At 59.2% G+C, this 230686-nt stretch carries 202 protein-coding genes, 1 tRNA gene, 2 pseudogenes and 1 riboswitch (2 of these 206 cut by a window edge); of the genes and pseudogenes, 112 read left to right on the plus strand and 93 right to left on the minus strand.

What is annotated here, in order from left to right:
* The 3 genes from C7436_RS12710 to hrpB form a co-directional block, all read left to right on the plus strand.
* Nucleotides 1–251 carry the final stretch of an SCO family protein gene (locus C7436_RS12710; RefSeq protein WP_011783651.1) on the plus strand. The gene continues 406 nt to the left of window position 1, outside the view, so 251 of the gene's 657 nt are visible here — the last part of the coding sequence; its start codon lies off the left edge, out of view; it ends in the stop codon at nucleotides 249–251.
* An 82-nt stretch (nucleotides 252–333) separates the two neighbouring features.
* The gene (locus tag C7436_RS12715) at nucleotides 334–1536 is read left to right on the plus strand and encodes a YbfB/YjiJ family MFS transporter (RefSeq protein ID WP_121208049.1); all 1203 of its coding nucleotides are present in this window, start codon (nucleotides 334–336) and stop codon (nucleotides 1534–1536) included.
* Nucleotides 1537–1579: 43 nt separating this feature from the next.
* Complete coding sequence (gene hrpB, locus C7436_RS12720) at nucleotides 1580–4054, plus strand: ATP-dependent helicase HrpB (RefSeq protein WP_121208050.1); 2475 nt, start codon at nucleotides 1580–1582, stop codon at nucleotides 4052–4054.
* Here hrpB and C7436_RS12725 read toward each other — a convergent pair.
* Nucleotides 4008–4886: a translation initiation factor eIF-2B gene (locus C7436_RS12725; RefSeq protein ID WP_121208051.1), complete on the minus strand. Its 879-nt coding sequence runs from the start codon at nucleotides 4884–4886 to the stop codon at nucleotides 4008–4010. The two genes, hrpB and C7436_RS12725, sit on opposite strands and share 47 nt — an antisense overlap.
* Before the next feature lie 54 nt (nucleotides 4887–4940).
* Nucleotides 4941–5306 (minus strand): DUF6746 family protein, encoded by a 366-nt coding sequence (locus C7436_RS12730; RefSeq protein ID WP_121208052.1) that lies wholly within the window; start codon nucleotides 5304–5306, stop codon nucleotides 4941–4943.
* 153 nt (nucleotides 5307–5459) lie between these two features.
* Between C7436_RS12730 and C7436_RS12735 the strand changes: the two genes are divergently transcribed.
* Nucleotides 5460–6278 carry an ATP-grasp domain-containing protein gene (locus C7436_RS12735; RefSeq protein ID WP_121208053.1) on the plus strand — a complete coding sequence of 273 codons (819 nt, stop codon included), beginning with the start codon at nucleotides 5460–5462 and terminating at the stop codon, nucleotides 6276–6278.
* Between the two features lie 16 nt (nucleotides 6279–6294).
* Here the strand turns inward: C7436_RS12735 and C7436_RS12740 are convergent, their stop codons facing one another.
* Nucleotides 6295–6507 carry a YjfB family protein gene (locus tag C7436_RS12740; RefSeq protein WP_023008101.1) on the minus strand — a complete coding sequence of 71 codons (213 nt, stop codon included), beginning with the start codon at nucleotides 6505–6507 and terminating at the stop codon, nucleotides 6295–6297.
* Nucleotides 6508–6782: 275 nt separating this feature from the next.
* On the opposite strand from C7436_RS12740, the gene C7436_RS12745 reads away from it, so the two are divergent.
* Nucleotides 6783–7958, plus strand: coding sequence for a type III PLP-dependent enzyme (locus C7436_RS12745; protein ID WP_023008100.1), 1176 nt, complete (start codon nucleotides 6783–6785; stop codon nucleotides 7956–7958).
* A gap of 30 nt (nucleotides 7959–7988) precedes the next feature.
* On the opposite strand, the gene C7436_RS12750 is transcribed toward C7436_RS12745, so the two are convergent.
* The 4 genes from C7436_RS12750 to C7436_RS12765 are packed head-to-tail and all read right to left on the minus strand — an operon-like array spanning nucleotide 7989 to nucleotide 12488.
* The gene (locus tag C7436_RS12750; protein ID WP_121208054.1) at nucleotides 7989–9191 is read right to left on the minus strand and encodes an MFS transporter; all 1203 of its coding nucleotides are present in this window, start codon (nucleotides 9189–9191) and stop codon (nucleotides 7989–7991) included.
* 11 nt (nucleotides 9192–9202) lie between these two features.
* On the minus strand, nucleotides 9203–9598 hold the full coding sequence (locus tag C7436_RS12755; RefSeq protein ID WP_011783659.1) for an ectoine synthase: 396 nt from the start codon (nucleotides 9596–9598) through the stop codon (nucleotides 9203–9205).
* A 50-nt stretch (nucleotides 9599–9648) separates the two neighbouring features.
* On the minus strand, nucleotides 9649–11079 hold the full coding sequence (locus C7436_RS12760; protein ID WP_121208055.1) for a GTPase/DUF3482 domain-containing protein: 1431 nt from the start codon (nucleotides 11077–11079) through the stop codon (nucleotides 9649–9651).
* Nucleotides 11076–12488, minus strand: coding sequence for a DUF2868 domain-containing protein (locus tag C7436_RS12765; protein WP_121208056.1), 1413 nt, complete (start codon nucleotides 12486–12488; stop codon nucleotides 11076–11078). The genes C7436_RS12760 and C7436_RS12765 overlap by 4 nt, the downstream gene beginning before the upstream one ends.
* An 87-nt stretch (nucleotides 12489–12575) precedes the next feature.
* Between C7436_RS12765 and C7436_RS12770 the strand changes: the two genes are divergently transcribed.
* From C7436_RS12770 to C7436_RS12810, 9 genes are all read left to right on the plus strand, one after another.
* Complete coding sequence (locus C7436_RS12770) at nucleotides 12576–12938, plus strand: DUF6164 family protein (RefSeq protein WP_121208057.1); 363 nt, start codon at nucleotides 12576–12578, stop codon at nucleotides 12936–12938.
* A 253-nt stretch (nucleotides 12939–13191) separates the two neighbouring features.
* Complete coding sequence (locus tag C7436_RS12775; protein ID WP_121208058.1) at nucleotides 13192–15294, plus strand: 3-hydroxybutyrate oligomer hydrolase family protein; 2103 nt, start codon at nucleotides 13192–13194, stop codon at nucleotides 15292–15294.
* A 102-nt stretch (nucleotides 15295–15396) separates the two neighbouring features.
* A complete protein-coding gene (locus C7436_RS12780; protein WP_410110932.1) occupies nucleotides 15397–16842 on the plus strand; it encodes a sigma-54 interaction domain-containing protein in 1446 nt (481 codons plus the stop codon).
* Nucleotides 16843–17154: 312 nt separating this feature from the next.
* Nucleotides 17155–18207: a TRAP transporter substrate-binding protein gene (locus C7436_RS12785; protein ID WP_011783665.1), complete on the plus strand. Its 1053-nt coding sequence runs from the start codon at nucleotides 17155–17157 to the stop codon at nucleotides 18205–18207.
* A 115-nt stretch (nucleotides 18208–18322) separates the two neighbouring features.
* Complete coding sequence (locus C7436_RS12790; protein WP_011783666.1) at nucleotides 18323–18961, plus strand: TRAP transporter small permease subunit; 639 nt, start codon at nucleotides 18323–18325, stop codon at nucleotides 18959–18961.
* The gene (locus C7436_RS12795) at nucleotides 18961–20325 is read left to right on the plus strand and encodes a TRAP transporter large permease (protein WP_121208059.1); all 1365 of its coding nucleotides are present in this window, start codon (nucleotides 18961–18963) and stop codon (nucleotides 20323–20325) included. Before C7436_RS12790 ends, C7436_RS12795 begins: the two co-directional genes overlap by 1 nt.
* A 13-nt stretch (nucleotides 20326–20338) precedes the next feature.
* The gene (locus C7436_RS12800) at nucleotides 20339–21118 is read left to right on the plus strand and encodes a 3-hydroxybutyrate dehydrogenase (RefSeq protein ID WP_121208060.1); all 780 of its coding nucleotides are present in this window, start codon (nucleotides 20339–20341) and stop codon (nucleotides 21116–21118) included.
* 16 nt (nucleotides 21119–21134) lie between these two features.
* A complete protein-coding gene (locus tag C7436_RS12805) occupies nucleotides 21135–23123 on the plus strand; it encodes an acetoacetate--CoA ligase (RefSeq protein WP_121208061.1) in 1989 nt (662 codons plus the stop codon).
* 465 nt (nucleotides 23124–23588) lie between these two features.
* Entirely contained in the window at nucleotides 23589–25832 is a 2244-nt protein-coding gene (locus tag C7436_RS12810) for an NADP-dependent isocitrate dehydrogenase (RefSeq protein ID WP_113879454.1), read from the plus strand.
* 75 nt (nucleotides 25833–25907) lie between these two features.
* On the opposite strand, the gene C7436_RS12815 is transcribed toward C7436_RS12810, so the two are convergent.
* From C7436_RS12815 to C7436_RS12835, 5 genes are read right to left on the minus strand one after another with little or no spacing between them, the layout of a single operon-like run.
* Nucleotides 25908–27101 carry a cation:proton antiporter gene (locus tag C7436_RS12815; protein ID WP_121208062.1) on the minus strand — a complete coding sequence of 398 codons (1194 nt, stop codon included), beginning with the start codon at nucleotides 27099–27101 and terminating at the stop codon, nucleotides 25908–25910.
* Nucleotides 27102–27105: 4 nt separating this feature from the next.
* Complete coding sequence (gene ybaK, locus C7436_RS12820) at nucleotides 27106–27576, minus strand: Cys-tRNA(Pro) deacylase (RefSeq protein WP_114434676.1); 471 nt, start codon at nucleotides 27574–27576, stop codon at nucleotides 27106–27108.
* A 60-nt stretch (nucleotides 27577–27636) separates the two neighbouring features.
* A complete protein-coding gene (locus C7436_RS12825) occupies nucleotides 27637–28941 on the minus strand; it encodes a DSD1 family PLP-dependent enzyme (protein WP_121208063.1) in 1305 nt (434 codons plus the stop codon).
* Nucleotides 28942–28943: 2 nt separating this feature from the next.
* Nucleotides 28944–30353, minus strand: a complete 1410-nt coding sequence (locus C7436_RS12830) for a D-arabinono-1,4-lactone oxidase (RefSeq protein WP_121208064.1) — start codon at nucleotides 30351–30353, stop codon at nucleotides 28944–28946.
* A gap of 2 nt (nucleotides 30354–30355) precedes the next feature.
* On the minus strand, nucleotides 30356–30736 hold the full coding sequence (locus tag C7436_RS12835; protein WP_228198137.1) for a c-type cytochrome: 381 nt from the start codon (nucleotides 30734–30736) through the stop codon (nucleotides 30356–30358).
* 135 nt (nucleotides 30737–30871) lie between these two features.
* On the opposite strand from C7436_RS12835, the gene C7436_RS12840 reads away from it, so the two are divergent.
* The 3 genes from C7436_RS12840 to C7436_RS12850 all read left to right on the plus strand — a co-directional run bounded on the left by C7436_RS12840 (nucleotide 30872) and on the right by C7436_RS12850 (nucleotide 33843).
* Nucleotides 30872–32095 carry a sensor domain-containing diguanylate cyclase gene (locus C7436_RS12840; protein WP_121208065.1) on the plus strand — a complete coding sequence of 408 codons (1224 nt, stop codon included), beginning with the start codon at nucleotides 30872–30874 and terminating at the stop codon, nucleotides 32093–32095.
* 71 nt (nucleotides 32096–32166) lie between these two features.
* On the plus strand, nucleotides 32167–33453 hold the full coding sequence (locus tag C7436_RS12845; protein WP_121208066.1) for a serine hydrolase domain-containing protein: 1287 nt from the start codon (nucleotides 32167–32169) through the stop codon (nucleotides 33451–33453).
* Between the two features lie 162 nt (nucleotides 33454–33615).
* Nucleotides 33616–33843, plus strand: a complete 228-nt coding sequence (locus C7436_RS12850) for a hypothetical protein (protein ID WP_022991822.1) — start codon at nucleotides 33616–33618, stop codon at nucleotides 33841–33843.
* 26 nt (nucleotides 33844–33869) lie between these two features.
* Here C7436_RS12850 and C7436_RS12855 read toward each other — a convergent pair whose 3' ends face one another.
* Nucleotides 33870–34961 carry a hypothetical protein gene (locus tag C7436_RS12855; protein WP_121208067.1) on the minus strand — a complete coding sequence of 364 codons (1092 nt, stop codon included), beginning with the start codon at nucleotides 34959–34961 and terminating at the stop codon, nucleotides 33870–33872.
* 101 nt (nucleotides 34962–35062) lie between these two features.
* Between C7436_RS12855 and C7436_RS12860 the strand changes: the two genes are divergently transcribed.
* Genes C7436_RS12860 through C7436_RS12870 form a run of 3 tightly spaced genes read left to right on the plus strand, consistent with a single transcriptional unit; the run spans nucleotide 35063 to nucleotide 39586 of the window.
* Nucleotides 35063–38611: a 7TM diverse intracellular signaling domain-containing protein gene (locus C7436_RS12860; protein ID WP_121208321.1), complete on the plus strand. Its 3549-nt coding sequence runs from the start codon at nucleotides 35063–35065 to the stop codon at nucleotides 38609–38611.
* On the plus strand, nucleotides 38601–39146 hold the full coding sequence (locus C7436_RS12865; protein ID WP_011783681.1) for a hypothetical protein: 546 nt from the start codon (nucleotides 38601–38603) through the stop codon (nucleotides 39144–39146). The genes C7436_RS12860 and C7436_RS12865 overlap by 11 nt, the downstream gene beginning before the upstream one ends.
* A 26-nt stretch (nucleotides 39147–39172) precedes the next feature.
* Nucleotides 39173–39586 (plus strand): response regulator, encoded by a 414-nt coding sequence (locus tag C7436_RS12870; protein WP_121208068.1) that lies wholly within the window; start codon nucleotides 39173–39175, stop codon nucleotides 39584–39586.
* Nucleotides 39587–39620: 34 nt separating this feature from the next.
* Here the strand turns inward: C7436_RS12870 and C7436_RS12875 are convergent, their stop codons facing one another.
* On the minus strand, nucleotides 39621–39893 hold the full coding sequence (locus tag C7436_RS12875; RefSeq protein ID WP_031209774.1) for a hypothetical protein: 273 nt from the start codon (nucleotides 39891–39893) through the stop codon (nucleotides 39621–39623).
* A gap of 551 nt (nucleotides 39894–40444) precedes the next feature.
* Between C7436_RS12875 and C7436_RS12880 the strand changes: the two genes are divergently transcribed.
* Nucleotides 40445–40681 carry a hypothetical protein gene (locus C7436_RS12880; protein ID WP_014420082.1) on the plus strand — a complete coding sequence of 79 codons (237 nt, stop codon included), beginning with the start codon at nucleotides 40445–40447 and terminating at the stop codon, nucleotides 40679–40681.
* Here the strand turns inward: C7436_RS12880 and C7436_RS12885 are convergent.
* Nucleotides 40650–41162: a 3'-5' exonuclease gene (locus C7436_RS12885; protein WP_022991828.1), complete on the minus strand. Its 513-nt coding sequence runs from the start codon at nucleotides 41160–41162 to the stop codon at nucleotides 40650–40652. The two genes, C7436_RS12880 and C7436_RS12885, sit on opposite strands and share 32 nt — an antisense overlap.
* 152 nt (nucleotides 41163–41314) lie before the next feature.
* On the opposite strand from C7436_RS12885, the gene queC reads away from it, so the two are divergent.
* Together queC and queE are read left to right on the plus strand one after the other, a co-directional pair.
* Nucleotides 41315–41980: a 7-cyano-7-deazaguanine synthase QueC gene (queC, locus tag C7436_RS12890; RefSeq protein WP_022991829.1), complete on the plus strand. Its 666-nt coding sequence runs from the start codon at nucleotides 41315–41317 to the stop codon at nucleotides 41978–41980.
* On the plus strand, nucleotides 41980–42636 hold the full coding sequence (gene queE, locus C7436_RS12895; protein ID WP_011783687.1) for a 7-carboxy-7-deazaguanine synthase: 657 nt from the start codon (nucleotides 41980–41982) through the stop codon (nucleotides 42634–42636). The genes queC and queE overlap by 1 nt, the downstream gene beginning before the upstream one ends.
* A 1-nt stretch (nucleotide 42637) precedes the next feature.
* On the opposite strand, the gene C7436_RS12900 is transcribed toward queE, so the two are convergent.
* From C7436_RS12900 to C7436_RS12915, 4 genes are all read right to left on the minus strand, one after another.
* Entirely contained in the window at nucleotides 42638–43681 is a 1044-nt protein-coding gene (locus tag C7436_RS12900) for an AraC family transcriptional regulator (RefSeq protein ID WP_121208069.1), read from the minus strand.
* 124 nt (nucleotides 43682–43805) lie between these two features.
* Nucleotides 43806–44696, minus strand: a complete 891-nt coding sequence (locus tag C7436_RS12905) for an alpha/beta fold hydrolase (RefSeq protein ID WP_228198138.1) — start codon at nucleotides 44694–44696, stop codon at nucleotides 43806–43808.
* Between the two features lie 96 nt (nucleotides 44697–44792).
* Nucleotides 44793–46553 (minus strand): ExeM/NucH family extracellular endonuclease, encoded by a 1761-nt coding sequence (locus C7436_RS12910; RefSeq protein WP_121208071.1) that lies wholly within the window; start codon nucleotides 46551–46553, stop codon nucleotides 44793–44795.
* Between the two features lie 9 nt (nucleotides 46554–46562).
* Nucleotides 46563–47465, minus strand: coding sequence for a helix-turn-helix transcriptional regulator (locus tag C7436_RS12915; RefSeq protein WP_121208072.1), 903 nt, complete (start codon nucleotides 47463–47465; stop codon nucleotides 46563–46565).
* 245 nt (nucleotides 47466–47710) lie between these two features.
* Between C7436_RS12915 and C7436_RS12920 the strand changes: the two genes are divergently transcribed.
* The 8 genes from C7436_RS12920 to C7436_RS12955 all read left to right on the plus strand — a co-directional run bounded on the left by C7436_RS12920 (nucleotide 47711) and on the right by C7436_RS12955 (nucleotide 55962).
* Nucleotides 47711–48994 carry an MFS transporter gene (locus C7436_RS12920; RefSeq protein WP_121208073.1) on the plus strand — a complete coding sequence of 428 codons (1284 nt, stop codon included), beginning with the start codon at nucleotides 47711–47713 and terminating at the stop codon, nucleotides 48992–48994.
* Nucleotides 48995–49156: 162 nt separating this feature from the next.
* Nucleotides 49157–49582 carry a MarR family transcriptional regulator gene (locus C7436_RS12925; RefSeq protein ID WP_011783693.1) on the plus strand — a complete coding sequence of 142 codons (426 nt, stop codon included), beginning with the start codon at nucleotides 49157–49159 and terminating at the stop codon, nucleotides 49580–49582.
* 3 nt (nucleotides 49583–49585) lie between these two features.
* Nucleotides 49586–50977, plus strand: coding sequence for a DHA2 family efflux MFS transporter permease subunit (locus C7436_RS12930; RefSeq protein ID WP_011783694.1), 1392 nt, complete (start codon nucleotides 49586–49588; stop codon nucleotides 50975–50977).
* A 229-nt stretch (nucleotides 50978–51206) separates the two neighbouring features.
* On the plus strand, nucleotides 51207–51776 hold the full coding sequence (locus C7436_RS12935) for a TMEM165/GDT1 family protein (RefSeq protein ID WP_011783695.1): 570 nt from the start codon (nucleotides 51207–51209) through the stop codon (nucleotides 51774–51776).
* Nucleotides 51777–51828: 52 nt separating this feature from the next.
* A complete protein-coding gene (locus tag C7436_RS12940; RefSeq protein ID WP_121208074.1) occupies nucleotides 51829–52878 on the plus strand; it encodes a L,D-transpeptidase family protein in 1050 nt (349 codons plus the stop codon).
* A gap of 24 nt (nucleotides 52879–52902) precedes the next feature.
* On the plus strand, nucleotides 52903–53655 hold the full coding sequence (locus C7436_RS12945) for an SDR family oxidoreductase (RefSeq protein WP_041654424.1): 753 nt from the start codon (nucleotides 52903–52905) through the stop codon (nucleotides 53653–53655).
* Nucleotides 53656–53676: 21 nt separating this feature from the next.
* Nucleotides 53677–55143 carry an NfeD family protein gene (locus tag C7436_RS12950; protein ID WP_121208075.1) on the plus strand — a complete coding sequence of 489 codons (1467 nt, stop codon included), beginning with the start codon at nucleotides 53677–53679 and terminating at the stop codon, nucleotides 55141–55143.
* A 27-nt stretch (nucleotides 55144–55170) separates the two neighbouring features.
* Nucleotides 55171–55962, plus strand: coding sequence for a slipin family protein (locus tag C7436_RS12955; protein WP_121208076.1), 792 nt, complete (start codon nucleotides 55171–55173; stop codon nucleotides 55960–55962).
* A 67-nt stretch (nucleotides 55963–56029) separates the two neighbouring features.
* Here C7436_RS12955 and C7436_RS12960 read toward each other — a convergent pair whose 3' ends face one another.
* The 3 genes from C7436_RS12960 to C7436_RS12970 all read right to left on the minus strand — a co-directional run bounded on the left by C7436_RS12960 (nucleotide 56030) and on the right by C7436_RS12970 (nucleotide 58913).
* Nucleotides 56030–56311, minus strand: a complete 282-nt coding sequence (locus C7436_RS12960; protein ID WP_011783700.1) for an Lpp/OprI family alanine-zipper lipoprotein — start codon at nucleotides 56309–56311, stop codon at nucleotides 56030–56032.
* Nucleotides 56312–56523: 212 nt separating this feature from the next.
* Complete coding sequence (locus tag C7436_RS12965; RefSeq protein ID WP_011783701.1) at nucleotides 56524–57081, minus strand: L,D-transpeptidase family protein; 558 nt, start codon at nucleotides 57079–57081, stop codon at nucleotides 56524–56526.
* Between the two features lie 119 nt (nucleotides 57082–57200).
* A complete protein-coding gene (locus C7436_RS12970; RefSeq protein WP_011783702.1) occupies nucleotides 57201–58913 on the minus strand; it encodes a potassium/proton antiporter in 1713 nt (570 codons plus the stop codon).
* Between the two features lie 72 nt (nucleotides 58914–58985).
* Here C7436_RS12970 and C7436_RS12975 point away from each other — a divergent pair.
* Nucleotides 58986–59059: transfer RNA gene (locus tag C7436_RS12975), tRNA-Gly, on the plus strand.
* Between the two features lie 30 nt (nucleotides 59060–59089).
* Here C7436_RS12975 and C7436_RS12980 read toward each other — a convergent pair.
* Together C7436_RS12980 and C7436_RS12985 are read right to left on the minus strand one after the other, a co-directional pair.
* Entirely contained in the window at nucleotides 59090–60418 is a 1329-nt protein-coding gene (locus tag C7436_RS12980) for an ATP-binding protein (protein ID WP_011783703.1), read from the minus strand.
* A complete protein-coding gene (locus tag C7436_RS12985; RefSeq protein ID WP_121208077.1) occupies nucleotides 60405–61070 on the minus strand; it encodes a response regulator transcription factor in 666 nt (221 codons plus the stop codon). The genes C7436_RS12980 and C7436_RS12985 overlap by 14 nt, the downstream gene beginning before the upstream one ends.
* Nucleotides 61071–61269: 199 nt before the next feature.
* Here C7436_RS12985 and C7436_RS12990 point away from each other — a divergent pair, with 199 nt between their 5' ends.
* The 7 genes from C7436_RS12990 (at nucleotide 61270) to C7436_RS13020 (ending at nucleotide 68823) form a co-directional block, all read left to right on the plus strand.
* Complete coding sequence (locus C7436_RS12990; protein ID WP_011783705.1) at nucleotides 61270–61803, plus strand: cupredoxin domain-containing protein; 534 nt, start codon at nucleotides 61270–61272, stop codon at nucleotides 61801–61803.
* A gap of 86 nt (nucleotides 61804–61889) precedes the next feature.
* Nucleotides 61890–63599: a copper resistance system multicopper oxidase gene (locus tag C7436_RS12995; protein ID WP_121208078.1), complete on the plus strand. Its 1710-nt coding sequence runs from the start codon at nucleotides 61890–61892 to the stop codon at nucleotides 63597–63599.
* Complete coding sequence (locus tag C7436_RS13000) at nucleotides 63596–64345, plus strand: copper resistance protein B (protein WP_121208079.1); 750 nt, start codon at nucleotides 63596–63598, stop codon at nucleotides 64343–64345. Before C7436_RS12995 ends, C7436_RS13000 begins: the two co-directional genes overlap by 4 nt.
* A 149-nt stretch (nucleotides 64346–64494) precedes the next feature.
* The gene (locus C7436_RS13005; RefSeq protein ID WP_011783708.1) at nucleotides 64495–64848 is read left to right on the plus strand and encodes a hypothetical protein; all 354 of its coding nucleotides are present in this window, start codon (nucleotides 64495–64497) and stop codon (nucleotides 64846–64848) included.
* An 11-nt stretch (nucleotides 64849–64859) separates the two neighbouring features.
* Nucleotides 64860–66215 (plus strand): APC family permease, encoded by a 1356-nt coding sequence (locus C7436_RS13010; RefSeq protein ID WP_014420106.1) that lies wholly within the window; start codon nucleotides 64860–64862, stop codon nucleotides 66213–66215.
* 27 nt (nucleotides 66216–66242) lie between these two features.
* Complete coding sequence (locus C7436_RS13015; protein WP_011783710.1) at nucleotides 66243–66470, plus strand: DUF805 domain-containing protein; 228 nt, start codon at nucleotides 66243–66245, stop codon at nucleotides 66468–66470.
* Nucleotides 66463–68823 carry a heavy metal translocating P-type ATPase gene (locus tag C7436_RS13020; RefSeq protein WP_121208080.1) on the plus strand — a complete coding sequence of 787 codons (2361 nt, stop codon included), beginning with the start codon at nucleotides 66463–66465 and terminating at the stop codon, nucleotides 68821–68823. The genes C7436_RS13015 and C7436_RS13020 overlap by 8 nt, the downstream gene beginning before the upstream one ends.
* Nucleotides 68824–68873: 50 nt before the next feature.
* On the opposite strand, the gene C7436_RS13025 is transcribed toward C7436_RS13020, so the two are convergent.
* Both C7436_RS13025 and C7436_RS13030 read right to left on the minus strand, forming a co-directional pair.
* Entirely contained in the window at nucleotides 68874–69206 is a 333-nt protein-coding gene (locus C7436_RS13025) for a hypothetical protein (RefSeq protein WP_011783712.1), read from the minus strand.
* A gap of 147 nt (nucleotides 69207–69353) precedes the next feature.
* Nucleotides 69354–69638 (minus strand): hypothetical protein, encoded by a 285-nt coding sequence (locus tag C7436_RS13030; RefSeq protein WP_121208081.1) that lies wholly within the window; start codon nucleotides 69636–69638, stop codon nucleotides 69354–69356.
* 210 nt (nucleotides 69639–69848) lie between these two features.
* On the opposite strand from C7436_RS13030, the gene C7436_RS13035 reads away from it, so the two are divergent.
* From C7436_RS13035 to C7436_RS13045, 3 genes are read left to right on the plus strand one after another with little or no spacing between them, the layout of a single operon-like run.
* On the plus strand, nucleotides 69849–71168 hold the full coding sequence (locus tag C7436_RS13035; RefSeq protein ID WP_014420111.1) for a TolC family protein: 1320 nt from the start codon (nucleotides 69849–69851) through the stop codon (nucleotides 71166–71168).
* Between the two features lie 5 nt (nucleotides 71169–71173).
* Nucleotides 71174–72541: an efflux RND transporter periplasmic adaptor subunit gene (locus tag C7436_RS13040; RefSeq protein ID WP_114434386.1), complete on the plus strand. Its 1368-nt coding sequence runs from the start codon at nucleotides 71174–71176 to the stop codon at nucleotides 72539–72541.
* A complete protein-coding gene (locus tag C7436_RS13045; protein ID WP_121208082.1) occupies nucleotides 72541–75663 on the plus strand; it encodes an efflux RND transporter permease subunit in 3123 nt (1040 codons plus the stop codon). Before C7436_RS13040 ends, C7436_RS13045 begins: the two co-directional genes overlap by 1 nt.
* A 24-nt stretch (nucleotides 75664–75687) precedes the next feature.
* Here C7436_RS13045 and C7436_RS13050 read toward each other — a convergent pair whose 3' ends face one another.
* Complete coding sequence (locus tag C7436_RS13050; protein ID WP_041654436.1) at nucleotides 75688–76596, minus strand: LysR family transcriptional regulator; 909 nt, start codon at nucleotides 76594–76596, stop codon at nucleotides 75688–75690.
* A 165-nt stretch (nucleotides 76597–76761) separates the two neighbouring features.
* On the opposite strand from C7436_RS13050, the gene C7436_RS13055 reads away from it, so the two are divergent.
* Both C7436_RS13055 and C7436_RS13060 read left to right on the plus strand, forming a co-directional pair.
* On the plus strand, nucleotides 76762–77205 hold the full coding sequence (locus C7436_RS13055) for a DoxX family protein (protein WP_114434383.1): 444 nt from the start codon (nucleotides 76762–76764) through the stop codon (nucleotides 77203–77205).
* A gap of 15 nt (nucleotides 77206–77220) precedes the next feature.
* Nucleotides 77221–78021 (plus strand): DODA-type extradiol aromatic ring-opening family dioxygenase, encoded by an 801-nt coding sequence (locus C7436_RS13060; protein ID WP_121208083.1) that lies wholly within the window; start codon nucleotides 77221–77223, stop codon nucleotides 78019–78021.
* Nucleotide 78022: 1 nt separating this feature from the next.
* Here C7436_RS13060 and C7436_RS13065 read toward each other — a convergent pair whose 3' ends face one another.
* The gene (locus tag C7436_RS13065; protein WP_114434381.1) at nucleotides 78023–79333 is read right to left on the minus strand and encodes an NAD(P)/FAD-dependent oxidoreductase; all 1311 of its coding nucleotides are present in this window, start codon (nucleotides 79331–79333) and stop codon (nucleotides 78023–78025) included.
* A gap of 248 nt (nucleotides 79334–79581) precedes the next feature.
* Between C7436_RS13065 and C7436_RS13070 the strand changes: the two genes are divergently transcribed.
* The 3 genes from C7436_RS13070 (at nucleotide 79582) to C7436_RS13080 (ending at nucleotide 81721) form a co-directional block, all read left to right on the plus strand.
* A complete protein-coding gene (locus C7436_RS13070) occupies nucleotides 79582–80208 on the plus strand; it encodes a YbhB/YbcL family Raf kinase inhibitor-like protein (RefSeq protein ID WP_121208084.1) in 627 nt (208 codons plus the stop codon).
* A gap of 133 nt (nucleotides 80209–80341) precedes the next feature.
* Entirely contained in the window at nucleotides 80342–81193 is an 852-nt protein-coding gene (locus C7436_RS13075) for a UDP-2,3-diacylglucosamine diphosphatase (RefSeq protein WP_114434379.1), read from the plus strand.
* Between the two features lie 78 nt (nucleotides 81194–81271).
* Nucleotides 81272–81721 carry a DUF302 domain-containing protein gene (locus tag C7436_RS13080; protein WP_023007844.1) on the plus strand — a complete coding sequence of 150 codons (450 nt, stop codon included), beginning with the start codon at nucleotides 81272–81274 and terminating at the stop codon, nucleotides 81719–81721.
* Nucleotides 81722–81724: 3 nt separating this feature from the next.
* Here C7436_RS13080 and C7436_RS13085 read toward each other — a convergent pair whose 3' ends face one another.
* Nucleotides 81725–82330 carry a TetR/AcrR family transcriptional regulator gene (locus tag C7436_RS13085; protein ID WP_031209637.1) on the minus strand — a complete coding sequence of 202 codons (606 nt, stop codon included), beginning with the start codon at nucleotides 82328–82330 and terminating at the stop codon, nucleotides 81725–81727.
* Between the two features lie 118 nt (nucleotides 82331–82448).
* Between C7436_RS13085 and C7436_RS13090 the strand changes: the two genes are divergently transcribed.
* Complete coding sequence (locus C7436_RS13090; protein WP_014420122.1) at nucleotides 82449–83003, plus strand: carboxymuconolactone decarboxylase family protein; 555 nt, start codon at nucleotides 82449–82451, stop codon at nucleotides 83001–83003.
* A gap of 12 nt (nucleotides 83004–83015) precedes the next feature.
* On the opposite strand, the gene C7436_RS13095 is transcribed toward C7436_RS13090, so the two are convergent.
* The 3 genes from C7436_RS13095 to C7436_RS13105 are packed head-to-tail and all read right to left on the minus strand — an operon-like array spanning nucleotide 83016 to nucleotide 84601.
* Nucleotides 83016–83717, minus strand: a complete 702-nt coding sequence (locus C7436_RS13095) for an HAD-IA family hydrolase (RefSeq protein WP_014420123.1) — start codon at nucleotides 83715–83717, stop codon at nucleotides 83016–83018.
* A 12-nt stretch (nucleotides 83718–83729) separates the two neighbouring features.
* Complete coding sequence (locus C7436_RS13100; RefSeq protein WP_014420124.1) at nucleotides 83730–83990, minus strand: zf-HC2 domain-containing protein; 261 nt, start codon at nucleotides 83988–83990, stop codon at nucleotides 83730–83732.
* Nucleotides 83984–84601 carry an RNA polymerase sigma factor gene (locus C7436_RS13105; RefSeq protein WP_121208085.1) on the minus strand — a complete coding sequence of 206 codons (618 nt, stop codon included), beginning with the start codon at nucleotides 84599–84601 and terminating at the stop codon, nucleotides 83984–83986. The genes C7436_RS13100 and C7436_RS13105 overlap by 7 nt, the downstream gene beginning before the upstream one ends.
* A 249-nt stretch (nucleotides 84602–84850) precedes the next feature.
* Between C7436_RS13105 and C7436_RS13110 the strand changes: the two genes are divergently transcribed.
* The 8 genes from C7436_RS13110 (at nucleotide 84851) to C7436_RS13145 (ending at nucleotide 95267) form a co-directional block, all read left to right on the plus strand.
* Nucleotides 84851–87061, plus strand: a complete 2211-nt coding sequence (locus C7436_RS13110) for an FAD-dependent oxidoreductase (protein ID WP_121208086.1) — start codon at nucleotides 84851–84853, stop codon at nucleotides 87059–87061.
* Nucleotides 87027–87998 carry a radical SAM protein gene (locus C7436_RS13115; RefSeq protein ID WP_121208087.1) on the plus strand — a complete coding sequence of 324 codons (972 nt, stop codon included), beginning with the start codon at nucleotides 87027–87029 and terminating at the stop codon, nucleotides 87996–87998. Before C7436_RS13110 ends, C7436_RS13115 begins: the two co-directional genes overlap by 35 nt.
* Before the next feature lie 31 nt (nucleotides 87999–88029).
* Nucleotides 88030–89433 carry a sodium:solute symporter family transporter gene (locus tag C7436_RS13120; RefSeq protein WP_121208088.1) on the plus strand — a complete coding sequence of 468 codons (1404 nt, stop codon included), beginning with the start codon at nucleotides 88030–88032 and terminating at the stop codon, nucleotides 89431–89433.
* 21 nt (nucleotides 89434–89454) lie between these two features.
* On the plus strand, nucleotides 89455–90411 hold the full coding sequence (locus tag C7436_RS13125; protein WP_121208089.1) for a metallophosphoesterase family protein: 957 nt from the start codon (nucleotides 89455–89457) through the stop codon (nucleotides 90409–90411).
* A gap of 149 nt (nucleotides 90412–90560) precedes the next feature.
* Complete coding sequence (ectA, locus tag C7436_RS13130) at nucleotides 90561–91076, plus strand: diaminobutyrate acetyltransferase (protein ID WP_011783727.1); 516 nt, start codon at nucleotides 90561–90563, stop codon at nucleotides 91074–91076.
* Between the two features lie 181 nt (nucleotides 91077–91257).
* Nucleotides 91258–92526 carry a diaminobutyrate--2-oxoglutarate transaminase gene (ectB, locus tag C7436_RS13135; RefSeq protein WP_014420132.1) on the plus strand — a complete coding sequence of 423 codons (1269 nt, stop codon included), beginning with the start codon at nucleotides 91258–91260 and terminating at the stop codon, nucleotides 92524–92526.
* 50 nt (nucleotides 92527–92576) lie between these two features.
* Nucleotides 92577–94034 (plus strand): aspartate kinase, encoded by a 1458-nt coding sequence (locus C7436_RS13140; protein ID WP_023007837.1) that lies wholly within the window; start codon nucleotides 92577–92579, stop codon nucleotides 94032–94034.
* Nucleotides 94035–94274: 240 nt separating this feature from the next.
* Nucleotides 94275–95267 (plus strand): sigma-70 family RNA polymerase sigma factor, encoded by a 993-nt coding sequence (locus tag C7436_RS13145; RefSeq protein ID WP_121208090.1) that lies wholly within the window; start codon nucleotides 94275–94277, stop codon nucleotides 95265–95267.
* Nucleotide 95268: 1 nt separating this feature from the next.
* Here the strand turns inward: C7436_RS13145 and C7436_RS13150 are convergent, their stop codons facing one another.
* The 5 genes from C7436_RS13150 to pdxH are packed head-to-tail and all read right to left on the minus strand — an operon-like array spanning nucleotide 95269 to nucleotide 98047.
* Complete coding sequence (locus tag C7436_RS13150) at nucleotides 95269–95724, minus strand: DUF3429 domain-containing protein (protein WP_121208091.1); 456 nt, start codon at nucleotides 95722–95724, stop codon at nucleotides 95269–95271.
* Nucleotides 95721–96026 (minus strand): DUF6482 family protein, encoded by a 306-nt coding sequence (locus C7436_RS13155; protein WP_121208092.1) that lies wholly within the window; start codon nucleotides 96024–96026, stop codon nucleotides 95721–95723. Before C7436_RS13155 ends, C7436_RS13150 begins: the two co-directional genes overlap by 4 nt.
* A 57-nt stretch (nucleotides 96027–96083) precedes the next feature.
* Entirely contained in the window at nucleotides 96084–96668 is a 585-nt protein-coding gene (locus C7436_RS13160) for a DNA-3-methyladenine glycosylase I (protein ID WP_011783733.1), read from the minus strand.
* 10 nt (nucleotides 96669–96678) lie between these two features.
* Nucleotides 96679–97443, minus strand: coding sequence for a 4'-phosphopantetheinyl transferase family protein (locus tag C7436_RS13165; RefSeq protein WP_121208093.1), 765 nt, complete (start codon nucleotides 97441–97443; stop codon nucleotides 96679–96681).
* Complete coding sequence (pdxH, locus tag C7436_RS13170) at nucleotides 97412–98047, minus strand: pyridoxamine 5'-phosphate oxidase (RefSeq protein ID WP_011783735.1); 636 nt, start codon at nucleotides 98045–98047, stop codon at nucleotides 97412–97414. Before pdxH ends, C7436_RS13165 begins: the two co-directional genes overlap by 32 nt.
* A gap of 178 nt (nucleotides 98048–98225) precedes the next feature.
* On the opposite strand from pdxH, the gene C7436_RS13175 reads away from it, so the two are divergent.
* From C7436_RS13175 to C7436_RS13205, 7 genes are all read left to right on the plus strand, one after another.
* Nucleotides 98226–101078, plus strand: coding sequence for a DUF748 domain-containing protein (locus C7436_RS13175; protein ID WP_121208094.1), 2853 nt, complete (start codon nucleotides 98226–98228; stop codon nucleotides 101076–101078).
* A 26-nt stretch (nucleotides 101079–101104) separates the two neighbouring features.
* Nucleotides 101105–101710, plus strand: coding sequence for a 5'-deoxynucleotidase (yfbR, locus tag C7436_RS13180; RefSeq protein WP_011783737.1), 606 nt, complete (start codon nucleotides 101105–101107; stop codon nucleotides 101708–101710).
* A 129-nt stretch (nucleotides 101711–101839) separates the two neighbouring features.
* The gene (locus tag C7436_RS13185) at nucleotides 101840–102655 is read left to right on the plus strand and encodes an SDR family NAD(P)-dependent oxidoreductase (RefSeq protein ID WP_121208095.1); all 816 of its coding nucleotides are present in this window, start codon (nucleotides 101840–101842) and stop codon (nucleotides 102653–102655) included.
* Between the two features lie 91 nt (nucleotides 102656–102746).
* Entirely contained in the window at nucleotides 102747–103853 is a 1107-nt protein-coding gene (locus C7436_RS13190; protein ID WP_121208096.1) for a GGDEF domain-containing protein, read from the plus strand.
* Nucleotides 103854–103906: 53 nt separating this feature from the next.
* Nucleotides 103907–104683: a class II glutamine amidotransferase gene (locus C7436_RS13195; protein ID WP_121208097.1), complete on the plus strand. Its 777-nt coding sequence runs from the start codon at nucleotides 103907–103909 to the stop codon at nucleotides 104681–104683.
* 119 nt (nucleotides 104684–104802) lie between these two features.
* Complete coding sequence (locus tag C7436_RS13200; RefSeq protein ID WP_121208098.1) at nucleotides 104803–105873, plus strand: DUF2156 domain-containing protein; 1071 nt, start codon at nucleotides 104803–104805, stop codon at nucleotides 105871–105873.
* Nucleotides 105870–108617 (plus strand): LuxR C-terminal-related transcriptional regulator, encoded by a 2748-nt coding sequence (locus tag C7436_RS13205; RefSeq protein WP_121208099.1) that lies wholly within the window; start codon nucleotides 105870–105872, stop codon nucleotides 108615–108617. Before C7436_RS13200 ends, C7436_RS13205 begins: the two co-directional genes overlap by 4 nt.
* Nucleotides 108618–108630: 13 nt before the next feature.
* Here C7436_RS13205 and C7436_RS13210 read toward each other — a convergent pair whose 3' ends face one another.
* Nucleotides 108631–109524 carry a metal-dependent hydrolase gene (locus C7436_RS13210; protein WP_121208100.1) on the minus strand — a complete coding sequence of 298 codons (894 nt, stop codon included), beginning with the start codon at nucleotides 109522–109524 and terminating at the stop codon, nucleotides 108631–108633.
* Nucleotides 109525–109743: 219 nt separating this feature from the next.
* On the opposite strand from C7436_RS13210, the gene C7436_RS13215 reads away from it, so the two are divergent.
* A complete protein-coding gene (locus C7436_RS13215; protein ID WP_121208101.1) occupies nucleotides 109744–110850 on the plus strand; it encodes a helix-turn-helix domain-containing protein in 1107 nt (368 codons plus the stop codon).
* A 107-nt stretch (nucleotides 110851–110957) separates the two neighbouring features.
* The gene (locus C7436_RS13220; RefSeq protein WP_011783746.1) at nucleotides 110958–111365 is read left to right on the plus strand and encodes an NINE protein; all 408 of its coding nucleotides are present in this window, start codon (nucleotides 110958–110960) and stop codon (nucleotides 111363–111365) included.
* On the opposite strand, the gene C7436_RS13225 is transcribed toward C7436_RS13220, so the two are convergent.
* Nucleotides 111366–112733: a WS/DGAT/MGAT family O-acyltransferase gene (locus tag C7436_RS13225; protein ID WP_121208102.1), complete on the minus strand. Its 1368-nt coding sequence runs from the start codon at nucleotides 112731–112733 to the stop codon at nucleotides 111366–111368.
* Between the two features lie 101 nt (nucleotides 112734–112834).
* Nucleotides 112835–114712 carry an MFS transporter gene (locus tag C7436_RS13230; RefSeq protein WP_023011991.1) on the minus strand — a complete coding sequence of 626 codons (1878 nt, stop codon included), beginning with the start codon at nucleotides 114710–114712 and terminating at the stop codon, nucleotides 112835–112837.
* A gap of 136 nt (nucleotides 114713–114848) precedes the next feature.
* Between C7436_RS13230 and C7436_RS13235 the strand changes: the two genes are divergently transcribed.
* Entirely contained in the window at nucleotides 114849–115514 is a 666-nt protein-coding gene (locus C7436_RS13235; RefSeq protein WP_023007831.1) for a nitroreductase, read from the plus strand.
* Nucleotides 115515–115524: 10 nt separating this feature from the next.
* Here C7436_RS13235 and nirD read toward each other — a convergent pair whose 3' ends face one another.
* From nirD to C7436_RS13250, 3 genes are all read right to left on the minus strand, one after another.
* Nucleotides 115525–115893, minus strand: coding sequence for a nitrite reductase small subunit NirD (gene nirD, locus C7436_RS13240; protein ID WP_121208103.1), 369 nt, complete (start codon nucleotides 115891–115893; stop codon nucleotides 115525–115527).
* Between the two features lie 170 nt (nucleotides 115894–116063).
* Entirely contained in the window at nucleotides 116064–118577 is a 2514-nt protein-coding gene (gene nirB / locus C7436_RS13245; protein ID WP_121208104.1) for a nitrite reductase large subunit NirB, read from the minus strand.
* Nucleotides 118578–118604: 27 nt separating this feature from the next.
* The gene (locus tag C7436_RS13250) at nucleotides 118605–119948 is read right to left on the minus strand and encodes an NAD(P)/FAD-dependent oxidoreductase (protein WP_228198140.1); all 1344 of its coding nucleotides are present in this window, start codon (nucleotides 119946–119948) and stop codon (nucleotides 118605–118607) included.
* 232 nt (nucleotides 119949–120180) lie between these two features.
* Between C7436_RS13250 and C7436_RS13255 the strand changes: the two genes are divergently transcribed.
* Nucleotides 120181–121479 (plus strand): nitrate regulatory protein, encoded by a 1299-nt coding sequence (locus C7436_RS13255; RefSeq protein WP_121208105.1) that lies wholly within the window; start codon nucleotides 120181–120183, stop codon nucleotides 121477–121479.
* 43 nt (nucleotides 121480–121522) lie between these two features.
* Here the strand turns inward: C7436_RS13255 and C7436_RS13260 are convergent, their stop codons facing one another.
* The 3 genes from C7436_RS13260 to C7436_RS13270 form a co-directional block, all read right to left on the minus strand.
* Nucleotides 121523–122383: an ABC transporter ATP-binding protein gene (locus C7436_RS13260; RefSeq protein WP_121208106.1), complete on the minus strand. Its 861-nt coding sequence runs from the start codon at nucleotides 122381–122383 to the stop codon at nucleotides 121523–121525.
* Between the two features lie 233 nt (nucleotides 122384–122616).
* On the minus strand, nucleotides 122617–123609 hold the full coding sequence (locus C7436_RS13265; protein ID WP_121208107.1) for an ABC transporter permease: 993 nt from the start codon (nucleotides 123607–123609) through the stop codon (nucleotides 122617–122619).
* Nucleotides 123610–123622: 13 nt separating this feature from the next.
* Complete coding sequence (locus C7436_RS13270; protein WP_170155436.1) at nucleotides 123623–124987, minus strand: CmpA/NrtA family ABC transporter substrate-binding protein; 1365 nt, start codon at nucleotides 124985–124987, stop codon at nucleotides 123623–123625.
* A 475-nt stretch (nucleotides 124988–125462) separates the two neighbouring features.
* Here C7436_RS13270 and C7436_RS13275 point away from each other — a divergent pair, with 475 nt between their 5' ends.
* The gene (locus tag C7436_RS13275; protein WP_121208109.1) at nucleotides 125463–128138 is read left to right on the plus strand and encodes a nitrate reductase; all 2676 of its coding nucleotides are present in this window, start codon (nucleotides 125463–125465) and stop codon (nucleotides 128136–128138) included.
* A gap of 1 nt (nucleotide 128139) precedes the next feature.
* Here C7436_RS13275 and C7436_RS13280 read toward each other — a convergent pair whose 3' ends face one another.
* Entirely contained in the window at nucleotides 128140–128802 is a 663-nt protein-coding gene (locus tag C7436_RS13280; RefSeq protein WP_121208110.1) for a hypothetical protein, read from the minus strand.
* A 354-nt stretch (nucleotides 128803–129156) separates the two neighbouring features.
* On the opposite strand from C7436_RS13280, the gene C7436_RS13285 reads away from it, so the two are divergent.
* Nucleotides 129157–129777, plus strand: coding sequence for a type IV toxin-antitoxin system AbiEi family antitoxin domain-containing protein (locus tag C7436_RS13285; RefSeq protein WP_170155437.1), 621 nt, complete (start codon nucleotides 129157–129159; stop codon nucleotides 129775–129777).
* A 47-nt stretch (nucleotides 129778–129824) separates the two neighbouring features.
* On the plus strand, nucleotides 129825–130730 hold the full coding sequence (locus C7436_RS13290; protein WP_121208111.1) for a nucleotidyl transferase AbiEii/AbiGii toxin family protein: 906 nt from the start codon (nucleotides 129825–129827) through the stop codon (nucleotides 130728–130730).
* 416 nt (nucleotides 130731–131146) lie between these two features.
* On the opposite strand, the gene C7436_RS13295 is transcribed toward C7436_RS13290, so the two are convergent.
* From C7436_RS13295 to C7436_RS13335, 9 genes are all read right to left on the minus strand, one after another.
* Complete coding sequence (locus tag C7436_RS13295) at nucleotides 131147–131605, minus strand: hypothetical protein (RefSeq protein ID WP_226610161.1); 459 nt, start codon at nucleotides 131603–131605, stop codon at nucleotides 131147–131149.
* Nucleotides 131606–131620: 15 nt separating this feature from the next.
* Nucleotides 131621–131968 (minus strand): hypothetical protein, encoded by a 348-nt coding sequence (locus C7436_RS13300; protein ID WP_121208112.1) that lies wholly within the window; start codon nucleotides 131966–131968, stop codon nucleotides 131621–131623.
* Nucleotides 131969–132052: 84 nt separating this feature from the next.
* Entirely contained in the window at nucleotides 132053–132571 is a 519-nt protein-coding gene (locus tag C7436_RS13305; RefSeq protein ID WP_121208113.1) for an Hcp family type VI secretion system effector, read from the minus strand.
* Between the two features lie 207 nt (nucleotides 132572–132778).
* Entirely contained in the window at nucleotides 132779–134518 is a 1740-nt protein-coding gene (locus C7436_RS13310; protein WP_121208114.1) for a bifunctional protein-serine/threonine kinase/phosphatase, read from the minus strand.
* 58 nt (nucleotides 134519–134576) lie between these two features.
* The gene (locus C7436_RS13315) at nucleotides 134577–135425 is read right to left on the minus strand and encodes a formate/nitrite transporter family protein (RefSeq protein ID WP_014420158.1); all 849 of its coding nucleotides are present in this window, start codon (nucleotides 135423–135425) and stop codon (nucleotides 134577–134579) included.
* A gap of 316 nt (nucleotides 135426–135741) precedes the next feature.
* Entirely contained in the window at nucleotides 135742–136497 is a 756-nt protein-coding gene (locus C7436_RS13320) for a TonB family protein (RefSeq protein ID WP_121208115.1), read from the minus strand.
* The gene (locus C7436_RS13325) at nucleotides 136494–136904 is read right to left on the minus strand and encodes an ExbD/TolR family protein (protein WP_113879590.1); all 411 of its coding nucleotides are present in this window, start codon (nucleotides 136902–136904) and stop codon (nucleotides 136494–136496) included. The genes C7436_RS13320 and C7436_RS13325 overlap by 4 nt, the downstream gene beginning before the upstream one ends.
* The gene (locus tag C7436_RS13330; RefSeq protein ID WP_113879589.1) at nucleotides 136901–137296 is read right to left on the minus strand and encodes an ExbD/TolR family protein; all 396 of its coding nucleotides are present in this window, start codon (nucleotides 137294–137296) and stop codon (nucleotides 136901–136903) included. Before C7436_RS13330 ends, C7436_RS13325 begins: the two co-directional genes overlap by 4 nt.
* Nucleotides 137283–138080 carry a MotA/TolQ/ExbB proton channel family protein gene (locus tag C7436_RS13335; protein WP_121208116.1) on the minus strand — a complete coding sequence of 266 codons (798 nt, stop codon included), beginning with the start codon at nucleotides 138078–138080 and terminating at the stop codon, nucleotides 137283–137285. The genes C7436_RS13330 and C7436_RS13335 overlap by 14 nt, the downstream gene beginning before the upstream one ends.
* 177 nt (nucleotides 138081–138257) lie before the next feature.
* Here C7436_RS13335 and C7436_RS13340 point away from each other — a divergent pair, with 177 nt between their 5' ends.
* Complete coding sequence (locus C7436_RS13340) at nucleotides 138258–140612, plus strand: sensor domain-containing diguanylate cyclase (protein WP_170155438.1); 2355 nt, start codon at nucleotides 138258–138260, stop codon at nucleotides 140610–140612.
* Here C7436_RS13340 and C7436_RS13345 read toward each other — a convergent pair.
* The gene (locus C7436_RS13345) at nucleotides 140609–141376 is read right to left on the minus strand and encodes a sulfite exporter TauE/SafE family protein (protein ID WP_023007819.1); all 768 of its coding nucleotides are present in this window, start codon (nucleotides 141374–141376) and stop codon (nucleotides 140609–140611) included. The genes C7436_RS13340 and C7436_RS13345 overlap by 4 nt on opposite strands.
* 97 nt (nucleotides 141377–141473) lie before the next feature.
* On the opposite strand from C7436_RS13345, the gene C7436_RS13350 reads away from it, so the two are divergent.
* Together C7436_RS13350 and C7436_RS13355 are read left to right on the plus strand one after the other, a co-directional pair.
* Nucleotides 141474–142961, plus strand: a complete 1488-nt coding sequence (locus C7436_RS13350) for an amidase (RefSeq protein WP_121208118.1) — start codon at nucleotides 141474–141476, stop codon at nucleotides 142959–142961.
* A gap of 142 nt (nucleotides 142962–143103) precedes the next feature.
* A complete protein-coding gene (locus tag C7436_RS13355; RefSeq protein ID WP_011783800.1) occupies nucleotides 143104–143715 on the plus strand; it encodes a hypothetical protein in 612 nt (203 codons plus the stop codon).
* A gap of 24 nt (nucleotides 143716–143739) precedes the next feature.
* Here the strand turns inward: C7436_RS13355 and C7436_RS13360 are convergent, their stop codons facing one another.
* Nucleotides 143740–145116: an HDOD domain-containing protein gene (locus tag C7436_RS13360; protein WP_121208119.1), complete on the minus strand. Its 1377-nt coding sequence runs from the start codon at nucleotides 145114–145116 to the stop codon at nucleotides 143740–143742.
* A gap of 233 nt (nucleotides 145117–145349) precedes the next feature.
* Here C7436_RS13360 and C7436_RS13365 point away from each other — a divergent pair, with 233 nt between their 5' ends.
* Genes C7436_RS13365 through C7436_RS13375 form a run of 3 tightly spaced genes read left to right on the plus strand, consistent with a single transcriptional unit; the run spans nucleotide 145350 to nucleotide 147836 of the window.
* Nucleotides 145350–146357, plus strand: coding sequence for a methionine ABC transporter ATP-binding protein (locus C7436_RS13365; protein WP_014420170.1), 1008 nt, complete (start codon nucleotides 145350–145352; stop codon nucleotides 146355–146357).
* Nucleotides 146357–147034, plus strand: coding sequence for a methionine ABC transporter permease (locus C7436_RS13370; RefSeq protein ID WP_014420171.1), 678 nt, complete (start codon nucleotides 146357–146359; stop codon nucleotides 147032–147034). Before C7436_RS13365 ends, C7436_RS13370 begins: the two co-directional genes overlap by 1 nt.
* 19 nt (nucleotides 147035–147053) lie before the next feature.
* The gene (locus tag C7436_RS13375; RefSeq protein WP_011783807.1) at nucleotides 147054–147836 is read left to right on the plus strand and encodes a MetQ/NlpA family ABC transporter substrate-binding protein; all 783 of its coding nucleotides are present in this window, start codon (nucleotides 147054–147056) and stop codon (nucleotides 147834–147836) included.
* A gap of 80 nt (nucleotides 147837–147916) precedes the next feature.
* On the opposite strand, the gene C7436_RS13380 is transcribed toward C7436_RS13375, so the two are convergent.
* Both C7436_RS13380 and C7436_RS13385 read right to left on the minus strand, forming a co-directional pair.
* Nucleotides 147917–148570, minus strand: a complete 654-nt coding sequence (locus C7436_RS13380) for a peroxiredoxin (protein ID WP_011783808.1) — start codon at nucleotides 148568–148570, stop codon at nucleotides 147917–147919.
* Nucleotides 148571–148754: 184 nt separating this feature from the next.
* Complete coding sequence (locus C7436_RS13385) at nucleotides 148755–150116, minus strand: alanine/glycine:cation symporter family protein (protein WP_023007812.1); 1362 nt, start codon at nucleotides 150114–150116, stop codon at nucleotides 148755–148757.
* A 198-nt stretch (nucleotides 150117–150314) separates the two neighbouring features.
* On the opposite strand from C7436_RS13385, the gene C7436_RS13390 reads away from it, so the two are divergent.
* Together C7436_RS13390 and fghA are read left to right on the plus strand one after the other, a co-directional pair.
* Complete coding sequence (locus tag C7436_RS13390) at nucleotides 150315–150746, plus strand: CBS domain-containing protein (RefSeq protein WP_121208120.1); 432 nt, start codon at nucleotides 150315–150317, stop codon at nucleotides 150744–150746.
* A gap of 33 nt (nucleotides 150747–150779) precedes the next feature.
* The gene (fghA, locus tag C7436_RS13395) at nucleotides 150780–151625 is read left to right on the plus strand and encodes an S-formylglutathione hydrolase (RefSeq protein ID WP_121208121.1); all 846 of its coding nucleotides are present in this window, start codon (nucleotides 150780–150782) and stop codon (nucleotides 151623–151625) included.
* A gap of 1 nt (nucleotide 151626) precedes the next feature.
* Here the strand turns inward: fghA and C7436_RS13400 are convergent, their stop codons facing one another.
* The gene (locus C7436_RS13400; protein ID WP_121208122.1) at nucleotides 151627–152754 is read right to left on the minus strand and encodes an HD-GYP domain-containing protein; all 1128 of its coding nucleotides are present in this window, start codon (nucleotides 152752–152754) and stop codon (nucleotides 151627–151629) included.
* A gap of 249 nt (nucleotides 152755–153003) precedes the next feature.
* On the opposite strand from C7436_RS13400, the gene C7436_RS13405 reads away from it, so the two are divergent.
* Nucleotides 153004–154023, plus strand: a complete 1020-nt coding sequence (locus C7436_RS13405; protein ID WP_121208123.1) for a GGDEF domain-containing protein — start codon at nucleotides 153004–153006, stop codon at nucleotides 154021–154023.
* Here the strand turns inward: C7436_RS13405 and C7436_RS13410 are convergent.
* Complete coding sequence (locus C7436_RS13410) at nucleotides 153984–155423, minus strand: MATE family efflux transporter (protein ID WP_121208124.1); 1440 nt, start codon at nucleotides 155421–155423, stop codon at nucleotides 153984–153986. The two genes, C7436_RS13405 and C7436_RS13410, sit on opposite strands and share 40 nt — an antisense overlap.
* A gap of 168 nt (nucleotides 155424–155591) precedes the next feature.
* On the opposite strand from C7436_RS13410, the gene C7436_RS13415 reads away from it, so the two are divergent.
* Nucleotides 155592–156464: a carboxylate/amino acid/amine transporter gene (locus tag C7436_RS13415; RefSeq protein WP_121208125.1), complete on the plus strand. Its 873-nt coding sequence runs from the start codon at nucleotides 155592–155594 to the stop codon at nucleotides 156462–156464.
* 313 nt (nucleotides 156465–156777) lie between these two features.
* Nucleotides 156778–158172, plus strand: a complete 1395-nt coding sequence (locus C7436_RS13420; RefSeq protein WP_121208126.1) for a sodium-dependent transporter — start codon at nucleotides 156778–156780, stop codon at nucleotides 158170–158172.
* A 76-nt stretch (nucleotides 158173–158248) separates the two neighbouring features.
* Here the strand turns inward: C7436_RS13420 and C7436_RS13425 are convergent, their stop codons facing one another.
* The 4 genes from C7436_RS13425 to C7436_RS13440 form a co-directional block, all read right to left on the minus strand.
* A complete protein-coding gene (locus C7436_RS13425) occupies nucleotides 158249–158872 on the minus strand; it encodes a hypothetical protein (protein WP_011783818.1) in 624 nt (207 codons plus the stop codon).
* An 83-nt stretch (nucleotides 158873–158955) separates the two neighbouring features.
* The gene (locus C7436_RS13430; RefSeq protein ID WP_011783819.1) at nucleotides 158956–159534 is read right to left on the minus strand and encodes a QsdR family transcriptional regulator; all 579 of its coding nucleotides are present in this window, start codon (nucleotides 159532–159534) and stop codon (nucleotides 158956–158958) included.
* 251 nt (nucleotides 159535–159785) lie between these two features.
* Nucleotides 159786–160508, minus strand: coding sequence for a 3'-5' exonuclease (locus C7436_RS13435; protein WP_121208127.1), 723 nt, complete (start codon nucleotides 160506–160508; stop codon nucleotides 159786–159788).
* The gene (locus C7436_RS13440) at nucleotides 160501–162378 is read right to left on the minus strand and encodes a putative nucleotidyltransferase substrate binding domain-containing protein (RefSeq protein ID WP_011783821.1); all 1878 of its coding nucleotides are present in this window, start codon (nucleotides 162376–162378) and stop codon (nucleotides 160501–160503) included. Before C7436_RS13440 ends, C7436_RS13435 begins: the two co-directional genes overlap by 8 nt.
* A 140-nt stretch (nucleotides 162379–162518) precedes the next feature.
* Between C7436_RS13440 and cobU the strand changes: the two genes are divergently transcribed.
* Nucleotides 162519–163049, plus strand: coding sequence for a bifunctional adenosylcobinamide kinase/adenosylcobinamide-phosphate guanylyltransferase (gene cobU / locus C7436_RS13445; RefSeq protein WP_121208128.1), 531 nt, complete (start codon nucleotides 162519–162521; stop codon nucleotides 163047–163049).
* On the opposite strand, the gene C7436_RS13450 is transcribed toward cobU, so the two are convergent.
* Nucleotides 163033–163632 (minus strand): histidine phosphatase family protein, encoded by a 600-nt coding sequence (locus C7436_RS13450; RefSeq protein WP_113879575.1) that lies wholly within the window; start codon nucleotides 163630–163632, stop codon nucleotides 163033–163035. The two genes, cobU and C7436_RS13450, sit on opposite strands and share 17 nt — an antisense overlap.
* A 4-nt stretch (nucleotides 163633–163636) precedes the next feature.
* Entirely contained in the window at nucleotides 163637–164695 is a 1059-nt protein-coding gene (cobT, locus tag C7436_RS13455; RefSeq protein WP_121208129.1) for a nicotinate-nucleotide--dimethylbenzimidazole phosphoribosyltransferase, read from the minus strand.
* A gap of 114 nt (nucleotides 164696–164809) precedes the next feature.
* Here cobT and cbiB point away from each other — a divergent pair, with 114 nt between their 5' ends.
* The 10 genes from cbiB to bluB all read left to right on the plus strand — a co-directional run bounded on the left by cbiB (nucleotide 164810) and on the right by bluB (nucleotide 176003).
* Nucleotides 164810–165769 carry an adenosylcobinamide-phosphate synthase CbiB gene (gene cbiB, locus C7436_RS13460; protein ID WP_121208130.1) on the plus strand — a complete coding sequence of 320 codons (960 nt, stop codon included), beginning with the start codon at nucleotides 164810–164812 and terminating at the stop codon, nucleotides 165767–165769.
* On the plus strand, nucleotides 165766–166830 hold the full coding sequence (gene cobD, locus C7436_RS13465) for a threonine-phosphate decarboxylase CobD (RefSeq protein ID WP_121208131.1): 1065 nt from the start codon (nucleotides 165766–165768) through the stop codon (nucleotides 166828–166830). The genes cbiB and cobD overlap by 4 nt, the downstream gene beginning before the upstream one ends.
* Before the next feature lie 34 nt (nucleotides 166831–166864).
* Nucleotides 166865–167061: riboswitch (cobalamin riboswitch) on the plus strand.
* A gap of 157 nt (nucleotides 167062–167218) precedes the next feature.
* Nucleotides 167219–169027 (plus strand): TonB-dependent receptor domain-containing protein, encoded by a 1809-nt coding sequence (locus C7436_RS13470; RefSeq protein ID WP_121208132.1) that lies wholly within the window; start codon nucleotides 167219–167221, stop codon nucleotides 169025–169027.
* Nucleotides 169028–169053: 26 nt separating this feature from the next.
* Entirely contained in the window at nucleotides 169054–169944 is an 891-nt protein-coding gene (locus C7436_RS13475; protein WP_121208133.1) for a cobalamin-binding protein, read from the plus strand.
* A gap of 69 nt (nucleotides 169945–170013) precedes the next feature.
* Nucleotides 170014–170928, plus strand: a complete 915-nt coding sequence (locus C7436_RS13480) for a FecCD family ABC transporter permease (RefSeq protein WP_050999037.1) — start codon at nucleotides 170014–170016, stop codon at nucleotides 170926–170928.
* The gene (locus tag C7436_RS13485; RefSeq protein ID WP_211329874.1) at nucleotides 170928–171722 is read left to right on the plus strand and encodes an ABC transporter ATP-binding protein; all 795 of its coding nucleotides are present in this window, start codon (nucleotides 170928–170930) and stop codon (nucleotides 171720–171722) included. The genes C7436_RS13480 and C7436_RS13485 overlap by 1 nt, the downstream gene beginning before the upstream one ends.
* Nucleotides 171723–171881: 159 nt before the next feature.
* A complete protein-coding gene (locus tag C7436_RS13490; RefSeq protein ID WP_121208134.1) occupies nucleotides 171882–173189 on the plus strand; it encodes a cobyrinate a,c-diamide synthase in 1308 nt (435 codons plus the stop codon).
* Between the two features lie 34 nt (nucleotides 173190–173223).
* Nucleotides 173224–173835 (plus strand): cob(I)yrinic acid a,c-diamide adenosyltransferase, encoded by a 612-nt coding sequence (cobO, locus tag C7436_RS13495; protein WP_121208135.1) that lies wholly within the window; start codon nucleotides 173224–173226, stop codon nucleotides 173833–173835.
* A complete protein-coding gene (locus tag C7436_RS13500; protein ID WP_121208136.1) occupies nucleotides 173836–175305 on the plus strand; it encodes a cobyric acid synthase in 1470 nt (489 codons plus the stop codon).
* Nucleotides 175302–176003: a 5,6-dimethylbenzimidazole synthase gene (bluB, locus tag C7436_RS13505; protein WP_121208137.1), complete on the plus strand. Its 702-nt coding sequence runs from the start codon at nucleotides 175302–175304 to the stop codon at nucleotides 176001–176003. Before C7436_RS13500 ends, bluB begins: the two co-directional genes overlap by 4 nt.
* Before the next feature lie 14 nt (nucleotides 176004–176017).
* On the opposite strand, the gene C7436_RS13510 is transcribed toward bluB, so the two are convergent.
* Nucleotides 176018–176437, minus strand: coding sequence for a hypothetical protein (locus C7436_RS13510; RefSeq protein WP_121208138.1), 420 nt, complete (start codon nucleotides 176435–176437; stop codon nucleotides 176018–176020).
* A 15-nt stretch (nucleotides 176438–176452) separates the two neighbouring features.
* Entirely contained in the window at nucleotides 176453–177031 is a 579-nt protein-coding gene (locus tag C7436_RS13515) for a nucleotidyltransferase domain-containing protein (protein WP_023007791.1), read from the minus strand.
* Nucleotides 177032–177145: 114 nt separating this feature from the next.
* Between C7436_RS13515 and C7436_RS13520 the strand changes: the two genes are divergently transcribed.
* On the plus strand, nucleotides 177146–177814 hold the full coding sequence (locus C7436_RS13520) for a DNA-3-methyladenine glycosylase I (RefSeq protein ID WP_121208139.1): 669 nt from the start codon (nucleotides 177146–177148) through the stop codon (nucleotides 177812–177814).
* A gap of 13 nt (nucleotides 177815–177827) precedes the next feature.
* Here C7436_RS13520 and cobS read toward each other — a convergent pair whose 3' ends face one another.
* The 6 genes from cobS to C7436_RS13550 all read right to left on the minus strand — a co-directional run bounded on the left by cobS (nucleotide 177828) and on the right by C7436_RS13550 (nucleotide 184044).
* A complete protein-coding gene (cobS, locus tag C7436_RS13525) occupies nucleotides 177828–178589 on the minus strand; it encodes an adenosylcobinamide-GDP ribazoletransferase (protein ID WP_121208140.1) in 762 nt (253 codons plus the stop codon).
* Between the two features lie 75 nt (nucleotides 178590–178664).
* A complete protein-coding gene (locus C7436_RS13530) occupies nucleotides 178665–180413 on the minus strand; it encodes an ArnT family glycosyltransferase (RefSeq protein ID WP_121208141.1) in 1749 nt (582 codons plus the stop codon).
* 9 nt (nucleotides 180414–180422) lie between these two features.
* A complete protein-coding gene (locus C7436_RS13535) occupies nucleotides 180423–181091 on the minus strand; it encodes a TVP38/TMEM64 family protein (protein ID WP_121208326.1) in 669 nt (222 codons plus the stop codon).
* Between the two features lies 1 nt (nucleotide 181092).
* Entirely contained in the window at nucleotides 181093–181860 is a 768-nt protein-coding gene (locus tag C7436_RS13540; protein ID WP_121208142.1) for a glycosyltransferase family 2 protein, read from the minus strand.
* Nucleotides 181861–181945: 85 nt separating this feature from the next.
* Nucleotides 181946–183367: an ATP-binding protein gene (locus tag C7436_RS13545; RefSeq protein ID WP_121208143.1), complete on the minus strand. Its 1422-nt coding sequence runs from the start codon at nucleotides 183365–183367 to the stop codon at nucleotides 181946–181948.
* Nucleotides 183358–184044 carry a response regulator transcription factor gene (locus C7436_RS13550; protein ID WP_121208144.1) on the minus strand — a complete coding sequence of 229 codons (687 nt, stop codon included), beginning with the start codon at nucleotides 184042–184044 and terminating at the stop codon, nucleotides 183358–183360. Before C7436_RS13550 ends, C7436_RS13545 begins: the two co-directional genes overlap by 10 nt.
* A gap of 162 nt (nucleotides 184045–184206) precedes the next feature.
* Between C7436_RS13550 and C7436_RS13555 the strand changes: the two genes are divergently transcribed.
* The 8 genes from C7436_RS13555 (at nucleotide 184207) to C7436_RS13590 (ending at nucleotide 193502) form a co-directional block, all read left to right on the plus strand.
* Nucleotides 184207–184917 (plus strand): thermostable hemolysin, encoded by a 711-nt coding sequence (locus tag C7436_RS13555; protein WP_121208145.1) that lies wholly within the window; start codon nucleotides 184207–184209, stop codon nucleotides 184915–184917.
* Complete coding sequence (locus C7436_RS13560; protein ID WP_121208146.1) at nucleotides 184901–187093, plus strand: AMP-binding protein; 2193 nt, start codon at nucleotides 184901–184903, stop codon at nucleotides 187091–187093. The genes C7436_RS13555 and C7436_RS13560 overlap by 17 nt, the downstream gene beginning before the upstream one ends.
* On the plus strand, nucleotides 187080–187862 hold the full coding sequence (locus tag C7436_RS13565; RefSeq protein ID WP_022993394.1) for an SDR family oxidoreductase: 783 nt from the start codon (nucleotides 187080–187082) through the stop codon (nucleotides 187860–187862). The genes C7436_RS13560 and C7436_RS13565 overlap by 14 nt, the downstream gene beginning before the upstream one ends.
* On the plus strand, nucleotides 187859–188482 hold the full coding sequence (locus C7436_RS13570; RefSeq protein WP_121208147.1) for a tetratricopeptide repeat protein: 624 nt from the start codon (nucleotides 187859–187861) through the stop codon (nucleotides 188480–188482). Before C7436_RS13565 ends, C7436_RS13570 begins: the two co-directional genes overlap by 4 nt.
* A gap of 64 nt (nucleotides 188483–188546) precedes the next feature.
* A complete protein-coding gene (locus C7436_RS13575; RefSeq protein WP_121208148.1) occupies nucleotides 188547–190073 on the plus strand; it encodes a sensor domain-containing diguanylate cyclase in 1527 nt (508 codons plus the stop codon).
* Nucleotides 190074–190155: 82 nt separating this feature from the next.
* The gene (locus C7436_RS13580; RefSeq protein WP_121208149.1) at nucleotides 190156–191022 is read left to right on the plus strand and encodes an MBL fold metallo-hydrolase; all 867 of its coding nucleotides are present in this window, start codon (nucleotides 190156–190158) and stop codon (nucleotides 191020–191022) included.
* A gap of 7 nt (nucleotides 191023–191029) precedes the next feature.
* The gene (locus C7436_RS13585; RefSeq protein ID WP_121208150.1) at nucleotides 191030–192754 is read left to right on the plus strand and encodes a SulP family inorganic anion transporter; all 1725 of its coding nucleotides are present in this window, start codon (nucleotides 191030–191032) and stop codon (nucleotides 192752–192754) included.
* 88 nt (nucleotides 192755–192842) lie between these two features.
* Nucleotides 192843–193502 (plus strand): energy-coupling factor ABC transporter permease, encoded by a 660-nt coding sequence (locus C7436_RS13590; protein WP_014420213.1) that lies wholly within the window; start codon nucleotides 192843–192845, stop codon nucleotides 193500–193502.
* A gap of 9 nt (nucleotides 193503–193511) precedes the next feature.
* Here the strand turns inward: C7436_RS13590 and C7436_RS13595 are convergent, their stop codons facing one another.
* From C7436_RS13595 to gdhA, 5 genes are all read right to left on the minus strand, one after another.
* Nucleotides 193512–195641 (minus strand): putative bifunctional diguanylate cyclase/phosphodiesterase, encoded by a 2130-nt coding sequence (locus C7436_RS13595; protein WP_121208151.1) that lies wholly within the window; start codon nucleotides 195639–195641, stop codon nucleotides 193512–193514.
* A 247-nt stretch (nucleotides 195642–195888) separates the two neighbouring features.
* Nucleotides 195889–196422 (minus strand): response regulator transcription factor, encoded by a 534-nt coding sequence (locus C7436_RS13600; protein ID WP_022993387.1) that lies wholly within the window; start codon nucleotides 196420–196422, stop codon nucleotides 195889–195891.
* 2 nt (nucleotides 196423–196424) lie between these two features.
* Complete coding sequence (locus tag C7436_RS13605; RefSeq protein ID WP_121208152.1) at nucleotides 196425–197696, minus strand: sensor histidine kinase; 1272 nt, start codon at nucleotides 197694–197696, stop codon at nucleotides 196425–196427.
* A gap of 49 nt (nucleotides 197697–197745) precedes the next feature.
* Nucleotides 197746–200334 (minus strand): PEP/pyruvate-binding domain-containing protein, encoded by a 2589-nt coding sequence (locus C7436_RS13610; protein WP_121208153.1) that lies wholly within the window; start codon nucleotides 200332–200334, stop codon nucleotides 197746–197748.
* Between the two features lie 7 nt (nucleotides 200335–200341).
* Complete coding sequence (gene gdhA / locus C7436_RS13615) at nucleotides 200342–201691, minus strand: NADP-specific glutamate dehydrogenase (RefSeq protein WP_011783856.1); 1350 nt, start codon at nucleotides 201689–201691, stop codon at nucleotides 200342–200344.
* 251 nt (nucleotides 201692–201942) lie between these two features.
* Between gdhA and C7436_RS13620 the strand changes: the two genes are divergently transcribed.
* The 3 genes from C7436_RS13620 (at nucleotide 201943) to C7436_RS13630 (ending at nucleotide 208467) form a co-directional block, all read left to right on the plus strand.
* On the plus strand, nucleotides 201943–203988 hold the full coding sequence (locus tag C7436_RS13620) for a TonB-dependent receptor domain-containing protein (protein ID WP_121208154.1): 2046 nt from the start codon (nucleotides 201943–201945) through the stop codon (nucleotides 203986–203988).
* 189 nt (nucleotides 203989–204177) lie between these two features.
* The gene (locus C7436_RS13625; protein ID WP_121208155.1) at nucleotides 204178–205230 is read left to right on the plus strand and encodes an efflux RND transporter periplasmic adaptor subunit; all 1053 of its coding nucleotides are present in this window, start codon (nucleotides 204178–204180) and stop codon (nucleotides 205228–205230) included.
* A gap of 6 nt (nucleotides 205231–205236) precedes the next feature.
* A complete protein-coding gene (locus tag C7436_RS13630) occupies nucleotides 205237–208467 on the plus strand; it encodes an efflux RND transporter permease subunit (RefSeq protein WP_121208156.1) in 3231 nt (1076 codons plus the stop codon).
* 10 nt (nucleotides 208468–208477) lie between these two features.
* On the opposite strand, the gene C7436_RS13635 is transcribed toward C7436_RS13630, so the two are convergent.
* A complete protein-coding gene (locus C7436_RS13635) occupies nucleotides 208478–208924 on the minus strand; it encodes a potassium channel family protein (protein WP_121208157.1) in 447 nt (148 codons plus the stop codon).
* A 114-nt stretch (nucleotides 208925–209038) separates the two neighbouring features.
* Here C7436_RS13635 and C7436_RS13640 point away from each other — a divergent pair, with 114 nt between their 5' ends.
* The 5 genes from C7436_RS13640 to C7436_RS13660 are packed head-to-tail and all read left to right on the plus strand — an operon-like array spanning nucleotide 209039 to nucleotide 217475.
* A complete protein-coding gene (locus C7436_RS13640) occupies nucleotides 209039–210280 on the plus strand; it encodes an efflux RND transporter periplasmic adaptor subunit (RefSeq protein WP_121208158.1) in 1242 nt (413 codons plus the stop codon).
* A complete protein-coding gene (locus C7436_RS13645) occupies nucleotides 210277–213429 on the plus strand; it encodes an efflux RND transporter permease subunit (RefSeq protein ID WP_121208159.1) in 3153 nt (1050 codons plus the stop codon). The genes C7436_RS13640 and C7436_RS13645 overlap by 4 nt, the downstream gene beginning before the upstream one ends.
* Nucleotides 213430–213444: 15 nt before the next feature.
* Nucleotides 213445–214128: an ABC transporter ATP-binding protein gene (locus tag C7436_RS13650; RefSeq protein WP_022993374.1), complete on the plus strand. Its 684-nt coding sequence runs from the start codon at nucleotides 213445–213447 to the stop codon at nucleotides 214126–214128.
* Between the two features lie 6 nt (nucleotides 214129–214134).
* A complete protein-coding gene (locus C7436_RS13655) occupies nucleotides 214135–216396 on the plus strand; it encodes an FtsX-like permease family protein (protein ID WP_121208160.1) in 2262 nt (753 codons plus the stop codon).
* A complete protein-coding gene (locus C7436_RS13660) occupies nucleotides 216393–217475 on the plus strand; it encodes a lipocalin-like domain-containing protein (protein WP_121208161.1) in 1083 nt (360 codons plus the stop codon). Before C7436_RS13655 ends, C7436_RS13660 begins: the two co-directional genes overlap by 4 nt.
* Before the next feature lie 11 nt (nucleotides 217476–217486).
* Here C7436_RS13660 and C7436_RS13665 read toward each other — a convergent pair whose 3' ends face one another.
* From C7436_RS13665 to C7436_RS13700, 8 genes are all read right to left on the minus strand, one after another.
* On the minus strand, nucleotides 217487–218695 hold the full coding sequence (locus C7436_RS13665; RefSeq protein ID WP_011783865.1) for an ammonium transporter: 1209 nt from the start codon (nucleotides 218693–218695) through the stop codon (nucleotides 217487–217489).
* Between the two features lie 229 nt (nucleotides 218696–218924).
* Nucleotides 218925–219842: a flagellar motor protein MotB gene (locus C7436_RS13670; RefSeq protein WP_023007771.1), complete on the minus strand. Its 918-nt coding sequence runs from the start codon at nucleotides 219840–219842 to the stop codon at nucleotides 218925–218927.
* 2 nt (nucleotides 219843–219844) lie between these two features.
* Nucleotides 219845–220621 carry a flagellar motor protein PomA gene (gene pomA / locus C7436_RS13675; RefSeq protein ID WP_014420230.1) on the minus strand — a complete coding sequence of 259 codons (777 nt, stop codon included), beginning with the start codon at nucleotides 220619–220621 and terminating at the stop codon, nucleotides 219845–219847.
* A 90-nt stretch (nucleotides 220622–220711) separates the two neighbouring features.
* A complete protein-coding gene (locus C7436_RS13680; RefSeq protein ID WP_023010703.1) occupies nucleotides 220712–221107 on the minus strand; it encodes a YkvA family protein in 396 nt (131 codons plus the stop codon).
* A 75-nt stretch (nucleotides 221108–221182) separates the two neighbouring features.
* A complete protein-coding gene (locus C7436_RS13685; protein WP_121208162.1) occupies nucleotides 221183–221818 on the minus strand; it encodes a tRNA-uridine aminocarboxypropyltransferase in 636 nt (211 codons plus the stop codon).
* A gap of 2 nt (nucleotides 221819–221820) precedes the next feature.
* Nucleotides 221821–223464 carry a phytoene desaturase family protein gene (locus tag C7436_RS13690; RefSeq protein ID WP_228198142.1) on the minus strand — a complete coding sequence of 548 codons (1644 nt, stop codon included), beginning with the start codon at nucleotides 223462–223464 and terminating at the stop codon, nucleotides 221821–221823.
* Nucleotides 223455–223946: a DUF6231 family protein gene (locus C7436_RS13695; protein ID WP_121208163.1), complete on the minus strand. Its 492-nt coding sequence runs from the start codon at nucleotides 223944–223946 to the stop codon at nucleotides 223455–223457. Before C7436_RS13695 ends, C7436_RS13690 begins: the two co-directional genes overlap by 10 nt.
* Nucleotides 223943–225265 carry a DASH family cryptochrome gene (locus C7436_RS13700; RefSeq protein WP_121208164.1) on the minus strand — a complete coding sequence of 441 codons (1323 nt, stop codon included), beginning with the start codon at nucleotides 225263–225265 and terminating at the stop codon, nucleotides 223943–223945. The genes C7436_RS13695 and C7436_RS13700 overlap by 4 nt, the downstream gene beginning before the upstream one ends.
* Nucleotides 225266–225461: 196 nt before the next feature.
* Between C7436_RS13700 and C7436_RS19110 the strand changes: the two are divergent.
* From C7436_RS19110 to C7436_RS13710, 3 genes and pseudogenes are all read left to right on the plus strand, one after another.
* Nucleotides 225462–226223 (plus strand): annotated as a pseudogene (locus C7436_RS19110) (PAS domain-containing protein); the annotation flags it as partial.
* A 159-nt stretch (nucleotides 226224–226382) separates the two neighbouring features.
* Nucleotides 226383–226763, plus strand: a pseudogene (locus C7436_RS19115) (methyl-accepting chemotaxis protein); the annotation flags it as partial.
* A gap of 87 nt (nucleotides 226764–226850) precedes the next feature.
* Nucleotides 226851–227963, plus strand: a complete 1113-nt coding sequence (locus C7436_RS13710; protein WP_041654464.1) for an S-(hydroxymethyl)glutathione dehydrogenase/class III alcohol dehydrogenase — start codon at nucleotides 226851–226853, stop codon at nucleotides 227961–227963.
* Between the two features lie 60 nt (nucleotides 227964–228023).
* Here C7436_RS13710 and C7436_RS13715 read toward each other — a convergent pair whose 3' ends face one another.
* The 3 genes in view from C7436_RS13715 to C7436_RS13725 are tightly spaced (at most 24 nt apart) and all read right to left on the minus strand, a layout consistent with a single transcriptional unit that may run on beyond the window.
* On the minus strand, nucleotides 228024–228812 hold the full coding sequence (locus tag C7436_RS13715; protein WP_121208166.1) for an alpha/beta fold hydrolase: 789 nt from the start codon (nucleotides 228810–228812) through the stop codon (nucleotides 228024–228026).
* 24 nt (nucleotides 228813–228836) lie between these two features.
* On the minus strand, nucleotides 228837–230039 hold the full coding sequence (gene pcaF / locus C7436_RS13720) for a 3-oxoadipyl-CoA thiolase (RefSeq protein WP_121208167.1): 1203 nt from the start codon (nucleotides 230037–230039) through the stop codon (nucleotides 228837–228839).
* Between the two features lie 8 nt (nucleotides 230040–230047).
* Nucleotides 230048–230686: the 3' portion of a CoA-transferase subunit beta gene (locus C7436_RS13725; protein WP_023007762.1), read on the minus strand. Its footprint extends 150 nt past the window's final position; 639 of the gene's 789 nt are visible here — the last part of the coding sequence; its start codon lies beyond the right edge, outside the window — the gene reads right to left on this strand; the stop codon is at nucleotides 230048–230050.

A 230686-nucleotide genomic window follows, 5' to 3' on the forward strand; every position in this document is an offset into this window, starting at 1 on the left:
TTGGTGAGCATTTCCACGGCCTGACCGGCGATCTGGACACCCTGCGCCAGGTCGCCAAGAGCGTGAGCGCGGTGTTTGTGCACCGGCAGGTGAATGGCGAGTTGCTGGTGGACCACAGCGGGCATTTTGCCTTGCTCAATCCGGACGGCGACGTTCAGGCGCTGATCCAGCCACCCCACAAGCCGGAACAGCTGGCCGAAGCCTTTGAGCGTATCTACCAGTGGGCCAACGCCAATCGCCAGCCAGGCTGAGGCGAAGGTCTCACTGACAAGCATTGGTTAGTCACCTACACTACCCGGTTTCCGTTGATAACCTGACGACCGGGCCTATGCCATGACTTCTGCAAATACCCCCACCCCCAGGCAACTGTTTACGGTTCTGCTCGCCGGTAGCCTGGTGTTGCTGGTTGTCCACGGCCTTGGCCGATTCATCTACACCCCGTTGTTGCCCTACCTGGTGGCCGATAACCAGTTCAACGCGCCGGATGGAGCTGCGGTGGCCACCTGGAACTACCTCGGCTATCTCATGGGGGCAATGCTGGCCATCCGTTGGCACAGAATCGACCAGATCCGGCTGATGTTGCCTCTTTTCCTGGCGGTTCATGTGGTCACCACGCTGATCGTGACCCAGACCGACCAGCTGACGGTTATTTCTGTCACCCGCTGGCTGAACGGTGTGGCTAACGGCGTGGTATTCGTCCAGGCGCCAGCCCTGATTCTGGAGTGGCTGGTACTGCGCAACCGGGCCTCTCTCAGCGGTCTGGTCTATATCGGCGTTGGTGTAGGGCTGCTGGTGTCCAGCGGCCTCGTTACCGGAACCGCCAGTCTGCTGGAGGGCGCGGAGCGCTGGTGGCCGGCGGCCCTGTTGTCGATTCCCCTGGCCTGGTGGGGTGCCATGCAGTTACGGCAACTGGAGGTGCCGGTGCGCCAGCATGATGACGCCGGTAAGGCAGTGGTCAATACCCCGTTGCTGGATCGCGCCAGCATCCCGCTGTTTCTCTCCTATGCCGGGGCGGGCCTGGGCTACATCCTGCCCATGACCTTCTTGCCCCTGTTGGCAAAACTGGAACTGCCTGAGGGCCACGCCTTGCTGGACGGGACCTGGGTGATCGTCGCTCTGTTCACCATCCCGGCGCCCTGGCTGTGGAACAAACTGGGGGCCCTGATGGGAGACTTGCCCGCCCTTCGCCTGAATTTTCTGATTCAGCTGGCCGGTGTACTGGCCACCGTGGTCTGGCCTGGCGCCTTGGGCTTGGTGTTGTGTGCCGCCCTGGTCGGCAGCACCTTTCTGGGCACGGTATTGCTGACCCAGCGCATCGGGCGCGCGCTGCATCCGCATCAGGGCCCGCGCCTGTCGGCAGCGATGGTGGCACTGTATGGCTTTACCCAGATGGTCGGCCCCTGGCTGACCAAACAGTGGCTGGATGCGGGAGGCACCCTGGTGTCGGCTTTCGGCATCGGGGTGGCAGCACTGGCGTTTGGCCTGGTATTCGCGTTCTTCGTGCCCCGGCCTGAAGCCTGGCATGCCCGCTCCTGAGGCATGGTAAACTGCGGCCACATTCCGGCAAGCACCCCGTACCATGCTCCCGATTGATGGCATCCTCCCAGAACTGACCCGCACACTGGCAAAGACCACCACCGCTTTGCTCCAGGCGCCGCCCGGCGCGGGTAAAACCACCCGGGTACCGTTGGCCCTGCTGGATGCGCCCTGGCGCGATGGCCGCAAAATCCTGATGCTCGAACCCCGCCGACTGGCGGCCCGGTCGGCAGCGCGGTATATGGCCCGGCAACTGGGAGAGGCGCCCGGGCAGACGGTGGGCTATCGCACCCGACTGGATACCAGGGTCTCCGGCACCACCCGGATCGAAGTCGTGACCGAGGGTATACTCACCCGCCTGATCCAGACCGACCCCATGCTGGAAGACTATGCCGCTGTTCTGTTTGACGAATTCCATGAGCGTTCCCTGCAGGCCGATCTGGGGCTGGCACTGGTGCGAGAGAGCCAGCAGGCCCTGCGAGAAGACCTGCGCCTTCTGGTGATGTCCGCGACACTGGATACCGCGCCCATTGCCAAGGTGCTGGGGGACGTGCCGGTGATTTCCAGTGAAGGCCGGGCGTTTCCGGTGGATGTCCTTTATCGGCCCTTGTCCCGCAATGCCCGGATGGTGGATCACGTAACGGCGGTGGTGCTGGAGGTCCTGGGAGACCAGGCTGGCTCGGTGCTGGTGTTCCTGCCCGGGGCCGGTGAAATTCGCCGGGTGGCGCAACAGCTGGCCGGACAACTGCCGGCAAACGTGGTGCTGGCAACCTTGTACGGCAACCTCAAGGCTGAAGAACAGGACCGGGCCATCGCACCGGCCCCGGACGGTGCTCGCAAGGTGGTCCTGGCCACTGCCATTGCCGAGACCAGCCTGACCATTGAAGGCGTGCGGGTAGTGGTTGATGCCGGCCAGCAGCGTCGGACCGTGTTTGATCCCAACAGTGGCATGACTCGCCTGGTCACCAGCCGGGTGTCCAAAGCCTCTGCCGAGCAGCGTAAAGGCCGGGCAGGACGGGTCGAACCGGGCGTGTGCTACCGGTTATGGAGCGAGTCGGAGCAGTTCGGCCTGGCTGACTTCACGCCAGCGGAGATTCAGGAGGCGGACCTGGCACCGCTGGTACTGGAGCTGGCCCAGTGGGGGGCTCGTTCACCGGATCAGGTGGCCTGGATTGATGCGCCGCCGCAAGCCCACTGGCAGCAGGCGGTGGATTTATTGCAGTGGCTGGATTTGCTGGATGCTGACGGTGCTATTACCGATCACGGCAAGTCCGCCCGGGATCTGGGGCTGCATCCCCGTTTGGCCCATATGGTTGTCCGGGGGCGGGCTCTGGGGTTTGGCCAGCTCGCCGCGGAACTGGCGGCACTACTGGAAGAGCGTGACCTGCTGGGGCCCGGCTCCGGCGCCGATTTGCACGAACGGGTTCGGATTGTTCGGGGAGAACGGGCACCCCATGGCCTGGATTCGGCCCGGTTGCAGGCGGTGCGGCAGGCGGCGAAACGGTTGTGCCGGGAACCTGCGTCTGGGAACGTGCCCGCCGCAACCGAGGTGGGGCGGGTGCTGGCTCAGGCCTATCCGGACCGCATTGCCCGTCGCCGTTCGGGCGAGGCACCGCGCTACCAGCTCAGCAATGGCAAGGGGGCGAGCCTGCGGGAACATGATCCGCTGGCCCGGGAGAATTGGCTGGTGGCCGCGGACCTGGACGGTAAGGCCCGGGAGGCGACGATTTATCTGGCGGCGCCAGTGGATCTGGGGGATCTGGAGCAGGACCTGGCTGCGCACATACAAGAACGGGAAGAAGCCCTCTGGGACGACAAGCGGGGCACAGTGGTGGCGCGTCACGTACGCAAGCTTGGCGCACTGATACTGGCGGAAAAGCCGTTGCAACAGGTGGCCCCCGAACTGATCCAGCAGGGTTTGCTGGATGCCGTCCGTCGCAAAGGACTGGATCGGCTGCCCTGGAACGAGGCCGCCCGCCAGTGGCAGGCCCGGGTGCAGTTACTGGCCACACAGTTCCCCGGTCACTGGCCGGATGTGACGGATTCTGCCCTGCTGGCCGGTGTGGAAAGCTGGTTGGCGCCGTTTATGGCCGGCATGCAGCGGTGGTCGGATCTGGCCCGGCTTGATCTGACATCCGCCCTGAACAGCCTGCTCGATTATCCACAGCAACAAGAACTGGATGAACTGGCTCCGAAAGCTCTGGCCATCCCCACCGGCCAGAAGGTGACGCTGGATTACACGGCCGACAACGGCCCGGTGCTAGCTGCCAAGCTGCAGGCCCTGTTTGGCTGGACTGAAACACCGACGGTGGCGGGCGGCCGGGTGCCCGTGGTAACCCACCTCCTGTCCCCGGCCCAGCGCCCGCTGGCCGTCACGGCAGATCTCGCCAGCTTCTGGCAGAACGCCTATCCACAGGTACGAAAAGAACTCCGGGGCCGCTACCCGAAACACCCCTGGCCGGAAGATCCGCTTACGGCCCAGGCTCAGCAGGGAACGAAAAAACGCCCTGCTCGCTGATTCGTCCACTGATCAGCTGCACCGGAACAGGCTCAAAATAGAGGTTGCGAACGGTAATGTGCTGGCCGGCCGGTGCACCGAGTTGGTTCGCCGCCATTTCTTCCAGTGTGACTTCATCGTGTGGCGCCGTGCTGTCCTTGAAGCTGTCTGCCAGCACCCAGAGCGGTTTTGCCTCGGCCCTGGCCAGCAAGGCCAGCGGATAACTGCCCGCCTTGTTGAGAAAGTGGCCATCGGCCAGCCAGGTGTCACAGCCGCACAGCACCAGGTCCGCCTTCGGAACGAACAGCCCCATCTGGGCATCGGTGATCACCGTCACCCGAACGCCCAGTTCATCCAGTTCCCGGGCCAGGGTAAAGCCCTCGTTGCCTGGGCTGCTCTGGGTGCAGATTACCGAGAAGTTGCGGCCCTGCTGTACCAGTAAACGGAACAGCGCCAGCACCTGGGAGCTACGGCTGTGCGTGAAAATTCTGGCCTGCTCGGAAACACGTGTCGTCGCGAATTCCGCCACACGCCGGTTGGCGGAGGCGATCTGTTCCAGAACCGAGTCCACCACGGGCAGCGCCTGTTCAGCCGTCGAAGCACCGTTCTGGCTGCCCACCAGGCCCTGGCGCACCCGTTCAATGGCGTTGGCCAGCGGCACCATGCTGGGACGGGCTTTGGCAAGGTCGGTCAGTAGTTGTTCGAGTGCGTCCGTAGAGACTCCACCCGCGGCCAGCCATTGGCGCACCAGCGTCAGCGCTCTGGTTGCCAGCTGGGCGGCACCGGATTGGGTGTCAGCGCGTACGGTTTCGATAATATTGCAGGCCCGGGAATCGGGTTCAGGGGTGCCCATGGCAGGCTCCGGTAAGTCAGCGAGTGATTACCGGAGCTTAGCAGCCCGTGGCCGTTACCGGATGATGGACCGGCTCTTTTCCAGATACACCGCGCCTTGCTCTTTCACGGTATCCGGGGCTGCGTGCTCGGAAGCCTTGTGTACTTTCTCCAGCCGCTCGGCAATGTCTTCCAGCTCATGGTCCAGTTTGCCCAGGGCATTTTCCAGAGTGTAGGTGAGCTGATGGACTTCGCTCATCGCCTCTGGTGTCAGATCACCGGCCAACACCTGCTCAAGCCGGTTGTTGTACTCGGAGAAATTGGCCACCGCCTGTTCCAGGGTTTTCGAGGGTTCGCCTTTGTAGTGATCGTACTCATCATCGGCGAAGGCCGGAAGGGTGAACAGCAGGCTGGCAGCGGCCAGCATCAGGTGTTTTGTCATGGTCAGTTCCTCATTAGTGACAACTAATGCGAATTATTGTCAGTATCATTAGCTGTAACCATGAGATCGGTCAATTTACGCATAAAATAACCCTTGCCAGGGTTCCAAAGCTGGATAAAATGCAGCCAATTTTCACTCTGTGCGGCTGTCACCATGCACCTTGTCTCATTCAACGTGTTCCGTACCCTTGGCTTCCCCGACACCACTGTACTGAAGCCCGAGCATTTCCTGCGCCACAAGCCGCTACTGCAGGAGGCGGACTGGGTGCTGTTCCCGGAATACTGGCAGATCAACGCCCTGGTGCATGGCTTGAAGTGCCGGGTGTTCCCCAGTATCGCCAGTTATCGCATTGGTCACGATAAAGTGGAAATGACCCGCGCCTTTCAGGCCGTGGCGCCGGAACACACACCCTGGACCTTGATTGAAGCCAATGGTCCACAGGAACGCGACATGCTGTGGGACACCATGGCCCTGCCTTTCGTGGCCAAACTACCCAAGGCCAGCATGGGCGAAGGTGTGTGGTTGATCGAGTCCCGGGCCGACTGGCTTAAGTATTGTGATCGCACAGATGTTCTCTACGTGCAGGAATACCTTCCGATTGACCGGGATGTGCGGGTGGTTGTGGTGGGTGATCGAGTGGTGACCGCCTACTGGCGTACCCAGGCGGAGCAGGGGTTCTACAACAACGTCGCCAGGGGTGGCCAGATTGTGACTGGCGATGTGCCAGCGGCGGCTACCGATCTGGCCCTGCGCCTGGCCCGGGAGCTGGAAGTAGACCATGCCGGCTTTGATATCGCCCTGGTGGAAGGCTATCCCTATGTGCTGGAATTCAACCGCCTGTTCGGCAATCAGGGCCTGGGTCAGGGCAGTGATCTGAAAGACGCCATCCTGGATTATCTGCAGCGCCAGAGTCGGCCCCAGGACCCGGATGGTCCCACCGAACCAACGCCGCTGTGGCCAATTGCGGTCTGAGGCAGAGACAAACCGGTCAGGCCCGAACGTCGATCATGCTGCCCACATTATCTGAGGGGTTGGCGCCGGCTGTCGCGACAGATGTTTCGGTCAGGCCTTCAAGCAACTGAAGCGCACCTTGTTGGGCTATGTCCATGGACTTTTTCAGAACGGCCAGTTCCGCCTGTTCCTGAACCCGTTGTTGCTTGAACTGGGTATAACTGGATGCAATTCCGGCAATGTCAGACACGCCAACCCCCTCCAGGGTTGATTCATTTGCAAACAGGCTAGCATGATCCCCTGAAAGTGTCGGTAGCTGTTAACCGACAGTAACAAGTTTTCCTGTCGCTGAACCCTGAATCAGAGGCACGCGTGGCGCACCGTTGACCGGTGCGTTTATGGGTATAACTGCGCATTTGCGGTGATTGGAAAAAGGCCCGATGATCGCGCCATTCACGGGTAATACAGCCAGTCTGTGCTACCCTTTTTTTATGCCCGTTTACCCTGTGGAGGGACACACCACCCATGATCCAGACGCCTAACGCCGATATCGCCGACTACTACAGTGCCGAGACTTTCAAGCGGATCAAGGACTTTGCCGACGGCAAGGAAACCCCGTTTGTGGTGATCGACACCCAGACCATTGACCGTCAGTACGAAGAGCTGGTGGAAGGGTTTCCTTACGCCAAGGTCTATTATGCGGTGAAGGCCAACCCGGCCCCGCAGATTCTGACCATGCTGCGGGACAAAGGCGCGAATTTTGATATCGCTTCGGTGTATGAACTGGACAAGGTGATGGCCCTGGGTGTGACCGGCGACCGCATCAGTTACGGCAACACCATCAAGAAGGCGAAAGACATTCGCACCTTTTACGAAAAGGGTGTGCGCCTGTATGCCACGGATTCCGAGGCAGACCTGCGCAACATTGCCAAGGCTGCCCCGGGCTCAAAAGTGTATGTGCGTATTCTGACTGAAGGCACCCTGACCGCCGACTGGCCGTTGTCCCGCAAGTTTGGCTGCCAGACCGATATGGCCATGGATCTGCTGATCCTGGCTCGTGATCTGGGCCTGGTGCCCTATGGTGTGTCGTTCCACGTCGGTTCCCAGCAGCGCGAAATCGGTGCCTGGGACGCCGCCCTGAACAAGGTAAAGGTGATTTTCGAGCGCCTTAAGGAAGAAGACGGCATTGAGCTGAAGATGATCAACATGGGCGGTGGTTTCCCGGCCAACTACATTACACGGACCAATGAACTGGGGGTGTATGCGGAGGAGATTGCCCGTTTCCTGCACGAGGACTTTGGTGACGACCTGCCCGAGATCATCATCGAGCCGGGGCGATCGCTGATTTCAAATGCCGGTGTGTTGGTCAGCGAGGTCGTGCTGATTTCACGAAAATCCCGTACCGCCCTGCACCGCTGGGTGTTTACCGATGTCGGCAAGTTTTCCGGGCTGATCGAGACCCTGGACGAGTCCATCAAGTTTCCGATCTGGACCGAGAAGAGCGGTGAAGGTGAGGATTGTGTGATCGCCGGGCCGACCTGTGACAGTGCCGATATCATGTACGAGCATCACAAGTACCCGCTGCCGCTGAATCTGGCGATCGGAGACCGGATGTACTGGCTGTCGACCGGGGCCTATACCACCACCTACAGTGCCATTGAATTCAACGGCTTTCCTCCGTTGAAGGATTACTATATCTGACCGAAGGTCAGTGAGGTATCTCAGAAAGGATCAGCTTGCGGGCTGATCCTTTTTTCGTTTCAGGTCCAGAGTGAAAGCCAGGGGTAATACCAGCAGGCTGTAGGCCACCATGGCCATCACGGCATGACGGGTGTCGCCAGTCCAGTCGGCGAGCAGGCCGCCGAGCATGGGTACCGAGAAGGCCATGGTATAGCCCACCAGGAAGGTGCCGGCAGACAGCCGTCCGGTTTCGGCGGAGTTCACCAGCAAAGGCGGCAGAGCCACCAACAGGATCAGCAGAATGCCGGCCACGAAGCTCATCAGCGTGGCGCTGGCAATGAACCACCAGCCTTCGAGCACCAGAGTGCCGGCGGTGCCGGCAATGCTGAGAACCGCCATGACGACAATGAAGGTACGGCGGCCGACCCAGGCCCGTGCCATTTTCAGCATCACCAGCGAGGCAAAGACCTGGGCGATGTTGTACCAGAACAGGGCCTCGGACAGCAGGCCGATACGCCCCTGTTGTTCCAGGAGGTTACCCATGTAGGCGTTGAGGCCGAAGAACATGGAGCCGGAAAGCCCCAGCAGCAGGCCCAGGCGCAAGGTGAGCGGGTTTTTCCAGTCGGGCAGCCAGGCGGCTTTGCGTGCGGGCCGGGCCAAGTCCCGTTTGGGCAGAAACAGGGCGGCGACTACCAGCAGGGCCGGCAGCGACCAGGCCAGCATGGTGGCGCGCCAGCTGTTGTCCAGCAACGGCATAAGAACCGGCAGGGTAATACCGGCACCGATGAACTCACCCATGAGCATGCCGTTCATGTAGATGGCCGAGCCCAGAGCAATGTGATGGGGTTCGAGCCAACGCGGCAGCAGGGCTGGCAGCGCTGGCTGCATCATCGCCACACCCAGGCCCATGACGGCGCTGGCTATCATCAGGGTGAAGGTATCGGGCACCAGGCCACGGCCGGCGGAGCCGATGACCATGATCACCATGGCCAGTGCCAGGGTGTTTCGCGGGCCGATGCGGGAGATGGCCAGCGAACCGGGCATGGCGCCAATGGCCAGCATCAGGATGGGCAATGTGGTCAGGGCGCCGGTCAGTGCCTGGGTCAGGGCCAGCTCATCGCCAATGAAAGGCGCCAGCGGCGGGGCCACCAGTACGGGTATACGCAGGTAAACACCGGCGAGCCAAAGCAACACCGCCACCGGCAGCAATCGGGCTGGCGGTGGCGGTGTGGTCGCGGCGGTTTGAAATGCCACGGCGGAGCGAATCAGTCTTCGCTGGTATCCGGCAGGTAAGCACCGTCTTCGTCGTGCACTTCCTGGCCGGTTACCGGCGGGTTGAAGGCACAGATCAGGCGCATGTCTTCAGTGCCGCCGTAGAGCGTGTGCTGATCATGCTTGTCGAGTGCATACAGGGTGCCGTCGGTAATCTCGTGTACTTCACCAGTGGCTTTGTCCAGAATCTTGCCGTTACCGGCGACGCAATAGACGGCTTCCAGGTGGTGCTTGTACCAGAGGTTCAGCTCGGCGCCGGCGGGGATGATGGTCTCGTGAAAGGAGAAACCCATGCCATCTTTCTTCAGCAGCATGCGACGGCTGGTCCAGCCCGGGCCGTGAACTTCACGCTCGGTACCGATAATGTCTTGCACTCGTACGATTTTCATTCGCATTCCTCATTTTGTGATGGAATAGCCATACAGTATAAACATGCGGCTCAGGCTCGATTCAACCGCCAGTCGTCGTATGCCGCCATGGCCTGCTCGATGGCGGCGGCAAATTGTTCCCTCTGCTGATGGGTCAGAGCTCGCTGTTTCCGGCACCGTTCGAAGGCTTTCTGGATTTCCCGCCGGCTGGCTTTGTCGAGCTGTTCCAGCCAGTGATGGTCGGCCGGTTCCAGTTCCAGCAAATCCCGCCCGGCGTGGTTTCGCTGGCTGATATGCCACCAGTGATCCACCGCCCGCCCTAACACAACATAGCCGAACTGACTGTCCTGTACAGGCCCGAAGCTGGCGGTTTTCAGGCCGTCCTTCATGGGCCCGATGCTCAGTGCCGGCAAAACCAGGCGATCCCCGTAGAAGTAACTGCCGGCAGCGCCAATCAACCCTCCGAGCAGGGCACCGGTGCCCAGCGACGAGCCAAACGTTACGGCATCAATGCCGGCACCGCTCACCGCTCCGGCACCGAAGCCCGCGGTGGCCAGGTAGCGCTTGCTGACCGCCCAGTGCTTGCGGGTGTCCTCGGAAAACAGATCGTGCTGGCTGTGCCATTGGAGTTCGGCTTCCTGGCGGCGTATGCGCTGATGCTGGTACAGGTGCTCGATGTCGATCCTGAGGGCCTGTTCCCGGTGGCGTTGGTGCCGGTACCAGCGATCCCTCAGGGTCTCGGCGAGGCTGGTATCGCTGGTTTCGGCGATCTGGTTAAGCGTCAGTGTGCGTCGTTCCTGATATGACATCAGGTCTTCCAGGGCTCGGGCAACCAGGCCTGCCGCCTGTCGCCGGCGCTGGCGGCGCTGTTCGGACAGGAACCGGGTGGCCCGTTCCAGTGGCGCCTCCCAGTCCGGTTCCAGCTGGCCGAAAGCCCGTAACAGGCTAAGATGTTGCTCAAACGGGGCGCGAACAGCGTCGAAATTGCGGACAACCTGAAAGAACTGGCCCAGTGCAGCCTGCCAGGTGTTGCTGTAATCATCCTCACCGATACTGTTGATCAGCGCCAGGCTCGGACGCCCGGTCCAGCGCAGGATGGTCATTTCAGCCTCGTGCTCGGCACTGTAGGGCACCGAGCCATCCACTACGTAGATGATCCCGGCGCCTTCCACGATCGGTGCCAGCAACTCACATTCATCGACAAACCGGTCATCGCCCCGGTGCTGGAGCACAAAAGCCCGCACGGTTTCCGGGTGATCCGAGGCGGAAATGCTGTGGGCTTCCAGCCACTGTAATACCCGCCGTGGGCGCTGGAAACCAGGGGTGTCCACCAGGGTATAGAGTTTCTGGCCATCAACGGTCAGTGGATAATCCTGCCGGGCCCGGGTGGTACCGGGTTCCAGGGCAATGGCGATAGCGTCGTTCTGGGACAGGGTGGCGACGACACTGGATTTGCCCTTGTTCGGGTGGCCGACCACGGCGAATACCGGAGCATTGGTCATGGTTGTGCGCTCCCGGCCAGATAGGGGTTGGGCTCGTCGACAGGTGGCAAGGCCACCGAGGCAAAGCCCGGAGCCAGGCGTTCTGTAAACCGAAGCCAGGGCTGAACCAGGTGGGCCTGCGGTGGCTGGTTCGGATCGCTTGCCAGCGGAAGCAGGGTTACCCGGCTATTCGAGGGCCAGCGCTCCCGGGCGGTCTCCAGAAAATCGTGCAGCTCGCCGGTGGGCGGCTCCCAACTGCGGGTGACGACAATGACTGCCGGATGTTCCTGGCCGGCCAGATGGACGCTTACTTGTGCCAGTACGTCTTCATCCTGGGCCAGACTGGCCCGGCCTCCGGCCCGGAAAATTCGGCAATCCGGAGCCTGCAGGCGTTGGGGCAACTCCGGTTCGCCGGCACCGGCCCAGCAGATCATCAGCGGGGTGTCCGGCAGTTGGTCTGGCTGGGCCCGGGTGCGGGTGTCTGGCAGGTCGGCGGCATCGTTGTGGCTGCTGCCGGTATCCAGGGTGGCAGTTTCCATCCGGTATAACAGGGCCTTCATGCTGGGATGGCCCGCCATCAGCCGAGTGGCACGGCGGCGCAGCAGGCTTTGGCTGAGAATCAGCAGCAGCACACGCGGTATCACCGTCCAGGTCAGCCATAACATGACCACGAAGGGCCACCATAGGCCCCAGCGTGAAGGCTCGACTCCGGTTGTGACGGGAGCGGTGCGAAAGAATCGGGTTGCCTCCACCAGCTCCAGAGAGGGCACCGCGGAAGGCCACAGCCAGGACCAGGGCGCCGCCAGGGCGCTGACCAGATGGTGGTAGCCGGAAGCGGCGGTATCCAGAGTGGTGCTCCAGCCAAAGGCCAGGTCCTGAACCACCACCATGATCAGCAGCGTGGCCAGGCCGGCAAGACCAAAAGCAACGCCGCCGACATGGGCCGCCCGCGCCATCAGTAGTGGCTGGAGCCGGGCCCGGGTCGGGCTGGCGTGGTCCAGGTGCAGCCGTTTCAGCAACCAGCGCCAGGGTTGCCAGCCGACTATGGCCTGTACCGTGGTGGCCAGTGCCAGCAGCAGCTGGAACAGCACAAAGGCCAGAATCACGGTGATGTTGATGCGCTGGCCGCCGTCATAGAACAGTAGACCCAGCATGGTCACGATGCCCATCAGGCAGCCGGCACCTGTGAAGCCGCTGGTTGCCCGGTGCCAGAGTTTCAGTTCCCGACGGCCAGCCGTCACGGTGCCGCCGGGGCCGGACAGTCGATCCATGTGCGCCAGCCAGCGCGAAGGGCTGGGCTTTATTCCCTGCTGCTCGCAGTCCAGAGCAAAGCGCCGGTCCCGGCGGTGGAGAAAGGCGGGGGGCTGATCCCTGTCCCGCTGGATGCGGTCGTCAAAATCCAGCAGCAGACGAAGGGGGTTCGGGCTCATTCAGTGTCCTGATGCAAGTTCGGTCGTGGATGCTTTGCTGTTAGCATATAGGCAATTACGATCCTGATACCAGCCAATGGACGCGCCATGCCCCATCACCTGATGAATCTGCGCCATGTACCCGACGACGAGGCCGACGAGATCCGGGCTCTGTTTGAGGAGCATGGGGTGCGCTACTACGAGACCCCGCCCAGCCGCTGGGGCATCAGCATGGGCGGCTTCTGGGTTCACGATGCGGAAGAGGCGGAGCGAGCCAAGGCGTTGCTGGATGAGTATCAGCGTCAGCGTTTCGAGAGGCAGCGCCAGGCCTATGAGCAAGGCCTGGCCCGCGGCGAAATCGGTGGTATCGGCTCCATGTTTCGACGCTATCCGCTGCGGACTCTGGCGGCCTGCCTGGCCATCGCTGCAATTGCGGCAATCAGCTTGCTGCCCTTTGTCCGAATAGGCTAGTTTCGCTGCCCGTTGTCTGGTTTTTCAGACAGTGTTCGGTCTGCCGGACAGTCTGCGGCCAGCGGCGGTCCTGCATGCGTGCCATGCCATTGCACGCGCAACCGCTGTCCGGAATTCCGGAATAGCCCCCTCTCAAGTGCCAGTAATTTTTGATTTTTCTAAATATATTCATGGTCTTGTCCGGTTGGCACAGGATCCGCATGGGCCGTGGCGCCCATGGGGCCGATTCAACAACAACAAACAAGGACCGACCATGAAACGAATGATGCTCTGCACCCTGATAGGTGCTGCCACGGTAACGCTTACTGCCTGCAAGAAGGACGAGGTGTTCAACTCCTTGCCTGATTTCCTGGTGAGCGATGTCCGGCAGTTCGATTACGATGGCAATACCGATGATCTTCTTACCGCTGGCCTGGGGCCGGAGGGGCTGGCCAGTGCCACACCACCGGCGTTTGTCGATGCCCTGAATCCGACACCGGCGGAGTTGCGCCGGCTGGCCATCTACAACAATTACCGGGCACTGGTGGATACTGCACCCGGCGGAGGCTATGGCAGCCTGTTTGGCCCGGCCGTGGGTAATGCCAGTGGCCGGATTCCGGGCCAGGAATTCATCGCGCTGATGCAGGTGCCGGGCGCCACTGTGCCGGTGACGGTAATGGCCCAGGTGCCCGACAGCTTTGATCCGGATTTTCCGTGCATGGTAACCGCGCCCTCCTCTGGTTCCCGCGGGATCTACGGCGCCATTGGCACCGCCGGGGAGTGGGGCCTGAAAAAGGGCTGCGCGGTGGTTTATACCGATAAAGGCACCGGTACCGGTGCCCATAACCTCGCCACAAACACCGCCCAGTCCGTGAACGGAACACTTACCACGGAACCTGAAGAAGCCTTGTTCCGGGCGGATCTGGACGCTCAGAGCCGGGATGATTTCAATAGCCAGTGGCAGGATCGCTTCGCCTGGAAACACGCCCATTCCAAACAGAACCCGGAGGCAGACTGGGGCCGGCATGTGTTGCAATCCATTGAGTTCGGCTTCTATGTGCTGAACACACTCCATGGCCGGGAACTGGGTAATGGTGAAACTCTCCGAACTATCAACCCGAGGAACACCCTGGTGATTGCCTCCAGTGTTTCCAACGGCGGCGGAGCCTCGGTGCGGGCGGCGGAACAGGATGAGAAAGGTCTGATTGATGGTGTGGCGGTGTCTGAGCCCAATGTGAATCCCCTTGTGGACCGGAGTTTCAGCATTCGTCAGGGCAATGGCCCTGCACTGACGGAACACAGCCGCAGCCTGCTGGATTACACCACCGCGCTGGCGGTGTACCAGGGTTGTGCCAACCAGGCCCCCGGCATCCGCGATCTCGCCCCCCTGAACGGCGTGTTCAACCCGCCGGTGACTGGCCAGAACATCTGCCACTCTCTGTTCAATAAGGGGCTGGTGTCCGGCGCTACTCAGGATGACTGGGCCCTTGATGCACAACGGATCCTGAACGAGGACTTCGGGGTGCAGCCGGAGCAGAACCTGCTGGCGCCGGTGCATTTTGGCCTGGCGGTCGCCCAGAGCATTGCCATGACCTACGCCAATGCCTATGGCCGCGCGGGTGTTGAAGACCGGGTGTGTGGCCTGAGCCTGGCGGCGACCGGCAGTGCCGGCGCGGTGGTGCCACTGGCGCCTGCTGCCGAGGCGTCGCTGTTTGCGGCGAGTAACGGCATTCCGCCCTCCGCCGGTGTCAATCTGGTCTACGACAACGCCGAGGGCCAGCCCACGAACCTCGCCGTTAGCGCCTCGCCCAGTTCCAGCCAGGTGGATTACGGTCTGGACGCCCTGTTGTGCCTCAGAAGTCTTGCCGAAGGCAGGAATGTGGTGACCGGCGAGCCCCTCGAGGGCGTTCAGGCTGAGCTGCACGAAGCCATTAGCCGTGGCATTTCAGCGGTGCGGGCCAGCGGAGACCTGCAGCGCAAGCCGACGGTATTTGTCACCGGACGGGCCGATGCCATCCTGCCCATCAACCACACCTCCCGACCCTATGTCGGCCTGAACCAGGCAGTGGAAGGCCGCCACAGCAACCTGCGCTATTACGAAATTCTCAACGCCCATCACCTGGACGTGCTCAACGGCTTTCCGGGCATCGGTGACCGCTATGTGCCGTTGCATCACTACTACTTCCAGGCGCTGGATCTGGTGTGGGCCCATCTCACCGACAAGCAGCCGCTGCCGCCCAGTCAAGTGGTGCGCACGGTGCCCCGGGGCAGCCTGACCACGCCCCTGACCCTGGCGAACCTGCCGCCCATTCAATCCGAACCGGCGGAAGCGGACCGGATTGTCTTCACCGGTAACCAGTTGCAGATCCCGGACTGATTACCGACGGTTGAATGCCACCTTTGGAGGTTTGCCCCCGCACCGGGGGCTTCCTATACTCCCGTGACGGCGTCCGGAAATCCGGACGCCCAAGGATTGCCCATGAAACCATCCCCACCCGTGAGCACGCGGACTATGAGCGAGTTGTTTACCAACAAGAACAAGAGCGGCCTGACCCGTGACCTGATCGAAGCCCTGTTTCCCATGTTTGAGGAGGCCAGTGCCGGTGCCATTGCAGTGGATCGGGAAACCAACATTACCTGGATCAACGGCAGTTATTCCCAGTTGCTGGGGCTCGGGGATCCTTCGCAGGCGATCGGAAAGCCGGTGCGGAAGGTAATCCCGCAGACCCGGATGCCAGAGGTGATTGAAACCGGCAAACCCCTGTTGCTGGACATCATGGAGCACAATGAGCAGCAACTGGTGGTCACTCGGTTGCCGTATTACGACGATCAGGGCGGCATTGTCGGTGCTGTTGCCTTCGTGCTATACGATGACCTGCAACCACTGACACCGCTGGTGTCCAAATACCGGCGCCTGCACCGGGATCTGGCTGCTGCCCGCAAGGCCCTGGCGAAGAAAAGCCGTGGCACCCGCTACAGTCTGGGCGATTTTGTCGGTGGCAGTCCGGCGGCCCTCGAAGTAAAGCGCCGGGCGCGACTGGCGGCAGGCCGGGACATGCCGGTACTGCTGCTGGGGGAAACCGGCACCGGCAAAGAGGTGTTAGCCCAGGCTATCCATGCGGTGTCGCCCCGGGCAGATAAGCCCTTTGTTGGTGTGAACGTGGCTGCGGTGCCGGAAAACCTGCTGGAGGCGGAATTCTTCGGTGTCGCCCCGGGCGCGTACACCGGTGCAGACCGTCGTACCCGGGAGGGCAAGTTCCAACTGGCCAACGGGGGCACGCTGTTTCTGGATGAGGTGGGGGATATGCCGCTGCCGTTGCAGGCCAAGCTGTTGCGGGCGTTGCAGGAGGGGGAAATTGAGGCTCTGGGCTCGAACAAGGTAACGACAGTGGATGTGCGGGTGATTGCGGCCACCAGTCGCAATCTGGAGGCCATGATTGCCGAGGGCAGCTTTCGTTCAGATCTCTATTACCGGCTGAATGTGCTGGAGATCAATATCCCGCCCCTGCGGGACCGATTGGCCGATCTGGGCGTGCTGTGTGAAGCCCTGCTGGGTGAAATCTGTGAGGGCCAGGACATGCGTGGCGAAATTACCGATGCCGGCGTCGCGGCCCTGGGCAGTTACGACTGGCCGGGCAACATCCGGGAATTGCGCAACGTGCTGGAGCGGGCCCTGACCATGAGCGAAGACGGTGACCTGCTGGATGCCGATGCCATCTTCAAAGTATTACCCCGTGCTGGCCAGCGTCTGGTCTCTCCGGTTCCCGCCCGCTCTGTGCGGCCGCTGGCCCGCATTGTGGCTGAGGCCGAAGCCCAGGCCATTGAAGAGGCCCTGGTGACCTGCCGCGGTAACCGTACCAAGGCCGCCCGGCTGCTGGGGATTTCCCGTTCTGTACTCTATGAAAAACTGGCCAAGCTGTCCTGAAATCCGGACATATGTCTGGATATCGGGACAACTGCCTACTACTGAGGTCTATATGTGTCTTTATATCCGGACGGTTTGTTCGGTTGATCCTCACAAGAATCTATCTAACACTTTGAAAAACAATAACTAATTTTTTCTGGTATGCCCCGTGCTTTGAGCCGTGTGCAGGACGTCAGAACAATGCAGACAACAAGACTGGCGTTACCCGTTGGACCCGCGAGACCCCCTGTCCGTCTGTTCCTGCATTGTCTGACTATACTCAGATAAGGCCGTCAAAGGCCGCACACAACAACAAAGCAAGGAGACTTGCCAATGAAACTTCTCAAGGCTCTCACCGGTGTTGCCGGTGCGATTGCTCTCACCACCGGTTCTGCCTTCGCCGATGATCTTCGCTGGAAAATGCCGGTTGCTTTCGCCACCAACCTGCCTGGCCTGGGTTCACCAGCGGCCTGGGTAGCCGATAACCTGACCACGGCTTCTGATGGCAGCATTCAGGTTCGTGTTTACGAACCCGGAAAGCTGGTTCCACCATTCGATATTCTCCAATCTGTCTCTGATGGCAAGGTCTCCGCTGGTTACACCTGGATCGGGTACGACCAGGGCAAGGTGCCGGCGATTCCACTGTTTGCGGCCGTGCCTTTCGGAATGAAGCCCTGGGCCTACATCGGTTGGTACTACTACGGTGGCGGCCACGAGTTGTTGCAGGAAACCTACGCCAACAAAGGCTTCAAGGTACATGCCCAGCTGTGTGGCATTATCGGGCCCGAAACGGCGGGTTGGTATGCCGAGCCGATTGAGTCACTGGAAGACTACAAAGGCCTCAAAATCCGCTTTGCGGGCCTGGGCGGCAAGGTTCTCGAGAAGCTGGGTGCGTCTGTCACCATGATGCCGGGTGGTGAGCTGTATCAGGCACTGGAGAAAGGAACCATTGATGCCACGGAATTCTCCATGCCTGCCATTGATCAGATCCTGGGCTTCAATCAGGTGGTCAAGTACAACCTGTTCCCCGGCTGGCATCAGCAGTTCACCGCACAGTACATGCTGATCAACCAGGATGAGTGGGACCGCACCACTGAAGCCCAGAAAGCGCTGGTTGAAGCCTCCTGCACTGCAGCCACTACTCGTGGTCTGGCCGAAGGTGAGTACAAGAACGGCAAGGTTCTGGCGGAGTTCCAGGACAAGGGCGTTCAGGCCGACCAGATTCCCCGCGATGTCCTGCTCAAGCTGAAAGAAGTGACCGAGGAGGTGCTCAAGGAGGAAGCATCCAAGGATGCTGACTTCAAACGCGTCTATGAAAGCCAGCAGGCGTTTATGGAAACCTACAAGGTGTGGGATACCCGCGCCTACGTTCCGGCGGATCTCTAAGGTCCGGGGCTGACTGCGGGGGCCGGGCGATGACCGGTGCCCCCTGATCGAGTCTGGATGGCCCTGCGGGGCCATCCCTGTTTACCCGTAGGCTTTCTGAACGAGGAACGGTTGTATGGCAGTGTCTGATAAAGGCTCACCGCCTGAGGTGCACGCGTCGGCGTCGGACGCCGGTCAATTTATTCATCACCACACCGAATTTCCGACCACCCGGTTCAGCCAGGTTCTGGACGGTGTGATTTCTGCGATAGGCAAGAGTGCTTCCTGGCTCTGGTTTGTGGTCACCGGCGTGATCATTTATGCCGTGGTGGGCCGCTATGCGTTTGGTATGGGCTCGGTCACCCTGGAGGAAGTCCAGTGGCACCTGGCCGGCGCTGGTTGGTTGTTGGGGCTGGGCTATACCCTGGTAACTGATGATCACGTGAGGGTGGATGTCATCCATGAGCGACTGTCGCTCAGGGGCCAGGCCTGGATTGAACTGTTTGGCCTGCTGTTTCTCTTGTTGCCGTTTCTGGGATTGGCGGTCTACGAGATGATTCCCTATGCAGTGAGTTCCTGGGAGCAGGGCGAGACCAGCCAGGCACCGGCGGGCCTCCCTTACCGCTGGATTCTCAAGGGCATTCTGGCGCTGTCTTTTGCCCTTCTGATCATAGCGGCCCTGTCCCGTCTGCTGAAAGTTACCGCTTTGCTTTTCGGCTTTCCGAAGCCAATCCGGGTCGAATCCGGTGAGAACAAGAAAGAGGATGCGTCCTGATGGAGCTTGAAACCCTTTTTGTAATCGGCATGTTCCTCACCTTCGGGGCATTGCTGATGACCGGCTATCCGGTTGCGTGGGTATTGGGTGGCACCGCGGTTATCTGGACCGTTGTTGGTGTTGTCGCCGTTGAGAATTTTGGAGCCAATCTGTGGTTCGATTATCAATCTTCCATGGGGCTTGTGCCCGAGCGAATCTGGAAGGTGGTCAGTAGTGAAACCCTTGTGGCCCTGCCCATGTTTATCTTCATGGGCATCATGCTTGACCAGTCCGGCGTTGCCGAGCGACTGATGAACAGCATGGTCAAACTGTTTGGCGCCGTTCGCGGCGGCTATGCGGTTACCGTTATTGTTATCGGCGTCCTGTTGGCCGCGACCACCGGTATCATCGGGGCTTCCGTGGTACTCCTCGGTATGTTGTCCCTGCCGGTAATGATGGAGAACAAGTACGACAAGGGCTTTGCGGTGGGTACGGCGTGTGCCACCGGGACCCTGGGGATTCTGATTCCGCCCTCCATCATGCTGGTTCTGATGGCGGACCGGCTGGCGGTTCCCGAGGCGTCCGTAGGTGACCTGTTCATGGGCGCATTCTTCCCTGGCCTTATGCTGGGCGCCATGTATGTGGCTTACGCCATCATCCGCCCGATGCTGCAACCGAATATTGCGCCGGTGCCAGAGGGTACCGAGAAAGTGAGCTGGGCCATTGTCTGGGATGTGGCGAAGGCAGTGGTGCCAACGGCCGCATTGATTCTGGGTGTATTGGGCTCCATCTTTGCTGGCATAGCGACTCCGACGGAGGCCTCCGGTGTTGGCGCGCTGGGCGCTCTGCTTCTGGCCCTGATGTCCGGCCGGCTGAACCTGAATGTGCTTAACTCCTCCATGCAGCAGACCACCCGCACGGCGGCTTTCATCTTTGCCATTTTCCTGGGTGCGACCGCATTTTCTGTCGTGCTGCGCGGTCTGGGTGGCGATCAGGTAATTGAAGACGCCCTGCTGGGCCTTCCTTTCGGACCCTACGGCGTCGTTCTCACCATTCTTCTGGGTGTTTTCCTGCTGGGATTCTTCCTGGACTGGGTGGAAATCACCCTGATCATTCTGCCGCTGGTGGCACCGGTCGTTCAGCAGCTGGGTTTCGATCTGGTGTGGTTCACCATTCTGTTTGCCATGTGTCTGCAAACGTCTTTTCTGACACCGCCGGTCGGGTTCGCACTGTTCTACATCAAGGGTGTCGCCCCGCCGGAGATCAAAGTCACCGATGTTTATCGTGGTGTTATTCCGTTCATCATTATCCAGCTGGTCGCTCTGGCCATCGTGTTTGTGGTTCCGGAAATCGCGACCTGGCTGCCGGGTGTGGCATACGACTAAGGAGAAAATAACAATGCGTCTGGAAAACCGGATTGCCCTGATTACCGGTGCTGGCCGCGGCATTGGTCGCGCCATTGCCGAGGCTTATGGCCGCGAGGGAGCTAAAGTCGCGGTGGCTGACCTAACGCTTCAGGCAGCACAGGATACTGTGACTGCCATCGAGCAGGCCGGCGGCACCGCCATCGCCCTTGAAATGGATGTGACTGATGAAGATGCAGTTGACGTAAACGTCAATTATGTGGTTAAACAGTGGGGTGGGCTGGACATTGCCATCGCCAACGCTGGCATTCAGCATATCGATGCGGTGCACAAGCTTGCGTATGCGGACTGGCGCAAGGTCATGAACGTGCATCTCGACGGCGCCTTTCTGGTGACTCGTGCGGCACTCAGGCATATGTATGCCAGCGGTGGTGGCACCATGCTGTATATGGGGTCTGTACACTCATTGGAAGCCTCCCCTCTGAAGGCACCCTATGTCGCCGCCAAGCACGGCATGCTGGGCCTGTGCCGGGCGGTGGCGAAAGAAGGTGCGGAGCACGGGGTGCGCAGCAACATTATCTGCCCCGGCTTTGTACGGACACCGCTGGTGGACAAGCAGATACCGGAGCAGGCCAAAGAGCTGGGCATTTCCGAAGAAGAAGTGATCAGCAAGGTCATGCTCAAGAACACCGTGGACGGGAAGTTCACCACCCTGGAAGACGTATCAGAACTGGCGGTGCATCTGGCAGCCTTCCCGTCCGCTGCCCTGACCGGCCAGTCGATCGTGGTCAGCCACGGCTGGCATATGCAGTAATTTTCTGGAGAGACGGATGAGCAACACAGAACAATCACCGGTTGTCTGGACCCCGGACCAGGACACCCTCACCCGTTCCCGCATGGGCCAGTTCAAGGCCTGGCTGGAGCAACAGGGCTTTGGCCCCTTTGATGATTACCACGCCCTGCACCAGTGGTCGATTACCGAACTGGACACCTTCTGGCAGAAAGTCTGGGACTACTGCGGCCTGGTCTGCGAGACACCGGCCAAACGGGTACTTGGCAACCGGGAAATGCCCGGGGCGGAATGGTTCCCGGGCATGAAGCTGAATTTTGCCGCCAACCTGCTGCGGCTGGCGGACGGCGATCATTCTGACAAAGAAGCCGTGGTGGCCTACTGCGAAACCCGCCCGGTACTGCACAAGACCTACGCCGAACTGAAAGCCGACGCCGGCGCTCTGGAAGCCTTCCTGCGCAGCAAGGGCATTACCAAGGGCGACCGGGTGGCGGGTGTGGTCACCAATGGCTACGAAGCCCTGGTGGGTATGCTGGCGGCCACCAGCCTGGGCGCAATCTGGAGCTCCGCATCACCGGACTTCGGCATCGGCGCCATCAACGACCGCTTCGGCCAGATCGAGCCCTCAGCCCTGATTGTGGTCAACGGCTACGGTTATGGCGGCAAAGTGTTCGCGCGCCAGGACGACTTTGCCGAGCTGATCGCTGGCCTGCCCTCCCTGAAGGTGGTGGTCAGCATTGCCCAACTGCCCGATGAAGCACCGATCCCCGGCGAACTGGTTACCACCTGGGATGATGCCCTGAAGGTCGGTGAAGGTCAGGCGCCCTCGTTCACCCCGGTTGATCCGGACCATCCGGTGTACATCCTCTATTCTTCCGGCACCACCGGCAAACCCAAGTGCATCGTGCACGGTACTGCCGGCTTGCTGGTTAACCACGCCAAGGAACTGATGCTCCATGGTGATGTTGGCCCGGAAGACCGCTTCCTGTACTTCACCACCTGCGGCTGGATGATGTGGAACTGGCAGGCCTCTGCCCTGATGACCGGCGCCGCCGTGATCACCGTGGATGGCTCCCCGGGTTACCCGAGTCTGAATTTCCTGTGGGAAACCGTAGCGAAAGAACGGGTCACCCACTACGGCACCAGCGCCCGTTTCATCGCCGGCTGCCGCAAAGCTGAACTGCAACCGGCGAAAACCCTGGACCAGAGCCACCTGCGCGTGGTGTTCTCCACCGGCTCCCCGCTGTTGCCGGAAGACTACGACTGGATCTATACCGACGGTGCTCCCAACGTGTTGCTGGGCTCCATCGCCGGCGGCACCGACATCTGCGGCTGTTTTGTGGGATCAACACCACTGTTACCGGTGCGAAGAGGTGAAATCCAGTGCCGCTTCCTGGGCGTGGACGCGGTCGCCTACGGCGACGACGGCCAGCCGGTCAGCGAAGGCCGAGGCGAACTGGTCTGCCGCCAACCGTTGCCCTCGATGCCCGTCAGCTTCTGGCAGGACCCGGACGGTGAACGCTACCGAGATGCCTACTTCAATACCTTCCCCGGCGTCTGGGCCCACGGCGACTTCATCGAATTCACCGAACACGGCGGCGCCATCATCTACGGCCGCTCCGACGCCACCCTCAACCCTGGCGGCGTGCGCATCGGCACCGCCGAAATCTACCGTCAGGTGGAAACCGTTGACGCGGTTAAAGACAGCCTCGTGGTCGGACGCCAGATCGACGGCGACGTGGAAGTGGTGCTGTTCGTGGTTCCGGCCGAAGGCCAGAACGTCACCGATGACCTGGTCAAAACCCTGAAAACCCGAATCCGCGAAGGTGCCAGCCCCCGACATGTGCCCAAACACATTGTTGAGGTGCCGGACATTCCCTACACCCGTAGCGGCAAAAAAGTGGAACTCGCGGTGGCCCGGCTGATCAACGGCTCCAGGAAAGCCGACAACCGGGATGCACTGGGCAACCCGGAAGCGCTGGACCGGATTCGGGAACGTTTGGCGCAAGCAGGGTTGTTGCCCGACTGATTCTGGATAAAGGGGAATGTGAAGTGTGCCGATATGGGCTGTTTTGTCGACAAAACAGCCCATATTTGCGAACTCTGCGACGATGAAATTGGACTACCCGTACATCGTTTGGGCGTGGCAGGGGGAGAGCTTTCCAAAACCTTGCGGAGCCATGGATGGCGGAGCAGAGCGTACAGGGAGGTATTCACAGCGTGTTTTGGAAAGCTCTCCCCCTGTCACGCTTACCCCTTACCTGATAAATGTTAGAAAGTTTCGTAAATTCCTGCCATTTCATCGTCCTGTCACGGAAGATCAGGCATTTTAAGTCCGTTCTTATACTAAGATCGTAACCAAAATTTTGTAAAAAATGCTATCTTAGTAGGTCTATCAAAAGTTCCGAATCAGTCACTGGCCCGACCGGACGTTCACAAGACGCCCGACCGCGCCATGACCGTCCTGAACCCACCCAATAGCCTGAGGACGAAAATGACATCATCCAAAGCCAAGATTGTCTACACGTTGACCGACGAGGCTCCCGCCCTCGCCACCCGGTCACTGCTTCCCATCCTGGAAACCTTCGCCAAGCCGGCTGGCATCGATTTCGAAACCAGCGACATCTCTCTCGCGGCGCGTATTCTGGCAGGCTTCCCGGACTACCTTGAGGAAGACCAGCGGGTTCCGGATGCCCTGGCTGAATTGGGTGAGTACACCAAGGATCCGGACGCCAACATCATCAAACTGCCGAACATCTCCGCGTCCATTCCGCAGCTGCGTGCCGCGATCAAAGAACTGAACGAGCAAGGCTACAAGGTGCCCGAGTACAAGGAGCACCCAGAGACCGACGAAGAGAAAGAAATTCACGCCCGCTACAGCAAGGTGCTTGGCAGTGCCGTTAATCCGGTACTGCGTGAAGGTAACTCCGATCGTCGCGCGCCGGCCGCGGTCAAGGCTTTCGCGCGTAAGTACCCGCACACCATGGGCGAATGGAGTCCGGCCTCGCGTACCCACGTGGCGCACATGCGCGGTGGCGACTTTTACTCCAGCGAGCAGTCCGTGACCCTGGACAAGGCCACCAACGCCCGCATCGTGTTCGAGAACAAAAAGGGCGAACAGACCGTTCTGAAATCCGACCTGCCGCTGCAGGAAGGCGAAGTGCTCGACGGCATGTTCATGAGCAAGAAGGCGCTGGTGAAGTTCTTTGAGGACGCCATCGCCGACTGTGAGAACACCGGCGTGATGTTCTCCCTGCACGTGAAAGCCACCATGATGAAAATCTCCCACCCGATCGTATTCGGTCACGCGGTGAAGGTTTTCTACAAGGAGCTGTTCGACAAGTACGGTGAGCTGTTCCAGGAAATCGGCGTTAACCCGAACAACGGCCTCTCGTCCGTGATCGAGAAGATCAAGCAACTGCCGGAATCCAAGCAGGAGCAGATTCAGGAAGACCTGCACGCGTGCTACGAGCACCGTCCGGAAATCGCCATGGTCGATTCTGTTAAAGGGATCACCAACCTGCACGTGCCGAGCGACGTCATTGTCGACGCCTCAATGCCGGCGATGATCCGTAACTCCGGCAAGATGTGGGCCCGTGATGGCAAGCTGAAGGACACCAAGGCGGTGATGCCGGAGTCCACCTACGCCACCATCTACCAGGAAGTGATCAACTTCTGTAAGACCCACGGCGCGTTTGACCCCACCACCATGGGTACCGTTCCGAACGTGGGCCTGATGGCGCAGAAAGCCGAAGAGTACGGCTCTCACGACAAGACCTTCGAAATGAAGGAAGACGGTGTCGTGCGCGTTGTGGCCGAAGACGGCACTGTCCTGACCGAGCACAAGGTTGAGGAAGGCGATATCTGGCGTGCCTGCCAGACCAAGGATCTGCCGATCCGCGACTGGGTTAAGCTGGCGGTTAACCGCTCCCGCTCCAGCGGCATGCCGGCCGTATTCTGGCTGGACGATGAGCGTGCCCACGATGCCCAGCTGATCAAGAAGGTCAAAACCTACCTGGCTGACCTGGACACCGAAGGTCTGGACATTCGCATCATGTCTCCGGTTCGCGCCATTCGCTGGACCATGGAGCGTCTGATTCGCGGCCTGGACACCATCTCTGTCACCGGCAACGTGCTGCGTGACTACCTGACCGACCTGTTCCCGATCCTGGAGCTGGGCACCAGCGCCAAGATGCTGTCCATCGTGCCGCTGCTGAACGGCGGTGGTCTGTATGAGACCGGTGCCGGCGGTTCCGCACCCAAGCACGTACAGCAGCTGATTCAGGAAAACCACCTGCGCTGGGATTCCCTGGGTGAGTTTCTGGCCACCGCGGTGTCCCTGGACGAGCTGGGCGAGAAGCAGAACAACGAGCGTGCCCGCCTGCTGGGCCAGACTATGGACAAGGCCACCGAGCGACTGCTGGAAAACAACCAGTCTCCGTCGCGGGTAACCGGCGAGCTGGACAACCGTGGTTCACACTTCCACCTGGCCCGCTACTGGGCGGAAGAGCTCTCCAAACAGGATGAAGACAAGGAACTGAAAGAATTCTTCACCAAGCTGTCTGCCCAGTTGGAGGAGAACAAGGACAAGATCCTGGAAGAAATGACCGTGGTGCAGGGCCATCCGGCCGATATCGGTGGTTACTACCACCCGCCCATGGAGAAGGTGTGCGAGGTTATGCAGCCGAGCGCCACTTTCAACAAGATCCTGGCCGAGGCACGGGATTCCGTGAAGTAAGGCCAGTGTTTCAGCCGGGCCACGGGCCCGGCATGAATCCCCGAAACCCGGTGCGCTTGAAGCTCACCGGGTTTTTTATTGGTCTGGCTCTTCCTGGTAGCCCTGTCCGGTTTCACCGGCCTTGCGTAGCTGAAGCAGCGTCATTGGCGGGCCGATCAACTCGAATACCACCGTAGCGCCAATCACCAGAGGCAGAATGTAGCCAAGCTCCGGCAGCCGTTCGGTGGCCACCAGGGCGAGGCCCAGGGCAACGCCGGCCTGGGGCATCAGGCAGGCACCGATACGTTGCCGGGTTTCCGGAGCGGAGCCGGCGAGCAGGCCGCCCAGGTAACCACCGGCCAGCCGGCCGCCAATGCGGGCCAGTACATAGGCCAGGCCAAGCGCACCGAGGGTGGGTAGCGCCAGCCAGTCGAGCTGGTAGCCGGCCATGAAGAAAAACAGTGCCAGGAAGGGCTCGGAAATGCCTTCGATGGAACGGAACGGCCGAACGTGATGTCGGGCTCGGTTCGCCACCACAATGCCCAGAGTCATGCAGGTCAGCAGGTACGACAGGCCAAACCAGCTGGCCAGCCCCGCCGCGACAAAGACAAACCCGGCGGATTCCAGCAGCATGGGTTCACCCGGCCGTAGCCGCCCGGTCAGCCAGGCCATGGGAAACCCCAGTACCATACCCAGCAGCACCGAGCCTGCCACTTCCCAGAGCCCGTGCAACATGGCCGTGGGGCCGCTCAGGTCGCCGTTGCCCAGCAACAGACCGGCCGCCACCAACAGAACACTGAACAGTATGGCGCCCCAGGCATCGTCGATGGCGACCACCTGAAACACCAGCCGGGTGAGCGGACCGTTGGCGCCCGCTTCGCGCAGGACATCCAGGGTCGCTGCCGGTGCCGTGGCGGTGGCGATGCCGCCCAGCAGCAGAGCTGCCGGCAGGTTGCCGGTTACGGCCCAGACCGCCAGGATGACGGCCATGGCGGTCAGCAACGTGACGGCCAGGCTGACAATCAGCGCTTCTTTTCCCTGCCTGAGATCCCGTGCCGACATCCGTTCACCCAGCAGAAACCCCACCATCGCCAGGGTTAACTGGGTAATCAGGCTGAAGCTCTGGTCTGCGTTATCCGGCAGCAGGTCAAGAAGATCCGGTCCAGCCAGGGCGCCCAGCAACAGCAGCAGGGTCACCCGGGGCACGTGTACCTTCTGGCCCACGGCGTGCGCAGCGAGTGCCAGCAGCAGGGTGCTACCGATAAGGATCAGGTCGCTGGCGTGATTCACCCCCTTACTCCTGTTGCAGCGGAGCGAACCGGGCCTGGGTCAGTCGGGCCAGATCGGCGGGTGCCAGTTCGATTTCCAGGCCCCGTTTGCCGGCACTGACAAAGATCGTTTCGAAGTCTTCGGCGGATTGATCAATGAAGGTTTTCAGAGGTTTTTTCTGGCCCAGGGGACTGACCCCACCCAAGACGTAGCCGGTGGTGCGCTGCACCAGCTGTTTGTCGGCCATGACGGCTTTCTTGGCGCCGGCAGCCTTGGCAATCTGTTTCAAACCGAGCATGGCGGTGACCGGTACGATGCCCACCGCCAGATTCTTACCATCGAGGCTGACTACCAGGGTCTTGAACACCTGGGCCGGGTTCGCACCGGTTTTTTCCGCCGCTTCCTCGCCATAGCTTTCCGCAGCCGGATCGTGCTCATACTCGTGAATGATGAAATTCACCCGGGCCTGTTTGGCGGCGTTGATTGCGGGGGTCATGACGGTTCCTGTTGGTTGGATCGAACGTAGCACCGATTAAAGCATGTGCCGCCAACGAGTTCATCCTTCCCGGAACACCGGCCAGCGGTCGGTAATCGCTCCCCGGGTCGGATCGAAGACGGCCAGGTCTCCAAATTGCAGGAAGACCGATTCGCTCTGGTGCGGCCGCAGGAACACCCGGTCGCCCTCTGCCAGATCGAGCCCATCGGCGAAATTCAGCATTTCCTGATTACTGGATCGGCCGTAGACCGGGTTATCGCTTAATCCTGCCGGTGACACCGGCGTTGCCGGCCAGTTGCCGCCGTAGATGAAAGCCGTGCGGGCCCGGTTCGGGTTCCACAGCGCCTGCAGCCTGCCCAGCCCGGGTGCACCGGGAATCCGGGTGCTTGCCAGCAGCTTCAGGACCGGCGTGGCAATGAACGCCGCGGGCCGGTGGTCAGACAGTGTTGGCAGGTCGAAATCCGTGGGCATTACCAGGCCGGAACCGGCGGAGAGCTCATTCACGGGCAGCTCGCCGGACAGCCCGCGATAGAGCTGATAGGTGGTGGACCCCCCGGTGTTAAGTGTCAGGTCTGTCAGTGAGCGTCCCAGGTGTTGCTCGGCGGTGGACACGTAATCCTGATACCGCGCCATGGCCCGGTCCCGCAGCCAGGCCGCTGGCCCCGGTGCTTTCATGATATGAGGTTCGTAGCCCATGAACCCGCTCAAACTGAGCCAGGGCGAGCGTTCAATCATGGTCAGCACCCGGGTCAGGTCACCGGCGTCGGTAAACCCGCCACGGTGCAGTCCAATATCGATCTCCAGGTTAATTCGCAGCCGGCGTTGTTGTGCCCGGGCAAAACCTTCATAGGCCTCAAGCCGCTGCCGGGAATCCACCAGCCATTGCAGTTGCTGTTCTGGCCGGAAGCCGCTGCTTCTGGATGTGAGCTGCCGATAGAAACGGTCAACGGCGGCCACCGGAAGCGGCTTGCCCATCAGTACATCCGCCTGAGGCAAGGTCTCTGCCACGGTGTTAAGAAAGGGTTGGTGGAAAACCATCAGCCGGTTGCTGCCGGTGGCCGTCATGATCCGTTGCAGAAGCGGCAGAGAAGGCAGTGATTTGACCACAATGCGGTAGTGGTACTCGCCGTTCAGGTGACTGTTCAGGGCCGACAGGTTGTGATCCAGCCTGGCCTGATCCAGCACCAGCGTCGGGGTTGCCAGGCCAGCCTTGGAAAGGGCGGCGTCCAGGGCCTGGAAATAGGGGTGATGACCGTCCCGGCGGGCTTCTGGTCGCAGCCAGGCCAGTGCGCCGGCGGCACCCAGGGCGGTGGCGCCGAGTAGAAGCCGGCGACGTTGTCGAACGAAGGCATCACTGTGGGCCATGGTTACGCGCTCTCCCCCGCCGTCTCGAACAGGCCGGCCAGGTAAGGATTGAGAAACCGCCCGCCCGGGTCCAGGCTGCGCCGCACCTCCTGAAAATCCTGCCACCTGGGATACAGGGCCCGGAAATCACCGGACTTGAGGGTATTGAGCTTGCCCCAGTGGGGCCGGCCGCCGTGCCGCAGCAAAATCGGCTCCAGCGCTGTGAACATGGGTTGATAGTCTTCCTCGAAGAACCGGTGTACCGCAATGGAAACGGAATCACGCTGGTAAAACGGGCTGAGCCAGGCATCGTCGGCCTTCACAAAGCGAACCTCGAAGGGAAAGAACACCTCGGGAAACTCTGCCTCCACTAAAGAAACAATCTCCCGGAAGGCCGCCTGCCAGTTTTCTCGCGGCAAATGGTATTCCATTTCATTGAAACGGACATTGCGGTCGCTGGTGTAATTCTGCCAGGACGCGGCCACTTTCACTTCTTTGTCCAGGGAGCGGATATAGCCGCCCAGGATCAGCCGGCGTAACCGGGGCGACCAGGCCAGGTAGTCCCGCGCCCGATGCAGATCCCGGGCGCCGTCGTTCTGGTCCAGCTGGGCGGTGGCCGATATCGGTTCGTCGGTCAGATCATGTTGACTGGTAAAACCCATGCCGGAGAACGGAATGTAATAGAATTCGTAGTTGCGATGCTGGTCGGCGCGGGCATCGGCAGAATCCAGAATATCCTCCAGCGGTAGCCACTCGGTGGTCTTGCGCAATCGGTAAGGTCGGGTGTTCTGCAGGGTCACATCAGTCACAATGCCGAGGCAGCCGAGGCCAACCCGGGCGGCGTGGAAAATCTCCGGGTGCTGGTGCCGGCTGCATTCCAGCAGTTCGCCCCCGGCGGTCATCAGCGTGAGGGCTTCGACATAGCCGGACAGGCTCATCAACCCGGCGCCGGTGCCGTGGGTCGCGGTGGCCAACAGCCCGCCCAATGCCTGTTGATCAATGTCCGGCATGTTGAACAATGCCTGGTCGATGGCGTCCAGCGGCCGGCCCACCTGCCCGAGCAGGGTTCCGGCAGCGATGCGGGCCTGGCACTGCTGATCATCGTGGCTCAGAACACCGGTCATGCGCGCCAATGAGACCAGAATGCCGTCGGTGGGTACCAGGGCCGAGAATGAGTGCCCGGACCCCACGGGCCTTATGGTAGTCCCCGCATGTTCAGAGTTCTGCAGCAGATGCCGGAGCTCGTCAATGTTGGCCGGAGCAACCCGGTTTTCGGGCAGGCAGGTCTGGGAGCCGGACCAGTTTCGCCACGGCAAAGGACTTTGTGATAGCTCGCCCGCAGCCGGTAAGGCGCTCTCCCTGGCGTTGGCACCGGTCAGATGGCTGGCGATGGCAGTGCTGACCAGTAACTGCATGAAATGACGCCGTTGCATCGTCAGTGGTCCTCCGCTTCGGCGGGTGTGGCCATAAAGCGAATCAGCTGGCGGAACTGCTCTGCGTTGCAGTCCATACAGAGCCCGTAGGGTGGCATGCCACCGATGCCAGAGAACACGTTATCCACGAGGGTTTCCATACCTTTGGCCAGCCTTGGCTGCCAGGCCTCGCCGTGGCCGGTCAAGGGAGCATCCGAGGTGCCGCGGGCGTGACAGGTCTGGCAGGATCGCTGGTAAACCGCGGCCAGTTCCGGGCTCGCCGGGCTACTGTTGGCAGCATAGGCCTGAATGGCAGCGGATGGGCTGTGACCGCCATTACAGGCAGCCAGGCCGATGGTAATAGTGGCCACAACGGCCTGAGTCAGATGCTGGTGCAATCTCATCCTTGTTATCCATAACGCGATTATGTGTCACGTTTAGTGTCATCGATCCCGACTGAAACTGCAAATCCTTCTCGACTCATGCGTCGTAACTGTCTATTTTTTGTATAGGAAGCTTGAGGCGACAAGGAAATTGGCATGCAGCCAGAACGGCCGGATTATTCGGGGCTGACCCGACTGAAGGAAAGACACAGTCCGCGAAGACGGGCGCTTTGGACAACACTGGTGTATCTGGTGGCCGGGCTTATCTGGATTACCTTCTCGGATCGTATCGTCGAACTCTGGTTTCCGGATCCCCGCATGTTGTCGTTGGTACAGACCTGGAAAGGGTTCCTGTTTGTCGTGGTGACCGGGCTTGTGCTGTTCACGGTGATTCTGCGCCAGCTCAACAAGGATCGCCTGCTGCTATCCCTGCAATCCGACCAGCGCCGGGCGCTCCGTCGCCGTGAAAGACAGCTGACGGTGCTGATGGATAACCTGCCGGGTATGGCCTACCGCTGCCTGCCCGACGAAGACTGGACCATGTTGTTCGTATCGGCCGGGTGTGCCGATCTCACGGGGTATCAACCTGAGGAGCTGATTCGTAATCGAACCACCAGCTACGCGGCCCTGATGGATGAGGAAGATGCCGGACAGGTCGCGCAGGAAGTGGAAGCGGCGGTCCGCAAAGATGAGTCCTTTTCCGTCGAGTACGCCATTACCCGCAAGGACGGCCGGAAGATATGGGTCTGGGAGCGGGGCTGCGGTGTGCTGGATGATGACGGCACCATGGTGCTTGAGGGCATTATTCTGGATATTTCCGACCGCAAGCAACTGGAAAACGAGCTCGAAGCACTGGCGACGCGGGACTCACTGACCGGCGTGCTCAACCGCCGGGAGTGCTCACGGGTGCTGATCGAAGAGCTGGAGCGGGCGCGTCGGTACAACCGTCCCCTCGCGTTATTGTGGATCGACTTTGACCACTTCAAGGAAATCAACGATACCTGGGGTCACGCTGCAGGGGATTCCGTGCTCTGTTCCATCAGCAGTCTGCTCGAGGACAGCGTCCGCAGTGTTGATACCCTGGGCCGTTTCGGGGGCGAGGAGTTTGTCCTTATTCTGCCAGAAATGGACGTTGCGGAAGCGGAGGAAACGGCAGAGCGGTTGCGCCATCGTGTCTGTAATCAGCCGGTGGCCCTGGAATCCGGCCACAACATTCGATTGACCATCAGTATTGGCGTGGCGGTCTTTCCCGACCATGGCGATACCCTGGATGCACTTTGCGCTGCCGCCGACAAGGCGATGTATCGGGCCAAAAAACAGGGTCGGAACTGTATCGCCATGGCACAGGCGGTTCAGCCAGTCCATAATGGTTTCAGATAGTCACGTTTTCCGGCCTCGTTCGAAAAACCTCTGGCGCACCAACCAATAACAAGACTGATAAGGCGTTTATCATGCATTCACTCGCCCGCCGTGCCCTGCATACCTGTAATGTGCCTCGGGACCTGAACCCGGTGACGTTTTGCGACACCGCCGGTGAACATCCGGATCGGGTCGGGCTCGACAGCAATGCCGCCGAAGCCGTCTGGCGCAGTGTTGAGGCCCTTTACAGAACGGGTGTGCATCCCGGTATTCAGTTGTCACTGCGTTATCGGGGGGAGCAGGTATTGCACCGGTCGATCGGGCACGCCCGGGGTAATGGTCCTCACGATCCGGCCTCGTTGCCGCGCATTCCCATGACCACCGACACCCCGATCTGTTTCTTTTCCGCCTCCAAAGCAGTCACCGCGTTACTGATGCATATGTTGTCCGAGCAGGGGCTGGTCAACCTGATGGACCCGGTGTCCTACTATTGCCCGGAATTCGCGCGTAACGGCAAGCGCACGATTACCGTGCATCAGATTCTCTCCCACCGGGGCGGTATCCCCGCGATACCCCGGGAAACCCCGATCGACGTGCTTTGGGACCGCGACGAAATCTGGCGGCTCCTGTGCGCCGCCAAGCCAGTCGAAGTGGACGGGGCCAAGGTGGCCTACCATGCCATTACCGGTGGCTTTGTGTTGCAGCGTGTTCTGGAAAAGGTGACCGGCGACACTATCGAAAGCTACCTGGATCGCTACCTGCGCCGACCCATGGGGATGAAATGGTTTACCTATGGCATTGCTTCAGAACACCTGCACGAGCTCGCCAGCAATTATGCGACCGGGCCGACACCCCGGTTTCCGGTGTCCTGGGTGGTGAACCGCGCCTTGGGCGGTGATATCCGGACGGTGGAGAAAGTCACCAACGACCCCCGCTTCCAGGAGGCTGTGATCCCCGCCGGAAATCTGTGCGGCACGGCCGAAGAAATGGGGCGCTTCTTCCAGATGATGCTCAATGGTGGCAGTTGGGATGGCAAGCGCATCTGCAGCGAACTCACGGTTCGCCGCGCCATCCAGCAATTTGGCTCACTGCAGATGGACAGGACCATGCTGGTGCCCATGCGATTCAGTGCCGGCATGATGCTGGGCAGCAATCCTGTTGGCCTTTGGGGCCAGCAAAGCCGTTATGCGTTTGGCCATGTCGGGCTGATCAATAAACTGTGCTGGGCGGACCCGGCCCGGGACATTTCCGTCAGCTTGTTGAACACCGGTTTTCCGATTGTGGGCCATCACTTACCAGCCCTGGCCCGTTTCGTCTACACTGTCTGCAAACAGTTCCCGGTGTTGCCGGAAAACCAGCGGAGACTGGTGGCAGCCTGAGCGTTTCATTAAGACGCCAGGCCTTGGCGCTCAAGGCCTGACGCCAGAATCTGTCAAAAAAAGTGAAAGCTTGTTCATTGTAATTGCACTTTGTCTGACAGTTCGGCACACTTGGCATCAATCAATAAGGATGTTTTCCACACTCATTGGACGAGGTTAACTATGGAAAAGCCGCAATTTCCCCCGCCTGAGCAGCGTAGCGTCAAGCTTGATCAGCACGACAGTGTTCGTTCCCACGTGCAGCAGCAGATCTGCGATGAGGTGCAGCGCCTGGAACGTCGTATTGAAACCCTGCGCCTGACCAAAGCCCCCCACGCAGCCATCATGATTTCCACATACGAACGGATGATCTGCCGAAAAAAGGGCTTTCTGCAGAACTGGGACCTGTAACCGGCCCGGTTCTGCAGAGACGATTGCTACTGTCGGTCAGGAGTTGATTCTGCATTCCAGGACATCAGGAATTCCGTTTCCGGCTGATTGGCACAGTTTGCCGGATTGCTGACGGTTGGAATGTCATCGGCGTTCTCGTAATCGGCTGGATCTTCCTCCGGATCCGGAATTCTTGCCGGTTCGTCGTTGGAGACGAACAGATGGACCGTGCTCATGCCGTAATCCAGTTCAATGCGGAGACAGTCCGGGCTGTCGTCCTCCATATTGAAGCCGTGTCGACTGAAATCGATGACCGCCTGCTCCGGGCTTTTAATATACAAGGTATCTTTCTGGGTAGTTCCGATGAATTCCTGGCGCAGTTCGATGCCGCCGTAATCCCGTGACACGTAGTCTGCTGTCGCGTATTCCGGCTGGTTGTAGCCAATGGCGCTGAATGAGGCTGCATTGAACCTCGAGCCTGCGAGAACGCTCAGCAGTTGTGGCTGTTTATCCCTGTCTTCGGCGTCGACGCTGCGGGCAACGTGCTGGATAGTGCGATAAACATGCCCGGTTTCGCTGCCAGCCTGGTAACGCCAGTCCAGGGTCTGATAACGCCATTCCCGGGCATTCAGAGGTCGGGTTTCAAGGGTTGCAGCCTGATCGGTAAATCGGATGGAGGCCTGGTTGGCCCTGGAGTTATAGGTTCCTGATTCATCGGCTTCAATGCGCCTGCGGATATAGCTCCGCCCTTCATCAAAATTATCAACGCGCCCTACGCTGATCACCTGATTCATCAGATCGAGAGGGTTACGAACCTTGCGGTAGCTTTTTCCGTCGCTGGTGGGTTCGGCACCGATAAACCGGTCGATATGGCGACGGATGTCGGCAGCCGTTGCCTGGTACTCCGCGGTCTGGTCCGCGCCGTTCGGCTCGATACCGGGATAGAAGTCAGCAAAGCGGGTTTTGCTCAGAGTATTCGGGGCACGGTCTGTATCCGCCAGGTCGAAGGTGCTGAAGGTGAGATCTACATTGCTGGCTGGATTTAACGTCGACGAGGAATCGCCGCCACTGTCGACCCGACACCCGCTGATTGTCAGTAACGTGAGTGAAACAGCAGCAAAAAGGCAGGAATGTCTCATTTCAGGTGACCCCGGGGTGCGAAAAAGCGTGTGAACGGCTAAAGTGACGAGTGCTGACAATAAACGATAAAGCACGCAGCTACCCGCGCGGAGATCACATTTTGCAGCAACGGTTTGCCCATATCCCGGTGCGGACGGTGGTTCTGCTCCTGTTTCTGGCCGTTCTGGTTTTGCCATCTGTGGCGAAGGCCCAGAATGCCTGCCGGGATGGGCAGATCATGCTGGATCACAACACCGCTAGCATTCCGGATCTGGGCCAGTGCCTCTGGTACCTGGAAGATCCTGAGCAGTCACTGACGATTGATGAGGTTCGCGCCGCAGGCGAGGACAGGTTGACCCGTCATCAGGGTGGCGTACTCAACTTCGGTTATACCGGCTCCGCCTACTGGACTCGCTTTGACCTGAGCACCCGCCGTTTGACCTCCCGCTCGGACTGGATACTGGAGTTGGCGCTGCCACTGGTGGACGATGTTCGGTTGTATCTGGTTCGGGATGGGCAACTGGTGGAACAGCGCCAGACCGGGTATCTGGACAGCTGGGACGACCGTGATCTGGCCGTGCCAAACCCGACCTTCCGGCTCAGATTGTCGCCAGACACCGTCACCACGGTTTTCCTGCGCATTACCAACACCAACACCTTCCGCCTGCCGATTACCCTCTGGCACCCGGACAGTTACATAGAAAAGGTCTCCATCGACGAAGCCGTACGCGGGCTGCTGCTGGGTGCCATCCTGGCTATCCTGGCTTACAACCTGTTTGTGGCGGTATCGGTGCGGGAGCGCAGCAACATCTACTACGTGCTCTACCTGGTATGTGCGGCGGTATTCATCGGTACCGAACAGGTGCACGGGGTTCAGTTGCTGGATAGCCGGCCAGCCTTGCTCAACAAGGAATACCTCCATTTCCAGATTATCCTGACCTGGTTCTTTGGCCTGTTGATGGCCCGTTCGCTGCTGGAAACCCGGCAACGCTCGCCCGATCTGGATCATTTACTCCGGTTATGTCTGACCTCTGTCGTCACCACCTTTGGTTTGTCGTTTTTCATGCCCTATTCGGTGGCCATGGAATGGATTGTGGTCGGCTCGATTCTGCTCAGTATCATTCTGATTGTGGTCAGTTATCTGTCCTGGCGCTATTACAACCCGGCAGCACGCTCCTATTTCTTTGCCTGGACCCTGGCCCTGATCGGGTTTGGTATCTATGCGCTGACGGTGATGGGTTACCTGCCGCTGAATACCTTTACCAGCTATTCGCCACAGTTCGGCCTGACGGCCCAGATCATTCTGTTTTCCTTTGCCCTGGCTGACCGAATCAAGCAGGTTCAGGGCGAGGCCCTGGCCTGGAACCAGCGCGCTCTGGCAAACCTGAGGCGTTACCAGTCGCTGTTTGATAACGCCATTGAAGGCGTGTTCCAGATGTCACCGGAACGTCGGTTTGTGACCGCCAACCCGGCCATGGCAGAGTTGCTGGGCTACAGCAGCAGCCGTGAGCTGCTGGTGCGAAACCCGGATGTGCTGGAAACCTGCATTGCCGACGAGCGGTTGCGGCGCCTGGTGGTCGAGCAACTGGAAGCCCGGGGCACGGTCAAGGGGATTGAGGCCCGTTACCTGACCCGTCAGGGCGAGGAGCGCTGGGCCACTATCTCCCTGCACACGGTGTATGATGCCGAGGGCCTGCCCATGCATCTCGAAGGCACCTGTATTGACGCCACCGAGAGCCATCAGCGCCTGCAAATCGAGCGGGAGCGGGAGCAGGAGCGGCTTGAAAAAGAGCTGGCCCGGAATTCCGCTCAGGCCAAGAGCCAGTTCCTGGCCAATATGAGTCATGAAATCCGGACCCCGCTGGCGGCCATCATCGGTTATGGCGAAACTCTGCTGGACCCGGATCTGAACGAAACCGAGAAACGCAGCAGCGCTGAAACGGTGGTTCGCAGCGGGCGGCACCTGCTGGAGCTGGTGAACGATATCCTCGACCACTCAAAGATCGACGCCAACAAGCTGGATGTTGATGTGGTGCCGGTCAATCTGCCGGAGTTGCTGGATGAAATCCGTGCCTTCTTCGCCCCCCGGGCCCGGGAAAAGGGCCTGGATTTCAGTATCATCTGCGATTATCCCCTGCCCGAGAAGATCCGGACCGACCCAACCCGTTACCGACAAATTATCATTAATTTGTGTGGAAATGCCCTGAAGTTCACGGAAAATGGGTCTATCTCCCTGATTGTTCGCTGTGACCGCGACGCCGAGAAGCTTTACGCCCGGGTGGTAGATACCGGGATTGGCATGAAGCCGGAACAGTTGGACCGTCTGTTTGATCCCTTTGCCCAGGGCAGCACCGCCATTTCCCGCCAGTATGGCGGCACGGGGCTCGGCCTCAGTATATCCCGGAGGCTGGCGGAACTGCTGGGCGGTGATATCCGGGTGTCCAGCACCTACGGTGAAGGCAGTGAATTTGAAGTGTGCATCAGCACCGGTGAACTCACGCAGGTTCACTTCCTTCGGGATGCCTCCGAGTTCAGCCAGCGGCGCCGGGCCATTGCCATGGTCATGGCGCCCCGGTTGTCGGGCCGCATTCTCTGTGCCGAGGATAACGATGTAAACCGTCGGCTGGTGTCGTTGCTGGTGGGGCGCACCGGTGCCGAGCTGGTGCATGTCAGTAATGGCGCGGAAGCCCTGGAACGCGCCACCCGCGAGCATTTCGATCTGATTCTGATGGACATCCAGATGCCGGTGATGAATGGCCGGGATGCCACCCTGGCGTTGCGGGAAGCAGGTGTTAACACCCCGGTGGTTGCGCTTACGGCCAATGTTATGGCCGAGGATATCGCCGAATATCGTCTGGCGGGATGCAATGATCACCTGGCCAAACCCATCGACAAGCAGCGCTTTTACGAGGTATTGGCCCGTTACCTGGCGTTGTCGGCGGAAACGGCGGTGGGTTCCGGTCACCGATACAGCGGCAAGGTGCTGGTGGCCGAAGACAACGATGATAACCGTGGGCTGGTGGAGCGGATGCTCCGCCGCACCGGCGCAGAGCCCTTGCTGGTGACCAATGGGGAAGAGGCGGTTCGCCGGGCCCTGTCGGAAACCGTGAAACTGGTGCTTATGGATCGCCACATGCCCGGCATGGACGGCGTTGCGGCCACCCGGCTTTTGCGCCAGGCGGGCTTCCGGCGGCCGATCATTGCCTTTACCGCTGGTGATCAGGCAGAGAATGAAGCCTTGCTGGAGGCCGGTTGCGACGGGGTGCTGAACAAGCCCATTGACCATGCCCACCTGCAGGCCCTGCTGGATCGCTATCTGCCGGTGGAACAATGGGTCGGCGAGGCGGTTGACGATGACATTAGTCCGCTGGTGAACCGTTTCCTGGATGGCCTGGCTGAGCGAAAGCGTCGCATGGAAGCCGCACTGGCCCAGGGACAGTTGCAGCAATTGCAGTCCGAGAGCCATCAGATCAAGGGCACCGCCGGTGCCATGGGCTATCCGTTGATGACAGAACAGGCAGGGATACTTGAGCTATGTGTACGCTCAAGCCCCGGAGAGAGGGGGATGATTCGACAGGAACTGACCACCCTGAACGCCATGATTGACCGGGCCCTTGAGGGCCACCAGAGGTCGTCGGAAACCACAAAGGAACAGGCCAATGAGCGATAACCAAAAACAGGAACATTATTCCCTGAGCATGATGTATGGCACATACGCCGACATACTGTTCGTACTGTTTCCGTTTCTTGTCATTGCCATGCAGCGGCTCTGGGATGGCAACCTGTACCAGTCCCTGATGCGGCCCGACCTGAGTATTGCTGCGGCGATTCTGGCCGGCCTGGCTATCGGCAAATTTGTGCTGGGGTTGGTGACCAATCGCGATCTGGGGCGCTACAAAGAGCGGATTGTGTTTTTTATTGCCCTGACGCTGTTCGTGGTCCTTGGGCCGGCCATCATCCTGATCCTGAGTATGACCGGGAACGCGGAGATTCCGGGCTTTGTGGCCTTTGTGCAGCCGGTACTGCTGATTGTCTCCATTTCCCTCTATACAACGGCAGTCAGCATTGCCAATATTCTCACCCGGGTGACCGCGCCACCGTCCGTCGGTGACCATGGCGGGCCCACCGGTGATGAACCGGTTGATGTCCGCCCCGGGCCCGCACCTCTGGACTTGCCGCGCCGAACCGGCAACGATACCTACTGAGCCAGGGCACAGAACAGGAGAGTGTAATGAGTAATCTCAGAGTACTGGTGGTCGAAGATGAGCCGGTGATGCGGGAGCGTCTGGTCGACATGCTTTACAAAGCCGGTGCTACCAGCGTGTCTGAATGTGCGGACGCTGCGTCTGCCAGGGCGGCGTTCGAGGCCAGTGAGTTCCAGATCATTCTGCTGGATCTGGGACTGCCGGATGGTAACGGTCACGAACTGATGACCCGTTTCAAACAGGTTCGGGAGAACCAGCATATTGTGCTGGTCACGGCAGACGATTCCATTGAGAGTATTCAACGTGCCATCAGTGCCGGCGCCAATGGCTATGTAGTGAAGCCCTATTCCCAGGAAAAGATTTACGATGTGGTGAACAACTACGCCATGGTCCATGGCGGTGATCTGTCGATGATGGATGGGCTGAACCGGCATCATTGACCGGTCCAGCCTGCGGTCGTGACGGCAAGCCTGATCAGGCTACCTGGCGGGCAATCCAGGAGTTGTAGCGGGTCGCAAGAGCCCGGACATATCGGGCTTCGGCGCCGTCCAGATTGCTGAGTACGCCTTTGAAAATCCAGCCCCGCTCGTACAGACCCAGCACCCGCTGCTCGTCATCCAGGTTGACTCGCTGATTGAGTTTCTTGCAGATTGCATCCAGCAGCGGCAGCTTCTCCGGGCGCTTGATCGGAGCCTGACGATTGGCCATGGGCTGGTTCGCTGCACGTGATGTCGGATGTCTTCTCATGATGTTCTCCTTGTCGTTTTGCGGCTGCAAAAACAGAAAACCCCGGAGCCTCACAGGCAACCGGGGTCTGGCGGAGAAGCTGCCCCGGTTGCCGCAACGGCTCCCGGGACTGACCGAAAGCCGTTAGCTGTCTTTCACCATGGCACGCACGGCCTGCCCAATCTGGCAACCGGCGGCTGAGTATACGGTGTGCTTTGAAATCATCCTGGTCATATCGGCTCTGTGGATTCGGTTCAGTCATCAGTGTATAGGCAATTGGACGGTTTGCAATAGCCCAGCTCATTCGGCAAACCCGTACAGACGCACCGGCGGGAAATCCTCATACTTCTCCCTGTCACGTGTTTTTACGTTGTGCAATCCGCGGTACCTGCCTGGCAGGTATCGGATGGATCTCTCCTTTCTACGCAGCCCGATGGGCTGCGTTTTTTTTGCCATCTCGGTAAGTTCGTAGCCACTACTTCGTACAGCCATTTATGGCGGCTTTGGCGATAATTCAACCACTCAATACATCCAGTTATCCAATTGATATCCAGAGGTTGAAACCGAAGAAAATGCCCGAAGAACCCGGACCTGCCCGTAACAAGTTCCGTTCTGATTTTATTGTCGAGATTGCCCTGATTGTAGCGGTTGCCGTTTATCTGGTGATGGCGCAGGGGCAAGTGGTGGGTGAGAACCTGTCCTTTACGGTTACTGGTGCCGCGCTGATGGCACTGGCCACCTACTGGACACTTCATACCATCCGAGATGGCCTGGAAGTTATTGCACTGCGGCTTCGCCCCGGCAAATAACCCGTTCCCAGGTTTTGTGCAGGATGAGTGCATCGTTGGCTGCCCGATGCACGGGCAGCCCGAGTTCGGCAATCACCTGCTGGCGGATGCCTGACCAGTGGCGTACCTGGCCCGGGTCGAGCAGCATGGAAATGGATTCCAGTTGAAACGCCGGAACCTCACCGGCGGCCCGGAATAGCCTGTGTAGCCAGAAGCTGTCGAAAGTCCAGGCGTCACAGAATACCTGCTCCGGCAACAACTTGTTTAATTGCTGAGCCACCTCGCTAACCGGCATGCCTTCCTGCAACAGCCGTTGCCGTGAAATTCCGTGAATGGTTTCCGCGCTTTCAGACCAGTCCTGCCAGAGCACATGGGGCTGAATCAGCCAGCTGTGCAGTGCCCCGTCGGGCATGCAGATGCCTACCTCAATCGGGTAGCTGGCGATCAGGTCGAGGCTGGACGCCTCAAAGTCAATAAAGGCCGGGCTGAAGTCTGAGCTCATTGAATCGGTGCTGGTGCTTTGTCGTTTTCTTTCGAGTTTACCCCTGATCTTGCCAGGACGCGAACCCAACTCGGTTTGTCACTGTTACAATATGGCCACGCTTTGTAAAAGCCCGATGACACACCCTTCTGAAAAACTGGTGCTGACCCCTCATGACTGACTCCGTTGTCGTTATCTATTCCGGTGGTATGGATTCTTTCACACTGTTGCACCTGGCCCGCGCCAGGGGGCTCAAGGTACATGCCCTGTCCTTCAACTATGGCCAGCGCCACGTGCGGGAACTGGATGTGGCCGCCGATGTTTGCCGGGCTGAAGGTATCCCCCACAAAGTGATTGATATCCGTGCCATGAGTGAGGTGATGTCCGGCTCTTCTCTGACGTCCGACATCGAAGTGCCTGAAGGCCATTACGAAGAAGACACCATGAAAGCCACGGTTGTGCCCAATCGCAACATGATCCTGTTATCGCTGGCGACCGGGTATGCGGTGACTACCGGGGCGGGCGCGGTCTGGTATGGAGCCCATGGCGGGGACCACGCCATTTACCCGGATTGCCGGCCGGAGTTTGTTGAAAAAATGGATGCTGTGTGCCGGGTGGCCAACTACGAGCCCGTGGGCATTGAGGCACCCTTTATGGCCATGGACAAGGGCCAGATCCTGGCTGAAGGGCTCAAGCTGGGCCTCGATTACAGCCAGACCTGGACCTGCTACAACGGCCGCGACAAGGCGTGCGGACGTTGTGGTTCCTGCGTCGAGCGGCTGGAGGCCTTTGCCGCCAACGGCGTCACCGATCCACTGACCTACGAGCGTCTTGCCTGATGTACCGCGTCAAGGAAGCCTTTTACACTCTCCAGGGTGAGGGCGCCCAGGCTGGACGCGCGGCGGTGTTCTGCCGGTTCAGCAAATGCAATCTCTGGACGGGGCGTGAGAAAGACCGGGCGAATGCGGTGTGCAATTTCTGCGACACAGATTTTGTCGGTACCGATGGCCAGAATGGCGGCCGCTTCGACACCCCGGAGGCCCTGGCCGCCCATATCCGGTCACTGTGGCCCGATGCTCCTGGCCGGCCCTATGTGGTCTGTACCGGCGGTGAGCCTCTGCTGCAACTGGATGAGCCTTTGATCAGGGCCTTTCACCGGGCCGGGTTTGAGGTTGGGGTGGAAACCAATGGCACATTGCCTGCGCCCGAAGGTATCGACTGGCTGTGTGTCAGCCCGAAAGCCGATGCCGAAGTGGTCATTGCTGAGTGTGATGAGCTGAAGCTGGTCTACCCGCAGCCGCTGGCGCCACCGGAGCGATTTCTGCACATCCGGGCGAGGCATTACTTCCTGTCACCCATGGCCTCACCGTCTGTGCCGGAGGGTGGGCCGGATGCCATCAAGCAAAGCAATACCCGCAAAGCCACGGACTACTGCCTGGCGCATCCGCAATGGCGGTTAACCTTGCAGATGCACAAGATTCTGGGTATCGACTGAGTCAGGCGGTTTCAGCGTTCTGCAGTTCCCGGTTGCGAAAGTGGCTGGGGCTCAGCCCCGTCCAGCGTTTGAACGCCCGGGTAAAATTGGCGGCGTCGGCATAGCCCAGGCTGTCGGCAATCTGGCTCAGATTCATGGTGGTGCTGGCCAGCAGATCCCGTGCGCGCTCCAGGCGGACCTGGTCCACAAGGGCCTGGAAGCTGGCTTCTTCTTCCTGCAGCCGGCGTTTGAGGGTGCGCTCTGAAACATACAGGGTAGAGGCCACCCGGGCCAGTTTTGGCGGAAACGGGTGGCTGGTTTCGATCACCCGTCGAACACGGCAGGCAAACCCGGCATCTTCTTTTAGTTGTTTCAGTGCCGTTTCGCATTGTTCCCGCGAACTGATCGCCAACTGATCGTTACTGAACTGCACAGGCAGATTGAGCTGGCTGGCAGGAATCACCAGGGCATCTTCACTGGCGCCGTAGTCCACCGGCACCCCGATGGAGCGTCGGAACCGGTGAAAGTGATTGGGTTCCGGGCCCCGGCGCAAAACCTGTGTCCCGGGCACCGGGCTGCCAGTGAGTTGTGCCCCCATGGAAACGCAGCCGAACAGCACGGCATCCAGAACGAATCCCTGCAACGGGCCCAGCTCGATATCGCATTTGACCGCGTACCAGACATTGCTGCCTGCGACTCGCTTCTCTACCTTCAGATGCGGTGCCCGCAAGGTGAGATAACGGGTCATCAGTTCCAAAGCCTCGGCCAGCGTGCGGCTGCTCATGACAGCGGTACCCAGTGCACCGTGCAGGGGCAGCTTGAGTTCCCTTGCCAGCAGGATACCAAGTCCAGGTTCACCACTTTCAATGATGGCCCGGGTCACAAACTCGCTGGCCTGGGCCTGGCTGACCCGAAGTTCGGTGGAATTGAGCCGGGTGGGATCCAGCCCGACTCTCAGAATCAGGTCCCGCTCATCAACACCAATAGTATGAAGCAGCTCGGCCAGGGTATGCAGGTAGATGGCCGGCATGCCCAGATCCTGAGAATTGGAAACAGAGGCGCGCATGATGTTCCTCGTCAGCGTGTGTTGTTGTTATGTAAGGGAGCTCGTTGGAACCGATTATGGCGCTTTGCACGGTTGAGCCCCATGACTTCGCTGACGGGTCAATGGGCCAGAGAGGCCAATTGCTTTATCTCGCCTGTCGTTGAACAAACTCCTGCAACACCCTGGCGGATTGGCCCGGGCGTTCCAGCATGGGCAGGTGGCCGACACCCGGGAATACGTGAACTTCCGCATTGGGTGTGGCGGTACGAAACCAGTCTACGCAACGGGTTGGTGTGATCACGTCGCGATCACCCCATTGCACTTGCAGTGGTGGAGTGTCCGGGCCAAGAAATCGCGCGGGGGCCAGGGCATCGGCCAGCATATCGTTGAAAATATGCCGTAGCGACGCTTGCCGTTTTAGCAGGTCAGGACCCAGCAGGCCGGTCATGGCCAGCCCGGGTACCGTGGGCTTGCCATTCCCGACGCTGTTGAACATGCGGTAAACGCTGGCCCAGTCGCCAGGAATAAGAATGGCATCGCGATCAGACTTGAAGGGCGCGTTGATATCCACATCCGGGTGTTCCGGAATGCCGGCGCTATTGAGCAGTGTGACCGAGCGGGGTGGCTGGTTCAGCTTATGGGCGAGGATCGCGGCGATGGCACCGCCCATGGAACTGCCCGCCAGATGCAGGTTGTCGCCCGGGTATTCAGACAGCCAGTCCCTCAGCCGCTCTGCCTGGCGTTCGTAGCGATAGCTGGCCGCGGGCTGATACTGGCTTTCGCCCAGTCCCGGCAGGTCCGGAATCAGCAGATGCCAGTCCGAAGGCAGCTTCTGCATCCAGAGCGCCCAGTTTTCCTTCATGGAGGCAAAGCCATGGATAAGCACCAGGGTCGGACGCCCCGGACCGGGCCGGCCGCGTTCCAGAAAAATCATGCGATGACCGTCCACACCGGCTTCCCGGCGTTTGGCTCTGAGCAGCCAGCGTTGTCCGGTTCGGGCCATGGGCCAGAGATCGGGTACAGGGATCGATGCCACGGGCACACCTCATTACTGTGAATGCCTTGTCAGTTTAACGCGGCACGAGCCGTGCGCTATTGCCCGGCTGCCGGACTCCGGAGGCGGTGCAGCAAGTCAGTGGGTGGGGCTGAGGTTCAGATCGGTCAGCACGGGATTGTGGTCAGACGATCGCCACGGGCCCGACTGATCCGGGGTCTGATGGTAGCTCAGCGCCCGGGGCTCATCGGCGTTGATGTTCCAGGTTTGCGCCCGCTCAACCCAAGGCATCAGTGCCGGGCTGGCAAGCGCGTAATCAAGGGTACCTTTCTGGCCCTGGTACCGGTAGGTATAGTGCTCGCACTGCATTGGCAGGCAAGGGTGATACTGGTGTACCAGGCTGGTGAAACCGGCTTCCTGGAACTGTTCGACCGGCGCCTCGCGGGCATAGCTATTGAGATCGCCAGTGATCAGTACGGGTGTGGTTTCGGGATCTCCGGCCAGTGCCTGGAGCCAGATCACGATAGCGTTGGCGCTGAGGGTCCGCTGCCGGCTGTAGCAGCCCTGCCCGTCGCCCTGATCCTGTTCTCGGGCCGCTGCATGCCGGCAGGATTTTGATTTCAGATGTGGTACCACCACCCAGAATGTCAGCTCGCTTCCCCGGGCACGGAATGCCTGGGCGAGTGGCGGGCGGGACGCGCCTGGAAGTTCGCCTGGTCCGGGCCTGTAAGCCGGGCCAGTGGGGCGGACCCGGGATTCCCGATACAGCAAGGCAGTGCGGATGGCATCGTTGCCGTCCCTGCCCGGCGTCTGTACGACTGCCCAATCAGCGCCGAGCGTCCGGGCCAGGCCAGCCGCCGCACTGTTTGGGCCGTAGCCGTCATTTTCCAGTTCGGTCACGGCAAGGATGTCGGGGTGCGCGTCCTGGATGGTTCGGGCGAGTTTACGGTTCTGGGTCTGAAACTGCTCGAGCGATGATGCGCCCCGTGGCGTGGGAAAGCCCTTGCCCTGCCCGTCGCCATTGAAGTAGTTCTGCAGGTTCAGGGTCATGATCCGGATACTGTCCGTTGATTTGGTCGGCGCTTGTGGTCTGGGGTTACGGGCCTGGAAACGTGGTACAGCGCCCGGTTGAACCCGCCACTGGCCAAAGCGGTAATCCAGTACGCCCTCCAGTTCTGACACGATATCGCCGGCCCGAACGGTATCGCGTTCTGATAGCCAGGGCACCGGCGTCGGGTTTTGCTTGCCCAGGCCATCGTCCAGGGTTATCCGTTGCGCCAGGTTTTGCTGTTCCAGTGTGCGGGCAGCCGGACCTGGCGCTAACTGTTCTGTGGCAATCGCCTGATCGCTGGCCGCCAATGCCAGCTCGCCGTACCTGGCCAGGTTGTAATTATCGATGACCGTCAGGGGCTCATCGAAACGCACCCGCATGTTTTCCAGGCTTTCGGGTGGTTGCGACCAGGGTAGCGATACGTTGATCGGCGCTGGCAGGGATGCCTGGCCGCATACTGAAAGGTTGTGCACCGGTGCCAGTTCGGTCAGGCCGTGAAACTCCTTGACAGTGCCGGTAACCCGCACCCGCTGACCCACGCTGCCACCGGCTTTGCGGGTATAGACAAACAGTGCTTCGGAGGTGGCTGGATTGTCATCGGTCTGGTGATCGGCCTGCTGCAGATAGAAGCCGGAAAAGCCGCCAGGTTTTCGGGCATCCAGTACAAGGATGCCTTCTACGGTCACGGTTTGGCCGATCAGTGGGGATTGGTTGCCGGTGCCCTGTACCTGATGGATGGGCGTGGCGGAAGCTCCACAGCGGTTATCGGCTTGCGCCTGGAGTGGCGTCGCCGATAACACAAGCCCGAGGCAAAGAAGGGCAGTAAAGGTCTGGAGCGGTCTGGTCACGGGGCCAGTCTAGCAGAGACCGGCCACCGCCTTGAGTGCCCGTTCGCGTTTGCTGCCAAAACCGAGCTGGTCCGGGTTGGCCAGTTCGAGCTGCTGAACCAATGGGTCTGGATGGCTGTTTTCGTAGGTGATGCCCAGTCGGGACAGCACATAGGGCGCCAGGGCGGCTCGGGTTTCGATGTGCAGCAGGCCATTGGTCATGCCGTAGTCGCGGGCGATGATCTTCTGCTGGGCTTCGGTCAGACGCTGGTCCGGGGTGATCTCCAGTGTCACCTGCCGCTGCCAGTCGTCATCCTGCTGGGCGTTGTGCCGGGCTTTCTGGCGCAGGGCCTCAATACGGCCGTGGAAGCGGCTCAGGGCGAAATCCCGGAATTCCCGGTTGGCGCTGCACCAGGCCCGAATGTGCCAGCTGTTGCCGGCACAGACCAGAGCGTGGGGTTCCAGCACACTCTCGGCGGCTTCCGGGCGGCTCAGTGATACGTAGCTCGCCTTCAGCTGGCGATGATAACGGGTGGCGGTAACCACGGCCCGCATAACTTCCGGGTCTATATGCCGGGCCGCCTCCGGGATGACGGCGTTGCCGGGCAGGCCCAGTTCAAGATCGGAGAAGGTATCACTCAGATTCTGCTGGCGGGCCAGAAGATCCTGATACTCGGATACGGCGCCCCGGGTGACCACCGGCTTGAAATTGGCAGAGGGGACATAGCCTTTCAGGTGCCGGTCGTAGACCAGATTGCCGGGAGCCAGTTCACGAAGATAAGTATTGATGTCCTTGGAAGCCTGCTGTCGACCGATACCAAAGCTGTGACAGATATGGTTGGTGGTCAGTCGACCCTCCCACAGGGCGATAATCTCGATCAGGCGATAGCGAAGCAGTAAATCCCAACGAATGGGCCAGTCCGTTTTCTTCATAACCAGGCGCTCACGGTCCAGTAGATTGCATGGCAAATATGTTACCTGCTCCCGCCAATCGGGTCTGTTACGACCCATTAATGTAAAACATTGTCAAATGGCCTGCCAGTGCGGGCTCGGGGTCTCGGCAACTCCCTAGTGGCGCGGCTATAAAGAGGTTGGTTAAATGCTCGCCAGCAGACAATCTATAATGTTGCTATCTTTTCTTTTTGTTACCCACTGTAATCGCGACAGGCAGAATTCCGATGACCCGAATGGTTGCGTCTTTATCAGCGCTGATACTCAGTATTGTCCTTCTGGTCAGTGGCAACGCCTTTCTGATGACTCTGTTGGGCATTCGCCTGAGTATTGAAGAGATTTCGCCAGATGTGATCGGCTGGGTGCTGGTGTGTTACTCCATCGGTTTTGTGCTTGGCACCTTGTATGTGCACAAGATTATTGGCCGGGTGGGTCACATCCGTGCCTTTGCGGTGTTCGCAGCCATGGCGGCGGTCACCGCACTGATGTATCCGATGGCTATTTCCATGGTGTTCTGGGCCGTGCTGCGGGTGCTGTCCGGGTTCAGTATTGCCGGGGTGCTGGTGGTCATTGAGAGCTGGTTTTCCAGTCGGGCCACCAACGCCAATCGCGGCGCACTCTTCGCGGTCTATCAGATTGTCTTCTATCTTTCGGCCGCCGGCGGCCAGTTGATCGTCAATGTCGGTGACCCGGCCAACTTCCTGCCGTTCTCGCTGGCGGCCATGTTGTTGACGCTGGCATTGATTCCGTTGTCTTTGACCCGGATGGAGGCGCCGGTTATTGAACAGGCCAGTCGCATGTCGGTGTTCAAGCTGGCGCGGGAGTCGTTTTCGGGCGTTGCCGGGGCGCTGATCTGTGGGGTGATGATCGGTGGCTTCTATGCCCTTGGGCCGGTTTACGCCACGCTGGTTGGCCTGGATGTGGCGCGCACCTCTACCTTTATGGCCAGCGCGATTGTGGCGGCCATGCTTCTGGCCTGGCCGCTGGGACGGCTGTGCGACCGCTTTGACCGGCGCAGGGTCATGTTCTGGGTGGCGATGGCCGCCTCGGCTTCCGCGGGCGGTGTCGCGGTGTTCGGTGCGAGCAACCTGGCGTTGTTGACCTTGTTGGTGGGGTTGTTTACTGGCCTTTCGGCCACCATCTATCCAATCGGAGTGGCGATCACCAACGACCGTATGGACAGCAACCGGATAGTCTCCGCCAGTGCGACCTTGCTGCTGAGCTATGGTATTGGCAGTGTCATCGGCCCTATTGCCATGGCCAAGCTGATCAGCCTGTTGGGTCCGGCCGGTCTGTTCTATGGCAATGCCGGTTTCCTGCTGGTATTGGCGGTGATTACCAGCTACCGCATCAGCCACACCGAAGATGTTCCGGTGGACGAGCAGGAGCATTTCGTTCCGGCCATGCCGGAAACCTCACCGGTGCTGACCGAGATGGATCCCCGGAACACCGAGTTTCACGAATCACCGGAAGTGGAAGAAATGCAGGAGGAGCTGCGTCAGGCCGGTTGACGCAGCTTTCGGTTTTCCCCAATTATATTTTTGTCTTCACATCTGTTTTTATTTCAATGGTTAGCTTACTATTGGTGAATTTCCAATAAGGTAAGTCTTTTGTCGGTTTTCGGGGTGGCGTTTGCTTGTCCCATGCCGGATCACCATCAGGAGTAATGAACCATGAGAGATCAGTTTCCGTTTGCTGTTGCCCGGGTAACCCGCCGCTGGCGCAAAATGCTCGATGAACGCCTGAAAGATCTGGGTGTTACCCAGGCGCGTTGGAGCACCATGGTGTATCTGCAGCAAGGTGGTGAAGGCCTGACCCAGCGCGAACTGGCCAGCCTGATGGCCATTGAAAACCCGACCCTGGTACGTTTGCTGGACAGTCTCGAGCAACAGGGGCTGATTGAGCGCCGCCCATGCCCCAACGATCGTCGCGCCCGTCGCCTTCACCTGACCAAGGCCGGTGTCGAGTTCATGGATGAGTTGTCCGAGCGCGCGGCCACGCTCCGAGAGGAGATGCTTGACGGCATTTCCGACAAAGACATTGAGGCATCGCTCAAGGTTTTCCACAAGATCATGGAAAACGCCGAGAAGCAGAAGTGAGTCTTGGCTGATCAATCCGTAGAGGGCCTGCGGGCCCGATATGGTGACCGCTGGCGCTGGCTGGCGGTGCTTACCGTGGTGCTCGGCACCATGGCCACGGTGCTCAGTGCCACGGTGGTCAACGTTGCCCTGCACGATATCATGGTGGAGTTCGGTATCCGCCAGGGCCAGGTTCACTGGCTGGCGACCGGTTTCATTGCCGCCATGACCACCACCATGCTGGCTTCGGCGTGGCTGCTGGACCGCTTCGGTGTCCGCAAGACCCTCAGTACCGCCATGGCCATGTTCACGCTGATTTCCCTCGCCGGTGGCTTGGCGCCCACGCCAGAATTGTTGATTGCTGCCCGGATTGGGCAAGGGGCCATGGCCGGGTTGATGCAGCCCATGGGCATGTATCTGGTGTTCCGGATTTTTCCGGCGGACCAGCGCGGCCGCGCCATGGGCATCTATGGCATGGGTGTGATTCTCGCGCCGGCTCTGGGCCCGGTCCTCGGTGGTTTTCTGGTGGATCAGTTCCACTGGCGCTGGGTGATGTTTGCCCCGGCTCCGGTCACCCTGCTGGGTGTGTGGATGGCCTTGCGCTTTCTGCCGTCACCACGGTCCCGTCCGGCTCCCTACATGTTCGATCTGTCCGGTATGGTTCTGCTGGGGGCCGCGGTTGCGGTCACCCTGGAAACGCTTAACCGTCTGCAGGACTGGCCCGGAGACTCTGTGCGTATTGCCTGGCAGGGCGCATTGGCTGCGATTCTGATTATTGGATTTATCGTACGTGAACGTCGTGCCGCCCATCCGCTTGTCCGATTGGCGTTACTGCGAGAGCCGGTGTTTCTGTACGCAACCCTGGGCGCCATGGCACTGGGTCTGGCGCTGTTCGGCTCTACCTATCTGATCCCGTTATTTGTGCAGACTTCGCTGGGCTTCTCGGCCACAGAAGCGGGCTTGCTGATGTTACCCGCAGGCGTCGTACTGGGCATGGTGTTCCCCGTCGCCGGCCGGCTTGCCGACAAACGCAGTGCCCGTGGGCTGGTGTTGTTTGGCATTGCCATGTTTGCCTGTTCGGCGGTGTTGTTTGCCGCTACCGGGGCGCTGGTCGGGTTTGTCTGGCTGGCATTGTGGGCAGTTGTGGGCCGAATCGGTATAGGCTTTATGTTGCCGGCGCTGTCGACGGGAGCTCTGAACCCGCTCGCGCCGGAACAGCTGGGTGCAGGTTCCAGTACGATCAATTTCGCCCGTCAGCTGGGTGGTGCGCTCGGGGTGAATATCGTTGCCCTCACCATCGAGTTCGGCGAACACGAAGGCGGGCTGCCAACCGTTTCAGCCTTTGCCTCGGCCTGGTGGCTGGTTGCGGTATGCGTGGCGCTGGCGGCGGTGCCGATCTGGAAAATGCGGGCCTGAGGCCGGGAGTTGCCTTGTTTGCCCCTATTCATTACTATGGCCGCACCTTCGGGGGAGTAGCCTCTGCACCGGTGATCCGGGCAGATGGTGGTCAACATACTTGCAGCTCAATCTGCATGGCCACTGTGTTCCTGAACAGGAATTGGCAAGACCTGAGGCAGATCACCTCCAATGGGCGGAAGGTGGGCTGTCTCATGTCTGAATTGTCTCCGCCCTGAGGTTCTGCTGAATGGATGCTTTTCTCGCTTCGACGCTTGCCGTTGCCATCGCTGAAATTGGCGATAAAACCCAGCTGTTGTCTCTCTTTCTGGTTGCCAGATACGCCAAACGTACCCCTATCATCCTCGGGATTCTGATTGCTACCGTGCTTAACCATGCCCTGTCCGCCTGGCTGGGCGCCTGGGTTGCGCAATGGATTCCGGAGGCCTGGCTGCCCTGGATCCTGGCCGTCAGCTTTGTTGCCATTGCCCTGTGGCTGTTGATTCCAGACAAGGATGATTCGGAGGACTCGAAATTCCTGGGTATGGGTGCCTTCATGGCCACGACCATCATGTTCTTCCTGGCGGAAATTGGTGATAAAACCCAGATTGCCACGGTGGTCCTGGCCGCACGGTATACCGACACGTTCTGGGTTATCATGGGTACAACGGTGGGTATGCTGTTGGCCAATGTGCCGGTTATCATGGCGGGTCGCTGGCTGATGGAACGCCTGCCGCTGGCCATGGCGCGAATCAGTGCGAGTATTCTGTTTGTGGCCCTGGCCGTGGTGACGGTCTGGGCCACGGTAATGAACTCCTGAGCCGGACGCCGGTCATTGAGTGTGAGAAATGTTGTTACGGGAACCCAATCTTATGCGGTGGAAAAGCTGGTTGCTTGTTGTCATTGGTGTCAGTCTGCTGTGGCCGTTTTCCTCAGTACAGGCCGCCCGGGACACAAACGGGCCGGAGGCATCAGAACGGGTGCCGGACCGCTCCCCGCGGGTTCCTACCTTTCAGCCCGACGGTGACCTGGCGGGAGAGCTGCAGGTGTTCAATACCGTCTATGAGGACACCTTTGCCGGCATTGGTAACAAGTTGGCCCTGGGGTACCTGGAGTTGGTGAAGGCCAATCCCGGTATTGATCCCTGGCTGCCGGGCGAAGGCACCATGATCACTCTGCCCCGCATGTATGTGTTGCCCGATGTTGAGCGCGAGGGCATCGTGATTAATCTGGCTGAATACCGGCTGTATTACTTCACACCGGATGGCGGGGTGCAGGTGTACCCGGTTGGTGTGGGCACTGAGGAAAACCCGTCGCCGCTGACCAATGCCAAAGTAACCATGCCACTGGAGTCCCCGGCCTGGTACCCGCCAGCGAGCATTCGTGCCGAATATGAGGCGTCGGGAGACTATCTGCCGAAAATGATCCCACCAGGCCCGGGCAATCCCCTGGGTACCCATGCCCTCATGCTGAGTGAGAAAGGCTACCTCATTCACGGCACCAACAAACAGTTCGGTGTCGGTATGCCGGTCAGTCACGGCTGTTTCCGCATGTACAACGAAGATATTTCACGGTTTGTCTATCAGGTGGAGAAAGGCACGCCGGTTCAGGTGATTCGTGAGCCGGTCAAGATCGGTATGGCCGGTGGTGAGGTGTGGCTGGAAGTGCATCGGCCCCATGAGGACTATTCGGCCCGCGACCGGGAGCGCCTGTGGGCTCAGGTATTTGAAAAAGTAGAGAGCTTCCGCCAGCAGCATCCGGATGTGGATCTTCGCCGCCGTTCCATTGAGCTGGCGGTGGATCAGGCCGATGGTCTGCCCACAATGATCGGCGAGAAGCTGACCCGGATGGCATCCGAGGATTCGGTTGAACCGGCAGAATCCGAGAAACAGGGCAAGCCGGAACAGACCCTGTATTTCTAGTCCCCCTGGTAAAGGAACACCGCAATGAGCAGGAGCATTCTGATCACCGGCGCCAGTTCTGGCCTTGGCGAGGGCATGGCCCGAGAGTTTGCCGCCCGCGGAGATAACCTGGCGCTCTGCGCCCGAAGAACTGAGCGGCTCGAGGTGCTGAAAGCGGAGCTTGAACAGCAGTATCCGGGTATCCGGATTCAGGTGATGGCACTCGACGTGAATGATCATGTTCAGGTGCAGGAGGTGTTCCGGGCTTTTCAGGCGCACTTTGGAGCACTGGACCGGATTATTGTGAATGCCGGTATCGGTAAGGGCCAGCCACTCGGAACCGGGCGCTTTGATGCTAACCGGCAGACCGCAGAAACCAACTTTGTCGCCGCCCTCGCCCAGATTGAAGCGGCGATGGAAATTTTCAGGGAACAGAACCGGGGCCACCTGGTGGCCGTATCATCGGTAACGGCAGTGCGCGGTATGCCGGGCAACGTTACCACCTATGCCGCCACCAAGGCCGGGTTGGCAGCACTCTGTGAAGGACTGCGCATCGAGTTGAAAAAACGCCGGTCCCCGATCCGTGTGACTACCCTGTATCCGGGCTATATTCGCACTGAAATCAATGAGAAGGTGAAAAACACACCGTTCATCGTCGACGCACAAACCGGCTGTCGTGCTATGGTGAAAGCCATAGAAGCCGGAAAAGCCGAGCATTTTGTGCCCGCCTGGCCCTGGGCCCCGATCGGTTTTGTGCTAAGGCGGTTACCGGAGTCGGTTCTGGCAAAGCTGTTCTGATCACTCCCGTGGGAGGTTGAGATGCGTGCAAGCCACTTCAGGACATCGACACTCACCCCCAGAGTAAAGCTCTGGGCGCTGGTGTTTGTAGCCGGAGCCTTGCTGGCCCTGTTCAGTCTTTCCCTGAAAGCCTTTGCGCAACAGGAATCGCCCCGTCAGGCCCTGGTGCTTTCGGTTGAAGGTGCGATTGGCCCGGCCACCATGGATTATGTGACCCGCGGTATTCGCCGGGCGGAGCGGGAAAGCGCCGGCCTGGTGGTGATTGAAATGGACACCCCGGGCGGTTTGATGGATTCCATGCGGGAAATCATCAAGACCATTCTCGCTTCCGATGTGCCGGTGGCGACCTACGTTTCACCCCAGGGTGCCCGGGCGGCCAGTGCCGGTACCTATATCCTCTACGGCAGCCACATTGCCGCCATGGCTCCGGCCACCAACCTTGGCTCAGCCACACCCGTGCAAATGGGTGGCCTGCCCGGCTCCACAGAACCTGAATCCCCTTCTGAATCTGCCCCTGAAGAATCTTCGGAGGACACCGACCAGAGCGAATCGGCCGACAAACGTCGTGGCAACACTGCTATGGAGCGCAAGGTACTGGAAGATGCCGTGAGCTACATCCGCGGCCTGGCAGAGCGCCACGGTCGTAATGCCGACTGGGCGGAAGAGGCGGTTCGGGAGGCGGTCAATCTCGGGGCTACCGAAGCCCTGGAGCGTAACGTGGTGGACGTGGTGGTGCCAAACCTCCGGGCGTTGTTAAGCGAGATTGATGGTCGCACTGTGCGCTTGGCCGCCGGTGATCGGGTGCTGGAAACCGCGCAACTGGAATTGGTGCGGGCCGAGCCGGACTGGCGCACCAAATTGCTGTCGGTGATTACTGACCCGAATGTGGCCTATTTCCTGATGATCATCGGCTTTTACGGCATTCTTTTCGAACTGGCCAACCCTGGCGCGGTGGTGCCGGGTGTCATTGGCGCCATCAGCCTGATTCTGGCCCTGTTCGCCTTCCAGGTCTTGTCGGTGAACTACGCGGGTCTGGCGCTGATCCTGTTGGGGCTGGCCTTCATTGTCGGCGAGGCGTTTGTGCCCAGTTTCGGCATCCTCGGCATCGGTGGCATCGTGGCGTTTGTCACTGGCTCCGTCATCCTGATGGACGGCAGGCATCAGGAGATTTCGCTGCCCACGATTGGTGGCACGGCGGTGGTGGCTGGGGGCTTTATTCTCTGGACCGTTACCCGGTTCATCGGTCTTCGGCGGCGCCACCCGGTCTCGGGTAGTGAGCAGCTGGTCCACGAGCACGGTATGGCACTGGATGATTTTGTCCCCACGTATGATGCCTACGCGGGCCATGTACGGGTCAGCGGCGAACGCTGGAACGCCCGGAGTCAGGTGGCCATTGCCGCCCGATCGCAAGTGCGGGTAAATGGTATGGACGGCCTGACTCTGCTGGTGGAGCCCGGTAACGACGAACCGGCAGAGCGCACAGATTAAACATCAACGGCAAATCAAGGAGGCCGTATGAATCTCGGTGACATTATTCCCTATATTGCACCGACGGTGGTGCTGCTGCTGATCCTGGGGTCAGCAATCAAGATCCTGCCGGAATACGAGCGTGGCGTGGTCTTTTTTCTGGGTCGGTTCCAGGGCGTGAAAGGCCCGGGACTGATCATCGTCATTCCCGGTATCCAGCAGATTGTGCGAGTTGACCTTCGGGTGATCACCCTGGATGTCCCCAGCCAGGACGTGATATCCAAAGACAACGTTACCGTGCGGGTAAATGCGGTGCTGTACTTCCGGGTGGTGGATCCGGAAAAAGCCATCCTCCGGGTTGAAGATTATGGTGCCGCTACCAGCCAGCTGGCCCAGACAACACTGCGATCTGTACTGGGCAAGCACGACCTGGACGAGATGTTATCCGAACGGGACAAGCTGAACGCCGACATTCAGGAGATCATCGATGCCCAGACCGAAGAGTGGGGTATCAAGGTGGCGAATGTGGAAATCAAGCATGTGGATCTGAACGAATCCATGATCCGCGCCATCGCCCGTCAGGCGGAAGCCGAGCGGGAGCGCCGGGCCAAGGTCATTCACGCTGAAGGCGAGCTTCAGGCGTCGAAGAAACTGGTGGAAGCGGCTGAGGTGATGTCTGTGAACTCCGGTGCCATGCAATTGCGTTATCTGCAAACGCTGGCGGACATGAGCAACAACAACTCCTCGACCATTGTGTTCCCGTTGCCGATGGATCTGGTCAAGACCTTCATTCAGAACCAGAGGCCGGACAAGGCTGGGCAGGAAGAGCCGAAACCCTAATACCAAAGGGTTCTGCAGACATAAAAAAAAGGCCGGATTAACCGGCCTTTTTTGCTAGCTGACAGCCTTACTTCTGGCTGGCACGCTCGAGCATACGCTTGGCGCGCTCGTTTGCTTCGTCAGCAGCTTTCTGGGCAGCACGGGCTGCAGCCAGAGCTTCTTCAGCAGTCTGCTGGGCAGTGCGTGCACTGCTGGCGGCGCTGTTAGCAGTGTTCAGGGCGTTGTTGGCAGTCTGCTCAGCGGAGCTGGCAGTTGCATTTGCTTCGTCGATAGCAGCTTGTTCAGTAGTGGCACAACCTGCAGTCAGAGCAGTAGCCAGTGCAAACCCGGCGATCGTCAGTTTACGCATTGTAAATCCCCTTATTGGTCGTTTTATTTCCTGTGATCCGGAAGCCGGTCAGACAGCTCCCTTCTGCTAGGCCCGATAGGCAGTGACTACCGGAGTCGTTAAACAGTGTAAAACACTCAGAGACAAAATGTTAACTAAGGATACGTAAATTTTCTTAGCTTATGACAACAACTTAATCCGGCTTTCATGGCGTTGTCACCAAGCAGAAAGAATCACGGAACGATGCGGATGGGGGTTCCGTTCTGGACCAGTTGCCAGATTTCATCCATGGCTTCGTTGCTCACTGCAATGCAGCCATTGGTCCAGTCCAGCCCGGTGTAGGCAAAGGCCATGTCGCCGGCATTGTTGGGTAGGCCATGAATCATGATGCTGCCGCCGGGATCAAGACCCCAGGCTTCTGCCAGTTCCCGGTCGCGGGGGCTGGGGTAGGAAATGTGGATGGATTTGTAGAAGTCGCTGCTGGCATTGCGCCAGTCCAGTACATAGTCACCCTCGGGTGTGCGTTCATCCCCCTCATACAGCTTGTGGCCGACGGGATTGTCACCGAGGGAGATGCGGTACTGGCGTACGGGTTCATCACCGCTGAGCAGGTACAGGCGACGTTCTCCTTTGTTGACCAGTACCTGGGTAATCTCCAGCAGGCCTTCCATTAACGCCGGTTCCGGTGCGCTCGGCATCATGCGGGTGTCGGCCCGGGCCAGAAGCTCAGAGGCTGACGCCAGCAGAGGAGAGGCAATCAGGGCGATGGTCAGTAGAACTCGAACAATCATGAAACTCGCACAAATTGGTAAATGGTTAAACTTTGTTCATGCTGTTTATACCATAGCCTGGTAACGGGGTGATAAGGGGTTCTGTTACAGAGTTTGGCTTTTCTTGACCAGGATCCCATTCAGGAATCCATTTTCATGCCTACTTTGGTCACCCGGTCAGCGTCGGTGGCCCTGGCGACCAGGGTAACGGGCCCGAGCACAACCTTGTCACCAACCACCGGGTGGCCCTTGGTGCGCCTGGCAAAACACTCGGCCAGGGAGAGTTCGGGCGGCAGCTCGTCAAATTCGATGCCGTACACCTGTTCAACATCCCCCAGCAGGGCATCGCCATTGAGCACAAAATCCCCGAAGAATGCCCGTTCTGCCAGATGCTTCGGCGCCTGTCGGCCGCTGAGGGCCTTGCCAAGATCCGGCAGCAAGGCCGGCGTGGCAAACATGGCCACCACATCGCCTGAGGCAACTTCCAGTTCCCGGGTCGGTTGAAGGCATTTGCGATCCCGGAAGATACCGGCAACGGCGGTATTGTCGGGTAGCCTGAGCTGGCCGAGGGCCCGGGGGCTTTCCCAATTCTTGCCGCGCAGCGGAAACAGCATCAGTTCGTGATCACCTGCGGCAGGCACATCCAGAGGTAGCCTGCGGTACGGATCTTCCCCTGCAGGCACCTCCAGTTTCAGTTTGCGCGCCAATGGTGCCATGGTGGTGCCCTGTACCAGCAGCGATACCAGCACAATAAAGAAGGCGGCATGGAACACCAGTTGGGCATCCGGAAGGTCTGCAATAATCGGAAACAGGGCGAGCACGATCGGCACTGCGCCACGCAGGCCCACCCAGCTGATGAATCCCAGCTCCCGCCGATTGAACGCGAAAGGCCAAAGCGTGAGTAGCACGGTGGCCGGCCGGATCACGAAAATCAGCGCCAGTGCCAGAATCAGACCGCCACCGGCCAGCGGCACCAGATCCGATGGATTAACCAGCAGGCCCAGCATCAGGAACAGGCAAAGCTGTGCCAGCCAGGCCAGGCCATCATGCACCTGAAGAATCATCGGCATCATCCGAACATGCCGGTTACCAATCACCACCCCGGTGAGGTAAATCGCCAGAAAGCCGCTGCCGCCGATGGCGTTGGTTGCGGAGAACACGGCGATGCCGGCAGCGGCTACCAGCAGCGGGTAAAGCGACGGGGTCAGTCGTATCCGGTTGACCAGTTGAACCACGGCAAAGCCACCAAGGAGGCCGGCCACCGTGCCGATGCCGAACTGCTGTACCAGCATCATCAGGCCTTTGGCCAATGCCCCCTCTTCGTAACTGCCAATCAGGGTAACCAGCAGCAGAGTCAGGAAAATGGCCATGGGGTCGTTACTGCCGGATTCGATTTCCAGCGTGGCGCTGACCCGCTCGTTCAGATGCAGGCCCCGGCCCTGGAGCAGCGAGAAGACGGCGGCGGCATCGGTGGAGGAAATAATGGCGCCGACCAGCAAGGCCATCAGCCAGTGCAGGTCGAACACCCACCAGGCAACCAGTGCGGCGCCACCGGCGGTCAGGCCAACGCCAAGGGTGGCCAGTACCAGTGCCGGCCGCAGCCCCACCCGGAACGTTTCCACCCGGGTACGCATGCCGCCATCCAGCAGAATCACACCCAGCGCCAGATTGGCGATCAGGAAGGCCAGCTCGAAGTTGTCGAATTCGATACCACCCGGGCCGTCTTCCCCCATCATCATGCCCACGACCAGGAAGATCAGCAGCACGGGCATGCCAACGCGGCTGGAAAGCGGGCTGAGAACGATGCTGATCACCAGCATCAAGGCGCCAATCAGGGTAAGTGTGGGATCCATCAGACTCCAGACCAAAGGGGCTTGCCCGAACGCAGGGCCCGGGCTTATATTGCTGTGGCAATCATTATGCAGGCGGGCGTAGCTCAATGGTAGAGCAGAGGCTTCCCAAGCCTACGACGTGGGTTCGATTCCCATCGCCCGCTCCAGACCAATACCCGCACACAGGCGAGTGTCCCTTAAAACTCGATGGTTACGCGCAAGCCGCTGCCGGGCCCCGTCGAAAAGCTTATGTTGCCCTCATAGCGAGCGACGATCTCCCGGACAATCGCGAGGCCCAGACCGTGGCCAGGGGTCTGCTCGTCAAGTCGCAGCCCTCGTTGACCCAGACTGGACAAGTCGTCGCCATTGACTCCAGGACCATCATCAGAAACAACGATCTGTCTGCTGTTGTTGTCTTGTTTCAGCGAGAGTTCTACGCACCGCGATGACCATTTGCCGGCATTATCGAGCAGGTTGCCTAGCACTTCATTCAAGTCATGCTCCTCTATCGGCCAGCGGGTGTCTTCCGGCAGTGAGCTTGATAGTTCGAAGGATTTTTCCGGATACAGCCGCCCCAGCATCCACAAAAGATCCCGCGCCTGTTTGACGGGATAAGCGCTTTTCCCGACCTGGGGCCCGGCAAAGCGACTGCGGCGCATTTCCGCTTCCAATTGTCTGTCGATGTCACTGAGACGGGCGGCCATTTGGATTCTTAGATCACTAGGCAATGGGCGATCCATATCCTCCAGTATCTGCCGGACGGCTGCGATGGGCGTTTTGACACTGTGTGACAGATTTGCGAGCGCATCCCGGGAACGCACCAGTCGCTTGTCGAGGGAGTCAAGCAACTGGTTTAACTGCATCACGAGCGGTTGAAATTCTTCGGGTGATGGTGCATTGATCCGGGAAATCTCTCCATCCTGCAATCGTTTTAACGCCGCTTTCAGTGTCACCACCGGCCGCAGCGATAGCGTGATGCCAAACCAGATGACGGCAACCAGAAGTGCGATCAACAGCACCGACACCACGGCTGTCCAGGCGTGCAGCTCGGCCTGACTGCGTTTCAGGGCCTCCAGATCCTCGGATACAACCACGACGATCGGTGACCCGTTCACCTGAAAAGAGTGACGGTATGCCAGGATATCGGACGGACTGTCCGGCGCCTGACGGCCTTCAAGACGAAGCGTGCCATTCTGCTCATGGTTGATCAGTGGTGCCAGCAAGGGTTCCCAGGCCTTTGGCGATATGATGGTTCGATCGGGCGTGCGTATGGCGAAGGCATGATGGAAGACGTCCTGGAAGTAATCACCGGTCTGCAGGGTTTCGACTTGACCTCTGACCTCGCGAATCTGGTGCTCCAGAAAGGCAGCTTCGTCTTTAAGGCGGCTTTCAAGGAATTCCCGGGACATTCGATCCAGCAGCAGGCCGTGGACAAACCAGGCTACGCCCATCAGAGCGATGCCGGCGGGCAGCAATAACACCAGCAGCATGCCTTTGACGGATGCTGGCCTTTTAACGTTGGGCATTGAACATGTATCCCTGGCCACGGCGTGTGGTGATCGTTTCGTTGCCGACCAGCTTTCTCAAGCGCCGAATATACGCCTCAATCACGTTTTCGCTGGGGCTCTCATCCAGGTTGTATAGCTGCTCCATGAGCTGTTCCTTGGAAAAGATGTGGCCCGGACGGCTCATCAGGCATCGTAGCAGGCGGAACTCAGTACCCGTCAGGGCGTGTTCTGCTCCTTCTTCTGTCCGCAGGCTCTGGCGATTTTCGTCCAGTTCGAAGCCACCGGCTTTAACCTGGGAGTGCACTCGTCCTTCGCTGCGGCGTATGAGTGCATTGATGCGGGCGATCAGTTCTTCTGTCTGGAACGGTTTGGCCAGATAGTCATCCGCCCCTGCTTTCAGTCCATTGACCTTGTCCTGCCAGTCGCCTCTGGCGGTGAGGACCAATACCGGGCACTCGACGAGCTTCGATCGCCATCGTTTCAAAACCTCCAGCCCGTTGCCATCCGGCAGGCCGAGATCGAGAACAACGGCACGATAATCCTCCTGCTCCCCCAGAATCTGAGCCTCACGGGCACTGGACGTGTGGTCGATGCTAAACCCCGCTTTTTCCAGCTGTCTGACCAGCCCCTCGGCCAGCAAACGGTCGTCTTCAACGAGCAATAAACGCATGTATCCGTCCTTAACGGTGCTTGTTTCAGCCGCCAGTGTCGTCGATCAACCTGAATTGTGCCTGAACGCAAGAAAGTGCCCGTTTTTCAGAAAGAATTCAGGTTGGTGAGAGAAAGTGTCGACTGATTCTGGACATTGCTCAAGATTCGGTACGAATCAGCCGTGTTCTCAAAACCATTATTCCACAGGAGACAAACGGATGAATGCATCAAACCTGATTGTGGCCGGCCTGGCTTTTTCGATGTCGGTATCGGCGTTTGCGGCTGGCACCCATGGCGGTGGTCACGGCCATGGTGCTTCCATTGGCGAACCGGGAAAAGCCTCAGAAGCCAGCCGGACCATAACGGTTGAAATGCACGACAACTACTACGAACCCGAAGAAATCCGTGTGAAGCCGGGCGAAACCGTTCGGTTTGTGGTGCAGAACAAGGGCAATCTTGTGCACGAGTTCAACATCGGGACTCCGGGTATGCATGAAGCCCACCAGAAAGAAATGAGAATGATGGTCGAGCATGGCGTGATCCAGGGTAACAAGTTGAATCATGACATGATGAACATGGACATGGGCAACGGCCACTCGATGAAACATGACGATCCCAACAGCGTCCTGCTGGAGCCGGGCCAGAGCCGGGAAGTGGTCTGGACGTTTGCCAATCAGGGCAATATCGAATTCGCATGTAACGTACCAGGGCACTACCAGTCTGGCATGTACGGTGACGTGAATTTCGAATAAGCCTGTAGATGGCTTTAACCATGACGTTATGGGCTGACGCTACACCCTCCTGTCAGCCCCGATAAAGTGCGTTTGGAGCAAAACACATGAACATTCGCTTGGGTGCAGTAGTGCTGTGCCTGCTGATGCCCGCACTGGCGTTGGCTGGCGAGTACGACCTGACGGTTGATCGCGTAGAGATAGATACCGGTGATTTTGTAAAGCAGGGCATCGGCTACAACGGCAAGTCTCCCGGGCCGGTACTGAGATTCAAGGAAGGTGAGACTGTCCGGATCAATGTGACGAATAACCTTGATGAAATGACATCCATCCACTGGCACGGGCTTATCCTGCCCTATCAACAGGATGGCGTGCCAGGTATCAGTTTCCCGGGTATCAAACCGGGTGAGACCTTTACCTACGAGTTTCCCATTCAGCAGGCTGGGACCTACTGGTTTCACAGCCACTCGGGCTTTCAGGAGCCGGATGGGGCCTACGGTGCGATCGTGATCGAACCTGAGGGCCGGGAACCCTTCCGGTACGACCGGGAATACGTGGTCCAACTAACGGACAAGCATCCGCATTCCGGTGACCGAATCATGCGCAACCTGAAAATGATGCCGGACTACTACAACCGTAAACAGCAGACCGTTGGTGAGTTTTTCTCTGATAGCTCCGAACAGGGGTTCTGGAACACCGTCCGGGATCGCCTGGCCTGGGGTGATATGCGCATGATGAAAGCGGATGTAGAGGATCTCCAGGGGTTTACGGGCCTGATTAACGGCAAAGGCCCGGAGCAGAACTGGACGGGGTTGTTTGAGCCGGGTGAACGCATTCGGCTGCGGTTCATCAATTCCTCCGCCATGACCTATTTCGATGTCCGGACTCCGGGCCTGGATATGACGGTGGTGCAGGCGGATGGCAATAACGTGCAACCGGTGACGGTGGACGAATTCCGCATAGGCGTCGCGGAAACCTATGACGTGATCGTGCGCCCGAGAGATGAACAGGCCTACACCATCTTCGCCGAATCCATGGGGCGTTCCGGATACGCCCGGGCAACACTGGCTCCTGAAGAGGGAATGGAAGCGGCCGTGCCGCCACTGCGAGAACCTGCCCGCCTGACCATGGCGGATATGGGGAATATGCATGGTATGGATCATGGAAACATGGATATGGGCAGCTCGGACGATATGGCCGGCATGGACCACTCGTCGATGTCGGGAATGGATCACTCCGGCATGTCTGGCATGGATCACGGCTCCATGATGATGGATAACCAGGCTCAAAATGATCCGTTTTACGCCAGAGGCAGTGGCCTTGTGCCGACCGCGGCCAATGGCGGTAAGTTCCTCTCCTATGCCGATCTGAGGGCGCAGAATCCGTTATACGAGGAGCGTGAACCGACCCGGGAAATCGAGCTCCGCCTGACCGGTAATATGGAACGTTACAGCTGGAGCATTAATGGCGTTAAGTATGAAGAGGCTGATCCGATTCGTCTCCAATACGGGGAGCGCGTCCGGTTCAAGTTCGTCAATGAAACCATGATGACGCACCCCATGCATCTGCACGGCATGTGGTCGATTCTTGACGTGGGCGCCGGTCAGTGGAACCCGATCAAACACACCATTAACGTGAACCCGGGTACCACGGTGTATATGGAAACGGAGGTTGATGAACCGGGCCAGTGGGCATTCCACTGCCATCTGTCCTATCACGCAGCTGCCGGTATGTTCCGAAAAGTCATCGTCGAGGGGGGCCCAGATTCGCAGCAGGCGAAAACAGAGGCGATGGCTGAAGATGGAGGTGAGGCATGAGTGGGGTGCGATTCTCTGGGGCCGTCAGTTTGTTTGCCTTCCTTGTATTGCCGGCGATGGCCGCGGCACAGGCAATGATTGCAGATACCTCTGGCCGCAAGCAACCGCTGACAACCTGGGGTATTCAGTTTGAAGAACTTGAATACCGATACAGTGATGACGATGAGGGACTGGGCGTCTGGAACGCCGATGCCTTCTACGGTACAGATGATTTCAAAGTGCGGCTGCTCTCGGCGGGCGAATACGAGATTGAGGAGCAGGCCTATGAAACGCTGGAACATCAGCTGGTAGGTCAGATCCCCGTTTCCAGGTTCTTTGATGCCAAAGCAGGTGTTCGTTTCGATACGCCGGAGGGCCCGGACCGCACCTACGCTGTTTTCGGTGTGACTGGACTGGCGCCGCAGTGGTTCGAGATCGATGCCAGCCTGTATGTAAGCAAAGAGGGTGATACCTCGGCCGCGCTGGATGCAGAGTACGAACTGCTGTTCACCAACCACTGGATTCTGACAGCAACACTGGATGCAACCGTGGCGTTCAGCGAGGACGAGGATATCGGTATCGGCAAAGGACTGGTTTCTACGGAAACAGGCCTGCGGCTGAGCTATGACTTTATTGACCGCGCCGTCTCACCCTATTTCGGTGTGGTGCATGAACGGAAGTACGGTGATACCGCTGATCTGGCTGAGACCGCTGCTGGAAGCACGGAAGACTGGTTTGCCGTGATCGGCGCCCGGATCGCTTTCTGATGTTGATGGGCCATGGGACAACTCACGGCCTTTTTAGTGCGGTATTTGATGCAACTTAAATCTTGCTAAAGCCCGCTGTTTTTTCAGTAAGAGTTCAGTTTTACGTGTTCTGCTGGGAGGTGAAACGACCTGAAGGGGAGATGTCACTGATGACCAAAGCACACAAAGCAACCAATCAGGAGCAGTTTTTGTTGCGCCGGAAAGTGGCTATCGAGGGGCTTGAAGAAACCCGGTGGGAGGAGCTCATTCACGATCTTAACCACCACCCTTGTGTTGATTTCGCGGAACGTAAGAAAAATGGCCTGTTACAGGTGGCCTACGACGGAAGCCACTGGACCGTCGATGAACTACTGGAAGTCATCCAGGACTACGGTGGCCGATTGAAATCCGGATGGTGGGCCCGGCGCAAGCTGGCCTGGTACCGGTTTACCGACGATAACGTGCGGGCAAATGCCAAGCATGAGCCGTTCTGCTGTTCCAAGATTCCACCCATGAAAAAATAACAGGAGGTTCAATGAGCAGGGAGGAAGACCGGACCACTCGCTATCAGGAAGGCAGTCTCACGTTACCCGGGACGGTCATGCTGGGTACCGGCGTCATGATTGGTGCCGGTATTTTTGCACTGACCGGGCAGATGGCGCAGATGACCGGCGTGCTTTTCCCGCTGGCCTTTCTTGCTGCGGCAGTGATTGTGAGCTTCAGCGCCTATTCCTACATCAAGATTTCCAATGCCTACCCCTCCGCCGGCGGTATTGGCATGTACTTGCACAAGGCCTACGGAAATCGGCTGCCGACAGCCTTCAACGCCCTCCTGATGTATTTCTCGATGGTGATTGCCCAGAGCTTCCTGGCTCGCACCTTTGGCTCCTACACCATGCAATTGTTTGGTGGCGATGACAGTGGCCGCATGGTGTCCATTCTTGGCGTTGGCCTCATTCTGGTGGCTTTTCTGATCAACCTGATGGGCAATCGGATGATTCAGGGTGTCGCGTCCTTTATCGGCGTACTGAAAATCGGTGGCATCCTGATCTTCGGTCTGGTCGGGGTCTGGATTGCCGACTCAATCTCGGTGGATTTTTCAGAGCCCGGTGAAGCCGGAACCCCGGGTAACTTTCTCGGCGCAACTGCATTGGGGATCCTGGCATTCAAGGGGTTCACTACAATTACCAACAGCGGCTCGGAAGTGATCGATCCGAAGAGGAATGTGGGGCGTGCCATCGTTATTTCCATTGCTGCCTGCGTGATGATCTATACGCTGGTCGGGTTTGCCGTAGCCAGTAATCTGTCTCTTGCCGAGATTATCGAAACACAGGATTACTCGCTCGCTGCAGCCGCACGCCCGGCCCTGGGCGAGTACGGTGTCTGGTTTACCGTCGCCATTGCCATGATGGCCACGGCGGGCGGGATTCTGGCCAGCGTCTTTGCGGTGTCCCGCATGTTGGCCATGCTGACAGAAATGAAACTGGTCCCTCACCGGCATTTTGGTATGCCCGGCAGCATCCAGAAACACACCTTGGTATATACCGTGGTTCTGGGTCTGGTCCTCACTGCATTCTTTGATCTGTCACGAATAGCTGCGTTGGGTATCGTGTTTTACCTGATCATGGACATTGCCATTCACTGGGGCGTGTTGCGCTATCTGCGGCAGGACATCAAGGCCAACCGCTGGGTGCCGGCCACCGCCATTTTGTTGGATCTTTTGGCTCTGGGCGGTTTTGTCTGGGTGAAGCTGAGTACGGACCCGTTCGTCATTGGTGTGGCAGTGGTCACAATGCTTGTGATTGCAGTGTCCGAACAGGTCTTCCTGAAAAAATCACCGGAATCTGCGCAAGCGAAACAGGAACAGACTCACGCGCATCACCACCATTAACCAGAATCAGGAAGAGAGGCCATTACCATGATGGAAGACAACATGTTTGGGAACACGATGTGGGCGGGCCACTGGCTCTGGATGCTGGTGATCGCCATTGTGGTCGTCATTCCGGCTTGGCGTATTTGTCAGCGCACGGGGTATCCGGGCTGGATGGGTGTGCTGATACTGATCCCTATCGTCAATCTGGTTCTGCTGTATTTCATTGCATTTGCAGACTGGCCCGCCGATAAAGGAGGAGATCGGAATGGCTGAGCATCATCACGCCCATCACCACGATCATCACACTGCTAAAGAAGCTGGCGAGCATACCGCCAAGGACCCGGTCTGCGGTATGGCAGTGGATCCGCATACTGCAGAGCATCGTAGCCGGCTCGGGGGCAACACCTGGTATTTCTGCTCGTCACGTTGCAAGACCAGGTTTGAGGAGAATCCGGAGCAGTATCTCGGTGACGAAAAGAAGCAGCAAGATCCGGTAGCGCCGGGCACCATGTACACCTGCCCCATGCATCCGGAGATTCGCCAGCAAGGGCCGGGGGACTGTCCCATCTGTGGAATGGCCCTGGAGCCCGAGCAGGTGAGCCTGGATGACGGGCCTTCGGAAGAACTCAGGGACATGACTCGCCGCTTCTGGATTGGCCTGGTACTGACGTTACCGGTCTTTCTCCTGGAAATGGGCGGGCACCTGACCGGGCTTGATCATATTGTTGCACCTCAGATGTCCAACTGGATTCAGTTAGTACTGGCGACGCCAGTGGTGCTCTGGTGCGGTTGGCCCTTCTTCGTCCGGGGCTGGAAATCCGTCGTTAGCCATAACCTGAACATGTTTACTCTTATCGCCATTGGCACCGGCGTGGCGCTGATCTACAGCCTGGTGGCCACGTTAGCGCCACAGATATTCCCGGGTGCCTTTCGGCAGGAAGACGGCTCGGTGGCGGTGTATTTTGAGGCGGCGGCCGTCATCGTTGTGCTGGTATTGCTTGGTCAGGTGCTGGAACTGCGGGCCCGGGAGAAAACCTCCGGCGCCATCAAGGCTTTGTTGGATCTGGCGCCTGCCACAGCCAGGAAGTTGGATGACGATGGCAGCGAATCCGATGTGTCGCTGGATCAGGTCAAGGTTGGTGACCGTCTGCGGGTGCGCCCCGGCGACAAGGTGCCGTTGGACGGCGAAGTGCTCGAAGGCAGTTCCAACGTGGATGAGTCCATGGTGACCGGGGAGCCTCTGGCCGTCAGCAAGAAATCCAGCGACCAGGTGATCGGCGGCAGTATTAACCAGCAGGGCAGTTTCATCATGCGCGCCGACAAGGTTGGCCGCGATACCATGCTGTCCCAGATCGTTCAGATGGTGGCCAGTGCGCAACGCAGCCGGGCGCCGATTCAGGGGCTTGCAGACAAGGTTGCCGCTTACTTCGTGCCGGCAGTCATCTTGATTGCGATCATCGCCTTCATCGCATGGTCTGTTTTTGGTCCCACGCCGCCCATGGCCTTCGGCCTGATTGCTGCCGTTAGCGTTCTGATCATTGCCTGCCCATGCGCACTCGGGCTGGCAACACCCATGTCTATCATGGTTGGGGTTGGACGCGGTGCCCAGAGTGGTGTGCTGATCCGGGATGCCGAAGCGCTGGAGCGCATGGAAAAGGTAGACACCGTGGTGGTGGATAAAACCGGTACGCTGACAGAGGGCAAGCCGCAGGTTACCCGACTTGTCGCGGCAAACGGATTCAGTGACAACGATCTGATGCGCTATGCCGGAGGTCTGGAAAAGGGCAGCGAGCATCCATTGGCCCACGCCATCCTCGATAAAGCCAAGGGTATGGATCTGGAGCTCCCGGATGCAGAGGACTTTGATTCGCCTAACGGAAAAGGGGTCACCGGTCGAATCGATGGCAAGCGGGTACTCCTCGGCAATCGACTCCTGATGGAGTCCGAGAATGTCGACACCGGAAAATATGACGGCGAGGCCGACCAGCTCCGGAAAGACGGCGCTACGGTGATTTTTGCGGCCGTCGACGGCAACGTCGCAGGCTTGCTCGCGATAGCCGATCCGGTCAAGGAAACCACCGAAGCCGCCATCACCGCCCTGCAGAAGGACGGCATACGGGTAGTCATGCTGACCGGCGATAACCGCACGTCAGCCGAGGCTGTTGCCCGCAAGCTGCATATCGACGAAGTGGAAGCGGAAGTGCTGCCGGAAGACAAGGGTAAGATTGTTCAGCGCCTGAAGGACGAAGGTCGGGTTGTCGTGATGGCGGGCGACGGCGTGAACGACGCGCCTGCGCTGGCCACGGCGGATGTGGGTGTCGCCATGGGCACCGGCACCGATGTGGCTATTGAAAGTGCTGGCATTACCCTGCTTCGCGGTGACTTGATGGGTATTGTGGAAGCTCGCCATTTGTCGATGGCGACCATGCGCAATATCCGGCAGAACCTGTTCTTCGCCTTCATCTACAACTCCGCTGGCGTTCCGATAGCGGCCGGGGTCTTGTATCCGTTTTTCGGCATACTGCTGTCGCCGATCTTTGCAGCGGCGGCCATGTCCCTGTCCTCGGTCAGCGTGATTGTGAATGCGCTGCGGCTGCGGGTGATCAAGCTCGGGCCTCAACAGTAAATAGGTGATCGGCCTCAGAGTGCTATCTCTGAGGCCGTTGATAATACCGCTTACTGATCCCGGCTGTGGTGATCGGAGTGGCGCGCGTTAGCCCGTTCCCTGATCATCTGTATGTGAGCCTCATGCATCATATTCAACTCACGCTCGGACATAGACGACATCATCGTCATCATCTTTTTCATATCCGGACTGATCATGCCTTTCATCTTTTCTCCTATCATATCCGGATTATTGCCACCAGATGATGCGTCATGGGTAAGTCTGCTTCCAGTTATATCAGGGTAACTGCGAGTTTCATTTATCCTGTCTGCCAAGCCAGTATTAGCCGTCGCTATAGTGGAAAAGAATAAGGTGATTGAAACTGCCAAGACTGATTTATTCATAATAATATCCTGTAGTTTAAAGTTATCTGATGATTCAGTTACGTTTCAGTTTTCTATGATGTACTTGCTCTTGAGCTCGGTGTTGGCTGGCTCAGGAAATCGAGCCAGAGAGAGTTTGCGTCTCCACTAGTAAGTTTTGCCGCAGGGTCACCCTGCGGTATTTTTTCGCTTTTCTTCCAGCGCCTCGTGGTAGGCACGCCCTTCTTTGCTCATCATTTTTTTGCGAGCTTCAAAACCCGACTCTGACATGGAGTAGCGTGTCATTTCTCTGTGCAGACGTTGCATGTCTTGATTCTTAAGTATGTCTTCAAGCGATGAACTATTTATGGTTTTACCATGCACGCTCTTCATGTCTTTTTCGTTTGACATGTTGCCTGCAAAGACGGATGTGGAAATAGTGAATGCTGCGATTAAAGCGATCATGCGTTTCATAAATACACCTCCCGGTTAGTTGGTGAGTTTATGAAAACATTGAATCCTGAATTTATCCTGAAATAATAATTCTGTTTAAATAAACATTTTTTAATTGATTTGCCCGTTATTGATTAAAGTCAAGTTCTGAGTTTTTTTTCAGTTATTCAGTTTGGTTTCAGATAAATAAAATAAGATCGCGGGAGGAAAACAATTAATGGAGATGTCCCGTTGTCCTTTCTTTCCCACCTCGTAAAGCCCGTTGTTCTAGGTGCTTTGATTCTTACCGGTCTGCCCGGTTTCGCCGAGCCCAGGCTTGAGTTATCTGACGCCATTGATGTTGCTACTGAGGAGGATCCCTGGCTTCGCCAGAGTGTCCAGATTCAGGATGCCCTTCTGGAGGAGTCGATTGCCGATGGCGCCCTGCCGGATCCGAGAATGACCCTCGGCGCCGCGAATCTGCCCACAGATACTTTTGATACGGGCCAGGAGGCCATGACTCAGGCTACCGTCGGTCTTACCCAGCGAATTCCACGTGGCAACAGCCGTCAGCTGGCAAGCGCGAAGAAGGCGGAAATGGCCGCAGTTCAGCCGTTCCGGCGCGCGAATCGTCGGGCACAGGTTGAACAGACGGTAACGCAGCTCTGGCTGGAGGTCTGGCGCTCCGAGCAGAGTATCCGGTTGATTGAAAGCAACAGAGGCTTGTTTGAGCAATTGGAAGATGTTGCTGAGGCGGGCTACACCTCTGCCTCCATGGGGTCCAGGCAGCAGGATGTTATCCGGGCTTCGCTGGAGCTGACGAGGCTTGAGGACCGGCTGACAGCACTGCAGGTGCAACAGGCATCGAATCGGGAAGCGTTGGCCGAGTGGATTGGCCTGAATCAGGCACAGCTGGCCGTCACCGACCATGTCCCCCGCGAACTGCTGGCAGAACTCCCTTCTGCCTGGGCTGAAACCGCTACTGATTCACTGCCCCGACATCCTGCCGTGCGCGCCACCGATCAGTTGATTGAAGCCCAGAGTGTTGACGTTGATCTGGCCCGCCAGTCCTACAAACCGGAATGGTCGATATCGGCCCAATACGGATATCGGGACCGGGCTCCGAACGGCGAGGACCGGGCCGATCTGTTTTCCGTGGGGATTGGCTTTGATCTGCCCCTTTTCACCGGCAACCGTCAGGACCGAAAACTCAACGCGTCTGTGGCTCGACTGGAGGCGGCGAAAACCGAGCGTATCCTGCAGCTCCGTGGGCTTCGCGCCAAAGCCAGGGCTGCCGTTGTCAGAATTCAGCGCCTGGATGAGCGCATAGCGCTGTATGAAAAGACCCTTCTGCCACAAATGGAAGCGCAGGCAAGTGCGGCACTGACGGCCTACAACAACGACGACGGCGACTTCGCCGAGGCAGTGCGCGCGCGAATTGCCGAGCTCAATGCCCAGGTTGAACTGATTCAGATGAAAGCCGAGCGGGCCGGGAATATGGCGAACTTCCGCTACCTGACGGCTGAATCTTCCGAGATCCCTACCTTTTCAATGACCCGTTATCAGGACTGATCATCATGGCTAACTTGGTTCGCCCTCTGGGCTTTGTGTTGCTCGGCGGTCTCGCCGGTGCGGTGGCCACCTACTGGTTTGCAACGGACACCCACGCGCTATCTTCTGCAGAACAGACCAGCTCCGATTCAAAAAAACCGCTGTACTGGGTCGCTCCCATGGACCCCAATTTCAAAAGTGACAAACCGGGAAAATCACCCATGGGTATGGATCTGATTCCGGTGTATGACGACGGCGGATCGGCAGACGATACGGCGGGTACGGTCCGTATCTCACCGACGGTTGTCAATAATCTGGGGGTTCGCACGGAGCCGGTGATTCAGGGGCGGCTGCCCAATAACATCACCACCGTGGGCTATGTGGCCTACGATGAAGACCAGATGGTTCACGTTCATCCCCGGGTTGATGGCTGGATTGAAACGCTGTTTGTCAAAGCCGAGGGAGAGCCTGTTGAACAGGGCAAGCCGCTGTACACCTTATATTCGCCCACCCTGGTGAATGCCCAGGAGGAGCTGCTGTTGGCGATGAACCGTGGCAACCAGAAACTGGTGGAGGCTGCTACAGAGCGGCTGGCGGCGCTGAATGTGCCGGCCAGTCTGATCAGCCGGTTACGCCAGAGCCGGGACATTCAGAGGACGATGACGGTTTACGCGCCCCGCTCGGGTGTGATTGAGAACCTGAATGTGCGCGAGGGTATGTTCATCAAACCGGGAGACCGGGTTCTGTCGATCGCTGCGCTCGATGAAGTCTGGCTGATCGGTGAAGTGTTTGAAAGCCAGCTTTCGGCTGTGGAGGCAGGCAACCGGGTGCAGATGACCCTGGATTACATGCCCGGCCGTGAGTGGCGTGGCAGTGTGGATTACGTCTATCCGGAAGTGAACCCCAAAACCCGGACGGCCCGGGTCCGGATGCGGTTTGATAACGAGGATGGTGCCCTGATGCCGGGCATGTTTGCCCGGCTGGAGGTCCAGGGCGAGCGGGGAAAACGGCAGTTTCTGGTGCCCCGGGAGTCGGTTATCCGCACCGGCCAGAGTGATCGCCTCGTTCTGGCCCTGGAGGAGGGAGCTTTCAAGTCGGTAAACGTCAGCGTTGGGCGCGTGGGGGAAAAGTATGCGGAAATACTCGATGGCCTGATGCCTGGTGATACTGTCGTCACATCGGCCCAGTTCCTGATCGATTCAGAATCCAGCAAAAGCTCTGATTTCCGGCGTATGTCGGCACCTCAGACCCGAGATAACGGCGGCATGAATCACGAAGGCATGGATCACGGTGCTATGAATCATGGCGCGATGAACCACAGCTCGATGAATCAGGATGGCGTGGAGCAAGACACCATGGATCACAGCACCATGAATCATGGCGGAGGCGAGTGATGATTGCAGCCATTATTCGCTGGTCGGTTGGTAACCGCTTCCTGGTGTTGCTGGCCACGTTGCTGATTACGGGGCTCGGCCTGTATTCCCTGAAACAAACGCCGGTGGATGCCTTACCGGATCTGTCGGATGTCCAGGTTATTATCAAAACCGGCTTTCCGGGGCAGGCCCCGCAGGTGGTGGAAGATCAGGTGACCTACCCGATGACCACTGCCATGCTCTCGGTACCAGGTGCGAAAACGGTCAGGGGATACTCGTTCTTCGGGGATTCCTACGTCTACGTGATCTTCGATGAAGACACCGACATGTACTGGGCGCGCTCGCGGGTGCTGGAGTATCTCTCCCAGGTGGCGCCCAGCCTGCCGGACTCGGCTCGTCCCCAGCTTGGGCCCGATGCCACTGGCGTGGGCTGGGTGTATCTCTATGCCCTGGTGGATCGCACCGGAAATCACGACCTGAGCGAACTGCGCAGTCTGCAGGACTGGTTCCTCAAATACGAGCTGCAAACGGTGCCCGGTGTGTCTGAGGTGGCCGCCCTGGGCGGCATGGTGAAACAGTATCAGGTCAAGGTCAGCCCGGAAAAACTCCGCGCCCTGGGGATCCCGCTGGCCCATATCCAGAACGCCATAAAACGGGGTAATCAGGAAGTGGGTGCGTCCGTGATCGAGATGGCTGAAGCGGAATACATGGTGCGCACCTCAGGCTACATCCAGTCCCGTGATGATCTGCTCTCGATCCCTCTGGGGCTGGACGACAATGGCACGCCCCTTTTGCTGAAAGACGTGGCGACTGTTGAGGTTGGCCCCCAGATGCGCCGCGGCGTTGCTGAGCTGAACGGTGAGGGCGAGACCGTTGGCGGAGTGGTGGTCATGCGCTTCGGTGAGAACGCCCAGGCGACCATCAATGGCGTCAAGGACAAACTAAAGGACCTCAAATCCAGCCTGCCCGAGGGGGTTGAGGTGGTAACGGTCTATGATCGCTCCGGTCTGATCGAACGGGCCGTCAATAACCTGGGTTTCAAGCTGCTGGAAGAGTTCCTGGTGGTGGGTCTGGTGTGCATTGTCTTCCTGTTCCACGTGCGGTCTTCGCTGGTCGCGATTCTCAGCCTGCCGGTGGGCATCCTGGCGGCCTTTATTGTCATGCACTGGCAGGGCATCAATGCCAACATCATGTCACTGGGCGGTATTGCCATTGCGATCGGGGCGATGATCGATGGTGCCATTGTTATGATCGAGAACATGCACAAACACATGGAGCGGACGCCGTTAACGCCGGAAAACCGGTGGGAAGTGGTAACCCGATCCGCTTCCGAGGTCGGGCCTGCCCTGTTTTTCTCCCTGCTGATCATTACCGTCAGTTTTGTGCCCGTTTTCGCACTGGAAGCACAGGAAGGCCGGATGTTTGCGCCCCTGGCCTTTACCAAGACCTATGCCATGGCAGCCAGTGCCGCTCTGGCGGTGACCCTGGTGCCGGTGCTCATGGGATATTTCATCCGGGGCAAAGTGCTGCCGGAGCACAAGAATCCGGTGAACCGTTTGCTGGTCAGTGCCTATATGCCGGTTCTGAAGCTGGTACTTCGCTTCCCGAAAACAACTGTGCTGGCGGCAGTTCTGGCTCTGGTTGTTGGTGTCTGGCCTGCCACCAGAATCGGCAGTGAATTCATTCCGCCGCTGGATGAAGGCGATCTGATGTACATGCCCACCACCTATCCGGGCATCTCGATCGGTAAGGCGCGGGAGCTGCTGCAGCAGACGGACAAGCTGATTGCCACGGTACCCGAGGTTGAAACTGTCTTTGGTAAAGTGGGCCGGGCCGATACCGCAACCGATCCGGCGCCGTTGACGATGATCGAGACTTTTATCCAGCTCAAGCCAAGGGACGAATGGCGGGAAGGCATGACCACGGAAAAACTGAAGCAGGAGCTTAACAACCTGATTCGGTTCCCCGGCCTGACCAATGCCTGGGTGATGCCGATCATCACCCGCATCGATATGCTGGCAACGGGGATCAAGACGCCGGTCGGCATCAAGGTGGCGGGGCCGGACCTGGCTACCATTCAGGGTATTGGCAAACGCCTTGAGGAAATCATGGTGGACATACCCGGCACAGCGTCGGTTTACTCCGAGCGGGTCGCCGGGGGCCGCTACATCAAGGTCGCTATTGATCGCGAGCGCGCCGCACGCTACGGACTGAACATTGCAGATGTTCAGCAGGTGGTGGCATCGGCAATTGGCGGTATCAATGTTTCCCGGACTATCGAAGGGCTTGAGCGTTACCCCGTGAATCTTCGTTACCCCGAGGATTACCGGGATTCCCCGGAAAAGCTGGAGCAATTACCGATTGTGACCGCCTCTGGCCAGCGGATTGCGCTGGCGGATGTGGCTGATATCCGTGTGGAGGACGGTCCGCCGGCGATCAAGAGTGAGAACGCCCGGCTGAACGGCTGGACCTTTGTCGATATTGAGGGGGTTGATGTCGGTAGCTATGTCGAACAGGCCATGGCCACCGTGAACGAATCGCTTGACCTGCCCGCGGGCTATTCGGTGACCTGGTCCGGGCAGTACGAGTACATGCTGCGAGCCAAGGAAAAGCTCACCTATGTGGTGCCCCTAACCCTGGCGATCATTGTGATATTGCTGTTCCTGAACTTCCGGCGTTTCGCGGAGGTCGGGATCATCATGGGTACGCTGCCCTTTGCCATGATCGGTGCCATCTGGCTGATGTATCTGCTGGGTTACAACTTCTCTGTGGCTGTAGGGGTCGGGTTCATTGCACTGGCGGGTGTCGCCGTGGAAATCGGCGTGATCATGCTGGTGTACCTGAACCAGTCCTATGCCGCCATGCTGGAAACCTGCGAGGAGAAGGGCCTGACTCCGAGGCGCGAAACCCTTCGCCATTCGGTGCTCCACGGTGCCGGTTTGCGAGTAAGGCCGATCATGATGACCGCGGCAGCCATTATCGGGGGGCTGGTGCCCATCATGGTGGGTACCGGCACCGGCTCGGAAGTAATGGGGCGCATTGCGGCACCGATGGTTGGCGGAATGATATCTGCCGTTATTCTGGCGTTGCTGGTGATTCCTGTGCTCTTTTATCTATGGAAGCAGAGAGCTTTGAAGGATTGATGTTGACCGTATGCCTGAGCACGACTAATCAAACCTGTCCCAGTAGGGCGGATCACCAAAATAACCGTCGATAAAGTCGATGAAGCTGCGGACCTTGCTTGCCAGTAACTGGCGGTGAGCGTAGACGGCGTATAGCCCCAGCGGCTCCGGTTCATGTTCCGGCAGGACGATCATTAACTTGCCTTCCTGAATGGCGGGGCCCGCGATAAAGGTCGGTTGCAGGGCAATCCCGGCCCCGGCAATGGCTGCCTCGACAAGCACGTCGCCGTTGTTGCTGACCATTCCCTGCAGGTTGTCACTGCGGTTGTCCTGGAGCCACTTCTGCGGGGGATGGTTGGAATCCGGGTCCATGTAGCTGTAGCGCAGGTACTGATGGTCCCGGAGGTCTTCCGGTTTGCCGGGGGTGCCGTATCGTGCCAGATAAGCTGGAGAGGCACACAGCACCAGCCGCACCGGCGCCACCCGCTTGGCGATCAGGGAAGAGCTTTGCAGGCGGCCGATGCGCAGCGCGATGTCGAAGCCTTCCTCGACTATGTCGACCTTCCGGTCATTGAGTTGCAGATCAATACCCACGGCGGGGTGCATTCGCTGGAACTCGGTCAGCAGGGCCGGCATGTGGCGAATGGCGAAAGAAACCGGGGCACTGATGCGCAGCAGGCCCTGGGCCTCGGTTTGCAGGTCGCCGAGCTGGTTTTCCAGATCATCAATATCACTGAGCACCTGCTGGGCCCGCGGGTAATATTGCCTGCCTGCTTCGGTCAGGTGGAGCCTGCGCGTGGTGCGGTTCAGCAACCGAACGCCCAGGTGCGTCTCCAACTGAGACACGTATTTGCTGACCAGTTGTGGCGAGGTGTCCAGGCGGTCAGCGGCTCGGGTGAAGCTGCCTTCGTTGACCACTGTCACGAAGGTGCGCATGGCTTCAATACGATCCATGGCGGTGTCCTGATCTGAGTTGTGCTGATGATTATCAATAAAATGACGATAATATAGCAACAAGAGTCATCTTAGTCTTTGAGATTGGTGATAGTAAAGTGAGCCCATAGCCTGAAGCCAGGGCTTCGGGATAAACCAATCAGAGAAAGACTTAAGGTGACGAATATGAACGCTCAATTCACCAAGGCATTACTCCAATCCAATGGTGGCTTTGCCGCACTGGTACTGAGGGTTCCGGTGGGGCTGATCCTGGCCGCTCATGGTGCCCAGAAACTGTTCGGCTGGTTTGGCGGATATGGGCTGGAAGGTACCGGACAATGGCTGGCCAGTATTGGCCTGGAGCCTGGCTACCTGATGGCCTTGCTGGCAGGTGGTGCCGAATTCTTTGGCGGTCTGGCACTGGTGCTCGGGCTACTGACACGTCCGGCGGCGGTGGTTGCGGCTTTCACCATGTTGGTGGCCATTTTCGCGGTGCATATCGGTAATGGCTTATTTATGGCCAATAATGGTTACGAGTATGCACTCACGCTGTTTGCCGCCACCGTCGCTCTGGCGATTCAGGGCGCAGGCCGGTTCGCTGTCGATAACCTGTTGCAGAAAGAAAGCTGAACCGGGGAGAACGCCATGAGCAAAGCGACCGATGTACTGTTTGTTTCCCACGGTGGCGGCCCCATGCCGCTGCTGGGAGATCCCGGGCACCAGGACATGGTGGACCGGTTAACAGAGCTAGCGGCTGACCTGCGCAAACCCTCTGCGATACTGGTGATCAGCGCCCACTGGGAGGAGGCGATCCCGACCATTACCTCAGGTACTACGCCGTCGCTGATTTACGATTATTACGGTTTTCCTTCGGAAGCCTACAAGATCGAATACCCCTGCCCGGGTGAGCCAGTGCTGGCGCAGCAGGTCGCCCAGGCGTTGGATCAGGCTGGTATCCAGGCCCGCCTGGATGACCAGCGGGGTCTGGATCACGGCGCGTTCGTGCCGCTTAAACTGATGTATCCGGAGGCAAAGTTTCCCTGCATTCAGCTCTCACTGGTCAACACTCTGGACGCCAGTACGCACCTTACGATTGGCCGGGCATTGCAGGCACTGGATTACGATCACCTGCTGGTGCTTGGCTCAGGCTTCTCGTTCCACAACATGCGGGCCTTCTTTGCTGCACAGACACCGGAAATCCAGGCCCGTAACCTGGCCTTTGAGGACTGGCTGGAACAGACCTGCGGCGACAGCTCCCTGTCGGAGCCGGAGCGGGCGAAGCGCCTGGCAGATTGGGAGCAAGCGCCCCATGCCCGGTTCTGTCACCCCCGGGAAGAGCACCTCCTGCCCTTGCACGTGTGCTATGGCCTCGCCAACAAAGCCAGCGACCGGCACATTGCCGCAACCATCCTCGGGAAACAGTCGGGGATGTTTTACTGGGGCTGAATCAGTGCAGCTTCAACCGTGGCTGCATGGCCCGACTGATCTTGTCCATCAGCCAGATCACGCCGGTTCGCAGGAAACCGTGCAAGGCCACCTGGTGCATTCGGTACAGCGACACGTAGAACAGCCTGGCCACTTTCCCTTCGATATACATACTGCGTCCGGACAGGTTACCCATCAGGTTGCCGACGGTGGTGTATTTGCTGAAGTTGATCAGTGAGCCATGGTCGTTGTACACGAAGGGAACGGCTTCTTTGCCTTCCAGCCGGTTGCAGAGGGTTTTGAACAGGGCATCGGCCTGCTGGTGTGCGGCCTGGGCACGTGGTGGCACCGGCCGGTCGGATTCCGGCTGCGGGCAGGCGGCGCAGTCACCAAACGCGAAGATATCCGCATCTTTGGTGGTTTTCAGGGTCTGTTCCACCAGCAGCTGATTGCCGCGATTGGTCTCCAGGCCGTCCAGTTCCGCCAGGAACGGCGGTGCTTTGATGCCAGCGGCCCAGATGGTCATTTCCGAGGGCAGTTCAGTGCCGTCCTTCATGATCAGACTGTTCTCGCGCACCTCGCTTACAGGTTGTCCGGTCAATACCTTGACCTTCTGGCGTTCCAGTTCCCGGGTGGCTGCGGCGGAAAGGCGCCCGGGCAGCGCAGGCAATATGCGGTCGGCCGCCTCGATCACGCTGATGGAAACATCGGAAGATTTGAGGTGGTTCATGCCGTAGATGGGCAATTCGCGGGATGCCAGCCTCAGTTCAGCGGCCAGTTCCACGCCCGTGGCTCCGGCACCAATGATGCTGATGTTCAGGGCATGGGGCTGGCCCTGAAGGGCTTCGTGGTTTTTGCGCAGGAAGGCGTTGAGCATCAGGTTATGAAAGCGGCGGGCCTGCTTCAGACTGTCCAGGAACAGGCAGTGGTCCTGTGCGCCGGGGGTGCCGAAGTCGTTCGCGGTGCTGCCAACGGCAATCACCAGGGTGTCGTAATGAAGGCGCCGTTCCGGCACTACTTCTTGGCCTTCTTCATCCCGGAACGGGGCAATCACGATCGCTTTATTGGCCCGGTCCAGACCGCTCATGCGGCCGAGCTGAAACTCGTAATGGTGCTTGCGGGCATGGGCGCGATAATTGATTTCGTTGGCGCTGGCATCCAGCGAGCCGGAGGCCACTTCATGCAGCAGGGGTTTCCACACATGGGTAAGACCGGCGTCGACCAGGGAAATACGGGCTTTGCCTTTTTTGCCAAGCTTGTTACCCAGACTGGTGACCAGTTCCAGGCCGCCGGCTCCGCCGCCGACCACGACTATGTGATGAAGGTTTTCCATAACGTTTCAGACCTTTAAGTGATGAGAGCCAAACGCTCTCGGATGAAAGCGCTTGGCTGTCGTCACTGGCCTGAATGTCTATGATTAGGGAGCTAATACAGGGGCGTATACTACCGCCGATGTTGGAGCGAGACAATTGAGCCCAAGTACCTATTGGCTCCATCGTTAGTATTGTCGGGCTGGACACAGAGCCGTTGGCACTGCTACAAACTTTTCATCCACTTGAAGAACAGACAGGAGAAAGCGACGTGAAACTGCAGGTTCGAGGTGTTGAGGAAGGCCAGCCGGTACCGGAAAAGTTTGCCTTCGGTGTGTTCAGTGAGCAGGACCACATGAGTTTTGGTCCCAACCGGAATCCAGAGCTGGTCTGGGACGGTGCACCGGAGGGCACCAAAAGCTTTGTGGTGATGATGTTTGACCCGGATGTGCCCAGCGTCGCCGACGACGTCAATCAGGAAGGCAAGACCGTACCGGCCGACCTGCCACGCGTCGATTTCTTCCATTGGTTGCTGGTGGATATTCCCGCTGGCACAAAGCGGATCCCGGAAGGTGAAGACAGCGATGGTGTAAGTCCCAAGGGCAAGGATTATGGACCTGGCCCGATTGGTGTCCGTGGTGTGAACAATTACACCCAGTTTCTGGCCGGCAATCCGGACATGGCCGGTACCTATGCCGGTTATGACGGCCCCTGCCCGCCCTGGAACGATGAAATCATCCATCACTACCACTTTGAAGTGCATGCTCTGGATGTAGACACCCTGGGCCTGGAGGGTGAATTTGACGGTAACGACGTGCGCCAGGCCATGGCCGGTCATGTGCTGGCCAGTGCCCGGGTAACCGGCACCTACACGCTTAATCCGGCCCTTCGCCAGTAGTTGCAGCCAGCGGAGCCGGCCACATCGGCTCCGCTTTCATCAAATTGTCTTGGTGCTGTCACCCCGGTGTCACCGGGTGTTGCCAAGGTGATATCAGGATCCTGAAAGCAGGCCTGTTCTCACCGGAGGCACCATGCGACAGTATCGAAGCGTATTCATATCCGACGTCCATCTGGGTACCGCCGATTGCCAGGCGGACTATCTGCTGGATTTCCTGAATAACATTCAGTGCCAGACCCTTTACCTGGTGGGCGACATCGTCGACCTGATTGCCATGCAGCGACGGGCTCATTTCCCCGACAGCCACCGGCAGGTTATCCACAAGCTGCTGGAGCTGGCCGCAACGGGAACCCGGGTGGTGTACATCCCGGGCAATCACGATGAATTTTTCCGGCGTTTCTGTGGCCAGACGTTTTCCGGCATCGAATTGCAGTACAAGGCCGTGCATACCACCGCCGACGACCGTCAGTTTCTGGTCTGCCATGGCGACCAGTTTGACCAGGTGGTGCGCTGCAGCCCTTTGATGCTGCTGGTCGGAGACCGCGCCCATGGGTTGTTGCTGCGTCTGAACCGCTGGTTCAACGCCCTGCGGCGATTACAGGGCAAGCCCTACTGGTCGTTGGCGGCCTGGATCAAAAGCCGGATTGGCAAGGCGAGAACCTTTATCCGCCGTTTCGAGTTGGCGGCGCTGACCGCGGCGGAAAAAGGCCACTATCACGGTTTTATCTGCGGCCATATCCACTCGGCGGGCTTCCTGCGCAGCGAAGAGGGGCTCTATTGTAATGATGGCGACTGGGTGGAACACTGCACCGCGCTGGTGGAGCGGGAAAACGGTCGGCTGGAACTGCTGCACTGGTCCGAATCGCCAGTGACCCTGAGTCAGGAACCGGAGACGCCGAACCCGGAGCTGGCCGGCGACGCCCGGCCCGTGATTGATGCGTTACCGGCGGCGTTTCTGGAGCAAATCAACGGTCCCGCCCAGTAGCCTGTCGGCCACAGTTGGAGAACACGAGCCCGGTGAACTAACCTGCTGGTAGTATCTTAGCCAGAGCAGGAGCACGATATGTTCTTCCGAATAATTGCTTTTCTTTGCCTGATTGCCACCAGTGTATTGGCCAAGGCTGCCGATGGTTTGATCTGGCTGGAAAGTCCCCATTCCCCAAAGCAGACCATGGACAAGCTTGAAGCCATTGTTAAGGAGAAGGGTCTGAAGGTGTTTGCACGCATTGATCACGCGCAAGGGGCAGAGGGTGTTGGCGAGTCCCTTAGGCCAACCGAACTCCTGATTTTCGGTAATCCCAAAGGCGGTACTCCCCTGATGCAGTGCGCCCAGACCGCCGGGATCGATCTGCCGCTGAAGGCATTGGTCTGGGAAGATGAAGATGGCAAGGTGTGGCTGGGTTACAACGATCCGCAATACTTGGCGGAGAGACACGGTGTGCCCGATTGTGTGGTAGTGAATAACCTGCTGGATGCCCTGGCGGGCATGATCGAGCAGGTTATTGAGCGCTAGTGTCTAATTTCTGACCCGATACGCGTCCAGAATGGCAGCCATATCTTGGCCCAAGTGTTCCAATTCTATGGCTGACAGGTCTCGCTCGGCCATGGAACGCAGCCCCATGATCTGCCCTTGAATCAGTCGCGCCAGTCGGCGGCAGTTGGTTGCAGGTGCCAGCTCGCCCTGCTTCCTCGCGGTTTTCAGTAGCTCCGTGAATGCATCTTCAATGGCAGCCAGCACGGTTTTTGCCTCCTGATGGAGCGCGGTGTTGGTGTTGCTGGATTCAAGCAATGTTTTCACAATCAGACAGGCCCTCGCGGGCGCGCAGCCTGGATCAGAGCAGTTTCTGGCAATCTTGACCAGAAAAGCCTGCAGGCCATCCAGCACGTTGTCGTAGCCTGCCATATGCCCGGCCAAGTCTTCGCCACTCTGCTCTGCATACCGTGCCAGAACTTCTGAGAACAGCCCGTCCTTGCTGCCGAACGTGGCGTAGATGCTGCCAGGACGCATATCGAGCGCTTGCTCAATCTGCTTCATGGAGCTGCCATGATAGCCCTTATGCCAAAACAGCCCGACAGCTTGAGTGAGCGCGGTTTCCCGATCATAGCTTGGAGGTCTGGGCATTGTTTTCACCACTGGATCGATCGTTGAATAGTTTCTGAATTATAACTTGAGCAATTGCTCAGAAATAGTTACGGTTCTATTTTTGAGCGATCATTCATTTATAGTTGGAGACGTGGAAATGACCGATTTCACCATACACACCCCTGATACTGCTCCGGAGTCCGCAAAACCTCTGCTGGAAGTTTCCCGCAAAAGCTTTGGCCGTATTCCAGGCCTGCATGCGGTTATGGCGGAAGCACCAGGTGTGCTTGAGGCATACCAGAAGCTGCACGAGTTGGTGTTGGCCAGCAGTTTTGATAATGAGGAAAAAACCGTGGTGTGGCAGACCATCAATGTGGAGAATGCCTGTCACTACTGCGTACCCGCCCATACGGGTATTGCTAAGGCGATGAAGGTTTCCGATGAAATTATTGACGCCTTGCGGGATGAAACACCGTTGCCAAACCACAGGCTGGAGGCGCTGCGGACCTTTACCCTGGCCGTCATGCGCGAGCGTGGGTACGTGACCGAGGATGACCTGAGTGCGTTCTTCGCTGCAGGTTACGAACAGCGCCATGTCCTTGAAGTCATCATGGTTCTGTCTCAAAAAGTCATCAGCAACTATGTCAATCACATCGCGGAAACCCCGGTTGATGAGCCCTTCAGAAAGTATGCCTGGAGCAAAAAAGCCTGACCGGCGTGGATGTTACTTGGCGGCCAGCAGGTGACCTGATAGCTGATCCACGAGCGTGACAAGGCTGTTGGATTGAATGCAGGGGGCTGGCATGGCGGGATGGAACAAGGCGTCCTGGCGCTGAATCCAGCCAGTCAGCAGCCCCGCATTCCGGGCCCCGGACGTATCCCAGGCATGGGCTGCAATCATGGCGGATTGTTCCGGGGCGCCGTCCACTTGGCTTATTGCACTTTCATAGGCAGATCTTGCAGGTTTCCATCGTCTGAAGGTGTCGATTGAAACCACGTGATCCACCAGGTTAATCAGGCCATTTCTGGCAATCAGTGATCGGGTATTCTGTTCTGAGCCGTTGGTAAAGAACAGCACATCCACGCCGCGTTCTTTTGCCAGTCCCAACGCGTCCTCAACGTCCGGATGAGCGTCCAGCTGCCCAAAAACCGGCAAGATGCGATCGATGATGGTGTCGGCGTGTTTCGTTTCGTTGACGCCACCGACCGTGTGCAGCAAAACCTCCAAGGTGCCCCGGGCCATATCGACGAACGGGACGTAACAATCCGTTGCCGAGCTGGCAAAGGCATCTCGGAGCAGTTGAGCAAAAAACAGATCTTTGGTGTGCGTCGGCAGTCCCTCAGCGCTTAGGGCCCGTGTCAGCGCGTTCAGCGAGAAAATCGTTTCAATGACGTCAAAGACAAGCACTGGTTTACGTTTGCACATACTGGCTCCTCGTCAGTCGGCATCTGTTTTTTTGCTTCTGCGGACGCTAAGGGCTTCGGCTACCCGCTCATCAATCTTGCGGAGAAACGCCTCCTCGGTTCGTGCCGAGGCGTGGGCACCCAGCAACTCATTGCTGGCGCGCAGGTTACCGATAAAGGTTCGGCAGTGTTTGCACATCATCAAATGTGTTTTCACCGACAGATTCCGCCGGGTATCCAGTTCGCCGTCGATGTAGTCACTGGCGATCCTGGCCAGCTCGCTGCATTTCAGCATTCGCCGGTCTCCTGGAAGGTTTCTACCATCAGAAAGATCTTCTGCCTGGCACGATGTAACAACACCCGAAGATTGGACGCGCTGACCCCGAGAATGTTACAGAGGTCGTCTGATTTGTGTTGGTGCGCCTCGTAGAGAATCAGGGCGGATCGTTGGGTTTCCGGCAACGCAGAGAGATGTTTGTCCAGGCACTGGTTAAGAGCGCCATTTTCCATCAGCGTATCGGCAGATTCATGAAACTTCAGCCTGGGGGGTAATTGCCAGTGGCCTCTGGCGTTGAAGCGTTCCGCCAGATCAGGCTCCAGGCTGTCTGAGTCGTCGAGAGGGACTTCCCGTTTGCTTGCCCGCAGCCGATTCTTGCAACGGTTGGCGACAATGCGGTGCAACCAGGTTTTTAGCCCCGAACGGCCCTCAAATTTCTGAATGGCATCGATTACGGCGACCCAGCAGTCCTGCACGACGTCTTCGGCGGCCGCCTCATCAAGGTAAAACCTGGCGACCGCGAGCATACCGGGCGTGAAGCTGCGCACAGCTTCCTGAAAGGCGAGGTTGTCTCCGTCACGCAGCCCGCATACTAGCGCCTGCTCGTGTGGAGGGGCTGTGTGAGTCATGGTTATTCTCTTTCGTGAGCGGTTGTTCAAGAATAGCGGCAAGGCGCCCGATGTGTCGAGAAGTTTCCCTGACTGTATGCACTAACAACTTGTGACTGAATTGTTAAACAATCGTGTGTATTTGATGACATCTGGCAGGGCACGATGACGTAAAACCCAAGAGGCATGTTTAAAAGGTGGGCGAGGTGTAACAGGTGTAGAGTTGATGTGTCTCAAAGGTAAACGACAAGTGTTTAAAGGGTTTCTTTCATGACATTGAAAAAGTGGATTCTTGTTTTCGCCATTGCGATTGTTGTGATCGGCTTTATCGCAGCTGGCGGAAATGAACTTCTGACACTGGAAAACCTGAAGAGGCATCAGCAGAGTCTTGGCGACTGGATTGATTCGAATCTACTGATTGCGCTTTCCGCTTTTGTGGTGGTTTATGTACTGGTTACCGCATTGTCTTTGCCGGGGGCAACGGTCATGACTCTGGCAGGAGGGGCTTTCTTCGGAAACCTGTACGGATTTGCTGCGGTGTCTTTAGCCTCGACCGTTGGAGCCTCTTTGGCGTTCCTGGCTGCTCGTTTCCTGGTGCGGGATTCGTTGCGCAAACGTTACGGAGACACAGTGGCGAAAATGGACCGTGGCATCGAAAAAGATGGTGCCTTCTACTTGGCCACCCTGCGGCTTGTACCGGTGTTCCCTTTTTTCCTGATCAACCTGGCCATGGGCCTGACCGCCATGAAGCTGCGCACCTATGCCGTGGTGAGCTGGGTTGCCATGCTGCCTGGCACGTTTGTGTACGTAAACGCAGGCACTCAATTGGGTCAGATCGAGTCCACCGGTGACATTGTCTCGGCTGACCTGCTGCTGTCCTTTGCATTGTTGGGTCTCTTTCCCTTGATTGCCAAGTTTGTGGTGGGCTTTATCCGCCGCCGCAAAGTGTATGCCGGCTGGCAGAAACCCGCGCATTTCGACTACAACCTGCTGGTCATTGGCGGAGGCTCTGCTGGTCTCGTCTCCGCTTACATTGCCGCTGCAGTGAAAGCTAAAGTGGCGCTGATTGAAAAAAACAAGATGGGCGGCGATTGCCTCAATACCGGCTGCGTGCCCTCCAAAGCCCTGATTCGCAGCGCCAGGGCGGCGGATACGCTGCGCCATGCCAATCGGTACGGGCTGGAATCGGTGCCGGTCAAAGGCTCGTTCAAAAACATCATGAACCGCGTCAGGGAGGTGATTGCGAAAGTTGAGCCCCACGATTCTCCCGAGCGTTATCGAAAACTGGGTGTTGACTGCATTGCCGGTGAAGCCAGCTTTGTGTCGCCCTGGGAACTGGAAGTAAGGCACAACGATGGCCGTACCGAGCGCCTCACCGCCCGCAGCATCGTCGTTGCCACCGGTGGCAAGCCGGCGGTACCTCCAATTCCTGGTCTGGAAGACATGGAGCCGCTGACCTCGGACAACCTGTGGCAGCTGGAGGAGCTACCCGAGCGGCTGCTGGTACTCGGCGGTGGCCCGATTGGCTCGGAACTGGCTCATGCGTTTGCGCGGTTGGGTAGTCAGGTGACGCAGGTGGAAATGGGTGAGCGCCTGCTGGCGAAAGAGGATGCCGATGTCTCTGAACTGGTGCTGAAGCAGTTTCGGGCAGACGGCGTGGACGTTCGGTTGAAACATTCTGCCGCCGAGTTTCGTATAGAGGAAGGAGAGAAGGTTGCCTACTGTAAGCATGAAGGTGAGCGGGTACGCATTCCTTTCGATCATGTTCTCGTGGCGGTCGGCCGCGCCGCCAACACCTCCGGCCTGAATCTGGAGCGTATTGGTGTGGAAACCCTGCCAAATGGAACGGTACCGGTGGAAGAGGACATGAGCCTGAGGTACCCGAATGTATTTGCCTGTGGCGATGTGGCCGGCCCGTACCAGTTCACTCACGCTGCGGCCCACCAGGCCTGGTACGCGGCCGTTAACGGTCTGTTCGGGCAGTTCAGGCGCTTCAAGGTGGATTACCGGGTAATGCCCTGGGTCACCTTTACCTCGCCGGAAGTGGCCAGAGTTGGGTTGAGTGAGACTGAGGCTAAGGAAAAGGGTGTGGCCTACGAGGTTACTCGTTACGGCCTGGATGACCTGGACCGGGCCATTGCCGAAAGCGAGGACCATGGCTTTATCAAGGTGCTGACTCCGCCGGGCAAAGACAAGATTCTTGGCGCTGTGGTGGTGGGCACGCACGCCGGGGAAATCCTGGCCGAGTTCACCCTGGCGATGAAACACGGTCTGGGCCTGAACAAGATCCTGGGCACCATTCACCCCTACCCGACCTGGAACGAATCGGCCAAGTACGCCGCCGGTGAATGGAAGCGCTCTCATGCCCCTGAAGGCATCCTGAAGCTGCTGGAGACGCTCCATGACTGGCGCCGTGGGAAAAAGACGACTACACCAAGGAGCCACTATGCCCCTGACCAAAACCCGACCGGCCCGCGCTAAACGCATTCCGGCCGTGGAAGTTCTGGAACCCCGGGCCCGTGATAGCTGGACCCACACCCGCAACGGTGATCCCCGGGGATACATCGATGCCGACAGGCTAAAAGAGCTGTGGATACACACTGGTACCGCCTGCAACCTGGCCTGCCCGTTTTGCCTGGAGGGTTCCCATCCCGGTGATGGCCGCATCCCGGGCATGAAGCTCATTGACGTGAAACCGTTTATCCACGAAGCCATTGACATGGGCGTGGAGCAGTTTTCCTTCACCGGTGGTGAGCCCTTCGTGATCCGGGATTTCGTCAATATCCTGGACTACGCGAGCCAGTACCGCCCCTGCTTTGTGCTCACCAACGCCACTGAGCCGCTGCACAGGCGCCAGCACCAGGTGCTGCCCTTATTGGATAACCCCTATCCGATCCACTTCCGGGTGAGCCTGGATTTTCCCGACCGCGTCCGGCACGACAAGGACCGCGGCGAGGGCAGCTTTGATGAGGCCTTGCAGGGCATCCGCTGGCTGATTGATCAGGGTTTCAAGGTATCCATTGCCCGCCAGACCGATCCGAAGGAAATTCCGGCTGATATCGAAGCCGCGTTCCGTGGAATCTTCCGGGAATGGGGCATTCCGGAGGGCCTGGCGTTCACCGCGTTTCCGGACCTGGGCACGCCTGGTTCGGAAGATGGCAGCCCGGAGATTACCGAGACCTGCATGGAGAAGTATCCGACGAAGGAATCCCGGTCGCACTTTATGTGCACCTATACGCGGATGCTGGTGAAGAAGGGCGAACAGGTGCGGGTGTATGCCTGCACGCTGGTGGACGATGATCCGCAGTATGACCTTGGTGGCACGCTGGCGGAGAGTATGGACGAGCGGATCATGTTGCGGCATCACCGGTGTTTCTCGTGCTACCGCTTTGGGGCGAGTTGTTCGGCGCCTGTGTAGATTCGTTAAACCGTAAACCAGGAACACGACAATGAATTTTACCGAAGCATCCCTGTTCTGGGGATTCCTGCTGGTCTACGGCGTGGTTATGTATGCGCTGTCGCCCAAGAGCAAGAACGCAAACTCTTTTTATAAGGGCGCCGATGATCAGGGCAACCCGGTGGGTCAGTGGTCGCTGACGGCGAGTATTTTTATCAGCTGGATCTTTGCCAAGTCGGTGACTAATGCGGCGAATCTGGGGGCGGCTTATGGTGTGGTGGGCGGTCTGGCTTATGCCAGTTACTGGCTGTCCATCCCGGTGGCAGGCTATGTGATTTACCTGATCCGGACCCAGACCGGGGCCCGGAGTCTGCAGGATTTTCTGACCTCGCGTTTCGGGCGGCTGGCCAGTCTGGCGTTTGCCGCGGCGGTTCTTATCCGGCTCTATAACGAGGTCTGGAGTAACACCGCGGTGGTGGGCGGTTACTTCGGATTGCCCGGCGAGTGGGAGTATTACGCGGCGGCGATGCTGTTTACGGTGTTTACCCTGGCTTACAGTCTGAAGGGCGGTCTCCGGTCCTCGATCTTCACCGATGTGATTCAGGCCTTCGTGTTTGTGTTCTTTGTGGGGGCGGTATTGTTCCTGATCATCCCTGCCAACGACACCAGCGCCCTGTTGACTAATGGTGAGTTCCGGCTCAATGCTGGTTTTGACTTGCTGTTGGTGGCTCTGTTGCAACTTTTCAGTTATCCATTCCACGATCCGGTGCTGACTGACCGGGGCTTTGTGAACAAGGAAAAGACCATGCTCAAAAGCTTTGTGGTAGCCGGATTGTTGGGCTTTGTGGCGGTGTTTATTTTCAGTCTGGTGGGCGTTCACGCCCGGCTTAACGGCATTGAGGCCATGGGTAACGCGCCCGCAGCAGTGGGCCAGTCCCTGGGGCTGGCGGCGTTGTTCTTCATGAGCGTGGTGATGATGACCTCGGCCGGTTCCACTCTCGATTCCACCTTTACCTCACTGGCCAAGTCCCTTGCGGTGGATCTGCCTCGCCTGGCGCGGCGTGCGTCGGACAAGCTGCCGAGCATGAGAGTGGGGGCCGTGGTGATGGTGATTTTTGCCTTCCTGGGTAACCTGCCCATGTTCGCCGGTACTGACATTCTCAAGGCGACGACCATCTCGGGCACTATGGTCATGGGGCTGGCGCCGGTTTTCCTGTTCTATGGTTTTACCCAGTGGTCGCCCTGGAGCTTCCATCTCAGCTTCTGGACCGGGCTTGGTCTTGGTGTTCTGTTGGCGGTGGGCCTCATCCCATCAAGCTGGGCGATTGGTGACGGTGCCTATGCGATGTTGCTGGGCGTGAATGCTTACGGTTTCCTGATCTGTACGGTGTGTTTCTTCCTGCCCTTGCTGTTAAAGCGTCTGGCTGGAAAGCCGGTGGCCGCCGAAGGTGCCTGACCAGAACGGAGGGGCCAGATCATGGCTGATACAGAAGGGCGCAGCTGCCCGCTGGCATACCGCTACACGCCAGAGTCTCTTTGCAGAGACCCGGCGCAGGTTTCTGAGGACGTGCTGTACATCGTCGGTGGTCTTTACGGCAATGCCTTCGCCCTTGATGAAATCGAGGTCATGGTGCGCGCAGAGGAGCGCCATGGCCACCGGGTGAAGCTGGTCTTCAATGGCGATTTCAACTGGTTTAACGCTGACGACACCTTGTTCCGGGAGATCAACAGCCGGATCCTGGACCACACAGCGATTCTCGGCAACGTGGATTATGAGCTCTCGATTCCCAACGCCGGCGCCGGCTGTGGCTGCGCGTACCCGGAGTATGTGGATCAAGGAGTGGTGGAGCGGTCCAATCAGATGATGGGGCGGCTGCAGGTGGTGGCGGACCGACACCCCGATATTCAAAAGAAACTCTCATTATTGCCACGATACCGTTGCATGATATTTGGAGGCCTAAAGGTTTTGGTCGTGCATGGTGATCCGGAGTCTCTGGCCGGGTGGGGGCTGGCTCACGAATCCATTGCCTCGGGCAGCGAGGAAAAGCTGGCGTACTGGTTTCGCGCCACCGGTGCCGACCTGATTGCTTGCACCCATACCTGTCTGCCGGTGATCTGGTCCGGTAAAGTGGATGAAAAACAACGGATCGTGGCCAATAACGGTGCGGCCGGCATGGGTAATCTGCGTGCCGACTCCCGGGGGCTCGTTACCCGCATTGGCTTTACAAGCCCTTTTATGGAGCCGTTGGCGGCAATTGCGCGGCCCGGTCTGCATGTTTCCCTGATGCCGGTGGCTTACGATATCGATGCCTGGCTGGCTCAGTTTGACAGGCTTTGGCCCGAAGGGTCTCCTGCCGCTGTGTCCTATCGAAGACGCCTGACTGACGGCACCCATCTTGTGCCGGAGGGCATCATTTTCCCGTCTTTCCGGTAACCAATTTGTCACTGGCAAATGCTTCAATCCGGTCTATTCTTAAACGATCGGGCCCGGGCCGTGTTGAGTGGCTGGCCAGGATCGACTTGAAATATATTTTGTGGTCTATATAATTCAACACTAACTTTTGGCAGCGAATTGATCACGTTATGACATCAGAAGGATCGAATACCACCGCCATCACCCTGCGTAAACCGACAAAGGATGATGGCTACAGGCTTCACCAGCTGGTTGCGGAATGCCCCCCGCTGGACCCCAACTCGATTTACTGCAACCTGTTGCAGTGCAGCCACTTTGCCGAGACCGGCGTGGCCGCGGAGAAGGAAGGCGATCTGGTCGGCTTTATCTCCGGATACATCCCTCCCCAACAGCCCGAGACCGTGTTTGTCTGGCAGGTGGCGGTTCACGAGAAAGGTCGTGGACAGGGCCTCGCCAAGCGGATGCTGAAGGAAATCGTTGGCCGGGACGCGTGCAGCAACGTCACGCACCTGGAAACCACGATTACCGAAGACAACGAGGCCTCGTGGGCGCTGTTCCGCTCTTTTGCCCGTGATCTGGGAGCCGAGCTCACCTACCACGAGCATTTCGAGAAAGAGACCCATTTTGGCGGCAAGCACGATTCTGAATTTTTGCTGCGCATCGGGCCTTTCACGAACCCTGTCTGAGAGCCTGTGTTCACGCCTTCAGGCGTGAACCACTGACGAGATTGTAGTAGCCGGCAGGCCGCCCGGGGTGGGCCTGCCATTCGGCTTAAAGCAACGCTCGGCGGGTCTGTTGCGACCGACACGTTTTACCGACAGGCTCCCGCGCATTTACCTCGAACCTGACATGCTAAGAGGCAAGACAATGGAAATTTTCAAGTCTACTGAATCTGAAGTTCGCGTTTATTCCCGTGCTTTTCCGGTGATTTTCAACCGCGCCAAGAACGCGCATCTGTACACCGAAGATGGCAAGGAATACCTGGACTTTCTGGCCGGTGCCGGTTCCCTGAACTACGGCCACAATAACGACATCCTGAAGAAAGCGCTGCTTGAGTACATTGAAGCGGACGGCGTGAGCCAGGGCCTGGACCTGTTCACCACGGCCAAGCACGACTTTATGGAATCGTACAAAAAGCACATCCTCGATCCCCGTGGTCTGGACTACAAGATGCAGTTCACCGGTCCCACCGGTACCAACTGTGTGGAAGCGGCCATGAAGCTGGCCCGTAAGGTGAAAGGCCGTACCAACATCATTTCCTTCACCAACGGTTTTCACGGTGTCACTACCGGTGCGGTAGCAGCCACTGGTAACGAGCATCACCGTGGTGGCGTAGGTATTCCCCTTGGGCATGTCGACTTCATGTTCTACGACGGCTACCTGGGCGAAGACGTTGATACCCTGGCTATCATGGACAAGGTGCTGTCAGACAGCTCTTCCGGCGTTGAGCTGCCGGCTGCCGTCATTGTTGAAGCCGTACAGGGCGAGGGTGGCCTGAACGCCGCCCGTGCCGAGTGGCTCAAAGGTCTGTCCGAGCTGTGCCAGAAGCACGATATTCTGCTGATTGTGGATGATATCCAGGCGGGCAACGGCCGTACCGGCGAGTTCTTCAGCTTTGAGTTCGCAGGCATCAAGCCGGACATTGTGACCGTGTCCAAGTCCCTGAGCGGCTATGGTCTGCCGATGGCACTGGTGCTGTTCAAGCCGGAACTGGACGTGTGGGAATCCGGTGAGCACAACGGTACCTTCCGTGGTAACAACATGGCGTTTGTCACTGCCCGTGCCGCCATTGAAACCTACTGGAAGGACGACACCTTTGCCAACGAAGTGAAGGCCAAGACCAAGGTGCTGGGTGATGCCCTGCAGGCCATCTGCGACAAGTACCCGGGTGAGTTCAAGATGAAAGGCCGGGGCCTGATGCGCGGCATCGAGGCCAAGCATGCAGATCTGACCGGCCCGATCACCAAGCGTGCCTTTGAGCACGGCCTGATCATCGAGACCAGTGGTCCGAACGATGAGGTGATCAAGTGCCTGATGCCGCTGACCACCAGCGAAGACGATCTGCGCCTGGGTGTGAAAATCCTGGCCGAGAGTGTCGATGAGATCATGCAGGAAGGTGTTAGCGAGGCGTCGTAAGACGCCCGCCATCCCACACTTACATTCCGCAGGATAGCAAAGGCAACGACATGACAACGGCACAACATACCGTCGAGAAAATCGGCGGTACTTCCATGAGTAACTATGAGGCCGTGCGCGACAATATCATTATTGGTAAGCGCAAGAAGAGCGACCTCTACCAGCGGATTTTTGTGGTCTCTGCCTACGGTGGCGTGACCAATGAACTGCTGGAGCACAAGAAAACCGGCGAGCCGGGGGTCTATGCCCTGTTTGCCGATGCCGAATCCGACTGGGCCTGGGGCGACGACCTTACCAAGCTGATTCAACTGCTGACGGACATCAACGGTGAGCTGTTTGCCGATCCGATGCTCAAGCAGCAGGCGGACCAGTTCATTACTGATCGCATTGAGGGGGTCCGGGGCTGCCTGATCGACCTGCAGCGCCTGTGTTCCTATGGCCAGTTCCAGCTTGAAGAGCATCTGCTTACCGTGCGGGAGATGCTGGCGGGGATTGGCGAGGCCCACAGTGCTTTCAATACCGCCCTGAAGCTGCAGCAGGAAGGTATTAACGCCCGCTTTGTCGATCTGACCGGCTGGCGCGACAGTGAATTGCTGCCGCTGGATGAAAAGCTCAAGCAGGCCTTCGATGCCATCGACCTGAGCCGGGAACTGCCAATCGTGACCGGTTATGCCCAGTGCAAGGAAGGTCTGATGCGTACCTTTGACCGGGGCTACAGTGAGATGACGTTCAGCCGCACGGCGGTGATCACCAACGCCCGGGAAGCGATCATCCATAAGGAATACCATCTGAGCTCTGCCGATCCGAACATTGTTGGCGAAGACAAGGTGGTTCCGTTAGGGCGTACCAACTACGACGTCGCCGACCAGTTGGCCAACCTGGGGATGGAAGCGATTCACCCGCGGGCTGGTAAAGGTCTGCGCCAGAACGAGATTCCGCTGCGGGTGATGAACACCTTTGAGCCGGAGCACACTGGTACGCTGATCACTGGTGACTACGTCAGTGAAAAACCCCAGGTGGAGATCGTGGCAGGTGCCAAAGGCGTATTTGCCATTGAGGTGTTCGACCAGGACATGCAGGGCGAGCCGGGTTCCGACCGCCGTATCCTGGATGTACTGAGCCGTTTCAAAGTGCGGTTCATGTCCAAGGACACCAATGCCAATACCATTACCCACTACGTGGATACCACGCTCAAGCACGTGAAGCGGGTGGTCAAGGCACTGGAGGAAGAGTTCCCCAATGCCGAAATCAGTACCCGCAAAGTGGCCCTGGTGTCTGCCATTGGCAGTGATATGAAGGTGCCGGGCATTCTCGCCCGTTCGGTAAAATCACTGGCTGACAAGGACATCAGCGTGCTGGCGATCCACCAGTGTATGCGCCAGGTGGATATCCAGTTCGTGGTTGACGAAGACAAATACGACCAGGCGATTGTGGCCCTGCACGGCGCGCTGATTGAGCCTCATAACCACGAATATGCCATCGTGGCGGCATCAACCACCGCCGGCTAGGAATTACCCACAGGCGGAACCGGTCGCTTCGTCTGTGGGTAATGGAGGAGTCTTGCCTCCAGATCGGGCGCCCGGTCGGCCGTCTCACAACCTGTGAGGTTTCATGGCCGGGCGTGACCGATCCCTCCCCCACTCATCCTCCTTTCTGTATTCCTGTATTTCGGTTTTCCCCTCGTTGCTGGGGAATCCATGCCTGCCTGATCTGCGTATTCTCAATAAATATCAAACGGGTACCGAGCCATGCAGATACAGAGCCGGCCGGGACCGCTTCCGACGCTGCCCAACGATGGTGAAAGGGATTCCCTGGTCGGGTTGTATTTCAGGGATGCGTCCCGGCATGACCTCCTCAGCGAAACCGATGAACGGCGTCTGGCCAGAAAGCTGATCCGGTCGCTACGGGTGATTCACACCGAACTGGCATTACCCGAGGACACCCCACAAACCTTGCGGGATGTGATGGGCAGCCTCGGTGATGCCTGTGCTTTTTCGGCCCGCTGTCGCCGGGCTTACCACCTTGCCCTGGCCTGCCGTCACCGCCTGATTCAGAGCAATCTGAGGCTGGCGGTACATATCGCCCGCCGCTACGGCCATCGTGGCATTGCCATGTCGGACCTGATCCAGGACGCCAACGTCGGGCTGATCAAGGCCGTAGAGCGCTACGACCCCGGCAAGGGCTTCCGGTTTTCCACCTACGCTTACTGGTGGATCAGCGAGGAAGTGCGCCGCTGCCTGCAGCGGGGTGTGCGTGTGGTGCATACGCCGGAAAACGTGGTGGAGGAGATCCGCCAATTGCAGAAGGTATCCATGCGTTTGCATCAATCCCTCGGCCGGGAGCCCACCCAGTCCGAGCTGGCCCGGGAAATGGAGGCCACACCCTCCAGGATTGGCGAACTGAGAGCCCTGGCGGCCCGGGAAGTTTCAACGGATGTACCACTGGTCGAAGATGGATCGGTGACCCTGGCTGACAGTCTTGATGCGGGTGCCGATACCCGCCCGGACCAGCCGTTTCGGGCGCGGGACCGGATGATTCGGCTGGAGCGCATGATGGGGGCATTGTCGGACCGGGAGCGGGATATCCTGACCCGGCGTTACGGGCTTGGCTTGATTGAACCGGAGACCCTGCAAACGATTTCGGAACAGCTGGGTCTCAGCCGGGAGCGTGTGCGACAGATCGAGAAAGGCGCTTTGAGAAAGCTGCAGACCCTGTTTGGAACCGATCCTGACGGTGCCTGAATCAGGCACCGTGCAGCAGGAAGAACCAGCCGGCCACGGTTAGCTGGCAAGCCAGTACCACGGTGGTCAGCACCAATCGCATCTTCAGATACCAGGCCGGCCAGTAACTTCGCATCCAGCGGGCGTCTACCAGATACAGCAATAGGAACGCGACGATGTAGAGCGGGATTTTCTGCGGCGTCTGTAGCGACAGTCCGATACCGGCGGCAACGAAGAACAACTGGCTCAGCAGCATGGTCACCAGGGGCGATTGCGGGTAGGAGCGGTTTTCCAGCTGCATGGCAATGGTCCAGTAGATTCCGCCCATAAAAGCGAGAATACCGGCACTGTAAATATAGAACCACGCCAGAATGGCAACACTGTTGGCTGGCATCAGGAACAGGCCAGCGGTGCCTAGAATGAATGGAATCAGGCCGGCAATGCCGACCAGAACCGCGAGGCGAGCAACTGAAATCACGACTTCTGCCTCTGTACCTGTATCCGCATGGGCTCAATGTCTGCCGGCGCCATCCCGACCATTTCATGGTACGCCGAGGGATGCACTACCTGGGTTTCGCGAATGGTGTAGCTGGAGAGGGTGTCCTGAATCTGCCAGGCGCTGCGGAATAGCCGGGTCTGCCCTTTATGGTCCGACAGTACCTTCATGCCTTCAGGGCCATGCAGGCGAGCCATGTACTGTTGGCCCTCCAGGGAGAGGATCTCCAGAAGGTCGATCACCGGTTGTTCCAGGTTTTTGAGTTCGTCGAGGGTAATGCGCACCGTGAAGCTCCCGAAATGATGTGTCAGGGGAACTTACGATCAACCGGCCCGGTAAGATCATTGTGCCAGTTGCCGGCACTCCGTGTGGGCATGGCAGGACACCAGATGATCATTGACCATGCCGGTGGCCTGCATGAAGGCGTAGACGATGGTGGGGCCCACAAAATTAAAGCCTGCTTTCTTCAGGGCCTTGGACATGGCTTCAGATTCCGGCGTGGTGACGGGGACCTCGGCCAGTGTCTGCCACCGGTTCTGGATGGGCCGGCCGTTGACGAATTGCCAGAGAAACTCCGAGAACGAGATGCCCTGATCCCGCAGAGCGAGGAACCCCCGGGCATTGCGGATGATGGAATGGACTTTCAGGCGATTCCGGATAATGCCCGGGTCTGCCAGCAGGCGGGCGATATCGTCCTCATCAAAGCGGACAATCTGCTCCGGGTCAAAGCCGGCGTAGGCCTGCCGGTAGCTTTCCTGCTTGCGAAGGATGGTAATCCAGCTCAAACCGGCTTGCTGTCCGTCCAGGCAGAGCTTTTCGAACAGCGCCTGATCGTCATATTCCGGGCGCCCCCAGACGGTGTCGTGGTAGTGCACGTACAGTGGGTCGGTGCCGCACCAGGGGCAGCGGCCGGTCGTCTGGGGCATGGTGGCCTCGCTAGGGTCGGGCTCTGATCAGCCGGTGAAACAGAGGCTCCCAGGAAACGTCGAGGCTGGAAGCCGGCCCCAGATTGTAGTCATCCGGTGGTGGTTCCAGCAAGGTGATCTCCGGCCAGGGGCTGGTGTTATCCGGGTTGCCATCGCAGGGATAAACCAGGGTGACCAGAAAGCCCTCGGCATAAAGGCAACTGGCCTGCCAGTGTCGGTCCGGCTGGTCCCCGTACAGCTCGAAATTCTTGCGCACTTCCAGAGTCTGCAGGTTGCCAGCGATGCCCCGCCCGGTTGCCTTGAGCCAGGCTTCCTTCAGGGTCCAGGTCTTGAGGAAGCTGAACGGATCGTCCGCCTTCAGCAGCCATTCCTGCTCAACGGGAGTGAACCAGCGTGTCGTCACTCTGGCCCAGTCTGGCCGGCGCTGGCTCGGTTCAAGATCAATCCCCAGGGCGCTCCGGCCGGTGGCGCAGGCGGTCAGTCCCTGGCTGTGGCTCAGGGACAGGCGCCAGCCCTGCGGGCTGGCGGAGGCAAGGGGCCGTCCCGGTACAGGGTAACAGCTTACCGGAGCCTCACCACTGGCGCGGGCCAGGGCCTGGCGAATCAGCCAGCGGCTGGTCAGGTATTCCTGGCGCCTGGGCCCTTCAAGACGCGCCAGGGTATCGCCTTCATCGGCGGTCATCCAGGCCGGAGCCTGAGACGGATTCCGGTTAATCTGGTGGCATAGCCAGATTGCCGGCCGGTCAGGGTTGCAGTCGTTGGATTGTCCAGCCATCGCCCTCTCTCACGTACTCAAATCGATCGTGAAGCCGGCTCGGCCTTCCCTGCCAGAATTCGATTCGCTCCGGAACCACCCGGTACCCGCCCCAGAAACTGGGAAGCGGAATTTCTCCGGAACTGAATTTTCGTTTCATCTCTGCGACTTTTTGCTCCAGCAGGCCTCGCGAAGTAATTACCTGGCTCTGCTCTGAAACCCAGGCGCCAATCTGGCTGCCCCGGGGCCGGGACGAAAAGTAGCGCAGGGATTCCGCCTTGCTGACCTTTTCGACCGCACCCTGAATACGCACCTGCCGGTTCAGGCCGATCCACGGGAACAGCAGTGCCGCCCGGGGATTCTCCTGCAGCTCCTGAGCCTTGCGGCTGCCGTAGTTGGTGTAGAACACAAAACCCTGGCTGTCGAAATACTTCAGTAGCACGGTTCTGAGATCGGGCATGCCGTCGGCACCGGTGGTGGCCAGTGACATGGCATTGGGCTCCAGAATGCCCGCCGTTCTGGCATCCTCGAACCAGGTCTGGAACTGCTGTACCGGATCCTCGTTCAGGTGTTCCCGATCCAGCCCTTCGCTTTCGAAATCCCGACGCATATCGCCGATATCCATACTGCTCGTCTCCGTTGATCAACACAGGGAGTCATACGTCAGCGGAGCATATCGGGTTCGGTGGTCGCTGTCAGGTTTCGTGTGCGGTCTGGTGAATTCGCTGACAAACACCGTACACGGGCGCTATGCTTGCACCATGGCCGGCTGCGGTGCCGTGGGCAAATAAAGGGAGAGACTTGTGGCAGAGAAAGAGGCAGAGAATAACCAGGTAGCAAGCCAGCGGGTAGTGAGTCGCCGGAAGAGCCATCTGGTCAGGAACCTGCTGATCGCATTGGGCGTGTTGTTGGGTCTGTATGCCCTGGCCGGCTTCCTGGTTCTGCCCTGGTGGCTGGAGCGGTCGTTGCCGGAACAGATGGACCAGCGCATGGGCTGGCAGGCTGAGGTGGAGAACGTGCGGTTCAATCCGTTTGCCTTCAGCCTGGAAGCAGACGCCTTTTCTGCAAAGGATACGACTGGGGAGCCGGTGACGTCGTTTGATCACCTGCGGGTGAATCTCAGTTTCCTCAGTTTGCTCCGCGGTATCATCGGGTTTGAGGAAATCCGTCTGGTGGAGCCGGACGTTCGCCTGGATTTGCTGCAGGACCATGACATCAATTTTGCCCGGGACTGGCGCAGTGCCAATCCCGAGAAAGAGGACACGACCTGGCCTGAAACCGCTCAGTCGAGTAATCCGCCCAGGTTGTATTTCCAGCAGGTGACCATCGATGGTGGTGAGCTGCTGTTCCGTGACTTCTCCCAGGGTGGCGACCCTGCCGAGTTTCGGGTTGCGCCGCTGGATCTTACCCTGAACGATCTGGCCACCTGGCCCCGGGATGGCAGCGACAGTCAGTATTCCGTGATGGCTGCTCTGGGTGAGCAGGTGATTGAATGGGAGGGGGATCTGAGCGTTACCCCGCTGTACTCTGCAGGCCGGCTCCGGCTTTCAGGGCTTCGTCACGATACCCTCGCCCACTTCCTGGCGCCCTATCTGCCGTGGCAGCTGCGCGATGGTACCGTGACCCTGGAATCCCGTTATGAACTGGCCGGTGGCGATCACTTTGAACTGATCACCTCCGATGGCAACCTCACTATCAAGCAACTGGCACTGGCGCTCTCGCCCTCCGATGAGCAGCCAGCCCTGGCTACGGAAGCCGTTGCCATTCAGGGCATTGGCTTCGATCTGACGGCCCGGGAGGCAACCGTTGGCATGGTGTCGATCCAGCAACCGTCGCTGGCCGCCACCCGCAATGCCGAGGGGGAGGTGGATTGGCAGTCGTCTCTGGCAACGGCCGGAACCGATCAATCCGAAACCTCGGAGCCGGCGTCTGATTCGGGCGAGCCATTCCGCTGGTCGGTCCAGGGTGTCGAGTTGTCCGGCGGTCAGGTTCGCTGGCGGGATCAGGTGCCGGAAACAGACGCCGAGATTGCCGTCAATAATCTGGCCATTACCATGGGTGGTCTCTCCCACCGCCTGGATGAACCGGTTTCCTACGATATTTCTGCAGAACTCGGCTCCGGTGGCCGGGTGACCGCCATGGGCCAGCTGACTCCAGCGCCGTTTACCTTTGAGGGCGCCTTGTCCGGCAGCGACATCCTGTTGCCCGTTATCCAGCCCTATGTTGCTGATGCCGCAAACCTGGAGCTGGTGGATGGGCGCCTGGGTTTCGATGGCAATCTGGACCTGGATGGCCAGGATGAACCCCTGACCGGCACCTTCAGTGGCACCGCTGAAATTGCCGGGTTGGCCACGCGGCTACCGGGCAATGGCGGGGAGCTGGTGTCCTGGGAGTTGCTGCGCCTGGCCCCGGTGGAGTTCAACCTTAATCCCGCCCGGCTGGAAATCGGCACCGTGACCCTGAACAGCCCGGCGGTTAACGTCATCCGTGCCGCCGACGGCCTGCACAATCTGCAGCAGATTATTCAGAATGGCGGGGCCTCCGAGGCAGAAGCCAGTGCAACGGAGCAGTCGGAAGGCTCGGAGCCAGGCTTTATTTTCCGCATTGGCGAACTGGTCGTGGAGCAAGGTTCCATGGCCTACACCGACCGCACGCTGGAGCCGCCCTTCAGTACCGCGTTCCAGGAACTCACGGGATCGGTGACCGGCATCAGCAATGTCCCTCCGCAACAGGGTCGGGTGGCGATCAGCGGCCAGCTGGCCGGGGTGGCACCGGTTCGTTTTGACGGAACCCTGGGCGCTCTGGGCACCGAAGAGCCCAGCAACCTGAGACTCACCATGAAAGACATGGCGTTGCCGGTACTGTCGCCCTATTTCGGTCGCTATCTGGGGTATTCGGTGGACAGCGGCAAACTGGAACTGGCGCTGGATTACCAGATAACCGGTACCCGGCTTGAGGCTTCCAACGAAGTGATCCTGGACCGGATGCAACTGGGCTCTGCGGTGGCCAGCGCACAGGCCATTAACGCCCCGGTCAAGCTGGGTCTGGCTCTGCTCACAGATCGTGACGGTGTTATCGAGGTGAATTTGCCCATTCAGGGCGACATGTCAGACCCCGAATTCAGCGTTGGCCAGATTGTCATGCGGGCGTTCGTGAACCTGTTGGTGAAAGCGGCCGCCTCACCGTTCAGTATGCTGGGCTCGCTGGCGGAAATGGCAGGCTTCAGCAGCGAAGAGCTGGGCCAGGTCAGCTTTGTTCCCGGTAGTGTGCAACTGGCGGATAACGAGGCCGAGAAACTGTCCGCGCTGGCCCAGGCGCTAAGGGAGCGCCCTGAGCTTCTGCTCAACATCCGTGGTGCTGTTGCCCCTGAGGCCGATGCCCTGGCATTGCTGAAGGCGCAGATGCAGGCCCGCGGTGAGGCCGTTACCGGCGAAGCCTGGGAGCAGGCGCAGCAGGCCTGGCGCGATGGTGAGCGCAGCCTGCCGCCGGAAGCGCTTGGAAGTCTGGCCTCGGAGCGAGGGGTAACGGTTCGTCAGGTGCTGACGGCGACGCATGAGGTGTCGGACAGCCAGTTGTTCCTGCTGGATCCGGCTCGCGATGCACCGGTAGATGAACAGGGCAACGTGATGGTCCGGTTTACCCTGGACGTTCGTTGAATCGGAATACACGGAGTTCCGCAGCCATGACCGACAGCCCGGGCCGAAAGGCCAGCCATTTCTTTGCCTATGTGTCGCGCCTGCGCTGGATCAAACGCTGGGGCCTGATGCGCAATGCTATTGATGAAAACGTGGCCACCCATTCCTGGGAGGTGGCTACCGTTGCCCACGCCCTGGCGCTTATTCGCAACCGGCATTTTGCCGGAACGGTGAATGCAGACCGTGTCGCTGCAGCGGCTCTCTATCATGATGCCACCGAAGTGATCACCGGGGATATGCCCACCCCGGTGAAATACCATTCCCGGGTGATGCGGGAGGCGTTCGGCGACATCGAACACAAGGCCGAAGCTGAATTGCTGGCGCTGTTGCCGGAAGACCTGCGGGAGGATTTTTCGCCCTATGTGCGGGAATCCCGACTGGGGCCGGAAGAAAAGGAACTGATCAAGGCGGCGGACCGTCTCTCGGCCTGGCTGAAATGTCGTGCCGAACTGCGTGCCGGCAATCCGGAGTTCGGCCCCGCGGAGCAGCAGATCCGGGCACGCCTGGAAGCGGACGGCCTGCCGGAAGTGCAGTACTTCCTGGAGGTGTTTGCACCCGGGTATGACCAGCCCCTGGATAACCTGCTGGGTTGATTGGAGGACTGGCTCTGGTGCCGGGCTCGCCAGGAGTCCAGTGCCATAGGTTTGCCTCTGGTGGCTCTCTAAAGTGGCGAATAACGAAAGCGCTGCTTTACTGAAAGACCACAACAAGAGGTTCCCGCCATGAAAGATCTGAACAACAAGGTGGCTGTCGTCACCGGTGCTGGCTCTGGTATCGGCCGATCCCTGGCCAAATCCCTCGCGGCCCGGGGCTGTCGGCTGGCTCTTTCCGATGTTAACGAGGCGGGGCTGGCGGAAACCGCAGCCAGCCTGGGCGGCGCCGAGGTAAAAACCTACCGCCTGGATGTCTCCGACCGGGACGCTATCTACGCCCACGCCGCGCAGGTCCGCAAGGAATTTGGTCAGGTTAACCTGATTATCAACAACGCCGGTGTGGCCCTCTCTGCCACGGTGCGGGAAATGACCGACGCCGATTTCAAGTGGGTGATGGACATTGATTTCTGGGGCGTTGCCCACGGTACCCGGGCGTTTCTGCCGTACCTGATTGAATCCGGCGATGGTCATGTGGTGAACATCTCCAGTGTGTTTGGCCTGATCGGAGTGCCCAAGCAAAGCGCCTACAATGCTGCCAAGTTTGCGGTGCGTGGGTTTACCGAGTCCCTGCGCCAGGAAATGAAACTGGAGAATCAGCCGGTTCAGGTCAGCTGTGTGCACCCTGGTGGCATCCGCACCAACATTGCCAATGCCGCGCGCATGGGCAAATCCGAAAACGCCGAGGCCCAGCGCAAGGGCTTCGACAAGCTGGCCATGACCACTCCGGACAAGGCGGCTGGAATTATTGTCAAAGGCATCCTCAAAAACGAATCCCGTATTCTGGTGGGGCCGGATGCCTGGGGCATTGACGCCATCAATCGGTTGCTGGGCTCGGCCTATCAACCGTTGGTGGAGCGGTTCTCCCGCAAGAACCTGTATATCTGAGGGCTCGCGGTAACCTGATCTCCGTTGGCTGGTTGTTTTACAGCCAGCGGAGACCGACTATACTCTCTGGTTGATCCAGGGAAGAGTCAGCATGAATACGTCAAAGCATCCGGATCTGGGGACGGCATTGGAACAAAGCCGCTCAGGACTCCGGGATAACCACCGTCGCTCGCTTACCAGGCTGTTGTTTCTGGTGACTGGCTCTGCGCTGGTCGTTTTTTCCTGTCTGCAATTTTTCAACCGTTATCCATGGGTGGCGCTGGTCGAGCTGTTGGCCAGTGGGCTGCTGTTCTACGGCGTTTTTTGTCTGAAAACCACGGCTCACCTGCAACAGTGGATCTACGCCTATCTGGTGTCGCTGTTTTCGTTTTTCATCGTCATCTTGCTGTTGCCAGAGGCCTCCATTGCGGCTTTTGTCTGGGTTCTGATGATGCCGGTTCTGGCCTACCTTCTGCTCGGCAAGCACGAGGGCATGATCCTGAGTGTGCCCTTTATGCTGGTGGGCGGGGTGGTTTACTACTTCTTCCTCGGTGAGGTGGGTTCTGCCCACCGGATGATCGATCTGCTCAACATGGTTCTGTGCGGTGCCCTGATGCAGGTGTTCATGCACATGTACGAGGTGCGTCGGGAAGAGGCTGAGCAACGGTTGTTCGACATGGCACAGACCGATGCCCTGACCGGCCTGGCCAATCGCTCCAATTTCCAGTCAACACTGGCCCGCACTATTGCCGAGTGTGAGCGCAGCGGAACCGATTTTGCTCTGGTGATTATGGACATCGACCACTTCAAACTGGTCAACGATACCCTCGGCCACGATGCCGGTGACTACGTATTGAGGAGCATCGGGCAGTGCCTGACCGAGCGTCTGCGCACGACCGACTTTGTTGGCCGGCTGGGCGGCGAGGAATTTGGTCTGATTCTGAGGGATGCAAAGCCTGGGGATGCCTTTGAACTGATGGACGAGTTGCGGGAGCGCATTGCCCGGCGGGAGCTGAAATACGGCGAAGCGGGTATCCGCGTGACCGCCTCCTTTGGTATTGCCCAGTGGCCGGAGCATGGCAGGGAGGCGGAAACGCTGTTCTGTGTGGCAGATCGCTGTCTCTACAGCGGCAAGCGGGCAGGCCGGAACCGTGTGGCGCCCGCCGGTGCCGGACAGCCTCCGAAATCCGTCGGTTCGATGGCTGGAGGTCTCGGTTGATTCGGGTATCCTAGCGAATACACCCGGAAGCAAGGCCGAGGATACCGCCAACCATGTGTGAACTGCTGGCCATGAGCGCCAACACCCCGACCGATCTCTGTTTCAGCTTTACCGGTCTGACCCGTCGTGGCGGTGACACTGGCCCACACAAGGATGGCTGGGGCGTCGCTTTCTACGAAGGTAAAGGGGTACGCTGTTTTCACGATGCCGACGCCAGTGCCTCCTCACGCATTGCCGAAGTGGTGCAAACCCACCCCATCAAGAGTGAAGTGGCCATCTGCCACATTCGTCAGGCCAATGTGGGTGATATCTGCCTGGCCAACACCCACCCGTTTATCCGCGAGCTCTGGGGCCGCTACTGGGTCTTCGCCCATAATGGTCAGCTTTCGGAGTTTTCCGCGGCGCCCGGCTTCTACGAGGCCGTTGGCAGCACCGACAGCGAAGCCCTGTTCTGCGATATCCTGAACCACCTGCGCAGTCATAGCGATCGAGACACTGCCACCGAGCAGGTGGTGGAACGGCTGGTTCAGCTGTCCCGGAACTACGCCCGCCAGGGGGTATTCAACCTGCTGCTAAGCAACGGCGACTGGCTGTTTACATTTTGCACCACCAAGATGGCCAGTATTACCCGGCGGGCGCCGTTCGGCCCCGCCCGCCTCAAGGATGCCGACGTTACCGTGGATTTTGAATCGGAAACCACACCCAACGACATTGTCAGCGTCATCGTGACCGAACCCCTCACCAGCGACGAAACCTGGGATATTTACAAGCCGGGTGAATGGCGTTTGTGGCGACGGGGCGTTGTGGTGATGCAGGGCTCGGAATTGTGACCCAGTTCCGGTGGGGCGCCAGGCACTCAACCCTTTGACCGATGGCCGGCCGAGGCACGGCCTTTAGCATTTGTTCTGAACACAGGAAAGCGGTATCAGAACAACAAAGGGAATGACCCATGCCTGCCTCTCATCTGTCTGCGGCGGTGGCCCCGGCTGCCGATGACCGGAATATCAACTCGAGTGTGCCGGACCCCGGGCGTTGCCATGAACGCACCGCCGAGCACCTGATCCGTCTGCACGGGAGCCAGTCCAGCAGCTATTTTGCCTTGCAGCCGGATTGCCGGCACTTTCTCAGCCCCGGTCTCGGGCTGGTACCGTATGTTCCGGTAAAGGTGTTGGGGCAGCGGGTAAACGTGGTGCCCACAAGACCCCTGGCGGGAGCACAGAGTATGGGCCGGCTACTGCAGGCGTTCGAGCAGAGTGTGCCCGGCCCCTCACTGTATGTCGGCGTCGATCAGTCGCTCTTGGGGCCGTTGGGCGAGCTTGGTTACGATGCCACGGTGATGGGCACGGAGTTCTCGGTTGATCTGACGAGGTTCTCGCTTCGTGGCAAGGCGATGAAGCAGCTGCGCCATGCCCGCAATCTGGACAGGCGGTGTCGAATCGAGGTGCGGGAGCAATGTGGAGATGAGATGAACTGGCACAAGGTGGCGGGTATCTCGGAGCGCTGGCGCCTGGGCAAGGCGGTCAAGGAACGGGAATTGGGTTTGCTCACGCGGCCACCGGTGTTTGCAGATGAATGGGGAGTGCGCAAGTTCTACGCCTATGTGGAGGGCGAGCTGGCCGGATACGTGTTCTTTGATCCTTGGTACCGTCACCATGAACTGGCGGGCTATTGCGCCAATATTCTGCGGGCGTCGCCGGAAATGAACCGGCTCGGCGTACTCGACCACATTATTCTGCAGGCGGCCAGTCAGTTTCGTGAGGAAGGCGTGCCTGAGCTGTCGCTGGGCATTGCGCCCCTGCACGGCGTCCGCCACTGCCCGGGTGACCGGCCGGGCCTGCGCCGCCTTCAGAATATCCTGTATCGCTATGGGAATCGCCTTTACGCCTTCCAACCTCTGGCGTACCACAAATCACGCTACCGTGGCCGGGAAACTCCCTGGTTTGTCTGTGCCCGGGAACTGGGCAGTACCCGACTGGTTGCCACGCTGATGAAGGGCACGGGTCTGCTCGCACTGCCATGACACGGATTTCTGAACAGGCCTCCCAGTTTGGAGTGCCGGGGCTGGTTGATAACACCGGCACTGACTATGCTGAAGCTCATTTGCCAACGGTAGTGAGCTCCATGGTTGCCGAAACCAAATTAACCCGTCCCGGGCTGCCTTCAGGCTTGTTGCTTGAGCCCTCACGGTTGCAGGCCCTTGATTGTATTGAACAGGTGCCGTTTGTACTGGTGTCGGCACCGGCCGGTTTCGGCAAAACCACATTGGTCAGTCAGTGGCTGGAACAGGAAAAACCGGTGCATGCCTGGTTGACGCTGGACCATAGGGATAACGCGCCGGCCCTGTTCTGGAATGCCGTGGCCAGCGCCCTGGCGCGGGTGAACCCACGATTTGCCATTCGCGAGAGCACCTTGTTAGCCGCGCTGGAACCGGGTGCCGCTGTTGACCCGGTGACCATGCTGATCAACCGCCTGGCGGATTATTCCCGAACCTGGCAGGCACCCAGCCGCCTGGTTCTGGTGCTGGATGATTTTCACCTGCTTGACCAGCAAGTACTACTGGAGCAGATCCGGCGCTTTATCGACTTTGCTCCGGGTTTTTTGCGCATTGTCTGTATCTCGAGGCTGGATCCCCCTATTCGCACCGCGCAGTTACTGGCTCGGCAACAAATGGTTCGGCTGGGGCCGGAGGTGCTCCGTTTTGATCTGGCGTTGACGCGAAAATTCGTCCAGGCCCGCCGGGCTGATCTCTCCGAAGAACAGATGTTGCAGTTGCATCAGCGCACCGGCGGCTGGCCAGCGGCGTTGCAGCTCTCGGCGTTGTCGGAAAACCCGTTAAGCCATGTACCCGGGCCTGGTCAGAGAGCCCTGAGTGACTATCTGCTGGAGGAAGTGTTCGCTGGCCTTGAGCCCGGGCTACAGCAATTTCTCCAGGATATGAGCCTGCTCCCTCTTTTCTCACATGAGGTTGCTGATGAAGCCCGGAATGGTAGCGATGCAGCGGACTGGATCGCAGTCATGCGCGAACGCAATCTGCTGTTCCAGAGTTACGGAGAGGGTCACTACTGGTATCGCCTGCATGATCTGCTGATCGACTGGCTTCAGGCGCAGGATCGGGAGCCTGAAGGGGAAAGCTCCATACGAATCAGGGCGGCCGAGGCATTCCGCCAGCGGGGCCTGATTGTGGAGGCCCTTGAGCTTTTTCTGGCCGAAGGCTGCTATGACCAGGCGGAAGCCCTGGTACCGTTGCTGTTGCAGGCGGAGGACCTGAGCGGCTACCGGTCACTGCCTTCGCGCTTCCCGGACAGTGTTCGGATGTGTTCTCCCGCGCTGCTTCTGCTGCAGGCGCTGTTTGCCTTCATGGATGGTCAGTACGGAGCAGTGCTTGAGCATCTGGCCGCGGCCGACCGGCTTCTGCAGTCGACAGACCCATCACCGGACACCGAGGCTCTGCAGTTTGTCTCCATGTTGTTGGGCTGGCCCTCGGCACGGTTTGCCGGCCACCGTGCAGAGGCCGAGCAGTCCCTGACTCAGATACAGGCCCGGTTGGCCAGCGCTCCAGCCGGCCTGCAACACTGGGGGCTGTATACCCTCGGTACTGAAGCCTTTATGGAGGCACGATTGGGGCCGGCGCGCACCTTGTTGACCGATGCGCTGGCAGGGGCCCTGAAGAGTGGCGATAACCCCTGTGCCCTGCGCTGTCTGGTCATGCTGGTTCCGGTTCTGGTGCAGGGCGGTCGCATTGGCGATGCCCGCCGCTGCTATGAACAGACCCGGTTGAAGCTTGTCAACGGGCCCGTGAGTAAGGAGCAGGTTTGCCTTCTGGCCTATCTGGAGGGCTTGTTGGCGCTGGAGCATCATGATCTTGCATACGCCGCAAAACGGCTGGGCGAGGCCGGTCTGATTGCCGACCAGCATCTGACGCCGCTGGATCAGCTTTACCTGGCGTTTGAGCGGTTTCGCCTGGGCATGGTTTTGCGAGACTCCGAACTCTGGCAGCAGGAACTCAGCCGGATTGAGCAGTTGCACCAGGTTATGGGCCAGTTGCGCTGGCACCATAACATTCCGCGCCCGGAGGTACTGGAGGCGTTGGCGCGATTGACGGAGGGTAACGCCTTCCCTTTGATTCTATGGGCCCAGAGCGATCCGGAACCGGTTGTAGGTAATCGCTTTTGTACCCTGAACGAAACCTTGTTGAAACTGATCGGTCAGTTGCTGGCGGCGTCGCCGGTGGCCCGGGAACTGGCAGCCCTGCGAACTGAGGCGGAAGAGGCGGGGTTGCTTCAGCTGATGTGTCGTCTTGATCTGGTCAGTCTGATGGTTCAGGCCTTCGGGGATCAGGATCCTGAGGGAGCGGTGAAAAAGCTCGATGCACTGTTGGCGCTCTGGGTGCCCCGTGGTCTGGTGCGCCCCTTTGTGGATGCGGATCCCCGGCTGGATAGTCTGCTCGACGCCTGTATTACCCGCGGCTGGTCGGAAGTGGAAGCCAGCCGGATACTGGCTCTCCGGCAGGCCCGGATGGAGCCGGAAGCCGAAACCTGCGCCCGCACCCCGGAAGTCGCTGGTCCTGATGAACCGTTAAGTGATCGGGAACAGGGGGTGTTGGATCTGCTGGCAGAGGGACTCAGTAACAAGGCCATCAGCAAACAGCTCGGCATCTCAGTGGCGACGGTAAAGTCACATTTGAGCAATATCTACGGCAAGCTTCAGGCCGAGAACCGGATGCAAGCGGTTGCTCGCGCCCGGGAACTCGGCCTGATGTCATAGAGCGGGTGCACGATTACTGCAGCGTGCGCCGATTGCCGTTCTTGTACTGGGGCGCGATGTAGTCCTGGATCTGTTCCTTGAAACGACCGATCAGCTCACTGTTGTCCTTGCCCCAGGGATGGAAGCCGGGCTTGAAGTACTCCAGCCAGGTCGGGATCAGACTGGAGAAGGCGCCGTTTTTGCCCCACATGCGCCACATACCTTTGGCGGCGTCCTTAACGGAGAAATGGCTGCGGTCCTTCAGGGCCATGCGGCCGGTATACCAGGTGCCGACAATACCCAGGGCTACGGTACTGAAGACCTGGTAAAACGCCCGCTCGGTGTAGGTACCGCCAGCCTGGAGGAAAACGTCATAAGCAACGGCCTTATGCTCGGTTTCCTCAATGGCGTGCCACACCCACAGCGGGCGCATGGATTCGTGCATGTCTTCGCGTATATCGTCACGCTCCAGCAGCATGTCGGCCATCATGGCTGTGATGTGCTCCAGGGCGCAGGTAATGGCCAGCTGGTGGCGTTTGGGCAGCTTCCGTGCCACGTCCAGAATCACTTTCAGATCCCGCTCCATCTCTTCTACCGGCATGCCCTGGTCGCGGACATGCTGGTTCATGGCGATGTGCTCGAGCGAGTGCATGGCTTCCTGGCCGATGAAACCGCGCACGTCCTCTTTCAGCTTCTTGTCCTGGATCTGGTCTCGAAACGCCCGGACCGAGTCCACAAAAAACTGCTCACCCTCGGGAAACAATACAGACAGGGCGTTCATGGTATGACTGATCAGATAGTTGTTATCCACCCAGTATCTGGGGACCTGTTCGCCAAACTCGAAACCCATGCGCTGGGGTTTGATGGAGACATTGTCCGGGGTATGGGAGGCCTTGCCCGGTTTGTTCGTTTGTGTGGTGGTCAGCATGGTTCTACTCCTTTGCGACGGAACGCTTTGGCTGATGTCATGAAGCCAGTGTGGCGGAGTCAATCCGGATACTGAATGCGCGAAGGGGACGGGCATCGTCCACAATGGGACAGGGGATTGGCCCGGGCGACAGCGGAGTCGGGGCAGCGGGCCCCACTGTGGCGGCAATCCGGTTCTGATAGAGTCAGAAACACGATAAATATCAATCAGGGACACACTATGGCAGGTACCGGTGCAGACAACGAGCGGCAAATGTTGGGGTTGTTCCTGGTGCCCGGGGTGTACCTGCGGGTACTGGCTGAAACCGTTCGTCAACTGGGTTACAACGACCGCCAGCTTTATCAGGGCCTGGATTTCACACATGAGGACCTGAAAGCCAACGACAGTCGGGTTTTCGTCACTGACGCCACTCTGATGGCGCAGCGCGCGCTCGAGGTGGCGGGCAAAGATGGCCTGAGCTTTATACTGGCGAGAGAGTTGCGGCTGACCATCCATGGCACCCTGGGCTTCGCCGCGCTCACCAGCCCGACCTTTGAGGGTGCGTTGGACTCTGTCCGTCGTTATCTTCAGCTGCGGGCGCCCTTTCTGAGCATGAAACAGTCCATAGCCGGTGACAAGGTGCTGGTTCAGCTGTGCGCGGAGTTTGCGTTGCCGCCTATCTCCGAGTTTCTGGCCGAGACGGTCAGCGCCACGTTGATTCTGCTCACTGAACAACTACTCGACCGGAGCGATGCCGAGGCCCGGGGTTTTGCCCTGGAAGAGGGTAAATTACCGGGCGTGTCGGTACACCTGCGGGGCCCTGAGCCAGCCTATTACCGGCGGTTTGCCGCCCAGTTGCCGGTCCGTTTCGAGTTTGGCCAGCCCGAGGAAATGCTGATTTTCCCCCGCAAGCTGCTGGACGTGCGCATGCGTCTGGCGGATGCTGAAGCCTCCCGGATGGCCCGGGACCAGTGTGAATTCGAGTTGCAGAGGGCGCTCAAGGAGCAGGGCGACATCGTGCTGGCGATTCGCAATATGCTGCGGATGACCCCAGGCCCCTTGCCCTCCCTGGAGGCCATGGCCGAGCGCTTCTGCGTGTCTTCCCGCACCCTGAAGCGGCGGTTGGCGGACCGGGACACCAGTTATCGGGAGATTGTCGAGGCCGTGCTGAAAGATCGGGCCATCCAGTTGCTGCGCTACACCAATCAGTCAGTCAGTGAGATTGCCTATGAACTGGGCTATGCCGATCTGTCCAATTTCAGCCGTGCTTTCCGCAAGTGGACGGGTAAATCCGCCAGTGAGTTTCGCGAGGACGGGCCGGACCCGGCACCGGATCTGGGCCCCTGAGAGTCGTTTGTGATTCCAGCGTTCGCCCCCATATTGTACTGGTCAGGCGCTCGTTGTGCGTCTGTGGTGACACACCAAATCCAACTGTGAACAGGAAGAACGCCGCAATGATCGAAAGACCCGACACCCACAGCAAGCTGATCGGCTACCTGCTCTGGATTTTCGGATTCCTGGGTTCGCACCGTTTCTATTATGGCAAGCCGGTGACCGGCACCATCTGGTTCTTTACTCTGGGGCTGCTATTCATAGGCTGGATTATTGACCTGTTCCTGATTCCGGCCATGGACAAGGAAGCTGATTACCGGTTCCAGGATGGCCAGATCAGCTACAACATCAGCTGGATACTGCTGACCTTCCTGGGGGTCTTCGGGGTGCACCGGATGTATATGGGCAAATGGCTCACCGGCATCCTGTACCTGCTCACCGGCGGCCTGTTTTTCATCGGTGTGCTGTACGATTTCTGGACCCTGAACAGCCAGATTTCCGAGCGTAACCGGGCCGATCAGCTGGCCTGATTACAGACCGGCGTTGAGCTCCAGCTCTGCCAGACCCTGTTCCAGGTAGTCCAGCATCCGTTGCAGGCTGGGCAGGGTCCGGCGACAGCCAATCAGGCCGAACTCCACCTGGTCGTTATAGCTGGTCAGTGTCATGTTCAGGGCCAGTCTGTCCATATCGATAGACACCGGATACATGCCTTCCAGTTTCGCCCCGTTCCAGTACAGGGGCCTGGATGGCCCGGGGACATTGGAAATCACCACATTGAAGGTCTGCCACTTGGGCGCCAGCCCGGTCAGCAGGTGGAAGGCGGCCGGCGCCAGGGTCAGGGCCGTGTAGTTGACGATTTCCTCCGGGCTCATATGCCGGTAGCGCTGCTTGGCCTCTTCCATGCCATGGTGGATTTTTAACAGTCGTTCGTCGGCCTCCTGCACATCGGTGTGAAGGCTCGCCAGGATGACGCCTACCTGGTTGCCCCCGGAGCTGTCGTCCCGGCGTAGTGACACCGGCACAAAGGCCACCAGTGGTTTCTCCGGCAAGGCATCCTGATTCATCAGATAGGTACGTAGAGCCGCTGCGCACATGGCAGTTACGACATCGTTGACCGTGGTGCCATAGGCCTCGCACACGGCGCGAATCCGTTTCAGGCACCAGGACTGGGCGGCGAAACGACGGGAACCGGTGATTTTCTGGTTCAGCATGCAGCGCGGGGCATGGAAAATGGAGTCGTAGGCCGGATCCTTCCGGGCCTGATTGATGGTTTTCAGTAGCTCCTTTGCCACAGTGGGAATGGTGCCGAGCTGGCGGCCCGAAAGCCCCAGCAAATGGGTGACACTGCGCCAGAGGGAGTGTCCGTCCGACTCACCCCTATCCCGTGACAGGCAAGGCAGATCCCAGATTGGCGGCATGCCGTGTTCGTCCGGGTTTTCACTCAGCATCCGGGTGGCCATGCGCATGGCCGAGACACCGTCCACCAGGGAATGGTGAACCTTGGTGTAGAGCGCAAACTGCCGGTCTTTCAGGCCCTCGATCAGGTGCACCTCCCACATGGGGCGCTCCCGGTCCATCAGGTGCGAATGCTCCGCCGATACGAACGACAGCAGCTCCCGAATACGCCCGGGTGTGGGCAGCGCCTCGAAGCGGAAATGATGCTCAAGGTCCAGGTGCTCATCCTCCACCCATACCGGCTGGCCCAGGCGATAGCTCAGGCGCTGGTTAAAGGGGGCGGTCACCTCCGTCTTCTGCCGAAGCTGGTCTGCCAGCTGCGCGACATAGTCGTCCGGCGCGCCTTCGGGGAAGGAAAACAGCTGGAGGCCGCCCACATGCATGGGCTGCTGGCGTTTTTCCAGCCAGAGAAAGAGCTGGTCAGTGGGATTCAGGGGCGTCACGGGGCAATCCTTGTTCTTGGTTTATGCCCCGATACTACCCCACTCCGAGCGGGTAAAAATTGGCTTTGGTAACAGCACCACCAAAAAGCCCGGCGAAAAAGCTATTGCGCGTCTCCACGCAGCGCTTTGACCTTTTGTTCCAGACGCTCGGCACTGGCCTCGTGGGGCGAGACCGGGAGACCAGCCAGCAGGTGAATCCGGGACCAGAACCGCCGTGGCCAATGGCTGAAGGCCGGCCCGCCACAATGGCTGAAAAAGCTGCCCCAGAGGCCGCGCAGTGCCATTGGCACCACCGGTACCGGTCGCCGGGCCAGAATCATGTCGACACCGGGCTTGAAGGTATCGACTTCGCCGTCTTTGGTGAGTTTGCCTTCCGGGAAAATACACACCACATGGCCGGCTGCGAGTTCTTCATCAATGCGGTCGAAAGCGGCTTCGTAAATCTCCGGCACCTTCGATTTCGGACCAATGGGGATAGCCTTGGCCAGGCGGAAGAAACCGCCCATGACCGGTGTCGCGAAAATGTTGTGATCCATCACGAATCGGACGGGTCGCCGCACCGCGCCGGCGATCACCAGGGCATCCATGTAGGAGACGTGGTTGCACACCAGCAGCACGGGGCCCTGCTCGGGTATACGGTCCAGGTTGTGGTGCGTGACCCGATAAATCGTGTGGGACAGGACCCAGATGACAAAGCGCAGGGCAAAGTCCGGTACCTGCTGGTACACGTAGGCCGCCACCATCAGGTTCATGATCGACAGCACCAGGAAGAACTCGGGAATGGTGAGTCCGAACAGGCCGAGCATGAGCATGCCCAGCAGCGCGCTGACCACCATAAACAGGGCGTTGAAAATATTCAGGGCGGCGATCACGCGGGCCCGGGTGGCCGGTGGTGTTTCCTGCTGGACATAAGCATACAGCGGCACGATAAACAGGCCGCCAAAGATACCAATGGCCAACAGGTCAATGGCCACCTGGCGATAATGGGGATCGGTTATGATCAGCCACCAGTCTGAGGGAATTGGCTGCTCCGGCATATTGAAGAACAGATCGATGCCGAAGAAACTCAGGCCAATGGAGCCGATGGGTACGATCCCCAGTTCAATCTTGTGGCCGGACAGCCGCTCGCAGGCAATGGAGCCGGCGGCGATGCCGATGGTGAAAATCGCCAGCAGTAAGGTGACGACCGTTTCGTCACCCATCAGGTGAGTCTTGGCGAAGTTCGGAAACTGGGTCAGATAGGCGGCACCCAGAAACCAGAACCAGGATATCGCCATGATGCTCAGGAATACATTGTGATTGTCCCGGGCAATGGCCATCAGTTTCCAGGTTTCCTGCAGCGGCCGGAAACGAATACGCAGATCCGGCGCTGCCGCCTCGGCCCTGGGAATCCGCCAGGCAGCCACCAGGCCAATCACCGCGAGCACCGCAACGGCGATGGCAATCACGGGGCCGGGAGCCGCAGCTTTCATCATCACGCCGGCCATCAGGGTACCCACCAGGATGGCCACAAACGTGCCCATCTCTACCAGCGCGTTACCACCCACCAGCTCGGATTCTTTCAGGGCCTGGGGCAGGATCGCGTACTTCACCGGCCCGAAAAACGCGGATTGTACGCCGGTGAGAAACAGCAGAAGGAACAACACCTCGTACCAGCCAAACCAGAGACCGACCGCGGCAATGCCCATGATCACCACCTCGGCGAATTTGATCCAGCGGATAACCGTGGATTTCTCGTACCGGTCCGCCACCTGGCCGGCGATGGCGGAGAACAGGAAAAACGGCAGGATAAACAGCATCGCGGCGAGATTGACCACCACATCCGACGACAGGCCAAACAGGCCCCCGGCGCTGTAGGTCACCAGCAGCAACAAGGCATTCTTGAACAGGTTGTCGTTGAAGGCACCGGCAAACTGGGTGACAAAGAATGGCAGGAACCGTCGCTCGGATAGCAGGCGAAACTGACTGTGATCTTCCATAACCTGAGGCTCTCCCTATGGGGTTCGCCGCAGACTATACGGCGCCCGGGAGGTGGTCAAGCGCGGCTGTTGTGCGCATACTGGATGCAGGATTGTGTTCCCAACCCAATGTTCTGGATGATGTGGAGTCTTGCCTATGGATGTTCAGCAGGCTGTTGTGTCACGCCGCTCGGTGCGGGACTTTCTGGATACCCCGGTGCCTGAAGCCACGCTTCGAACGGTAATCGAAACGGCGACCCGGTCGCCATCCGGAGGCAACCTGCAACCCTGGCATCTGCACGTCGTCACCGGCGATGCTCTGGCCCGACTCAAAGCCTTGATGCAGGAGAAGGTCAGCAAAGGTTTCAACGAAGTGCCGGAATACGAAATCTACCCACCAAAACTGCAATCGCCCTACCGCGACCGCCGGTTCGAAATCGGCGAACTCATGTACCGCCGGCTCGACATCCCCAGGGAAGACAAAGCCGCCCGCTTCGAATGGTTCAAACGCAACTTCGAATTCTTCGGCGCTCCGGTCGGCCTGTTCTGCACCGTCGACGACAACATGGGCCCGCCCCAGTGGTCCGATCTGGGCATGATCCTGCAAACTATCATGCTGTTGCTGCGCGCCGAAGGCCTGGACAGCTGCGCCCAGGAATCCTGGTCGGTGTACCCGAAAACCATCAGCGAATTCCTGGGCTTGCCCGAACACCGAAAAGTCTTCGCCGGCATGGCCATCGGCTACGCCAACCCCGACAGCCCGGTGAACCAGCTCACCAGCCCAAGGGCACCGCTGTCGGAGAACGTCGAGTTTATCAGCTGACAGGCGAACCTCAGGCGGCCACCGATGCCGCCTGAGCCACCTGCACTTCCAGCCGGATCCGGTTGCCGTCCAGCAACACCGGATAGACCTTCACCTGCACGCTCTCGTCTTCCAGACATTGCCCGCTGCGCAGATTGAAATGCTGCTTGTACAACGGTGACGCCACCACCGGCTCACCGTTGATATCCCCGGTAATGCCTCGGGCCAACACGTTCGAGCCACTGAACGGATCGGTATGGCTGATGGCAAACAATGCCGGCAGGCGGTGTGGCAGATAAAACACCGCCACCGGCCCGTCGTCGGTCCAAACCGCAATACCGGAATCAGCTACCAGATCGTCCACGGTGCACACAGCTTCCCAACAAGTCCGAGCTTTCATAAATCGTTCTCCTCAATCCCAATGTCTTTAACTTGCCTATCTCACTCAAGTCTGTGAGCGCGGGGGCCGGGGTAATTTTCTGGCAGGAAAAAAGATGTCTGAGCGAAGCGAGTTATTTTTTCCAGAAGAAAATTACCCCGGCCCCCGTGCTCCGCCCCAAAACCAGAAGGCTACGAAGAAACCGCCTCCAGTTCCGGCCTACGCTGCCCCCGCTCCGAAGTCCAACGCTGCACCGGATCCTTCTGTTCCGGCGCATTCACAAACTCCCGGAACCGCTTACGCTTCTCCGAATCCTCCACGGCGGTCCTCCACTCGCACTGATAGGTATCCACCAGATCCGCCATATGCTGCTCCAGCTCCTCGCCAATGCCGAGGCTGTCCTCCAGCACCACCTGCTTCAGATACTCCAGGCCACCTTCCAGATTCTCCATCCAGACCGACGTCCGCTGCAGCCGGTCCGCCGTGCGCACATAGAACATCACCACCCGGTCGATGGTGCGGATCAGCTCCTCATCCGACAGATCGGTGGCAAACAGATCCGCATGCCGCGGCCGCATCCCGCCATTGCCACACACATACAGGTTCCAGCCCTTCTCCGTGGCAATTACCCCGAAATCCTTGCTCTGGGCCTCCGCGCATTCACGGGTGCAGCCGGACACCGCCATCTTCACCTTGTGCGGCGCTCGCAGGCCCTTGTAGCGGTTCTCCAGGGTAATCGCCATGCCCACGCTGTCCTGCACGCCGTAGCGGCACCAGGTGCTGCCCACGCAGGACTTCACCGTGCGCAGGGACTTGCCGTAGGCGTGGCCGGTTTCAAAACCGGCGGCAATCAGCTTCTCCCAGATCTCCGGCAGTTCGCTCAGGGTGGCGCCGAACAGATCCACCCGTTGCCCGCCGGTGATCTTGGTGTACAGATCGTACTCCCTGGCCACTTCGCCCAGCACAATCAGCTTTTCAGGGGTAATCTCGCCGCCCGGAATGCGTGGCACGATGGAGTAAGTGCCGTTCTTCTGCATGTTGGCCATGAAAGTGTCGTTGGTGTCCTGTAGCGGCACGTGGTCGGTGGCCAGAATATGCTCGTTCCAGCAGGTGGCCAGAATGGAGCCCACCGTTGGCTTGCAGATGTCACAGCCCTGGCCCTTGCCGTATTGTTTGAGCAGACCCCGGAAGGTGCGGATACCGTTCACCTTCACCAGATGGAACAGTTCCTGTCGGGTGTAGGGGAAGTGTTCGCAAAGGTCGGTACACACCTCCACGCCGCGCTTTTCCAGCTCGCTGTCCACCACCTTCTTCAGTAAAGCCGCACAGCCGCCGCAACCGGTACTGGCCCTGGTTTCAGCCTTGACGCCGCCCAGATCGGTGCAGCCGGCGTCAATGGCGCCAGATATATCGCCCTTGGTGACGTTGTGGCAGGAACAGATGGAGGCGGTGTCCGGCAGGGCGTCGGCCCCCAGGGCAGGCGCGCCTCCTTCGCTTTCCGGCAGAATCAGCGCCTCCGGGTTGGCTGGCAGCTCAATGCCATTGAGGGCGTACTGCAGCAGGGTATCGTAAGGGCCGTTGTCGCCTACCAGAATGGCGCCCAGCAGAGTCTTACCGTCCTGGCTCACCACCATGCGCCGGTAGTGGCCGGCCTGCTCATCGTGAAAACGGATATTGCGTGCACCCGGGGTCTGGCCGTGGGCATCGCCGATGGAGCCCACATCCACCCCCAGCAGCTTGAGCTTGGTGCTCATATCGGCACCGGTAAAGGCCGCGCCGGTGTCTTTGTTCAAAGCGGCCGACAGGGTGCGCGCCATGGTGTAACCCGGAGCCACCAGTCCGAAGATGCGATTGTTCCAGAGTGCGCATTCACCGATAGCGTGAATGTTCGGGTCTGAGGTGGTGCATTGATTGTTGACCACAATCCCGCCGCGTTCGCCCACCTCCAGGCCGCAGGCCCGGGCCAGGGTATCCTGGGGACGGATGCCAGCGGAAAACACAATCAGATCGGTTTCCAGATGGCTGTCGTCGGCGAAGTTCATCCTCAGCCGCGCGTCGCTGCCCGGCACGATGGCGGTGGTGGCTTTCTCGGTGTGTACCTGCACGCCCAGATCTTCAATTTTCTGGCGCAACAGGGCGCCGCCCTGATCGTCCAGCTGCACAGGCATCAGGCGCGGGGCGAATTCCACCACATGGGCCTGCAGGCCCAGGCTTTTCAGGGCGTTTGCCGCTTCCAGCCCCAGTAGACCGCCGCCCACCACGACACCGGTTTTCGCTGACTGGGCACTGGCCTGAATGGCATCCAGATCGTCCAGGGTTCGGTACACAAAGCAGCCATCCTGATCGTTGCCCTTAATGGGCGGTACGAACGGGTAGGAGCCGGTGGCCAGCACCAGTTGATCGTAGGTGTACTCCCCTTTTGGTGTCGTCAGCACGCGGCTGTTCCGGTCGATGGCGGTGACCGGCTCATTCAGGCGAAGATCAATGCCCTGGTCTGCGTACCAGTCTGCTGTGCCCATGGCGAGGTCCGCGTGAGTGGAACCGGTGAAGTACTCCGACAGATGCACCCGGTCGTAGGCCAGCTGCTTCTCTTCACCGAACACGATCACCCGGTAGGTCTCGGCCGCCGGGGACTGGCTGAACTGTTCCAGGAAGTGATGGCCAACCATACCGTTGCCGATCACGATCAGGGTCTGTTTACTCATCTTGCTGTCCTCTCTCTTGGCAGCCTATCAGGCTGCTGCGTCGCAATAGGTTTTGCCGAAAGCGATGGTGTCCCTGTAGCGGGAGACATCGGCGCCGGAGCGAATCAGTTCGCTGTACCAGGGCCCGTTGGCGGTATCGCCCAGCAGGATGGCGCCGGCCAGCCGGTTGCAATCCAGCAGCAGTTGGCCGTAGACCGCCTGGGTTCGGTCCTGCCATTCAACAATTTCGGTCTGCTCGCCGGGGACTATCCGGCCACAGGAAAAAATGGGCAGATCGCTGATTTTCAGTCGGGTGGCGACTTCTCCGGGCTCAAATACTCTGGCTCCCGGCACCTGGCAAAGAAGCTGTGCCAGGATCCGGGCCTGCTCGTAACCGGGTTCGACCAGGCCAAAGGTGTGTTCCTGAAACTGACAGCACTCACCCAGTGCGTAGATATGCGGGTTGGACGTCATCAGGTTCGGAGTGACTCGAATACCCCGGTCACAGTTGAGGCCGGCGTCAGCTGCCAATCCCTTGTTGGGTTCAATACCGGTAGCAATAACCACCAGGTCCGTGGCCAGTACCGTGCCGTCACTCAGTTCCACGGCGCGGACCTGATTCCGACCGAGCAGGGAGACCGGCGAGGTGCCGGTTCGGATACTCACCCCCCGCTGCTGTAACTTCTGCTTCAGAATATCGCCAGCGATCGGGTTCAGCTGTCGGTTGAGCAGATGACCGCTGCGGTGCAGCACAGTAACGTCCATGCCCCGGGTCCTGAGCCCTTCGGCCGCCTCCAGGCCGAGAAAGCCTCCGCCGATGACCACGGCCCGACGGTGTGACTTTGCCTGCCGGATCAGCGTGCGGGTGTCGGCCAGGTCCCGGAAGTTCATCACGCCGTCAAGGTCTTCACCGGGGAGGCCAAGGCGGGAGGGCTGTGCTCCGGTGGCCAGCACCAGCGTGTGATAGGACTGGGTGCGACCACAGGCGGTTGTTACCTGGCGCTGGCCCGGACTGATATGGGTGACAGGCTCATGCTGGTGCACCTCTATTCGGTGCTTGTGGAACCACTGCCAGGGTTTCAGTTCCAGATCGGTTTCCTGAATCTGATCGGCCAGCAATGACGACAACTGGATCCGGTTGTAGGCAGCGAAGGGCTCACCGTTAAACACCACAATGCGGCTGAACGGATGCCCCTGGGCTACCAGTTGCTCCAGCAGCCGCTGCGCGACCATGCCATGGCCGCAGATCACCAGTGGGTTATCCTGTGTGTGTTCCATGGAACTGAGTGCCTCCAGCAACGAAAAAAGCCGGAGCATCATGCTCTCCGAAGAGAACAGATGGTCCGGCACCAATGCCAACAACAATGATCTGATGGTCCGGCCTGATTCCATGGCCGGGACAGTCGTCCTTGTCTAAGTGTTAGCGATCTCCGTGCCAACTTTTTCAGGCTTTATTATTCAATGGCTTAGGTGAGTCCGCTGAAGGAGTCCGGCTCGTGGGCATCAAAAGGGTGCCCCGGGATGGGGCGAAACGCACGATGATTGGGCCGGAATGACTGGCCTGTAAATTGCTGCAGTCCGGGTAGAAAGGAACCAACTGTGTACCGACACCAGGAGCTGCACCATGAACACCAAACGCCATCCCCGTATGACCGCGACAGCGACTGCTGCGGAATTTCTGATGGCCTCCCGCCAGTGTGAGATCCGTAATCTGGAGTACTTTCTGCAGATGGGGCGGTTGGTGCAGAGCGTGGGCAATCTGGTCCATGGCCTGCAACGGGAGCGAGGCGCCACCAATCTTTATCTGGGGTCCGGTTGCCAACGCTTTGCCCGGGAACGTACCGCCATGGTCAAGGAAAACGAGCAGTTGGCCGCTACCTTCCGGCAGGCATTGGCAGACATTCAGGAGGATCTCACCACCCATCCGGTCAGCAGCCCACTGCTCGGGCACATCGCCAGCGCCCTGCACAGCCTCGACCAACTGCCCGGGTTACGGCAGCGGGTGAATGACCAGGAGGCCAGTGTTTCGGAGGCCACGGAGTGGTTCTGCGACAGTATTCATCAACTGATTACGGTCGTTTTCGAAGCGGCAGAAACCGTGGCAGAGCCTTCGATTGCGGGACTGCTTGTGGCCATGGTGCATGTCATGAACGGAAAGGAATATTGTGGTCAGGAGCGGGCCGCAGGTTCCGCGGGGTTCTCCAGCGGACACTTCGATAACGCACTGTCACGGCGCATGATGCACCTGGTTGAAGCGCAGGAGCGGTGTTTTGAGGTCTTTGTCGGCTTCGCCAGTGAGGAGAGCCTGTCGCTCTGGCAAGCCCTGCGCGCTCACCCGCGGGAACTGGAAATTGAGCGGATGCGACAGATGGCCGTTTCGGTCGGGCCCTATAAGTCTCTGGATAAAGACATGGCCGACCGCTGGTTCAATCTGATGACAGAGCGCATGGACGATCTGAAGAAGATTGAGGATTCGGTTGAGAGCGCTTTCCACCATCGCTGTGTGGAGCGCTATACCGAAGCGCGTCACTCCCTGGCTCATCAGGAAACCCTGCTGGCCTCGCTGGAACAACGCCATGCCTCCACAACGCCCGTGCTGGTGGTTTGCGATAACGGTGTAGAGGCCGGAGCTGCCGATGCGTGGGCCGGGGAAGGTGTCGGGCAGCAATCAGGCCGATCCATCTTTGACCTGGTCCAGGAACAGACCCGCCGCCTGCGCCAGATGTCTGAAGAATTGCAGAGTGCCAAAGAAGCTCTGGAAGATCGTCGTACCCAGGAAAAGGCCGTCTTGCTGTTGATGGAACACCGCAACATCAGCAATGACGAAGCCCACCGCCTGCTGCGAAAACTGGCCATGGACCAGGGCAAGCGACTGCCCGAAGTCGCCCGGGCACTGGTATCCATGGCAGGGGTCTTAAGCTGATACTTGAACCAGGCCGGGACGGGGCGCCCCGCCCGGCATAAAGTCAGGCCGAAGCTGAATGCTTGGCTGCCGGCGCCTCCGGTTTTGCACTGCTGCCGCGGCGACTGTTCAGAGACTCCAGCTTGCGCTGCTTCTCGTACAGGAACGACAACACCTCCTGCCGGTAATGCACATATTTGGCATCATCCGCCAGGGCCACACGATTGCGAGGCCTTGGCAGATCAATGTGCAGATCCTCCCCCACCGTGGCGGCAGGCCCGTTGGTCATCATAATAATGCGGTCGGACAACAGCACCGCCTCGTCCACATCGTGGGTAATCATGATCACGGTATTGTTCAGCTCCTGCTGAATTTCCATCAGCGAATCCTGCAAATGGGCCCGTGTCAGGGCATCCAGTGCCCCAAACGGCTCATCCATCAGCAACACACTGGGTTTCATGGCCAACGCCCGGGCGATGCCCACCCGCTGCGCCATCCCCCCGGAAATCTCGCCAGGCCGCTTGTTGGCGGCGTGGGCCATATTCACCAGTTCCAGGTTATGGGTAATCCAGTCCTTGCGCTCCTGCCGGGTCATCGACTTGCGAAACACCTGCCGGACCGCCAGTTCCACGTTTTCATACACCGTTAACCAGGGCATCAGGGCATGATTCTGAAACACCACCGCCCGCTCGGGGCCGGGCGAATTTACCTCATGGCCATCCAGCACACAGCCACCCCTGGAGGCCTGCAGTAACCCGGCAACAATGTTCAACACCGTCGATTTTCCGCAGCCGGAATGGCCGATCAGTGAAACAAACTCCCCTTTTTGTATCTTCAGGTTGATGTTATCGAGAGCGATGAAGGGCCCTTTGGGCGTATCAAACGCCATCTCAACACCGGTTAGTTCTAAATGTGGTTTACTCATGGAATTCACCTCAAAAGCAAGCGGAGCGCCGGGAGGGTTACGCCTCCCGAAACCCTCAAAAACATGGATGTTTTTGCGGAGCGTACATGGGTAAAACAGAGCGTTTGTGGAGCAAAGCTCCACGCGACGGTTTTACGACCGCAATCTGTGATTGCGGGCTGGACCCCATCGGGGTACTCGCCGCGTGTTTCGGGAGGCGTAACCCTCCCGGTGCGGCATGCTCCAGAACGGGATCACTCATTCCAGGCCACCTTCCGCTGAATCAACAGCATGACCCGATCCAGCAAGAACCCGATAAACCCGATGGCCAGCACCGCCACCATAATCCGACTCAAAGACTGGCTACTGCCATTCTGGAACTCATCCCAGACAAACTTGCCCAGCCCCGGGCTTTGCGCCAGCATCTCGGCGGCAATCAGCACCATCCAGGCAATGCCCAGAGACACCCGCAAGCCGGTAAAGATCATCGGCACCGACGAAGGCAAAACCACCTTACGAACATGGGTCCAGAACGACAGCCGAAGTACCTGGGAGACGTTCAGCAGGTCGGGATTTACTGCTGCCACTCCAACGCTGGTGTTGATCAGTGTTGGCCAGAGACTGCACAGAGTGACCGTAATCATCGAGGTCAGGAACGACTTCTCGAACATTGGATCGTCACTGACATAGGTGGCCGATACCACCATGGTCACAAGCGGCAGCCAGGCCAGCGGAGAGACCGGTTTGAAGATTTGTATCAGTGGGTTCACCGCAGCCTGGAAATACCGGTTGAGGCCAAACACGATGCCCAGAGGCACTGCAATCAGCGACGCCAGGGCGAAACCGGCCAGTACGGTCAGCAGGCTGGTGACCACCTGGTCGAGAAAGGTGGGCGCTCCCGGGTAATCCCGAATGCGGACGTCTGCCTCCGGGTTGTCGGCCAGAATGCGGGCATTACGCTCTTCCTGCATGGTAATGAATTTATCCGCCCGTTCCCGTTGGCTAACATGCTCCTGCCACAGTTGTCCGGATTGTTCCCACACCTGCACCGGGCCGGGAAAGGCCCCCAGGGAGGTTTCCACCTGTGGCGCGGCCAGGTGCCAGAAGCCCAGGAAGACCAGAATACCAACCAGTGGTAACAGCAGCTGCTTGCCCTGGCTAAGCCATTCGCCCGGTTGTATACCGGAAAGTAGCTGGCGGCTGCCACTGGCCATGGACTGACTGATTCTTGCGCTTAACGTCGTCATGTCTGGCCCTCCCTTACGGTGTCTCCGACCCTTTCAGGCCGATACTGAAACGGTTGATGTAGGCATTGGGTTCGCGCGGAGTGAAAGGGACGCCGTCAATCAGCTCTCCCTGCATGGGGCGTTCGAAATTCTCCTGGGCAAAGTCCGGGAAATCACTGGCGGTCATCAGACCATCCTCGATCAGTGACTGGGCGGCTTCGGCGTAAAGATCACCCCGATACACCCGGGCCGCGGTCTTCATATACCAGTCGTCGGGTTTTGCCTCGGGGATCTGGCCCCAGCGCCGCATCTGACTCAGGTACCAGATCGCATCAGACGGATACGGATAGGTGGCGTGGTAGCGGAAGAAAACGTTGAAGTCCGGTACTTCCCGGACATCGCCCTTTTCATACTCGAAGGTACCGGTCATGGAGTTGGCAATGACTTCCCTGTCGGCCCCCACGTAGCTGGGGCGGGCAAGGATGTCCACGGCGGCCTCCCGGTTGGCGTTCTGGTTTTCGTCCAGCCAGTAAGCCGCGCGGATCAGCGCCCGCAGTAAACGCAGGTGGGTGTTGGGGTATTGCTCGGCCCAGGCTTCGGTCACCCCGAACACCTTTTCCGGGTTGTTGGGCCAGATTTCGTAGTCGGTAATCACCGGGACACCAATGCCCTTGAAGACCGCCTGCTGATTCCAGGGTTCACCCACGCAATAGCCCTGGATGGTACCGGCTTCCATGGTGGCCGGCATCTGCGGTGGCGGTGTCACGGAGAGGTGAACGTCGGCCTCGAGGGTGCCGCTGGTGTCACCGCGCTGGGGCGCGTAGAAGCCGGGATTCAGGCCACCAGCGGCCAGCCAGTAACGCAGTTCGTAATTGTGGGTGGACACCGGAAACACCATGCCCATGCGGAAGCGCTCGCCGTTGGCGCGGGTCTGCTCTACCACCGGCTTCAGCGCGCTGGCTGAAATCGGGTGTTCCGGATGATCGCCTTCCATGTCCAGGTTTGGTTTCATCGCTTCCCAGACGTCGTTGGACACGGTAATGCCGTTGCCATTGAGGTCCATACTGAAGGCGGTGATGATATCGGCCTGGGTGCCATAGCCTATGGAGGCGCCCAGGGGCTGGCCGGCCAGCATGTGGGCGCCGTCCAGTTCACCGGTGATCACCCGGTCCAGCAGCACCTTCCAGTTCGCCTGAGCTTCGAGTTCTACGAATAACCCTTCGTCCATGAAGTAGCCCTGTTCCCAGGCAACCGCCAGGGGCGCCATATCCGTGAGTTTGATAAAGCCAAGCTTCAGATCGGGTTTCTCCGCCGGGCCGATGTCGGCCTGGGCCAGGGAGCTCAGGCCGATCAGGGTGGCGGTCAGTAAAGGTCGAACATAATGGTTCACAGTCTTCATCGTGATGCCTCTCGGTTCTCTCATTTCAGACGCGCAAAAAAAAGCGCCTGCCTCCGTTGCCGGAGAGCAGGCGCCGATGCCTGTAAATGAGAGCTGTGATGTCGTGATGGTTCACTAATCACTGAGCACAAGCCGTGCCATTTAGAACTATTCAGTTATTTCAGTAAGTTGCGGCATGCCTGCACGTTCCGACAGGGGAATCCGGTTCTGTGCCGGGGTGGTTTTGGTGCAGAAAATGGCCCTTTGCACCAAGGTGAACGCCAATCGATAGGCTTTTCACGGAAACTTTTTAACGGGGCACCTGGCTTCGACAGGCGCACCATGCGCCATTCAAGGCCCTTTCAGGCATCAAAGCGTGTACTGGCCTCCTAATTGCTTTCTTTAGTGGCAGACAACACAGGCAACGAAGCCCGCCCCCGGCTCTGGAAACGGAAACCGGGTGGCGGGCTTTTTTGGTTTAAGAGCGAGGAACAGCATGAAACACCACGACACGCCAGCGGACTCTATTGCCACCACCTGCCCCTACTGTGGTGTTGGCTGCGGTGTTCTGGCCGCCCCTGGCCATGTCGAAGGCGACCATCAGCACCCGGCCAATGGCGGACGGCTTTGCGTCAAAGGTTCTGCCTTGCACGAGACGCTGGAGGATGCCAACCGGTTGCTGGTGCCAAAGGTTGAGGGCCGTGAGGTGGCGTGGGCAGAGGCCATTGACCGGGTAGCCGAGGTCATTTCCGAATCGGTGCGTGAGCATGGCCCGGAATCCGTGGCTTTCTATCTCTCCGGGCAGTTGCTCACTGAGGATTACTACATTGCCAACAAGCTGGCCAAGGGCTTCATCGCGACCCCGCACGTGGATACTAATTCAAGACTGTGCATGTCATCAGCGGTTGCGGCGCACAAACGTGCCTTTGGCGAGGACTGTGTCCCGGGCTGCTACGAGGATCTTGAACTGGCGGACCTGCTGGTGCTTGCGGGCAGCAACGCCGCCTGGGCCCATCCGGTGCTGTATCAGCGGATGAGTGCCGCCCGCCGTCAGGGCCGGAGAGTGGTCGTTATCGACCCGAGAAAGACAGCCACAGCGGATCTGGCTGATCTGCACCTTCAGCTTCGCCCCGGAACGGATACCCTGTTGTTCAATGGCCTGCTGGTCTGGCTGCACGATCACGGAGCCTTGGCGGGCGACTACCTTGCAGAGCACTGTAACGGTTTCGAGGAAACCCTGGCGATCGCCCGGTCCTGCGCGCCTTCCGTGCAAGCAGTGGCCAGCGGCTGCGATCTGGCAGCAGACGAGGTTTGCTGTTTCTACCAGTGGTTTGCCGACACCGGGCGCACCGTGACCGCCTTTTCCCAGGGCATTAATCAGTCGGTCGCCGGTACCGACAAGGCCAATGCCATCATTAACTGCCATCTGGCTACCGGGCGGGTGGGTCAACCGGGTGCGAGCCCGTTTTCGTTGACCGGGCAACCCAATGCCATGGGTGGCCGTGAGGTCGGCGGGCTGGCCAATACCCTGGCAGCCCATATGGATTATGACACCCCGGGCGCCTTACTCCGGGTTTCGGATTTCTGGCACTGCGAGCAGGTAGCCCGGGGCCCTGGCCATAAAGCCGTGGAGTTGTTCGAGGCGGTTCACCGGGGTGAGATCCGCGTGCTCTGGGTAATGGGAACCAACCCCGCAGTCAGCCTGCCGGACACTGACCGGATTCACCAGGCACTGTCCCGTTGCCAGACTTTGATCGTCTCGGATTGTGTGGCCCAGACCGATACCACGCAGTTTGCCGATATTCTGCTGCCTGCTGCCGGTTGGGGCGAGAAAGATGGAACGGTGACCAATTCGGAGCGTCGTATTTCGCGCCAACGGCGGTTTCTACCCCTGCCGGAGCAGGTCCGACCGGACTGGCAGATTATCCGGGATGTTGCCCGGGCCCTCGGCCATGCTCATGCTTTCGATTACCAGTCCCCCGCCGATATCTTTCGCGAACATGCGGTATTGTCCGGCTATGGCAATGGGGGCGAACGAGTGTTCAATATTTCCGCCTTGTCTCAACTCAGCAACCAGGAGTACGACGAGCTGACGCCGGTGCAGTGGCCCGTCACCGCCGGCAATCCCGGAGCCTGGGTGCAAACCCGACGGTTGTTTGGGAACGGGCGATTTCCCACGCCCGATGGCCGGGCCCGCTTGGTGCCCGTGTCCAGTTTGCCGCCCGGGCAGCAACCGACCCCTCGGTATCCGCTGGTGGTGAATACTGGCCGAATCCGGGACCAATGGCATACCATGACCCGAACGGCTCTGGCACCCAGGCTGTTTGCCCATCGCAGCGAGCCGTTCATAGAGTTGCATCCGGCGGATATTGCCGGCTTTGGCCTGATTGAAGGTGCCCTGGCGGTACTGCGTGGGCCGGACGGTGCAGGTTACGTTGGCCGGGTTCGGGCCAACACCGGACAGCGCACCGGTGAAGTCTTTGTGCCCATTCACTGGAATGGCCGGTTTGCCTCCTCCGCTCTGGCCTCCAGCCTGATCCGGCCGGTTGTGGACCCTATCTCCGGTCAGCCAGAAGGCAAGCACGGTGTGGCGACTATCGGGCCCCTGGTGACCCGCTGGCAGGCGAGGATGATGTTGGGTGATGCCGGCGACGCCTCGTTGGACACCACAGCCCTTGTCTACTGGAGCCGCCAGCGTTTGCGCCACAGTCACAGCTGGTGGTTCGCCGGGTGCCACGACATGAACTGGCGGGACTGGGGGCAACGGTGTTTTTCGCGGGAACCGGAACTGGTCATGGAAGACCAAGCGAGACAGCGTTACCGGGCCGCCTGGCTTAGTGGCGATCGACTGGACGCCGTGTTGCTGGTTGAGCCCTGTGTCCAGACCATGCCGGATCTGGACTGGCTGGACAGTTGTTTTGACAAAGGTGAGCTGGCGTCGGAACAACGCCGCTCGTTACTGGCGGCAGGCACAGTGGAAGGGGAAGCGTCAGGGCCGATTGTCTGCAGTTGTTTTGGCGTGGGTGAGAACCAGATTGCCCAGGCCATTGAACAGGGCATGGCCAGCCCCGAAGCACTGGGTGAGCAGCTGAAGTGTGGCACCAACTGTGGCTCCTGTCTGCCGGAGATCCGGGACCTGCTGGCGCGCACAGGGGCTCGGGAACCTGCCTGAATCAGGCCGCGGCCGCCCGCCTAAGCAGCGACAATGGTACCCGATAGCGAAGGATCCGGGCATGCTGGCTGACAGTCACCGTGCAGGTCTTGCTGTTAACGCGTACCACCTGGCCCCGCTTCTCGCGCCGGCCATCGCCGAACACCACCGAATCCCCCACCTGCCAGCGCCGGTACTCCGCAGCGGGACTCGGAAATTCAAAGGGTGTACTGGCTAGCTCTATCCCACAGTCGCTGGCTAGGCCGGACAGGTGCCGTCGGGTAGCGTCGGCTGCACCGCTATGATGCAGATCGTCCAGGGCCTCATAGAAATGCCGGTTGTGAACGGAGCCGTAATGCCGTTGCCCGGCACTGTGCTGCAGCAAATGGGCAAACTCATGGCAGCAGGTATGCGCCAGCAGGTTCAGCACAGTTACCTCGCCCCCGAAATAACCCCGGCCACGGATCTCCCGGGTTGATAGCCAGCCCTGGGCGGTGGCCGGTTGATGCTTGGCGGCGATCATCCGGGCTCCGTAGGTAATCAGGTGCTGTTTCTTGCGAGGATCAAAGCGGTGGTAGGTGGCCTGGCCCGAGCCGACCCGCAATGCCAGCCCGGCGCCCGGATTTGCCTGCTGAACCCAGCCTTCAGCCGGCGTCCAGAGAATGTCCCGGGTGGTCTGGCACATGAGGGTGCCGATGGCATATGCATTCGGAGGTAGTTGAGGCATGAGTCTTGATTGGCGCTAAAAAACAGTCACGTGATTGTATGGATGGATAGACTAACCAGCGATTTTACAAATTGCTATGGCCCGATTTGGAAGAGTTGTCTAGAGGCTCTCTCTAACTCTGATCTCAAGTCCAGCGAATACGCCACTCCGGTGCTCGGCCTGATCTCCGGTAACCTGTCCCTGGAATGCCTTGATCCCGACTCACCTCCCTCCAGGGAGTATGATGCGTCGGGCAGCGTCGACGAAGCTGCCGCTTGAACCCTAAACGATAATCAGACAAACTGTCACCAGATATTGCTAAGTGGTGACGATTTGTCTGATTCCAGTTCTCCCCAATCTTCCCGGGTACTACTTCAAGCCCTGTTCCAAAAGCAAGGAGGCCAGCTCCGCTTGAGCGAAGCGTTGGCGCGGGGCTTTAGTCGGTACCAGTTCTATCAGCTCCGGGATGAGGGGCTGATAGAGCCGGTCAGCCGTGGTCTGTACCGACTGGCGGATCTGCCGCCCATCGAAAACCCGGATCTGGTGGCCGCCGCTACTCGGTTCCCAAGTGCAGTGCTTTGCCTGATTTCCGCGCTGGACTGGCATGGCATCACCACACAGATTCCCCATCAGGTGCATCTGGCGGTGGCGAGGGATGCCCGTCTCCCGGTTCTGGATTACCCGCCGGTGGCCGGGTACCGGTTCTCCGGACTAGCCTTCAGTGCAGGCATTGAGCAGGTCGATGTAGATGGCATTACCCTGAACGTTTACAACCCGGAGAAAACCCTGGCGGACTGTTTCAAGTTCCGGAATCGTATCGGCATGGATGTGGTGCTTGAGGCGCTGGAGCTTTATCGCATTCGTAAAACCTTTCTGCCGGGCAAGTTGATGGAATACGCCCGAATCTGCCGGGTCGCCACTGTTATGGCACCCTATGTGGAAGCCAAGTTGTGAATGGAATCAGTCAATCAACGGAATAACCAAAGTGAAAGGAGATCGCGATGGCAACGAACACCGCCGCGTCTGTTCGACAGAAACTGCTGAATAAATCCCGGGCTGAAAAGCGCCCCTTTCAGGAGCTGTTGCAGTATTACGCCATGGAGCGGTTTCTGTATCGGCTGAGCCAATCGCCCCACAGCGGCTGCTTTACCCTGAAGGGCGCACTGATGCTCTGGGCCATGCAGGGGCAGACCAGCCGACCGACCCGGGATATTGATATGCTGGGCCAGACCAGTAACGAACCTGAGGCGATTCTGGACCAGGTACAAGAAATCATTGCTGCTGAAGTGATGGATGACGGTTTGCATTTCGATCCAGATACCCTGAAGGCAGAAGCCATCACCGAAGATGCAGACTATCAGGGACTGAGGGTGACCTTCACTGGTTTTCTCGACAACGCCAGAATTCCGATGCAACTGGATATTGGCTTTGGCGATCCCGTATTTCCGTTCCCCTCCTGGCTGGAGTTTCCAACCTTACTGGATTTTCCCGCTGCACGGATTCAGTGCTACACACCTGAATCGTCTATTGCCGAGAAATTCCAGGCAATGGTGAATCTGGGTGAGCTGAACAGCCGGATGAAGGACTTTTACGATATCTGGCTGATGTCTCGTCAACACGAATTCCAGTCGAAAAACCTCAAGAGTGCGGTTGACGGTACCTTCCAGAAACGCGGGACCGAAATTCCTGAAACCAATCCCTTTTCTGCCGCTTTTGTGGACAGCAAACAGCTACAGTGGCAGGCTTTCCGTAAACGCCTTGGCCAGGATCATGTGCCGGAGGCATTTTCGGAAGTTGTAGAGGCGGTGGTTGAGTTTCTAGGGCCTGTGATGGCGAATCAAGGCACGGATGCTCCGAGGGAAATCTGGCTCCCACCCGGATTGTGGAGTCTGCAGGCCGATGGCTAGTTCTATTTTGGTAGGCAATATCTAGTAGCCGCTGTTGCAGCGCCTTCAGTGCATTCAAGGCTCCAAGTATGTGGGATTGCTAAACCGCATAGCCGAAAGAGATGAACGATGGCTCTAACCGTACCGATAAGCGGGATGTGATTTTCCCGGTCGTTTGAAGAACTTCAATGTGCGGCTGCGCAATGCCTTCGAGCAAAACTAGCGCAGTCTTCCCTAGCCATTCCACTGCAAAGCTTTTTGCGTGTTGTCCAATGCCCTAGAAGCCCGGATGGGTAGCTTCACCGCCGGATGGGAGCATTTCTTAAGAAGTGTGAAAACGCTTTTGAGCTGGTCGTGGAGTTTGCGGCTATTGGTCGGGAGTGGATTGCCTGAGTTCCCTGGATTCCGAATTGAAGAGCATCCAAATGCCCCCTTGATCATTCGCGTGTTTTGCTAACAGACAATGAAGACAGAACTTCTTCGAAAATGTCATCCTGAGTACTGATGGTAATCCACGAAGTTGGATGTTTTGAGGTGGCGATAAATGCAGTGGTGTATCCATTGACGGCGACTGAGAAGCCGTAGGCGCTGTTACCCAAATCCAGCTGAACGACCTTGCCGGAGGATCTTTGTGCTTCATTAAATCCTTGCCTGACCTCGTCAACGGCGGTATCAAAATCTGGGCTGGTTTCCATGGTCATCAACGAACCAACCATTGCGGAACCAAGCCAAAGCTGGGTTTCAAAAGGTTGCACATCAATCGTATCAAATCGACCGTTACCGAGCTCAAATGTCAGGTGATTGGAGGTGTGAAACTCAATGGGTGTCTGGCCAGTGGCAGCACAACCAGAGAGCAGGCTGACCAGCACAAACCCGAAAGCGATAGTTTTTTTCATCAAACGGATCCCTGTTCAGTTCAAAGAGTCGAGAATAGGAGGCTTGAATTGAACCGCGCGAAAACGCTTGCACATCATGTTAATGCGTACGTTACCCAGGAGAAAGGGCTCCCCCGACTTTCTGATAACACGTAACGCCCATTTTCTAAGCTTATTTGCTGGCCAACGGAGATCCTGAGGGTTTGGAACGGCATCAATCCATGTGCTGCAGTCTTCCATTTCGGCAAGTAATTCAACCACCCTTATGATTGTCTCATCCGTAATCGAAGATGATGTAAAGAGGCGGGCATTAGCCTGTCCGTAGAATGCGCTGATGATTGCATGAATTATATCGACATCATTCTCAGTGATAGTGTCGCTCATGCTCTTCATTCCTTGAAGTTCTAAAGCTAATGCCCCGGCGATCTCGCGAACGCCGGGGCATTATAACGCTGAGGCCTGGGTAAATTATGCCTCGATCGGTGAACGCCAGTCGTCAGCGCCAGAGGTGCCTGCAACCGCGTGCTCCCAAGTGACTTTACGGTAGGACAGAGACACGGTAACCAGCTGCGTGAAGTCCGCGTTGGCAGCGTCCTGACAGTGGGGCATGTTGCAGTTGATGTCGATGATGGTGGCATCTTCCAGGATGGTGGAGAAGAAGTGCTCCTGCTTGCCCTCAACCGAGGTGCGGTACCACTTCAGCTCTACCTTCGGCAGCATTTCGCCGGACGCCAGGGCGTTGTACATCAGCGGAGTGGCCTTGTTCAGGGCTGAAGTGAACTTGAACGGCTTGTGAACGCGCTGACCGGAAGGCTGGCCGGACTGGGGATCAGTCGGAACGGTAACAACGTGGCTGAATTCCTGAACCAGCACTTCGTCTTCGTGACCTTCAACGTAGATGTTGCCTACGGAATCGGAAGTGAACGCGCCAGCGGTGATGTTACCCTGAGTTTGGCCTTCGATGCTGATATAACAAGGAGTTGGCATAGTCTGCTCCATGACAATGTTGTGAATGAGGGTCCCAAGGATGTTCCCTGGACGGCATAACAGATAACAATCGCCGTGCCAGTTATTGAATGTATTTATAAAACATCACGTTACGTTATTTCCGGGAGCTTTCTGAGTATCTTCGGGCAACGCATTGCTTGGCGGGCGGGCGAGGTTTTGCTGGCCGGGCAAAAAATGGCCCAGAGTTCAGATCCAGGAGCCTCCGGCCAGGGAAGTTAATAGCGCCAGCAGAAGCAGAGCTGAGACGCCTTGCCAGAAACGCACCGGATGCCGTTCCATGAGAGGCGGATGGTGGCGGGCGCGCCAGTCCTGCCCGGGGTGTCGGAGTTCGTAGAGCAGTTCCGATAACGCCGGGTAGCGACGATGGGATTCCGGGTGGCTGGCCCGGGCCAGGGTGGCGTCCAGCCACGGCGGCAGGTCTTCGCGCCAGGCCCTGGCTGGCCGGTATGTCAGAGCCCGCAGTTGTTTGCGAGTGCGGATGCGGGGTACATCGGTGTGGTAGGGCAGGTGCCCGGTCAACAGCTGATAGACAATCACGCCAAGGGCGTACTGGTCCGACTGCCAGGTGCCCGGCTCGCCGAGAAACAGTTCCGGCGCCGAGTAGAGGGCTGCGCCAACCGGATAGTCAGTGGCAGGTTTGCCGGCTTCTTCAAGACCGGCGACCCGGGTTGCTCCGAAATCGACCAGCATGGCCCGGCCATCGGGTGTGATCAGGACATTTTCCGGTTTCAGATCCTGATGCACCATTTCCAGCCGGTGGAAGGCCCTGAGTCCCCGGGCAATCTGTTCGGCCAGTTGTCGCACGGTTTCCAGGTCTGGCTGCGGATGATCAAGCATCCATTGCCGCAAGGTACAACCTTCCACATAGTCAGTAGCCAGATACAGGCAACTCTGCGGGCGCTCCGGGGCAAAGATGGCAACCACATGGGGGCTCTGCACGCGCTGGGCAATCCAGCGTTCGGTGACAAATTGCTCCAGCTCATCCGGATACTGCCGCAACTCCATCGCCGGAAACTTGATTGCCACATGTTTCCCGGAACTTTCATCCACGGCCAGGTAAACGTGGCTTCGGCTACTGATATGCAGGGCCCTGATGATCCGAAACCCGTCCAATACCTGGCCGGGTGTGGGTTCGGGTGCGAAGGGCAGTTCCCGGTATGCCTCCTGGGCGCTGGTATCTTGTACCCGGCAAGGCAATCGCGTTACCCGCAGCACCTGAACCGTCAGGTTATCCTCACTGCCCCGTTCCAGTGCGAGGTTGGCCAATGCCCGGGCAGCGTGATCCAGATTGTCCCCGCCGTCTGCAAGGCATCTGGTGATATCCCCTGCAGACAGTTGTTCGTATACACCATCGGTCGTCATCAGAAACACGTCGTTCTGGTGCAGTGCGACACTGCGATACTCAATGTCCAGTTGCTGACTCAGCCCCAGGGCTCGGTTCAGGCAGCTTTCCTCGGCTGACAGCCAGACCCGGTGGTCGGTTGTGAGTTGTTCCAGAGTATTGCCCTGAAGCCGGTAGATACGGGCGTCTCCCACATGAAACAGGTGCGCCGTTGCGGATTTCAGCACCAGGGCACTGAAGGTGCAGACGTAGCCCCGGTCCTGATCGTAGCGATATCGGCTTTGCCGGGTCTGGGCGTGCAGCCAGGCATTGCTTGCCCTCAGCACCCGTTCGGCCGACTGTTTCACCGACCAGCTCTCGGGGGTGGAGTAGTAGTCGCTCAGGAAGCCGGCCACGGCCGCTTCACTGGCTACTTGGCTGACATTGCTGGAGCTGATGCCATCGGCGATCACCGCCGCAATGCCTTTGCTGTGGCGCTGATGATTGTCGGGTATCAGCAGGCCGTGGAAATCCTGGTTGACGGGTTTTCGGCCGGCGCTGCTGAATTGTCCGGCTTCTATCGTGAGCTGTTCGCAGTTGGACATGAAGATGAGCCACTGAAGCCCGCCGGTGTGTGCGGCACCGGCGGGGCCTTGGTGGTAATCAGGCGCTGCGGGCGCTGACGGGTTCGCGGTAGTCTGTTGCCAGAGTGCGCTTGGGTGCGGTACGAACGTGGGTGGCGTAAAGCGTCAGGCCAGTGAAGGACAGGCCGCCCACCAGGTTGCCCAGAACGGTGGGGATCTCGTTCCAGATGAAGTAGTCCATGATACCGAACTCGCCGCCCATCATCAGGGCAAACGGGAACAGGAACATGTTGACGATGGAATGCTCGAAGCCCATGTAAAAGAACAGCATGATCGGCATCCACATGGCCAGCACCTTGCCCTGGACCGTGGTGGAGATCATCGCGCCCACCACGCCCATGGACACCATCCAGTTACACAATACACCCCGCAGGAAGATAGTGAACCAGCCAGCCACACCATGTTCGGCATAACCCAGGGTACGGGCCTTACCGATAGAGGCAATCTTGTCGCCCACCACCCCGGCTTCAGTGTTGAAACCGTAAGTGAAGACAAAGGCCATGATGGTGGCAACCGTCAGGGCGCCGCCGAAGTTACCCAGGAACACCCAGCCCCAGTTTCGAAGGATGCCGCGGGTATCCACCCCGGGGCGTCGGTCGAGAAGGGCCAGCGGGGTCAGCATGAACACCCCGGTGAGCAGGTCGAACCCCATCAGATAAAGCATGCAGAACCCGACCGGAAACAGCAGTGCGCCGACCAGCGGGCTGCCGGTCTGTACGCCGACGGTAATGGCGAATACCGCCGCCAGTGCCAGAATCGCCCCGGCCATAAAGGCCCGGATGAGGACATCCCGGGTGGCCATGTATATTTTTGATTCACCGGCGTCCACCATCTTGGTGACGAACTCCGAAGGCATGATGTAAGACATAGTGTGTTCCCCTGATCGCTTTCTGGTTATCTGGAGCCAACAAAAAACGGCGCCCTCATTGCCTGCCCGGTAGGGGCAGGAATGAGTAGACGCCGTCGTCTGAACAGAATGTGCGCGGGCAGCCTGAATGAAGATGAACAGGCTATCTGCTGAGGATGTCTGAGCAGAGAGTGTGCCAGTGTTGAGAGCTTTCAGGGTTTGATTTAAGAATCAACAGGTTGAGTGAGGGTATCGGTTGCGGTCTCGTGCCTGCCGTGCTGGCCGGCGCACCGGCAGAGTGCGCCCTGCCTTTCCTTGGTGCCTGGCAGGGAATGAGTCAGCGCAGATTAAAGCGGACTGGCAGAGCGTAGGTGAAGGACTTGCCGCGCATGGAGTCCGGCACGGCTGGCAGAGGCGCAGCTTGCGCCAGCATGGCCAAAGCAGCATCGTCCAGCAATGAGTGCCCGGAACTGTCGCGCAGCGAGTGTTCCACCAGCGAGCCATCGCGCCGGAACTCGAAGACAATCACCGGTGTACCCTCCTGGCCTAGCCGGCGGGCACGGCGAGGATACTCGTAATAGCGCGCCAGATGCCGGCTGAGCTTGCTCAGGTAGCTGTCTACCTGTGACGACTGACCGGCATTCTGTATAGGTACCGCGCTTTGGTTGGTGTTACTGTCCGCTTCTTCGCCCTGAGGTTGTTCTGGGCTTTCTGCCACGGCCTCGGTGGTGCTGGATTCTGGTTCCTGCGGTGTGGGGGCAGGTTCTGGTATTGGCTCAGGTTCTGGTTCTGGCACGGGTTCAGGTTTCGGTTCCGGCTTTGGCTCGGGTTTGGGCTCTGGTTTGGGTTCTGGCTTGGGCTGCGGTTCTGGCTCTGGAGCCGGTTCGGGTTCCGGCGCGACTTCCGGCTTTGGCTCTACCGATTTCCTGCCGGCGAGATTGATCTTGATTGCGGGGGCGGTGTTCACGGCACTGTCACCCAGAACCGGCATCTCCAGGGTTTCCTCGGGCGTGGCCAGGACCGCTGTAATGGCGGTTGCGATCATGGCGATGATCAGGAACAGGGCTTTGGGTAGCCGACCTGCTGTTGTCATGTGGCAGGCTCCGTGAGCAGCAGAACTTCCGAATAACCGCCCTCTTCCAATATTCTCAGCAAATCCTCCAGATTGGCCATGGTCAGGCTTTGATCCGCCGCAATCTTCAAGGGTACGTTCTCATCCGGAGCCGGTAGCGCGGCAAGCAGACTCTCGCGGGTCTGGTGCTTGCCTTCGACCTGCCATTGGCCATCGGCCTGAATCATCATGTCGGCCTCGGGTGCCTGCTGTTCCGGGCTCTGCTCGGTACCAGGCAGTTCTGGCAGCGGTTCGTTGGTGAGTTGTCCCGCTACAATGAAAAACATCAGCAGCAGAAACACCAGATTGATCAAGGGCAGCAACGCATCTTCAACACGTTCCAGAAGGCCCTTGCCAGAGGTTGATGGAGGTGGAACCAGGTCTGTCATGAGTCAGGCGTGTTTGTACGCTTCCAGTGAGGTTCAATGCCGGCGTTATCCAGCGCACTGAGGATCCGGGTGAAATGGGCCAGGCTGGTATCGGGCGTAGTGGCGAGATTGGCTTCGCTTACCCCTTCAGCGTTCAGCGTCGACAGTAGCTGCGCCAGGTCGAAGTCTTTCTTCTCCCAGCGTACCGTGCCATTGGCATTGACCCTGAGCTCTGGCAGGGGGTCGCCTGTGGCACTGCTCTGCTGGCCGGTATTGTTCGCCAGTTCCAGATAATCTACCGGTAACAACCGGGTGGTAAGCATAAAGAACACCAACAGGATGAACACCACATCGATCAGTGGTGTTATCCGGATGGGGATCGGGCGGTTAGGCCGGGGGTCAACCAGCTGCATGTGCCAGCCGCTGATTATCGCCGACCGAATAACTCCGATCCGCCTCTGGTGCCCTCTCAGGGCGGGGCTCGGCTGCCGGTGTGGCCACGTCTGCCGCTGTGGCCGTTTCGTCGCCAGGCAACACGTTGAAGACGCTGACAAGGGCACTGTTGATGGTTTTGTGAATCCGGCGCAGACGGAACTCAATCCAGGCCGCCAGCGCCGCAAAAGGAATGGCGACTACCAGGCCTGCGGCCGTCGTGGTCAACGCCTCATAGATACCACCGGACAGCTGGCTGGCGTTGGCCCGACCATCGGTCGCCGCCATCGCGCTGAATGCTTCCATCATGCCCATTACGGTACCCAGAAGGCCCAGCAAGGGGGCCAGGGCGGCAATCACTTCGATGATTTTTAACGGTGCCTCGAAAGGTTCCAGCGCCGCTTGCGCATCCCTTACGGCGGTTTCCCTTACAGCACTGATATTCGGATTGCACTTGCTGGCTGTCATGGTGTTGACCAGCAGATGCATCAGTGGATTGGTACGCCCGAGCAAGCCAGCGTCGGCTCTGGTCTTTTCCGGGGAAGTCTGGGCCGGGGATGCCTGCCATTGCTGAACCAGGTAGCGCAACTTCCGGGTAAATCGCGGGGCGTAAAAGGTTCCGAACAGCATCAGGTAGAAGAACGTGATCACGCCAATGGCAGCTATGGCGATCAGAACGATCATGACTGGACCGCCCATTTCGACCAGTTGGCCGAGTGGCCCGTGGTCGAACAGCGATGCGGAAGTGGCAGTAATGGAATCCATACAGATATTCCCGGCGAGACGAAAATAGACCTAAATAATAACGATTATCAGTAGAATTTCAAGTCTCGATCTGACGTATCCGCCCGCCTTTGTTAGACTTTCGGTGACGTTTGCAACTATCTGGTGTTCGTGATGGGCGCCCAGTGCCTGAGGACCTGAGCAGCGGGAGTGATTAATTTGGTCAGAAAATGGTTCGGCAGCCTGGTCAACCGAGCGGTCGCCCTGGTAGTGGTGTTTGTGGCGACATCCGCGGTTGTCATTGCGGCCATCGGGTGGCTGCTCAGTCGGGCCGAGCTGGAGGACATGGCGTATGGTCAAGTAGAAACCATTGCCGGAATGGTCGCCAGGGAACTGGATCTGAAACTGTCGGAAAGACTGGATGTACTGACATTGGTGGCCGAAGGCTTCCCTTCTACCGAGATCGTGCTGGAAAACCGGGCCCGGGTCCTGCTGCGTAATCAGGATGCCCTGCTCCAGCTTTTCGATGCCACCTTTATTCTCGATGCCGATGGTCGGTTACTGGCAGCTTCCCCGGCGTCGTATTACGTACCCGGTTTTAATGCCTCGCAGCGCCCCTACTTCACCGATCTGGTCAGCCGGATGTCGCCCATTATCAGCGCTCCCTACATTACCGTAATTGATGAGCAGCCCGGCGTTATGGTGGCCGCGCCCCTGTTTGATGCAAACCAGCGATTCATCGGCATGATCGGCGGGCTGATTCTACTGCAGGGCGATAATTTCATGAGTGAATTTGCCAGTGTCCGGGTGGGCCAGACCGGCTATCTGCGCCTGATAACGCAAAACGGCATCGTGCTTGCTGATGGTCTGTCGGGAGAGGTGATGGTGCCCGTAAGCAAATCGTCCCCCTCTTTACTGCAGGCGATGTCCGGTTTCGAGGGCACATCCCACGATCATCCGGGCCGGAAAACCGGGACCATAACCGGCTATGCGCAAATGGCGCTGGTACCATGGTTTGTGGCCGCGGTCTGGCCCGAGCGTGAGGCCTTTGCTCCGGCACTGAGGATGACCGGTGGCTTCAGCTGGGCGTTGCTGGCGGTAGTATCAATACTGGCGCCCCTGGCTTTCTGGATCTTTTACCGGCTGTTGGCGCCGTTGCGTAATCTCGGGGTTCAGATATATCAGCGGCACACTGGTGAGCGGGAGGAGCCTGTTTCCGAGGTGGGCGGGTCGGAGATCCGCAACGTTGCCAAAGTCTTCAACCACGTGCGGCAGGAACGGGATGAGATTTTCCGGTCACTGGCCGAACGCGAGGCCTTCTTCCGGTCCCTCACCAGTAATGCACCTATCGGCATCGTACACACGGATATCCTGGGCCGTATAGAGTTCGTGAACCCGGCGTTTCTGGATATTGTGGGGCGCCCCGAGGACTGGCTCCGCCATCGCTACCTGATTGAAACCGTTGCCAGCGAGGATCGGGAAAAGGCCATGAAAGGATGGCGCAATGTTCTGGTGCGCCGCAGTTTTTTCAGGAGCCGGCTGAGGTTGCTAACCCATCGTCTGCCCGGTCATGTCTGGGTGGATGTCATTACCTCGGTGATCGACCTGCCGGACCAGGCCATTGGTACCATCACCGCCGTCCGGGATGTGACTCAGGAAATGCGCTTTGAACGGGCCATTCGTGAGGAACAGCAACGGGCGGATTCGATTCTCGATGTGCTTCAGGAAGGGGTGCTGATGGTGGATACCGAAGGCGCTATCCGCTACGCCAACGGCGCTGCCTGCAGTTTTCTGGCGCTGGACGATGACTGTGTTGGCCATAACTTCTTCGAATCCGTCACCATCCGTCATGACAATGAAGAACTGCTGTATGAAACCTTTCTGGCCGGAGATGAAATCGACAACCGCTACGTGACCCTCGAAAACCTGGCTGGACGGATCTACGACATCGATCTGACCATGCTGCATCTGCGACGGGGCGAGCGGCAGGAACGGCTGGTGTTTGTACTCAGGGACGACAGTGAACGCAGGCGGGAAGAAGAACGATTATCCTGGGAGGCCACCCACGATGCACTGACCCAGTTGCTGAACCGGCGGGCGTTCACCGCCTCATTGCTCAAGGCGCTGGCGGATGCGCCCGGGCAACCGGTGCCTGCGGTACTGATGATGATCGACCTGGACCACTTCAAGCCAGTCAACGATGAAGGTGGTCACCTGGTTGGCGATGATCTGCTGAAGCGGCTGGCGGAGGTGTTCAAACAGGCCGTGCGTCAGTCGGATACGGTAGCCCGACTTGGCGGTGATGAGTTCGCCATTCTGTTGCCAGCCTGTGGTATGGCGCGTGCCGAAACCCTGGCTGAAAGCATCCGGGCAAAGGTGCAGGCGTTGAAGATCGAACACGACGGTCGCCAGTTTGGCGTCACCGTCTGCATTGGCCTGACGCCGGTTTCAGCCCACGACAACGGCCCGAAAGAGGTGATGGCACGGGCTGATGAAGGCTGCTACATCGCCAAATCCCGGGGTCGGAACTGCGTAGTATCGATTGCACTGCCGGACGAAGGCGACCGGCCTTAGCCAAGCCAGCCGGCAGAGCGCGCTGCCTGCCAGAGCAAGCGGAACGCCAGCAGGGTAAGTACCAGGTTGAAGGCGGTGTGGAACCACCGGTTATTGATGGATTTAAGCAGGTGTAATCCAAGCCAGGTGCCGGCAAAGCCGCAGGCGATCATGGCCAGAATAAAGAGCAGCCACTCCGAAAACACAAAACCGGCCACGCCGAATACCAGGGCCTTGGGGGCGTGCTGCAGGGTCATGGCGGTGCCAAAGGTGGCGACGGTGCGGAAGCGGTCGGTGTGAATCTGCTTGATAAACGCCGCCACCAGGGGGCCGGTAGCGCCCACGAACAGACTCACGAAACTGGTAATGGCAGAAGCGATAAACACGCCGAACGGGCCAAAAGAGGCCTTGGGCAACCCGGGGCCCCAGCACAGGTAAAGCACGAACAGGGCAATGCTCAGTTGCCACAGATGAGCCGGCAGATCGACCAGCAACCAGGCACCCAGTCCGGCCCCTGCCAGCACGCCCGGGGCGAAGGCGGCGATCACCTTCCAGTCGATATGATGCCGGGTCAGTATGGCCCGGCCACTGTTGGAACCGAGCTGGATCATGCCGTGCACCGGAATGATCGCCGCCGGTGGCAGCCAGGATGCCATCAGTACCAGCAGCAGGACACCGCCGCCGGCGCCCAAGGTGGCGGTGATCATGGAGGTAACCGCTGAAGCCATCAGCAGGAACACCATCACGCTTGTGCTCAGGGCTTCCGGAAACACGATCAGGCTCATGGAACTCACTCTGGTATTGGCGTAAGCTCCTGAGTTTCCGGATTATAACGGGAATGTCCAGGGGACTTTCGCCGAAGAACAACAAGCAGGGTTGCCAATGAAACCGTCCGAATATCTTCGTTACGATGCCACGGCCCTGGCCGATCTGATTCGCCGGGGTGAAGTCACCTCCCGGGAAGTGACCGAGGCCGCTATCGACCGTGCCAGCGCCGTGAACCCGCGCCTGAATGCCATCTGCCACCCGCAGTTTGCGGAGGCCATGGATCAGGATTTTCCTGCACAGGGTCCCTTCGCCGGGGTGCCCTTGTTGCTCAAGGATCTGGCGCAGGAGCAGGCCGGGCATCCCTGTACCTACGGCAGCCGGGCTCTGCTGAAGAACGTGGCCACGCGGGATTCCCAGTTTGTGCGCCGTGCCCGGGAGGCCGGGCTGGTTTTTCTTGGCCGCACGGCAACCCCGGAATTCGGCCTCAAGGCCGTGACCGAATCGGCGTTGTGGGGCCCCAGCCGTAACCCCTGGGATACCGAGCGCACGCCGGGTGGTTCCAGCGGCGGTTCTGGTGCTGCGGTCGCGGCTGGCATTGTGCCCATGGCGGGTGCCAACGATGGCGGCGGCTCCATTCGTATTCCGGCCGCCTACAATGGCTTGTTCGGGCTGAAACCGTCCCGGGGCCGGATTTCGGTTGGCCCATACGCTGGCGAGGCCTGGACCGGAGCTTCTACCGATCATGTGGTTTCCCGGACGGTCCGGGACAGCGCCGCGATGCTGGATGTGCTGTCCGGCCCGGCCAGTGGCGATCCGTTTACCATTCCACAGCCATCGGCCCCCTGGGCGGACCTGATGCAGCAGTCACCGGGCCGCCTCAAAATCGGCGTATTTACCTCGTCACCCTATGACACCGAGGTGGCGCCGGAATGCGTCGCCGCAGTTGAAGAAACGGCACGCATGCTGGAATCCCTGGGCCACGATGTAGAGTATGCCCGCCCGGAGTTTGATGGGCTCGCCCTGGCCCGCTGCTACCTGGCGTTGTACTTCGGTGAGGTATCCGCGCTTGTGGAACGCGCGAAAACCGAATTCGGCGCCACCGATCGGGATTTTGAGCTGGAAACCCGGCTGCTGGGTATGCTCGGGCGCACCATGCCGCTGCCAGACTATGTTCGCCTGCGCCAGCAGTGGAACGATTTCGCCCGGGCCCTCGGGGCCTATTTCGATCGTTTTGATCTTTATCTGTGTCCCACCACTGGCCAGTTACCGGCCCGGATCGGACAAATGGATACACCTGCTCACCTGAAGCTGGTGGCGCGGCTGATGCTGGGCCTGAAAGCCGGAAAGTTGGTGCACAGAAGTGGACAGGTAGACCAGATGGCCCTGGAAAGCCTGGCCAGGACACCGTTCACCCAACTGGCCAACCTGACGGGAACGCCGGCGATGTCGGTACCCCTTTACTGGACCCGTGACGGACTGCCGGTGGGGGTGCAGTTCGGAGCGGCCCACGGTGGTGAAGACCGCCTGCTGCAGGTTGCTGCTCAACTGGAAGAGGCCAATCCGTGGTTCAGCAACTACGAGCGACTTGAGGATGCTTTCTGAGGTCGAAGAAAAAACCTTCTCCGGGGGTTGTGATCCGCGGTGACCAACTCCACGTTTATCTTTCCATGTGGAACAGGCTATGCTGTTAGTCAGGGACACCGGTTCCTGACCACCCTGATGGCATCGAGGAGGCGAGCATCTTATGAACCAATCGATGGCAATCGACGATCTGGTATCCGTAGCGCAGGCTGAAGCCATGGGGGAACTGGACGCCCCCATGATGGCGATCGTCCTGTCCAGTGATCAGAGCTACGACCTTCCCATCAACTCACTGGAGACTGATGCCGACAAGGCTCGCTGGGGGCTTATTCTGAGAGCGGCCAGGGAACATGTGGAGGCCGACGCGGTCGCGGTGCTCTATCCGGCCTGGACCACCATCCGCCGCAAACCGGCCGAAGGCCAGCCCGAGCCTGAGCAGGCGGCGACTGATGACGACGCCCGGGATGACGATAATGGCCCCATCGATACCCTGTTCGTCCAACTTCACACCCGTGATCGCATCTACTGGCGGGGTTTCGAGCAGATCCGCGACCCGCGCCACCAACGCATTATCGGCTTCCGCCGGATCAAGGCGCTGTCTACCGACTACGATCGAGACAACGCGCCGTCCGTGGCTTCCTGGCTGAGCACTCTGTTCGAGCCGCTGCCGGATGAGGGCGAGGAAACCGACGTGGATCGGGAACTGGCAGATCTGTTGGAAGAGCCGGAAGTCAGCGCGGCGTTATACCCAAGGCAGATGCGTTCACTGCACTAACCTTTCTTGGTGCCGGCCCTGATGTCAGCGTACTGACATCAGGGTCAGGCACAACTGGGCGTTCTGGATGAAGTGGCCAAACGCCGCCAATTGCTGTTCCGATGGCACATAGCCTGCGGCCGCATTATCAGCGTAGAACAAGCCTACCAATCGGCCCTTGGCTTTCAGCGAGCCTGCCAGCGCCGGAACTTTCCCCAGCCAGCGGTCGTAGGGTACGCCCTCGGTCTGCTTTCGAGGCTCATAGACGGCGCAGGTGCCATGAGGCAACAGCGGCCCAAGGGGCCCGGTGCCGTCTTTCTTTATGACAAAGTGCTCGCGCCACTCTTCGGTGCCGCGGCCACCTACCTTGCGCGGTACCAGTAATTCGCCGGAGCGGTCGGTCATCAACAGGGCTACGCGCTGCATGCCGATGGCCCGGTGAATCCCCTCAATCACCAACTGGCAGACCTCATTGATGTCCGGTTTTTCCGCCAGGGTCTGGGTTAGCTCCCGCAGAATCTGCAGTTGCAGATCGGAGTCCATGGCCGGGGCATCGGGGGCTGACTCCTGGTTGCCCGGCAGCAGAGCGGTCACTTGCGGGATGCCCAGAGAAACCGCCACTTTGCTGGCTTCCTGGGCGTTTACCTTGAGTTGATCACGGATGGCGGCGGGGGTTTCACCGATGTCGTCAGAGAGCTTCTCGAGCACCTTGTCCATCTCGGCCCCGCTCCAGCCGTTCTCGGACACCCGGGCCATTTCGACGCTGTTGCGGACCAGGCTGCTGGCCATGGAGTTGGCTTTTCCCGGCGCTACCACTTCCTTGATGAACGGTCCCAGCGACCAGGCATCCACCAGCCCGCGGGTTATTTCGGTAAAGGTGGTATGCAGCACCGCTTTCTGGGCTTCGACCGGGGGCTCTTCCAGCCGCAGGCGCTCTTCAAGTTCGCTGGCCTGCTCGGTTTCGCAGGACCAGAAAGCCAGTTCCCCAATGTTCATCAGCAAAGCGCCGATAAAGACTTCTTCCAGGGCGTGCTCGGTGCGTTTGGGCATCAGACAGCGGGCCTGTACCGCGGCGTGAATCGCCCTGGCCAGGCATCGCAGCAGGTGGGGGCGATCATTGCGTTTAAGCAGGGAATCGACAATCAGAGACGAAATCGCCATGGACTTCACGGCATCAAAGCCGATCAGCGTGATAGCCCGGCTGACCGTGCTGACCTGGGTGCGGGTCTGGTTGTAAAACACCGTGTTGGATAACCGGAGCACCTGGGAGGTGAGCTGGGCATCATTGAGAATCACGTTTGCCAACTCATTGACGGTACTGTTGCGGCTGTCTGTCAGTTCGTTGATCTGCCGGAGGGTGTTGGCCAAAACCGGCAACTCTACCTTGCTCAGGTAGGAAACCCATGCCTGGGTTGAGTTCATCCTTGAGGGCGAAGTTTCGGACGGAGTAGTCACGGAAGGGGCGCGCCTCGGAATGGTGGACAGTTGTTAATGTTCTTTGTGGATACGAGTTTAGCTGAGCCGGGACGGGTCTGTCAGGTACCTTTTGGTGTAAGGGCAAGTACCCACCTGCCGGCCACCGGGCGGGATTCGGGTTTGCCCCCTGAATAGGCTATAATCGCCGGTTTTAACGACGCATCTGCAAGGCACTGATAGTGATTGTATTTGACCAGGTAGAAAAGTCGTACCAGGTGGCTGGCCGGGCGATCCCCGCGCTGCATCCCACCAGTATGACCATCGAGACCGGTGAGGTGTTCGGCATCGTCGGCCACTCCGGCGCGGGCAAATCGACCCTTGTCCGACTGATCAACAAACTGGAACCCTCCACCGGCGGTCGCATCCTGATCGACGACGAGGACATCACCCGCTACAGCGCCGCAGAGTTGCGGGCCTTCCGACGCAAAGTGGGCATGATTTTCCAGCATTTCAATCTGCTGTCGTCCAAGACGGTGGCTGACAATATTGCCTTCCCGATGAAGCTGGCGGGCATTTATTCCAAGGCTGAAATTCGCAGTCGGGTGGATGAGCTGCTGGCACGGGTGAGCCTGAGCGATCATGCCAACAAATATCCGTCCCAGTTGTCTGGCGGGCAGAAACAGCGGGTAGGCATTGCCCGCGCTCTGGCCTGCAGACCGACTATTTTGCTGTGCGATGAAGCCACCAGCGCCCTGGACCCACAAACCACCCAGTCGGTACTGAAGCTGCTGGCGGACATCAACAAGGAACTGGGCCTGACTATTGTGCTGATTACCCACGAGATGGATGTGGTGCGCCGTGTCTGTGACCGGGTGGCGGTGATGGATGCCGGCCGTGTGGTGGAAATGGGGCCGGTCAGTGAAGTCTTTCTGCACCCCCAGCACCCGACCACCCGGGATTTTGTGTTCGAAAGCGAAAATGTGGATCGCGATGAGTTGCAGGAAGATCTGCAGAAAGCCGAGGGTCGTATTCTGCGCCTGACATTCAAGGGGGAATCCACTTACAAACCGTTGCTGGGCAGTGTTGCCCGGGAATCCGGTGTGGATTTCAGTATTCTCTCGGGCAGGATTGATCACATCAAGGACACGCCCTACGGCCAGTTGACCCTGTCGTTGGTGGGCGGCGATCTGGAGGTTGCCATGAAAGCGCTGGAAGCCGCTGAAGTTCATGTGGAGGTGGTGCGCTGATGGAAGCCTTGATGGAAAGCCTTATGGGGAACGTGGACTGGGCCGAAATTGGCTGGGCCAGCTGGGATACCCTGGTGATGGTGGGCATGTCGCTGTTGTTCAGCGTATTGATTGGCTTGCCCATAGGAGTGCTGTTGTTCCTGACCGGCAAGCGACAGTTACTGGAACAGCCGGTGGCCTACGCCATCCTGTCGTTTATTGTGAATGTGCTGCGCTCTGTGCCCTTCATCATCCTGCTGATTGTGATGATCCCGTTCACGGTAATGCTGATCGGCACCTCCCTGGGAGTGGCCGGCGCGATTCCCCCGTTGGTGGCCGGTGGTGCTCCGTTCTTTGCCCGCCTGGTGGAAACCTCCTTGCGGGAGGTGGACCGGGGCATTATTGAAGCAACCCAGGCCATGGGTGCGAATGTTCGACAGATCATCTTTGGTGCCTTGCTGCCGGAGGCACTTCCCGGCATTATCGCGGGCATTACGGTAACGGCCATTACTCTGGTGTCTTACGCAGCCATGTCTGGCGTTATTGGTGGCGGCGGCCTTGGCGACCTGGCGATCCGGTTCGGTTACCAGCGGTTCCAGACCGACGTCATGGTGATTACTGTGGCCCTGCTGGTGATCTTTGTGCAGGTGTTGCAGATGGCGGGCGATCGCCTGGTTCTGTATTTCAGCCGTAAATAATTAACGCAGGAGATTTGTTATGAACCTGAAGAAAACTCTGGTGGCTCTGGCCGCTGTTGCAACCTTCTCGACCGCTGCTTCGGCAGAACAACTGTCCGTAGCCGCGACTCCGGTACCCCATGCCGAGCTGCTGGAATTCGTGAAGCCGGCCCTGGCGGAACAGGGTGTAGAGCTGGATGTGAAGGTGTTCACCGACTACGTGCAGCCCAACATCCAGGTTGATCAGAAGCGTATGGATGCCAACTTCTTCCAGCACCAGCCGTACCTGGATGAGTTCAACGATGGCCGTGGCACCAACCTGGTGACTGTGACCGGCGTTCACGTGGAGCCGTTCGGCGCCTACTCCAGCAAGATCGAGTCTCTGGACGAGCTGAAAGAAGGTGCGGTTGTGGCCATCCCCAACGACCCCACCAACGGTGGCCGTGCTCTGCTGTTGCTGCAGAAAGCGGGCCTGATTACCCTGAAGGATGAAAGCAAGATCACTGCGACCCCGCGTGATATTGCCGACAACCCCAAAGACCTGGACTTCAAGGAACTGGAAGCGGCGACCCTGCCGCGTATCCTGAACCAGGTGGACCTGGCGCTGATCAACACCAACTACGCGCTGGAAGCGGGCCTGAACCCGTCTGAAGATGCTCTGGTGATTGAAGGCTCCGAATCTCCTTACGTGAACATTCTGGTCGCCCGTCCGGACAACAAGGACAGCGAAGCCATGCAGAAGCTGGCCAATGCCTTGAAATCCGATGCGGTGAAAGACTTTATCAAGGAGAAGTATGAGGGTGCGGTTGTTCCGGCGTTCTGATCGGAACGGAGTGCCTTCAGGTGCTCTCAAGCATAAAAAAGGGCAGCCATTTGGCTGCCCTTTTTGTTTGTGGCGGTGGATCAGTCACCACTCCAGTTAGCACGTGGGTCTGGTGTCATCCGCAGGTAGGACTTCACGGCTTTGTAGCCTTTCGGGAAGCGCTTTTTGATCTCATCTTCATCCTGCAGTGACGGCACAATCACCACATCACTGCCACTCTCCCAGTTGCCGGGTGTGGCCACGCGGTGTTCGTCGGTCAGTTGCAGGGAATCGATTACCCGCAGCACTTCATTGAAGTTCCGACCTGTGGATGCCGGGTAGGTGATAATCAGTCGAACCTTCTTGTTCGGGTCGATGATGAACAACGAACGCACGGTCAGGCTGTCGTTGGCGTTCGGGTGGATCATGTCGTACTTCTCGGACACCTGGCGGTCGTGGTCTGCAATGATTGGAAAGTTGACTGTGCAGCCCTGGGTCTCGTTGATGTCTTTGATCCAGTCGTGGTGAGAATCCACCGGGTCGACACTCAAGGCGATGGCCTTGACGTTACGCTTGGCAAATTCGTCTTTGAGCTTGGCGGTCAGGCCCAGCTCGGTGGTGCACACCGGGGTAAAGTCGGCCGGGTGGGAAAACAGTACGCCCCAGCCATTGCCCAGCCACTCGTGAAAGCGAATGCGGCCCTCGGTGGAATCCTGTTCAAAATCGGGTGCAGTATCTCCAAGACGCAGACTCATACTTACTCTCCTTCGACACGGTTGTTGGCAAATTCGTGTATTGCGCCGGCGTTGCCCGCCGTTGTTGTCTGATCAGTGTATACGAGTAACTGTGGTGATGGATGCGCCAGTTACAAGGGGGACTTGATCTGGCGCATCCAACGGTTCGCTCACATCCTTGTGAGCGTCTTGCATAGACAGGGTATTACTCCACGCCCAGAGCCTTCTGCTTGTCGAAGTGCTCCCGGGTCAGTTTGAACACTACCGGGCTCAACAGCAGCAGGGCGATCAGGTTGGGCAGTGCCATCATGGCGTTCAGGGTATCGGCCACCAGCCAGATAAAGCCCAGGTTGATGGTGGCGCCCACCGGAATGGCCACAATCCACAGTACCCGGTAAGGCAGAATGGCCTTCACACCGAACAGGAATTCAATACAGCGCTCGCCGTAGAAAGACCAGCCAATGATGGTGGTGAACGCGAAGATCGCCAGGGCAATCGCCACCACGTAGTTACCAAAGCCCGGCAGGCCGGTTTCAAAGGCCAGGGAAGTCAGTGCCGCCCCGGTTTCGCCGGACGTCCAGGCACCGGAGGTGATGATGACCAGGCCGGTGATGGAACAGACAATGATGGTGTCGATGAAGGTGCCCAGCATGGCCACCATGCCCTGCTTGACCGGGTTCTTGGTTTGCGCTGCCGCGTGGGCGATGGGGGCAGAGCCGAGACCTGCTTCGTTAGAGAAGATGCCCCGGGCCACACCAAAGCGGATGGCTGCCCAGACCGCAGCACCGGCAAACCCGCCCTCGGCTGCAGCCGGGCTGAAGGCATAGCTGAATACCATGCTGATGGCTTCCGGAATCTGGTTGGCGTTAATGGCCAGTACGATCAGGCCAATCAGCACATAGGACACAGCCATAAACGGCACCAGCGCACTGGCTACCTGGCCGATACGCTTGATACCGCCAATCAGTACCATGCCCACCAGTACCATCAGGATCACACCGGTTACCCAGTGGGGCAGGCCAAAATTGGTTTCCAGCACATCGGCGACGGAGTTGGCCTGAACCGTGTTACCGATGCCAAAGGCGGCTACCGAGGCAAACACCGCAAACAGGATGCCTAGCCAGGCCCACTTGCTGCCGAGGCCGTTACGGATGTAATACATGGGGCCGCCCACGTGGTTGCCGCGCTCGTCCACTTCCCGGAAGCGAACCGCCAGAACGGCTTCTGAATATTTGGTGGCCATGCCCACCAGGGCTGTGAGCCACATCCAGAACAGCGCACCGGGGCCGCCGAGGAAGACTGCGGTGGCAACACCGGCAATGTTACCGGTACCCACGGTGGCAGACAGTGCGGTCATCAGGGCCTGGAACGGGGGAATATCGCCGTCATCCTCGTCACCGCGGGCCCGGCCGCTCCACATCAGGCGGAAACCGGCCCCCAGTTTCATGATCGGCATCAATTTCAGGCCAATACTCAGAAACAGGCCGACGCCCAGAATCATCACCAGCATGGGAGGGCCCCATACCAGTCCGTTGATTTCACTTACAAAATTGGAAATGGCTTCCATGGGTTCTCCCACTGTTTACCACGGATGAATCAGGATTATTGAGCCCTGAAAGGGCATACCCCATTGAGTTTAGTCGACAATTATCCGATGTAAACCGTTTTCATGACGCCGGTTTTTCATTTCTGCGGGCTTTGCCTATGTTTAGGGTATGGAAGTGCTCAATCGGGCACCGTTATTCTGTCTGAAAGGAAGTTGTCGATGCGCTCATTGAAGATATCTGAAGTGATGTGGAACCACATTGAACCGATACGCTGTGGTACGCCGGTCACCAGGGTGGTGAAAGCCCTGCTGGCCAATCATGTTACCGGTTTGCCGGTGGTGGATGATCATCGCCGTGTGCTGGGCTTTGTCTCGGAACAGGACTGTATACACTCGCTGCTGGTCAGCAACTACCACCATGAAGGTGATCCCATTGTGGATGACGTGATGTTCCGGCAGCCGATGACGGTATCGCCGGACATGTCGGTGGTGGATCTGGCCCAGAATCTGGGGGCCGGTAAGCCAAAAGTGTACCCGGTGGTTGATCATGACAAACTGGTTGGTATCGTAACGCGTACTGCCATTCTTGCGGAATTTGCCAAGTCCGGTTTCAGTATCGACAAACCCAGCTATGCCGGGGCTGAAGACTGATCGCTAACCACATCCTTGACTCCGGGGGGATCTATGGACCTGTTATCCACCAACGTCTGTTTCGACGGAGAACACCGCCGCTATCGCCATACCTCCGCTACCCTGGAGTGCGACATGGAATTTGCGGTGTTTCTTCCTCCTGCGGCGCTGGGTGCTCAGGCCAAAGAGGTGCCGGTGCTGTACTGGTTGTCGGGCCTCACCTGCACCGATCAGAATTTCATGCAGAAAGCCGGCGCCCAGAAACTCGCTGCAAAGCTGGGCCTGGCCATTGTCTGCCCGGATACCAGCCCCCGAGGCGTGAATCTGCCCGGCGAGGATGACAGCTATGATTTTGGCTCCGGAGCCGGTTTCTATGTCAACGCGACCCAGCAGCCCTGGGCGCCGCATTACCGGATGTATGATTATGTGGTCAAGGAGCTGCCGCAGCTGGTGGAAAACGAATTGCCGCTGAATGGTGAACGTTCGGTCAGTGGCCATTCCATGGGCGGGCACGGGGCTCTGATTGCGGCTTTGAAGAACCCGGGGTATTACAGGTCGGTATCGGCCTTTGCTCCAATTGCCAACCCGATGGCTTGCCCCTGGGGCCAGAAGGCGTTTAGCGGATACCTGGGTGACGATCAGTCGGCGTGGGAAGCCTGGGATGCCACCATGTTGATTCCGACGGCAAAGGAACGGCTGCCGCTACTGGTGGACCAGGGTACGGCCGATGAGTTTCTGGACAGCCAGCTGAATCCGGATGCCCTGGCCGATGTGTGTGAGAAGTTTCATCATCACCTGAACCTGCGTATGCATCGGGGCTATGACCACAGCTACTTCTTTATCGCCTCGTTCATTGACGATCACTTGAACCATCATGCCCGGGCGCTGGGGCTGATCTGAGTCAGGAGCGGAAGCCCCAGAGCATGCTGAAATCCATGGTTGGCATGATCTCGGGCTCTTCCGGCGCTCGAATGTTGTATTCCAGCAGGCTGGTATCGCGCTCAAAGGTGCCGCTGTAGCGATTGCCTCGGGGGCCGAATATCGCCTTCACGAAAGGTCCCCGGGTACGATCCGCCCGGCGGGTGACCACACCAACCTCATTGTTGACCAGCCGGACCAGCATGCCCGGCGGATGATCGCCAAGTATCTGTAGCAATGAGCGTGGAATCGCCGGCCGGAACTTGCCGTCCGCCAGGGTGGCGATGAGCTTGCGGGCCTCAGTGATGTTCATCCGGTTACGGTAAGCACGCTTGGTGATCATCGCCACATAGCGTTCGGCCAGGGCCAGGATTTCTGCTTCCGGAAGGATATCGCTACCGCTGAGCCCTTCAGGATATCCCGAGCCATCGGCCTGTTCGTGGTGTTGGGCAATGATACGCAGCAGCAGCTTGTTATTGATGCCGGCCGACGTCAGCGCCTGAATGCTTCGGGCTGGATGCTTGCGAATGACCGCTCGCTGATCATCGGTCAACACGGTATTGGAGGCGTTGAGTTGGTCTGCCACAGGCACCAGCGCGAGGTTGGCGGTGAGCGCGGCGGCGGTGAGCACGGTGGCCCGCTTTTCCTCCAGCCCGAACTGGCGTGCGATGAAATGGCACAGGATGCCGTAGAACAGGATCTGTTCATGGATGGTGGGGCTGATCGAATACAGGTGCACCAATGCCAGGCTGGCGTCGGGTGCCTCCTGGCAGGTTTTATCCAGCATTCGGCACAGACCCAGCAGGCGTTTCTGGGCGGTGGGATCTTCCGAGGTAATGGCGTTGAGTGTGACTTCCAGCGTGGTCAGCAAGTCACCATATTCTGCAAACGGATTCCGCTGGCGCAGGTCTTCAAAGGTTTCCTCTTTCGGCCGCTCGATCTTTCGGGGCTTGAAGCGCCCTCTTTCAAACAGCTGCTCGAGCTGGCTGTTGGTCTGAATCACATAGCCCTGACGCAGAAGAATATTGCCTTCTGAGTCGAAAACATCCCAGGGCAGTGGCTTGCCTATGGTGAGTGCCCCGGGGGCTATTCTTATCAGTGAGTTAGACACAATGTTCCTGAATCTGCAGCCGGTGCGCGATAGTATGACTGGCCAATAGGTTTGAAGCTAATGATCGTTGCCTGGTCGATTATAAAGTGGATTACATTGGAATATTAGAGAAAAGCAAAGCGTGATGTGGGTCACATTGTGTCGCCTTTGGTGGTAGATTTGTTAAGAATCGTTGCCCTGGAACGACCGTTTGAAAAGCTTGGGCTATTCTAGAATCCTAAATCAGACTTTTGTCGGACCCTGAGCTGCATGTTTCACCGCCTGAAAAACGATTTTCGGTTATCCATCATTACCTTGCTGGGCATCAGCGGGCTGGTGGGCATCACGCCGTTTGCAGTGCTGCGGTTCATGCAGGGTAATCTGCTGGCTGGCGTGGTGGATAGCGTGATCCTTGGCGGTATTGCTATGAGCATGGCCTATGCCTGGTTCACGGGAGATACCCGCAGGACGGGCCTGGTTATGGCGATTATTTCGTCCTACGGGGCTGTTGCAGTCGGTACGATTGTTGGTGACCCGGGGTTGTTCTGGTTATATCCCTGTCTGGTCACCACCTTCTTTCTGGTCGCTCCGAGGGTTGCTGTCGGTATTAACCTGTCCGCCATCCTGGCCATGATGGTGATTGGCCTGGCATTCAGTAGCCAGGAGCAGATGTGGTCGTTTTCTTCGACCGCCGTTGTGGTCAGTGCCTGCGCCTATGTCTTTGCTCATCGCAACCACAGCCAGCGCAGGCGCCTGGAGCAGCTGGCCACCATTGACCCGCTGACCGGCGTAAAGAACCGCCGTTCCATGGATGAAGAGCTGGATGTGGCCGCTGCCAATGCCGAGCGTTCCGGCTTGCCCTACGCTCTGGTGTTGCTGGACCTTGATCATTTCAAGAAGATCAACGACGAATATGGCCACGGCGTGGGCGACGAAGTGCTCACCGAGCTGGTAGCCCTGCTGGAGAGCAATACCCGCCGTTCCGATCAGCTGTTCCGATATGGCGGTGAGGAGTTTGTATTACTGCTACCAGGCGTTGATGGCGTAAATCTGCGTGCGGTGATGAACAATCTTCAGCAGGTACTCCGAAAATACATGAAACACCCCGGCGGGCCGGTAACCGCGTCATTTGGCGTGGCCCTGCTGGGCCATGGCGAAAGTGTGGAAAGCTGGCTGGCCCGGGCCGATAACGCGCTGTACACCGCCAAGGAAACCGGGCGCGACCGGATTGTCTATGCCGAGGATATTGGTCAGCCCATGCCAGAGCCGGTTCCCACGGCTGCAGGCTGAGTGTCTTCATCAGCGGGTGTGGGAGGCTGGTAATGAAACAGGCGCCAGCCGAGTAACAGGCTGGCGGAGGTCAGCCCGGCCGTCAGTCCTACCCAGAAACCCGCAGCGCCCAGCGCCGGCCACACCCAGTCGGTAAATGTCAGCACATACCCCAGCGGCAGGCCCACTCCCCAGAATGAAAACAGCATGATGAACATGGGAATGCGCGTGTCCTTGTAGCCGCGCAGGGCGCTGATACAGGTTACCTGGATAACATCGGCAATCTGGAACATGGCGGCGAAGGTGAGCAGCCGAATGGTGACCGCCTGAACTTCGGCATCGCCCGAATACAGGCTGGCAATGGCGCCGGAGAACACGAACAGCAGAGTGGCAAACAGCAGGGCGATGGCCGAGGCCAGAATCAGCGAGCTGCGTGAAATCAGTGTTGCGGAGTCCCGGGCGTTAGCTCCGGTCAGAAAGCTTACCCTCAGAGTCAGTGCCATACCCAGGCTGAGAGGAAGCATGAACAGCAGCGACGTTACGTTCAGGGCGATCTGATGGCCGGCTACCACCACTGGGCCAAGCGGTGCCAGGAACAAGGCGATCACGGCAAACATGCTGGCTTCCACGAAGATGGTGAAGCCGATGGGTACACCAATACGCAGGATGTAGCGAATCCCGGCCCAGTCGGGCTTGACCCAATCGGCAATCAGATGAAACTGACGGAAGGTCTCGCTGCGGTTCAGGTAGATCAGCATGGCGATGGCGGCGACACCATTGGAGATGGACGTGGCCCAGCCACAGCCGACACCGCCCATGGCGGGCAGCCCAAGTTTGCCGTAAATGAAGATGTAGTTCAGTGGCAGGTTGATCAGGGTGCTGAGTACAGAGAAGGCCATGATTACCCGGGTGTGGCCGAGGCCGTCAGTCAGGCCCCGAAGGGCGTTGATCAGCAGCAGGGCGGGTATGCCCCAGGCAAAGGCGTCCAGATAACCCTGGGTGATGCCGGCGGTGTGCGGATCCAGTTTCAGCAGGGCCAGGACGGGATGGACATTGGTTAGCAGCAGAGCCATCACCACGGTGCCGGCCGCCGCAATGTAGATGCCCTGCCAGGTGGCGGGCATGATCTTATGGGTGGTACGGGCACCGTTGTAGCCGGAAATAATCGGCTGCAAGGCGCCGAGCATGCCCATGAAGAACAGGAAAAGCGGCATCCACAGACTGCTGCCGATACCCACGGCCGCGAGATCTTCGGCACTGGCGTGGCCGGCCATTACGGTATCGATCACACCGTTGGCCATCTGCGCCACCTGGGCAATCAGAATCGGGCCGCCCAGAATGGCCAGAGTTTTCCACTCGGCGAGCGTGCGCTGAATCAGCGGCTGGCGGGCTTCGGGTAGTGGCTGATGGGTTTCGTCCATGGCGCTCTGGTCTTTCCGGAATTGTAGCGTGGCACTGGTACAGGACCGGCCATGGTACCTCAGCCTGCGGACTCGTGCTTATAGGGGTTTCCCCGTCTGCCGCCGCTGCAAAACCCACCGTAAAGCAGTAAAGTAGGCGCCCGGCATACAACAGGGGTGGTGCAATCGATGGTCTTACTGGTTCTGGTAACCGTACTCTGGGCCTTTTCGTTCAGTCTGATCGGCGAGTTCCTGGCTGGCCGTGTAGACAGCGACTTCGCGGTATTGAGCCGGGTCTTGCTGGCAGCCCTGGTGTTCCTGCCGTTTACCCGCTGGCGCGGTGTTCCCTCCGGTATGAAGCTGGGCATCCTGGTGACTGGTATGCTGCAGTTCGGCATCACCTATCTGTGCCTGTATCGCTCGTTCAGTTACCTGACGGTACCGGAAGTGTTGCTGTTTACCATTTTTACGCCTCTGTACGTGACTCTGGTGGATGATGCCCTGGCCCGCCGGTTTTCACCGGTGGCGTTGCTGGCTGCGGCTATTGCCACACTCGGTGCCGGCATCATCCGGTACGATGGCCTCAGTGAGGATTTCATCACCGGGTTCCTGCTGCTGCAGGTGGCCAACTTTACCTTCGCTGCCGGCCAGGTTGGCTACAAGCACGTGATGCAACGTTACCCTCTGGCGCTGCCTGGGTATCGCACTTTCGGTTACTTCTTCCTGGGCGCACTGGTGATCGCGCTACCCTCGTTCCTGATTTTTGGTAACCCGGACAAGTTGCCGTCAACACCGTTGCAGTGGGGCATTCTTGGCTGGCTGGGCTTGGCGGCGTCCGGTCTGGGGCTGTACCTGTGGAATCGCGGTGCCTGCAAGGTCGATGCAGGCACCCTGGCTGTGATGAACAATGCCCTGGTACCGGCTGGCTTGCTGGTCAATCTGCTGATCTGGAATCGTGATGCAGATCTGCTGCGCCTGGCCGTTGGTGGTGTGGTGATCGGATTCTCTCTGTGGGTGAATGCTCGCTATCATCCCAGGGCACGGTTGGTCGAGCAACCCTGAGAAATGTCTGAATTATTCTTAAACAGCTTGGTCAGTTGCAGTACGATAAATGGGGCCCGCGTGCCCTGTGTGCCTTGCTTGCGATAAACAACCGCAGTGCGCCGACAACCTGATTCAGCGATTTGTCAGCAAAACCGGGTGATTAGAAGCGCCGGCTAAATTTAGAAACACCCGAATTGCGCCGGAGCCCAGCCTCCGCACTGGCATCATGCCGCCAGTGCTGGCAGAATCCCGCCCCAATAGCCCGCACGCCGTGTGCCGGGCGATCTGACAATTCGTATTTTCCTCAGCCAAAAGCACAGGAAGCAAACACATGACTCAGTCCAACTCCGCAGCAGACAGCGGGAACGGGGCTCGCGGACTCTGGTCTTCCAAGTTCGCGTTTATTCTGGCAGCCACCGGTTCCGCGGTTGGTCTCGGTAATATCTGGAAGTTCCCCTATGTCACCGGCGAGAACGGCGGTGGTGCCTTCGTTCTGGTGTACCTGCTCTGTATTGCCATCATCGGTATTCCCATCATGATGGCGGAAGTGTTTATCGGCCGGAATGGTCGTCATAACCCCATTACCAGTTTTCGGCTGGTGGCGGAGCGCAACCTGGCGTCGCCGGTCTGGCGCGTCTCGGCCATTGTCGGCATGCTGGCTGCGTTTATCATTCTGTCCTTCTACTCGGTCATCGGTGGCTGGGCGGCCTCCTACATTGGCCACGCGGCGATGGGCGATTTCACCGGCGGCACTGCAGAATCTGTGGGCGAGCTGTTCGGTGGACTGCTGGGCAGCCCGATTCAGCTGCTGGCCTGGCACACGGTGTTCATGGCGCTGGTGGTGCTGGTGGTTTCCCGGGGCCTGAAAGGCGGCCTGGAACGTGCGGTTACCATTCTGATGCCGGCGCTGTTCCTGCTGCTGTTGCTGGTGGTTGGCTACGCGACGACGACCGGCCATTTCGGCGAGGCGGTTAGTTTCCTGTTCACCCCGAATTTTGAGGCACTGACGGTGAAAGGCGTACTGGTTGCCCTGGGGCACGCCTTCTTCACACTGAGCCTGGGTATGGCCATTATGATGGCTTACGGTTCCTACCTGGGCCGTGATGTCTCCATCGGCCGCACCGCCGTCAGTGTGGCGATCATGGATACTGTGGTGGCACTGCTGGCGGGCCTGGCCATTTTCCCGGTGGTGTTTGCCAACGGCCTGGAAGCCGGTGCCGGCCCCGGTCTGATCTTCCAGACCCTGCCGCTGGCGTTCGGTAACATGCCCATGGGCAGCCTGTTCGGCACCCTGTTCTTCGTTCTGTTGCTGTTTGCTGCCTGGACCTCTGGCATTTCCCTGCTGGAGCCGGTGGTTGAGTGGGTTGAAGAGAAAACCAGCCTGGCCCGCACCGGCAGCGCTATTCTGGTGGGCGTGCTGTGCTGGGCGCTGGGCATTGTTTCCATTCTGTCCCTGAACGTCTGGTCTGATGTGACGCCGCTGGGCATGTTTGCCGCCTTTGAAGGCAAGACGGTGTTCGACCTGCTGGACTACTTCACCGCCAACATCATGCTGCCACTGTCTGGCCTGCTGACCGCCATTTTTGTGGGCTGGTTTGTGGCCAAGGAATCGCTGAAGAGCGACCTGGCCCTGCAGGGTGGCGCGTTCAGCCTGTGGTACAACCTGATCCGGTTTGTGACCCCGATTGCCGTGGCGATCGTGTTTGTTTACAACCTGACGGCCTGATTGCCTCGCTGCTCAGGCAGCAAAAAGAAACCCCGGTGCTGGCGACAGTACCGGGGTTTTGTTTTTGGGGAGCGTGTTATTCGTAGTCGCTCTCGTCCTGCTCCATCACAGCCTTGAGGCGTTCTACGTGGGGCCTGACAGCACGTTTGTCGGCATCGCTCACTTGCTTCGCCGCACTGGATGCGCTTTTGACGGTCACCATCATCTGTTCCATCATTTCGCGCATCTGGGCTTTGGCGGCTTCGGGCATGTCGGGATTGTTTTCCATCTCGGCAATGGCGCGCTCCATCTCCGCGATATCCGGTGCCATGTCGGGCTGGGCTTCCATTTCGATGGCAAACCAGGCGCTGACGATACGGTCGCCTTTGCGGGCCCAGGCTTCCGGGCTGGAGAATCCGAAGTCATCGACCAGGTCGTCCAGGTCATCGTACATTTCGTGCCCTTTCACTTCGTCCACCATCGAGGACATCATCCGGGCGAAATCCACTTCCCGCTCATCGTCGGCTGGATCTTCGATGGATTCGATGAAGTCCTGATGCTTGTCGATCAGGGGCTGCATGGCTTCCATGCTGGCGATGAAGGAAGTGACATCGTCCTCGGTGAGGTTTTCACTGTGGGCTAACGGTGCCAGGGCCAGGCTGAGTAGCAGCAGGCCGGCTTGCAGCACGTTGAGGCGCGGTTGGGTGTTACGGTGGTTCATGGTGCACTCCTTGCTGATGATTTCCTGTGGATGTCAGCAAAGAGTAATCCCAGGCTGGCCAGGTTTCCAGCGGTATCAGGAGCTCAGACCTTTCCGCCCAGCAATATGCGCACGGCAGTGCAGGCATCCTCAAGCTCTTCATCGCGGGGTTCGCGGCCGCCAATGATGTCGCTGTACAGGCAGGATTCGGCGATTCGTACCATGAAGTAGGACAAGCTCTGGATGTTCATGGGTGGGCTCAGATGGCCTGCGCGCACTTCGTCTTTGAGCAGGCGGGTGTTCACTTCCACGGTGCGGGCGTGCAGCGTGGAGTGGGAGGAAGTGAGCATTTTCAGGGCGTATTCCGGGTCCTGATGCAGGAACTTTCGCAGCGGGGCGAAGTGCAGGATGGTCATGTTGATGTGGCGGAACACGCCCACCACGTAGTCGACGCCATGGCCGGGGGTAACGGCGCGGGCTTCTTTGTACAGGGGCTCGTACAGGGACCACAGAATTTCACCAATCAGCAGGTCGCGGTTACCAACCCAGCGGAACAGGGTGGCGCGGCCGATGTGGAGGTCGTCGGCGAGGGCAGCCAGGCTGATTTTTTCCCCTTTTAGCCACATTCTTCTGGCGCGGCGGAAGGCGTCCAGGGGGGTGGTTTTGGCGGTTGGTGTGGTCACTTCGGTCCCTTTGGCTGGTTTGGGGACATTCTATCGATTGCTGGGGCTTGGGGCTATGGCTGGCAGTCCACGAGTCTGGTTTATAGCCCGCATGGTGAGGTGCATGAGCAGCCGGGGTGTCCCCTCCAAAAACCGCTACGAGCACATCCATGTGCGCTTCTCTCCGGCCATCCATGGCCTCCGAAATTTTTGGAGGGGACACCCCGGCTGCTCATACCAAACCTGGAGTTGTTATCAGAGCGCTTGTTGAATCACACCCACAGATCGCCAATGGGCGTATCGGGGCTGAAGTGGTGAAGTATCTGGGCCTGCAGTAGCTCTGCAGTGGCAATGGCGTCGATCAGGGCGTTGTGGGAAGCATAGTGGGGCAGGCCGTAGCGGAGCCGGCTGTCGGCGAGGCGGATGGAGATCGGCTTTTTGCCCATCAGTTGCTGCCAGCGGCTGGGGTTGCGGTTTGGGTGCAGGTGCGCTTCGATGGCCATGGTGTCGATGACCGGGAAGCGGAGTTGTTCGTTCAGGCGCCATTGCAGGGCGGTGTTCAGGAACGGGCGTTCGATGTTGCGGTAGTGCACCACGGGGATTCGGCCGTTGAGGTGTTCGAACAGCGGGTCGAGTACGTCTTCCAGGTCCGGGGCGTTTTCGATTTCGCTGTGGGTAATGCCGTGGATGGTCACAGAGGTTTTGTGCAGGGGCAGTCTGGGGCGAACCACCTGGTGCCAGCATTGGCCGAGCTGGATGCCTGTCAGGGTAAAGGGCACCAGGCCGATGCTGACGATGGAATGCTGGTCGGCTTCCAGGCCAGTGGTTTCGAAGTCCAGGGCCACTAAGGGGACATCCCGGACAGGCGTGTCCGGACTGGGGCAGCCGGCTTCGTAGAAGGCGCGGATTCTGGTGTCTTTCGCCTGTTCGGCGCCTTTGCGGTAGTTCTCTGGCCAATTCTGCTTGCTGTTGCCGCTTTTGATCACGCTAGACATTCCGGGTGGCTCCCCCGGCGTTATAGCGGAAGCGCAGGAATTTCTGGGCGTTGCTGACGATCTGGAAGGCGTCTTTCAGGTGGCTGCGTTCAAATGGCGACAGGTCCTCCGGGCGCACGTTGTTGTCCGGGTCGCGGCCCTCTTCGATGGCCAGTGCCTGATGGCGAATGCGGACGATGGAGATGAATTCCAGGGCATCCCGCAGGTTGCCGGCGTCGTCGTCCAGCATGAGTTTGGTTTTGGCGATGTCGCGCAGGCGTTCGAAGGAGTTCTGGGAGCGGGAACCGCAGGCCAGGGCGTGCACCCGGATGAGGTCGGAGACCGGTGCGGTGCCGCGGCGTTTGAGGTTGAAGGTTTTCTGGTGCTTGCCGTCTTCTTCCAGGACGAAGGTACGGAAGAAGCCCAGGGGCGGCGTACGGTTCAGGGCATTGCGGGCCAGGAAGGTAAGAAAGCGCTGGCTGTTGCTGGCCTTGTTCACGATTAGGGTTTTCAGCTGTTCGGCATAGTCAGTTTCGCCGTAGATGCCGTCCAGGTCGAAGAAGATGTTGCTGTTGAGCAGGGCTTCGGCTTTGGGGTTGTCGATCCAGTCGGTGAAGTAATCCTTCCACACGCTCAGCGGTTGTCGCCATTTCGGATTGGTGGCCATGATGTCACCGGTGCAGTAGGTGTAGCCGCATTCAGCCAGGCCGTCGGAGACAAATTTGGCCAGGGCCAGGAAGTATTCGTCGTGCTCTTCCGGAATGAAGCTGTCGTCCAGCACCATGGCGTTGTCCTGGTCGGTAACCACCAGCTGTTCATCCCGGGCCATGGAGCCGAGAGCCATAAAGCAATACGGGATGGGTGGCGGGCCGAGTTTTTCCTCGCCCAGCTCCAACAGGCGCTGACTGAAGCTTCGGCCGATGCCAGCCATGGCGCTGCCGATCATGTGGGAATTGGCGTCTTCATTCACCATGCGCACGAAGCTGTCGCGCACTTCGCGGCTGATTTTCTTCAGGCCTTTGACGTCGTTCTGGTGGTAGATGTTGCTCACCAGGTACAAGCTGCTTTGGCTCTCGTATTTGACGATGTCGGACAGCGCGATTACGCCACGCACTTCATGGTCTTCCATCACTGGCAGATGGTGCACGTTATTGTGCAGCATGGTAAGCATGGCTTCGAAGATGTAGCTGCGGGCGCTGATGGTAATCAGCCCTTCGGACATGATCTCGCTGATGGGGGTTTCTGATGGCAGTGCGTTGGTGACCGCCCGGGTGCGCAGATCCCGGTCGGTGATGATGCCCTTGAGCCGGGGCGAATCCCCACTTTCGTCCATCAGCAGCAGTGCCGACACGCCGTTGTCGGTCATGATCCGGGCGGCTTCCTGAAGGCGCACGGTGGTCGGGGCAGAGACTGGCTCGCGGGCAATTAGCCGGGTGACCTTGGCGGACATCAGTTCGTTGGATTTGTGCCGGCGCGAGACCGCCGAACGCAGACGGCTGTGGTCTTCAATCTCGACAAAATCCGCGAAGTTCTCGTCGTTTTCCCACAGATGCTGGAAGGTCTCGTAGGGGATTTTGTAGATCAGGCAGTCTTCGATGGCTTTGGCCGGAAAGCGCACTTTCTGATTGCGCAGCAGGCCAAACTGGCCAAAGATTTCGCCCTCACCGATGCGGTTGTATAGCTCGCCGGAGCGCCGGAAGATTTCCACCGCACCGCTGCGGATGTAGTGCAACCAGTAGTTCTGCTGGCCCAGCTCAAGGATCTGGGTGCCGGCCCGGTAATAGGCCACTTCGATGCCAGTGACGATGCGGTCGAGCAGTTCTTCGGGCATTTCGTCGAAGGGAGCGTGTTGGGCGATGTGGTTGCGGATGTCGAGCAGCTCGGCCTGCATGGGTTCTCCAGGGTTAATCGGTCTTGTTCTGAAGCCGGCGATTGCGGTGCCGCCGTTTCCGGAGTCTGGCCAAACTATAGCAGTTGTCTGTCCGGTTGGTGTACCTTGGCACCGGAATGGGGCGGGCTGGAGAAAGGTTTATGGTCAACAAGTTACTGGTAACCGGCGGGATTCGCTCCGGTAAGACCGGGCTGGCTGAGCAGAGGGCCAAAGCGACCGGTGACGACGTGGTTTATGTGGCGACCGCGACGGCAGGCGATGATGAAATGGCACTGCGTATCCAGCGTCACCAGGAGCTGCGGCCGGACCACTGGCAGCTTGCTGAAGAGCCGCTGCGCCTGGGTCAGGTATTATCAGAGTATGCCAGCGGCCCGGGAGAACCGCCGTTGCTGTTGGTGGACTGTATGAGCCTGTGGCTGAGCAATCTGCTGTTTGCCGACGGCGCCTTGTTCCAGCCCGAACGGGCGGCCTTTCTGGAGGCGGTTGAGGTCTATCCTGGCTCCCTGGTCATTGTGACCAACGAAGTGGGGCTCGGGACCATCGGCATGGGTCCGCTGACCCGTCGCTTTGCGGATGAGCTGGGCTGGCTCAATCAGGCCCTGGCCCAGCGTTGTGATGAGGTGGTGATGGCTGTGGCGGGTTTGCCACTTACCCTCAAGGCTGGTGGCTGATCAGGCTGCGAAACACACCGAATTCGGACTGGTCCACCTGTATCCGGCTGCGGCAGGCATAAGGCACGGCAAAGCCGGTGAATGATCTCTCCAGCGGAATGCCCAATACATTGGCCAGCACCATGCGGATCACGCCTCCGTGGCAGACCACCAAGACCCGTTTGCCGGCAAGTGTTTGCTGCCATCGATCAAAACCGTCAATAGTGCGCTGGTAGAAATCCGTCACAGCTTCACCGCCGGGGGGGAGGAAGTTGATGGGGTCCTGCCAGAAGTGGTTAAGATGATCCCCATAGCGCTCCTGGATCTGCTCAGCGGTCAACCCTTCCCACTCACCAAAGCCGATCTCCCGGAGATCTTCTTCGATATGCAGTGGAATTCTGTGTTCCTCGGCCAGTTGCTGGGCAAAACGCTGGCATCGTTGCATGGGTGAACTGACGATGGCATCCCACTGATCACCCTCGGCGATGGCAGCTATCATCTGTTGCCACCCGGTGTCGCTCAAGGGGTCGTCTTTACTGCCCCGGAACATCTGGCCGCCTTCCGGTTCGCCGTGGCGTATCAGGTCGATTACTGTGGTGGTCATAGGGCTATTCTTCCGCTTTGCCACTGACGCCAGCGTCGGTAAAACTGGCCATCCGGTTATGCAGCGCGCAGGCGGCGCGTAACAGGGGAACGGCAACGGCGGCGCCACTGCCTTCGCCCAGGCGCATGCCAAGATCCAGAAGCGGCGAGGCATCAAGTGCCTCCAGCACGGCGCTATGGCCGGGTTCGGCTGACCGATGCGCAAACAGAAGCCACTCGCGCGCAGCCGGTTGTTGATGCACGGCCACCAGTGCAGCGACTGAGACAATAAAACCGTCCACCAGAACCGGGATGCGGCGCGCGGCGCAGCCCAGGATGGCGCCGGTCAGTGCGGCTATTTCGAAGCCTCCCAGAGAGGCCAGTACCATCAGCGGGTCACGGTCGGGACCATGCCGTTGCAACGCGTTTTCTACCACCCTAGCCTTGCGGGCAACGCCCTCGGAGTTCAGTCCTGTGCCCGGGCCAACGAGGGTGGTGGGCTGCTGCCCCAGCAGGGCACAGGCCAGTGCTGCAGCACTGGTTGTGTTGCCTATGCCCATGTCGCCACCAATAAACAGGCGGCAGCCAACGTTTGCGGCACGCCTGGCGGCTTCGTCGCCACTGGATAGCGCGGATTCAACCTGGTGAGAGGACATGGCCGGTGATTCTGCCATGTTGGCCGTGGAAGGGGCGATAATCTGATCTATGACGCCCGGTAATTCCGGTACTTCGCCAACGGTACCCAGGTTGACCACTTCCAGACTGGCACCGAGTTCCTCGGCCATCACGCTGATGGCGGCGCCGCCGCTGGCAAAATTGGCGATCATCTGGGCGGTGACAGCCTGAGGAAAGGCGGAAACGCCTTCAACGCAAACGCCGTGATCGCCGGCAAACACCACCATTCGCACCGGATCAACGCTGGGTCTGTCGGTGCCGTGCAGGCCCGCCAGACTGATGGCGAGCTGTTCCAGCTGCCCGAGAGAGCCGGGTGGCTTTGTGAGCACCTGCTGGCGCTCGGCGGCAAGCGCTGTGTGCTGAACCGAGGGCCGTGGGGGAGACGTGAGCCAGCTGTCGGGCAGTGCCATGGCGATGGGTCCTTGTGGGCGGAAAACCGAGGATGGTCTAACCGGGAGGCAAGGCTGTCAAGTTTCGTGACCGGTCGGTTAGACTTGCCGGCAATTGATTCAGGGAGACCGGCTTTGGATACGGTTGTGGTTGCAGTGCTGGTGTGCGGTGCGGCGGTTTTGTTGGACTGGTTGATGGGGGAGCCCCGCCGGTGGCACCCGCTGGTGGGCTTCGGTCGGTGGGCATCCCTGTTGGAACACCGCCTGAATGATCAGCAGTCATTCCCGGCGCACAGCCTCTTGCTGGGGTTGCTGGCGACCCTGGTAGCGGTCATGCCAGCCGTCGTGCTGGCAATTTTGCTGCAATTCCTGCTGGAAGGCTGGCTGTGGCTGCTCACTCAGGTGGCCGGTGTCTGGCTTGCCATTTCATTACGGGGGCTGGCAGAGCATGGTCGGGCGGTGTCGAATGCGTTGGCGTGCGGGGATGGCGCCAGGGCCCGGCTGGCGGTTGGCCGAATTGTCAGTCGGGATGCAGCAGCGTTGAGTGACGAAGGCGTTGCCGCCGCGGCCTCGGAATCCATGCTGGAAAACGGTGCGGATGCGGTGTTTTCAAGCTTGTTCTGGTATCTGGTCGCTGGCTTGCCCGGACTGGTTTTGCACCGGCTGGTAAACACGCTGGATGCCATGTGGGGCTACCGGACGCCACGATATCTGTATTTCGGGCGCTGCGCCGCCAGGCTCGATGATGCTATGAACTGGGTGCCTGCCCGGCTAACTGCTTTGACCTATGCGTTGCTGGGCAATACCCGGCTGGCCGTGAAATGCTGGCGTGAACAGTCCAAGGCCTGGGACAGCCCGAACGCCGGCCCGGTGATGGCAGCAGGAGCGGGCGCGCTCGGTGTCACACTGGGCGGCCCGGCGCCGTATTCCGGTGGCGTGAAGCAGCGACCGCTGCTGGGCAGCGGGCAAGGCGCCACGGCGCAAACCGTGGAGGGCGCGATTTCCCTGGTTCAGCGTGGCGTGATGTTGTGGCTGTTGGTGTTGTTGGCCTTGGCCGCAAGTCTGAATGCGTTCTGGTCAGGAGGTATCGGGTGACAGCGTTCGATGGTGCTGATTTGCCGGAGCATGGAGGTCGCCTGAGGGCAGCGGCTCAGCACTGGGGCATTCCTCCGGAACAATGGCTGGATCTCTCCACCGGTATTAACCCTGTGCCCTGGCCGGTTCCGGCAATTCCGGCGGAGGTATGGCAACGGCTGCCGGAGCCGGAAGATGGGCTGGAAGAGATTATCCGTATCTGGGCCGGGGCGCCGGAGCGTGCCTGCTGCCTACCCGTAGCGGGTTCCCAGGCGGCGATCATGGCCCTGCCAGCGGTTCGTGCCCGTAAGCATGGTTTCGGTCGGGTGGCCGTGCCCATGCCCGGTTATCGTGAGCATGGTCATGCCTGGCGGCGAGCGGGTTTCGACGTGGTGGCGATTCCTGAACAGGCGACAATGCAAGCGGAGCTGGCATGGCTGGATTCTGTGGATGTAGTGGTCTGGATACAGCCGAATAATCCGACCGGGCAGCTGATGGATCCTGCCCGTTTACGGTTTTGGCACGAGCGGCTGCGCGAGCGTGATGGCTGGCTGGTGCTGGATCAGGCGTTTATTGAGGGCGAGCCGGGCTTCGGCCTGGACCCGTGGGCGGGCGCTCCGGGGCTGATTGTGTTGCGCTCGCTGGGCAAGTTTTTCGGGCTGGCCGGTCTCCGTGCCGGTGCGGTCCTGGCCGACCCTGGTCTGGCGCGCGAGATGTCGAACGAACTTGGTCCCTGGACGGTCAGCGGTCCGGCCCGGTACCTGATGGCCCGGGCACTGCAAGACTGGGCCTGGCAGGTGGAGGCTCGTGCCAGCCTGCAAACGGCCAGACTGCGTATGGACGGCCTGCTCAGACAATATGGGATGTCGTCCCCCGCCGGCACCCTGCTCTTCAGAACGGTTCAACATCCCCGCGCAGCGGGCATTGCTGACCAACTGGCTTGCCGCGGCATTCTGGTCAGGCGTTTTGACACACCCGCAGCCCTGCGTTTCGGTTTGCCACCGGATGAAACCGGTTGGCAACGGCTGGAGGGTGCGTTGTCTGAATTAACATATCTCATTGACCACCCCCACCCTGGTTGATAGTCTTGCCCGCGATTTCAGGTGCTGTATGCATTTTGTCCAGGCTGGCGATAGTCCGGAGGAGTGCCTGCAGTGAAACGGGAAGCCGGTGACATTCCGGCGCTGCCCCCGCAACGGTAATCAGGTGAAAGGCAATCCAGTACGCCACTGTGCCAATGGCATGGGAAGGTGGTTGCCCCGGAGCACAGGCTCCGCCTGTAAGCCCGGAGACCGGCCTGAAAGGCGGAACCTTGGGTTCCGGACACCAGACGTTGCGGAGGGCGACGGCGGTGGGTGAACCTGGCTCGCATTTACTGACACGCCCTCCACCCCCGTCTGAGCAGTCTGTCTTCCTCCGCAGTTAATTGATCGACCGTACGGGTGCGTGCGGTGAACCGTGAGTGAAGCTATGAGTACTGCCAAAGCCCTTCCCGTCCTGATGTTGTTGCCACTGGCGTTGCCTGCTGTTGCCGCCGATGAAGCGTCGGATGAACGCAAGCTGGAACCGATTGTCGTTACCGCCACCCTTGGGCCTCTGACTGCGGGTGAAAGCCTGTCATCAGTTACGGTCATCGACGAAGAAACTATCCGCGAGCAAAGCCCCTCAGAGTTCACCCAGCTGCTGCGAGGACAACCCGGCATCAACGTGACCGGCAACGGTTCCTTCGGAAAAACCACCAGTGTCTACACCCGCGGCACCGCCAACGACTCCACGCTGCTGCTGGTTGATGGTGTGCGCCTGCGTTCGGCCACATCCGGTGGTCCCTCCTGGCAGTACTTTCCCGTTGAACTGATTGAGCGGGTGGAAATTGTCCGTGGCGCCCGGAGCTCACTTTACGGTTCCGATGCTGTCGGTGGCGTTGTGCAGGCTTTTACACTGGACCCGGAAGACACGCCGGCAGGTTGGGTAGAAGCCGGTGCAGGCAATTTCAACACGCAGAAAGGCAGTGCCGGTGTTGCTGCCCGCGCTGGAAATACCCGTTTCAGCCTGAGTGGTTTGCATAAAGAAACCGACGGTACAGCAGTTATCACCGATGGTGACGACCGGGGCTTCCGCAACACCGCCGGTATCGGACGTGTCGTCCATGAGCTGGACTCCGGCGGAGAAGCCAGCCTGGTGATGGTGCAAAGCGAAGGCAACACCGAATACGAAGGCGGCGAAATTGATTTCATGATTCGCACCATCGGCTTCGGGCTGGAAACCCCGGTGAGTGACTACTGGCGGCATTCACTTCAGTTCTCTGAATCCCGGGACGAAACCGACAACGTTACGCCCACATTCAATAGCACCTTCAATACCCGCTCACGGGCAGCGCGTTGGGACAATACCTTTACCTGGAATGTCCATGAGCTGGTGGTAGGGGCAGAGTTAATGACTGACGAAGTCAGCGGTACCACCAATTACGCTGAGACCAGCCGCACCAACACCGCCCTGTACAGCCAGTTGCGCCTGAACTTCGGCCCAACCGACCTTCAACTGAGTGTGCGCGGTGACGACAACGAAGCCTACGGCAAAAATGAAACCGGTGGCATTGCCCTTGGCCATGCTCTGGATCGGTCCCACCGAGTACGGATCAGTTATGGTACGTCTTTCCGGGCGCCCACCTTCAACGATCTGTATTTTCCCGGAGCTAACCCGGACCTTGAGGCAGAAGAGTCCGGAACGGTGGAGTTGGGTGCCAGTGGCCACTATCAGACCTGGTTCTGGGATGCAGCGCTGTTCCAGCTTGATGTGGACAACCTGATTGCCTGGAGCCCGACCCCCAGTGGCTTGTGGACGCCAATGAACGTCAATGAGGCCCGAATCCGTGGTGTCGAGTTCAGCGCTGGTTTTGAGCGGGATGGTTGGCGCGGTGATGCGGCTCTGACGCTGCTGGACCCGGAAGACCGGGAAACCGGAAACCGACTCCAGCGCCGGAGTGGCAAAACCCTGCGTCTTGACCTGAGTAAGCGCGTTGGTACCTGGGACTTCGGTGGCACAGTGGTGGCCGAAGGCTATCGTTACGATGACCGTGCCAACGACGACAGACTGCCCGGTTTTGCTACTCTGGACTTGCGTGCGGGCTGGCGCTTTGCCCCTGACTGGTCAACCCGGCTGACGCTGGCTAACGTGCTGGACAAGGAATATAGCACCGCTCGTTATGATCGGCAGAATGACCTGGACTATATTGCAGCCGGCCGCACTGCCATGCTGACCGTGCGTTACGATATCCGATAAAAACCGTTAAACCGGGGGAGGCCTCTGTGGCAGATCTGAAGGCAATGGCTGTGATTCTGGGCGGGATGCTGCTGGCATTCCCCGCCTTGGCATCGCCGGTCTGTGCCACGGATGATCTGGGTAAAGAGATTTGCCTTGAGCAACCGGCACAACGGATTGCCGCGCTTTCCCCCGGGGCTACCGAGCTGGCCTGGGCTGCAGGCGCCGGCGATCAGGTGGTTGCGGTGGTCGCCTACAGTGACTATCCCCCGGCCGCCAAAGAAGTCACTTCGGTTGGCAGCCACACCCGCATGGATATGGAACGCTTGCTGCAACTGGAGCCGGATCTGGTGATTGGCTGGGTAACCGGTAACCCGACCGAGCAGTTGGCGACACTCAGAGAAATGGGTGTGCCTGTGTTCTCCATCGAGCCCCGCAGTTTTGAGGCAGTGTCTGACACCATTGAGCGTCTCTCTATCTTGGCCGGTACCGAAGCCGCGGGTTTTGCCGAGGCGGACCGATTTCGCAAAGGCATTACAGACCTGCGAGCCAGGTTTTCGGGTGCCGATGCAGTACCGGTGTTCTATCAGGTGTGGGATGAGCCTTTGATGACGGTCAACCGTGACCATCTGATTGGTGAAATGATTGAGTTGTGTGGCGGTGACAACGTGTTTGGCCACCTGGAGAGGTTGGTGCCCAGAATCAGTGCCGAAGGCGTTATTGCGGCCAATCCCGAAGCTATCCTGGCTGGCGGGATGGGGGAAGAAAACCGCCACTGGCTGACTCGCTGGCAGTCATTCCCGAGCCTGACCGCCACGGAGCGGGACAACCTGTTTTTTATCCCGCCATCTCTGGTACAGCGACCAACACCGAGAATGCTCGAAGGTACGCGCCTGTTTTGTGAAAAACTGGAGGTGGCCCGTGACCGGCGACCTTAATGGAGCCCTTGCGTGATCCGGCCGATCACTTTGCCACTGTTGGTGCTGGCTCTGGCCGGCGTGTTGGCCATGGTGATCTCGGTCGGTGTTGGAAGCGTGGCGATATCCCCTGCGGATGTGCTGTCGGTGTTTCTGGGTGAAGGCTCGAACCTCCAGCGCACGCTGATCCTTGAACTCCGGCTACCCAGAACCTTGTCGGCCTTTGCAACCGGCGGTTTGCTGGCCGTGGCCGGAGCCCTGATGCAGGTATTGCTTCGTAACCCGCTTGCCGATCCCTATGTTCTGGGCCTGTCCGGCGGCGCCGCTGTTGGTGCGTTACTGGCGATGCTGGCGGGGCTTGGCGGCGCGGTTATTTCCGGTTCTGCCTTTGCCGGTGCCCTGCTCGCGACCTTGATGGTGTTTGGGCTGGCCCATGGTACTGGCAGCTGGACGCCCTCCCGCCTGTTGCTGACCGGGGTGGTGGTGGCCGCTGGCTGGGGTGCGGTGATTACCCTGATGTTGGCGATCAGCCCGGCCCGGGAGTTGCCGGGCATGCTGTACTGGCTGATGGGCGATGTTTCATACGCCCGGATACCATGGCCCGGACTGGGATTGTTGACTGTTGTTTGTGTTCTGGTGGTGCCACTGGGTCGGAGCCTGAATGTGTTGGCTCGGGGACCGATGCAGGCGGCGGCATTGGGTATTTCGGTGCGCCCGCTGGAATGGCTGATTTACATTCTCGCCAGCTTGCTCACCGCCACGGCGGTCACCATGGCGGGCAGCATAGGCTTTGTCGGCCTTGTGGTTCCGCATATGCTCCGGTTGGTGTTGGGTAATGATCAGCGACTGATTCTGCCAGCCTGTGCCTTGGCCGGCGGTACCCTTCTGGTGCTGGCGGATACCCTGGCGCGGGTGGTGATCGCGCCGGAACAGCTACCGGTGGGTGTGATCACCGCGTTGCTGGGTGTACCTACCTTCCTGTACCTGTTGTACCGGAGTCGCTGATGAACGCGATGCAGAGCCGCCACATGCAGACCCTGAGTACCCGGAACCTGGTGATTGATATTCCCGGCCGCGCCGATGGCTACCCGCTGGATTTAACGATCGGCTCCGGTCAGATCTGGGGCGTGCTCGGGCCCAACGGTGCCGGCAAGACCACTTTGCTGCATACGCTCGCAGGCCTTCGGCCGCCTCGCGCTGGTGCTTTGTATCTTGATGATGTTTCGGTATCCGGAATAAAACGCCGTGTGTTCTCTCAACAGCTGGGGCTGGTGTTCCAGGACCGGCAGGACGGCTTCCCGGCAACGGTAATGGAAACCGCGCTGATCGGTCGCCATCCCTGGTTGTCTCCGTGGCAGATGGAAGGGGCAGACGATCTGGCTATGGCGCAAAGGGCTCTTGAAGCGTTGGATGTCCTGCACCTGAAAAACCGTCTGGTCACTACCCTGTCTGGCGGGGAACGCCAGCGTGTGGCGATTGCCACCCTGATGACCCAGTCGCCTCATACCTGGTTGCTGGATGAACCGACGAATCACCTGGATCTGCATCACCAGGTGGCCGTCATGAAACTGCTCACCGACCGTGCGGCAGCGGGTAATGCCATTTTTATGTGCCTGCACGACCTGAACCTGGCTGCCCGCTGGTGTGATCATATTCTGTTGATGTACCCCAACGGCGAAGCCTGCTGGGGCCCGGCAGAAAGGATGCTGGTGCCGAACGCTCTGGAACGTTTGTACAACCAGCAACTGGCAACGGTGGAAGTGGATGGCGCGCCTTTTTTCGTGCCAAAACGAGTCTAGCTCAGAAGTATCGCGAGGGTAGCGGGGCAGGGCTTTCCGGGACTGTCTGCAGCAGGGATGCTGCAGTCAAGCTTACAGGGATGTATTCACAGCGTGTCCCGGAAAGCCCTGCTCCGCTGCCCGTCTGCACCAGATTCAGACGACAGGGAATAGCAACACATGCCAGACAACAAAATCCCGGCTGCCATGATCACCGCCCCGGGTTCCGGCCAGGGCAAGTCCATGGTCACCGCCGCCCTGGCCCGACTGCACCGGAACGCCGGCCGTAACGTCCGGGTGTTCAAACACGGGCCGGATTACCTGGACCCCATGGTGCTGGAGGTAGCCTCCGGTAACCCGGTTTACCAGTTGCACCCCTGGATGACCGGCGAGGACGAGTGTCGGTGGCGGCTGGCCGAGGCCGCCCAGAGCGCCGACCTGATTCTGGTGGAGGGTTCCATGGGCTTGTTTGATGGCAGCCCCAGCAGTGGCGACCTGGCCAAGCTGGCGGGTATTCCGGCCCTGCCGGTGATTGATGCCAAGGGCATGGCTCAGACCTTCGGCGCGGTGGCTATGGGGCTCGCCCGCTTTGACACGGAATTGCCGGTTCATCAGGTGATTGCCAACAAGATTGGCAGTCCTTACCACGGCGAGCTGCTACGGGAGAGTCTGCCGGAAGGCATCAGCCTGCTGGGAGCGATACCCCGAAACGATGCCATGAACATTCCGGACCGGCACCTTGGTCTGGTCCAGGCGGATGAAATGGACGACCTCAGTGATCGGCTGGATAAGGCTGCCGAAGTCATGATGTCAGCGGGTCTGGATGTGCTGCCCAAGCCTGTGTCTTTTCATTATGAGGCACCTTCCCGGCCAGAACAGCTGCTGGCGGGGCTCAGGATCGCGGTTGCCAGGGATGCGGCCTTCAGTTTTATCTACCGCGCCAACCTGGATCTGCTCACCGCCATGGGCGCTGAGCTGGTGTATTTTTCGCCCCTGAAAGATTCGGAAGTGCCGATGGCAGATGCACTCTGGCTACCGGGCGGCTATCCAGAGTTGCATGCTGGGACCTTGGCTGAGAATCAGGCCATGCTCGCGTCGATTCGCGCCTTCCACCAGGCCGGTAAACCCATTCTGGCAGAGTGCGGTGGTCTGATGGCCTGTGCCGAAGAGCTGGCAGATAAAGACGGCAAAGTACATAGTCTGCTGGGCCTGGTGCCCGGGCGGGCGACCATGGCTAACCGACTGACCGCACTGGGTCTGCAAAGTCTGGAAACCCAGCTCGGCGGGTTGCGGGGCCACACCTATCACCATTCCAGTCTTGAGACCCCGTGGCAACCTGCCGCCAGGGCCAAGAAACAGGCCGGCTCTGAAGGTGAGGCCGTGTATCGCGACCAGAAACTGGTGGCCAGCTATTTTCACGGATACTTCCCGTCAGCGCCTGCTTTGATTAGCGCGATCTTTCGCGGTGAGGAAGTCCGGTTTTCCTGAGCAACTCGAACGCCTTAACCCAAGGAGAGTCATCATGCGTGAACGCGCCAAAGACCCCGAACGCCATGCCAGGCGCATGGCAGCAAAACAGAAGATCATGCAGGAACGCATTGCCAGAGCCCAGAAAGAACAGGGCGTGTTGCTGGTGCTCACGGGCCCCGGCAAGGGCAAAAGCAGTTCCGGCTTTGGCATGGTGGCCCGGGCTCTGGGCCACGGTATGAAAGTGGGCATCGTCCAGTTTATCAAAGGCGCATTCAGCACCGGTGAGGAAGCGTTTTTCCGGGAGCTGCCGAACGTCACCTACCACGTCATGGGACAGGGCTACACCTGGGATACCCAGAACCGGGAACAGGATGTGAAGAGCGCAACCGATGCCTGGGAAGTTGCAGCAAGCATGCTGAGCGATGACAGCTATGACCTGGTACTGCTGGATGAACTGAATATCGCCCTGAAGTACGACTACCTCGATCTCGATAGGGTGCTGGACGACCTGCAGGCCCGTCCGGAAATGCAGCATGTGGTGGTCACCGGTCGCGGGGCTCCGCAGGAACTGATTGATCTGGCTGATACGGTCACCGAGATGGGTGTGGTCAAACATGCCTTCAAGGATCAGGGCATCAAGGCCCAGAAGGGTGTGGAGCTGTAAATGCCCACCCTGATGGTGCAGGGCACCACCTCGGATGCTGGCAAAACCACGGTGGTGGCGGCGCTGTGTCGCTGGCTGGCCCGGCAGGGGGTCTCAGTCGCGCCATTCAAGCCCCAGAATATGGCCCTGAACAGTGCAGTCACCGTGGATGGCGGCGAGATTGGCCGTTCCACGGCGTTACAGGCGCTGGCCTGTGGCCTGGAGCCCCACAGCGACATGAACCCGGTGTTGTTGAAACCCCAGAGCGATTGCGGCGCCCAGGTGATCTTGCGGGGCAAGGTCCATGGCAATATGGATGCTCTGGATTACCACGTCTACAAAGCTGAGGCGATGAATTCGGTGATGGCGAGCTGGCGGGATCTGAGCGCTCGCTACGATGTGGTCATCGCCGAAGGCGCCGGCAGCCCCGCGGAAATCAACCTGCGGGCCAACGACATTGCCAACATGGGTTTTGCCGAAGCCGCCGATTGTCCGGTGTTGCTGGTAGGGGATATCGACAAGGGCGGTGTTTTCGCCCAGTTGGTGGGCACACTGGCGTTGCTTTCCGACAGTGAGCGGGACAGGACGGCGGGTTTTGTCATCAACCGGTTCCGGGGTGATATTGCGCTGTTGGAGCCCGGGCTGGACTGGCTGACGGAACACACGGGCAAGCCGGTGTTCGGCGTTTTGCCATACCTGCACGGGTTAGTGATCGACTCCGAAGACAGCGTCAGTGCCGCCGGCACCAGCGAGGCCGGCGCCCTGAAAGTGGTGGTGCCGGTATTGCCCCGGATCAGCAACCACAACGATTTTGATCCGTTGCGACTCCACCCGGGCGTTGACCTGGTGTTCGTGGGGCCGGATGAACTAATTCCGCCAGCCGATCTTGTTATCCTGCCCGGCAGCAAAAGCACCCGGCACGACCTGCAGTGGCTGAAGCAACAAGGCTGGCCGGAGGCCATCCAGAAACACCTGCGGTATGGCGGCAAGCTACTGGGTATCTGTGGCGGCTTCCAGATGCTGGGGCTTAAAGTGGAAGACCCGGAAGGGCTGGAAGGTGAAGTCGGCACTACGAAGGGCCTGGCCCTGTTCGAGATGGTTACCCGTATGGTGCCGGGCAAGCAGCTTCGAATGGTAAATGGCGGGCTGACCTCCCATATTGCCAGCACGGTGGTGACAGGCGCCCTGAAAGGCTATGAAATGCACAACGGTGTCACGGAAGGCGCGGCGCTGGTGCGCCCATTTGCAGAGCTGGAAGGCAGGCCGGATGGCGCCGTCAGTGCGGATGGCCAGGTGGCGGGTACCTATATCCACGGCGTCTTCGACGAGCCAGCCGCCTGCAAGGCCATTCTGGCCTGGGCAGGCCTTAAAACACAGGGCGAGCAGTCGGTGGATTACCAGCGTCACCGTCTGCAGCAGCTTGATCGCCTGGCCGATCAGGTGGATCAGTGCCTGGACAAAGAGCGGTTAAGGAGGCTGTTGCAGTTGTGAGTAACCCGAATGATCCTTTCAGCGATGCCCAGCGCGAAGGCTTGTACCGGGCCATCTTCGAGCGCCGGGATGTGCGCTCCCAGTTCCTGCCGGATGCCATTCCGGAGGAGGTTCTGGCGCGCATCCTGAGAGCTGCCCACCACGCCCCGTCGGTCGGCTTCATGCAGCCCTGGGATTTCATCGTGATCGACAGCCTGGCGGTGCGCGAGCAGGTGCTGGACAGTTTTAACAATGAAAACGCAAAGGCCTCGGAAAACTACACCGGCGAGCGCCAGCAAACCTATCGGAGCCTGAAACTGCAGGGCATTCTGGAAAGCCCCATCAACCTCTGCATCACCTGTGATCGATCCCGCGGCGGCCCCAATGTCCTGGGGCGTAATTCCATTATGGAAATGGATCTGTTCAGCACCTGCCTGGCGGTGCAGAATCTCTGGCTGGCGGCACGGGCCGAGAGCATTGGCGTGGGCTGGGTGAGCATCCTGGATCAGGATGTACTGTCGAATATCCTGCAGTTACCGGATCATGTATACCCACTGGCCTATCTCTGCCTGGGCTATGTCAGTGAATTCCTGGAGCAACCGGAATTACAGTCCAAAGGCTGGCGTTCCCGGCTGCCGCTGGAAGATCTGGTACATGGTAATACCTGGGGTGGCGCCCTTGATCAGGAGTCCCTGCTGGCCCGGTTAAAGCAGGTCTGACATCGGGATGGACGTCAGTTTCCTATTGGCGGCAGATCCCTCACCAGTGATTGCAGCTCGCGAGTGATCGCAATCAGCTCCTTCAGCAATTGGGGGTTCACGTCCATGTGGCCCTCGTATTCGGCCAGATTGCGGGCCGAATGACACTTGTCCAACACGCGCCATTTGGCATTGGGTAAGCCAATGGTGTGTTGCAGGCACTGGAAGACAATATAACGGCTTTCGGAACGATACCCGTGCCATCTCAGGGCGGCGAGCGATAATGCGTGGGCGGCGCCATAAGCCAGAGAGAACTGGCTGTCCTCAGACAATCCCTCAATGCAGGCGTCCCGGAGCTTGGTGTCGGCAGCCTTGAGCATGCCTTTGAACTCCCGGGCATCAGGTGGTTCTGCCTTGAGTCGTCGGATCCTGACCAGATTATCGAGTGCTTCCATGCAATGTGTCCTGTCTCAGTGGCTGAAGCGGAGGTCGAGGCGGGGTTGGTCCAGCACCCGGGTGACAAAACTCTGATTGTCTTTGATACGCTGCTCGAACTCGGCGGGAGAGTATAACGTGGGATTGATGGTTCGTTGTAATTGTTGTTCGGCGGGGGCCAGCAGTTCCATAACCTCGCTGTAACTGAGATCGTGGCCGATCAGCATGACATCGACATCGCTGCCCGCATGGGCATCCCCTTTTGCCACGGAACCGTAGATAAAGGCCTGTTCGAGAGTATCCGCCAGTGGCGCCAGGGCATTCCGGAGCACATCGGAAATACCAAAGGTTTTCTGGACGATGTGTTTCAGCTCATCGAAGATCGGGTTGTCCGGGTTGGCCTGGTAGTGGTTCTGGTTGCCTTGGCGGGTCATGACGACCAGACCGGAATCGGTCAGTTTGGCCAGCTCCCGGACAACGGTGCCGCGCCCTATATTTGCCAGCCGTACCAGTTCATTCAGGTACAGGCTCTGGTCTGGATGGCCGTAGATAAGCGATAGCAGGCGCTGTTGGGTTTTGGTAAACAGTGCGTCACCGATACTGGTTCCGGGCATGGTCAGGTTGCATCTCATGAGTCTCAATATGGGTACTTTAGTACCTGATTTGGGTATTTTCAATCCCATATTGGGCTCTTTAAGTCCCAATTTGGGGATCTCTGTGGAGGGTCTATGAAGTTTTCTGTGTTTTACCAGCAGGCCTTGGCCCGGAAGGGTGGCGATCAGGCCCTGAAATCCCTGTTGCCTCCGGTCACCGAAAAGCATCGTCTGGCGGAGATCGGCGACGACCGTTACCTGTCCGAGATCACCCGATGCATTTTCAAGGCTGGTTTCGTCTGGCGGGTAATTGAGAACAAATGGCCGGATTTTGAGGCGGCCTTCGAAGGATTTGTGCCCGCCTACTGGCAGCAGGTGCCGCCAGAAGTGTTGGAGCAGCTGGCTACAGACGAGCGTATTGTTCGCAACATGAAGAAGATCCGGACCGTGCCGGAAAATGCCCGGATGATCATGGATGTGGCGAAAGACCATGGCAGCTTTGGTCAGTTTCTGGCCCAGTGGCCGTCGACCGATCAGGTGGGGCTGCTGCTCTACCTGAAGCGTAACGGTGAGCGTCTGGGGGGGAACTCAGCCCAGTACTTCCTGCGTCGGGTGGGTTGGGATGGTTTTATCCTGTCCCACGATGTGGTTACCGCCCTCACCCGGGCCGGAATACTGGATGCCTCACCGGCCAGCAAGAAAGGCATGAGCCAGGCCCAGGAGGCGTTCAACCGTTGGCACGAAGAGACGGAAATGCCCATCAGCCACCTGTCCCGGATAGTGTCCTTCACGGTGGATAACTGACGATGCCCCCACGTTAGAGAAACAGCAACAGCGCCAGTTCACTGAACACGACAGCTGCGCCCAGGGTGTCGCCGGTGTAGCCGCCAAGCTGGCTACGAAGATAGCTGCCCCAGAACACAGCAACCAGCAGGACGGCCGTTATGGCTGCGGGAATCAGTAACGGCTGCCAGAGTGATAATCCGGCTGCCAGCAACAACACAAACCCCGCGGCCGCCAGCAAACGGCTGCGGGAGAAACCGTCTGCCACCGGCTTGGATTTACTCTTGTCGGGGTCAGTGACGTACGGCAGGCAGGCCATCAATATCAGTGGTGTCAGCCGGGAAACCGCAGGTGCCACCAGCAACGCAAGCCAGATCAATTCAGCCTCAGCCAGCAGAGCTACTTTCAGCAGCAAGGCCATCACCACTGCCACCGTGCCATAGGTTCCGATCCGGCTGTCTTTCATGATCTCCAGACGTTTTTCCACGGTATAGCCGCCGCCGAGAGCATCAACACTGTCGGCCAGGCCATCTTCGTGGAAGGCCCCGGTGATAAACAGGTGCAGAATAACCACCAGGATAATGGCCGCCAGCGGGCTGGCCACCAGTGAGAACAGAAAATAGGCGGCGCAATAGCCAAGGCCGAGCAGAAGGCCCACCAGGGGAAAATAGACGCTGCTCTGGTTCATCAGGCGCTGGGAGTAATCAATCCGGACGAGCATGGGGATACGAGTCAGGAATCCCAGTGCCAGCCAGAAAGCCTGCCATTCTTGTGCAATCCGCGAGCGAGGGAGCAAGGGCGCCTCCTTGAGAATTCAAAAGCGCCCATTGTACGTGAGACCAGCAAAGTTTGCGGCGTTCTCAGAGTCGCATCAGTCCAGCCACTCCCCGGGGTTGTCGGTGGTAAAGCGTGTCACCTTGTCCGGGGGTTCACAGCTGTCCGTCATGTCCTGGTCGCTCAGCAGCACGTAGGTATCCCGGTGAGCAGTGCCCAGCGGTCGGGCACCCTGCTTATTGAAACAGCCAAGCTCTCCGTCTTCAGCCACCATTAAATAGCTATCCGGTGTCTCCCGCATCCAGAGCCATGCGTTACGGCTTTCCTGTTCTGTGTCACTGAAATAACTGAAATGGGTAAAGTCCCGCTTTGAAAACAGAATGAACTGTTCCCGGAAATTGATCATGCCAATCTGCCCGCCGGCAGGCACGAACTGCTCGGCTGCGGCGAGCACATTTCTGGGTGTGCGCAATGGCTCGAGAATCCGATAACCCCAGGTTGTGAACACCAGCCAACTCACCATCAGGGCAATGAACCAGCGCCCGAGTGCCCGACAGCGCCAGAACGCCATGAGACTTGCGACCCAGATAAACCCAAGGGTGAACAACAGGGTGCCGGCTTCGTGCAGTCGAGCCGGATCCTGGGTGTAGTCAGCGACCTTTTCCACCAGACGAGGGTGGTCATTCCAGGCTAGGACGCCCAGGATGATCAAGGCTGCACCAAGCAGCAGATGCAGAACACTGGTGACCGCCCCGAACCAGCGTGCCGGGTTTTGTCCACTCAATGCCGGGGCCAGGCTCAGGGCCAGTGCCGGCAAAGCCGGGAGCACATACACCCCGCGTTTGCCCGGGCTCAGGCTGAAAAACGCCACCACCAACACGACCCACGCCAGCAGAACCACCACGTCCAGCCTGTGTTTGAGAATCTCACGAATGGGCCGCAGCAGTGCCAGGAATAGCAGCGGCAGCGGAAACCACAGCGAGGGAATCACGCTGGCGAGGTAGTAATACCAGGGCTGAATGTGCCCCCAGGAATCGGCATAGCGCTCGCCGGTCTGTTTGAACAGAATGTTGTCGCGATAGGCCAGGGCCTCGTCGGTGCCCAGGTGACTGACGGCCAGCACCATCGGTACCAGCCAGGCTGCCACAACGGCCAGCATGACCAGGGGCCCGAGGGCGCAGCGCCAGCGGAGTGTGCCCTGAAACCGAGAAGTGTCCTGCAGTTTCAGGGCCAGTATCGGAATGAACAGCAAGGCGGGCAGAAAGCCAACCCCTTTGGTAATAATGCCAAGCCCCATAAAGGCCCAGGCCACGAAATACCAACGCCAGGACGGCTGCACGAAAAAATGCCGGATCAGACCGTAACAGGCCACCATGATCCAGCAGGCCACCATGGCATCAATCTGGGCTCGCTGGGCCTGAATCAGGAACTGGGGTGCCACCATCAGCAGCAGTGCGGCAATGGCGCCGGTGCGTTGGTTCCACAAGCGTGTGCCCAGATCGAACACCAGGCCCAGGGTTAGCAGGCTGCACAGGGCGTTCGGTAGCAGAAACGCGATTTTCAGGTTGCCGGTCAGCCAGTAGAAAAAGGCGATGGCCCACATGAACACCGGTGGTTTGTCCGGGTAGAGTTCGCCGCCCCGCATCGGCAGCAGCCATTGCCCGGAGGTCACCATTTCCCGGGCCACTTCGGCGAATCGCGGTTCGTCGGCGGGCCACGGAGAGCGTAACCCGATGCCGGTCAGAATCATGAGTGCCGCGAAGGCCAGTACCACCAGTAACAATCGGTTGTACGGCAGATTGAATAAGGTGTCGGGTAAACGCCGAAGACGGAAGTCGAGTGTCATAATCGCAACTCAGGAGGGGTCAGATACGGAATCAGCAAGGGTCTGATTGCGCTGGTTGTGATACAGGTAAGCGCCAATGGCACTTGCCAGCGCGAACAGAACCGCGCTTACCACAAGTTGATCGAGACGGGCCTGGCCAATCCCTGCGCCGGCCATTGCAAAGATCACCATCTGGGGCAGGTAGCCAAGAACGCTGCCCAACAAAAATGGGACGAATCGTATCCCGGAACACCCGGCGAGGAGATTGGTGACAAGATTGCTGCCTACCGGCAACAGCCTGATCATGAGTATTTTGAGCAGGGTGCCTTCCGTGAACAGACTGTCGAAGCGCCGCATGCGAAGTTCAAAACGGTACATGAGTGGTGCCCGCAGTAGCCACCGGGCGGCATAAAAGCAGCCAGTCGCGCCAAGGGCGGTGGCAAGCGTCGAAATGACAGCACCTTCCACGCTGCCGGTGGCAAAACCAAGGATAAAGGCGAGTGCTTGCCGGGGGGCGCCAAATCCGGTGAACATTGCGCCGAGCAGGGTGATTGCGGCAACTCCCTGCCATCCATACCTTTGCAGGAAGTTGGCGACACTTACCTGGTCGGTGATGAGCCCGAGCCAGTGCCCGTTGATGGCGGAATAGCCGGCAACAATGAGGCTGATAAGGGCCAGCCAGCGAAAAACCGTGGTCATATCATGCATGATCGGTGATGGGTTGTTCGTCGGCGTTTTCTGCGACGCTCGCAATCTGGGGCACCCGTGTGCGGTTAAGAAGCCACAGAACGCCGATCATATCGACAATGCCGGCCCAGGTGCGATTCCAGGCATTGTATTTGGATGCCCCTGCGGTGCGTGGCCGGTGGTTGACTTCAACAACGGCAATGTCGCCCCCCAGCCCCTTGACCAGTGCGGGAATGAAGCGGTGGGCGTGGTCGAACCAGGGCAGCTTGAGAAAAGTGGCGCGAGGGAACAGTTTCAGACCACATCCCGTGTCTGGCACTCCGTCATGTAGAAACGCATTGCGAATGTGGTTGGCAAGTCGTGACTGAAAGCGTTTCCATGGCGTGTCTTTACGGTTTCGACGGTAACCGGCAATGCAGAAATCCTGTTGGTTCACGCTGCCGGCTTTTTGCAACAATGCCGGGATGTCGGCAGGGTCGTTCTGGCCGTCGCCATCCATGGTGGCGATCCATTGGCCTCGGGCCTGGCGTATGCCCGTGGCCAGGGCTCCGCTCTGGCCAATGCTGTGGGTATGTCGAACTGCGCTCAGGTTGCCGTTGAGTACTGCGGCTGTGCGCCGGGCAGTCTCCAGCGTTCGGTCGTTGCTGCCATCATCAACGAGCACAATCTCAAATTCTGGATAATCGCGCATGACGGTGAACGCCTCCGTCAGCAGCGCAGCGATGTTGTCCTGTTCGTCTTTTGCAGGTATGACCAGTGAAAGGGTCGGTTGCCGTGGCATCAGAAAGCTCTCCCGAAAGTGGCATCCAGGGACTCAGGGACCCTGGTAACGGGAGCAAGTATCAGCTTCCAACCTTAATCAAACCTTAACGCCGGCGCTGCTCGCATCGGTAACTGGTGGGGAGCCAGACCCGGACGCACAGGCCGGAACCACCGTCTGGCCGGTCTGACAGAACCAGATGACCGCCATGCAGTTCGGCAATCCGGCGAGCGATGGCAAGTCCAAGCCCGGCGCCTCCTCCCTGGCGTTGATCCAGACGGACAAAACGACTGAGGGCGCGCTCTCGTTCCCCAGCGTCAATGCCCGGGCCCTGATCGCAGACGGAGATGCTGTAGCCATCGCCCTCAGCGACCAGGCGGGTCAGGATGACAGTGTTCCGGGGACTGTACTGTATGGCGTTGGCGAGCAGGGAGCGCATCAGGGTATTGATCAGTGCACTATGGCACTGAACCATTGCCTGATGGGTATTATCCTCCAGAACGGGGTCAATCTGTTTCTTCAGTGCCAGGGGGGCAACGTCGGCAACGCTCTGTTCAAGGATGGCCGACAGGTTGTTCCGGGTCGGGACGAAGTCAATGCCGGAGTCCACGCGGTTGAGTAGCAGCATCTGCTCAACCAGATGCACCATGCGATCGACGGATTGGATCAGGTCCTGCGACAATTCCGGATGTTCCGTACAGGCCCGCTCCAGATTGAGACGCAAGGCTGCGAGGGGGGTGCGCAACTCGTGAGCCGCATCGGCGGAAAACCGCCGTTCGCGCTCGAGGGCCAGATCAAGGCGTCGGAGCAAGGTGTTCACCGCCTGAACCAGGCCAGCGACTTCCTTTGGTGCCTGTCGGTCGTCGAGCGGATGGATACGCTCCGGCGCCATATGTCGGATGGGTTTCTCCAGCCTGGCGAGGGGGCGGAACCCGAGTTGAACGGCGACAATCACTGCCACGAGTAGCAGCGGCAACGCCAGGATTAATGGCAGTACGTTCCCGAGTGCCAGTTCCTGACTGAGTTCGCCTCGAATGTCTTCCCGTTGTGCGGTGCGTATCCAGAATCCGGTTTCCGGATCCTGCAGGGTAAAGGTGCGCCAGCGATGGCCGCGCGATTCGGCCCAGGAATAACCGGGGGCCAGCCCCAGATTGTCATCCGAGTTAAGGGTGTCGAGCAGGGGTTCTCTTTCTGGCGTCCACACTTCAAATGCCAGTTTCTTCTCATATTTGTGCCCAACCCCGCCGGGCAGGATTTCGTCTTCATCGGCTTCCAGGTCAAGTTCAACCGCAGGATCAAGTGGCAGCGTCAGGGTCTCGCTCAGGGTTGCCGGCAACTGCTCAATGGCCTGGGTGTCCACCAGATGGCGAACCAGCCCCTGTACAATGCGTGTGCTTTGGGCAAGCTCGGCATCGAACAGTTCCTCCAGCTCGTGATTGCTCTCGATATAACTCCAGATGGAGGCGATCAGTGCGATCAGGAGCACTGTCGAGGTAACCAGAAGCGTTAACGTGCGAGTCAGCGACATGCGGATGCCCCCGCCGCCTCGGGATCCAGAACGTAGCCGACGCCACGAATGGTGCGGATGACGGGCTTGCCGATCCTGCGGCGAAGGTGGTGAATGTGTACTTCCAGGGCGTTGCTTTCAGCGCCCGAATCCCAACCGTAGAGCTGTTCTTCCAGGCGCCGGCGCGTGGCAACCTGGCCGGGGTGTCGCATCAGGTAGTGAAGAATCTGGAACTCGCTGCGAGGCAGTACGGATGTTTCGCCACCTGCCACAAGCTGGCCGGTATCGGTATTCAGTTTTATTTGCCCCACCTGAAGCTCGGCATCGCCGCTGGTAGAAGCCCCGCGCCGGGTTATTGCACGCATCCGGGCTTTCAGTTCGGCCATGGCGAAAGGTTTGGTTAGGTAGTCGTCCGCCCCGGCATCAAGGCCCAGGAGCTTTTCATCCAGTTCGGTGCGAGCGGTCAGAATGATCACGGGTGTGTGGTTACCGGCCTGCCTTGCGCCTCGGAGAACATCGAGGCCATCGAGCCGGGGTAAGGTCAGGTCAAGTATGACCAGGTCAAAATGGTCTTGCTTCAGCGCCGTCAAAGCCTGCTGACCGTCGTCGAGCCAGTCGACCGTATGTTGGTCCTGCCGGAGCATGTCCAGCATTGTGCGGGCAAGCGGATGGTCGTCTTCCACCAACAGTATGCGCATGGGTGGTTCCTGCTAAATGTGATCCTGACGAGTGTGCCACAGAAAGCTTAACGCGGGCTTAAGAAATCTCCGGCATTGCCTTAAGGATGGGTTAAGACTCTCCACCTAATCTGGCAGCCGTGACCAGAGGGCCCGCTTGGCCCTGGCTGTTGGAGAACCCTGATGACTGATCCGTTGACCATTTCTGCTTGTTGTCCGCCGGACGCTCCAGATGTCGTGCCATTGCTTCGTTGCGCCGGACGGTGGTTCAGTGAAATCGTGCCTGGTACAAGGATGGCGGAGAGCGTTGCGGCCTTCATTCGCCGCCGCTTCCAGCAAGCGTACGGCGCCGAGCCAAACCTGCGTATCCCCTCCCTGCTCGCCTTGACTACGGCCCAGGGCAGCCTGATGGCCGCGGTCGGTGTCCGAAATGCCGCGACCGACACCCTGTTTCTGGAGGATTACCTGTCGGTGCCGGTGCAAACACTGATGCCGGAACCGGGAACCAGACGCAGCGGTATTGCCGAAATTGCCCACCTGGCCGGGGTGGAAGCCGGGGTCAGCCGCTATCTGTTCGCCTCGCTCTCAGTGTGTTTGGATGCTGCCGGCTATGACTGGGTGGTGTGTACCGGTACCGACCAGTTGCGCAACAGTTTCCATCGGCTCGGCATCGCCACGCAGGTGCTGGCGGATGCCGACCCTTCAAAATTGCCGGATGGCGGCGCTGGTTGGGGTCGCTATTACGACCATCATCCGGTGGTGATGACCATCAAGGTCGCTGATGGTATGGCGGCCTTGCGCACCGCCGGCTTGCTGAAGCTGGTGCAGCCGGTTGTTGCGGCCGAGTATAAACCGCAGGCAGACCTGGGAGGTGCCTATGGCCGCCTTGCCTGATCTCCTGTCTCAGCGGGTCCGGCAACATCCGGATCGCATTGCACTGCAGGGGCCAGACGCCAGTTTCAGTTATCAGCAGCTATGGCGGGCGGCGCAGTTGCTGGCCGAGCAGTTGCGGAACCTGGGCGTGAAACGCATCGGCCTGTGTGGCGACAACACCCCGGCCTGGGTGGTTGCGGACCTGGCCTGTCTGATGGCTGACGTGGTGTGTGTACCGGTGCCGGTGTTTTTTTCCAGAAGCCAGACCGAGCACCTGATTCAACGGGCCGGGCTGGATGCCCTGGTATTCAGTGGCGAAGCAGAACAGACGGAGATGATCGGTCATGGTGTCTGGCTGAGACATTTGCCGGTGTCCCCTGCTGCCTCCTGGATGCCGGAACACACCGCCAAGATTACCTTCACCTCCGGCAGTACTGGTACCCCCAAGGGCGTGTGCCTGTCGGCGCAGCAGTTGGCGGCGACCGCCGGTGCGCTGCAGCAGCGGCTGGAAGGTGTGGAGCTGGATCAACACCTGTGCATTCTGCCGCTGGCAACCCTGCTGGAGAACATTGCCGGGGTTTACCTGCCCCTGCTGATGGGCGCCACGGTGACGGTTGCCCCGTTGCAGACCCTGGGCATGACCGGCAGCAGTGGCCTCGATCTCGGCCAGCTGGTGGCCGGCCTGAACCGGCATCAACCCCATTCCGTGATTCTGGTGCCTGAGCTGGCGATGGCGCTGGTCAATGCCGGCGAGCAGGGATTGCTGACAACGGATTCGTTTCGCTTCCTGGCGGTCGGCGGCGGCCGGGTATCGCCGGACCTGTTGGCCCGGGGACGGTCGATTGGGTTGCCTCTGTACGAGGGCTACGGTTTGTCTGAATGTGGCTCGGTGGTGGCGCTGAACGTGCCCGGAGCCGAGCGAGAAGGCTCGGTGGGCCGGCCCCTGGGGCATGTGCAGGTAAAGGTGGATAACGAACACCGGATTCTGGTTCGGGGCAATACCCATCTGGGGTATCTCGGTGATGAGCCGCAAGCCGATGACTGGCTGGATACCGGAGATCTGGGCGACCAGGACGCCGAGGGCTTTCTGGCCGTCAACGGCCGGGCCAAGAATCTGTTGATCACCAGCTTTGGCCGGAACATCAGCCCGGAATGGCTGGAAAGTGAACTGGTCCAGGCATTGGGGGCCACTCAGGCCGTGGTATTTGGCGATGGTGAGCCACAACCCGGTGCTTTGGTGGTGATCACCGATAATCGAAGCCCTGATGATGTGCGTGCGGCCCTGACGTTGCTGAATGCCGGTTTGCCGGATTATGCCCGCCTGCAGGCTGTGTACCTGCGCCGGCAACGGCTGACCCAGGCCGAGGGTCACATCACGGCCAACGGTCGCCCGGTGCGGCACCAGATTCAGGCGGACCTGCCCAGGCTCATGGCCGAATCCTTTCCCTTATTCATGAATCTCTCAGTGCCTGCGGGCACTTCTATCCGACAGCCAACGCCAGGAGACTCCAACATGGCATTTTTTGACCGACTGCAATCCGAAACTGAACAGGCCCGGGCCCATGTCACCGGAGCCCCGGTGATTCAGGCTATCCGCGAGGGTCGCTTTGATCTTGAGGGTTACACCTGGTTCCTGACCCAGGCCTATCACCACGTGAAGCACACCGTGCCACTGATGATGGCCTGTGGTGGCCGGCTGCCCGAACGGCTGGAATTCGTGCGCAAGGCACTGGTGGAATACATCGAGGAAGAATACGGCCACCACGAGTGGATTCTCAACGACCTTGAAGCCTGCGGTGAAGACAAGGAAGCCATTCGTCATGGCCAGCCCGATACCTCCATCGAGTTGATGGTGGCCTACCTGTATGACCGCATCCAGCGGGGTAACCCGGCGGCGTTTTTTGGCATGGTTCAGGTGCTGGAGGGCACCTCCATTGAGCTGGCCACGCCCCTGGGTGAAGCCATCCAGAAACAGCTGGGCCTGCCCAATCAGGCGTTCAGTTATCTGTACTCTCACGGCGCCCTGGATCAGGACCACTTTGAGTTCTTCCGCAACCTGATGAACGACATCACCGATCCGGAGGACCAGCAGGCCATCATCGAGGCCGCGCGCATGGTGTATCGCCTGTACGGCGATATGCTTCACAGTATTCCGCTGCGGGCCCATGGCAAGGAGCAACGTCATGAGGCTGCATGACCGTACCTTCCTGCTGCTGGGTGGTACCGGTGGCATTGGCCAGGCCCTGATCGGGCCGCTGGTGGAATGCGGTGCCCGGGTGATCGTTGCGACCCGACATCCGGAGCGGCTGGAAAAGCGCGCCGGCGTTTCTCCGGTACACCTGGAGCTGGCCAGCCCGGAGCTGGATCGACAGCTTCAACAGTTGAGTGAGGTGTATCCCGATATTGATGGTGTAATTCATTGCGCCGGCCAGAACCGGTTTGCGGCGCTGGATGCCATGGCCGTCAGCGACCTGGATGCACAGCTTATGGTCAATCTGCGTTCCGCTATGCTGGTGGCCCGGCATTTTGTGCCTCGTTTCCGTAAAGCCGGCGTGGGCGCCCTGGTGTTGGTGGGGTCCACCTTCGGCAGCATCGGGTTTCCCGGCTACACCGCCTATTGCGCCAGCAAGTTCGGCCTGCGCGGATTCAGCGAAGCCCTGCGCCGGGAGCTGGCGGACACCCCGGTGCAGGTGGTGTACGTAGCGCCCAGAGCCACGGCCACGGCTATGAACCCGGCGCCGGTGAACGAGCTGAACCGTGCCCTGGGCAATGCCATGGATGCACCGGAAGCTGTCGCAGCCCAGATTCTTCAGGCGATGGAAAAAGATGAACGCCGACGTTTTCTCGGCTGGCCGGAAAAACTGTTTGTGGTGATCAACGGCATCCTGCCGAAGCTTGTGGATAAAGCCATGTTAAAACAACTGCCGGTGATCCGGCGCTTTCTGGATTCAGGAGTGGTGTCATGAAGTGGATCGTAATGGTGTTGGCGGGGGTCATGGCCATGCCCCTGTGGGCTCAGGACATGCGGGCTGAACTGGCACAAATCCAGCAACGCTGGGCGCAGATCCAGTACCAGTTGCCCGAAGATGATAAGGAAAAGGCATTTGAGGCACTGGCCAAAGATGCCGAGACCTTTGTCGCTGATTATCCGGGCCGTGCCGAACCGCTGATCTGGCAGGGTATTGTGCTCAGTACCTACGCCGGCGCCAAAGGCGGCCTGGGTGCGCTGGGACTGGTGAAAGAGGCCCGGGCCTCCCTGGAAGCGGCCCTGAAGATCGCTCCGGAGGCGCTGGATGGCTCAGCCTATACCTCACTGGGTAGCCTGTATTATCAGGTGCCGGGCTGGCCGTTGGGGTTCGGGGATGATGAGATGGCCCGGAAGTACCTGCAGAAATCGCTGGCAATCAACCCGGAAGGTATTGATGCCAATTACTTCTTTGGAGATTTTCTGGCGGAGCAGGACGAGCCTCAACGGGCACGGGTCTATCTTGAAAAAGTGTTGGCAGCCCCGTCGAGACCTGGTCGTGAGGTTGCCGATGCCGGTCGTCGGGCAGAAGCCGAGTTACTCCTTGAGGATTTGAATTAGAGAACTCGCGGGTACTATAGCCTTGCACTACACTTTTTATGTGAGGTTATGAGGAACCCAAACAATGAAGGGAACACCGAAGTCAGCGCCTGCTCAGACGGAGATGCAAGCACTCTCGGAGAGTTTTTTCCGAAAACTGGCATCAAGTGTTCCCGGCATTCTGTTCACCTACCAATTGAGTGCCGACCGGCGCCACCACGCTTTTCCCTATATTAGTGATCGGGTCCGAGACGTGTTCGGCATTGAACCGGTTCGTTTACACGGCGATGCGGATCCAATGTTTGCATTAATTGCACCGGACGATCTCGATGGTATTAGAGAATCGATTTTGCTGTCTGCGAATACCATGTCGCCTTGGTGTTACCGGGCCAGAGTCAGGGGAAAAGACGGAGAAGTTCAGTGGTACGAAGCCACTTCCATGCCAGAAGAACAGCCGGATGGAAGCACTATCTGGTACGGGCAATTTATCAATATAGAGCACTACAAAGCGCTTGAACGCAGTCTCAGAATGAGTGAAGAAGAGGCCTCATATCAGGCGCGATTCCAGAAAATGATCGCAGCCTTGTCTGCGCATTTTATTCATTTGGGCTTTGGCACGATTGATGAGTGCATTGACGATCTTTTAAAAGCTATAGGACGTTTCTTTGAGGTTGATCGAGCCTATGTATATGCCTTTTCCAAAGATTACGCCCAAATGACCAACACGCATGAGTGGACCAGGGCTGGAGTGCCGTCTTTGATCGCTGAACAACAAGAGGTCGATATCTCAGGCTTTACCTGGTGGCAGGGTCAGATCCATCGAATGATTGACCAGGATAAAGTGGTTTTTGTTGAAGACGTAAACGCACTTCCGGTTGATGCGACTGAAGAGAAATTGCTTCTTCAGTCTCAGGGTGTGAAGTCCATGATTTGTGCCCCAATTCTTGTGCGAGGTGAAGTCATGGGATTCTTTGGAGTTGATTCACTCAGTTTAAGACCTTGGCGCCGAGATCAGTCTGATCTGATGATTATCGTATCTGGCCTGCTTTCCGGAGCTTTGGAGAGAAATCGATTGGAAGAGGATCTGGTCAGCCGTTCAATTCGTGACCCACTTACAGGTCTATACAACAGGCGATACCTGCTACCGCGCATGGAAGAAATGTTGGCGGCCTGTAATCGTTATGGCGAAAAATTTTGTGTAGCCATATTTGATATTGACCACTTCAAGCGCATAAATGACGGATTTGGACATCTTGTTGGCGACAAGATTTTAAAGCGGTTTTCGTTACTATTGACGCAATACAGCCGGACTACAGACGTTGTGTCGCGCTATGGTGGCGAAGAATTTATTGTGGTTTTTTCGGGAGTTAACCAACAGGATGTTGTCCCGCTGATTGGCCGGATTTTTCAATCCGTGCGGGAGGAACAATTTGAGTGTGACGGACAATTGCTACGAATTACCGTTAGCGCGGGCGCGGTGTGTGTTTCGGAACTGACAGCTCAGCCTGCGACTCCGGAGGCATTGATTGCCATCGCAGATCATCGTCTTTACGAAGCGAAGGCGGGCGGGCGGAATTGTCTGTTCGATGGATTTGGGTTATCGCACATATAAGAAAACAGCATTTCACCTTATATATCGTTTCAGTATATCCTTAGATCAAATTAAAGAACTGGCGACTTCAGAGGTGAATACCATGACCCAGCCCATCGTTCAGCATTTTTTCGACGAACCCACTAACACCTTCAGTTATGTCGTGCGCGATCCCGACAGCCAGGTCTGTGCGATTCTGGATTCGGTTCTGGATTTCGATTATGCCGCTGGCCGCACCGATGTGCGCTCGGCCGACGAGATCATTCAGTACATTCAGGCGAACGATCTGATCGTGGAATGGATTCTGGAAACTCACGTACATGCGGATCACCTGTCAGCAGCTCCCTACCTGCATGAAAAGCTTGGAGGCAAAACCGGTATCGGGGCAAAAATCATTCAGGTACAGGAAATTTTCGGCAAGGCCTTTAACGCCGGTACCGAGTTTGCCCGCGATGGCAGTCAGTTTGACCGGCTCTTTGAGGAAGGCGACACCTTTGCGATCGGCAGCCTCGAAGGCCGTGTGCTACATACGCCCGGCCATACACCGGCCTGCCTCACCTATGTGATTGGCGACGCCGCATTTGTGGGCGATACCCTGTTTATGCCGGATTACGGCACGGCCCGCTGTGATTTCCCGGGCGGTGATGCCCGGGTTCTGTATCAGTCCATCCAGAAAGTTCTGGCGTTGCCGCCGGAGACTCGCATTTTCCTGTGTCATGATTACAAGGCACCCGACCGTGATGAATACCAGCACATGACCACCGTGGCCGAGCAGCGCCAGACTAATGTGCACGTGCACGATGGTGTGTCGGAAGAGGAGTTTGTGAAGATGCGCGCCGAGCGGGATGCAACGCTGGATATGCCGAGGCTGATCCTGCCGTCGGTGCAGGTGAATATGCGGGCGGGCCATATGCCGTCTGCAGAAGACAACGGCCAGGTGTACCTGAAGGTACCGGTCAACCTGTTCTGAGCCGCGCATGAATCTGAAACGCTATCTGCCCATTCTGCAATGGGCGCCATCTTACGGTCGCGACCAGGCCACCAGTGATCTGGTGGCTGCCGTCATTGTCACCGTTATGCTGATTCCGCAGTCCCTGGCGTACGCTCTGCTGGCAGGCCTCCCGGCGCAGGTCGGGTTGTACGCCAGCATCCTGCCACTGGTGATCTATGCGGTGTTCGGAACCAGTCGCACCCTCTCTGTTGGCCCGGTGGCGGTGGCCTCGCTAATGACGGCGGCTGCTCTGGCGCCACTGGCCGAGGCGGGCACTGCTGAGTATCTGGCTGGAGCTATCTTGCTGGCGGTGATGTCTGGCCTGATGCTGACCCTGATGGGGGTTCTGCGGCTGGGATTCCTGGCTAACTTCCTGAGCCATCCGGTGATATCCGGGTTTATTACCGCCTCGGGCATTGTCATTGCCGCCAGCCAGCTCAAGCACCTGTTCGGTATCCAGGCCAATGGCCACAACTTGCTGGATATTGGTCACTCGTTACTGGTTTCCCTGGGCAATACCAACGTGCCCACGCTGTTGATCGGGGGCGGGGCCTTGATGTTCCTGTTGTGGTCGCGCCGGTACCTGAAACCGGTACTGCATCGACTCGGCCTGGCGCCCCGGGCGGCTGATATCCTGACCAAGACCGCGCCCATTCTGGCGGTGCTCGTCACCGCTCTGGTTGCCTGGGCATTGCGGCTGGATGAGCAGGGGGTGCGACTAGTCGGTGAGGTACCGTCAGGATTGCCTTCCTTCACCATGCCCAGTCTAGATCTTGGCCTGTGGTCCCAACTGGCGGTCAGCGCCTTGCTGATCAGTGTGGTAGGTTTCGTGGAATCGGTTTCGGTGGGTCAGACCCTGGCGGCCAAACGGCGCCAGCGCATTGACCCGGACCAGGAGCTGATTGGTCTGGGTACCGCCAACCTGGGGTCCGGCCTGTCGGGCGGTATGCCGGTTACCGGTGGCTTTTCCCGTTCGGTGGTGAACTTTGATGCCGGCGCAGAAACACCGGCGGCTGGCGCTTACACGGCGGTGGGCATCGCCCTGGCCACTCTGTTCCTCACTCCGGCCATAGCCTGGTTGCCCCAGGCGACGCTGGCGGCGACCATTATTGTGGCGGTGATCACCCTGATTGATCTGCCGGCACTGGGCCGCACTTTCCGATATTCCCGTACCGATTTCGGGGCCATGCTGGCGACCATCCTGCTTACCCTTGGTCACAGTGTCGAAGCCGGTATCATTGCCGGGGTGGCGTTATCGATTGGCCTGTTCCTGTACCGAACCAGTCGCCCCCACAGCGCCGTGGTGGGCCGGGTGCCGGGCACCGAGCATTTCCGCAACGTGCTGCGCCATGAGGTGGAACTCTGTCCCAAAGTTACCTTCCTGCGGGTGGATGAAAGCCTGTATTTCGCCAATGCCCGTTTCCTTGAAGAAACCGTGATGGATCTGGTTACCCGGGAGCCGGAGCTGACCGATCTGGTGCTGGTGTGTCCGGCGGTGAACCTTATTGACGCCTCAGCCCTGGAAAGCCTGGAAGCGATTAACGAACGGCTGCGCGACGCCGGGGTGCGTCTGCATTTCTCGGAAATCAAGGGCCCGGTCATGGACCGGCTCAAAGGCACGGAGTTGCTGGAACACCTGGGCGGACGCATTTTCCTGAGCACTTATGAAGCCTGGCAAGCGCTCACGGACCGGGCGGCGTTGGCGGCTTGACCTGAACGGTGTGATCCCATTGACGGTGTATGGGGTATGTGTAGACACTGCCCCCTATTTCCAATCGCACCCGCACCGGTAAAACGCCATGGGAATGACCGACAACCTGCTCTCCACCAGTCAATGGCTGATCACCGCCGTGTTGTTTGCGGTGATCCTGTTGAAAGCGGTGCGTTCTGTCGACTGGTCCGCCTTGCGCAAGGATAACGCTCTGCAGCATTCGTTTTTTGGTGCTGCGGTGATTCTGGGTTTTGTCTGGCAGTTACGGGCAGGTATTTCACCAGGATTGGCGATTCACATCTTTGGCATCACGGTGATTACCCTGATGCTGGGTTGGGCTCTGGCCGTGCTGGCGGGCCTGCTGGCCCTGGTGATCACCGTCATCACCGGGCGCGAGCCGCTACTGATGTTTGCCGCTAACGGCCTGATTACGGTGATGGTGCCAGCCCTGGTCAGCCATGGCATCATGTTGTGGGAACGGCGGCGCAATTTCCGTAACTTCTTCGCTTACATCTTCTTCTGTGGTTTTTTCGGAGCCGGTCTGTCGGTTGCCGCGGCGGGCATGGTGATGTGCCTGATGCTATGGAGCAGCGGTACCTACAGTTTTGATGAACTGGTGCATGAGTATCTGAGGTATCTGCCGCTGTTCATGATTCCGGAGGGTTTCATCAACGGCACCTTTGTCACTGGCCTGATGGTATTCCATCCGGACCGGCTCAGTACGCTGGATCAGAGCCGCTACCGGTAACCCTGCTGTTCAGATGCCCTCACCTTGCTCCGAAACGGTCTGCAGTTCACGAATGTCCCTGCTGGAGTGGATTCTCCGACGCCAGTTGTCCAGCCAGCCCAGTACTTCGTCTGACGGCATAGGCCGGGCGATGCCATAGCCCTGAACCAGGTTGCAGCCCATGTTCCGCAGTGCGGTGGCGTGCTCCAGCGTTTCCACCCCTTCGGCCACTACGGGGTGGTCAAAACGCTGTGCGAGAAAAATGACGCTTTCGACGATGGCACGGTCATTGGCGTCGGTAAGCATGTTGCGGACGAAACTCTTGTCAATCTTGATGACATCCACGGGCAGGGTGCGCAGGTAGGTCAACGAGGAAAAGCCGGTGCCAAAGTCGTCCAGCGCCACCTGCAGCCCCAGAGACTGGCAGCGCGCCAGCACATTGCTGGCGCGTTTGGTGTCTTCCAGCGCCGTGGATTCCAGCACTTCCAGGGTGATTTGCCCGGGGCTCACTTCCGGATGACTTTGCAGATAGCCTTCCAGGTAGTCCGCAAACTTCCGGTCCATCAGGTGGGGCGCGCTGATATTGATGCTGACAGCCAGGGCTTCGCCGGCTTCCCGCCATCGGTTCATCTGGTGAATCGCCTCTTTCAGCACCCATTGGCCCAGGGGGATCTCCAGGTGACTGTTGGCCACCGCCGGCAGAAAGGCACCGGGGGTAATCAGCGCTTTTTCGGGGTGGTTCCAGCGGATCAGGGCCTCGAAGGCAATCACCTGGCAGTCGGCCATGCGCAGTTGTGGCTGGAAGTAGAGTTCGAATTCCTTGTTCTCCAGGGCGCGGGAAATCTCCATCAGCAGGTTCCGACGTTCCTTGCGGAAGGCATATTGGCCGGGATCGAAAATATGAAACTGGTTGCGGCCTTTCTCTTTGGCAGCGTACATGGCCTGGTCGGCATGGCGGATCAGGCCTTCGGCGTCGGTATCATCTTCCGGGTACAGGGTGACGCCGAGGCTGGCTGTCAGATTTACCTCTTTACCCGCCATGTCGAAAGGCTCACTGACCGAGGTCAGGATACGCTGATACAGGGGCTCGGAATGTTCGCTCTGAATCAGCAGAACAAATTCATCGCCGCCGATCCGGGCGACGGTATCTCCGCTGCGGAGACTTCTGGTGAGCCGTTCCGCCACCATGCGGAGGGCCTCGTCGCCGAAATCGTGGCCGAGTTCATCGTTGATGCCCTTGAATCCGTCCAGGTCAAGATAGCAGATGGCGAGTGAGCGTTTCTGCCGGTCCGCGTGCGCCTTGGCGGATCGCAACCGCTCTTCCAGCAGCTGTCGGTTGGGCAGACCGGTGAGGTCGTCGTAATTCGCGGCCCGGTCGAGCTCTTTGGCGTGATTCTTCAGGGCGGTGATATCGGAGAACGCCGCCACATAATAATGTTTGCCGGGTTCTTCCAGGTGCACCCGGCTGATGGATAGCAGTTCCACATATTCCTCACCGTTTTTGCGGCGATTCCACACCTCTCCGCGCCAGTGGTCGGTCTTTTCGATGGACTGCCACATGGAACGGTAGTATTCCCGGGAATGGCGGCCAGAGCTCAGAATGGAAGGGTTGAGGCCGAGTACTTCCTGACGGCTGTAGCCGGTAATCCGGGAAAACGCAGGGTTTACATCGATAATGTGGTTGAGGTGATCGGTGATGACAATCGCCTCGTGACTGCGATCAAAGACGCTGGCAGCGATGCGCAGGCCGCGTTCACTGTTTTTCCGGTCAGAAATGTTGGTCTGGATCACCACGAAGCCGGGTTCAACGCCGTCCGCGCCATCCACCGGTGTGCAGTAGGTGTGTACCCAGTAGGGTTCGCCGCTGGCGGTATAGTGCAGGATGTCTTCTTCAAACGCCTCGCCCCGGAACAGGTGGCGGTATATCCGGCTGACGGTATCAGGATCCGTGTCCGGCCCGGCCAGAACCTGGCTGGGAAGCTTTCCGCGAACTGCACTCAGCGAATAGCCAGTATGCTTCTCGAACGCCTGGTTGACCCATTCGATGCAGCCGCCGGCATCCAGTATCAGTGCCATGTTACGGCTGGCGGTGGCGACCAGGGCCAGTCGTTTCGGATCGATATCCGAAGCAGGCTGGGGAGAGTCCGGGGTGTTGGGCATAGATCAGGTGTTCCGGTTAACGGTGGCTTTCGTCTTCCTCCTCTCCATGTGAGAACTGTTCGCGGGAATGGCAATGATGGCTACCCGCAACCTCCGCATTTTCCGTGTACTTGTTATCCGTATATTGCAATGAGAGGTGCGAGGGATGCTACCTCATCCGGGGCTGGAAGGCATTCGACCTTGGTTTCAGATAATTGACCATCGTCAATTCGTAACGACTTTTTACGGTTCGATGACAATCGAGGCACTATTGCCGCCAGCGGGAATGTTTTTGCAGTTTGCGCTGAAGTGTACGCCGGTGCATGTTCAGGGCCCGGGCGGTTGCTGATATGTTGCCTTCATGCTCATTCAACACCCGCTGGATATGCTCCCACTCCATTTCCTCCACCGACGGCGGTTCCTGGCGCAGTTCGGGGGCGCCTTCAATGGGCTCAAAACCGTGAATCAGCTGGCTTACGGTGACCGGTTTGCACAGGTAGTTCATGGCGCCACGGCGCATGGCTTCTACCGCTGTCGCGATACTGCCGTAACCGGTCAGCACCAGGACCTCCAGATTGTCATCAACCTGCAGTAGTTCTGGCAGTAATTGCAGGCCGCTCTCACCCGCCAGATTCAGGTCCAGCACGCAGCGGTTAAAGTGCTTCTCGCCAAGGGCCCGGAGCGCATCCGCCCGGTTACTGGCCGTCGCGCTCTCCACGCCCTGTCGTGCAAGAGAGCGACTTAGTACCTGCAGAAAGCTCTCATCGTCATCAATCAGCAACCAGCATTCGCCGTCTGTCATGTTCAGATAACTCCCGTAGAAGGTGCGTCAGACATCGGAAGGTCGATCACCATGGTGGTGCCCTGATCGCTCACCCGGGCACGAAGGTGGCCGCCCAGTCGCTGTATGGTGGCGTTGGACAGAAACAGCCCCACACCCAGGCCGTTGCGGGAATCCACCACGTCTTCGCCCGGCGCACCGGCAAAGGCACTTTCCAGACCATCGCCGTGGTCTTCGACGATGATCTCGACCCGTGCATTGTCGGCCCTCTGGCAACTGACGGCGACCCATTGCGGGCTGGCGGTCAGGGCGTTGGCGAGCAGGTTCAGTACCGCCTGATCGAGGGTGGCATCTACCGCAACCATGGCCTCGGGACAATCGTCTGCCCAGCGTATCGGCCCGGCGGGCCAGAGCAAGGTTGCAGACTCCCGAAGCCGTTTGAGCCAGGCGGACACCGGCAGGTTTTCCAGTTTTGCGTTGCGGGCTTCGACGGCCGCCTGGGTCAGCTGCTGGAGATGGCCACTGCACAGTGCCAGCTGCTGTTGCATCATGCTCAGATCATCCTCCAGATGCTTGTCGCCCCGATTAGAAGTGGCAGAGCGAATTTCATCCAGCAGTAACGTCATGGTGTTCAGGGGCGTTCCGAGACGATGGGCGACGGCCGCGGCGGACAGGCCCAGAGAAATAATCTGTTCGTCGCGAAGCCGGTTTTCCCGGAACTGTCCAAGCTGGGATTGCTGTGCTCTGAGCTGGCGGGCCAGAGTGCCCACTACCAGGAGCAGGATGGTGGCAGTCAGGGCAAAGGTCACCCACATACCCACCAGATGTAGCTGGGCCAGGTCGCCGCCGTGATGCTGATGTTCAATGGCAGGCGTATGCCAGAGCACCAGGGCGGTATACACCAGAACACCGGATACTGTCAGGACGATACTGTGGCGCCCAGGCACCAGGATGATGGCGACCGCAATCGGCAGCAGCAGGAGCGAGACCAGAGGGTTGGTGTAGCCTCCGGTAAGGTAAAGCCAGAGCCCGATCAGTACCAGATCGGCTGCCAGGGTAAGGCTGACAAAAACCGCCGAGGCGGGCGGGCGCCGGCTGAACCATAACCATCCGAGCGTGGCCAGTACACCGTACAGCAGGCACAGCAGCAGCGCCTCGGCCCGATGAGCAAGGGTGATGGTGGTTTCGGCAACCGCGACCGCCACCAGCAAGGTGACAATAATGGCCAGGCGCATTCCCAGAAGGTAGCGGGCGGCCTGCCGAAAACCGGTCTGTGAGTGTGTCAGCCATTCCATGAGTGCATTCTAGCAGCGTGTTATCGGTGCCGGGGCGAAAAACCTCTGGCTATTGCTTCGGGTCAACCGGCCGATAGCACACCAGTTCCTGCCGAACCACATCACCGGTCAGTTGCAGGGGTGTCTGGTCGGTGACATATACCCGGACGGCGCGCTCAATGTCGCTGGCGTTGTCAGGCTGGGAGATTTCGCCGGGCAGAAGGTCAGGTCGGTAGCGACACTGGTCTGATTCAGGAAACAGCGCCACATAGGCAATACCGGTTTCCACCAGATCCTGGAAGAAATGGGAACCGTAGGACAGATCCGGCACCATGTCGCCGGCATTCTCCGACACCTCCACCAAGGCACTGACGCCGGCAATATCGGCAAACCTGACCGGAACGCCCAGCTCCGGGCTGCTGGTGCCCCAACGTCCGGGACCGATCAGCAGGGTGCTGGCGCTGGATTCCCGAACCACCTCGCCGACACGTCGGGCCACATCGTAACGCTGATTGATGTTCAGGTTGGCGTAGATCGCCGCATCTACACGGATAACCCGCGTAATCGCCAGACTGATGTTGCCGCCCATGAAGTGGCCCTGGGTCCGGAAAATCTCTCGCTCCGCGGGCAGATGTTCCGGCAGGGTGACCGGACCGGTTTCACCAATCGTGGCCAATGGCCGGCATTGAACCAGATTGAAGGAGGGTTCGCCCTGTTCATCGATATGCAGGGTGAACTCCACATCCACGGGATGCTGATAGCCGGCCTCCAGGGTAGATAACAGAGATGACAGCCGCTGAATGAATGAGCTGAACTGAACCAGCGGCCGGAAGGTCAGTCGCCAGACCGGCCCTGGCAGCCCAATCTGTTCCGCCCGGGTACTGGCGGCCCGGTCGATTTCGCCCATCAGGGCCATGGGCAGATCTTGAACGGTGTCCAGTAACTGGCTCAGGGGCCGGGTTTCCAGATGGCCTTCCTGCAGGTCGAGCAGGTCCACCAGATGTTGGGAGAACCGGTAGTGTTCGTCCGGATTGCGGAAAGGTTGCCGGCCGGGATGATCCAGCGCCATCACGCAGGCGTGGTCGCCTTCAATCCGGTCTACGGCCCGGGTGCCCAGCCCCATAACCAGGCGGACCATGCCCGCTTTCGGGTTCATGGCGCTGTCCCAGGCAAAGGTGTTTCTGGACACGCCAACGCCCGCGGCATCGGGCAGGTAGTAGCGGCCATGGAAACGGCCATTTACCCGCTGGATCAGCAGGGCCATGGGTTCCTCGCGCTGATCCAGGCCTCGTTGTTTACGGTACACCAGAGCGTCGTCGCTCATGGACGAGGCGTAGACCTGGCGGATGGCATCTTCCAGTTCCGCCAGTCGCTGTTCCGGTGCCCCCTGGTTGATCAGGAAGACACTGTCGTATTTGCCGGCAAAGGCGTTGCCGAAACCATCCTCCTGCAGGCTGGATGAGCGCACCAGGATGGGATACTGGCCGTAATGGTCAAGCAGGCGTTCCAGCTCCGAACGGACTTCCGCCGGGAATTGCCCGGTCAGGATGGCCTTGCGCAGGGCGGGTGCTTCACTGAGATAACCTTCTGGTGAGCGTTGTCGCATGATTGCCGGCCACAGGCCGTTGTGGACCAGAAATGCGTAGTAGGCGTCGGTGCCCAGGTAGCTGGAATCGTGGGGTTCCAGATTCGGCTGCCAGAGTTCAGGCGCATCTTTCAGCAGAATGTTCCGGGCAATCAGCATGCCTGTGGCCTTGCCGCCAATATAACCGCTGCCAACCAGACGGCTGCGAATGGTGAGCAGATCCTCCAGAGTCAGGTAGCGCCGGGCCAGTTCCAGAATCTTGGGGTCGCGGCTGATCATCACCTGCAGAACCTGCTCCTGCAGATCAGGCATGCAGGTCTGGTCCTGTTCAAAAACGGCCCGGCTGACTTCCTGGAACAGTCTGTCCCAGTAATCCAGCAGTGGCTGGCGATGCAGGTGCCCGGATTCCAGCGAGGCCTGCAAGCGGGTGGCATCGCTGCTGTCGGTAATCGGCCAGAACTGGCCAGCCTGTTCCCGATGGGGCAGGAACATGGTCGGTGATTGCCGGCGCCAGGCCTTGATGGGATGAATCTGCACATCGTCGCCGTGGCGGTGTACATCAATCAGCACCTGGGTGGTCTGGCGAATCCGGTCCAGGGTCATCCGGGAGTGTCGGTCCGGGTGCAGGGTGAACCAGGCGACGGTATCCAGTTCGAACAGGAAGGGACACACTACCCGGAAAAAATTGCCCACCATGGCGTCGGTGGCCCAGGCATTGAGTAGCTCACTCAGGCTGTCGCAAACGTAGAAGGCGCCGCGGCCATGTTGTTCGATCAGGTGCCAGACCCGGCTGGTAAAACTCTCGAAACCGCCGAGGGCATCAATAGTGATGGTGCGCACCGCAGGGTGCTGGTCAATGATCGGCGGATGCTCGCCGAAGCGGAGATAGATGATCTGCCGGCCGGCGTCGGCGGCAGCATCCAGAAAGGGAAGAACGAATCGGCGGTAATCGTCCAGATCGGAGACCCGCCAGACAACATTGTCGCCGATTCGCAGGCCATCCAGCACCTCATCCAGACCGGGCAGTCCGGTGGACACCCGGTCTGTGGTCTGCTGAGGCTGCTGGTGCGTCATGGCGTGATCAGATCACGCCCATGGCGGTCATGGCCTTGGCTACGCGAAGGAACCCGGTGATGTTCGCGCCCAGCACATAGTTACCCTGAGCGCCAAACTCTGCGGCGGTCTCGTAACAGTTCTTGTGGATATCGATCATGATTTCCTCAAGGCGCTTCTGGGTGTAATCGAAAGTCCAGGAATCGCGGCTGGCGTTCTGCTGCATTTCCAGGGCGGAAGTTGCAACACCACCGGCGTTAGCGGCCTTGCCCGGGCCGTAAGCAATCTTGGCGTCCTGGAAGATGATGATGCCTTCCGGCGTGGTCGGCATGTTGGCGCCTTCGGCAACTGCGATACAGCCGTTTTCCACCAGGGTCTTGGCATCGCTGCCGTTGAGTTCGTTCTGGGTGGCGCAAGGCAGGGCCACATCACACGGAACGCTCCAGATGTTGCCGTCTTCCACGTACCTGGCGTCTTTGTGGTATTCAGTGTAGGCGCTGATGCGGCGGCGCTCCACTTCCTTGATGCGCTTGACCGTCTGCAGGTCAATGCCCTTCTCATGCACGATCATGCCCTGGGAGTCGGAGCAGGCAATTACCTTGGCGCCCAGTTCGTGGCATTTTTCGATGGCATAGATGGCTACGTTGCCGGAGCCTGACACCACCACGGTCTTGCCTTCCAGGGAGTCACCACGAGCCTTGAGCATTTCGTGGGTGAAGAACACGGTGCCGTAACCGGTGGCCTCGGTACGGGCGCGACTGCCGCCCCAGTCCAGGCCTTTGCCGGTGAATACGCCGGATTCGTAGCGGTTGGTGATGCGCTTGTATTGGCCGAACAGGTAGCCGATCTCGCGGCCACCGACGCCGATGTCACCGGCGGGAACGTCGGTGTACTCGCCCAGATGGCGATACAGTTCGGTCATCAGGCTCTGGCAGAAACGCATGATTTCGTCGTCCGACTTGCCTTTCGGGTCGAAGTCGCTGCCGCCTTTACCACCGCCGATGGGCAGTCCGGTCAGGGCATTCTTGAAGATCTGTTCGAAGCCCAGAAACTTGATGATGCCGAGGTAAACAGATGGGTGGAAACGCATGCCACCTTTATAGGGGCCAAGAGCACTGTTGAACTCGACACGGAAGGCTCGGTTGATGTGGATCTCACCGCTGTCGTCCTGCCAGGGCACACGGAAGATGATCTGGCGCTCGGGTTCGCAGATGCGCTGGATGATCTTCTTGTCCGCGAACTCCGGGTACTTCACCAGCACGGGCCCCAGGGTTTCCAGTACTTCGTGAACCGCCTGGTGGAATTCTTTCTCACCCGGGTTGCGATGAAGAACGTCCCGAAAGATCGGTTCCAGCTTTTCGTCGAGTTTTGCAGTCATGGTGTCATGCCCTCGGAATACGCGTATTGAAGGTCGCAGGGAAATGCGGTGCCCAAAAAAAGGGCAGTGATTGCACCACAGCGGTGCGGTAGTTGGCAAGTGAATCCGCTGCTAAGCCCGGTGGCCCACCCGGCGGAGATACCCCCAAGGGGGTGCGGCATTGTGTCTCAAGCCAGTGAAAAAGAAGCGGCATACAATTCCGGCTAATTCACGAAACACCTGATCCGAACGCTCCAAGGACCCGCCACACCATGATGAGAAAAACCCACCTGGCTCGCTGTATCAGCCTTGTGATGGCCGGCTATGCTGTCGCCCCTCTTGCCCATGCCCAGTCTGAAACCGATGCCCTGATGTTGATCCGGGTGACCGAAGGTCAGTCGGCCGAAGCCGCCCGACTATCGGCGGCGGCCGTTCAGACCGAGCCAGTACAGCGGTTGTCCTCGGATGCCGGGGTTTCGCTGTCGCGCATGGGTGGCCGTGGTCTGGACCCGGTGATCCGTGGCCAGAACGAAGAACGGGTGGAGGTTCTCCTTGACGGCATGCGGGTGGAGGGAGCGTGTCCGAGCCGGATGGATCCGCCCACCAGCCGTTTGAGCACAGCGCTGGCGCCGGTACTGGAAGTGCGCACCAGCAACCGCACCCTGCGCTGGGGCCCGATTGCCGGCGGCCAGGTGGTCGCCACCACCGCCGCCCCGGAATTTGCTGATGACAACCGCACAACCGGCCACCTGACCGTCGGCGGTGCCGACAATGGTGAAGGCAAGCTGGTGAATGGCAGCGTGGCGGTCGGTGACAAGGAAACGTTTATCCGCCTCGCTGGCGGCTACGACGAAGCCGACGATTATGAAGACGGCGACGGTAACGACGTCCGCAGCGCCTATAAAAACTCTGAAGGCCGGGTGGATGCCGCCTGGACCGCTGATAATGGCTTCTACATCAAAGGCCTGGCCAGTCGCCAGGAAGAGCGGGATGTAAAGTTCCCCGGCCGGGGTATGGATGCACCGAAAACGGATACCGACCTGTACCGTCTGGAGCTGGGAGCGCCGGTAGCCAGCGGCGGCTGGAACCTGATGGCATGGCAGGCAGATGTGGATCACGTGATGGATAATTTCAGCCTGCGTGAGCCGCCGGTAAATATGGGTATGCCCATGAAAATGCAGACCAACTCGGAAACCCGTACCCGGGGCGCCCGACTGGTGCTGGATCAGACCATCAACTACACCAAAGACATTGCCTTTGGTGTCGATGTGGAAAGCAATGAGTGGGATGCCACCATGTACAACGGCATGAATCTCGACCACGAGGCCTCTTTGATGTGGCCGGGCGTCGAGCGAGACCGGGTAGGTGTGTTTGTGGAAGCCTTCCACCAGATCCGCGCCAATGCCCGCCTCGGTGCTGGCATCCGTTATGACCGGGTTGAAATGGATGCCACTCGAGCAGACCAGACGTTTACTCCGATGGCCGGCGGTATGATGACGTTCTCCCCTTCGGGACTTTACGCCTCGGCCTATGGTGCAAACGATACCGAAGCCAACGATGACAACGTGAGTGGTTTCCTGACCGGGGAGTGGCGTTTTTCTCCGGTCCAGGCCCTTGAGGTTACGGCCAGCCACAGCGTGCGCTCCCCCAGCGTGAATGAGCGCTATGTTGCCCGTAAGACCATGAAAAGCAGTTGGATCGGAAACCCGGATCTGGACACCGAAAAACACCATAAGCTGGAAGTCAGCCTGCCCGGCAATCAGGGCGAGTGGAGCTGGCGCCCGGCTGTCTGGGTAGATCAGGTGGATGACTATGTCTACCGCTTTGACATCCGCAACCCCAACAACACCACGGACACCCGCTATGAAAATATCAGCGCCCGCCTGCTTGGTGTTGAGGGCATGCTGGGATGGAGCAACGGTACCTGGAGCAGCACCAGCAAGCTGGCCTCCGTACGCGGCGAAAACCGGGATGCCGACAAGGCGCTGCCGCGGATTCCGCCTATCCAGTTTATCCAGACCCTGGGCTGGCATTATCAGGGCCATACTCTGGAAGCCGAATGGCAACTGGCCCGTCGCCAGGATCGGGTAGACCTGGAATCCGGACTGGACCCCAGTACTTCGCCGGGATACGGCGTGTTCAACCTGTCCGGCACCCATCCGCTCATGGCCAATCTGAGCCTGACCTGGGCAGTGGATAACCTGTTCGACAATACCTGGGCGAACCATGTCAGTAAGGACAACCTGGCCGACAGTGGGGTGTTCCGGGTTAATGAGCCCGGGCGCACGTTGCGCGCAGCGCTTACGGCCCGGTGGTAAAAACGATTATGGCGGTTACCCGCTTCTCATAGCCGGCGGGTGACATTGATACCCCGGGTGGAGGTCACTCCATCCGGGGTTTTTTTGTCGTTGATCAAACCCGGTTCGCAAGGACAGCAACTAGACTGAAGGGTGTCAGGGGTAATGCTACAATTGGTTATCAGGTAATTCTCTAAAGGAATAACTAAGATGGGCGACTTTGTTCAGGCGATCCGGGTGCTGCTTCTGATGCTGATCAGTTCCGCTTTATCGGCTGAGACCGTGGAAACGCAGGCGGTAACGCGGGCCACCCTGCAGGAAACCGCCCATCTTGATGGTGTTATTGAAGCGGTTCAGCAGAGTACCGTATCCGCCCAGACCAGCGGTACGGTGGTGGAGCTGCCCTTTGATGTGGATGATTCCGTTGCCGCCGGTGATCTGATCGTGCGCCTGGAAGACAGCGAACAGCAGGCCCGGCTCAACCAGGCCGAAGCCGGATTGCAGGAAGCCCGTTCCGGGTTGCAGGATGCCCGTCAGCAGTATCAAAGAATCGAAGCCATTCATGAACGGGGCCTGGTGTCGCGGCAGGAATTCGACCAGGCTCGCAATAATCTGAGTGCTGCCCAGGCCAGGGTGGAAAGGGCGGAAGCGACCGTGGCCGAAGCCCGCAAGCAGCTGGACTACACCCGTATTATCGCCCCCTATGGCGGCATTCTCACCGAACGGCATGTCGAGCTTGGTGAATCTGTGAGCCCCGGTCAGCCTTTGCTCAGCGGTCTGTCCCTTGAACAGCTGCGGGTGGTGGTGGACCTTCCCCAGAAATACGCCGATGTTGCCCGCAGCCAGCGCCAGGCCACCGTGACCCTGCCCGATGGCCGGGTGCTGGAGACCGGCGAGATGACGTTCTATCCCTATGCCAACCCGCAAACCCATACCTTCCGGCTGCGCCTTCAGCTCAACGAACCCAATGGTGCCTTGTTCCCGGGCATGCTGGTGAAAGTGAGTGTGCCGGTGGCGAGCCGGGAGGCACTGTGGATTCCGGTGTCTGCCCTGGTTCAGCGCAGTGAACTGCGGGCCGTGTTCGTGATCAACCCTGAGGGCGAACCACGGCTGCGCCAGATTCGCCCCGGCGTTCGCTATGGTCAGCGGCTGGAGGTGTTATCGGGGCTCAGTGCCGGTGAACAGGTGGTGAGCAATCCGGGGGTTCTGGTGGGCAGCGAAACACTGGCCATGCCCGGTTCCTCAGCGGCAAGCGGGGAGTAAGCGGCCATGAGTCAGGAATTGCCCCCGGTTGGCCTGTCTGGTGTCATTGCCCGGGCCTTTCAGAACAATCATCTGACCCCGCTGCTGGCCATTCTGGCGATCATCCTCGGTGTCCTGTCGCTGATCGTCACGCCAAAAGAAGAGGAACCCCAGATTGATGTCACCATGGCCGACATCATGGTGGCGCTGCCGGGAGCCAGTGCCCGCGAAGTGGAAAGTGTGATTGCCACGCCGGCCGAACAGGTGATGAGTGAGATCAAGGGCGTAGAGCATGTTTACTCCGTGTCACGACAGGGCCAGGCGGTGGTGACCGTTGAATTCGAGGTAGGCATTACCCGCCAGGAAGCACTGGTGCGGCTCTACAATCAGGTGTATTCCAACCAGGACTGGCTGCCGCCGGATCTCGGAGCCTCCCAGCCACTGATCAAGCCCCGGGGTATAGACGATGTGCCGGTGATGAGCCTGACCCTGTTTGATCCCACCAACACCCATTCCGGGGAAGAACTCACCCGGCTGGCGCACATGCTCGAAGTGGCCCTCAAGCGCGTGCCCGGTACCCGGGACATCTATACCCTCGGCGGCGTACCGGACCGGGTGGACATCCTGTTTGATCCGGCGCTGTTGGCGGGCTATGGCCTCACCACCGAGGACATCGCGAGTGCGCTCAATGCCGGCAACGCGGCCAGCCAGGAAGCCCGAGTAACCCGCGACAACGTCTCCATTCCGGTACAGGCCGGAACGCTGCTGGAATCCGTAGACGATGTCCGTTCCCTGGTGGTGGGCATGCACAAAGGGGCGGCCGTCTACATGGATGATGTGGCGCAAGTGCGCCGTGGCGGGACGGTGCCGGACCAGAGCGTGATGGTCGGTTTCGGCCCGGCCCACCCGGAGCATAAGGCAGGCGTGGCCGGCCAGGTGTATCCGGCGGTGACGCTGGCGATTGCCAAGAAGCCCGGCGAAAACGCCATCGACATCACCACCGCCATCGAGCAGCGGCTGGATGAACTTCGTAACCGGGCCCTGCCACCGGATATTGAAGTGCTGGTGACCCGGGATTACGGGGTGACCGCCTCCGACAAGGCACAGAAACTGATCTCCGATCTGGTGTCCGCCACCGTGGCGGTGATGCTGCTGGTGCTGGCGGCCATGGGCTGGCGCCAGGCCCTGATTGTCGGTATTTCGGTACTGATTACACTGCTGCTAACGTTGGTGTTTTCCTGGGCCTGGGGCTTTACCCTGAACCGGGTGTCGCTGTTCGCGCTGATCTTTTCCATCGGGATTCTGGTGGATGACGCCATCGTGATCACCGAGAACATCAACCGGCGCATCCAGAACACTCGCCGTTCGATCAGGGACATCATCCCGGTGGCGGTGGATGAGGTGGGTACCCCCACCATTATGGCGAGCCTGACCATCATGGCCGCGCTGCTGCCTATGGCGTTTGTGACTGGCCTGATGGGCCCCTACATGAGCCCGATTCCCATCAATGCCTCGGCCGGCATGGTAGTTTCGCAGATTGTCGCCTTCGTGGTCGCCCCCTGGCTGGCCTTCCGTTTGCTAAAACACAAAAAGGGCCAGGAGCTGGACGACGGCGGTGAGGCCACCAGTTCCGCCGAGGGTGCAAGCCCGCTGGCGCTGAAGATCTTCAACGGTGTGTTGGGACCGTTTTTGGGCGACCATGCCTGGCGCCGCCGTTTTCTGGGTCTGGGCGTGGTGCTGCTGACGCTGGCGGCAGCGTCCTTGCCGGTCTTTCTGGCGGTCATTCTCAAGATGCTGCCGTTCGACAATAAATCCGAGCTGCAGGTGATTCTGGATATGCCTGAGCGCACGCCGGTGGAACAGACCCAGCGGGTGCTCACTGATATGGGCCATTATCTGGAAACGGTTCCAGAAGTCACCGACTGGCAGACCTATTCCGGTACCGCATCGCCCATCAATTTCAACGGGCTGGTGCGGCAGTATTATCTGCGCAGCGAACCCTATCAGGGCGATATTCAGGTAAATCTGGCCGGCTCCGGGCACAGAGAGCGGCCATCACACCAGATTGCCCAGAGCCTGCGTGGCCCGCTGACAGCCATTGCCGATCGCTACGGTGCCAAGGTGAAAATTGTTGAGGTGCCACCGGGGCCGCCGGTGCTGTCGCCAGTGGTGGCCGAAATCTATGCCGCCGATGCCTTCCGCCGGGCGGAACTGGCAACCCTGATTGCTGACGATATGAACGGTATCGAGGGTCTGGTGGATATTGATACCACCCTGGAGGCTCCCACCCGGCAATGGGAAGTGGTGGTGGATCGGGCTCGGGCAGTCCGGCTCGGGGTCTCCCAGGCGCAGGTGGTTAGCGCCTTGCAGACCGCGCTAGGCGGGGCTGGTGTCAGTTATCTGCATGATGACCAGGCCAAATACCCGGTGCCGATTCGGGTGATTCTGGCCGAGGGTGACAAGGCACAGCCCTCGGCCCTGCTTTCGGTACAGGTGCGCAGTCGCAGTGGTGAACTGGTGCCGTTGGCCAGCATCGCAGACGTGCGGGAGGCGGACTGGATGGGGGCCATCTATCATAAGGATCTGCTGCCAGTGACCTACGTCACGGCCGATATGGCCGGAGACATCGACTCGCCCCTCTATGGCATGTTCCGCATGGTGGACTTGCTGGAAAATCAGGCGGATGCTCCGGAGCAGTTCTTTATCCAGCAACCGCCGTTGCCGGAAAAAGGTACTCTGAAGTGGGACGGTGAGTGGCAGATTACCTACGAAACCTTCCGGGACATGGGCGCCGCGTACAGCGTGGGTGTCTTCATGATCTTTGTGCTGCTGGTGGCCCAGTTCCGTTCCTATTTGCTGCCCCTGATCATCATGGCACCGATTCCGTTGACCCTGATCGGCATCATGCCGGGCCATGCCATGCTGGATAAGGAGTTCACCGCCACCAGTATGATTGGCATGATTGCCCTGGCCGGCATCATTGTGCGTAACTCCATCCTGCTGGTCGTATTTATCCAGCAATTAATGGAAGAAGGCATGGCGCTTGATAAGGCGGTGGTCATGGCGGGTGCGGTGCGCATCAAGCCCATCCTGCTGACGGCTATATCGGCCATGGTGGGCGCTTACTTTATCCTGAGTGATCCGATTTTCAACGGGCTGGCAATTTCGCTGGTGTTCGGCCTGGCGATGTCGACCCTGTTTACCGTGATCGTGGTGCCCTTGCTGTATTACACCCTGGCCCGGTGCAAATGGATCTGAGGCGTGGTGGCTATCGGGTTGGCCAGTAGCGCTGCATTTCCAGGAACAGGAAGGAGGCGCTCCAGGTAATCAACAGAAAACCAGTAAGCGCTTCAATGCCAGTAAGGTACCGGAGTTGACCAATCGCCTCGATATCGCCATAGCCCAGGGTGGTGAAGGTGGTGAAGGAAAAATAGGCACAGTCCAGCATGGTGCCGCTGAAGTTGCCTGTTAGCTGGCCCCAGCCCTCGGCATGGTGCATGAAATAAAAGGCCGTGGCGAAGATCCAGACTTGCAGGGCATGGGCGGTCAGGCAGCCGAGCACCGCCACAATCAAACGGAAATGGTGGCTTTGACGCATGCGTGCGAGAAGGCCGCTCAAACGGATCAGGACTTCGTTATGTATCACTACAACGGCACACACCAGAAGGATGTTCAGCAGGGTGACGTTGATCAGAGTATCGTGAGTGGCGTCCAACGGAGTCGGTCCTGAAGCCGGGAAACCTGCCGGAGTAATCCGGAACCTGTTGAAAATTGTATAGTAAATTCGTTGCCTTCGCGCACTTTCATTTAATCAGAGTATTGACTGTCCATGTCCAGAAAACTGCTTCCCCTGTTGATGATCGCCCTGAGTATTGCCGGCTTCCTGCTTTTGAAGGCAACCCGGCCGGAACCGGCGGAAGTATCCGCCACCGAGCGCAGCTGGCTGGTGCAGGTGCAGGAGGTCAATCCCACTCGTGCGACCCCGGTGTTGCCTCTGTATGGTGAGGTGGTGGCGCCGGATCTGCAGACCATCACCGCCACTCTGGCCGGGCGTATTGACCGGTTACCGGTACGGGAAGGGCAGCAGGTGAGCGAAGGTGACTTGCTGGTCGAGCTGGATTCCGCCGATATCGAGCCGGTACTTGCCCAGGCCCGGGCCCAGGTCGCCGACCTGGAGGCGCAGGTGCGGTCCGAACAGGTGCGATACCGCAACGATCAGCAATCCCTGGAGAGTGAAAAGGCCATTCTGGACAACGCCCGTCGCCAGTTTGAGCGCATTCAGTCGCTGGTTGAGCGCAACCTGGCCTCCCGCGAGAACCTTGAGGCTGCCACCGATACGCTGGCCAGGGCGGAGTTGACCGTTCGTACCCGGGAGCGGGCCATAGCTGAGCATCCGGCCCGGCTGCAAAGCCTTGAGGCCCGGTTGTCGCAGGCCCGGGCCAGTCTGAGTTCGGCAGAACTGGACGGTGAGCGGGCGGTATCAACAGCGCCTTTTGAAGGTATGGCCACCAACCTGCAAGTGGCGGCTGGCGATCAGGTATCCCGCAATCAGGCGTTGTTGAGCATCTATCCGATACAGGGGCTGGAAGTCCGGGCGCGGGTGCCGCAGATGTATCTCGGCGAGTTGGTGGATGCCCTGGCCGAGGGGGCAACACTAACGGCTACCGCTGAGAATTCCGGCCAGCGCTTTGAGCTGGTCCGGTTTGCCGGCCTGTCTGATCCGGCCGGTACCGAGGCGGTGCTGGAGCTGAACGGGGAATCGGGAGCCTTGCGGCCCGGGGCTTTGCAGCCACTGCTGCTACAGCGGCCAGCAAGGGACAACCTGATTGCCATACCCTTCAGCGCACTGTACGGGGCCGACAGTGTTTACATCATGACTGATGATAACCGTATGCAGCGGGTGACGGTGCAACGGGTCGGCGAGGCACTCAGCGAGAACGGTGCGCGCCGGTTGTTGATCGCCAGTGAACACCTGAAACCGGGCATGCGCCTGATCACCACCCACCTGCCCAATGCGATCACCGGCCTGAAAGTAAAACTGGCGGATAGCGAGGGGGCACCGGCCTCATGAGTCGCAAAAAGGGTGTGATCGGCTTTTTTGTCCATCACCGGTTGGCCGGCAATCTGGTGATGCTGGTGATGTTGCTCGGTGGCGTAATGGCCCTGACCCGCATGAATATCCAGTTCTTCCCTACTTTCGCCCTGGATGTGGTCAGCGTGCGGGTGGTGTGGAGTGGGGCGTCGGCCGAGGATGTGGAGCGCGGTATTACCGACCCGCTTGAGCAGCGTCTGCGCAGCGTCGACGGCCTCAAGAAGATGACCTCCACGTCGGCGCAGGGGGTGTCGTCCATTACCCTGGAATTCCATGAAGGCACCGACCCGATACAGGCGGTGGATGACGTGCGCCAGCAGGTCGACGAGTTCAATAACTTGCCGGCGGATGCCGAAGAACCGCAGGTGGCCAGGGTTGAACGGTACGAACCGGTGGCCCGGCTGCTGGTTTACGGTGATGTCGACCGGGCCGAGTTGCGCCAGCTGGTGTACCGGTTTGAAGATGAATTGCTGGACCGGGGCATCGACCGGGTCACGCTCCGGGGCCTGCCGGAGCAGCAGATCAGTATTGATGTGCCGGTGGAGCGGCTGGAATCCCTGGGCCTTTCGCTGGAACAGATTGCCGATCGGGTGGCGTCGCTGTCCCGTGACCTGCCGGCGGGGATGATGGCTCAGCAGGATGCCACCCGAGAGCTGAGGGCGGTGGAGCAGCGACGCAGCCCCCAGGCCTTCGAGACCATTCCGGTGCTCAGCGGTGATCGCATCCGCATGCAACTGGGTGACATAGCCATCATCCGCCAGGAAGCCCGGGACAACCAGACGGTCATGGAAAACAACGGCATGCCCGCCGTAGAGCTGCAGCTTCAGCGGGCGGAAAACGGCAACTCCCTGACCGCCGCGCGGGTGTTTGAGTCCTGGTTGACGGATACCCGCCCGACCTTGCCGGCCACCGTAAATATCAAGGTTTACGACGAAACCTGGCAGTTGATTGAAGACCGGATTTCCCTGCTGGTGAATAACGGCCTGGGTGGTCTGGTGCTGGTGGTGGGGCTGCTCTACCTGTTTCTTCCCGGGCGGGTCGCCGCCTGGGTGGCGGTGGGTATTCCCACCGCCTTTCTCGCCGCCCTGGGCGTGCTATGGCTGATCGGCGGCTCCATCAACATGATTTCACTGTTTGCCCTGATCATGGCCCTGGGGGTGATCGTTGACGATGCCATCGTGGTGGGGGAAGACGCGGACGCCCATGCCCGTATGGGAGAGCAGTCCATCTACGCCGCCGAAGGCGCTGCCAAGCGTATGGTATGGCCAGTACTGGCTTCGTCCCTGACCACGGTGGCGGCGTTCATGCCACTGCTGGTGGTGGGAGGTGTAATAGGCAATATCCTGGGCGATATTCCGGTGGTGATGATCTGCGTGTTGATTGCCTCTCTGTTGGAGTGTTTCGTGGTCTTGCCAGCCCATCTTCGCCATGCCTTTGTCCGCAAGGTTTCCGAGAATCAGCCAGAGCGACGCCCTCACGCCGTGGCCCGTTTGCGCCGGGAATTTGAGCAACGGTTCGATACCTTCCGCGACGGCCCTTTCCGCCGGTTCTCTCGCTACAGCCTGAAGCACCGGGGCATGACCGTAGCCTCGGCACTGGCGTTGGCTATTGTCACCGTCGGCCTGCTGGCCGGTGGACGGCTTGGGTTCAATTTCTTCCCGACGCCGGAACCATCGGTGTTCTACGCCAATGCCAGCTTTGTGGCGGGCACGGATAAGGACACGGTGGCGCGCTTCATCCGGGAAATGCAGCGCTCACTCACTGAAACGGAGGAGGCCCTGGGTGGCGATCTCGTACTCCATGCCGTGACCACCTACGGCGCTACTCAAGGGGCTGAGGGCAGTTCCCGGAACGATGACGAGCTTGGCTCCATGCTGGTGGAGCTGGTGCCTTCGGACAGCCGTTCTGTGCGCAATGCCGAGTTCATTCGGGAATGGCGCAGCCGTATGACGCTGCCGGCCGGACTCGATGCCCTGAACATCAACGAGCGTCAGGCCGGCCCGCCCGGGCGAGATGTCAATGTGCGACTGACCGGTGATGACGCAGAGGCCCTGAAGCGGGCAGCGGATGAAGTGGCCCAGGCTCTGGATACCCTGCCGGGCGTGCTGGATGTGGAAGACGATATGCCCTGGGGCCGAGAACAGTTGCTCTATCAGGTCAGCCCTTATGGTGAGGCCCTGGGGCTGACCACTGTGGATCTGGGCCGACAGTTGCGGGCGGCATTTGATGGCCGGATCGCCCAGATCTACCAGGATGGTCGCGATGAGGTGGAAGTCCGGGTGCAGTTGCCGAGGGCGCAACGGGAGCAATATTCCACCCTGGAGCGCATGACTATCCGCATCCCCGATGGCCGTTTTGTACCGCTGACCCAGGTGATGAACCTGGATCACCGCCAGGGATTCCAGGCCCTGCGCCATGCCGATGGCAAGCTTGCGGTGGAGGTCACCTCGGCGCTGAATACCCGGGTTGCCACCACCGACCAGATTCTTGAAAGCCTGCAGTCCGGGCCTTTGCCGGAGATCGCCAGTCGCCACGGTGTGCGCTACAGCTTTGAGGGCCGCTCGGCCGATCAACGCGAAACCATGGCGGACATGCAAACGGGGCTGCTTATCGGCCTGGCCCTGATGTATGTGGTGCTGGCCTGGGTGTTTGCATCCTGGAGTCTGCCCCTGATCGTCATGGCGATTATTCCCTTTGCCCTGGTCGGTGCCCTCCTGGGCCACTGGATCATGGGGCTGCAGCTCACCATACTGTCGCTGTTTGGGTTGTTCGGCCTGTCCGGTATCGTGGTGAATAACGCCATTATTCTGGTGGCTTTCTACAATCAGCAACGGCAGAAGGGGCTGGACATCACGGATGCCCTGAATGAGGCCGCCGTGCAGCGGGTTCGCGCGGTTCTGCTGACGTCCTTGACGACCATCGGGGGGCTGACACCGCTGCTGTTCGAAACGTCGTTGCAGGCCCAGTTCCTGATTCCCATGGCAACGTCGATTGCCTTTGGCTTGGGACTGTCCACCTTCCTGGTGCTGCTGGTGATTCCAGCGCTGTTGTCCTGGGTCGAGCAATTCCGGGAATGGCGTGCCCAACGCAGGAACGGTGCGGCAGAACCTCTGGGGGCTGCCGACTGAATACCGGGAGAAAACATGGCCGATAACCTGATCAGTGTCACCGGTCTGAGTAAACAGTTCGAGAGCGGCGACCAGCATGTGACCGTGTTGCGGGAACTGAGTGTGCATCTGGGGCGAGGCGAGTCGCTGGCGCTCACCGGCCCGTCCGGTTCCGGGAAAAGCACGCTGCTGAATGTTCTTTGTGGTCTGGAGTCTCCCGGTTCCGGTCGGCTGGCGATGTTGGGACAGCCTTTGGCCGGGGATGGCGCGCCAACGGGCAAGGCCCTGGAGCGAACCTGGTGCGAATTGAGGCAGAGCCGACTCGGCGTGGTCTTTCAGGATGCCAACCTGATGCCGACCCTGTCCCTGCTGGATAATATCCGGTTGCGAGCGCGCCTGGCTGGCCGGGACGACACCAGCGCTGGCGACTGGCTCCAGAGGTTGGGCATTGGTGAGCTGGGCCAGCGTTATCCGGATCAGGTTTCCGGTGGCCAACGCCAGCGGGCTGCGCTGGCCATGGTATTTGTTACCCGGCCGGCACTGATTCTGGCGGATGAGCCGACCGGTAGCCTGGACCGGAGGACGGCTGAGACTGTCGCCGATGAGTTGTTCGAACTCCAGGCCCGCCATGGCTGTGGGCTGGTGCTGGCGACCCACGATGCGGACCTGGCAGCCCGTTGCCTGCATCAACTGGACCTCGGGCACCAGGGCGGGCCCTGAAGACCTATGTCTCCCCGCATCGCATTGTTCAGTCATTATCGTCGTCACCCCCTGCAGCTGGCCGCGCTGGCTGCCATGATCCTGCTTGCCAGCGCGCTCTGGACCGGGATACATCACCTCACCAGCCAGGCCAGGACCAGCCTTGAACAGAGCGAGCGTGCTGTCGCCGAGCGACAGCAATCGGTGCGAGAGGACGGTAATCCGGTTTCGGTACAGGACTTTGTTAACCTTCGGCGCCAGGGCCTGTGCGTGATGCCTTGGCTGGAAGTGCCGGTACCGGGGCGCGGTCGGCTGGTGGGCATTGATCCGCTGGCGGCCCATTGCTTTGCCGAGCCGGGACACACGCCAGCACCCTGGCAGGGCGAACTCGATGGCAAGCCCTTCGTCGATATCAGCGAAGCCGCCGCCCAGGCCTCAGCCGAAGCATCGGCCCTGGTTCTGCTGGTGTCGCAAGCCGACGGTCAGTCGCCACCACCGGCGGGCTACCGCTATCAGGCATTCGCCGTTGCGCCTGACACGGCAGAGCTGGGTGACAGTTTTCTGCTCAACCTGGATGCGCTCGGAGTGCTGGTCCTGCTGATTACCTCGTTGTTGTTGCGCAGTGTGTTCCTTCTGGGTCTGGCTCAACGCCGGGAAAGCCTGGCTTTGCTGTATCGCTATGGCGTGAACAGGAGCCAGCTCAGCCGACTGTTGCTGGTGGAAAACCTGCTGCTGGCGTTGGTGTGCATACTGCCCGGGGTTTGGTTGGGGCGGGCGCTGTCACTGGTTTTGGCAGATGGCTTTGGGCAGGCCCTGGAAGGCCTGTTCGACCGTCTGCTCTATGCCGGTGGAGGGGAGGACTGGTGGCTGCCAACCCTGACCATGGTGGCGGTGATCGTGGCCGCTTGCCTGGCGGGCGTTCGGGACTCGTCGGGGTCGCTCCTGACTCGGGTGCAACCGGCATTTTTTGCGGTGCTACTGGCCCTGGGGCTGGCAGTATCTCTGTGGGCACCAACTCTGATCTGGCTGTTCCTGGCGGTGGCACTGGTTTTTCTCGCTGCCGGTTGGCTGGCCCCGCTGGCGATTGCCGGGGTTGTCCGCTGGCTGGCCCGTAACACCGGGGATCCGCTGATTCGCTGGCGTCTACAGGAAGTCGCAGTCCTGGTGCGTCGGCTGGCGTTACCGCTGGTGGCCCTGCAGTTTGCCTTGGCACTGGTGCTGGCGGTTCATGCCCTGGTAACCACGTTCGAGGACACCTTTGACCAGTGGCTGGGGCAACGGCTGGAAGCGGATTACTACATTGAAGTACCGCAAGGGGCGGATATCACCGCTGCCGTAAGCTGGCTGGCGGCAAAGCCGGAGCTGGTGAGCCCGGAATTGTGGCATCAGGTGATTCGTGGGCGGGCCAGCGTGCAGACAGCATCAGGCAGGGAGCCGGTGCCTGTCGATGTGTTTGCGCTCGGGCCGGTCAGTCACCTGGTGCAAAACTGGCGCCTGCTGGCGCAAACAGAAACGCCCTGGCAGGCGTTGGCGCGGGGTGAGGGGCTAATGGTCAATGAGCAGTTGGCCAGAAGGCAACAGCTTGCAGTAGGCGACCGTCTCATTGTCAGGCTTGGCGCCCGTCGGTTACAGGCTCCGGTGCTGGCCGTTTATCCGGATTACGGGCGGCCCTCCGGTGAGGTGCTGGTGCCGGCGAGTCTCTTGCCCGAGGACTTTGAAGCCCGCTTTCGAAGCCTGTCGATAAGCGCGGGCATCGAAGAGATCAAAGTGGTTGAGGCGCAACTGGCCCGGCTTTGGCATACCCCTCAGCTGACCGTGAGGGATAACCAGGCCATCCGGACCCTGGCCACTGATGTTTTTGATCAGACCTTCTTGCTGACCCGGGCCATGACTACCCTCACGCTGATTCTGGCCGCCGCCGCGTTGTTGCTGATGGTGTGGGTCTTTCTCTCTACCCGCGCCTGGTATTTTCGCCTGCTGATCGTCTGGGGTATGCCCCAACGCCAGGCCGCGACTCAGCTCACCCGGGTCTCCCTGGCTCTGATTTTTGCGGTATTGGTTTGTGCACTGCCACTTGGCGTGTGGCTCACCTGGATTCTGGTCCAGCGCATCAATCCGCTGGCTTTTGGCTGGTCACTGCCGATGGCGGTGTACCCGGGGTTCTGGATCGAGCTGGCCGTGTTGGCTCTGATCATCGGTCTCAGCATTGCCTTGCTGATGCGCCTGCAGCTGCGTCGCCCGGCCTCGGCGCCGGAGTCCGCACACGGGCTGCAGGGAGGGGAACGATGAATCGTTTCGTTATCGTACTTCTTGCGCTGCTACTCACCGCCTGTGATCGAGCAGAAGAGCCGAGCGGATTCGCAGGCCTTGCCGGTGTGGCGGAATCTGAGCATGAGATTCAGTTCCTGCAGCCCGGGCCCGGAGACCGGCTGTCCTTCCCCGCCGATTTCGGCCCTCATCCCCAGCACCGCATTGAATGGTGGTATCTCACCGCGAATCTGGAAACCGAAAACGGCAGGCCGCTGGGTCTGCAATGGACGCAGTTCCGGCAGGCCTTGACCCCGAGGTCCGTTGAATCCGAACCGCCGAAGCCGACGCTTTGGCCTCTGGAGGCTGCCTGGATGGCTCACGCAGCGGTGAGCTACAGCGGTCAGCACCGCTTTGCCGAAAAGCTGGCCAGGGGTGACGTCGGGCATGCCGGGGCCACCGCCCAACCCTTTTCAGTCTGGCTGGATCACTGGCACCTGAGGCCAGCGAGCGGACACGTTGGCTGGCGGCTGTCGGTCGCTACAGAACACTGGTCCTACGATCTGTTGTTGCAGCCGCAAGGTGATCCTGTGGCTCATGGTGACGACGGTTTCAGCGCCAAATCTGCCAGTGGCGAAGGCTCCATGTACTTCAGCCTGGTAGATCTGAAAATTGAGGGAACGGTTACCCTTGAGGGTGACACGTTGAGGGTGGCGGGCACCGGGTGGTTCGACCGGGAGTGGAGCAGCCAGTTTCTCAAAGCCGGACAGCAGGGCTGGGACTGGTTTGCCCTGCATCTGGATTCGGGGGACAAGCTGATGCTGTTCCAGTTGCGGGAAACACAACAGGCATTCCGCTCGGGTACCTGGATTCCAGCCACGGGCGAGCCGGTGGCGCTGGGGCCAGAACAGATCGGGCTGACCTCTGTGGGCCAGCCAGCCGGTTATCCGCGCCGTTGGCAGATAACCCTTCCGGCTTTCGACGTGAACCTTGAGGTCTCCGCGCCGGCAGGGGATTACCGGAATTCCGGGCTCTATCCGTATTGGGAGAGCCCGGTTTCCGTCACCGGAAGCCATTCCGGCGTGGGTTACATGGAGCTTACCGGTTACCGGGCACAATAAGGCCCGGAAACTCACTCAACGGCATTGGCACCGATACGGTGAATGCTGAGGTCGGCACCGTTGAACTCTTCTTCCTCTGTCAGTCTCAGGCCGCTAATGGTTTTGATGGCACCGTAAACGATGAGCCCGCCGGCAAAGGCCACGATCACACCGGCCACCGAGCCAATAATCTGCGACATCAGGCTGACGCCACCCAGGCCCCCGAGCGCTTCCTGGCCGAAGATACCGCAGGCAATGGCGCCCCAGACACCGCATACGCCATGCAAGGGCCAAACACCCAGAACATCATCCAGCCGCTCGATTTTCGCCTGTGCCCACTCGAACAGGTAGACAAAGATGGCGCCGGCCACGCCCCCGGTAATCAGGGCGCCGACGGGGTGCATCAGGTCTGAGCCGGCGCACACCGCCACCAGTCCGGCCAGCGGACCGTTGTGAATGAAGCCAGGGTCTTTGCGGCCGAGCAGCATGGAAACCAGAATACCCCCCACCATGGCCATCAGGCTGTTGACCGCAACCAGGCCACTGATGCCGTCCAGAGTCTGGGCCGACATGACGTTAAAGCCGAACCAGCCCACGGTCAGAATCCAGGCGCCGAGGGCGAGAAACGGAATGTTGGAAGGGGCAAAGGCCACGACCCGACCGTTGCGATAGCGACCGGTGCGGGCGCCGAGCAGCAGCACCGCAGCGAGAGCAATCCAGCCACCGACAGCATGCACCACAACGGAGCCGGCGAAATCATGGAAGGACGCACCAAACTGGTTCTCCAGCCAGGCCTGGAAACCAAAGTTCCCGTTCCAGATCAGGCCCTCAAAGAAAGGATAGACGAAGGCCACGATCAGGCCCGAGGCAATCAGCATGGGGTAGAAGCGGGCACGCTCTGCGATACCGCCGGAAACGATCGCCGGAATGGCCGCGGCGAAGGTCATCAGGAAGAAAAATTTGACCAGTTCATAGCCGTTGGCGGAGGTGAGTTCGGCGGCGCCATTGAGAAAGTGCCCGCCATAGGCGATGTAGTAGCCGATGAAAAAATAGGCGACTGCGGATATGCCGAAGTCGGTCATGATTTTAACCAGGGCATTGACCTGATTTTTATGGCGAACAGTGCCCACTTCCAGGAACGCAAAGCCGGCGTGCATGGCCAGCACCATAATGGCGCCAATCAGAATGAAGAGCGTGTTGGCGCTCTCGGTCAGGGTGTGTACGGCACTCGTGATATCCACGGGTTTTTCTCCTGAGTGTTTTGATTACGCGGCTTCTGATGAGCCGTTGTGCATTGTTGGGGTGCGACTTAAGCAAGTGCTGTTCCAAAACAATGCATATCAAGTACTGCAGGGGGGTTGGAGAACCTGAGGGCGCCGAGGGAGGTATTTATCTGCGTCAAAGTGCACCAGAGGCGTGCGCATCAAGGGCTTGTGCACCAATCTGGATAGGGCGCGAGGCAAGGTTTTACTACCAGGTAATCTCGCTGGGCGTATCCCGACCGGGCTCAATGCCAATAATGGCTTCTTGCGACTCGCTTTCGGAACGAATCAGCTCGCGAAGGCGCAGTTCCTGCTCTTCCATGGGCTCTGACAGATCGATAACGATTTCAACCCGCCGGTTCTTGGCTCGGTTTTCCGGCGAGGTGTTGGGTACCCGTGGTTCGGTGTCGGCCAGACCGGTCACCCGGATGCGGTCCGGAGTCACCTGCTCCCGAGCCAGCAGAACATTAGCCACCGCGGCGGCACGGGCTGCGGACAGGTCCCAGTTACTGTAGAAACGTTCGGTGCGGATGGGCACGTTATCGGTATGGCCTTCAATGGCGAGGTCGCCGGGCATGTCGGCCAGAACCTCCGCCATATCCAGAAGCAGGCCTTCGAATTCCCAGGTCAGTTGGGCTGAACCTGAGGCAAACGAGCCCTTCTCCTCAATGCGAATGATGATGCGGCGCTGATCTTCCGAGACGTTGATCCGGCCATCCAGAATCGCCGGTTCCAGCACTTCAAGAATCCGGGCCATGTTGGCGTCCATCTGTTCCTGGATGGATTCCTCAATGGCTTTCTCTTCGGGGCTTTTCAGAGTCTGGATTTCGGGCTGTACGTCGGTGGTGGTCTGTTTGACTTCATTGACCACAGTGGGCTCTGGCGGCGCCGGCGAAAACTTGTCGAAGATCGGGCTGGTGCCCTGAGGGATCTCAAGCGCAGGCACTTCCCGCTGCACCCCGAAGGCCTTGGAGAGTTCACCGGCGATCTGTTTGAACTTCTGGGCGTCGATTTCCGAAAACGACAGGAGCAATACGAAAAAGCACATCAGCAGCGACATCAGGTCGGCAAATGTGACAACCCACGCAGGAATCCCGGGCTTTTCCTCTTCTGGCAAATCATCCATGTTTAACCGCCTGCCGTTTCCGCATCGCCGTTTCTGGCCCGCTCTTTGGGCGAAAGATAGCTGGACAGCATCTGCTCGATAATGCGCGGGTTGGTGCCTTCCTGGATGGCGACGAGGGCATCAATATAGAGCGATTGCATGCGGGCCTCCTCCGTCATGCGCAGGGACAGCTTGTCGGCAATGGGGGTAGCGATCATTGTGGCGATCATGGCGCCGTAGAGCGTGGTCAGCAGGGCTACGGCCATGGCCGGCCCGATAGACTTGGGATCTTCCATGTTGGACAGCATCTGCACCAGGCCAATCAGCGTGCCAATCATACCCATGGCCGGAGCCACATCTGCCATGGCGGTGAACACTTTTGCGCCCGACCGGTTGTGTTCCAGTGTCATCAGGCGTTCCTTGTTGAGGAGCTGCTTGATGGTGTTGCCGTCCTGTCCGTCCACCAGCATCTGAATACCCTGGCCCAGGAATGGACTACTGACCTCCCTCCCTTCGATACCAAGAACGCCCTCTTTTCGGGCGATGCTGGCAATCTCCACCAGTTCTTCGATGCTGGCCTGAGTTTCGGGCAGTTTGAATTTGAACGCTCGGGCTGCCACCTTGAAGGCGTCAAAAAACTGGGCAAGACTGAACTTGGCCAGTACTACCAGCAAGGTACCGCCAATCACAATCAGCAGGGATGGCGGATTGATGAACATGCCTGGCGATGCGCCCAGGATAATGGCCGAAGAAATCAGAAGAATGGCGCCGACGAGGCCGATAAGGGTGGCGAAATCCACAGTAACTCCAGAACTGTGCAGGTGACGATTAAGGGGACGGGAGAATACTCCCTGGTTGATTATTAATCAATGCCCGGTTGGTCCCTCATCCTATGATGAGTGAAGCTCCTTCCATGCAGCGTAGCGGTGCAGATCGGATTCGACCAGTTTAAGGCACAAGGCAACCACACCGGCATCATCAACCAGGCCGAAGCCGAAGATCAGATCCGGAATCAGGTCCAGCGGATTCAGCACGTACAGCAACGCTCCGGCTACCGCAGCGATGGACTTCCAGGGTATGGCCCGGTAGTGGCCGTACCAGTAATCGCGAATCAGCGAGAACATCAGCTTGATATCGGTAGAGAAACGATTCAGCCTGCCGCTGTTTTTGACTTTCTCTTCAACGGCTTTTTGTCGTTCAAGCAGGGCCTCAAGGTCGCCTCTGTGAACCTTGGCACTTTGCTCTTTCAACTCGTTTGCAGCCGTTTTATCTGAGATCCATGCCATACATTGTCACCACTTTGCTCAGCGATTGCCTCAACATAACGAAATCGTGCTGGTTCGTCACCTTCCCAGGCCATTTCAATAATTCGTGAGACTTCCTGGGAGTTCAGGATCGGGCGCTTCATGGTCTTTGGTTTTGTGGTGGTCCGGAACGAAGGCCAGCCGTTTTCGAATCAGTACGTCCTGAGCTCTGAGTAATGGCTCGGTATCTGTGGCCGGCTCGGTCAATGTAAAAAGGTAGGCGACGGCTTCTGCGGTTGAGAGTTGCCCGGCCTTTGGGGCCTTTCGGATACGGTAACGCGAAGCCGGTGGATCAGCGAAATGAAAGCAGGGCAACTGCCGGAACTGCGGGTTCAGGTGCAGGATTTTAGCGGCTTTACGCCAGGTGCCGTCCAGAACCAGCCACTGGTCGATCTGGGCTGCCGCGTTGCTCTCCACGGGCTGACTGTCAGCACATGGAAACAGCAGTCCGGAACGGGTTTCGGTTAACAGACGCTCCAAGCCTTGACCGGAAAACGACTCAGGGCTCTCGCCGACCAGTACCTCCAGCCGGGTCAGACACTGCTGAAGTACTCGCACCGTACCCTTGCTGTGACCGACTTCTGACGGGTGCTGCAAAATGATGAGGCGATGGCGGTTGTCGACCTGCTCGCAAACCTCGCATACGCAGGTGTTCGGGTGCAGGCCGCAGCGGGTACACAGTGCTCTGGCCACGCTTAACCCACGAAAATGCGCTTGGCCAACCCCGCGCCTTTCAGGCCGCGAACGGCCAGGGTTGTAACCAGCCCGCCGATCATTGCCCCGACCACGCCACAGGTAAGAATATCCTGCCCGGTCAGGTACAGTCCGGGGATGTCGGTTTTCGGCCTCAGCCAGCGTTGCTCGAAACGTTCTGGCGTGTGGTCCAGCCCGTACAGCTCACCCTGCTCATAGCGGCAGAACCAGGCGGTCGACAGTGGTGTGGAGGTTTCCACATAGTCTACTTTACCTCGAAGCTGGGGCAGTTTTTCGTACATGACTTCCAGAAGCTGCTCGGTGATCCGAGCCTTCAGAGCCTCATAATCCTCGCCCCGTTTGCCCCAGGTGGAGCCCTGCCACGGCTCGAACATTTCCCAGGTGGTGGGCGCCACAATCTCGATGGTGGAGGTTCCGGGCCAGCGGTTCTGGTAGTCCGGGTCTTTGGCTGCCGGGAACGAGATGTAGACTACCGGGAAAGAGGTGTTCCGGGGATCTTTCAGGAATTGCTCCACGTTGCCATCGTGGTCGGCGCTCGGATAAATCCAGAAGTTGGTGCGCGGCAAGCCGAGCTGGTCGGGCGTGCCTTTCAGGCCTATATACAGGCCGATATGGGGCATTGAGGGTTTGATGTGTTCCCGGCTGCCAGGATAGCCAATGCTGTCTGCGACAGACTCGGGTAAAAGCCGTTCGAAAGTATTGATCACACCGGCGTTGCTGATCACCAGCGGTGACCGGATATCATGGCCATCGGCCATGCGCACACCCACGGCTTTGCCCTTTTCGACCAGGACCTCTCTCACGTCGGCGTAGGTGAGCACGTCACCACCGCCGGACTGAATCACCGGGATGATGGTTTTGGCAATTTCCGAGGCACCGCCCACCGGGTAGAAACCACCGTACAGGTAATGTTTGGCAATGAGCGCGTGCACCATGAAGCTCGACTGTTTCGGGGTCACCCCGCAATCGCCCCACTGACCGGTAATGGCGCCAATCAGCTCTTCGTTGGCGGTGAGTTCCCGCAATACGTCATAGGTGGTGCGGTTGAAACAGTCCGGCAGTACCGTTTTCAACCCTCTGGAAACCAGTGGCGCAGCCAGCGCGGGCGAGAGTTTGGACAGGGTATACCATTGCATGCCATCGGCCACTTTTCCGAGCAGAGCCAGGTAACGGTCGATGGCCTCTTCTTCGTCCGGGAAGGACGCCAGTAGCGAGTGCCTCAGGCCTTCCTTGCCGGCCCTGAGGTTGACCACTTTGTCGCCCAGAAAGAACCGGTCGTAGTTCTCATCCATCGGAGCCCATTCGAGCTTGCCGTCGGTGATGTAATCGAACAGCCGGCGGCCGAGGGTGTGGCGCGCGCCCATGTCGCCTATGTAGTGCACGCCCACATCCCACTCGTAGCCATTACGGGCGTAGCTGTGGGTGTAGCCACCGGCGGTGTAATGCTGTTCCAACACCAGTACTTTGTAGCCGGCTTTGGACAGGCAGGCGGCAGTGGTCAGACCGCCGATACCGGAGCCGATCACTACCGCATCATAGGGCCCATCGAGCCGGCTCGCGCGGTAACGGGTACCGATTCGGATTGTACTGGGCTTCAAGGATTTCGAATTTGTATCTACCACCACGCTTTTCCCCACATTTCCGGATTGGCCCAGTTATCGGGATTGTTCCAGGCCCGTTTATGATTGTAAGTATCCAGATTGTAGGTATAGAGCGTGAGTGCGCCGTTCTCGCTTTCGATATCGGCGTGACGCTGAAAGCCCAGGGCGATGAAGTCGGTAAAACCCCAGTCTGTGGTTTGGGGCACCAGTACCGCAATCTGGTGGGTGCCATAGTTGCGTAACTGGCCCAGTAAAAGCGCCCCTTCTTCGTAGGGGAGGTGTTCCAGAGTGTCTGTGATGATGGCCAGGTCGGGCACGGAATCCAGTGGCAGTCGGGCGTTCGGGTCCGCGGTGTCCAGCGCCAGCAAGCGAACGGCTTTCCGTTGCCCGTGCCACACCTCGCTGACCCGGCTGGCGGTGTCGCCGCAATACAGAAGGGTGTCTGGCTGGCTGGTATCCAGAATCCGGGCCAGTACTCTCTCTGGTTGGCTAACAGGTATTGTCATGATATTGGCCAGTCTGCTGCGTCTACGGTATGCAGGCCCACTGGTTGTTGAGCCTCTCCCTGCCAACGATGTACGAAGGCTCCCTCAGGATCGTACTGTTGCGCCTGCTTGTCCAGATTGAACTGCCGAAGCCCGCGGGGATCGGCGCCGACGCCGGCCAGATACTGCCAGTTTCCGTAGTTACTGGCCACGTCGTAATCCACCAGTTGCTGTTCGAACCAGGCAGCACCGTAACGCCAGTCCAGTTCCAATTCATTGATCAGGCAGCTGGCCACCAGTTGGCGTGCGCGATTACTGATGTAGCCGGTTTCCCGTAACTGATTCATGGCCGCGTTGACTATCGAATACTGGGTATTGCCCTCGCACCAGGCCTTGAATCGATGGCCATAGAAGGTCACCGGGCGGCGTTTACGTTGCACGCCATCGCGGCTAAACAACCGCCCCCCGTGTTTAAGGGCATACCAGTAGAAATACTCGCGCCAGAGCAGCTCAAACCAGAGCCAGTAGGTCGAATCGTTACGGGTGTGCTGACGTTCGTATTGTTCGATGGCGGCAACCACCTCCCGCACTGACAGGCAGCCGTTCGCCAGCCAGGGGGAGAACTTGGAGGATGAGCCCCAGTCGTCCAGCGCATTGCGGGTTTCCTTGTAGTTGGCAATGCGATGTTGTCCGAATACGAAGGCTTGCAGCTGTGCCAGGCCGGCTTCCTCACCGCCGGTGAATGGTGACCGATGTATCGGTTCCGGTATCGGCGGGCACTGGCCCCGGTTATCTTCGGGGAATCCCGGGGGTGGTGGCAGTGCGCTGACGGTTCGAATCCTGAGGGTGTGGTCCGGTTGCTCAGCTTTCTCCACCTGCTTGCGGAATTGCGAGAAGGTATCGGGCAGCTCTGCCAGTTCCATGGGAAGCTGGCCTTCCGCAAACATGCCCAGGGTTTCGAACTGCTGAAACGTCACTTCCGGCAGGCGGGTTTTGAGGGCCTGCCACTGCGCGGCTTCTTCGGTGCCGGGTAGGCGTGAACGGATCAAACGCTGCACGCCGTGCTCCCGGGCCAGCTCTGGCAGAACGATTTCCGGTTCGCCCCAGGCGATATGAAGTCGTTGCCCCAGGGGCCGCAGGCTCCGTTCCAGTGCCATCAGACTTTGCCACAGGAAGCGCCAACGATGATCACCCAGTGCACGGCACTGAAACCGGTCACCGGTAAACCAGCGCGGGTCTACGACAAAGACACACAACAGCATGTCTGAACGGGCCGCGGCCAGCAAGGCCGGGTTGTCGTGCAAACGAAGGTCGCGGGTAAACCAGTAAAGTGTATGCAACGTAAATGCCCCTCTGAATACGACTGACTGTACGGATTTTTACGTCTGCGTGCGGATTTGGTTTCCCTGAATAATGCACGCATTCATATGCGTGTCGGTGCGAGAACGATTCTCCGGAACGTGCCGCCCAAAACGAGCTTCTAACCCACAGAACAGGATGTCCGTGGCTTTTTGACCTGTGCAAGAGTAAACGACGATGTTCCTGACCCGAAAGAAAAAGCAAGACGTGGCCGATTGCCAGGCGCTTGCCAGCCAATGCCAGGCTGTATACAGCGCTATCCGCCACGCGGTGGCGACCATTGAATTTACCACGGACGGGTTGATCGTGGATGTAAATGACCGTTTCCTTGAGGTGGTGGGTTACCGCCGGGAAGAGGTGGTGGGAAAACACCACAGCCTGTTCTGTGATCGTGAAGTGGCAAACTCGGCGGAATACCGGAAGTTCTGGGATGCGCTCCGGGCCGGCCAGGCGCAGACGGATACCTTCCTGCGCCGGCGAAAGGATGGCCGTCAACTCTGGCTGGAGGCAACCTATTTTCCGGTGCACGGGGATGATGGCCGGGTTCAGCGGGTAATGAAAATTGCCTCGGATGTCACTGAGAAACAGGAGCACTTGCGGGACCAGCAGGCGGTCTTTGAGTCCGTCGACCGCTCAATGGCGATCATCGAGTTCGAGCCGGACGGTACCATCATCACCGCCAATGCCAATTTCCTTGCCGCGACCGGTTACCGTCTGAGCCAGGTTGAGGGCAAGCACCACCGGATGTTCTGTGATCCCGGTTTTTACCGGGACAATCCCGATTTCTGGAAGGGGCTTGCCGGTGGCCAGTTCCGCAGTGGTCGTTTCCACCGCCTGCGCTCAGATGGCAGTGATCTGTGGCTGGAAGCCAGCTACAACCCGATACTGGATGAGCGTGGACGTGTCATCAAAGTGATCAAGTTTGCCAGTGACATCACCGAGCGGGTGGAAAAGGCACTACAGACCCAGGATGCGGCAGCGGTGGCGTCATCCACTGCCACCCAGACCGCCAACATCATCGGCAGGGCGGATGAGGCGCTTCGACAGTCGAAAACCACCGCCGAACGCATTGAAGCGGGCGTGGATAAAGCCCGGGTCCTGATTGCCGACCTGAATGAGCGGTCGCAAAGCATCGAGAAAATGGTCGATACCATTGCCGGCGTCGCGGATCAGACCAACCTGTTGGCCTTGAATGCGGCCATTGAGGCCGCCCGGGCCGGAGAGCATGGCCGCGGCTTTGCCGTGGTGGCCGACGAAGTGCGAAAGCTGGCGGCCAGAACAGGCACCGCCACCGATGAAATTGCCGATGTGATTCATACCATTCTGGAGCTGTCTGGTGGCGTGGAAACCCAGATTGCAGAGGTTCTGGATGTGGCGGTGGAAGGTCGCCGGCAATCCGGGGATGCCGAGGCGGTGATCGCCGAAATCCGCGATGGCGCCAGAGCGGTACTGGCCGCTATTGATGACATAGGACGCTAAAGCCCGGACGGCTCTGAGCCGTGCTAGAGTTGTGAACAGTATCAATGTCGGCGCTGGCCGACCGAACCGGACGACAGGAGAGTGAACGTGATCAAGTCCCGCGCAGCTGTGGCGTTTGAGGCCAACAAACCGCTGGAAATTGTGGAAGTGGATGTGGCGCCGCCCAAAGAAGGCGAAGTACTGGTGAAGATCGTGGCCACCGGCGTGTGCCATACCGATGCCTACACTCTGTCCGGCGCCGACCCCGAAGGACTGTTTCCGACCATTCTCGGCCACGAGGGCGGCGGCATTGTTGAAGCCGTAGGGCCGGGTGTGACCGGCCTGGAAGTGGGTGACCACGTGATCCCGCTGTACACCGCCGAATGCGGTAAATGCAAGTTCTGCACCTCCGGCAAGACCAACCTGTGTGGCGCGGTGCGCGAAACCCAGGGCAAGGGTGTGATGCCAGACGGCACCTCCCGGTTCTCCTACAAGGGCCAGCCGCTGTATCACTACATGGGCTGTTCCACGTTTTCAGAGTACACCGTACTGCCGGAAATCTCCCTGGCCAAAATCCCCAAGGAAGCCCCGCTCGACAAGGTGTGCCTGCTGGGCTGTGGGGTAACCACCGGGATTGGCGCGGTGCTTAACACTGCCAAGGTTGAAGAAGGCGCCACGGTCGCCATCTTTGGCCTGGGCGGAATCGGCCTGGCGGCCATCATCGGCGCGACCATGGCCAAGGCCGGGCGCATCATTGCGATCGATATCAACCCCGGCAAGTTCGACATTGCCAAGCAGTTGGGTGCTACCGATGTGGTTAACCCCAACGACTACGACAAACCGCTCCAGGAAGTCATCATCGAGATGACCGACGGCGGTGCCGACTATACCTTCGAGTGTGTGGGCAACGTGAAGCTGATGCGTGCGGCGCTGGAAGCCTGTCACAAGGGATGGGGTGAAAGCACCATCATCGGAGTGGCCGGTGCCGGTGAAGAAATCAGTACCCGCCCGTTCCAGTTGGTAACCGGCCGGGTCTGGCGCGGTTCCGCCTTTGGTGGCGTGAAAGGCCGTACCGAGCTGCCATCCTATGTGGAAAAAGCCGAGAAAGGTGAGATCCCGCTGGATGTGTTTATCACACACGAAATGAAGCTGGAAGACATCAACAAGGCGTTTGACCTGATGCACGAGGGCAAGAGCATCCGGTCGGTGATTCACTTCTGACCTGGCATGGGACAGAAGTGAACCAGAGTTCCCGGGGAGCGGGCGTTCGCCCGCCCCCGGTTAATCCAGGCTTTGCAGGAGTTGCGAGGCGAGAATCAGAGGGCATTCAACGGAAGGCACGTGCCCGATACCGTCCAGAATAACCGGCTCTGGCGCGCCGCTGAACTGGGCCAGTGCTTTCAGGGACTCCGGCGGTGTTGCCAGATCCTCTGAACCACCAATCAGCAGTAACGGTACCTTGTGGCCCCGTAGCCTCTCCCGTAAGTCGGCTTTACCCAGCATTTCGCACAACAGGGCATAGCTGTTGGCGTCGCCCCGCCCCATGATGACTTTCCAGCCGTCCAGCAGCGCCGGCTGTTCCCGGCTGGCGTTCGGTCCGAACCAGCGGGGCACGATCTCTCCGGCCATGGCTGCCAGGCCTTTCTCCCGAACATTGGCAGCGCGTTGTCCCCAGGCTTCCGGTGTGCCAATGATGGCGCCGGTGTTGGTGAGAACCGCGGAAATCAGCCGGTCAGTGTGCTCGGCAACCAGCTGCTGGCCGATAACGCCGCCTATGGATGTGCCGGCAAAATGAAAACGGGTGCTGCCCGCCTCTTTTGCCAGAACCAGGGCTTCCTGGGCCAGGTCTTCCGGGGTGATGTCTCCGGCGGATTGCGGCCAGGCAGCACTGGCGCCATGGCCCGGCAGATCCCAGGTCAGTACGCGGAAACGCTCCAGCAGTGTCGGGAGCATGTCGTCCCACACCCCCTGGGTCATGCCCAGAGGATGCGCCAGCACCAACAATGGCTTTTCGCAATCACCGAGCAGGCGATAGCAAATGGTGCGATTGTTGTAATTCAGAAATGCCATGTTTTCTCCTCAAGCCGGGCCCGGTCAGACCCGTTCGATCAGTGTAGCAATACCCTGACCCACACCCACACACATGGTGCACAGGGCATAGCGACCACCGGTGCGCTGCAGCTGGTGCGCCGCAGTCTGCAGCAGGCGCGCGCCAGACATGCCCAGCGGGTGGCCAAGGGCGATGGCGCCGCCGTTCGGGTTTACCCGGGGATCGTCATCGGCAATACCCAGTTCACGCAGCACGGCCAGGCCCTGGGCGGCAAAAGCTTCGTTGAGCTCGATCACGTCGATGTCATCCAGGCTGATGCCCTGCTTATTCAGCAGCTTCTGAACCGCCGGTACCGGGCCAATGCCCATGATGCGTGGTTCCACACCGGCCGTGGCCATGCCAAGGATTTTGGCCATGGGCTTGAGGCCATGCTGCTTAACCGCGGCTTCGCTGGCGACCAGCATGGCGGCGGCGCCGTCGTTGACGCCGGAGGCATTCCCGGCGGTCACACTGCCGTTCTCCCGGAAAGGCGCGGGCAAGGCGGCGAGCTTTTCAAGGGTGCTGGCGCGGGGATGCTCGTCGGTGTCAAACACCAGCGGGTCTTGCTTTCGGCGTGGAATAGATACCGGCACAATCTCTTCGGCAAAGACGCCTTCCTGCTGTGCCCGGGCGGTCTTCTGTTGGGAGCGGAACGCGAACAGGTCCTGATCTTCGCGGGAGATGTTGTACTGTTCGGCAACGTTCTCCGCAGTTTCCGGCATAGAGTCCACACCGTACTGTTTTTTCATCAGCGGGTTCACGAAGCGCCAGCCGATGGTGGTGTCTTCGATTTTCTGGCTCCGTGAGAAAGCGCTGTCAGCCTTCCCCATCACGTACGGGGCGCGGGACATGGACTCCACGCCCCCGGCCAATACCAGGTTCATTTCACCGGCGCGGATGGCGCGGAAGGCGGTGCCCACGGCGTCCATGCCGGAACCACACAGCCGGTTCAGGGTGGTGCCGGGTACGGAGGTGGGCAGGCCCGCCAGCAACGCCGACATGCGGGCGACGTTACGGTTATCTTCACCGGCCTGGTTGGCACTGCCCATCATCACTTCGTCGATGGCGACGGGGTCCAGTTCCGGAGCCTGCTCAAGCACGGCCTTGAAGATATGCGCCGCCAGGTCGTCCGGGCGCACGCTGGCCAGGGTGCCGCCAAAGCGGCCGATGGCGGAACGGCGGGGGTGGCAAAGAAATACGTCAGTCATGGTGCACCTTACTGTTGGCCAGATTGAGTTGAAGCGTGATGAGCATTGGTGCGAGCTTTCAGGTCTCGCAGTACTTCCAGTTCTTCGGCAGTTGGTGCCGGGGTGGTTTCCAGCTGGTCCGCGAAGCGGATTTCCCAGCCGGTGGCCTCGATCACGTCTTCCCGGGTCACATTCGGGTGCAGGGAGGTGACCACCAGCTCCTTGGTCTCCGGATCCGGCTTGAGGATGCACAAGTCGGTGATCACCACGGTGGGGCCGCGGCCGATGTTCGGGACCTTGTCCCGGGCCTTGCCGTCACGGCCGAAGCCGACGGTGGTCACGAAGTCCACGTCCTTCACGAAGGTGCGCCTGGAGTGCTTCACGGTAATGAACACTTCCTTGGCGTTAGTAGCAATCTCCGGAGCGCCACCGCCACCGGGCAGGCGAATCCTGGGCTCACGGTAATCGCCGATCAGAGTGGTGTTCAGGTTGGCGTAGCGGTCGATCTGTGCGGTGCCCAGGAAGCCGACGCTGATATGGCCGCCCTGCAGCCAGTAGCGGAACATTTCAGGTACGGAGACGGTGGTCAGGGCTGATTCGCACAGCTCGCCGTCGCCGATGGATAAAGGCAGCACGTCCGGCTTGGTCTGCAAGGTGCCGGATTCGTA

The sequence above is a fragment of the Marinobacter nauticus genome (genome assembly GCF_003634635.1).
In the GTDB taxonomy this organism is placed as follows: Bacteria; Pseudomonadota; Gammaproteobacteria; order Pseudomonadales; family Oleiphilaceae; genus Marinobacter; species Marinobacter nauticus.

Excerpts from the sequence above, each read along its gene's own strand:
- C7436_RS13545 (WP_121208143.1), bottom strand. The coding sequence starts at position 183,367 with ATGTCGCTGACTCGCACGTTAACGCTTCTGGTTACCTCGACAGTGCTC.
- C7436_RS13295 (WP_226610161.1), bottom strand. The coding sequence starts at position 131,605 with ATGAAAAAAACTATCGCTTTCGGGTTTGTGCTGGTCAGCCTGCTCTCT.
- C7436_RS13380 (WP_011783808.1), bottom strand. The coding sequence starts at position 148,570 with ATGAGTCTGCGTCTTGGAGATACTGCACCCGATTTTGAACAGGATTCC.
- C7436_RS13105 (WP_121208085.1), bottom strand. The coding sequence starts at position 84,601 with ATGACTCACACAGCCCCTCCACACGAGCAGGCGCTAGTATGCGGGCTG.
- hrpB (WP_121208050.1), top strand. The coding sequence starts at position 1,580 with ATGCTCCCGATTGATGGCATCCTCCCAGAACTGACCCGCACACTGGCA.
- C7436_RS13145 (WP_121208090.1), top strand. The coding sequence starts at position 94,275 with ATGCAGATACAGAGCCGGCCGGGACCGCTTCCGACGCTGCCCAACGAT.
- C7436_RS12920 (WP_121208073.1), top strand. The coding sequence starts at position 47,711 with ATGACCCGAATGGTTGCGTCTTTATCAGCGCTGATACTCAGTATTGTC.
- C7436_RS12980 (WP_011783703.1), bottom strand. The coding sequence starts at position 60,418 with ATGCCCAACGTTAAAAGGCCAGCATCCGTCAAAGGCATGCTGCTGGTG.
- C7436_RS13600 (WP_022993387.1), bottom strand. The coding sequence starts at position 196,422 with ATGACAGACGGCGAATGCTGGTTGCTGATTGATGACGATGAGAGCTTT.
- C7436_RS12775 (WP_121208058.1), top strand. The coding sequence starts at position 13,192 with ATGAAACGAATGATGCTCTGCACCCTGATAGGTGCTGCCACGGTAACG.
- cobT (WP_121208129.1), bottom strand. The coding sequence starts at position 164,695 with ATGGCACTGCCCGACAGCTGGCTCACGTCTCCCCCACGGCCCTCGGTT.
- C7436_RS12770 (WP_121208057.1), top strand. The coding sequence starts at position 12,576 with ATGCCCCATCACCTGATGAATCTGCGCCATGTACCCGACGACGAGGCC.
- C7436_RS13085 (WP_031209637.1), bottom strand. The coding sequence starts at position 82,330 with ATGCCCAGACCTCCAAGCTATGATCGGGAAACCGCGCTCACTCAAGCT.
- nirB (WP_121208104.1), bottom strand. The coding sequence starts at position 118,577 with ATGAGTAAACAGACCCTGATCGTGATCGGCAACGGTATGGTTGGCCAT.
- C7436_RS12850 (WP_022991822.1), top strand. The coding sequence starts at position 33,616 with ATGGAAAAGCCGCAATTTCCCCCGCCTGAGCAGCGTAGCGTCAAGCTT.
- pcaF (WP_121208167.1), bottom strand. The coding sequence starts at position 230,039 with ATGACTGACGTATTTCTTTGCCACCCCCGCCGTTCCGCCATCGGCCGC.
- C7436_RS13030 (WP_121208081.1), bottom strand. The coding sequence starts at position 69,638 with ATGAAACGCATGATCGCTTTAATCGCAGCATTCACTATTTCCACATCC.
- C7436_RS13420 (WP_121208126.1), top strand. The coding sequence starts at position 156,778 with ATGACTCAGTCCAACTCCGCAGCAGACAGCGGGAACGGGGCTCGCGGA.
- C7436_RS12785 (WP_011783665.1), top strand. The coding sequence starts at position 17,155 with ATGAAACTTCTCAAGGCTCTCACCGGTGTTGCCGGTGCGATTGCTCTC.
- C7436_RS13025 (WP_011783712.1), bottom strand. The coding sequence starts at position 69,206 with ATGAATAAATCAGTCTTGGCAGTTTCAATCACCTTATTCTTTTCCACT.
- C7436_RS13360 (WP_121208119.1), bottom strand. The coding sequence starts at position 145,116 with ATGAACTCAACCCAGGCATGGGTTTCCTACCTGAGCAAGGTAGAGTTG.
- C7436_RS13190 (WP_121208096.1), top strand. The coding sequence starts at position 102,747 with ATGAATACGTCAAAGCATCCGGATCTGGGGACGGCATTGGAACAAAGC.
- C7436_RS12825 (WP_121208063.1), bottom strand. The coding sequence starts at position 28,941 with ATGGCCCACAGTGATGCCTTCGTTCGACAACGTCGCCGGCTTCTACTC.
- C7436_RS13640 (WP_121208158.1), top strand. The coding sequence starts at position 209,039 with ATGTCCAGAAAACTGCTTCCCCTGTTGATGATCGCCCTGAGTATTGCC.
- C7436_RS13580 (WP_121208149.1), top strand. The coding sequence starts at position 190,156 with ATGACCCAGCCCATCGTTCAGCATTTTTTCGACGAACCCACTAACACC.
- C7436_RS13050 (WP_041654436.1), bottom strand. The coding sequence starts at position 76,596 with ATGGATCGTATTGAAGCCATGCGCACCTTCGTGACAGTGGTCAACGAA.
- queE (WP_011783687.1), top strand. The coding sequence starts at position 41,980 with ATGTACCGCGTCAAGGAAGCCTTTTACACTCTCCAGGGTGAGGGCGCC.
- C7436_RS13015 (WP_011783710.1), top strand. The coding sequence starts at position 66,243 with ATGATGGAAGACAACATGTTTGGGAACACGATGTGGGCGGGCCACTGG.
- cobU (WP_121208128.1), top strand. The coding sequence starts at position 162,519 with ATGGTCAACAAGTTACTGGTAACCGGCGGGATTCGCTCCGGTAAGACC.
- C7436_RS13680 (WP_023010703.1), bottom strand. The coding sequence starts at position 221,107 with ATGGCATGGATCTCAGATAAAACGGCTGCAAACGAGTTGAAAGAGCAA.
- C7436_RS13220 (WP_011783746.1), top strand. The coding sequence starts at position 110,958 with ATGATCGAAAGACCCGACACCCACAGCAAGCTGATCGGCTACCTGCTC.
- C7436_RS13590 (WP_014420213.1), top strand. The coding sequence starts at position 192,843 with ATGGGAATGACCGACAACCTGCTCTCCACCAGTCAATGGCTGATCACC.
- C7436_RS13075 (WP_114434379.1), top strand. The coding sequence starts at position 80,342 with ATGCGACAGTATCGAAGCGTATTCATATCCGACGTCCATCTGGGTACC.
- C7436_RS12970 (WP_011783702.1), bottom strand. The coding sequence starts at position 58,913 with ATGGATCCCACACTTACCCTGATTGGCGCCTTGATGCTGGTGATCAGC.
- C7436_RS12875 (WP_031209774.1), bottom strand. The coding sequence starts at position 39,893 with ATGAGAAGACATCCGACATCACGTGCAGCGAACCAGCCCATGGCCAAT.
- C7436_RS13315 (WP_014420158.1), bottom strand. The coding sequence starts at position 135,425 with ATGTCTTACATCATGCCTTCGGAGTTCGTCACCAAGATGGTGGACGCC.
- C7436_RS12940 (WP_121208074.1), top strand. The coding sequence starts at position 51,829 with ATGCGGTGGAAAAGCTGGTTGCTTGTTGTCATTGGTGTCAGTCTGCTG.
- C7436_RS13425 (WP_011783818.1), bottom strand. The coding sequence starts at position 158,872 with ATGAACCACCGTAACACCCAACCGCGCCTCAACGTGCTGCAAGCCGGC.
- C7436_RS13575 (WP_121208148.1), top strand. The coding sequence starts at position 188,547 with ATGAAGGGAACACCGAAGTCAGCGCCTGCTCAGACGGAGATGCAAGCA.
- C7436_RS12810 (WP_113879454.1), top strand. The coding sequence starts at position 23,589 with ATGACATCATCCAAAGCCAAGATTGTCTACACGTTGACCGACGAGGCT.
- C7436_RS13160 (WP_011783733.1), bottom strand. The coding sequence starts at position 96,668 with ATGCCCCAGACGACCGGCCGCTGCCCCTGGTGCGGCACCGACCCACTG.
- C7436_RS13350 (WP_121208118.1), top strand. The coding sequence starts at position 141,474 with ATGAAACCGTCCGAATATCTTCGTTACGATGCCACGGCCCTGGCCGAT.
- C7436_RS13625 (WP_121208155.1), top strand. The coding sequence starts at position 204,178 with ATGGGCGACTTTGTTCAGGCGATCCGGGTGCTGCTTCTGATGCTGATC.
- C7436_RS13275 (WP_121208109.1), top strand. The coding sequence starts at position 125,463 with ATGAAACACCACGACACGCCAGCGGACTCTATTGCCACCACCTGCCCC.
- pdxH (WP_011783735.1), bottom strand. The coding sequence starts at position 98,047 with ATGGATATCGGCGATATGCGTCGGGATTTCGAAAGCGAAGGGCTGGAT.
- C7436_RS13620 (WP_121208154.1), top strand. The coding sequence starts at position 201,943 with ATGATGAGAAAAACCCACCTGGCTCGCTGTATCAGCCTTGTGATGGCC.
- C7436_RS13060 (WP_121208083.1), top strand. The coding sequence starts at position 77,221 with ATGAGCAAAGCGACCGATGTACTGTTTGTTTCCCACGGTGGCGGCCCC.
- C7436_RS12915 (WP_121208072.1), bottom strand. The coding sequence starts at position 47,465 with ATGAAGAAAACGGACTGGCCCATTCGTTGGGATTTACTGCTTCGCTAT.
- C7436_RS13185 (WP_121208095.1), top strand. The coding sequence starts at position 101,840 with ATGAAAGATCTGAACAACAAGGTGGCTGTCGTCACCGGTGCTGGCTCT.
- C7436_RS13310 (WP_121208114.1), bottom strand. The coding sequence starts at position 134,518 with ATGTCCAACTGCGAACAGCTCACGATAGAAGCCGGACAATTCAGCAGC.
- C7436_RS12725 (WP_121208051.1), bottom strand. The coding sequence starts at position 4,886 with ATGGGCACCCCTGAACCCGATTCCCGGGCCTGCAATATTATCGAAACC.
- C7436_RS12840 (WP_121208065.1), top strand. The coding sequence starts at position 30,872 with ATGCAGCCAGAACGGCCGGATTATTCGGGGCTGACCCGACTGAAGGAA.
- C7436_RS13570 (WP_121208147.1), top strand. The coding sequence starts at position 187,859 with ATGAAGTGGATCGTAATGGTGTTGGCGGGGGTCATGGCCATGCCCCTG.
- C7436_RS13055 (WP_114434383.1), top strand. The coding sequence starts at position 76,762 with ATGAACGCTCAATTCACCAAGGCATTACTCCAATCCAATGGTGGCTTT.
- C7436_RS13415 (WP_121208125.1), top strand. The coding sequence starts at position 155,592 with ATGGTCTTACTGGTTCTGGTAACCGTACTCTGGGCCTTTTCGTTCAGT.
- C7436_RS13345 (WP_023007819.1), bottom strand. The coding sequence starts at position 141,376 with ATGAGCCTGATCGTGTTTCCGGAAGCCCTGAGCACAAGCGTGATGGTG.
- C7436_RS13325 (WP_113879590.1), bottom strand. The coding sequence starts at position 136,904 with ATGACAGACCTGGTTCCACCTCCATCAACCTCTGGCAAGGGCCTTCTG.
- C7436_RS13480 (WP_050999037.1), top strand. The coding sequence starts at position 170,014 with ATGGTGATCTCGGTCGGTGTTGGAAGCGTGGCGATATCCCCTGCGGAT.
- ectA (WP_011783727.1), top strand. The coding sequence starts at position 90,561 with ATGACATCAGAAGGATCGAATACCACCGCCATCACCCTGCGTAAACCG.
- C7436_RS12755 (WP_011783659.1), bottom strand. The coding sequence starts at position 9,598 with ATGAAAATCGTACGAGTGCAAGACATTATCGGTACCGAGCGTGAAGTT.
- C7436_RS13650 (WP_022993374.1), top strand. The coding sequence starts at position 213,445 with ATGGCCGATAACCTGATCAGTGTCACCGGTCTGAGTAAACAGTTCGAG.
- ybaK (WP_114434676.1), bottom strand. The coding sequence starts at position 27,576 with ATGACCCCCGCAATCAACGCCGCCAAACAGGCCCGGGTGAATTTCATC.
- fghA (WP_121208121.1), top strand. The coding sequence starts at position 150,780 with ATGGACCTGTTATCCACCAACGTCTGTTTCGACGGAGAACACCGCCGC.
- C7436_RS13080 (WP_023007844.1), top strand. The coding sequence starts at position 81,272 with ATGTTCTTCCGAATAATTGCTTTTCTTTGCCTGATTGCCACCAGTGTA.
- C7436_RS13300 (WP_121208112.1), bottom strand. The coding sequence starts at position 131,968 with ATGAGCGACACTATCACTGAGAATGATGTCGATATAATTCATGCAATC.
- C7436_RS13500 (WP_121208136.1), top strand. The coding sequence starts at position 173,836 with ATGCCCACCCTGATGGTGCAGGGCACCACCTCGGATGCTGGCAAAACC.
- C7436_RS12990 (WP_011783705.1), top strand. The coding sequence starts at position 61,270 with ATGAATGCATCAAACCTGATTGTGGCCGGCCTGGCTTTTTCGATGTCG.
- C7436_RS12985 (WP_121208077.1), bottom strand. The coding sequence starts at position 61,070 with ATGCGTTTATTGCTCGTTGAAGACGACCGTTTGCTGGCCGAGGGGCTG.
- queC (WP_022991829.1), top strand. The coding sequence starts at position 41,315 with ATGACTGACTCCGTTGTCGTTATCTATTCCGGTGGTATGGATTCTTTC.
- C7436_RS12945 (WP_041654424.1), top strand. The coding sequence starts at position 52,903 with ATGAGCAGGAGCATTCTGATCACCGGCGCCAGTTCTGGCCTTGGCGAG.
- C7436_RS13290 (WP_121208111.1), top strand. The coding sequence starts at position 129,825 with ATGGCAACGAACACCGCCGCGTCTGTTCGACAGAAACTGCTGAATAAA.
- C7436_RS13040 (WP_114434386.1), top strand. The coding sequence starts at position 71,174 with ATGGCTAACTTGGTTCGCCCTCTGGGCTTTGTGTTGCTCGGCGGTCTC.
- C7436_RS13125 (WP_121208089.1), top strand. The coding sequence starts at position 89,455 with ATGGCTGATACAGAAGGGCGCAGCTGCCCGCTGGCATACCGCTACACG.
- C7436_RS13440 (WP_011783821.1), bottom strand. The coding sequence starts at position 162,378 with ATGCAGGCCGAGCTGCTCGACATCCGCAACCACATCGCCCAACACGCT.
- C7436_RS13515 (WP_023007791.1), bottom strand. The coding sequence starts at position 177,031 with ATGCCCGGAACCAGTATCGGTGACGCACTGTTTACCAAAACCCAACAG.
- C7436_RS12800 (WP_121208060.1), top strand. The coding sequence starts at position 20,339 with ATGCGTCTGGAAAACCGGATTGCCCTGATTACCGGTGCTGGCCGCGGC.
- C7436_RS13715 (WP_121208166.1), bottom strand. The coding sequence starts at position 228,812 with ATGGCATTTCTGAATTACAACAATCGCACCATTTGCTATCGCCTGCTC.
- C7436_RS13670 (WP_023007771.1), bottom strand. The coding sequence starts at position 219,842 with ATGGATGATTTGCCAGAAGAGGAAAAGCCCGGGATTCCTGCGTGGGTT.
- C7436_RS12935 (WP_011783695.1), top strand. The coding sequence starts at position 51,207 with ATGGATGCTTTTCTCGCTTCGACGCTTGCCGTTGCCATCGCTGAAATT.
- C7436_RS13375 (WP_011783807.1), top strand. The coding sequence starts at position 147,054 with ATGAACCTGAAGAAAACTCTGGTGGCTCTGGCCGCTGTTGCAACCTTC.
- C7436_RS12765 (WP_121208056.1), bottom strand. The coding sequence starts at position 12,488 with ATGAGCCCGAACCCCCTTCGTCTGCTGCTGGATTTTGACGACCGCATC.
- C7436_RS13000 (WP_121208079.1), top strand. The coding sequence starts at position 63,596 with ATGAGTGGGGTGCGATTCTCTGGGGCCGTCAGTTTGTTTGCCTTCCTT.
- C7436_RS12835 (WP_228198137.1), bottom strand. The coding sequence starts at position 30,736 with ATGAGATTGCACCAGCATCTGACTCAGGCCGTTGTGGCCACTATTACC.
- C7436_RS12790 (WP_011783666.1), top strand. The coding sequence starts at position 18,323 with ATGGCAGTGTCTGATAAAGGCTCACCGCCTGAGGTGCACGCGTCGGCG.
- C7436_RS13265 (WP_121208107.1), bottom strand. The coding sequence starts at position 123,609 with ATGACGACGTTAAGCGCAAGAATCAGTCAGTCCATGGCCAGTGGCAGC.
- C7436_RS12715 (WP_121208049.1), top strand. The coding sequence starts at position 334 with ATGACTTCTGCAAATACCCCCACCCCCAGGCAACTGTTTACGGTTCTG.
- C7436_RS12870 (WP_121208068.1), top strand. The coding sequence starts at position 39,173 with ATGAGTAATCTCAGAGTACTGGTGGTCGAAGATGAGCCGGTGATGCGG.
- C7436_RS12880 (WP_014420082.1), top strand. The coding sequence starts at position 40,445 with ATGCCCGAAGAACCCGGACCTGCCCGTAACAAGTTCCGTTCTGATTTT.
- C7436_RS12900 (WP_121208069.1), bottom strand. The coding sequence starts at position 43,681 with ATGCGCGCCTCTGTTTCCAATTCTCAGGATCTGGGCATGCCGGCCATC.
- C7436_RS13140 (WP_023007837.1), top strand. The coding sequence starts at position 92,577 with ATGACAACGGCACAACATACCGTCGAGAAAATCGGCGGTACTTCCATG.
- C7436_RS12995 (WP_121208078.1), top strand. The coding sequence starts at position 61,890 with ATGAACATTCGCTTGGGTGCAGTAGTGCTGTGCCTGCTGATGCCCGCA.
- C7436_RS13065 (WP_114434381.1), bottom strand. The coding sequence starts at position 79,333 with ATGGAAAACCTTCATCACATAGTCGTGGTCGGCGGCGGAGCCGGCGGC.
- C7436_RS12885 (WP_022991828.1), bottom strand. The coding sequence starts at position 41,162 with ATGAGCTCAGACTTCAGCCCGGCCTTTATTGACTTTGAGGCGTCCAGC.
- C7436_RS13550 (WP_121208144.1), bottom strand. The coding sequence starts at position 184,044 with ATGCGCATACTGTTGGTGGAAGACGACCATCCGCTTGCCCGCACAATG.
- C7436_RS13280 (WP_121208110.1), bottom strand. The coding sequence starts at position 128,802 with ATGTGCCAGACCACCCGGGACATTCTCTGGACGCCGGCTGAAGGCTGG.
- C7436_RS13435 (WP_121208127.1), bottom strand. The coding sequence starts at position 160,508 with ATGTCTAGCGTGATCAAAAGCGGCAACAGCAAGCAGAATTGGCCAGAG.
- C7436_RS12925 (WP_011783693.1), top strand. The coding sequence starts at position 49,157 with ATGAGAGATCAGTTTCCGTTTGCTGTTGCCCGGGTAACCCGCCGCTGG.
- C7436_RS13165 (WP_121208093.1), bottom strand. The coding sequence starts at position 97,443 with ATGGCTGGACAATCCAACGACTGCAACCCTGACCGGCCGGCAATCTGG.
- C7436_RS13655 (WP_121208160.1), top strand. The coding sequence starts at position 214,135 with ATGTCTCCCCGCATCGCATTGTTCAGTCATTATCGTCGTCACCCCCTG.
- C7436_RS13270 (WP_170155436.1), bottom strand. The coding sequence starts at position 124,987 with ATGAAGACTGTGAACCATTATGTTCGACCTTTACTGACCGCCACCCTG.
- C7436_RS13595 (WP_121208151.1), bottom strand. The coding sequence starts at position 195,641 with ATGCCCAACACCCCGGACTCTCCCCAGCCTGCTTCGGATATCGATCCG.
- C7436_RS13450 (WP_113879575.1), bottom strand. The coding sequence starts at position 163,632 with ATGACCACCACAGTAATCGACCTGATACGCCACGGCGAACCGGAAGGC.
- C7436_RS13100 (WP_014420124.1), bottom strand. The coding sequence starts at position 83,990 with ATGCTGAAATGCAGCGAGCTGGCCAGGATCGCCAGTGACTACATCGAC.
- C7436_RS13355 (WP_011783800.1), top strand. The coding sequence starts at position 143,104 with ATGAACCAATCGATGGCAATCGACGATCTGGTATCCGTAGCGCAGGCT.
- C7436_RS13045 (WP_121208082.1), top strand. The coding sequence starts at position 72,541 with ATGATTGCAGCCATTATTCGCTGGTCGGTTGGTAACCGCTTCCTGGTG.
- C7436_RS13210 (WP_121208100.1), bottom strand. The coding sequence starts at position 109,524 with ATGCTGACCACCACACAAACGAACAAACCGGGCAAGGCCTCCCATACC.
- C7436_RS13370 (WP_014420171.1), top strand. The coding sequence starts at position 146,357 with ATGGAAGCCTTGATGGAAAGCCTTATGGGGAACGTGGACTGGGCCGAA.
- C7436_RS13095 (WP_014420123.1), bottom strand. The coding sequence starts at position 83,717 with ATGTGCAAACGTAAACCAGTGCTTGTCTTTGACGTCATTGAAACGATT.
- C7436_RS12735 (WP_121208053.1), top strand. The coding sequence starts at position 5,460 with ATGCACCTTGTCTCATTCAACGTGTTCCGTACCCTTGGCTTCCCCGAC.
- C7436_RS13230 (WP_023011991.1), bottom strand. The coding sequence starts at position 114,712 with ATGGAAGATCACAGTCAGTTTCGCCTGCTATCCGAGCGACGGTTCCTG.
- C7436_RS12745 (WP_023008100.1), top strand. The coding sequence starts at position 6,783 with ATGATCCAGACGCCTAACGCCGATATCGCCGACTACTACAGTGCCGAG.
- C7436_RS13005 (WP_011783708.1), top strand. The coding sequence starts at position 64,495 with ATGACCAAAGCACACAAAGCAACCAATCAGGAGCAGTTTTTGTTGCGC.
- C7436_RS13195 (WP_121208097.1), top strand. The coding sequence starts at position 103,907 with ATGTGTGAACTGCTGGCCATGAGCGCCAACACCCCGACCGATCTCTGT.
- C7436_RS12730 (WP_121208052.1), bottom strand. The coding sequence starts at position 5,306 with ATGACAAAACACCTGATGCTGGCCGCTGCCAGCCTGCTGTTCACCCTT.
- C7436_RS13090 (WP_014420122.1), top strand. The coding sequence starts at position 82,449 with ATGACCGATTTCACCATACACACCCCTGATACTGCTCCGGAGTCCGCA.
- C7436_RS13565 (WP_022993394.1), top strand. The coding sequence starts at position 187,080 with ATGAGGCTGCATGACCGTACCTTCCTGCTGCTGGGTGGTACCGGTGGC.
- C7436_RS13390 (WP_121208120.1), top strand. The coding sequence starts at position 150,315 with ATGCGCTCATTGAAGATATCTGAAGTGATGTGGAACCACATTGAACCG.
- C7436_RS12760 (WP_121208055.1), bottom strand. The coding sequence starts at position 11,079 with ATGACCAATGCTCCGGTATTCGCCGTGGTCGGCCACCCGAACAAGGGC.
- C7436_RS13235 (WP_023007831.1), top strand. The coding sequence starts at position 114,849 with ATGGATGTTCAGCAGGCTGTTGTGTCACGCCGCTCGGTGCGGGACTTT.
- C7436_RS13405 (WP_121208123.1), top strand. The coding sequence starts at position 153,004 with ATGTTTCACCGCCTGAAAAACGATTTTCGGTTATCCATCATTACCTTG.
- C7436_RS13485 (WP_211329874.1), top strand. The coding sequence starts at position 170,928 with ATGAACGCGATGCAGAGCCGCCACATGCAGACCCTGAGTACCCGGAAC.
- C7436_RS13555 (WP_121208145.1), top strand. The coding sequence starts at position 184,207 with ATGACTGATCCGTTGACCATTTCTGCTTGTTGTCCGCCGGACGCTCCA.
- C7436_RS13410 (WP_121208124.1), bottom strand. The coding sequence starts at position 155,423 with ATGGACGAAACCCATCAGCCACTACCCGAAGCCCGCCAGCCGCTGATT.
- C7436_RS13335 (WP_121208116.1), bottom strand. The coding sequence starts at position 138,080 with ATGGATTCCATTACTGCCACTTCCGCATCGCTGTTCGACCACGGGCCA.
- C7436_RS13630 (WP_121208156.1), top strand. The coding sequence starts at position 205,237 with ATGAGTCAGGAATTGCCCCCGGTTGGCCTGTCTGGTGTCATTGCCCGG.
- C7436_RS12830 (WP_121208064.1), bottom strand. The coding sequence starts at position 30,353 with ATGCAACGGCGTCATTTCATGCAGTTACTGGTCAGCACTGCCATCGCC.
- C7436_RS12950 (WP_121208075.1), top strand. The coding sequence starts at position 53,677 with ATGCGTGCAAGCCACTTCAGGACATCGACACTCACCCCCAGAGTAAAG.
- C7436_RS12780 (WP_410110932.1), top strand. The coding sequence starts at position 15,397 with ATGAAACCATCCCCACCCGTGAGCACGCGGACTATGAGCGAGTTGTTT.
- C7436_RS13110 (WP_121208086.1), top strand. The coding sequence starts at position 84,851 with ATGACATTGAAAAAGTGGATTCTTGTTTTCGCCATTGCGATTGTTGTG.
- C7436_RS13200 (WP_121208098.1), top strand. The coding sequence starts at position 104,803 with ATGCCTGCCTCTCATCTGTCTGCGGCGGTGGCCCCGGCTGCCGATGAC.
- C7436_RS12955 (WP_121208076.1), top strand. The coding sequence starts at position 55,171 with ATGAATCTCGGTGACATTATTCCCTATATTGCACCGACGGTGGTGCTG.
- C7436_RS13520 (WP_121208139.1), top strand. The coding sequence starts at position 177,146 with ATGAAGTTTTCTGTGTTTTACCAGCAGGCCTTGGCCCGGAAGGGTGGC.
- C7436_RS12960 (WP_011783700.1), bottom strand. The coding sequence starts at position 56,311 with ATGCGTAAACTGACGATCGCCGGGTTTGCACTGGCTACTGCTCTGACT.
- C7436_RS13610 (WP_121208153.1), bottom strand. The coding sequence starts at position 200,334 with ATGACGCACCAGCAGCCTCAGCAGACCACAGACCGGGTGTCCACCGGA.
- C7436_RS13305 (WP_121208113.1), bottom strand. The coding sequence starts at position 132,571 with ATGCCAACTCCTTGTTATATCAGCATCGAAGGCCAAACTCAGGGTAAC.
- gdhA (WP_011783856.1), bottom strand. The coding sequence starts at position 201,691 with ATGACTGCAAAACTCGACGAAAAGCTGGAACCGATCTTTCGGGACGTT.
- C7436_RS12855 (WP_121208067.1), bottom strand. The coding sequence starts at position 34,961 with ATGAGACATTCCTGCCTTTTTGCTGCTGTTTCACTCACGTTACTGACA.
- yfbR (WP_011783737.1), top strand. The coding sequence starts at position 101,105 with ATGACCGACAGCCCGGGCCGAAAGGCCAGCCATTTCTTTGCCTATGTG.
- C7436_RS13695 (WP_121208163.1), bottom strand. The coding sequence starts at position 223,946 with ATGACAATACCTGTTAGCCAACCAGAGAGAGTACTGGCCCGGATTCTG.
- C7436_RS13260 (WP_121208106.1), bottom strand. The coding sequence starts at position 122,383 with ATGAGTAAACCACATTTAGAACTAACCGGTGTTGAGATGGCGTTTGAT.
- C7436_RS13115 (WP_121208087.1), top strand. The coding sequence starts at position 87,027 with ATGCCCCTGACCAAAACCCGACCGGCCCGCGCTAAACGCATTCCGGCC.
- C7436_RS13330 (WP_113879589.1), bottom strand. The coding sequence starts at position 137,296 with ATGCAGCTGGTTGACCCCCGGCCTAACCGCCCGATCCCCATCCGGATA.
- C7436_RS13535 (WP_121208326.1), bottom strand. The coding sequence starts at position 181,091 with ATGACCACGGTTTTTCGCTGGCTGGCCCTTATCAGCCTCATTGTTGCC.
- cobO (WP_121208135.1), top strand. The coding sequence starts at position 173,224 with ATGCGTGAACGCGCCAAAGACCCCGAACGCCATGCCAGGCGCATGGCA.
- C7436_RS12805 (WP_121208061.1), top strand. The coding sequence starts at position 21,135 with ATGAGCAACACAGAACAATCACCGGTTGTCTGGACCCCGGACCAGGAC.
- C7436_RS13510 (WP_121208138.1), bottom strand. The coding sequence starts at position 176,437 with ATGGAAGCACTCGATAATCTGGTCAGGATCCGACGACTCAAGGCAGAA.
- C7436_RS13205 (WP_121208099.1), top strand. The coding sequence starts at position 105,870 with ATGACACGGATTTCTGAACAGGCCTCCCAGTTTGGAGTGCCGGGGCTG.
- C7436_RS13215 (WP_121208101.1), top strand. The coding sequence starts at position 109,744 with ATGGCAGGTACCGGTGCAGACAACGAGCGGCAAATGTTGGGGTTGTTC.
- C7436_RS13320 (WP_121208115.1), bottom strand. The coding sequence starts at position 136,497 with ATGACAACAGCAGGTCGGCTACCCAAAGCCCTGTTCCTGATCATCGCC.
- C7436_RS12795 (WP_121208059.1), top strand. The coding sequence starts at position 18,961 with ATGGAGCTTGAAACCCTTTTTGTAATCGGCATGTTCCTCACCTTCGGG.
- C7436_RS13470 (WP_121208132.1), top strand. The coding sequence starts at position 167,219 with ATGAGTACTGCCAAAGCCCTTCCCGTCCTGATGTTGTTGCCACTGGCG.
- nirD (WP_121208103.1), bottom strand. The coding sequence starts at position 115,893 with ATGAAAGCTCGGACTTGTTGGGAAGCTGTGTGCACCGTGGACGATCTG.
- C7436_RS13560 (WP_121208146.1), top strand. The coding sequence starts at position 184,901 with ATGGCCGCCTTGCCTGATCTCCTGTCTCAGCGGGTCCGGCAACATCCG.
- C7436_RS13385 (WP_023007812.1), bottom strand. The coding sequence starts at position 150,116 with ATGGAAGCCATTTCCAATTTTGTAAGTGAAATCAACGGACTGGTATGG.
- C7436_RS13250 (WP_228198140.1), bottom strand. The coding sequence starts at position 119,948 with ATGGAATCAGGCCGGACCATCAGATCATTGTTGTTGGCATTGGTGCCG.
- C7436_RS12965 (WP_011783701.1), bottom strand. The coding sequence starts at position 57,081 with ATGATTGTTCGAGTTCTACTGACCATCGCCCTGATTGCCTCTCCTCTG.
- C7436_RS13490 (WP_121208134.1), top strand. The coding sequence starts at position 171,882 with ATGCCAGACAACAAAATCCCGGCTGCCATGATCACCGCCCCGGGTTCC.
- C7436_RS13530 (WP_121208141.1), bottom strand. The coding sequence starts at position 180,413 with ATGACACTCGACTTCCGTCTTCGGCGTTTACCCGACACCTTATTCAAT.
- C7436_RS13660 (WP_121208161.1), top strand. The coding sequence starts at position 216,393 with ATGAATCGTTTCGTTATCGTACTTCTTGCGCTGCTACTCACCGCCTGT.
- C7436_RS13585 (WP_121208150.1), top strand. The coding sequence starts at position 191,030 with ATGAATCTGAAACGCTATCTGCCCATTCTGCAATGGGCGCCATCTTAC.
- C7436_RS13645 (WP_121208159.1), top strand. The coding sequence starts at position 210,277 with ATGAGTCGCAAAAAGGGTGTGATCGGCTTTTTTGTCCATCACCGGTTG.
- C7436_RS13605 (WP_121208152.1), bottom strand. The coding sequence starts at position 197,696 with ATGGAATGGCTGACACACTCACAGACCGGTTTTCGGCAGGCCGCCCGC.
- C7436_RS13255 (WP_121208105.1), top strand. The coding sequence starts at position 120,181 with ATGAACACCAAACGCCATCCCCGTATGACCGCGACAGCGACTGCTGCG.
- C7436_RS13010 (WP_014420106.1), top strand. The coding sequence starts at position 64,860 with ATGAGCAGGGAGGAAGACCGGACCACTCGCTATCAGGAAGGCAGTCTC.
- C7436_RS13120 (WP_121208088.1), top strand. The coding sequence starts at position 88,030 with ATGAATTTTACCGAAGCATCCCTGTTCTGGGGATTCCTGCTGGTCTAC.
- ectB (WP_014420132.1), top strand. The coding sequence starts at position 91,258 with ATGGAAATTTTCAAGTCTACTGAATCTGAAGTTCGCGTTTATTCCCGT.
- C7436_RS12865 (WP_011783681.1), top strand. The coding sequence starts at position 38,601 with ATGAGCGATAACCAAAAACAGGAACATTATTCCCTGAGCATGATGTAT.
- C7436_RS13020 (WP_121208080.1), top strand. The coding sequence starts at position 66,463 with ATGGCTGAGCATCATCACGCCCATCACCACGATCATCACACTGCTAAA.
- C7436_RS12845 (WP_121208066.1), top strand. The coding sequence starts at position 32,167 with ATGCATTCACTCGCCCGCCGTGCCCTGCATACCTGTAATGTGCCTCGG.
- C7436_RS13540 (WP_121208142.1), bottom strand. The coding sequence starts at position 181,860 with ATGCCACGGCAACCGACCCTTTCACTGGTCATACCTGCAAAAGACGAA.